Annotated in this window: 203 protein-coding genes, 4 tRNA genes, 1 pseudogene and 1 riboswitch (2 of these 209 only partly in view); of the genes and pseudogenes, 90 read left to right on the top strand and 118 right to left on the bottom strand. The window is 72.3% G+C overall.

Annotation, left to right across the window (positions count from 1 at the left end; all coding sequences use genetic code 11):
• The 3 genes from mfd to AOA12_RS07720 form a co-directional block, all read right to left on the bottom strand.
• Positions 1-2,587: the 5' portion of a transcription-repair coupling factor gene (gene mfd, locus AOA12_RS07730; RefSeq protein WP_197281076.1), read on the bottom strand. Its footprint begins 1,010 nt before the window's first position; only the first 2,587 of its 3,597 coding nucleotides appear in the window; the start codon lies at positions 2,585-2,587; its stop codon lies beyond the left edge, outside the window.
• Positions 2,588-2,685: 98 nt separating this feature from the next.
• Positions 2,686-3,270, bottom strand: a complete 585-nt coding sequence (pth, locus tag AOA12_RS07725; protein WP_054681709.1) for an aminoacyl-tRNA hydrolase — start codon at positions 3,268-3,270, stop codon at positions 2,686-2,688.
• 80 nt (positions 3,271-3,350) lie between these two features.
• Positions 3,351-3,947 carry a 50S ribosomal protein L25/general stress protein Ctc gene (locus tag AOA12_RS07720; RefSeq protein WP_054681707.1) on the bottom strand — a complete coding sequence of 199 codons (597 nt, stop codon included), beginning with the start codon at positions 3,945-3,947 and terminating at the stop codon, positions 3,351-3,353.
• 212 nt (positions 3,948-4,159) lie between these two features.
• Here AOA12_RS07720 and AOA12_RS24020 point away from each other — a divergent pair, with 212 nt between their 5' ends.
• A complete protein-coding gene (locus AOA12_RS24020; RefSeq protein ID WP_257720155.1) occupies positions 4,160-4,285 on the top strand; it encodes a hypothetical protein in 126 nt (41 codons plus the stop codon).
• A 32-nt stretch (positions 4,286-4,317) separates the two neighbouring features.
• A complete protein-coding gene (locus AOA12_RS07715) occupies positions 4,318-5,034 on the top strand; it encodes a FadR/GntR family transcriptional regulator (RefSeq protein WP_054681705.1) in 717 nt (238 codons plus the stop codon).
• Positions 5,035-5,056: 22 nt separating this feature from the next.
• Here the strand turns inward: AOA12_RS07715 and AOA12_RS07710 are convergent, their stop codons facing one another.
• Positions 5,057-6,562 carry a gluconokinase gene (locus tag AOA12_RS07710; RefSeq protein WP_054681702.1) on the bottom strand — a complete coding sequence of 502 codons (1,506 nt, stop codon included), beginning with the start codon at positions 6,560-6,562 and terminating at the stop codon, positions 5,057-5,059.
• Positions 6,559-7,971, bottom strand: a complete 1,413-nt coding sequence (locus AOA12_RS07705; protein WP_054681700.1) for a GntP family permease — start codon at positions 7,969-7,971, stop codon at positions 6,559-6,561. The genes AOA12_RS07710 and AOA12_RS07705 overlap by 4 nt, the downstream gene beginning before the upstream one ends.
• 200 nt (positions 7,972-8,171) lie before the next feature.
• Here AOA12_RS07705 and gndA point away from each other — a divergent pair, with 200 nt between their 5' ends.
• The 3 genes from gndA (at position 8,172) to AOA12_RS07690 (ending at position 11,925) form a co-directional block, all read left to right on the top strand.
• Positions 8,172-9,647 (top strand): NADP-dependent phosphogluconate dehydrogenase, encoded by a 1,476-nt coding sequence (gndA, locus tag AOA12_RS07700; protein WP_054681698.1) that lies wholly within the window; start codon positions 8,172-8,174, stop codon positions 9,645-9,647.
• An 89-nt stretch (positions 9,648-9,736) separates the two neighbouring features.
• Complete coding sequence (locus AOA12_RS07695) at positions 9,737-10,471, top strand: response regulator transcription factor (protein ID WP_054681695.1); 735 nt, start codon at positions 9,737-9,739, stop codon at positions 10,469-10,471.
• Positions 10,468-11,925, top strand: a complete 1,458-nt coding sequence (locus AOA12_RS07690; RefSeq protein ID WP_054681693.1) for a sensor histidine kinase — start codon at positions 10,468-10,470, stop codon at positions 11,923-11,925. Before AOA12_RS07695 ends, AOA12_RS07690 begins: the two co-directional genes overlap by 4 nt.
• Positions 11,926-12,261: 336 nt before the next feature.
• Here AOA12_RS07690 and AOA12_RS07685 read toward each other — a convergent pair whose 3' ends face one another.
• The 7 genes from AOA12_RS07685 to AOA12_RS07655 all read right to left on the bottom strand — a co-directional run bounded on the left by AOA12_RS07685 (position 12,262) and on the right by AOA12_RS07655 (position 20,770).
• Positions 12,262-13,833: an FAD-dependent oxidoreductase gene (locus AOA12_RS07685; RefSeq protein WP_054681691.1), complete on the bottom strand. Its 1,572-nt coding sequence runs from the start codon at positions 13,831-13,833 to the stop codon at positions 12,262-12,264.
• Between the two features lie 58 nt (positions 13,834-13,891).
• A complete protein-coding gene (locus tag AOA12_RS07680; RefSeq protein ID WP_054681689.1) occupies positions 13,892-14,770 on the bottom strand; it encodes an FAD:protein FMN transferase in 879 nt (292 codons plus the stop codon).
• Positions 14,767-15,291 (bottom strand): hypothetical protein, encoded by a 525-nt coding sequence (locus AOA12_RS07675; protein ID WP_054681687.1) that lies wholly within the window; start codon positions 15,289-15,291, stop codon positions 14,767-14,769. The genes AOA12_RS07680 and AOA12_RS07675 overlap by 4 nt, the downstream gene beginning before the upstream one ends.
• Positions 15,292-15,418: 127 nt before the next feature.
• Positions 15,419-18,121, bottom strand: coding sequence for an HAD-IC family P-type ATPase (locus tag AOA12_RS07670; protein ID WP_054681685.1), 2,703 nt, complete (start codon positions 18,119-18,121; stop codon positions 15,419-15,421).
• 76 nt (positions 18,122-18,197) lie between these two features.
• Positions 18,198-19,250, bottom strand: coding sequence for a ribose-phosphate diphosphokinase (locus tag AOA12_RS07665; RefSeq protein ID WP_054686857.1), 1,053 nt, complete (start codon positions 19,248-19,250; stop codon positions 18,198-18,200).
• Positions 19,237-20,697, bottom strand: a complete 1,461-nt coding sequence (gene glmU, locus AOA12_RS07660) for a bifunctional UDP-N-acetylglucosamine diphosphorylase/glucosamine-1-phosphate N-acetyltransferase GlmU (RefSeq protein ID WP_054681682.1) — start codon at positions 20,695-20,697, stop codon at positions 19,237-19,239. Before glmU ends, AOA12_RS07665 begins: the two co-directional genes overlap by 14 nt.
• A 1-nt stretch (position 20,698) precedes the next feature.
• Positions 20,699-20,770, bottom strand: a tRNA-Gln gene (locus AOA12_RS07655).
• Positions 20,771-20,832: 62 nt separating this feature from the next.
• On the opposite strand from AOA12_RS07655, the gene AOA12_RS07650 reads away from it, so the two are divergent.
• The 5 genes from AOA12_RS07650 to AOA12_RS07630 all read left to right on the top strand — a co-directional run bounded on the left by AOA12_RS07650 (position 20,833) and on the right by AOA12_RS07630 (position 24,767).
• Entirely contained in the window at positions 20,833-21,336 is a 504-nt protein-coding gene (locus AOA12_RS07650; protein WP_054681680.1) for a MarR family winged helix-turn-helix transcriptional regulator, read from the top strand.
• An 82-nt stretch (positions 21,337-21,418) separates the two neighbouring features.
• The gene (locus AOA12_RS07645; RefSeq protein WP_054681678.1) at positions 21,419-22,546 is read left to right on the top strand and encodes a lactonase family protein; all 1,128 of its coding nucleotides are present in this window, start codon (positions 21,419-21,421) and stop codon (positions 22,544-22,546) included.
• A gap of 96 nt (positions 22,547-22,642) precedes the next feature.
• Positions 22,643-23,452 (top strand): DsbA family protein, encoded by an 810-nt coding sequence (locus tag AOA12_RS07640; RefSeq protein ID WP_231637200.1) that lies wholly within the window; start codon positions 22,643-22,645, stop codon positions 23,450-23,452.
• A complete protein-coding gene (locus AOA12_RS07635) occupies positions 23,452-24,285 on the top strand; it encodes a cytochrome c biogenesis CcdA family protein (protein WP_054681674.1) in 834 nt (277 codons plus the stop codon). Before AOA12_RS07640 ends, AOA12_RS07635 begins: the two co-directional genes overlap by 1 nt.
• Positions 24,286-24,347: 62 nt before the next feature.
• Entirely contained in the window at positions 24,348-24,767 is a 420-nt protein-coding gene (locus AOA12_RS07630; RefSeq protein WP_054681672.1) for a nuclear transport factor 2 family protein, read from the top strand.
• A 40-nt stretch (positions 24,768-24,807) separates the two neighbouring features.
• On the opposite strand, the gene ykgO is transcribed toward AOA12_RS07630, so the two are convergent.
• On the bottom strand, positions 24,808-24,930 hold the full coding sequence (gene ykgO / locus AOA12_RS07625; protein ID WP_023951906.1) for a type B 50S ribosomal protein L36: 123 nt from the start codon (positions 24,928-24,930) through the stop codon (positions 24,808-24,810).
• Between the two features lie 109 nt (positions 24,931-25,039).
• Between ykgO and AOA12_RS07620 the strand changes: the two genes are divergently transcribed.
• Positions 25,040-26,077: a GTP-binding protein gene (locus tag AOA12_RS07620; protein WP_054681670.1), complete on the top strand. Its 1,038-nt coding sequence runs from the start codon at positions 25,040-25,042 to the stop codon at positions 26,075-26,077.
• Between the two features lie 22 nt (positions 26,078-26,099).
• Here AOA12_RS07620 and AOA12_RS07615 read toward each other — a convergent pair whose 3' ends face one another.
• Complete coding sequence (locus tag AOA12_RS07615) at positions 26,100-27,278, bottom strand: MarP family serine protease (RefSeq protein WP_054681668.1); 1,179 nt, start codon at positions 27,276-27,278, stop codon at positions 26,100-26,102.
• A gap of 4 nt (positions 27,279-27,282) precedes the next feature.
• On the bottom strand, positions 27,283-28,086 hold the full coding sequence (locus tag AOA12_RS07610) for a lytic transglycosylase domain-containing protein (protein WP_054681667.1): 804 nt from the start codon (positions 28,084-28,086) through the stop codon (positions 27,283-27,285).
• A 109-nt stretch (positions 28,087-28,195) separates the two neighbouring features.
• Between AOA12_RS07610 and AOA12_RS07605 the strand changes: the two genes are divergently transcribed.
• Positions 28,196-29,626, top strand: coding sequence for an HNH endonuclease signature motif containing protein (locus AOA12_RS07605; protein ID WP_054681665.1), 1,431 nt, complete (start codon positions 28,196-28,198; stop codon positions 29,624-29,626).
• Between the two features lie 56 nt (positions 29,627-29,682).
• Here the strand turns inward: AOA12_RS07605 and AOA12_RS07600 are convergent, their stop codons facing one another.
• Entirely contained in the window at positions 29,683-30,612 is a 930-nt protein-coding gene (locus tag AOA12_RS07600) for a TetR/AcrR family transcriptional regulator (protein ID WP_054681663.1), read from the bottom strand.
• An 82-nt stretch (positions 30,613-30,694) separates the two neighbouring features.
• Here AOA12_RS07600 and AOA12_RS07595 point away from each other — a divergent pair, with 82 nt between their 5' ends.
• Both AOA12_RS07595 and AOA12_RS07590 read left to right on the top strand, forming a co-directional pair.
• A complete protein-coding gene (locus tag AOA12_RS07595; protein ID WP_054681661.1) occupies positions 30,695-31,579 on the top strand; it encodes an ATP-binding cassette domain-containing protein in 885 nt (294 codons plus the stop codon).
• Positions 31,576-32,370, top strand: coding sequence for an ABC transporter permease (locus tag AOA12_RS07590; RefSeq protein WP_054681659.1), 795 nt, complete (start codon positions 31,576-31,578; stop codon positions 32,368-32,370). Before AOA12_RS07595 ends, AOA12_RS07590 begins: the two co-directional genes overlap by 4 nt.
• A gap of 185 nt (positions 32,371-32,555) precedes the next feature.
• On the opposite strand, the gene AOA12_RS07585 is transcribed toward AOA12_RS07590, so the two are convergent.
• On the bottom strand, positions 32,556-33,503 hold the full coding sequence (locus AOA12_RS07585; RefSeq protein ID WP_054681656.1) for a LysR family transcriptional regulator: 948 nt from the start codon (positions 33,501-33,503) through the stop codon (positions 32,556-32,558).
• A 77-nt stretch (positions 33,504-33,580) separates the two neighbouring features.
• On the opposite strand from AOA12_RS07585, the gene AOA12_RS07580 reads away from it, so the two are divergent.
• The 4 genes from AOA12_RS07580 to AOA12_RS07565 all read left to right on the top strand — a co-directional run bounded on the left by AOA12_RS07580 (position 33,581) and on the right by AOA12_RS07565 (position 38,568).
• A complete protein-coding gene (locus tag AOA12_RS07580) occupies positions 33,581-35,350 on the top strand; it encodes an L-aspartate oxidase (protein WP_054681654.1) in 1,770 nt (589 codons plus the stop codon).
• Positions 35,351-35,455: 105 nt separating this feature from the next.
• A complete protein-coding gene (locus AOA12_RS07575; RefSeq protein WP_054681653.1) occupies positions 35,456-36,832 on the top strand; it encodes an MmgE/PrpD family protein in 1,377 nt (458 codons plus the stop codon).
• A 44-nt stretch (positions 36,833-36,876) separates the two neighbouring features.
• A complete protein-coding gene (locus tag AOA12_RS07570) occupies positions 36,877-37,710 on the top strand; it encodes a phosphosulfolactate synthase (RefSeq protein ID WP_054681651.1) in 834 nt (277 codons plus the stop codon).
• A 72-nt stretch (positions 37,711-37,782) separates the two neighbouring features.
• Positions 37,783-38,568, top strand: a complete 786-nt coding sequence (locus AOA12_RS07565; protein ID WP_054681650.1) for an L-threonylcarbamoyladenylate synthase — start codon at positions 37,783-37,785, stop codon at positions 38,566-38,568.
• Between the two features lie 25 nt (positions 38,569-38,593).
• Here AOA12_RS07565 and AOA12_RS07560 read toward each other — a convergent pair whose 3' ends face one another.
• The 3 genes from AOA12_RS07560 to AOA12_RS07550 form a co-directional block, all read right to left on the bottom strand.
• Positions 38,594-39,586 carry an arsenic resistance protein gene (locus AOA12_RS07560; protein WP_054681648.1) on the bottom strand — a complete coding sequence of 331 codons (993 nt, stop codon included), beginning with the start codon at positions 39,584-39,586 and terminating at the stop codon, positions 38,594-38,596.
• Positions 39,580-40,698 carry an NAD(P)/FAD-dependent oxidoreductase gene (locus tag AOA12_RS07555; RefSeq protein WP_054681645.1) on the bottom strand — a complete coding sequence of 373 codons (1,119 nt, stop codon included), beginning with the start codon at positions 40,696-40,698 and terminating at the stop codon, positions 39,580-39,582. Before AOA12_RS07555 ends, AOA12_RS07560 begins: the two co-directional genes overlap by 7 nt.
• 105 nt (positions 40,699-40,803) lie before the next feature.
• Positions 40,804-44,391 carry an ABC transporter ATP-binding protein gene (locus AOA12_RS07550; RefSeq protein ID WP_082406062.1) on the bottom strand — a complete coding sequence of 1,196 codons (3,588 nt, stop codon included), beginning with the start codon at positions 44,389-44,391 and terminating at the stop codon, positions 40,804-40,806.
• A gap of 77 nt (positions 44,392-44,468) precedes the next feature.
• Between AOA12_RS07550 and AOA12_RS07545 the strand changes: the two genes are divergently transcribed.
• Complete coding sequence (locus AOA12_RS07545; protein ID WP_054681642.1) at positions 44,469-45,203, top strand: TetR/AcrR family transcriptional regulator; 735 nt, start codon at positions 44,469-44,471, stop codon at positions 45,201-45,203.
• 10 nt (positions 45,204-45,213) lie between these two features.
• Here the strand turns inward: AOA12_RS07545 and AOA12_RS07540 are convergent, their stop codons facing one another.
• The 6 genes from AOA12_RS07540 to AOA12_RS07515 are packed head-to-tail and all read right to left on the bottom strand — an operon-like array spanning position 45,214 to position 52,897.
• Positions 45,214-46,467, bottom strand: a complete 1,254-nt coding sequence (locus AOA12_RS07540; RefSeq protein WP_054681640.1) for an MFS transporter — start codon at positions 46,465-46,467, stop codon at positions 45,214-45,216.
• On the bottom strand, positions 46,464-47,951 hold the full coding sequence (locus AOA12_RS07535) for an ABC transporter ATP-binding protein (protein WP_054681638.1): 1,488 nt from the start codon (positions 47,949-47,951) through the stop codon (positions 46,464-46,466). The genes AOA12_RS07540 and AOA12_RS07535 overlap by 4 nt, the downstream gene beginning before the upstream one ends.
• A complete protein-coding gene (locus AOA12_RS07530) occupies positions 47,948-48,703 on the bottom strand; it encodes an energy-coupling factor transporter transmembrane component T (protein ID WP_054681636.1) in 756 nt (251 codons plus the stop codon). Before AOA12_RS07530 ends, AOA12_RS07535 begins: the two co-directional genes overlap by 4 nt.
• On the bottom strand, positions 48,696-49,349 hold the full coding sequence (locus AOA12_RS07525) for an MptD family putative ECF transporter S component (RefSeq protein ID WP_054681634.1): 654 nt from the start codon (positions 49,347-49,349) through the stop codon (positions 48,696-48,698). Before AOA12_RS07525 ends, AOA12_RS07530 begins: the two co-directional genes overlap by 8 nt.
• A gap of 30 nt (positions 49,350-49,379) precedes the next feature.
• The gene (locus tag AOA12_RS07520; RefSeq protein WP_054681632.1) at positions 49,380-51,113 is read right to left on the bottom strand and encodes an ABC transporter ATP-binding protein; all 1,734 of its coding nucleotides are present in this window, start codon (positions 51,111-51,113) and stop codon (positions 49,380-49,382) included.
• Positions 51,110-52,897, bottom strand: a complete 1,788-nt coding sequence (locus AOA12_RS07515; RefSeq protein WP_054681630.1) for an ABC transporter ATP-binding protein — start codon at positions 52,895-52,897, stop codon at positions 51,110-51,112. The genes AOA12_RS07520 and AOA12_RS07515 overlap by 4 nt, the downstream gene beginning before the upstream one ends.
• 149 nt (positions 52,898-53,046) lie before the next feature.
• Here AOA12_RS07515 and AOA12_RS07510 point away from each other — a divergent pair, with 149 nt between their 5' ends.
• Positions 53,047-53,769: a TetR/AcrR family transcriptional regulator gene (locus AOA12_RS07510; RefSeq protein WP_054681628.1), complete on the top strand. Its 723-nt coding sequence runs from the start codon at positions 53,047-53,049 to the stop codon at positions 53,767-53,769.
• Here AOA12_RS07510 and AOA12_RS07505 read toward each other — a convergent pair.
• Positions 53,741-54,268 (bottom strand): PaaI family thioesterase, encoded by a 528-nt coding sequence (locus AOA12_RS07505; RefSeq protein WP_054681626.1) that lies wholly within the window; start codon positions 54,266-54,268, stop codon positions 53,741-53,743. The two genes, AOA12_RS07510 and AOA12_RS07505, sit on opposite strands and share 29 nt — an antisense overlap.
• Positions 54,269-54,456: 188 nt before the next feature.
• Between AOA12_RS07505 and AOA12_RS07500 the strand changes: the two genes are divergently transcribed.
• The gene (locus AOA12_RS07500; protein WP_082406061.1) at positions 54,457-55,596 is read left to right on the top strand and encodes an NADH:flavin oxidoreductase; all 1,140 of its coding nucleotides are present in this window, start codon (positions 54,457-54,459) and stop codon (positions 55,594-55,596) included.
• 1 nt (position 55,597) lies between these two features.
• Positions 55,598-56,131, top strand: a complete 534-nt coding sequence (locus tag AOA12_RS07495; RefSeq protein WP_082406060.1) for a winged helix-turn-helix transcriptional regulator — start codon at positions 55,598-55,600, stop codon at positions 56,129-56,131.
• On the opposite strand, the gene AOA12_RS07490 is transcribed toward AOA12_RS07495, so the two are convergent.
• Positions 56,061-57,854 (bottom strand): ABC-F family ATP-binding cassette domain-containing protein, encoded by a 1,794-nt coding sequence (locus tag AOA12_RS07490; protein ID WP_054681624.1) that lies wholly within the window; start codon positions 57,852-57,854, stop codon positions 56,061-56,063. The genes AOA12_RS07495 and AOA12_RS07490 overlap by 71 nt on opposite strands.
• Before the next feature lie 74 nt (positions 57,855-57,928).
• Between AOA12_RS07490 and AOA12_RS07485 the strand changes: the two genes are divergently transcribed.
• The gene (locus AOA12_RS07485) at positions 57,929-58,501 is read left to right on the top strand and encodes a YdeI/OmpD-associated family protein (RefSeq protein WP_156366649.1); all 573 of its coding nucleotides are present in this window, start codon (positions 57,929-57,931) and stop codon (positions 58,499-58,501) included.
• Positions 58,502-58,543: 42 nt separating this feature from the next.
• Here AOA12_RS07485 and AOA12_RS07480 read toward each other — a convergent pair whose 3' ends face one another.
• Positions 58,544-60,322 carry a siderophore-interacting protein gene (locus AOA12_RS07480; protein WP_054681620.1) on the bottom strand — a complete coding sequence of 593 codons (1,779 nt, stop codon included), beginning with the start codon at positions 60,320-60,322 and terminating at the stop codon, positions 58,544-58,546.
• Position 60,323: 1 nt separating this feature from the next.
• A complete protein-coding gene (locus AOA12_RS07475; RefSeq protein WP_054681619.1) occupies positions 60,324-61,337 on the bottom strand; it encodes an ABC transporter substrate-binding protein in 1,014 nt (337 codons plus the stop codon).
• 173 nt (positions 61,338-61,510) lie between these two features.
• On the opposite strand from AOA12_RS07475, the gene AOA12_RS07470 reads away from it, so the two are divergent.
• The 4 genes from AOA12_RS07470 (at position 61,511) to AOA12_RS07455 (ending at position 65,189) form a co-directional block, all read left to right on the top strand.
• The gene (locus AOA12_RS07470) at positions 61,511-62,254 is read left to right on the top strand and encodes an AraC family transcriptional regulator (protein WP_054681617.1); all 744 of its coding nucleotides are present in this window, start codon (positions 61,511-61,513) and stop codon (positions 62,252-62,254) included.
• 69 nt (positions 62,255-62,323) lie between these two features.
• Positions 62,324-63,370, top strand: coding sequence for an iron chelate uptake ABC transporter family permease subunit (locus AOA12_RS07465; RefSeq protein ID WP_054681615.1), 1,047 nt, complete (start codon positions 62,324-62,326; stop codon positions 63,368-63,370).
• A complete protein-coding gene (locus AOA12_RS07460) occupies positions 63,367-64,416 on the top strand; it encodes a FecCD family ABC transporter permease (protein ID WP_054681613.1) in 1,050 nt (349 codons plus the stop codon). Before AOA12_RS07465 ends, AOA12_RS07460 begins: the two co-directional genes overlap by 4 nt.
• A complete protein-coding gene (locus AOA12_RS07455) occupies positions 64,413-65,189 on the top strand; it encodes an ABC transporter ATP-binding protein (protein WP_054681611.1) in 777 nt (258 codons plus the stop codon). The genes AOA12_RS07460 and AOA12_RS07455 overlap by 4 nt, the downstream gene beginning before the upstream one ends.
• 18 nt (positions 65,190-65,207) lie before the next feature.
• Here AOA12_RS07455 and AOA12_RS07450 read toward each other — a convergent pair whose 3' ends face one another.
• Both AOA12_RS07450 and AOA12_RS07445 read right to left on the bottom strand, forming a co-directional pair.
• Positions 65,208-65,399 (bottom strand): hypothetical protein, encoded by a 192-nt coding sequence (locus AOA12_RS07450; protein WP_054681608.1) that lies wholly within the window; start codon positions 65,397-65,399, stop codon positions 65,208-65,210.
• A gap of 51 nt (positions 65,400-65,450) precedes the next feature.
• On the bottom strand, positions 65,451-66,032 hold the full coding sequence (locus AOA12_RS07445; RefSeq protein ID WP_054681606.1) for a helix-turn-helix domain-containing protein: 582 nt from the start codon (positions 66,030-66,032) through the stop codon (positions 65,451-65,453).
• A gap of 67 nt (positions 66,033-66,099) precedes the next feature.
• Between AOA12_RS07445 and AOA12_RS07440 the strand changes: the two genes are divergently transcribed.
• Complete coding sequence (locus AOA12_RS07440) at positions 66,100-67,686, top strand: SAM-dependent methyltransferase (RefSeq protein WP_054681605.1); 1,587 nt, start codon at positions 66,100-66,102, stop codon at positions 67,684-67,686.
• Positions 67,687-68,256: 570 nt separating this feature from the next.
• On the opposite strand, the gene AOA12_RS07435 is transcribed toward AOA12_RS07440, so the two are convergent.
• The 4 genes from AOA12_RS07435 to AOA12_RS07420 all read right to left on the bottom strand — a co-directional run bounded on the left by AOA12_RS07435 (position 68,257) and on the right by AOA12_RS07420 (position 72,746).
• Entirely contained in the window at positions 68,257-69,762 is a 1,506-nt protein-coding gene (locus tag AOA12_RS07435; protein ID WP_231637199.1) for a bifunctional hydroxymethylpyrimidine kinase/phosphomethylpyrimidine kinase, read from the bottom strand.
• On the bottom strand, positions 69,759-70,412 hold the full coding sequence (gene thiE, locus AOA12_RS07430) for a thiamine phosphate synthase (protein ID WP_054681601.1): 654 nt from the start codon (positions 70,410-70,412) through the stop codon (positions 69,759-69,761). The genes AOA12_RS07435 and thiE overlap by 4 nt, the downstream gene beginning before the upstream one ends.
• Entirely contained in the window at positions 70,409-71,218 is an 810-nt protein-coding gene (gene thiM / locus AOA12_RS07425) for a hydroxyethylthiazole kinase (protein ID WP_054681600.1), read from the bottom strand. Before thiM ends, thiE begins: the two co-directional genes overlap by 4 nt.
• A riboswitch (TPP riboswitch) is annotated at positions 71,210-71,301 on the bottom strand. Its footprint overlaps the gene before it by 9 nt.
• Before the next feature lie 128 nt (positions 71,302-71,429).
• Complete coding sequence (locus AOA12_RS07420) at positions 71,430-72,746, bottom strand: GNAT family N-acetyltransferase (RefSeq protein ID WP_054681598.1); 1,317 nt, start codon at positions 72,744-72,746, stop codon at positions 71,430-71,432.
• A 192-nt stretch (positions 72,747-72,938) separates the two neighbouring features.
• On the opposite strand from AOA12_RS07420, the gene AOA12_RS07415 reads away from it, so the two are divergent.
• Complete coding sequence (locus AOA12_RS07415; RefSeq protein ID WP_054681597.1) at positions 72,939-73,355, top strand: hypothetical protein; 417 nt, start codon at positions 72,939-72,941, stop codon at positions 73,353-73,355.
• Between the two features lie 81 nt (positions 73,356-73,436).
• Here the strand turns inward: AOA12_RS07415 and AOA12_RS07410 are convergent, their stop codons facing one another.
• The 4 genes from AOA12_RS07410 to AOA12_RS07395 are packed head-to-tail and all read right to left on the bottom strand — an operon-like array spanning position 73,437 to position 77,990.
• A complete protein-coding gene (locus AOA12_RS07410) occupies positions 73,437-74,375 on the bottom strand; it encodes a 4-(cytidine 5'-diphospho)-2-C-methyl-D-erythritol kinase (RefSeq protein WP_054681595.1) in 939 nt (312 codons plus the stop codon).
• Positions 74,372-75,445, bottom strand: a complete 1,074-nt coding sequence (locus AOA12_RS07405; protein ID WP_054681593.1) for an aldo/keto reductase — start codon at positions 75,443-75,445, stop codon at positions 74,372-74,374. The genes AOA12_RS07410 and AOA12_RS07405 overlap by 4 nt, the downstream gene beginning before the upstream one ends.
• A gap of 26 nt (positions 75,446-75,471) precedes the next feature.
• The gene (gene rsmA / locus AOA12_RS07400; protein ID WP_054681591.1) at positions 75,472-76,314 is read right to left on the bottom strand and encodes a 16S rRNA (adenine(1518)-N(6)/adenine(1519)-N(6))-dimethyltransferase RsmA; all 843 of its coding nucleotides are present in this window, start codon (positions 76,312-76,314) and stop codon (positions 75,472-75,474) included.
• A gap of 5 nt (positions 76,315-76,319) precedes the next feature.
• On the bottom strand, positions 76,320-77,990 hold the full coding sequence (locus tag AOA12_RS07395) for an SGNH/GDSL hydrolase family protein (RefSeq protein WP_156366441.1): 1,671 nt from the start codon (positions 77,988-77,990) through the stop codon (positions 76,320-76,322).
• Positions 77,991-78,147: 157 nt separating this feature from the next.
• Between AOA12_RS07395 and AOA12_RS07390 the strand changes: the two genes are divergently transcribed.
• A complete protein-coding gene (locus AOA12_RS07390; RefSeq protein WP_054681587.1) occupies positions 78,148-78,996 on the top strand; it encodes a hypothetical protein in 849 nt (282 codons plus the stop codon).
• Positions 78,997-79,213: 217 nt separating this feature from the next.
• Here AOA12_RS07390 and hemL read toward each other — a convergent pair whose 3' ends face one another.
• The 8 genes from hemL to hemE are packed head-to-tail and all read right to left on the bottom strand — an operon-like array spanning position 79,214 to position 87,549.
• Complete coding sequence (hemL, locus tag AOA12_RS07385) at positions 79,214-80,512, bottom strand: glutamate-1-semialdehyde 2,1-aminomutase (protein WP_054681584.1); 1,299 nt, start codon at positions 80,510-80,512, stop codon at positions 79,214-79,216.
• The gene (gene hemB / locus AOA12_RS07380) at positions 80,509-81,504 is read right to left on the bottom strand and encodes a porphobilinogen synthase (protein WP_054681582.1); all 996 of its coding nucleotides are present in this window, start codon (positions 81,502-81,504) and stop codon (positions 80,509-80,511) included. Before hemB ends, hemL begins: the two co-directional genes overlap by 4 nt.
• Complete coding sequence (locus AOA12_RS07375) at positions 81,501-82,274, bottom strand: uroporphyrinogen-III synthase (protein ID WP_054681580.1); 774 nt, start codon at positions 82,272-82,274, stop codon at positions 81,501-81,503. The genes hemB and AOA12_RS07375 overlap by 4 nt, the downstream gene beginning before the upstream one ends.
• On the bottom strand, positions 82,271-83,245 hold the full coding sequence (gene hemC, locus AOA12_RS07370; RefSeq protein WP_054681578.1) for a hydroxymethylbilane synthase: 975 nt from the start codon (positions 83,243-83,245) through the stop codon (positions 82,271-82,273). The genes AOA12_RS07375 and hemC overlap by 4 nt, the downstream gene beginning before the upstream one ends.
• Positions 83,188-84,423 (bottom strand): ferrochelatase, encoded by a 1,236-nt coding sequence (locus AOA12_RS07365; RefSeq protein ID WP_054681577.1) that lies wholly within the window; start codon positions 84,421-84,423, stop codon positions 83,188-83,190. Before AOA12_RS07365 ends, hemC begins: the two co-directional genes overlap by 58 nt.
• Positions 84,423-85,085 carry a hydrogen peroxide-dependent heme synthase gene (gene hemQ / locus AOA12_RS07360; RefSeq protein WP_054681575.1) on the bottom strand — a complete coding sequence of 221 codons (663 nt, stop codon included), beginning with the start codon at positions 85,083-85,085 and terminating at the stop codon, positions 84,423-84,425. The genes AOA12_RS07365 and hemQ overlap by 1 nt, the downstream gene beginning before the upstream one ends.
• On the bottom strand, positions 85,082-86,491 hold the full coding sequence (locus AOA12_RS07355) for a protoporphyrinogen/coproporphyrinogen oxidase (RefSeq protein ID WP_156366440.1): 1,410 nt from the start codon (positions 86,489-86,491) through the stop codon (positions 85,082-85,084). The genes hemQ and AOA12_RS07355 overlap by 4 nt, the downstream gene beginning before the upstream one ends.
• On the bottom strand, positions 86,488-87,549 hold the full coding sequence (gene hemE / locus AOA12_RS07350) for a uroporphyrinogen decarboxylase (RefSeq protein ID WP_082406057.1): 1,062 nt from the start codon (positions 87,547-87,549) through the stop codon (positions 86,488-86,490). Before hemE ends, AOA12_RS07355 begins: the two co-directional genes overlap by 4 nt.
• Before the next feature lie 108 nt (positions 87,550-87,657).
• Here hemE and AOA12_RS07345 point away from each other — a divergent pair, with 108 nt between their 5' ends.
• Both AOA12_RS07345 and AOA12_RS07340 read left to right on the top strand, forming a co-directional pair.
• Positions 87,658-88,884: a glutamyl-tRNA reductase gene (locus tag AOA12_RS07345; RefSeq protein WP_054681568.1), complete on the top strand. Its 1,227-nt coding sequence runs from the start codon at positions 87,658-87,660 to the stop codon at positions 88,882-88,884.
• Between the two features lie 22 nt (positions 88,885-88,906).
• Complete coding sequence (locus tag AOA12_RS07340; RefSeq protein ID WP_054681566.1) at positions 88,907-89,872, top strand: LacI family DNA-binding transcriptional regulator; 966 nt, start codon at positions 88,907-88,909, stop codon at positions 89,870-89,872.
• Positions 89,873-90,002: 130 nt separating this feature from the next.
• Here AOA12_RS07340 and AOA12_RS07335 read toward each other — a convergent pair whose 3' ends face one another.
• The 4 genes from AOA12_RS07335 to rsmI form a co-directional block, all read right to left on the bottom strand.
• Positions 90,003-90,437 (bottom strand): hypothetical protein, encoded by a 435-nt coding sequence (locus tag AOA12_RS07335; RefSeq protein ID WP_156366439.1) that lies wholly within the window; start codon positions 90,435-90,437, stop codon positions 90,003-90,005.
• 193 nt (positions 90,438-90,630) lie between these two features.
• Complete coding sequence (locus AOA12_RS07330; RefSeq protein ID WP_054681561.1) at positions 90,631-91,506, bottom strand: TatD family hydrolase; 876 nt, start codon at positions 91,504-91,506, stop codon at positions 90,631-90,633.
• A gap of 13 nt (positions 91,507-91,519) precedes the next feature.
• Complete coding sequence (metG, locus tag AOA12_RS07325) at positions 91,520-93,082, bottom strand: methionine--tRNA ligase (RefSeq protein WP_054681560.1); 1,563 nt, start codon at positions 93,080-93,082, stop codon at positions 91,520-91,522.
• Between the two features lie 9 nt (positions 93,083-93,091).
• Entirely contained in the window at positions 93,092-93,940 is an 849-nt protein-coding gene (gene rsmI, locus AOA12_RS07320; protein WP_054681558.1) for a 16S rRNA (cytidine(1402)-2'-O)-methyltransferase, read from the bottom strand.
• 336 nt (positions 93,941-94,276) lie between these two features.
• On the opposite strand from rsmI, the gene AOA12_RS07315 reads away from it, so the two are divergent.
• From AOA12_RS07315 to AOA12_RS07275, 9 genes are all read left to right on the top strand, one after another.
• Positions 94,277-95,767 carry a dolichyl-phosphate-mannose--protein mannosyltransferase gene (locus tag AOA12_RS07315; protein ID WP_054681556.1) on the top strand — a complete coding sequence of 497 codons (1,491 nt, stop codon included), beginning with the start codon at positions 94,277-94,279 and terminating at the stop codon, positions 95,765-95,767.
• A 23-nt stretch (positions 95,768-95,790) separates the two neighbouring features.
• A complete protein-coding gene (locus AOA12_RS07310; protein ID WP_054681554.1) occupies positions 95,791-96,921 on the top strand; it encodes a serine/threonine-protein kinase in 1,131 nt (376 codons plus the stop codon).
• Position 96,922: 1 nt separating this feature from the next.
• On the top strand, positions 96,923-102,766 hold the full coding sequence (locus AOA12_RS07305) for an Ig-like domain-containing protein (protein WP_054681552.1): 5,844 nt from the start codon (positions 96,923-96,925) through the stop codon (positions 102,764-102,766).
• Positions 102,767-102,790: 24 nt separating this feature from the next.
• Positions 102,791-103,756, top strand: a complete 966-nt coding sequence (locus AOA12_RS07300) for an AAA family ATPase (protein WP_054681550.1) — start codon at positions 102,791-102,793, stop codon at positions 103,754-103,756.
• Positions 103,753-105,054: a DUF58 domain-containing protein gene (locus tag AOA12_RS07295; RefSeq protein WP_054681549.1), complete on the top strand. Its 1,302-nt coding sequence runs from the start codon at positions 103,753-103,755 to the stop codon at positions 105,052-105,054. The genes AOA12_RS07300 and AOA12_RS07295 overlap by 4 nt, the downstream gene beginning before the upstream one ends.
• Positions 105,051-107,501: a transglutaminase domain-containing protein gene (locus tag AOA12_RS07290; RefSeq protein WP_082406055.1), complete on the top strand. Its 2,451-nt coding sequence runs from the start codon at positions 105,051-105,053 to the stop codon at positions 107,499-107,501. The genes AOA12_RS07295 and AOA12_RS07290 overlap by 4 nt, the downstream gene beginning before the upstream one ends.
• Before the next feature lie 24 nt (positions 107,502-107,525).
• Positions 107,526-111,398 carry an ATP-dependent RNA helicase HrpA gene (hrpA, locus tag AOA12_RS07285; RefSeq protein ID WP_054681547.1) on the top strand — a complete coding sequence of 1,291 codons (3,873 nt, stop codon included), beginning with the start codon at positions 107,526-107,528 and terminating at the stop codon, positions 111,396-111,398.
• A 257-nt stretch (positions 111,399-111,655) separates the two neighbouring features.
• Positions 111,656-112,597 (top strand): quinone oxidoreductase family protein, encoded by a 942-nt coding sequence (locus tag AOA12_RS07280; protein WP_054681545.1) that lies wholly within the window; start codon positions 111,656-111,658, stop codon positions 112,595-112,597.
• A 153-nt stretch (positions 112,598-112,750) separates the two neighbouring features.
• Positions 112,751-113,296 (top strand): cupin domain-containing protein, encoded by a 546-nt coding sequence (locus AOA12_RS07275; protein ID WP_054681543.1) that lies wholly within the window; start codon positions 112,751-112,753, stop codon positions 113,294-113,296.
• A 16-nt stretch (positions 113,297-113,312) separates the two neighbouring features.
• On the opposite strand, the gene AOA12_RS07270 is transcribed toward AOA12_RS07275, so the two are convergent.
• On the bottom strand, positions 113,313-114,011 hold the full coding sequence (locus AOA12_RS07270) for an NAD-dependent deacylase (RefSeq protein WP_054681541.1): 699 nt from the start codon (positions 114,009-114,011) through the stop codon (positions 113,313-113,315).
• Between the two features lie 24 nt (positions 114,012-114,035).
• On the opposite strand from AOA12_RS07270, the gene AOA12_RS07265 reads away from it, so the two are divergent.
• From AOA12_RS07265 to AOA12_RS07255, 3 genes are read left to right on the top strand one after another with little or no spacing between them, the layout of a single operon-like run.
• Positions 114,036-115,034, top strand: coding sequence for a Gfo/Idh/MocA family protein (locus tag AOA12_RS07265; RefSeq protein ID WP_054681539.1), 999 nt, complete (start codon positions 114,036-114,038; stop codon positions 115,032-115,034).
• 22 nt (positions 115,035-115,056) lie between these two features.
• On the top strand, positions 115,057-116,409 hold the full coding sequence (locus AOA12_RS07260; RefSeq protein WP_197281230.1) for a DUF4921 family protein: 1,353 nt from the start codon (positions 115,057-115,059) through the stop codon (positions 116,407-116,409).
• Positions 116,406-117,614 (top strand): class I SAM-dependent methyltransferase, encoded by a 1,209-nt coding sequence (locus AOA12_RS07255; RefSeq protein ID WP_082406051.1) that lies wholly within the window; start codon positions 116,406-116,408, stop codon positions 117,612-117,614. The genes AOA12_RS07260 and AOA12_RS07255 overlap by 4 nt, the downstream gene beginning before the upstream one ends.
• Positions 117,615-117,640: 26 nt before the next feature.
• Here the strand turns inward: AOA12_RS07255 and AOA12_RS07250 are convergent, their stop codons facing one another.
• The 8 genes from AOA12_RS07250 to nrdH form a co-directional block, all read right to left on the bottom strand.
• On the bottom strand, positions 117,641-118,066 hold the full coding sequence (locus AOA12_RS07250; protein WP_231637198.1) for a MarR family winged helix-turn-helix transcriptional regulator: 426 nt from the start codon (positions 118,064-118,066) through the stop codon (positions 117,641-117,643).
• Between the two features lie 10 nt (positions 118,067-118,076).
• Positions 118,077-119,450 carry a low temperature requirement protein A gene (locus tag AOA12_RS07245; RefSeq protein ID WP_054681537.1) on the bottom strand — a complete coding sequence of 458 codons (1,374 nt, stop codon included), beginning with the start codon at positions 119,448-119,450 and terminating at the stop codon, positions 118,077-118,079.
• Positions 119,451-119,821: 371 nt separating this feature from the next.
• The gene (locus AOA12_RS07240; RefSeq protein WP_082406049.1) at positions 119,822-120,736 is read right to left on the bottom strand and encodes a nucleotidyl transferase AbiEii/AbiGii toxin family protein; all 915 of its coding nucleotides are present in this window, start codon (positions 120,734-120,736) and stop codon (positions 119,822-119,824) included.
• Complete coding sequence (locus AOA12_RS07235) at positions 120,729-121,280, bottom strand: type IV toxin-antitoxin system AbiEi family antitoxin domain-containing protein (protein WP_054681532.1); 552 nt, start codon at positions 121,278-121,280, stop codon at positions 120,729-120,731. The genes AOA12_RS07240 and AOA12_RS07235 overlap by 8 nt, the downstream gene beginning before the upstream one ends.
• A 131-nt stretch (positions 121,281-121,411) precedes the next feature.
• The gene (gene nrdF, locus AOA12_RS07230) at positions 121,412-122,389 is read right to left on the bottom strand and encodes a class 1b ribonucleoside-diphosphate reductase subunit beta (RefSeq protein ID WP_054681530.1); all 978 of its coding nucleotides are present in this window, start codon (positions 122,387-122,389) and stop codon (positions 121,412-121,414) included.
• A gap of 35 nt (positions 122,390-122,424) precedes the next feature.
• Positions 122,425-124,581, bottom strand: a complete 2,157-nt coding sequence (nrdE, locus tag AOA12_RS07225; RefSeq protein ID WP_054681528.1) for a class 1b ribonucleoside-diphosphate reductase subunit alpha — start codon at positions 124,579-124,581, stop codon at positions 122,425-122,427.
• Positions 124,563-124,997, bottom strand: coding sequence for a class Ib ribonucleoside-diphosphate reductase assembly flavoprotein NrdI (gene nrdI, locus AOA12_RS07220; RefSeq protein WP_054681525.1), 435 nt, complete (start codon positions 124,995-124,997; stop codon positions 124,563-124,565). Before nrdI ends, nrdE begins: the two co-directional genes overlap by 19 nt.
• A gap of 4 nt (positions 124,998-125,001) precedes the next feature.
• Complete coding sequence (gene nrdH / locus AOA12_RS07215; protein ID WP_054681523.1) at positions 125,002-125,232, bottom strand: glutaredoxin-like protein NrdH; 231 nt, start codon at positions 125,230-125,232, stop codon at positions 125,002-125,004.
• Positions 125,233-125,616: 384 nt separating this feature from the next.
• On the opposite strand from nrdH, the gene AOA12_RS07210 reads away from it, so the two are divergent.
• The 8 genes from AOA12_RS07210 (at position 125,617) to AOA12_RS07175 (ending at position 131,821) form a co-directional block, all read left to right on the top strand.
• Positions 125,617-126,822 (top strand): MFS transporter, encoded by a 1,206-nt coding sequence (locus tag AOA12_RS07210; protein WP_054681521.1) that lies wholly within the window; start codon positions 125,617-125,619, stop codon positions 126,820-126,822.
• A gap of 38 nt (positions 126,823-126,860) precedes the next feature.
• Complete coding sequence (locus AOA12_RS07205; protein ID WP_054681519.1) at positions 126,861-127,616, top strand: alpha/beta fold hydrolase; 756 nt, start codon at positions 126,861-126,863, stop codon at positions 127,614-127,616.
• A gap of 94 nt (positions 127,617-127,710) precedes the next feature.
• Entirely contained in the window at positions 127,711-128,139 is a 429-nt protein-coding gene (locus tag AOA12_RS07200; protein ID WP_054681516.1) for a hypothetical protein, read from the top strand.
• A gap of 43 nt (positions 128,140-128,182) precedes the next feature.
• Positions 128,183-128,446, top strand: a complete 264-nt coding sequence (locus AOA12_RS07195; RefSeq protein WP_082406047.1) for a helix-turn-helix transcriptional regulator — start codon at positions 128,183-128,185, stop codon at positions 128,444-128,446.
• Positions 128,443-129,603 (top strand): acyl-CoA dehydrogenase family protein, encoded by a 1,161-nt coding sequence (locus tag AOA12_RS07190; RefSeq protein WP_054681514.1) that lies wholly within the window; start codon positions 128,443-128,445, stop codon positions 129,601-129,603. The genes AOA12_RS07195 and AOA12_RS07190 overlap by 4 nt, the downstream gene beginning before the upstream one ends.
• Before the next feature lie 59 nt (positions 129,604-129,662).
• A complete protein-coding gene (locus tag AOA12_RS07185) occupies positions 129,663-130,934 on the top strand; it encodes a DUF445 domain-containing protein (protein WP_054681512.1) in 1,272 nt (423 codons plus the stop codon).
• Between the two features lie 31 nt (positions 130,935-130,965).
• Entirely contained in the window at positions 130,966-131,304 is a 339-nt protein-coding gene (locus AOA12_RS07180; protein WP_054681510.1) for a gamma-glutamylcyclotransferase family protein, read from the top strand.
• Positions 131,305-131,350: 46 nt separating this feature from the next.
• Positions 131,351-131,821 (top strand): SixA phosphatase family protein, encoded by a 471-nt coding sequence (locus AOA12_RS07175; RefSeq protein ID WP_054681508.1) that lies wholly within the window; start codon positions 131,351-131,353, stop codon positions 131,819-131,821.
• Positions 131,822-131,864: 43 nt separating this feature from the next.
• Here the strand turns inward: AOA12_RS07175 and AOA12_RS07170 are convergent, their stop codons facing one another.
• Positions 131,865-132,344, bottom strand: a complete 480-nt coding sequence (locus AOA12_RS07170; RefSeq protein ID WP_054681506.1) for a YbaK/EbsC family protein — start codon at positions 132,342-132,344, stop codon at positions 131,865-131,867.
• Between the two features lie 130 nt (positions 132,345-132,474).
• On the opposite strand from AOA12_RS07170, the gene AOA12_RS07165 reads away from it, so the two are divergent.
• Together AOA12_RS07165 and AOA12_RS07160 are read left to right on the top strand one after the other, a co-directional pair.
• Positions 132,475-133,539, top strand: coding sequence for a Glu/Leu/Phe/Val dehydrogenase family protein (locus AOA12_RS07165; RefSeq protein WP_054681504.1), 1,065 nt, complete (start codon positions 132,475-132,477; stop codon positions 133,537-133,539).
• Positions 133,540-133,651: 112 nt separating this feature from the next.
• Positions 133,652-135,244: an AMP-binding protein gene (locus AOA12_RS07160; RefSeq protein ID WP_054681503.1), complete on the top strand. Its 1,593-nt coding sequence runs from the start codon at positions 133,652-133,654 to the stop codon at positions 135,242-135,244.
• Between the two features lie 77 nt (positions 135,245-135,321).
• Here AOA12_RS07160 and AOA12_RS07155 read toward each other — a convergent pair whose 3' ends face one another.
• A complete protein-coding gene (locus AOA12_RS07155) occupies positions 135,322-136,098 on the bottom strand; it encodes an SDR family oxidoreductase (RefSeq protein ID WP_054681501.1) in 777 nt (258 codons plus the stop codon).
• Positions 136,099-136,305: 207 nt separating this feature from the next.
• Between AOA12_RS07155 and AOA12_RS07150 the strand changes: the two genes are divergently transcribed.
• Both AOA12_RS07150 and AOA12_RS07145 read left to right on the top strand, forming a co-directional pair.
• Positions 136,306-136,911 (top strand): TetR/AcrR family transcriptional regulator, encoded by a 606-nt coding sequence (locus tag AOA12_RS07150; RefSeq protein WP_082406045.1) that lies wholly within the window; start codon positions 136,306-136,308, stop codon positions 136,909-136,911.
• Positions 136,908-137,267 carry a DoxX family protein gene (locus AOA12_RS07145; RefSeq protein WP_054681497.1) on the top strand — a complete coding sequence of 120 codons (360 nt, stop codon included), beginning with the start codon at positions 136,908-136,910 and terminating at the stop codon, positions 137,265-137,267. The genes AOA12_RS07150 and AOA12_RS07145 overlap by 4 nt, the downstream gene beginning before the upstream one ends.
• Before the next feature lie 10 nt (positions 137,268-137,277).
• Here the strand turns inward: AOA12_RS07145 and AOA12_RS07140 are convergent, their stop codons facing one another.
• Positions 137,278-137,928, bottom strand: a complete 651-nt coding sequence (locus AOA12_RS07140) for an alpha/beta fold hydrolase (RefSeq protein WP_054686847.1) — start codon at positions 137,926-137,928, stop codon at positions 137,278-137,280.
• Positions 137,929-138,055: 127 nt separating this feature from the next.
• Here AOA12_RS07140 and AOA12_RS07135 point away from each other — a divergent pair, with 127 nt between their 5' ends.
• Both AOA12_RS07135 and AOA12_RS07130 read left to right on the top strand, forming a co-directional pair.
• Complete coding sequence (locus AOA12_RS07135) at positions 138,056-139,234, top strand: LLM class flavin-dependent oxidoreductase (RefSeq protein ID WP_054681495.1); 1,179 nt, start codon at positions 138,056-138,058, stop codon at positions 139,232-139,234.
• 11 nt (positions 139,235-139,245) lie between these two features.
• The gene (locus AOA12_RS07130; RefSeq protein WP_054681488.1) at positions 139,246-139,908 is read left to right on the top strand and encodes a CE1759 family FMN reductase; all 663 of its coding nucleotides are present in this window, start codon (positions 139,246-139,248) and stop codon (positions 139,906-139,908) included.
• A gap of 16 nt (positions 139,909-139,924) precedes the next feature.
• Here the strand turns inward: AOA12_RS07130 and AOA12_RS07125 are convergent, their stop codons facing one another.
• Positions 139,925-140,920: a pirin family protein gene (locus AOA12_RS07125; RefSeq protein WP_054681486.1), complete on the bottom strand. Its 996-nt coding sequence runs from the start codon at positions 140,918-140,920 to the stop codon at positions 139,925-139,927.
• 244 nt (positions 140,921-141,164) lie between these two features.
• Complete coding sequence (locus tag AOA12_RS07120; protein WP_156366437.1) at positions 141,165-142,052, bottom strand: DUF559 domain-containing protein; 888 nt, start codon at positions 142,050-142,052, stop codon at positions 141,165-141,167.
• Between the two features lie 337 nt (positions 142,053-142,389).
• Between AOA12_RS07120 and AOA12_RS07115 the strand changes: the two genes are divergently transcribed.
• Positions 142,390-143,208, top strand: coding sequence for an alpha/beta fold hydrolase (locus AOA12_RS07115; RefSeq protein ID WP_231637197.1), 819 nt, complete (start codon positions 142,390-142,392; stop codon positions 143,206-143,208).
• The gene (locus AOA12_RS07110) at positions 143,201-143,791 is read left to right on the top strand and encodes a TetR/AcrR family transcriptional regulator (RefSeq protein WP_054681482.1); all 591 of its coding nucleotides are present in this window, start codon (positions 143,201-143,203) and stop codon (positions 143,789-143,791) included. The genes AOA12_RS07115 and AOA12_RS07110 overlap by 8 nt, the downstream gene beginning before the upstream one ends.
• A 300-nt stretch (positions 143,792-144,091) precedes the next feature.
• Here AOA12_RS07110 and AOA12_RS07105 read toward each other — a convergent pair whose 3' ends face one another.
• From AOA12_RS07105 to AOA12_RS07050, 12 genes are all read right to left on the bottom strand, one after another.
• Complete coding sequence (locus tag AOA12_RS07105; protein ID WP_054681481.1) at positions 144,092-145,315, bottom strand: ABC transporter permease; 1,224 nt, start codon at positions 145,313-145,315, stop codon at positions 144,092-144,094.
• Complete coding sequence (locus AOA12_RS07100; protein ID WP_335337370.1) at positions 145,312-145,995, bottom strand: ABC transporter ATP-binding protein; 684 nt, start codon at positions 145,993-145,995, stop codon at positions 145,312-145,314. Before AOA12_RS07100 ends, AOA12_RS07105 begins: the two co-directional genes overlap by 4 nt.
• A gap of 11 nt (positions 145,996-146,006) precedes the next feature.
• Complete coding sequence (locus AOA12_RS23545) at positions 146,007-147,101, bottom strand: efflux RND transporter periplasmic adaptor subunit (protein ID WP_054681477.1); 1,095 nt, start codon at positions 147,099-147,101, stop codon at positions 146,007-146,009.
• Positions 147,098-147,655, bottom strand: a complete 558-nt coding sequence (locus AOA12_RS23540) for a hypothetical protein (RefSeq protein ID WP_197281075.1) — start codon at positions 147,653-147,655, stop codon at positions 147,098-147,100. Before AOA12_RS23540 ends, AOA12_RS23545 begins: the two co-directional genes overlap by 4 nt.
• A gap of 371 nt (positions 147,656-148,026) precedes the next feature.
• Positions 148,027-148,719: a response regulator transcription factor gene (locus AOA12_RS07085; protein WP_054681472.1), complete on the bottom strand. Its 693-nt coding sequence runs from the start codon at positions 148,717-148,719 to the stop codon at positions 148,027-148,029.
• A gap of 103 nt (positions 148,720-148,822) precedes the next feature.
• Complete coding sequence (locus tag AOA12_RS07080) at positions 148,823-149,545, bottom strand: VOC family protein (RefSeq protein WP_054681470.1); 723 nt, start codon at positions 149,543-149,545, stop codon at positions 148,823-148,825.
• Positions 149,546-149,563: 18 nt separating this feature from the next.
• Complete coding sequence (locus AOA12_RS07075) at positions 149,564-150,241, bottom strand: winged helix-turn-helix transcriptional regulator (protein ID WP_054681469.1); 678 nt, start codon at positions 150,239-150,241, stop codon at positions 149,564-149,566.
• A gap of 124 nt (positions 150,242-150,365) precedes the next feature.
• Entirely contained in the window at positions 150,366-150,941 is a 576-nt protein-coding gene (locus AOA12_RS07070) for an MptD family putative ECF transporter S component (protein WP_054681467.1), read from the bottom strand.
• A 50-nt stretch (positions 150,942-150,991) separates the two neighbouring features.
• Positions 150,992-152,464 (bottom strand): ABC transporter ATP-binding protein, encoded by a 1,473-nt coding sequence (locus AOA12_RS07065; protein WP_197281074.1) that lies wholly within the window; start codon positions 152,462-152,464, stop codon positions 150,992-150,994.
• Entirely contained in the window at positions 152,461-153,222 is a 762-nt protein-coding gene (locus tag AOA12_RS07060) for an energy-coupling factor transporter transmembrane component T (protein WP_082406035.1), read from the bottom strand. The genes AOA12_RS07065 and AOA12_RS07060 overlap by 4 nt, the downstream gene beginning before the upstream one ends.
• Positions 153,223-153,231: 9 nt before the next feature.
• Entirely contained in the window at positions 153,232-154,962 is a 1,731-nt protein-coding gene (locus tag AOA12_RS07055) for an ABC transporter ATP-binding protein (RefSeq protein WP_054681460.1), read from the bottom strand.
• A complete protein-coding gene (locus AOA12_RS07050; RefSeq protein ID WP_054681458.1) occupies positions 154,962-156,695 on the bottom strand; it encodes an ABC transporter ATP-binding protein in 1,734 nt (577 codons plus the stop codon). Before AOA12_RS07050 ends, AOA12_RS07055 begins: the two co-directional genes overlap by 1 nt.
• A gap of 193 nt (positions 156,696-156,888) precedes the next feature.
• Here AOA12_RS07050 and AOA12_RS07045 point away from each other — a divergent pair, with 193 nt between their 5' ends.
• Complete coding sequence (locus AOA12_RS07045) at positions 156,889-157,587, top strand: TetR family transcriptional regulator (RefSeq protein ID WP_054681457.1); 699 nt, start codon at positions 156,889-156,891, stop codon at positions 157,585-157,587.
• Positions 157,588-157,681: 94 nt separating this feature from the next.
• On the opposite strand, the gene AOA12_RS07040 is transcribed toward AOA12_RS07045, so the two are convergent.
• The 5 genes from AOA12_RS07040 to galU all read right to left on the bottom strand — a co-directional run bounded on the left by AOA12_RS07040 (position 157,682) and on the right by galU (position 161,000).
• Positions 157,682-158,152, bottom strand: a complete 471-nt coding sequence (locus AOA12_RS07040; RefSeq protein WP_054681455.1) for a pyrimidine dimer DNA glycosylase/endonuclease V — start codon at positions 158,150-158,152, stop codon at positions 157,682-157,684.
• 206 nt (positions 158,153-158,358) lie between these two features.
• Positions 158,359-158,431 (bottom strand) — tRNA-Ala (locus tag AOA12_RS07035).
• A 52-nt stretch (positions 158,432-158,483) separates the two neighbouring features.
• Entirely contained in the window at positions 158,484-159,440 is a 957-nt protein-coding gene (locus AOA12_RS07030; protein ID WP_054681454.1) for a hypothetical protein, read from the bottom strand.
• Positions 159,441-159,512: 72 nt separating this feature from the next.
• Positions 159,513-160,115 (bottom strand): GNAT family N-acetyltransferase, encoded by a 603-nt coding sequence (locus AOA12_RS07025; protein ID WP_054681452.1) that lies wholly within the window; start codon positions 160,113-160,115, stop codon positions 159,513-159,515.
• Positions 160,116-160,121: 6 nt separating this feature from the next.
• Positions 160,122-161,000 carry a UTP--glucose-1-phosphate uridylyltransferase GalU gene (gene galU / locus AOA12_RS07020; RefSeq protein WP_054681450.1) on the bottom strand — a complete coding sequence of 293 codons (879 nt, stop codon included), beginning with the start codon at positions 160,998-161,000 and terminating at the stop codon, positions 160,122-160,124.
• A 61-nt stretch (positions 161,001-161,061) separates the two neighbouring features.
• On the opposite strand from galU, the gene AOA12_RS07015 reads away from it, so the two are divergent.
• From AOA12_RS07015 to mscL, 3 genes are read left to right on the top strand one after another with little or no spacing between them, the layout of a single operon-like run.
• Positions 161,062-161,658, top strand: a complete 597-nt coding sequence (locus AOA12_RS07015) for a 5-formyltetrahydrofolate cyclo-ligase (protein WP_054681448.1) — start codon at positions 161,062-161,064, stop codon at positions 161,656-161,658.
• 30 nt (positions 161,659-161,688) lie between these two features.
• Positions 161,689-161,985 carry an FmdB family zinc ribbon protein gene (locus tag AOA12_RS07010; RefSeq protein WP_054681445.1) on the top strand — a complete coding sequence of 99 codons (297 nt, stop codon included), beginning with the start codon at positions 161,689-161,691 and terminating at the stop codon, positions 161,983-161,985.
• A gap of 31 nt (positions 161,986-162,016) precedes the next feature.
• The gene (mscL, locus tag AOA12_RS07005) at positions 162,017-162,391 is read left to right on the top strand and encodes a large conductance mechanosensitive channel protein MscL (RefSeq protein ID WP_054681443.1); all 375 of its coding nucleotides are present in this window, start codon (positions 162,017-162,019) and stop codon (positions 162,389-162,391) included.
• 190 nt (positions 162,392-162,581) lie between these two features.
• On the opposite strand, the gene AOA12_RS07000 is transcribed toward mscL, so the two are convergent.
• Positions 162,582-166,247 (bottom strand): AAA family ATPase, encoded by a 3,666-nt coding sequence (locus AOA12_RS07000; RefSeq protein ID WP_442922275.1) that lies wholly within the window; start codon positions 166,245-166,247, stop codon positions 162,582-162,584.
• A gap of 114 nt (positions 166,248-166,361) precedes the next feature.
• Between AOA12_RS07000 and AOA12_RS06995 the strand changes: the two genes are divergently transcribed.
• On the top strand, positions 166,362-166,940 hold the full coding sequence (locus AOA12_RS06995) for a methylated-DNA--[protein]-cysteine S-methyltransferase (protein WP_054681441.1): 579 nt from the start codon (positions 166,362-166,364) through the stop codon (positions 166,938-166,940).
• On the opposite strand, the pseudogene AOA12_RS06990 reads toward AOA12_RS06995, so the two are convergent.
• From AOA12_RS06990 to AOA12_RS06980, 3 genes and pseudogenes are all read right to left on the bottom strand, one after another.
• A pseudogene (locus tag AOA12_RS06990) lies at positions 166,934-168,550 on the bottom strand (solute symporter family protein). The gene AOA12_RS06995 and the pseudogene AOA12_RS06990 sit on opposite strands and share 7 nt — an antisense overlap.
• Positions 168,547-168,894 (bottom strand): DUF485 domain-containing protein, encoded by a 348-nt coding sequence (locus tag AOA12_RS06985; protein WP_054681439.1) that lies wholly within the window; start codon positions 168,892-168,894, stop codon positions 168,547-168,549. Before AOA12_RS06985 ends, AOA12_RS06990 begins: the two are co-directional and overlap by 4 nt.
• 14 nt (positions 168,895-168,908) lie before the next feature.
• Complete coding sequence (locus tag AOA12_RS06980; RefSeq protein ID WP_054681437.1) at positions 168,909-170,813, bottom strand: AMP-binding protein; 1,905 nt, start codon at positions 170,811-170,813, stop codon at positions 168,909-168,911.
• Positions 170,814-170,946: 133 nt separating this feature from the next.
• Here AOA12_RS06980 and AOA12_RS06975 point away from each other — a divergent pair, with 133 nt between their 5' ends.
• The 3 genes from AOA12_RS06975 to AOA12_RS06965 all read left to right on the top strand — a co-directional run bounded on the left by AOA12_RS06975 (position 170,947) and on the right by AOA12_RS06965 (position 174,163).
• On the top strand, positions 170,947-171,795 hold the full coding sequence (locus AOA12_RS06975; protein ID WP_054681435.1) for a LuxR C-terminal-related transcriptional regulator: 849 nt from the start codon (positions 170,947-170,949) through the stop codon (positions 171,793-171,795).
• A 22-nt stretch (positions 171,796-171,817) separates the two neighbouring features.
• Positions 171,818-172,930, top strand: a complete 1,113-nt coding sequence (locus AOA12_RS06970) for an FAD-dependent monooxygenase (RefSeq protein ID WP_082406029.1) — start codon at positions 171,818-171,820, stop codon at positions 172,928-172,930.
• Positions 172,931-172,999: 69 nt separating this feature from the next.
• The gene (locus tag AOA12_RS06965) at positions 173,000-174,163 is read left to right on the top strand and encodes an AI-2E family transporter (protein WP_231637195.1); all 1,164 of its coding nucleotides are present in this window, start codon (positions 173,000-173,002) and stop codon (positions 174,161-174,163) included.
• On the opposite strand, the gene AOA12_RS06960 is transcribed toward AOA12_RS06965, so the two are convergent.
• Together AOA12_RS06960 and AOA12_RS06955 are read right to left on the bottom strand one after the other, a co-directional pair.
• Positions 174,117-174,707: a hypothetical protein gene (locus AOA12_RS06960; protein ID WP_054681433.1), complete on the bottom strand. Its 591-nt coding sequence runs from the start codon at positions 174,705-174,707 to the stop codon at positions 174,117-174,119. The two genes, AOA12_RS06965 and AOA12_RS06960, sit on opposite strands and share 47 nt — an antisense overlap.
• A 134-nt stretch (positions 174,708-174,841) precedes the next feature.
• Positions 174,842-175,486, bottom strand: coding sequence for an SDR family oxidoreductase (locus AOA12_RS06955; RefSeq protein ID WP_054681431.1), 645 nt, complete (start codon positions 175,484-175,486; stop codon positions 174,842-174,844).
• Positions 175,487-175,574: 88 nt separating this feature from the next.
• On the opposite strand from AOA12_RS06955, the gene AOA12_RS06950 reads away from it, so the two are divergent.
• Positions 175,575-176,765: an aminotransferase class I/II-fold pyridoxal phosphate-dependent enzyme gene (locus AOA12_RS06950; RefSeq protein ID WP_082406027.1), complete on the top strand. Its 1,191-nt coding sequence runs from the start codon at positions 175,575-175,577 to the stop codon at positions 176,763-176,765.
• A gap of 16 nt (positions 176,766-176,781) precedes the next feature.
• Here AOA12_RS06950 and AOA12_RS06945 read toward each other — a convergent pair whose 3' ends face one another.
• The 4 genes from AOA12_RS06945 to AOA12_RS06930 form a co-directional block, all read right to left on the bottom strand.
• The gene (locus AOA12_RS06945; RefSeq protein WP_054681428.1) at positions 176,782-177,690 is read right to left on the bottom strand and encodes a carbohydrate ABC transporter permease; all 909 of its coding nucleotides are present in this window, start codon (positions 177,688-177,690) and stop codon (positions 176,782-176,784) included.
• On the bottom strand, positions 177,687-178,565 hold the full coding sequence (locus AOA12_RS06940; protein WP_054681427.1) for a carbohydrate ABC transporter permease: 879 nt from the start codon (positions 178,563-178,565) through the stop codon (positions 177,687-177,689). The genes AOA12_RS06945 and AOA12_RS06940 overlap by 4 nt, the downstream gene beginning before the upstream one ends.
• 50 nt (positions 178,566-178,615) lie before the next feature.
• Complete coding sequence (locus AOA12_RS06935) at positions 178,616-179,938, bottom strand: ABC transporter substrate-binding protein (RefSeq protein ID WP_197281073.1); 1,323 nt, start codon at positions 179,936-179,938, stop codon at positions 178,616-178,618.
• Positions 179,939-180,041: 103 nt separating this feature from the next.
• On the bottom strand, positions 180,042-181,064 hold the full coding sequence (locus tag AOA12_RS06930) for a LacI family DNA-binding transcriptional regulator (RefSeq protein WP_231637239.1): 1,023 nt from the start codon (positions 181,062-181,064) through the stop codon (positions 180,042-180,044).
• A gap of 211 nt (positions 181,065-181,275) precedes the next feature.
• On the opposite strand from AOA12_RS06930, the gene AOA12_RS06925 reads away from it, so the two are divergent.
• The 4 genes from AOA12_RS06925 (at position 181,276) to AOA12_RS06910 (ending at position 185,054) form a co-directional block, all read left to right on the top strand.
• Positions 181,276-182,634, top strand: a complete 1,359-nt coding sequence (locus tag AOA12_RS06925) for a glycoside hydrolase family 172 protein (protein WP_054681422.1) — start codon at positions 181,276-181,278, stop codon at positions 182,632-182,634.
• 1 nt (position 182,635) lies between these two features.
• Positions 182,636-183,874: a glycoside hydrolase family 32 protein gene (locus tag AOA12_RS06920; RefSeq protein WP_054681420.1), complete on the top strand. Its 1,239-nt coding sequence runs from the start codon at positions 182,636-182,638 to the stop codon at positions 183,872-183,874.
• Between the two features lie 353 nt (positions 183,875-184,227).
• Positions 184,228-184,437 carry a hypothetical protein gene (locus AOA12_RS06915; RefSeq protein WP_054681418.1) on the top strand — a complete coding sequence of 70 codons (210 nt, stop codon included), beginning with the start codon at positions 184,228-184,230 and terminating at the stop codon, positions 184,435-184,437.
• Between the two features lie 170 nt (positions 184,438-184,607).
• Entirely contained in the window at positions 184,608-185,054 is a 447-nt protein-coding gene (locus AOA12_RS06910) for an SRPBCC family protein (protein ID WP_054681417.1), read from the top strand.
• A gap of 65 nt (positions 185,055-185,119) precedes the next feature.
• Here the strand turns inward: AOA12_RS06910 and AOA12_RS06905 are convergent.
• The 7 genes from AOA12_RS06905 to AOA12_RS06875 form a co-directional block, all read right to left on the bottom strand.
• Positions 185,120-185,191 (bottom strand) — tRNA-Arg (locus tag AOA12_RS06905).
• Between the two features lie 56 nt (positions 185,192-185,247).
• A complete protein-coding gene (locus tag AOA12_RS06900; RefSeq protein WP_054681415.1) occupies positions 185,248-188,643 on the bottom strand; it encodes an error-prone DNA polymerase in 3,396 nt (1,131 codons plus the stop codon).
• A complete protein-coding gene (locus tag AOA12_RS06895) occupies positions 188,643-190,181 on the bottom strand; it encodes a DNA polymerase Y family protein (protein ID WP_054681414.1) in 1,539 nt (512 codons plus the stop codon). Before AOA12_RS06895 ends, AOA12_RS06900 begins: the two co-directional genes overlap by 1 nt.
• A 1-nt stretch (position 190,182) precedes the next feature.
• Complete coding sequence (locus AOA12_RS06890) at positions 190,183-190,920, bottom strand: hypothetical protein (RefSeq protein WP_231637194.1); 738 nt, start codon at positions 190,918-190,920, stop codon at positions 190,183-190,185.
• A 92-nt stretch (positions 190,921-191,012) separates the two neighbouring features.
• Positions 191,013-191,510 carry an HNH endonuclease gene (locus AOA12_RS06885; RefSeq protein ID WP_054681412.1) on the bottom strand — a complete coding sequence of 166 codons (498 nt, stop codon included), beginning with the start codon at positions 191,508-191,510 and terminating at the stop codon, positions 191,013-191,015.
• Between the two features lie 327 nt (positions 191,511-191,837).
• Positions 191,838-192,707 (bottom strand): M23 family metallopeptidase, encoded by an 870-nt coding sequence (locus AOA12_RS06880; RefSeq protein WP_054681410.1) that lies wholly within the window; start codon positions 192,705-192,707, stop codon positions 191,838-191,840.
• 227 nt (positions 192,708-192,934) lie between these two features.
• Complete coding sequence (locus AOA12_RS06875; RefSeq protein ID WP_054681408.1) at positions 192,935-193,642, bottom strand: metal-dependent transcriptional regulator; 708 nt, start codon at positions 193,640-193,642, stop codon at positions 192,935-192,937.
• Positions 193,643-193,732: 90 nt separating this feature from the next.
• On the opposite strand from AOA12_RS06875, the gene serC reads away from it, so the two are divergent.
• Positions 193,733-194,863, top strand: coding sequence for a phosphoserine transaminase (gene serC, locus AOA12_RS06870; protein ID WP_054681407.1), 1,131 nt, complete (start codon positions 193,733-193,735; stop codon positions 194,861-194,863).
• 88 nt (positions 194,864-194,951) lie between these two features.
• Here the strand turns inward: serC and AOA12_RS06865 are convergent, their stop codons facing one another.
• The 3 genes from AOA12_RS06865 to AOA12_RS06855 form a co-directional block, all read right to left on the bottom strand.
• Positions 194,952-195,653 carry a hypothetical protein gene (locus AOA12_RS06865; RefSeq protein WP_156366435.1) on the bottom strand — a complete coding sequence of 234 codons (702 nt, stop codon included), beginning with the start codon at positions 195,651-195,653 and terminating at the stop codon, positions 194,952-194,954.
• A gap of 71 nt (positions 195,654-195,724) precedes the next feature.
• Complete coding sequence (locus AOA12_RS06860) at positions 195,725-196,306, bottom strand: DUF3027 domain-containing protein (protein WP_335337369.1); 582 nt, start codon at positions 196,304-196,306, stop codon at positions 195,725-195,727.
• Positions 196,299-196,682 carry a cold-shock protein gene (locus tag AOA12_RS06855; RefSeq protein ID WP_054681402.1) on the bottom strand — a complete coding sequence of 128 codons (384 nt, stop codon included), beginning with the start codon at positions 196,680-196,682 and terminating at the stop codon, positions 196,299-196,301. The genes AOA12_RS06860 and AOA12_RS06855 overlap by 8 nt, the downstream gene beginning before the upstream one ends.
• Before the next feature lie 106 nt (positions 196,683-196,788).
• Here AOA12_RS06855 and AOA12_RS06850 point away from each other — a divergent pair, with 106 nt between their 5' ends.
• From AOA12_RS06850 to AOA12_RS06815, 8 genes are all read left to right on the top strand, one after another.
• Positions 196,789-197,067 carry a hypothetical protein gene (locus AOA12_RS06850; protein WP_054681400.1) on the top strand — a complete coding sequence of 93 codons (279 nt, stop codon included), beginning with the start codon at positions 196,789-196,791 and terminating at the stop codon, positions 197,065-197,067.
• A gap of 10 nt (positions 197,068-197,077) precedes the next feature.
• Entirely contained in the window at positions 197,078-198,787 is a 1,710-nt protein-coding gene (locus tag AOA12_RS06845) for a helicase-associated domain-containing protein (protein WP_054681398.1), read from the top strand.
• Between the two features lie 63 nt (positions 198,788-198,850).
• Positions 198,851-200,494 carry a DNA repair helicase XPB gene (locus tag AOA12_RS06840; protein ID WP_054681396.1) on the top strand — a complete coding sequence of 548 codons (1,644 nt, stop codon included), beginning with the start codon at positions 198,851-198,853 and terminating at the stop codon, positions 200,492-200,494.
• A 42-nt stretch (positions 200,495-200,536) separates the two neighbouring features.
• The gene (locus AOA12_RS06835) at positions 200,537-201,229 is read left to right on the top strand and encodes a response regulator transcription factor (protein WP_054681394.1); all 693 of its coding nucleotides are present in this window, start codon (positions 200,537-200,539) and stop codon (positions 201,227-201,229) included.
• A 69-nt stretch (positions 201,230-201,298) separates the two neighbouring features.
• On the top strand, positions 201,299-202,975 hold the full coding sequence (locus AOA12_RS06830) for a sensor histidine kinase (RefSeq protein ID WP_442922274.1): 1,677 nt from the start codon (positions 201,299-201,301) through the stop codon (positions 202,973-202,975).
• 119 nt (positions 202,976-203,094) lie between these two features.
• The gene (locus AOA12_RS06825) at positions 203,095-203,382 is read left to right on the top strand and encodes a WXG100 family type VII secretion target (protein ID WP_054681392.1); all 288 of its coding nucleotides are present in this window, start codon (positions 203,095-203,097) and stop codon (positions 203,380-203,382) included.
• Between the two features lie 62 nt (positions 203,383-203,444).
• On the top strand, positions 203,445-203,708 hold the full coding sequence (locus tag AOA12_RS06820; protein WP_054681390.1) for a type II toxin-antitoxin system Phd/YefM family antitoxin: 264 nt from the start codon (positions 203,445-203,447) through the stop codon (positions 203,706-203,708).
• A complete protein-coding gene (locus AOA12_RS06815; RefSeq protein WP_054681388.1) occupies positions 203,705-204,088 on the top strand; it encodes a type II toxin-antitoxin system VapC family toxin in 384 nt (127 codons plus the stop codon). Before AOA12_RS06820 ends, AOA12_RS06815 begins: the two co-directional genes overlap by 4 nt.
• Positions 204,089-204,276: 188 nt before the next feature.
• Here AOA12_RS06815 and groL read toward each other — a convergent pair whose 3' ends face one another.
• The 3 genes from groL to AOA12_RS06800 form a co-directional block, all read right to left on the bottom strand.
• A complete protein-coding gene (gene groL, locus AOA12_RS06810; protein ID WP_054681386.1) occupies positions 204,277-205,896 on the bottom strand; it encodes a chaperonin GroEL in 1,620 nt (539 codons plus the stop codon).
• 114 nt (positions 205,897-206,010) lie between these two features.
• Positions 206,011-206,613 carry a LytR C-terminal domain-containing protein gene (locus AOA12_RS06805; protein WP_054681383.1) on the bottom strand — a complete coding sequence of 201 codons (603 nt, stop codon included), beginning with the start codon at positions 206,611-206,613 and terminating at the stop codon, positions 206,011-206,013.
• 9 nt (positions 206,614-206,622) lie between these two features.
• Entirely contained in the window at positions 206,623-206,916 is a 294-nt protein-coding gene (locus tag AOA12_RS06800) for a DUF3263 domain-containing protein (RefSeq protein ID WP_054681381.1), read from the bottom strand.
• A 101-nt stretch (positions 206,917-207,017) separates the two neighbouring features.
• On the opposite strand from AOA12_RS06800, the gene msrB reads away from it, so the two are divergent.
• Both msrB and AOA12_RS06790 read left to right on the top strand, forming a co-directional pair.
• Positions 207,018-207,422: a peptide-methionine (R)-S-oxide reductase MsrB gene (gene msrB / locus AOA12_RS06795; protein WP_054681379.1), complete on the top strand. Its 405-nt coding sequence runs from the start codon at positions 207,018-207,020 to the stop codon at positions 207,420-207,422.
• On the top strand, positions 207,422-208,069 hold the full coding sequence (locus AOA12_RS06790; protein ID WP_054681377.1) for a nitroreductase family protein: 648 nt from the start codon (positions 207,422-207,424) through the stop codon (positions 208,067-208,069). The genes msrB and AOA12_RS06790 overlap by 1 nt, the downstream gene beginning before the upstream one ends.
• A gap of 31 nt (positions 208,070-208,100) precedes the next feature.
• Here AOA12_RS06790 and AOA12_RS06785 read toward each other — a convergent pair.
• Positions 208,101-208,173 (bottom strand) — tRNA-Thr (locus tag AOA12_RS06785).
• A 71-nt stretch (positions 208,174-208,244) separates the two neighbouring features.
• Positions 208,245-209,252 carry a DsbA family protein gene (locus tag AOA12_RS06780; protein ID WP_054681376.1) on the bottom strand — a complete coding sequence of 336 codons (1,008 nt, stop codon included), beginning with the start codon at positions 209,250-209,252 and terminating at the stop codon, positions 208,245-208,247.
• A 213-nt stretch (positions 209,253-209,465) separates the two neighbouring features.
• Here AOA12_RS06780 and AOA12_RS06775 point away from each other — a divergent pair, with 213 nt between their 5' ends.
• A complete protein-coding gene (locus AOA12_RS06775; RefSeq protein ID WP_054681374.1) occupies positions 209,466-210,569 on the top strand; it encodes an ABC transporter ATP-binding protein in 1,104 nt (367 codons plus the stop codon).
• 80 nt (positions 210,570-210,649) lie between these two features.
• Complete coding sequence (locus AOA12_RS06770) at positions 210,650-211,957, top strand: DUF4032 domain-containing protein (RefSeq protein ID WP_156366434.1); 1,308 nt, start codon at positions 210,650-210,652, stop codon at positions 211,955-211,957.
• 18 nt (positions 211,958-211,975) lie between these two features.
• Here AOA12_RS06770 and AOA12_RS06765 read toward each other — a convergent pair whose 3' ends face one another.
• The 3 genes from AOA12_RS06765 to cysS are packed head-to-tail and all read right to left on the bottom strand — an operon-like array spanning position 211,976 to position 215,037.
• Positions 211,976-212,617, bottom strand: coding sequence for an NAD(P)-dependent oxidoreductase (locus AOA12_RS06765; protein ID WP_054681372.1), 642 nt, complete (start codon positions 212,615-212,617; stop codon positions 211,976-211,978).
• 25 nt (positions 212,618-212,642) lie between these two features.
• Complete coding sequence (rlmB, locus tag AOA12_RS06760) at positions 212,643-213,647, bottom strand: 23S rRNA (guanosine(2251)-2'-O)-methyltransferase RlmB (protein ID WP_054681370.1); 1,005 nt, start codon at positions 213,645-213,647, stop codon at positions 212,643-212,645.
• A complete protein-coding gene (gene cysS / locus AOA12_RS06755; RefSeq protein WP_054681368.1) occupies positions 213,640-215,037 on the bottom strand; it encodes a cysteine--tRNA ligase in 1,398 nt (465 codons plus the stop codon). Before cysS ends, rlmB begins: the two co-directional genes overlap by 8 nt.
• 34 nt (positions 215,038-215,071) lie before the next feature.
• On the opposite strand from cysS, the gene AOA12_RS06750 reads away from it, so the two are divergent.
• A complete protein-coding gene (locus AOA12_RS06750; RefSeq protein WP_054681366.1) occupies positions 215,072-216,010 on the top strand; it encodes a DMT family transporter in 939 nt (312 codons plus the stop codon).
• A 216-nt stretch (positions 216,011-216,226) separates the two neighbouring features.
• Here AOA12_RS06750 and ispD read toward each other — a convergent pair whose 3' ends face one another.
• The 6 genes from ispD to AOA12_RS06720 all read right to left on the bottom strand — a co-directional run bounded on the left by ispD (position 216,227) and on the right by AOA12_RS06720 (position 224,385).
• Entirely contained in the window at positions 216,227-217,426 is a 1,200-nt protein-coding gene (gene ispD / locus AOA12_RS06745; protein ID WP_054681364.1) for a 2-C-methyl-D-erythritol 4-phosphate cytidylyltransferase, read from the bottom strand.
• A 92-nt stretch (positions 217,427-217,518) separates the two neighbouring features.
• Positions 217,519-218,001, bottom strand: a complete 483-nt coding sequence (locus AOA12_RS06740; RefSeq protein ID WP_054681362.1) for a CarD family transcriptional regulator — start codon at positions 217,999-218,001, stop codon at positions 217,519-217,521.
• A 69-nt stretch (positions 218,002-218,070) separates the two neighbouring features.
• Positions 218,071-219,333, bottom strand: a complete 1,263-nt coding sequence (locus AOA12_RS06735; protein WP_054681360.1) for a PucR family transcriptional regulator — start codon at positions 219,331-219,333, stop codon at positions 218,071-218,073.
• Positions 219,327-220,775 (bottom strand): phytoene desaturase family protein, encoded by a 1,449-nt coding sequence (locus AOA12_RS06730; protein ID WP_054681358.1) that lies wholly within the window; start codon positions 220,773-220,775, stop codon positions 219,327-219,329. The genes AOA12_RS06735 and AOA12_RS06730 overlap by 7 nt, the downstream gene beginning before the upstream one ends.
• Before the next feature lie 14 nt (positions 220,776-220,789).
• The gene (locus AOA12_RS06725) at positions 220,790-222,754 is read right to left on the bottom strand and encodes a DUF3556 domain-containing protein (RefSeq protein WP_082406019.1); all 1,965 of its coding nucleotides are present in this window, start codon (positions 222,752-222,754) and stop codon (positions 220,790-220,792) included.
• 131 nt (positions 222,755-222,885) lie between these two features.
• Complete coding sequence (locus AOA12_RS06720; RefSeq protein ID WP_054681356.1) at positions 222,886-224,385, bottom strand: class I adenylate-forming enzyme family protein; 1,500 nt, start codon at positions 224,383-224,385, stop codon at positions 222,886-222,888.
• A gap of 221 nt (positions 224,386-224,606) precedes the next feature.
• Between AOA12_RS06720 and istA the strand changes: the two genes are divergently transcribed.
• The gene (istA, locus tag AOA12_RS06715; RefSeq protein WP_054679554.1) at positions 224,607-226,286 is read left to right on the top strand and encodes an IS21 family transposase; all 1,680 of its coding nucleotides are present in this window, start codon (positions 224,607-224,609) and stop codon (positions 226,284-226,286) included.
• Entirely contained in the window at positions 226,283-227,095 is an 813-nt protein-coding gene (gene istB / locus AOA12_RS06710) for an IS21-like element helper ATPase IstB (RefSeq protein ID WP_054679557.1), read from the top strand. The genes istA and istB overlap by 4 nt, the downstream gene beginning before the upstream one ends.
• Positions 227,096-227,103: 8 nt before the next feature.
• On the opposite strand, the gene trpS is transcribed toward istB, so the two are convergent.
• Entirely contained in the window at positions 227,104-228,144 is a 1,041-nt protein-coding gene (trpS, locus tag AOA12_RS06705) for a tryptophan--tRNA ligase (RefSeq protein ID WP_054679560.1), read from the bottom strand.
• Positions 228,145-228,540: 396 nt separating this feature from the next.
• On the opposite strand from trpS, the gene AOA12_RS06700 reads away from it, so the two are divergent.
• On the top strand, positions 228,541-228,916 hold the 5' portion of the coding sequence (locus tag AOA12_RS06700; RefSeq protein WP_054681353.1) for a hypothetical protein. 128 nt of this gene lie beyond the right edge of the window; only the first 376 of its 504 coding nucleotides appear in the window; it begins with the start codon at positions 228,541-228,543; its stop codon lies beyond the right edge, outside the window.

The raw sequence follows: 228,916 nt of genomic DNA, 5'->3' as shown, positions 1-228,916 counted from the left end.
GGTTGTGCACGTAGAACACCTGGCCCTCGCGCAGCAGCTCGCGACGGATCGCCGCGGCCACCTGCTTGTCGTTGCGCGCGCCGACGTAGGTGAGGATCGGATGCCGGTCCTCCGGCGGCGTCTGCAGCGTGGACATCTCGCGGATGCCGGTGACCGCCATCTCCAGGGTGCGCGGGATCGGCGTCGCGCTCATCGCGAGGATGTCGACGTTCGTCTTGAGCTTCTTGAGCGCGTCCTTGTGCTCGACGCCGAAGCGCTGCTCCTCGTCGATGATCATGAGCCCCAGGTCCTTGAAGACCACCTTCTCGGTGAGGATCCGGTGCGTGCCGATGACCATGTCGACGGAGCCGTCGAGCAGCCCCGCGATCGTCTCGCGCGCCTCCTTGTCGGTCTGGAACCGCGACAGCGGCCGCACCTTGACGGGGAAGCCCGCGAACCGCTCGGCGAACGTCTCCAGGTGCTGCTTGACGAGCAGCGTCGTCGGCACGAGCATGGCGACCTGCTTGCCGTCCTGGATCGCCTTGAACGCGGCGCGCACGGCGACCTCGGTCTTGCCGAAGCCGACGTCGCCCGACAGCAGCCGGTCCATGGGGATGGGGCGCTCCATGTCGGCCTTGATCTCGTCGATCGTCTGCAGCTGGTCGGGCGTCTCGGCGAACGGGAACGCCTCCTCCAGCTCGCGCTGCCACGGGCTGTCGGGGCCGAACGCGTGGCCCTTCGACGCCATGCGTGCCGAGTAGAGCTTGACGAGCTCGACGGCGATGTCGCGCACGGCCTTGCGCGCACGGCCCTTCGCGGCGGCCCAGTCGCTGCCGCCCATCCTCGACAGGGCGGGCGCCTCGCCGCCGACGTAGCGGCTGAGCAGGTCGAGCTGGTCGGTCGGCACGAAGAGCTTGTCGCCCGGGTAGCCGCGCTTCGACGGCGCGTACTCGAGCACGAGGTATTCGCGCTGCGTCTTGACGGCGTTGCGCCCGCCCATCGACACCTCGCGCTGCACGAGCTCGACGAACTTGCCGATGCCGTGCGTGGAGTGCACGACGAAGTCGCCCGGCTTGAGCTGCAGCGGGTCGACGACGTTGCGCCGACGCGACGCGAGCTTCTTGACGACGCGGCCGTCGCCGCCGATCGTGCGCCCGTAGAACTCGCCCTCGGTGAGCACCGCGAGCTTCGCCTCGTCGAGCTGGAAGCCCGCCTCCAGCCGTGCGGCGACGGCGATCGCCACGCCCGGCTCGGCGGGCTCGTCGAGCCGCTCGGCGACCCGCACGGCCAGCTCGCGCTCGGCGAGCACGTCGCGCGCGCGGTCGACGAGACCCGTGCCGCCGGCGGCGACGACGACCCGCCAGCCGTCGCGCAGCAGCCCGGCGACGTGGTCGACGGCGCCCTCGACGTTGCCGTGGAACGACGGCACCGCCGACGCGTCGACCCGCAGGGCGCCGCCGTGGCCGCCGGCCTCGTCGTCGGCGCCCGGGTCGAAGGCGCTGAGCGTCCACCACACGCCGCCGCGCTCGTGCGCGGCCTCGCGCAACGCGGGCAGGGTGAGGAAGTCGCCGCCGTCGAGGCCCGCCGCGAGCATCGTCGACGCGTCGACGGGACGTTCGCCGCCCGCGGTCGCGGCGCTCCAGGCGGCCTCGAGGAACTCGCGGTTCGTCTCGCCGAGCGTGAGCGCGCGCGTCACGGCGCGCTCGGGGTCGACGAGCGCGGTCGCGGTCCCCCGCGGCAGATAGTCGATGAGGGGCACGACGCCGTCGGCGAGCACGGGCAGCATCGACTCCATCCCCTCGACGGGGATGCCCTCGCTCATCTTCTCGAGCATGCCGCTCAGGCCGGGCAGCCGCTCCTGCAGCTCGAGGGCGCGGGTGCGCACCTCGTCGGTGAGCAGCAGCTCACGACTGGGGATGAGCGTCACGCCCGGCACGTCGCCCGGCAGCGAGCGCTGGTCGGCGACCGAGAAGGCGCGGATCTGGTCGACCTCGTCGCCGAAGAACTCGATGCGGTACGGGTGGTCGGCGACGGGCGGGAAGACGTCGAGGATGCCGCCGCGCACCGCGAACTCGCCGCGCCGCGACACCATGTCGACGCGGTGGTAGGCCAGCTCGACGAGCCGGCGGGCGACGTCGGCGAGGTCGTGGCCGCGCGAGCCCGCCGCGAGCTCGATGGCCGCGGCGTCGGCGAGGCCCGCGGCGACGGGCTGCAGCGCGCTGCGCACCGACGCCGTCACGATGAGCGGATGCTCGCCGTCCCACGCCGCGGCGCGGCGCAGCACGTCGATGCGGCGTCCGATCGTCTCGGCGCTGGGGCTCAGCCGCTCGTGCGGCAGCGTCTCCCACGCGGGGAAGTCGAGCACCGTGGCCCCGTCGACGAGGCTCGACAGCGCCTGTCCGATCGACTCCGCGCGGCGCCCGGTGGGGGCGACGACGAGCAGCGTCGCGGGATTCCCCGCGGCGGCGCGGCGCGCGACGAGGCCCGCCAGCAGCGGGGCGATGAGTCCCGGCGGAGCCGACAGATCGGCATCGACGATGCCGGCATCCACCGCCTCCCGAAACGACTCTGCCTGCGTGAGGGCGCGCACGATCCCGGGAACTGTCACCGGAAGAGTCTACGTCGCACCGCCGACCCGCCCGGCCGGAACGCCTGATCCCGAAGAGCAGGGGCTTCGGCGGAGGCGGCGACGGCCGGCGGAGGACCCTAGGCGCGCGGGGCGTGGTACTTCTGCTGCGCCGCGACGAGGCCGTCGGCGACGAGCAGCTCGACGGCGTCGGCCGCGTCGCCGACGAGGATGCCGAGGGTCTCACGCTCGGACGCCGAGAAGGGGTCGAGCACCCAGTCGGCCGGGTCCTGCCGCCCCGGCGGGCGCCCGATGCCCACCCGGACGCGCGGGAAGTCGGGCGTGCCCAGCGCCTTGGCGACGTCGCGCACGCCGTTGTGGCCGCCCGGGCTGCCGCCGACCTTGAGCTTGATGGTGTCGAACGGGATGTCGAGCTCGTCGTGCACGACGACGACGCGCTCCGGCTCGACGCCGTAGTAGCGGGCGAGCCCCGAGACGGGACCGCCGGAGACGTTCATGAACGAGTTGGGCTTGGCGAGGAGGAGCTTCGCCGCGCCCGGACGCAGCCAGGTCTCGGCGACGCGCGCGTTGGCGCGGTGCGCCCTGAAGCCCACGCCGCGTCGTGCCGCCAGCTCGTCGACCACGAGCTGCCCGGCGTTGTGGCGGGTCGCCTCGTAGCGGGGTCCGGGGTTTCCCAGTCCCACGATGAGCCACGTGTCGGCCATGCCACTCCCCTCGTCGGCGGCCCCTCGACGACAGAGCCCGCCGCGGCGGGCGCGACGGGCTCTGTGCGACGGATCGTCCCTTACTCGGCGGCCTCTTCGGCGGCCTCGTCCCCCGCGGCGTCGGCGCTCGCGCCAGCGGGCACCGTGATCGCGACGATGAGCGTCTCGGGGTCGGCGAGCAGCGACGCGCCCTTCGGCAGCTTCAGGTCGCCGGCGGTGATGTGGGCGCCCTCCTCGAGGCCTTCGACGTCGACCTCGATGTGCTCGGGGATGTGCGTGGCCTCGGCCTCGAGCGACACGGTCGCGTTGTCGAGGTTGACGATGGTGCCCGCGAACGACTCGCCCACGACGAGCACGGGGACGTCGACCTGGATCTTCTCGCCCTTCTTCACGACGAGCAGGTCGATGTGCTCGATGATCTGGCGCACCGGGTCGCGCTGCACGTCCTTGACGAGGGCGAGCTGCGAGCCGCCCTCGATCTCGAGCTCGAGCAGCGCGTTGGCGCGGCGCACGAGCAGCGACAGCTGGTGGCCCGGCAGCGCGAGGTGCACGGGGTCGGTGCCGTGGCCGTAGAGGACGGCGGGGATCTGGCCGGCGGCGCGCAGACGGCGGGCGAAGCCCTTGCCGAAGCTGTGACGGGGCTCGGCGATGACTTTGTTGTCGGTCTCGGTCGACATGATGACTACTCCTTGCGGGCGGTGGCCCGGGCTCTGGGATCGGGGATTCGACTCGAACGCACGCGTGAGGAAAGTCCCGAGTGGATCGCCCACCAGGCCGGATCACCGCGTCGATCACGGATGCGATGCCGTCGCACCCCTCGCCGAAGTGAGAACAGTCTATCAGCGACCCCGCTACGATAGGGACGCACCCACCGACGAAGGAGCACGCAATGGACTACGGCTGGATGACGCACGCGCTCGGTTGGCTCATCGCCGGGATGTCCGTCCTGACGGCGATCGGTGCCCTGTCCGCGATGTTCGCGATGGGCCGCACCGGCTACAACGACCAGGACTGAATGCCCGACGCCTCACCGGGAACCGCTGAACGATGAGTTCCCCGCTGCATCAGCGCGTGGTGGAGTCCCTGGGGCAGCGCATCGTGTCGGGTGAGCTCGCGCCCGGACGCACCATGCAGGCCGACGGCATCGCCGTCGAGCTCGGCGTGTCGAGGTCGGTCGTGCGCGAGGCCGTGCGCGTGCTGCAGTCGCTCGGCCTGGTGGAGCCGATCAAGCGCGTGGGCGTGCGCGTGCAGCCGATGAGCTCGTGGCTGCTGCTCGACCCGGCGCTCATCCGCTGGCGTCTGCACGGCGGCGCGAAGGGAACGCAGCTGCGGTCGCTGACCGAGCTGCGCGCGGCGGTGGAGCCGGCCGCGGCGGCGCTCGCGGCCGACAACGCCAGCGACCTCGCGGGCGCCGAGCTCATCTCGCTGGCGGGCCGGATGCGCGCGATCGGCAGGTCCGGCGACCTCGTGGCCTTCCTCGAGCTCGACATCCGCTTCCATGAGACGGTCCTCTCGTCGTCGGGCAACGAGATGTTCGCGCAGCTGCACGGCGTGATCGCCGAGGTGCTGCGCGGGCGCACGGCCGACGGCCTCATGCCGGAGAAGCCGCACGAGGAGGCGCTGCAGCTGCACCTCGACGTCGCCGACGCGATCCTCGGGCGCCGGCCCGACGACGCCCGCGCCGCGATGGCCCGCATCATGCACCGCGCGACCGAGGAGATGGCGCACATCTGGGACGGCGCCCCGCGCGTGTTCCTGGACTGACGGTCCCCGGCGACGACGCGCCCTACGAGGCGATCACGCTGTCGTACAGGCCCGTGAACCGCTCGAGCAGGTCGTCGTAGTACGGCCGCTGATCGGCGGCCGGAACGACGGGCGCGGCGGGCGGCACGACCGCGACGGGCTCGCCCGGCCGCAGCGTCGCGAGCGCGAACACGGCGGCGCCGCGCATCGTGACGCGCTTGGCCTTCACGGTCTGCACGGGCGAGCCGAGGGCGTTCGCGACGATGTGCATGAGCCCGGGGTACTCCCCCGCGGCGCCTCCCGACGCGATCACGCGCCGCAGGCCGGGGTTCACGCCGCGCAGCTGCGCGAAGACCCGCGCGTAGCTGATCGCGATGCCCTCGCCGACGCCGCGCCACAGGTCGAGGGGGGTCGTCGCCGACGAGACGCCCGACATGACGGCCCGCGCGCCGCCGGCCCATCCCGTGGCCCGCTCTCCCGTGAGGAAGGGCAGCACGAGGGGACGGCCGGCGCGGGGCGGCGCGACGAGCGTCTCGTGCAGCTCGTCGGCGCGCACCGGCGCGAGCGTCGACGTCATCCAGTCCATGGCGCGCCCGACGTCGTTCAGCGCGCCGCCCACGATCGACGCCGATCGCGACACGGGGTAGGCCCAGAGCCCGGCCGGCACCTCGTCGAGCGCGCCCGGGACGATGACGCGGATGGCGCCCGAGGTGGCGGCCGACAGCGCCGCGACGTCCGGTGCGGCGGCGCCGACGCCGAGATTGGACGCGTACCCGTCGGGGATCGCGGGGAACCACGCGGCGCCGGCGAGCGCCGGCCACCGCGCGGCGACGCCCGGCGAGACGTCGGCGATCGGCTCGTCGGGGTCGACGACGGGGGCGAACCGCGCCCTCTCGACGCCCGCCGCCTCGAGCAGCTCGTCGTCGAGGTCGCGCGTGTGCCGGTTCAGGATGCCGGCCCAGGCCATCGTCGACGTCGCGGCGCCCTCGACGCCCGCGAGCCGCGCGTACACGTACTCGCCGAGGGAGACGTAGCGCGCCGTCCTGGCCACGACGTCGGGGCGCGTCTCGCGCAGCCACCGCAGCCGCGCGGGGTGGTAGCTGGTGTGCAGGCGCACGCCCGTGCGCTGGTGCACCGCCGCCTCGTCGAGCTCGCGCCGCAGGCGGGCGAGGTGGTCGGCGGAGCGCGCGTCGGCGTAGGTGATGCAGGGGGTGAGGGCGTCGCCGCCGGCATCCACGCAGATGAGCGACGACGCGAACGTGTCCATCGCGACGCCCGCGACCGCGCCCGGCTCGATCCCCTCGAGCACGGCGGTCATCACCGACGCGACCTCGGCGACGATCCGGTCGGCGTCGATCTCGACGGTGCCGTCGGCGGCCTCGACGAAGGCGTGGTCCGCCTTGACCGTGCGCTTCTCGACCGGCCGCGCGTATCCGTCGTAGAGGCAGCAGCGCGTGGATCCCGAGCCGACGTCGATCGCGAGCACGAGCGGGGCGACCGCGGACTCGAGGGGGACGGCGCGGGCCTCGGGCAGGGCCGCGCCGCTCACAGCGCACCCGCCGGCGCGAGGCTGCTGAGCAGGTAGACGACGCTCGCGAGCGCGAAGCCCACGAGCCCGAGGAGCGCCTGGCCGACGGTCCAGGTCTTCAGCGTCGTCTTGGTGTCCATGCCGAAGAACCGGCTGACCAGCCAGAAGCCGGAGTCGTTGACGTGACCGGCGAAGACCGATCCCGCGGCGAGGGCCAGCACGATCGCGACGACCTGGACGGCGTTGAAGTCGGGGTTGTCGAGCACGACCGGCTGCACGAGCGCGGCGGCCGTGGTGAGCGCGACGGTCGCCGAGCCCTGCGCCACGCGCACGACGGCGGCGATGACGAAGCCGGCCACGAAGATCGGCAGGCCGACGGCGGCCAGCGAGTCGGCGATGGCGCCCCCGATGCCGGTGGCGCGCAGCACGCCTCCGAACATGCCGCCGGCGCCCGTGATCAGGATGATCGAGCACACCGGGCCGAGGGCCGAGTCGACGACCCGTTCGATGAGCCCGTGCTTCTTGCCCTGGCGCCAGCCGAGCAGCCACATGGCGAACACGACGGTGATGAGCAGGGCGATCGGGGTCTCGCCGAGGCTGCGCAGCACCTGCACCCAGACGTCGTCGAGCGACACCCAGCCCGCGGTCGCCGCGAAGTTGAGGCCGGTGTTGAGGAAGATGAGGCCGAGCGGCAGCAGCAGGAGGAAGAGGATGGTCCCGAACTTCGGGTCGGAGCGGAACTCGGTCTCGATCGACCCCTCCTCGGCGTCGAGCAGGTCGGGCACGGGCAGGTGGATGCGACGCCCGAGGAAGGTGCCGAAGAGGTAGCCGACGATGTACCACGTGGGCACGGCGACGAGCACGCCGAGGATCATCACGAGCCCGACGTTCGCGCCGAGCAGTCCGCTCGCGGCGACGGGCCCGGGGTGCGGCGGCACGTAGATGTGCATGACCGAGAACGCCGTGGCGGCGGGGAAGGCGTAGAGCAGCAGCGAGCCGCCGACCCGGCGCGCCACGGTGTAGATGATCGGCAGCATGACGACGAGGCCGGCGTCGAAGAAGATCGGGAAGCCGAACAGCAGCGAGGCGACCGAGAGGGCGAGCGGCGCGCGCCTCTCGCCGAAGCGGGCGATGAGCGCGTCGGTCAGCACCTGCGCGCCGCCGGAGATCTCCAGCATCCGCCCGAGCATGGCGCCGAGGCCGACGAGCAGCGCGACGCTCGCGAGCACGCCGCCGAACCCGCCGAGCAGCGTGGGCATGAGCTGGCCGAAGGGGATGCCGGCGGCGATCGCCGTGAGCACGCTCACGATGATCAGGGAGAGGAAGGCGTGGATCCGCAGCCGCATGATGAGCACGAGCAGCACGCCGATCGCCGCGACGGCGACCAGGAGCAGCCCCCACGTGGGCAGGGTCCAGTTCAGATCAGTCATGGGCGTGCCTCGTCTTCATCGACTCGATGCATCCTTACATCAGATTTATTTGATCAGATACCTAGTTATGTAGGTTTTAACCGGGTAGATTAGCGCTCAGAACGATCGTCGTCAACGAGGCCGCTCGTGGTTCGCACCGAGACCGGGCCGCTACTCTTGACCCGACGCCGCCGTATTGGAAGCACGCTCGAGGAGAACCCGTGACAGACGCCCCCCGCACAGAGAACGCCGGCGCACAGGCGAACATCGGAGTCGTCGGACTCGCCGTGATGGGCTCGAACCTCGCCCGCAACCTCGCGAGCCGCGAGGGCAACACGGTCGCAGTGTTCAACCGGTCGCGGTCGAAGACCGACGAGCTGGTCCAGGCGCACCCCGAGGCCGGCTTCGTGCCCGCCTTCTCGTACGCCGAGTTCGCCGCGAGCCTGCAGCGCCCGCGCACCGCGATCATCATGGTCAAGGCGGGCGGACCGACGGATGCCGTCATCGACGAGCTGATGAACGTGTTCGAGCCGGGCGACATCATCGTCGACGGCGGCAACTCCCTGTTCACCGACACGATCCGCCGTGAGAAGGCCGTGCGCGACCGCGGGTTCAACTACGTCGGCATGGGCGTCTCGGGCGGCGAGGAGGGTGCGCTGCGGGGTCCGTCGCTCATGCCCGGCGGCCCCGACGAGTCGTGGGTCACGCTCGGCCCCATCCTGCGCTCGATCGCGGCCGTCGCGGAGGGCGAGCCGTGCGTCACGCACGTCGGCCACGACGGCGCGGGCCACTTCGTCAAGATGGTGCACAACGGCATCGAGTACGCCGACATGCAGCTCATCGCCGAGGCCTACGACCTGATCCGCCGCGGCACGGGCAAGACGCCCGCCGAGATCGCCGACGTGTTCGCCGCGTGGAACAGCGGCGAGCTCGACAGCTACCTCATCGAGATCACCGCCGAGGTGCTGCGCCAGACCGACGCCGCCACGGGCCGTCCGCTCGTCGACGTGATCGTCGACGAGGCCGGCGCCAAGGGCACGGGCGCGTGGACGGTGCAGACCGCCCTCGACCTCGGCGTGCCGGTCTCCGGCATCGCGGAGGCGACGTTCGCCCGCTCGCTGTCGAGCCACCGCGAGCAGCGCGACGTCGCCGGCGAGCTGCCCGGCCCGTCGCCGGAGGCGTTCGCCGTGGACGACGCCGGCCTGTTCGTCGAGCAGGTGCGCCTCGCGCTCTACGCGTCGAAGATCGTCGCCTACTCGCAGGGGTTCGACGAGATCCGCGCGGGCGCCGCGCAGTTCGGCTGGGACATCGACCTCGGCGCCGTCTCGAAGATCTGGCGCGGCGGCTGCATCATCCGCGCGCAGTTCCTCAACCGCATCGCCGACGCCTACGACGCCGCGCCGGAGCTGCCCGTGCTGCTGACGGCGCCGTACTTCGTCGAGGCGCTCGGCCGCGCGCAGGACGCGTGGCGGCACGTCGTCGCGACCGCGGCGTCGGTCGGCGTCCCCGCACCCGCGTTCTCGTCGTCGCTCGCCTACTACGACGGGCTGCGCGCCGACCGGCTGCCCGCCGCGCTCATCCAGGGCCAGCGCGACTTCTTCGGCGCGCACACCTACCGCCGCGTCGACCGTCCGGGCACGTTCCACACGCTGTGGTCGGGCGACCGCACCGAGATCGAGGCCGAGGACACGCACTGAAGACGGCGGGGTGCCGCCTCGGCGGACTCACAGCCCGCGCATAGTGGCATCCATAGGAATCCCATAGCTCGCGGACAACAATGGGTGGCATGACCGACACGACCACCTCCACTCCCCTGCGCCGTCCCGACGGCTCCGCCCTGCGGGTGCTCGTCGTCGACGACGAGCAGATGCTCACCGACCTGCTCTCGATGGCCCTGCGCATGGAGGGCTGGGACGTGCGCACGGCCGCGAGCGGCTTCGAGGCGCTGCAGACCGTGCGCGAGTTCGAGCCCGATGCGCTCGTGCTCGACATCATGATGCCCGACCTCGACGGGATGGCCGTGCTGCAGCGCCTGCGCCAGGGCGGCAACGACGTGCCCGTGCTCTTCCTGACCGCGAAGGACGCCGTCGCCGACCGCATCGCGGGCCTCACCGCGGGCGGCGACGACTACGTGACCAAGCCGTTCAGCCTCGAGGAGGTCGTCGCACGCCTGCGCGGCCTCGTGCGCCGCGCCGGCGCCGCGACCGCGGGCGGCGCCGACCCGATCCTGCGCGTGGGCGACCTCAGCCTCAACGAGGACTCGCACGAGGTGATCCGCGACGGCGAGGAGATCGAGCTGACGGCGACGGAGTTCGAGCTGCTGCGCTTCCTCATGCGCAACGCCCGGCGCGTGATGTCGAAGGCGCAGATCCTCGACCGCGTGTGGAACTACGACTTCGGCGGGCGCTCGTCGGTCGTCGAGCTCTACATCTCGTACCTGCGCAAGAAGATCGACGCGGGCCGCGAGCCCCTCATCCATACCGTGCGCGGCGTCGGCTACGTGATCAAAGCCCCGCAGTGACCAGACGCCGCGCGCCGTGGCGCCTGCAGACCCGCCTCATCGTGCTGGTCGTGGGCGTCGTCTCGCTCATCCTCGTCGTCGTCGCACTGGCCACGGGCGCCGCGCTGCGCACGATCATGGCCGAGAACCTCGACGCGCAGATCACGCAGGCCGCGGCGCGCATGCCCCCCATCGGGCCGACGATGACGGCCGACGAGGTGCTCTCGTCGGGGCATCACGACGAGGGGACGCTCGTCGTGATGAAGAGTCTCGTGGGCCCCTCGGGCGCCTACGTCGCCGACGGCGGCGCGCTCGTCTCGCTCACGGACGACGAGCTCTCCGGGATCGTGGCCGAGATCGAGCCCTCGGGGTGGGGTCCGCTCACGATCGACGGCATCGGCGACTACCGCGTGCGCGTGCACAACACGGTGAGCGGCTTCGTCGCCGTCGGCCTGCCGACCTCGGAGCTGAACACGCTGCTCGGGCGCATCGCCGCGAGCGTGGGGCTGATGACGCTCGCGGGGCTTCTCGTGCTCGCCGCGGCGATCAGCCTCGTCATCCGGCGCTCGCTCGCCCCGCTGCGCGCCGCCGCCGACACCGCCACGAGGGTCGCCGGGCTGCCGATGGCCGAGGGCGCGGTGTCGATCCCCGAGCGCGTCCCCGCGAGCGAGGCCGACGAGCGCACCGAGATCGGCCGCGTCGGGGCGGCCCTGAACACCCTGCTCGACCACGTCGACCAGTCGCTCGCGGCGCGGCAGCGCAACGAGGAGCGCATGCGCGCCTTCGTGGCCGACGCGAGCCACGAGCTGCGCACGCCCCTGGCATCCATTCGCGGGTACTCCGAGCTGAGCCTGCGCGCGCTCGCGCACGGCACGGATGCCGGCCAGACCACGACCGAGGCGCTCGAGCGCATCCAGGCGCAGTCGGTGCGCATGACCGCGCTCGTCGAGGACCTGCTGCTGCTCGCGCGGCTCGACGAGGGCGCCGAGCTCGTCGTCGGGACGGTCGACCTCACGCGCCTCGCGATCGAGGCCGTCGCCGACGCCCGCGCCGCCGGGCCCGACCACGAGTGGGTGCTCGAGGTGGGCGACCGGCCCGTCGTCACGGCGGGCGACGAGGCGCGCCTGCACCAGGTGGCCGTGAACCTGCTGGCCAACGCGCGCGTGCACACGCCGGCGGGGACGACGGTCACGACGAGCGTGTCGGTCGACGACGGCTGGGCGGTGCTGCGCGTGCACGACGACGGCCCCGGCATCGACGAGGCCGTCGCGGGCGAGCTGTTCGAGCGCTTCTCGCGCGCCGACCGCTCGCGCGCCCGCCGGTCGGGCGGCACGGGGCTGGGCCTGTCGATCGCACGCGCGATCGTCGCGGCCCACCACGGCACCATTCGCGTCGACAGCGCCCCCGGCGCCACGACCTTCGAGGTGCGCCTGCCCGTGCGGCCGGACGACCCGTCGCCCGTCGCCGCGCCGTAGCGCGGCTCTCGCGGGCCGGTGCCGCCGAGGACTGTGCCCCCGCCGCCGCACTGGCTCTTCGGCCGCACGGGCCCGGGATGCCGGCATACCGCCCGTGCTGTCGGCGACAGGCTCGGGATGCCTGCGGATGCCCGTGCTGTCGGCGACAGGCCCGGGATCTCGGCGGATGCCGGCTCAGACCCGTGCGCCGTGCAGGAGCTTCCGGGCTCGACGGCCGGAGCACCGCACGACACGCCCGAGATCGCGAAAACGTCCTGCATGGCGCACATCCGGAGACGGGCCGCGCGGAGCGGGGCGCGGGCGTCGACGACGGCGCGGAGGGCGGGACCCCGCCGTTCAGTACCCCGCGAACGCGTCGGTCGTGAGCGATCTCGCGCGGCGCAGGGCGGGGGTGAGCGCGGCGATGAGCGTCGGCGGGCCGGAGACGTACGCGTGCCGGGCGGCGATGTCGGGCACCGCCTGTACGAGGCCCTCGGCGTCGATGCGGGAGCCGCCGGCCCAGCGCCAGTGCGCGGGCAGCGCGGGGGGCTCGTCGGGCGTGTAGACGACGACGGGCATGCCCGAGGCGGCGATCTCGTCGCGGAAGGCGAGCTCGTCGGCGCGCGGCGCGACGTAGACGAGCACGATGTCGCGCTGCTGCGCGGCGAGCCGCGCGTGCCGCAGCTGCGACACGAAAGGGGTCACGCCGATGCCCGCGGCCATCATCAGCACGGGCGCCTCGGCGCGCGCCGGCAGCACGAAGTCGCCCCACACGCCCGTGACGGGCAGCGCGTCTCCCGGCGCGACCTGCGCGAGTGCCCGCTTGTAGCTGGAGGCGCGGCCGTCGCCCGACGCGCTCTCGCGCAGGGCGATGCTGACGAGCGGCAGCTCCTCGGGGGCCGACACGAGGCTGAACTCGCGACGCGTGCCGCGGGCGTCGGGACGCGCGTGCGGCACCTCCAGCTCGAGGAACTGCCCGGGTGCGAAGCGCAGCGCGCCGTCGGCGCGGAAGGTGAGCTCCCGCACCGTGGGGGTCAGCTCGCGCCGGTCGACGAGGATCAGTCGCGCCGATCCGCGCGCCGCGAAGGCGAGGGCGAAGGCGAGGAGGTTGCCCACGAGCAGCGCGCGCTCCTGGCCGAGCGTGATCTCGCCCAGGGAGATCGGCCATCCCGCGAGGATGCCGGTGAGCGCCGCGACCGCGAGCTGCTGCCCGCGCCGGGGTGGCAGCGTGAGCGGCTCGGTGAGCATGAACGCGCCGAGGAAGAGGAACGGCGACGACCACAGGATCTGCCAGAACAGCTCCCCCGGCGCCATGTCGAGCCCCGCCTGCCGGTATTGCAGCGAGGTGCGGATGAACGCGGTCGCGACCGCGACGACGAGGAACACGACGACGAGGCGCGGTCGCTCGGTGCGCAGCACGACGAGGATGCCGAGCAGCACGAGCGGCACGGCAAGCACGGGCGTGCCGACCCACCAGGCCGACGCGCCGAGCTGCGGCGCCCACAGGCTGACGACCGTCAGCACGGTCGCCCCCAGCGCGGCGGGGTTGAAGACGTGCCGTCCGCGCCAGACGAGGAGGTATTTCGAGGCGGATGCCGCGATGCCGGCGATCGCGAGGCCCGCCAGGCCCGCGGGATCGAGCGTGGGCCGCAGCACGAACACGAGGATCGCGGCCGTGATGAAGGTGGACTCGGGCCGCCACGCGCGCCGCACGATCCGGTGGCCGACCACGTCGGCGACCGCGCAGGCGCCGCCGAGCACGGCGATGGCGGCGAGGAGCTCGCCGGGCCCGGGGGCGACGAGGCCGAACAGCGACACGCCGATCGAGGCGACCGTGAGCACGGCGAGCGCGAGGAGCGTGAGCCGGTACATCGAGATGCGGCCGGTGACGGCGAGCAGGCGGTTGGCCGCGATGACGACGGCTCTCATGATGACTCCTACCGTAGGGGGTCGGCGCGGCGTAGGGGGTCGGCGCGGCGGATCGCCGTCAGCGCGAGAGGAAGAGCTCGGCGTCGCAGCGTGGCGACCAGTCGACGCGGCCGTCCGTCGTCATGCGCACCCACGATGCGTCCCACTCGGCGGCGATCTCGGGTCCGCCGTCGAAGAACAGCGCCGTCGCGACGGCGTCGGCGGTCATCGCGTCGTGCGCGACCGCCCAGGTCGCGGCGATGCGCCGCACGGGCTCGCCGGTGCGCGCGTCGAGCACGTGGTGCAGGCCGTCGCCCCACGCCCGGCGGTTGGTGGCCGAGGCGCACAGGGCGGCATCCGTCACCTCCCACACGCCGATCGCGCGCGAGGTGTCGTAGGGATGTTCCAGGGCGATGCGCTCGTGCCCGTCGCGCACGACGATGTCGCCGCCGGCGTCGACCACGACGGGGCCCTCGGCCCATTGGGCGACGAGGCTCGCGACGTGGTCGACGAGCCGGCCCTTGCCGATCGCACCGACGTCGAGGGTCGCGGGCTCGGTCAGCAGCAGGCTGTCGTCGGTCCACGCGAGCCGTGTGCGCCAGTCGGACGGCGCCGCCTCGGCGCCCTGGTCGACGAACCGGTAGGCGGCGTCGTAGCCGCGCCGCGCGAGCGCGTCGCCGACGAGCGGGTTGACGGCGCCCGCGGTCGCCTCGGCGAGGGCGGCGTACGTGTCGAGGAGGGCGCGCGTGTCGGGCGGCGCGGCGACGACGCCCGCGCCTCGCGCCAGGGCGCTCACGAGAGAGTCGTCGCGGAACCGCGACCAGTCGCGGTCGAAGGCGTCGATGAGCCCGCGCACCGCGTCGCGCGCCGTGTCGGAGAGCACGTCGAACGTCTGCACCTGCCAGCGTGTGCCGATCGCGTCGAGCTCCCACTGCGACACGTCGGCGCGCACGCTCACGCGGCGGCCTCGGACTTGATCGTCTCGAGCGCGGCGTTGAACCCGCCGCTCGTGAGCGACGAGCCGGCGACGCGCGAGACCGACAGCTCGTCGATGCGCTGGCCGACGACGGCGTCGGAGATGCCGCCGATGAACTGCGACTGGTACTGCACCGACTCGCGCGTCTGCGGATCGCCGACGACCTCCACGGCCGTGACGACGTCGCCCTCGAGGGTGATGGTGACCGACACGGTCTCGACGGTCTCGGGCGTCGCGTAGGAGCCCTCGGCGGAGTAGGTGCCGTCGGTGTAGATGCTGCCGCTCGAGGCCGCCTCTCCGGTCGGCTCGGCGGTCTCGGTCTCGGTCGTCGCCTCGTCGGTCTCGGTCACGGCGGCCGAGGGCGCCTGCGTCGTGGCGTCGCCGTCGGCGATCGCCTCGTCGGCGGTCTGGGCGCAGCCGGCGGCGACGAGCACGATGCCGGCGACCGACACGAGAGCGGCTCCGGTGCGGAGGGGGCGGGGTACGGCGTGGGTGCGGATCATGATGCTGCTCTCCTTCAGTCGTGCCTCAGCGGTCGTGCCTCCGTCGAACCGGCCCGGGGCCGGCGCGGTGGCGGGTGGTGGTGCGACCACGCTAACCGCCGCATCCACGAGGCATCCTGTGGCGGACCTATGCGTTGGCAGTGGATGCCGAGCGGCGTCGCCACGCCTTCAGCACCTCCACGACGAGGAACACCGCGATGGAGAAGCCGACCGGCAGCAGCCATCCCGTCGGGGTGAGGGGGCGCGAGTCGAACAGCGTGTGCATGAACGGCAGATACGTGTAGAGCAGCTGCAGCACCAGCAGGCCCCCGACCGAGGCCCACACGACCCGGTTGCCCCGCAGGACCGCGGGGGTGAGGCTCGAACGGGTCAGCATGCGGCAGTTGAAGAGGAACGCGAGCTGGCCGAGCGCGAGCATCGTGACGGCCTCGGTGCGTGCCACGGGGAGCTCGTGCCCCGCCGCGATCGCGATCGCGAACACCGCGAGCGTCGCACCGCCGATGAGCAGCGACACGAGCAGCACGAACACGAGGTCGGTCGCCGAGACGATCGATCCGCCCGGGGTGCGCGGCTTCCGCGACATGATGCCCGGCTCCGCGGGCTCGTAGGCGAGGGCCAGCGAGAGCGTGACCGCCGTGACCATGTTGATCCACAGCACCTGCACGGGCGTCAGCGGCATGGTCATGCCGAACAGCACGGCGACGAGGATCACGAGCGACTGCGCCCCGTTGGTCGGCAGCAGGAAGACGATCGACTTGCGGATGTTGTCGTAGATGCGCCGGCCCTCGCGGATCGCCCCGCGGATCGTGGCGAAGTTGTCGTCGGCGAGCACGATCTCGGCCGCCTCCTTCGTCGCCTCCGTGCCCTTGATGCCCATCGCGACGCCGACGTCGGCACGGGTCAGCGCGGGGGCGTCGTTGACGCCGTCGCCGGTCATGGCGACGACCTCGCCGTGCTTCTGCAGCGCCCGCACGATGCGGATCTTGTGCTCGGGGCTCGTGCGCGCGAACACGTCGACGTCGCGCACGACCGCGGCGAGCTGGTCCTGGCTGAGGTCCTCCAGCTCGGCGCCCGTGAGCACGCGCGCGTCGCCGTCCGCGACGACGCCCATCTCCCGCGAGATGGCGACGGCCGTGCCCGCGTGGTCGCCCGTGATCATCTTGACCCGGATGCCGGCGCGGTGGCAGTCGGCGATCGCCTCGATCGCCTCCGGGCGCGGCGGGTCGAGAATGCCCCACACGCCGAGGAACTCCAGGTCGTGCAGATCGTCGATCGAGACCTCCGCCCGGCGCGTGCGCTGCCGCGCGCCCGCGAGCACGCGCAGCCCCGCACCGCTGAGACGGTCGATCTGCGCCTGCCAGAACACGACGTCGAGCGGCTCGCTGCCGTCGGCGCCGCGCTGCGTGAGCGAGCGTTCGAGCAGGCGGTCGGGGGCGCCTTTGACGAGGATCGCGCGCGATCCGTCGGGCGCCTCGTTGAGCGTGGCCATGAACTTGTTCGCGGAGTCGAACGGCACGACGCCGATGCGCCGCCCGGCCGACGAGAGGCCGGCCTTCATCGCCGCGACCTTCAGCGCGCCCTCCGTCGGCTCGCCGACGAGGGTCCAGCGATCGCCCTCGGCGACGATGTGCGCGTCGTTGCAGAGATCGGCGACGGCGAGCAGGGCGGCGAGGTCGGGCGCGGGGTCGCCGACGACGTCGCCGTCGCTCACGATGTCGCCGCGCGGGTCGTAGCCGAGGCCGCGCACGTCATACGCGCGCACGGGCGTGACGATCGTGCGCACCGTCATCTCGTTCTTCGTGAGCGTCCCGGTCTTGTCGGAGCACACGGTCGTCACGGCGCCGAGCGCCTCGACCGCGGGCAGCTTGCGCGTGATCGCGTTGCGTCGCGCCATCTGCTGCACGCCGATCGCGAGCGTGATGGTGACGAGCGCCGGCAGGCCCTCGGGGATCGCGGCCACGGCGAAGCCGATGGTGGCCGACACGAGCTCGGGCAGCGGCATCTCGTGCAGGTACGTGCCGATGAGCATCATCACGGCGGCCATGCCCAGGATGATGAGCGTGAGGACCCGCCCGAACGCAGCGAGCTGCGTCGTGAGCGGGGTCGCGAGCTTCCCGGCCTCGCCGACGAGCTCCTGGATGCGGCCGATCTCGGTGCGCGCCCCCGTGGCGGTGACGATGCCGCGGCCCTGGCCGGCCGCGACGATCGTGCCCGAGAAGGCCATCGACGTGCGGTCGCCGACGCCGGCGTCCTCGGCGACGACATCCGTCTTCTTGCTCGCCGGCACCGACTCGCCGGTCAGCGCCGCCTCGTCGATGCGGAGCTGGAACGCCTGGGTGAGGCGCAGGTCGGCGGGCACCTTGTCGCCCGGCATGAGCCGCACGACATCGCCCGCGACGAGGTCCTCCGCCGCGATCGTCGCCCACGCGCCGTCGCGACGCACGCTCGCATCCGACGACAGCATGCCGCGGATGCCGTCGAGCGCCTTCTCGGCGCGCCCCTCCTGCACGAAGCCGATGACGGCGTTGATGATCGCCACCGCCATGATCACCCAGAAGTCGAGCCAGTCGCGCATGACCGCCTTGATGGCGGCCGCGCCCAGCAGGATGTAGATGAGCGTGTCGTTGAAGTGGGCGAGGAAGCGCAGCACCGCGGGCTTGCGCGGCGCCTCGGGCAGCCGGTTGGGCCCGAGCTCCGCGAGCCGCGCCGCGGCGTCGGCCGACGACAGCCCCGTGCCCGGGTCGGTGCGGAGCCGGGCGGCGACCTCGCCGGCATCCGCGGCGAACGGCCGGGGGACGTGCAGAGCGGGCGACGCGACGGGATCTGCCATGCACAGAGTCTAGGTCGGGGCGCCGACACGTCCCCGGCGCGGCACCGGGAAAACCCGGCGCCGCGCGCGAGATGCCTCAGGCCGCGCCGTCGAACATGCTCGTGACCGAGCCGTCCTCGAACACCTCGCGGATGGCGCGCGCCAGCAGCGGCGCGATCGGCAGGACCGTCAGGCCCGGGAAGCGCTTCTCGTCGGGCAGCGGGATCGTGTCGGTGACGACGACCTCGTCGATCGAGGCGTCCTGCAGCCGATCGGTCGCCGGAGCGCTGAACACGGCGTGCGTCGCGGCGACGATGACGCGCTCGGCGCCGTTGGCCTTGAGCGCCTGGGCGGCCTTGACGATCGTGCCGCCGGTGTCGATCATGTCGTCGACGAGCAGGCAGACCCGGCCCCCCACGTGGCCGACGATCTCGTTCACGGTCACCTGGTTGGCGACGTTGGGGTCGCGGCGCTTGTGGATGATCGCGAGCGGCGCGTCGAGGCTGTCCGACCACGTGTCGGCGACGCGCACGCGGCCCGTGTCGGGCGAGACGACCGTGAGCTTGGCGCGGTCGCCCTCCGACAGGTTCTTCTCGAAGTAGTCGAGCAGCACGGGCTTGGCGAACAGGTGGTCGACGGGGCCGTTGAAGAAGCCCTGGATCTGCGCCGCGTGCAGGTCGACGCTCATGACCCGGTTGGCGCCCGCGGTCTTCAGCAGGTCGGCGACCAGACGCGCCGAGATGGGCTCGCGGCCGCGGCCCTTCTTGTCCTGGCGGGAGTACGGGTAGTAGGGGGCGACGACCGTGATGCGCTTGGCCGACGCGCGCTTGGCGGCGTCGAGCATGATCAGCAGCTCCATCAGCCACTCGTTGACGGGCGGGCCGAACGACTGCACGAGGAAGACGTCGCAGCCGCGGATCGACACCTCGAAGCGCGTGAGCACCTCGCCCGAGGCGAACGTGCGGTGCTCCGTGGGCACGAGCTCGGTGCCGAGCGCCTCCGCCACGTCGACGGCGAGCGCCTCGTGCGAACGCCCGGAGGCGATGACCAGCCGCTTCTTGGTCTTGGCGACCAGGCCCGGTGCGATCCCCCGCTCGACGTCGAGATCCACGCGGTGCTTGTTCTCGGCCTTGTTCTTATTGCGCGCCATCGCCGGCTTTCTCTGCGGACCGGGCGCGCGCGGCCGCATCGGCCGCCGCGGTTCCCGATCGATTCTTCTCGACCCACCCCTCGACGTTGCGCTGAGGGGCGACGCTCAAGGCGAGTGCGCCTGCCGGGACGTCCTTCCGGACAACGGCCCCGGCGCCTGTCTTCGCGCCGTCTCCGATTCTAACGGGCGCGACGAAGACGTTATGCGAGCCGGTGTGCACCTCGTCGCCGATCTCGGTGCGGTGCTTGGCCAGGTCGTCGTAGTTGGCGGTGATGGCGCCGGCGCCCAGGTTGACGCCGCGTCCGATCTCGGCGTCGCCCACGTAGCTGAGGTGCGGCACCTTGCTGTTCTCGCCGATCGTGGCGTTCTTCGTCTCGACGAACGTGCCGATCTTGCCGCGGGCGCCGAGCTGGGTCCCGGGCCGCAGGTACGAGAACGGTCCCACGGTCGCGCCGGCGCCGATGACCGCGAGGGTGGCGTCGGAGCGCGTCACGGTCGCGCCCTCCCCGACCTCGCAGTCCACGAGGGAGGTGTCGGGGCCGATGACGGCGCCGGCCGCGACCGCCGTCGCGCGCAGGATGTGCGTGTTCGGCAGGATCGTCGCGTCGGGCTCGATCGTCGCCGTGACGTCGATCCACGTCGTGGCGGGGTCCTGCACGGTGACGCCGGCGAGCTGCCACCGGCGCACCGTGCGGGCGTTGAGCAGCCGGCCGGCCTCCGAGAGCTGTGCCCGGTCGTTGACGCCGAGCGTCACCGAGACGTCGCGGGCGACGGACGCCGCGACCCGCAGCGCGTCGCGGCGCAGCAGCCCGATGACGTCGGTGAGGTACTTCTCGCCCTGCGCGTTGTCGGTGCCCACCTGCGCGAGCTCGGCACGGAGGTGCGCGGCCTGGAAGACGTAGACGCCCGCGTTGATCTCCCGCACGGCGGCCTCGTCGGCGCTCGCGTCCTTCTGCTCGACGACGCGCTCGACGGCCCCGTCGGAGCCGCGGATGACGCGGCCGTAGCCCGTGGGGTCGTCGACGACGGCGCTGAGCATGGTGGCGGCCGCGGCGCTCTCGCGGTGCGTGCGCACGAGGTCCATGAGCGTGTCGGCGTCGAGCAGCGGCACGTCGCCGCTGAGCACGAGCACGTCGCCCTCGAAGCCCGGGATCGCGTCGAGCGCGACCTCGACGGCGCGCCCCGTGCCGGGGATCTCGTCCTGGTCGACGACGATGACCTCGGGCGCGACGCCGAGCACGGCGTCGGCGACCTGGTCGCGCTCGTGCCGCACGACGACGGCGACGTGCGCGGGCCCGAGGTCGCGGGCCGTGTCGAGCACGTGCCCGACGAGCGGGCGCCCGCCGATGCGATGGAGCACCTTGGGGAGCGAGGACCGCATGCGCGTGCCCTGCCCCGCGGCGAGGATGACGACGGCCAGAGTCTGGTCGAGTGCGTTGTCTGCCATGCTCCGCCGCCAGGATTCGAACCTGAACCTCACAGCTCCAAAGGCTGTCGTGCTGCCGTTACACCACGGCGGAACGCGGACACGCGACGGGCGCGCACCGCAGGTCCCAGTCTGCCACGCGCGGATAATGGTTCCGTGAACGAACGAGGCGAGCACGACGAGGTCGACCGCATCATCGAGGCGTGGGGGACGCAGCGGCCCGACCTCGACTTCTCGCCCCTCGAGGTGCTCTCGCGGGTCGACCGGCTGTCGCGTCACCTCGACCGCGCGCGCCGCGAGGCTTTCCGCCGCAGCGACATCGAGCCGTGGGAGTGGGACGTGCTCTCGGCGCTGCGCCGCGCGGGCGATCCCTACCAGCTCAGCCCCAAGCAGCTGCTGCAGCAGACGCTGGTCTCGAGCGGCACGATGACCAACCGCATCGACCGGCTCGTGGGGCGCCGGCTCGTGCGCCGCGCCGCCGATCCCAGCGACGGGCGCAGCGTGCTGGTCACGCTCACGAGCGACGGCCGCACCCGCGTGGATGCCGCGATCACGCGCCTCGTCGACGCGGAGGCCGCGCTGCTCGCGGCGCTCTCGCGCAGCGACCGCGACCGGCTCGCCGTGCTGCTGCGCAAACTGAGCCTCAGCTTCGACGTCTGAGCGGCCTATAGTTGGGGCCACCGCCAATGCCGAGGACGGCATAGGGAATCACGCGCGGCGGGCGAGACTGAGGAGCACGGCCATGGCGACCGCAACGAACACCTCCGAGAGCGCGGGCAGCGGGCCCGTCGACCGCATGTACGTCGTCGCGCAGAGCGGCGGCATCGCGGCGTTCGACCTGTACGAGGACGGCTCGATCACCCCGCTGCCCGGGTCGCCCTATCCGAGCGGCGCCGGCACCTTCAGCATCGTCGCGAGCCCTGACCGGCGCCGCCTCTACGTCGCCCCGGGACTGGGGCTCGGGATGCCGTTCAGCTGGAAGCAGGCGCGCCGGCCGCAGCTGGCCACCTTCCGCGTGCGCGACGACGGCACGCTGGAGGAGGCGGCCGAGCCGATCCGGCTGCCCTGGCAGGTCACCGCCGTCGGCATGGCGATCTCGCCCGACGGCCGCAACCTCTACGTCGGCGTCGGCCGCGGCCCGGCCGGCATGTTCAAGGGCGCCATCGCACGCTTCCGCATCGACGACGACGGGCTGCCCCACCTCGCCGGCGTGCCCATCTCGATGGGCACTGCGCGCGACGGCATCCCCCAGCTCGTGCTCACGCCCGACGGCACGACGCTCTATGTCGCCGACACGCCGAAGAGATCGGTGCTGCGCTTCGCCGTGGGCGAGGACGGCGCGCTGTCGGGGCCGCTGCAGAGCATCCTCGCCGACGGCGAGTTCCCGATCACGCCGGTGCTCTCGCGCGACGGCCGCTTCTTCTACGTGCCGAACGAGCGCTCCGAGTCGATCACGGGCTACCGCGTCGGCGACGACGGGTCGCTCGCGCGGCTCGCGGACTCGCCCTACCCCGCGGAGAAGTTCCCGCACAACCCCGTCGCGGGGCGCGACGGGCGGTTCGTGTACTTCGCCAACACGATGTCCGACAGCATCACGGCCTACGAGATCGGCCCCGACGGCGCGCTCGCGCATCTCCCGGGATCGCCCTACCCGACACTGCCCGGACCCGCGATGCTGAGCCTGTCGACCGACGGAACCCGTCTCTATCTCGTCTCGTCGCCCATCTTCGTCGACGGCTCGCACGTCGTCATCACGAGCTACCGCATCCAGGCCGACGGCACGATCGTGCGCTCCGAGCACCCCCCGACGCCGACCGGCCTGCGGTTCGCCGACGGCCCGAGCTCGGTCATCCTGCCGATCGAGGCGTAGCCCCGGACACCGGGCCGGACGGTCGCCGGGCCGGACGATCGCCGGCGCCGTTCCGGCGGACCGGGCGCCGACGGCGGGCCGGGTATCGTCGAGCGGGTGAGTGCCCTCAGCCCCGAGACGATGCCGACCGATCCGCCGCCGTCCGCCTCGCCCTCTCGGGAGGCGGAGCTCGAGCGCCGCGTGCGCCGGTGGCGCCTCACGAGTCTCGTGCTCGCGGTCGTCACGGCGTTCCTGGCCGTGGTCGTGGCGGGGCAGCTCTCCGGCCCGCCGGCCGCGCCGACGGCGCCGCCCGAGGCCGGTGACACGGCGACCCGCGACACCGCGCCCGAGGCGACGGCGTCGGGCGCGGTGCCCGACCTCGCCCGGCGTGTCGACGGGGATCCGATGGCGGTCGGCGCCGTGGACGCGCCCGTCGTGCTGATCGAGTGGTTCGACTACCGGTGCCCGTTCTGCGCCGCGCACGCGGTCCGCACGCTGCCGCTGATCGTCGACGAGTACGTGGATGCCGGTCTCGTGCGCATCGAGTACCACGACGTCGTGTTCTTCGGCGACGACTCCCTCGCCGCGGCGGTCGCCGGGCGCGCCGCGGCGGCCCAGGGACGCTTCCACGAGTTCGTCGAGGTGCTCTTCGCGGCCGCTCCCTCCTCGGGGCATCCCGACATGCCGCGCGAGAGGCTCGTCGGCTTCGCCGAGCAGGCCGGGGTGCCCGACATCGCGACGTTCACGGCCGATCTCGACGATCCCGCGCTGCACGAGGCGGTCGTCACGAGCACGCGTGCGGCGCAGCGGCTCGGCATCACGAGCGTGCCGTTCTTCGTCGCCGGCGGCTCCGCCCTCGCCGGCGCGCAGCCCGTCGAGACCTTCCGCCTGCTGCTGGACGAGAAGGTCGCCGCGGCGGCCCGCTGATGGACGTCGGGCTCGCCGGGGCGGTCGTCGGCGGCATCCTCACGCTGCTCAGCCCGTGCTCGGTCATGCTGCTGCCGGCGTTCTTCGCCTACGCGTTCACCGGCGCGGGGCGGCTGCTCGCCCGCACGGGGGTGTTCTTCCTGGGCCTGTTGACGACGCTCGTCCCGCTGGGTGTGCTCGCGGGCAGCGTCGGGGCGTTCGTGAGCGCGCACCGCGGAGCCGTCGTCGCCGTGCTGGGCGCCCTGGTCATCGCGCTCGGCGTCGTCATGGCCGCGGGTCTGCGGGTTCCCGGGCTGTCGCGCACCGCCGCGTCGGAGGGCACCTCGGTCGCCTCGGTGTATCTGCTCGGAACCGTCTACGGCCTCGCCGGGGTGTGCGCGGGTCCCCTGCTCGGCGCCGTGCTCGCCCTCGGCGCCTTCGGCGGCGACGCGCTCTACGGCGGCCTCGTGCTCGCCGCGTTCGCGGTCGGCATGACGGTGCCGCTCCTCGTGCTCGCCCTCGTGTGGGACCGGGTGCCCGCGGTGCGCCGGTGGATGCGCCCGCGCGAGGTGCGCGTCGGACGCTGGCGCAACACCTCGACGCAGCTGGTCGGCGGCATCCTGACCATCGCGGTCGGCGTGCTCCTCATCGCGACCGACGGCACGGCCGGGCTGCCGAGCGTGCTCGGCGCCGAGTCGCAGGCCGCCCTGGAGGCCGACGCGCTGCGCGCGACCTCGGGCATCCCCGATCTCGTGCTCGCGGCGGCGGCGCTCGCGGTGCTGGCCACTGTGTGGTGGGCGCACCGTCGGCGACGGACGCGCCGCGAGCGAAACCGTGGACACGCTCGGAATTAGGCGATAGCGTGACCACGGTGCCGCATCGTCGCGGCGCACGAGAGACTCAAAGGAGAGTTGACATGGATGCTGTGGAGCGCCTGGTGGCGGTCGACGAGATCGAGCAGATGCGCATGAGGCTGTTTCGAGCGATCGACTTCGGAGACTTCGAGACCATCGCCGCACTGCTGACCGACGACGTCGTCGTCACCTCGATCGACGAGACCGGCAACGGCCGACCCGACAACGTGGTGAACGGCACCGACGCCTTCGCCGACTTCGTGCGCATGATCGTCGGCGCCGCCAAGGTCGTCCACTTCGCCACGATGCCGCAGATCGAGGTGGACGACGCCGACCACGCGCGCGGCATGTGGCTCGTCGCCGGCCTGCTCACGGGCGAGAACCGCGTGTTCGGCTACGAGACCATGGAGGACGAGTACGTGCGCACCGAGACGGGCTGGCGCGTGTCGAGGATGACGGCGCGGGCCCAGGCGCACCTCTGACGAGCCCGCCGGGCGATCGGCCGCCCGATCGCCCGGCGCCTCACCCCTGCCGCCCCTTGAACCGCGGATTGAGCTTGTTGATCACGTAGACGCGCCCGCGACGGCGCACGACCTGCGCACCGGGCTGGTTCTTCAACGACTTGATCGACGCACGGACCTTCATCTTCCATCTCCCTCTATTGAGAACGATTATCACTATAGTGGGAAGATCGGCGGGAGTGCGGATCGCGCCCGCGCGACCCGCACGCGCCCGGAGAGAAGAAGGAGACCGGATGACCCAGATCGATGTGATCGCCGTCGTGGGCAGCTGCGGCGCCGAGCGGCAGCGTCACGCCGAGCGGCTGGCCGAGACGACGGGACGCATGCTCGTCTCGGCGCGACGGCTCGCCCTCTCGCCCGACCCGGTCGACGAGGCCGCGGCCCTCGCCTCGTGGGCCGACACACCCGCCGGCGCCGTGCTCGAGTTCCCGCACGAGACGCTGACGACCGAGGTGATCGGCGCGCTCGCGGCGCCGGACGCCACGACCCGGCTGCTCGACGTCGTGTGCGTCGCCGACGCCTCGCACCTGCTCGACGACCTGCGCCGCGAGACGTACGCGCGACGCCTCGCCCCGCCGTGGTGGCATCCCTCTCCCCCGCAGTACGTCGCGCACGCCATGCTCACGGTGACGCAGCTCGAGTACGCGTCGGTCATCGTCCTCGTGAACTGGGAGCCCCTGCCCACCGCGACGCTCTCCACGGTGATGTCGCTCATCAGCCATCTCGCGCCGCACGCGCGCCTGCGGCTGCAGCGCGACGGCGCGGGCCAGTGGCCCGCCGGCCCTCCGTACACGCCCGCGCAGACGCGCGCGGGCTGGCTCGGCATCCTGAGCGACGACTTCGATCCGCACATGACCGATCCGCGCGTGCGCGCGATGCGCTACGAGAACGTGCGCCCGCTGCATCCCGGCCGGCTGGAGCGCCTGCTCGACGACCGCATCGAGCCGGGCGAGCTCGGCACCGTGATCCGCTCGGCGGGGTTCTGCCGGTTCGCGACGCGCCCGCACCTCGTCGGCCGCTGGGAGCACGTCGGGTCGATGATCTCGTTCGAGCCGCTCGGCGGCGACGACCTGGTCGCCGACGACGACGAGCTGCTCGCCGTGGGGCAGGACCTCGCGTTCATCGGCATCGACCTCGATCGCGACGCCCTCGCCGCGGCCCTCGACGCGACGGCGCTCACCGACGAGGAGCTCGCGGCCGGCCCGGCCGCGTGGGCGGGCTTCGCCGACCCGTTCCCCACGTGGGTCCCGGCGACGCGCCCGGCGGAGTAGCCGGCCCCGACGCGGCGCGGAGCTACGCCGCGAGGCAGACGCCCGTGGCCACGGCGTCGTCGCTGCCGTCGAGCGCGTCGAGCACGGGACGCAGCTCGTCGTTCGTCATCGCGTAGCCGACGTCGGCGCGCACCTCGTCGCGGGCGAACACGACGCCCGCGACGGCGCCCGACGCCGTCAGCACGGGGCCCCCGGAGTTGCCGGGGTGCACCTCGGCCTGCAGGCTGTAGATCGCGCGGTCGGCGGTGGCCGACCCGTAGATGTCGCCGATCGGCGCCGAGCCGCTCCAGATCACCCCCGCGGGAACCGTCTGGAACGGCCCGCCGTACGGGTACCCCTGCACGACCGCGGCATCCCCCGGCACGAGCGCATCGGCGAGGGGCAGCGGCGCGGCGTCGACGTCGGCGGCGATGACGGCCAGGTCGTCGACCGGGTCGAAGTAGATCACGCGGCCGTCGCGCGCCGGCTCGCCCGGCAGCTCGACGAGGGGCGTGTCGACCCCGGCGACGACGTGCGCGTTCGTGACGATGCGGTCCTCGGCGATGACGAAGCCGGTTCCGCTCGCGATCGTGCCGCACTGGTGCGCGATGCCGGAGACGCGCGCGACCGAGCCGGCCGCCGCCGCGAGGGCGGGATCGTCGGTGTCGATCGATCCGAGGTCGGGCGCGGGGGCGAGCTCGCCGTCGTCGAGCAGGCCGTCGATCGTGGGCAGCACCGTGTCGCCGAGGACCGCGGAGTGCAGCCGCGCCATCGCCTCGGCGAGCGGCGCCGGCGTGATGCGGTCGATCGTGCGCAGCACCGTCGACGACGCCGCGGCCGCGGAGAGCACGGGGATGCCGGCCGACGCGATGCCCGCGGCCGTGAGCGAGAGCACGAGGGTCGCCGCGACGAGCGAGACGACGCCGCCGAGCAGGCGCTCGATGCCTTTCAGCCGCAGCTTGTCGGCGCCGCTGCGGATGACGCGGCCGATCGCGCCGCCGATCGCCGCGCCGAGCGCGAGCAGCACGATCGCGCTGCCGACGACGGTGATGCCGTGCCACGCACGATCGGTCACGAGGCCCGCGACGAAGGGCAGCACCCACGGGGCGACGAGGCCCGCCGCGATGAGACCGCACACGGTGCCGATCGCCGAGAAGAACCCCGCGCGCAGGCCCGCGACGAGGGCGACGACCAGCAGGATCACGAGAAGGATGTCGAACACGGCGTCACTCCAGCGTCGCGTAGGAGTTCGCCGCGGCGGCGACCCGGTGGTTGTAGTCGAGCGAGGGGTTGTAGGCGCTCACGGCCGCGATCCAGTTCTCGGGCTGCGTGAGGTCGCCGCCGACCTCGCACAGGTGCACGGCGGCGGCCAGGACGGCGTCGTCGATCTGGTTGATGTCGGTCACGCCGTCGCGGTCGCCGTCCTGCGCCGCGAGCGCCCACGTGGACGGGATGAACTGCATGGGCCCGACGGCGCGGTCCCAGACCGCGTCGCCGTCGATCGCGCCGCCGTCGGTGTCGGGGACGGGGATCGTGCCGTCGCCGTCGAGGGCGATGCCGACGATCGCCGGCAGCACGGTGCCGTCGGCGTGCAGCGTCGCGCCGTGCATGCTGCCGTGCAGCGTCTCGACGAGCCCGATCGCGGCGAGCGTGTTCCAGCCGAGGCCGCACGCGGGGTGCGTCCCGGCGACCGCGAGGGCGGCGCCCGCGTAGGCCGCCATCGCGCGCTCGGGGATGTCGCCCGCCGCGGCGATCCGCTGCGTCCAGGCCGGGTCGGCGAGCTCGGCGATCGGGATGCCGGAGACCGGGGCGGAGGCCGACGCCGGCGTACGCGTCGGTGCGGGGGCGGCCGTCTCGGTCGGCGCCGTGGCCACGCGCGGCTCCTCGGGATCGCCGGCCCGGTCGAGGCCGCCGATCGAGGTCACGGCCGCGGCGGCGAGCAGCGCACCGCCGCCCAGCATCATCGCGACGACGAGCGCGGGCAGCATCCAGCGGAGCCGTGGCGGCCGGATGCGCGGAGGGTCGGACATGATCGCGACCCAGAGTACCCGGGCCGCCTGTCAGATCCCCGGGTCGTGTCCCTGAGAATCTTCTTCGTAGTTATCTTCTATCTATCGAGCGACATAGTAGGCTTGAGATATGGATCTTTCAACGATATCCGTCGATCCGATCGGCGACCTGTTCGCCGATCGCGCGTTCCGTGACGCGCACTTCGACGCGCTCTGCCGCGACCACGTCGACCGGGCACGGCTGATCGACGAGGCAGACCTGCTGTGCCCGGTCGACGCGACGCCCGACGAGGCGCAGGAGGCGTTCGAGGGACTGTTCGACATCGAGCGGATCGCGCGGCGGCAGCGAGCCCTGGTCGCAGAGCAGGATCGCGTGATCGACGCCGTCCTCACCCGGGCGGAGACCGACACGGTGCCCTGGCTCGGCCCCGACCCCGCTCTCGACCCCGCCTGGGTCGATCCCCGCGACCGCGACGTCCGCACCGTGCGTCGCCACCGCGTGCAGCTCGCCGTCCGCGCCGCGGCCGCCGACCTCGCGACGCGCCTGCGTCTGTCGGAGAACGCCGTCCGCTCCCGCGGCCATCGCGCACGGGTGCTCTCCCGGCGCTGCCCCGTGCTGTGGTCACGATATCTCGGCGGCGACATCTGCGAGCAGAACGCCGCCACGGTCGCGACCCTCGCCGATTCGCTCCCCGATCGCATGCCCCACGCATGGCAGCGGTTCGACGAGACCCTCGCCGACGCCGCGGCCGCGCTCACGCCGGGGAGGTTCCGCACCCGTGCGCGAGCCGTTCGCGAACGCGTGCACCCGACGTCGCTCGGCGAGCGCCACGCCCGCGCGATGGGCGACCGCGCCGTGTGGATCGCGCCCGAGCTCGACGGCATGGCCACGCTCACGGCGCTCCTGCCCGCCACCGGCGCGCACGCGATCGACAACCTCCTCGAACGCCACGCCCGCCACCTCGCGGCACGACCCGACGAGCACCGGACGAGCGCCCAGCTCCGCGCCGACGCGTTCTGCGACCTGCTCACGACGCTCGTGCCGCCCGTCGACGCGAGCAGCGCCGACCGGCCGGCCGCACCGGCACCCGCCGCGACCGTGCACCTCACGATCCCCGCCCTCAGCCTGCTCGGCCGCTCCGACGAGCCCGCCACCCTGGACGGCTACGGTCCCATCGACATCGACACCGCCCGCGACCTCGCCGCGACGGCCACGAGCCTCGTCCGGGTGCTCACGCACCCCGTCACGGGAACGGTGGTCGACATCGACCGCACCGCCTACCGCGTCCCCGCCGACCTGAGACGCTGGCTCCGCGTCCACCACCCCACGTGCGTCTTCCCCGGATGCCGCACGCCCGCAGACCGCTGCGACATCGACCACCGCACGCGCTGGGCCGACGGCGGGACGACGTCCGCCGAGAACACGGCACCGGTCTGCCGATCGCACCACGTCCTCAAAGAGGAGACCGCGTGGAGGATGCGCCGGGACCCGCGCACCGGGGAGATCACCTGGACGAGCCCGACCGGCAACGCCATCCCCTGCGACCCGGCGCCCTTCTAGGGCGCGGGCTCACCACCGGGGGCTCCAGGGCACGGGCTCGCCGCCGGGGACATCCCTCACCCGTCGCGGCGGCGGCGCTCCAGGCGCTCGCGCGCCTCGCGGGCCTCCTGACGCTCGCGCCTGCGCGCCTCACGGAGCGCCTTCTCCGCCTCGCGCACGGCCTTGCGCGCCTCGCGGAAGCGCTTGTCGTCCGCGATGTCGCCATCGTCGGTCCCCGGCCACGTCGACGGCTGCGCGCGAGCGCCCGCGGCGGAGACGGCGTCGATGTACGCCGCGACCCCGTCGAGGCTGCGCTCGAGCCCGAACGCGAAGGGATCGCTCTCGTCGAGGAAGACCCCGGCGTCGATCGCGGCGCGCAGATGCGGGTACGCGTCGGCGGTGATGAGCAGGCGGTAGAGCGCGTCCTCCTGCTGCGCGATGTCGCCGTCGTCCACCTGCCGCTCGCGCACCATGCGCGCGTACCCGGCCATGATCATGCCCGCCCACCGCGCCTGTCCGGTCACGAGGAGCAGGACCGACATCCGCTCGTCGTGCGTCAGCGGCGTGTCGGCGAGCGCGCCCAGACCCGCATCCATCCACGCCGAGGTGCTCGGCGTGGTCGGTGAGCCGCTGATCGGGATGTCGAGGGCCCACGGATGCCGCAGATAGGCCTGCAGCTGCGCGTCGTACAGCGCCCGCAGCTGCGCGCGCCAGGCACCCTCGCGCGCCGCCTCGGGCGGCAGCCCCGTCGCCTCCTCCAGCATCAGCAGGATCAGGTCGTCCTTCGCGCTGACGTAGCGGTACAGCGACATCGGCGTGTAGCCGAGCTTCGCGGCCACGGCGGCCATCGACACGGCGGACAGCCCGTCGGCGTCGGCGAGCTCGACCGCCGCCTCGACGATCCGCTCGACGCTCATCTCGCGCTTGGGCCCGCGCTGCGGATCGGCGGCGATGCCCCACGCGAGCGCGATGCCGCGCGGCAGGTCGAGATCTGCGGCGTCGTCCATCCCCACAGTCTAGGACTGTGTATTACGTAAACAGTGTGTTACCGTCATAAACAGTTTCAGGCATACACAGAAAGGCGATCTCATGACTGACGACCGTTCCGCCGTCGTCGTGCGGGGACTGCGCAAGGCGTTCGGGCGCCACGTGGTGCTCGACGGGCTCGATCTCGACGTCGCGCGCGGCGAGATCCTCGCGCTCCTCGGGCCCAACGGCGCGGGCAAGACCACCACCATCGGCGTGCTCACGACCCTCGTCGCGCCCGACGAGGGCACCGTCCGCATCCTCGGCACCGACGTCGTGCGCGACCCGGCGACCGCCCGGCGGCGCATCAGCCTCACGGGCCAGTCGGCCGCCGTCGACGACGCGCTCACGGGCATCGAGAACGTCGTGATGCTCGGCCGCCTCTCGGGGCTCTCGTCGCGCGCGGCCCGGGCGCGCGCCGCCGAGCTGCTCGACAGGTTCGACCTCGCAGACGCCGCATCGCGCCGCGTCGCGACCTACTCCGGCGGCATGCGCCGGCGCCTCGACCTCGCCCTGAGCTTCGTCGTGACCCCCGAGGTGCTCTTCCTCGACGAGCCGACGACGGGCCTCGACACCCGCAGCCGTCGCGAGCTGTGGAGCGTCATCCGCTCCCTCGCCGACGCGGGCGTCACCGTCTTCCTCACGACGCAGTACCTGGAGGAGGCCGACCAGCTCGCCGACCGCATCGCCGTGCTGCACGACGGCCGCATCGTCGCGCTCGGCACGCCCGACGAGCTGAAGGCGGCCACGGGCTCCGACGTCGTCGAGCTGCGCGACGCGCACGGCGAGCTGCTGCGCGAGGTGCCCACCGACAGCACCGTCGCGGGCGTGCGCCGGGCGCTCGACGCGCTCGGCGCCGTGGAGGGCGTCGTGTCGGTGCGCCGGCCCACGCTCGACGACGTCTTCCTCGCCCTGACCGCTGCGCCGGCCGAGGAGGTGGCGGCATGACCGCGATGCCCGTCCCCGCGCTCCGTCCCCGCGTCGGCGGCCTCGTCGCCGAGCGCGTCTTCGTGACGCGAAGCCTGCGGCACTCGCTGCGCGACGGCGAGTCGCTGCTCATGGCCATCACGCTGCCGGTCATGCTCATGCTGCTGTTCACGTTCGTGTTCGGCGGTGCGCTCGACCCGGCGGGCGGCTACGTCGACTACATCGTGCCGGGCATCGTCCTGCTGTGCGCCGGCTTCGGGGCGTCGTCGACGGCCGTCTACGTCGCGAACGACATGAAGACGGGCATCATCGACCGCTTCCGGACGATGCCGCTGCGCGCCGGCGCCGTGCTCACGGGCCACGTCGTGGCGAGCCTGCTGCGCAACCTGCTCGCGACCGGCGTCGTCATCGGCGTCGCGTTCGCCCTCGGCTTCCGGCCGACGGCGTCGCCCGCGGAAGGGCTCGGCGCGATCGCGCTCATCGCGCTGTACATCCTCGCGATCACCTATCTGTTCGCCGCGATCGGCCTGGCCGCAGGCGGCCCCGAGGCCGCGAACGGATACGGCTTCATCCTGCTGTTCCTGCCCTATCTGTCGAGCGCCTTCGTCCCCGTGTCGACGATGCCCGCGTGGCTGCAGCCGGTCGCGCAGCACCAGCCGATCACGCCGATCGTCGAGACCATCCGCGGGCTGCTCCTCGGCGCGCCGCTCGGCACGAACCCGTGGTGGGCGCTGCTGTGGTGCACCGCCGTGCTCGTCGTCGCGGTCGCGTGGGGCGCCTGGCTGTTCCGCCGCCGCGCGGGACGGCGCTAGCACCCCGCCGCCCGACACCGCTCGCGAGGGTGCCACATGTTCCCGCGAGGGTGCCACTTGCGTTCGCGAGGGTGCTCCCGCGGGAACATGACTGGCACCCTCGCGGGTACAACCAACACCCTCGCGAAAACAACCAGCACCCTCGCGGGGACAACCAGCACCCTCGCGGGGAGGGGTGGGAGGCGTCAGCCCGCGACGCGGCTCACGAGGCGCGAGGTCTCGGTGCCGGGCACGGCGAGGCGGTCGGCGACCTCGCGGATGAGGGCGCGCAGCGCCGCACCCGCGTGGGTCGGGGCCATGTCGGTGCGGCGCGCGACGCTGACCGTGCGGGCGAGCGAGGGGTCGGCCAGGGGCGCGACGCGCAGGGCGGGGCGGTCGACGGCGACCATCGCCGGCACGACCGCGACGCCGAGGCCGCGCTCGGCGAAGCGCAGCGCGGCATCCATCTCCGCCCCCTCGACGGCGATCGCGGGCGTCAGCTCCGCACGCGCGAGGGCGGCGTCGACGGCGACCCGCAGATCGTAGTTCTCCGGAAAGACGATCTGCGGGGTCGCGGCGAGCCGGCGCAGGGTGACGGCGTCCTGGCCGGCGAACGGGTCGGGCTGCGCCGCCGACGAGACCACGACGAGGCGTTCGCTCAGCACCGGCTCGCGCTCGAGCACGGCACGGGCGGCGCCCGACGACACGCTCGTCACGATGAGCGCGAGGTCGAGGGCGCCGTCGACGAGCGCCTCGATGAGGCTGCGCGAGCCGCGCTCGAGGATCTCGATGTGGATGCCGGGATGCCGCTCGTGGAACTCGGCGAGCACCTCGGCGACCAGGCTCGTGCACAGGGTGGGGGTCGCTCCCAGTCGCACGCGGCCGCGCTGCAGGCCGGCGAGCTCCGCCATCTCGCTGCGCGCCGTCTCGGCATCCGTGAGCATGCGGCGCGCGAGCGGCAGCAGGCGCTCCCCCGCCGCCGTGAGGGCGACGTTGCCGCGCGTGCGGTGGAAGAGGTCGACGCCGAGCTCGGACTCGAGCGTCGCGACCTGTCTGCTGAGCGTCGGCTGGGCGACGTGCAGCCGCTCGGCGGCGCGGGTGAAGTGGCTCGTCTGCGCGACCTCGACGAACCCTCGCAGCTGTTCGAGGTTCATGTCGATAGCGTAGACGTATCGTCTTGATCGACACTATTCATTGGAGTAATCATCGAGGCGTACCTACCGTTGTGCGCATGAACGCACCCCACAGCACCGCGCCCCACAGCACCACGCACGAACGCCTGATCTCCACGTCCGTCCTCGTCGTCGGCACGGGAGGCGCGGGGCTCCGCGCCTCCATCGAGCTCGCCGAGCGCGGGGTGCAGGTGCTCGCGGTCGGAAAGCGGCGCAAGCACGACGCGCACACCTCGCTCGCCGCGGGCGGGATCAACGCGGCCCTCGGCACCATGGACCCCGAGGACAGCTGGCAGCAGCACGCCGCCGACACGCTGCGCGAGTCGTACTTCCTGGCCGACCCGCGCATCGTCGAGATCGTCGCGAAGAACGCGGCGCAGGGCATCGAGGACCTCGAGCGCTGGGGCATGCCCTTCGCCCGGGAGGCCGACGGACGCCTCAGCCAGCGCTTCTTCGGCGCGCACCTCTACCGGCGCACGTGCTACGCGGGCGACTACACGGGGCTGGAGATCCAGCGCACGCTGCTGCGGCGGGCGCAGGAGCTGCAGGTGCCGATCGTCGACACGGTCTACGTCACGCGCCTGCTGGTCAGCGACGGGCGCATCTTCGGCGCGTACGGCTTCGACATCGTCGACGGCACGCCCGTGGTCATCCACGCCGACGCGGTGATCCTCGCCGCGGGCGGCCACAACCGCATCTGGCGGCACACATCGTCGCGCCGCGACGAGAACACCGGCGACTCGTTCCGGCTCGCGGCGCTCGCGGGAGCGCGGATCCGCGACGCCGAGCTGGTGCAGTTCCACCCCTCCGGCCTGCTCGAGCCCTCCGACGCCGCGGGCACGCTGGTGTCCGAGGCGGCGCGGGGCGAGGGCGGCGTGCTGCGCAACGCGCTCGGCGAGCGCTTCATGGAGCGCTACGACCCCGAGCGCCGGGAGCTGTCGACGCGCGACCGCGTCGCCCTCGCCAACTACACCGAGATCGCAGAGGGCCGGGGCACCGAGAAGGGCGGCGTCTATCTCGACGTCTCGCACCTCCCGCGCGAGCAGATCCTCGCCAAGCTGCCGCGCGTCTACCGCACGCTCATCGACCTGCAGATGCTCGACATCACGAAGCAGCCGATCGAGGTCGCGCCCACCGCGCACTACTCGATGGGCGGGGTCTGGGTGAGTCCCGAGACGCACGGCACGGGCGTCGACGGGCTCTACGCGATCGGCGAGGCCGCGAGCGGCCTGCACGGCGCGAACCGGCTCGGCGGCAACTCGCTCATCGAGCTGCTCGTGTACGGCAGGCTCACGGGCGGCGACGCCGCCGAGTACGTGCGGGGCCTCACGGGGCTGCGACGCGACCCCGCGGCGGTCGCGGAGGCGCGGGCCGAGATGCAGGGTCTGCTCACCGGCGGCGGCGAGGAGAGCCCGCGCCTGCTCCAGCGCAGCCTGCGCGACCTCATGACCGAGCACGCGGGCGTCGTGCGCAGCGAGCAGGGGCTCAGCGAGGGGCTGGCGAAGCTCGACGAGCTGGAGAGCCGCGTCGCGAACCTCACGGCACATCCCGACATCGCGGGCTTCGACGACCTCGCGCACGCCTTCGACCTCTACGGGTCACTGCTCGCGGCGCGCGCGACGCTCGAATGCGCGCGGGAACGACGTGAGACCCGCGGATGCCACAACCGCTCCGACCACCCCGAGCAGCGCGACGAGCTGCGCGGAAGCATGGTGTGGTCGCCCGCCGCCGGCGTCGTCTTCGAGCCGGTCGGCGAGGCGCCCGACTCGTTCCGCGAGCTCGCGCGAACGCAGATCGACGACTCCCCCGTCGGCAAGCTTGCCGAGTGACGGATCGAGAAATTTATCTTGACATCGAGATAAATCTGAGGTCTACTTGTAGTTAGGCAAGCCTTACCTAAGCGATCGCGTTCTCTCTCTGGAAAGGACGCTCTCATGAGCACGGAAGTCTCTCGTCTGGCCGCCTTCGTCGCGGCCGCCGCCTTCGAGGATCTCAGCGCCACGGCGCTCGAACAGCTGAAGATCCGCGTCCTCGACACGATCGGGGTCGCGATCGGCGCCCTCGACGCCGAACCCGTCGTCGCCATCAGAGAGCTGATCGACGATCTCGGGGGCGCGCCGGCGGCCACGCTGATCGGCGGCGGCAAGACCGCGCCCGACCGCGCCGCCTTCTACAACAGCGCCCTGAGCCGCTACCTCGACTTCATGGACTCCTACCTCGCCAAGGGCGAGACCAACCACCCCTCCGACAACTTCGGGGCGGTGCTGGCCGCCGCGGAGTCCGTGAACGCCGACGGGCGCGAGCTGCTGACGGCGTTCGCCGTCGCCTATCAGGTGCACGCGCGCCTGTCCGACGTGGCACCGGTCCGCGCCCGCGGCTTCGACCACACGACGCAGGGCGCCTATGCGGCCGCCGCCGCGGCGGCCAAGGCGCTGCGGCTGCCCGCGACGCAGATTGCGAACGCGATCTCGATCTCGGGCACGGCCAACAACGCCCTGCGCGTGACACGCACCGGCAACCTGTCGCACTGGAAGGGCCTCGCCTACCCGCAGGTCTCGAAGGAGGGCACCTTCGCGGCGCTCCTCGCGGCACGGGGCATCACCGGGCCCGAGGAGGTCTTCGAGGGCAACAAGGGCTTCAAGGACGCGATCGCGGGTCCCTTCGAGATCGACTGGCAGACGGAGGACCTCGAACGGGTGCGGCGCTCGATCGTCAAGAAGCACAACGCCGAGATCCACTCGCAGTCGGCGTTGGACGCCGCGCAGCACGTCCGCTCCCAGACGGGCTTCGCCGCCTCCTCGATCGCGAGCGTGCGGCTGCGCACCTTCGACGTCGCCTTCTCGATCATCGGCGGCGGCGAGGAGGGGGACAAGCGCACGGTGCGCACGAAGGAGGAGGCCGACCACTCGCTGCCCTGGATGCTGGCCGTCGTCCTGCTGGACGGCGAGCTCACCCCCGCCCAGTACGCGCCCGCGCGCATCGTCGCCGACGACGTGCAGGCGCTGATGGCGAAGGTCGAGATCACGCCCGACGACGGCTTCTCCGCGCGCTTCCCCGACGAGATGCCCGCCGAGCTCGAGGTCGTGCTCGAGGACGGCACCGTGCTGCGCTCGGTGCAGAGCTCCTACGAAGGATTCCACGACGACCCGCTCGGCTGGGACGGCGCCCGGCGCAAGTTCGACGCGCTCGCAACGCCGTTCACGACGCCCGAGCTGCGCAATGAGATCGCCGCGATCGTCGCGGATCTCGAGAATCGCACGGTCGCCGAGCTCACGAGCGCTCTCGCCCGCGTCAGCCGCACACGCGCGTGACACACCGGCACGCGCACGAGACCCAGAGGAAAAGGAGAAACACCATGAGCAACGCCATCCCCTTCGACACCGCGTTCAACTTCGTCCCCCGCGCCCATCGGCCGGAGAAGCCGCGCCGGTTCGGGATCACCGAGATCCGCGCGCCCTACTACGCCACGTTCGGCACGCGCCACCTGCAGGACGTCTTCGATGTCGCCGGCAACTGGGTCGACGGCATCAAATGGGCGGGCGGGTCGTTCTCGCTCGTCCCGCCCGAGCAGGTGCGGGCCTTCAGCGACATCGCGCACGAGAACGGCGCGTACGTGTCGTCGGGCGGCTGGATCGAGACGGTGCTGCGCTACGGCCCGGATGCCGTCGACCAGTACCTGAAGGAGGCGAAGGAGGTCGGCTTCGACGTCATCGAGATCTCGACCGGGTTCATCATGCTCCCCACGTCGGGCCTGCTGCGGCTCGTCGACAAGGTCGTCAAGGCGGGCCTCAAGGCCAAGCCGGAGCTGGGCATCCAGATCGGCTCCGGCGGCGACTCCGGCGAGGCCGAGCTGGCGGCCGAGACGAAGAAGGACGTCGGCGACCTCGTCGACCGGGCGCAGCAGGCGCTGGAGGCCGGTGCCGACATCATCATGATCGAGTCGGAGGGCATCACCGAGAACGTCACCGAGTGGAACACGGGTGCGGCGGCGGCCATCATCAACGGGGTCGGTCTCGAGAACGTCATGTTCGAGGCCGCAGACGGTCCCGTGTTCGAGTGGTACGTCAAGAACTACGGCAACGAGGTCAACCTCTTCGTCGACCACTCGCAGATCCTCCAGCTCGAGGGACTGCGGCAGAACATCTGGGGGAACAAGTCCACCTGGGGCCGGGTCATCAACCCTGCCTGAACGCGAGATCCCGCGGGAGGCCGCCATCCGCGGCGTCCCGCGGGATCCGCCGCACAGACCCGGAGGAACCTCATGCCGAACACGACCGCATCCGCCCCGACCGTCCGCTGGAACGGCGGCCTGCAGCACGAGGCCGTCGAGCTGCTCCGATCCGGAGGCGGGCTCGTCGTCAGCCCCACGAAGGTCGGCTACGTCATCGTCGCCGTCGACGCCGCCGGCCTCGAGCGCAAGTTCGAGGTCAAACGCCGCCCGCGTCGAAAGCCGGGCGTCGTCCTCTGCGGCTCGCTCGACCAGCTCGTCACGCTCGCCGAGCTCAGCGACGAGGTCGAGGGCTTCTACCGCACGCACTGGCGGCAGGACGTGCTGCTCGGCTGCATCCTGCCGTGGACGCGGCACGGTCGCGCCCACATCCCGCCGGGGGCCGAGGAGCTCGTCATGGACGACCGCGCGACGAGCTGCTTCGTCGTGCGCTTCGGCGAGCCCGGCGAACGGATCGCACGCGCACTGTGGGACCGCGATCACACCGTCCTCTTCGCGAGCTCGGCGAACCCATCGGGACAGGGCAATCGCGGCCGCGTCGACGGCATCGGCGAGCGCATCGCCCGAGGCGTCGATCTCGTCATCGAGGCCGACGACTACGTGCGCTCGGTCCAGCCCGACACGGGCAGCCGGTACGAGCAGGGCGTCATGGTCTCCTTCGTGGACGGCGACGGCGAGCTCGTGCCCGAGCAGCGCGGTGCCCGCGGCGTCTCCCCCGCCCCGACGGTGATCCGCGGCGGGCTCGCTCAGGATCGCATCGTCGCCAACCTCGCCGCACAGTTCCCGACGTGGGACTACCGGCACGGGCAGCACTACTGAGCGCGGCGGCGCCGGCCCGCGCCGGCTACGCCGGCACCGTCGGCTCGGCGGCGGAGGCACCGGCCGGCCGCCGCTGCCGGCGCAGCAGCTGGGTGACGACGGTCAGATGGGGGAACTCGATGAGCATGCCCAGGATGATCGCCGCGTGCACCATCGGCTGATCGGGGAGGGCGATCGTCGTGAGCGCGAGCATCAGCGGCGCGTTGCGGGCCGACACGGCCATCGTGAGCGCGGCGTGCTCCGCATGCCGGAGCCGGAGCATCCGGGAGACGCCCTCGCCGAGCCCGTACGTGACGGCGAAGAACAGGAACACGACGACCAGCACGCGGGCGAACGCGGTCGGGTCCGCGAGGATCGTGCCGACGTTGCCCGCGAAGATCGTCGCGATCACCGCCCCGATGACGGCCGGCACGGCACGATCCGCGGCCGCGACGACCGTGCTGCGCTGCGCCCCGGACAGCACGGCGCGCAGCGCCAGCCGCAGCCCGAGACCGGCGGCGGCGGGGAGGACGAACCAGGCCAGCAGCGTCGGTCCCGCCGCGGCGAGGACCCCGTCGGCGTGCGCGCCCGCGAAGAGCGCCAGCCACACCGGATACAGCAGCAGCTGCAGCGTCAGCTGCACGGGGATGAGCGCGGCTCCGGCCATCGTGTCGCCGCCGGCCAGGCGTGTGAAGCCGAGGAACCAGTCCGTGCACGGCGCGAGGCAGTAGACGAGCACGCCCAGGCGCAGCGCCTGGTCCGGCAGCAGCGCCGTGAGCGCGAGGGCGACCAGCGGCACCACGAGGAAGTTCATCCCGATCGCGAGCAGCACCGTGCGCGGCGCGCGGCGCAGCGCGGAGAGGCCGTCGAGCCGCAGCGTGAGGAAGAGCAGTCCGACCAGCAGCAGGATCAGCGGATCCGTGAGACCCGCGACCCCCTCGGCCGCGGTCGGCGCGAGGGAGCCGAGCAGGCTCCCGACCGCGATCGCGGCGAGGAACAGCACGGTCGTGAGCCCGCCGCGCGGCGCGGCCGTCAGCATGCGCACTCCACGCCGCAGCAGGAGAGGTCGTCGGTGAGCATGCCCGCGGCGCGCCACGCCTCCAGGGCGCTGACGTCCTTGCCCGCGCGCTCGCCGATGACGCGCGCGATGTGCGCGAAGCGCTGCCGGAACTTGTAGACGAAGCAGAACTTCAGGCCGCCGTGGCGGATCGCCGGGCCCGACAGGAACAGGCCCGGCGCGATCGTCGACTGATCGTCGTCGTCGAGCTCGGGCCAGCCGTCGGCGCGGCGCGCGAACAGCCGATCGACCGGACCGAGGCCGGGTCCGTAGCCGGTGGCGGCGATCGGACGCGAGTCGGCGATGACGCGGATGCCGTCGTCGAGACGCACGCTCCACTCGGCGCCGTCACGCTTGACGGCGCCGGCGCGCGCGCCGAGGAGGGTCAGCCGTCCGGTGGCCTCCGCGGCCCTCAGCCGGACCCTCGAGCGCGGCGCCAGCTGGAACGACGGGTCGGATCCGGCGCCGGCGTGCCACGGGGTCGAGCCGTCGACGACCGTGACGTGCGCGCCGTGCTCGACGTGATGGCAGGCGATGTCGACGCCCGACTCGTAGCCCCCGATCACGAGCACGCGGCCCTCGCGCGGCTCCCACGCCGCGGGCGCACCGGCGAGGTCGGAGAGGCCGCTGCCGGAGATGCGCGGCGCCAGAGGCTCGTGGAACTCCCCGCCGGCCCAGACGAGCGACCGCGCGAGCACCGGTCCCCTGCTGGACTCGAGCGCGAAGACGTCGTCGCGCCGCACCACCGCGGTGACCTCGGTGCCGTCGAGCACCGGAACGCGGAAGTGCGTCGCGACGCCGCGCAGGTACCTCGCATACTGCGGCCCGGTCGGATAGTCGACGCCGAGGCTGAACGCCGGAGAGGTCTTCGGGTGCACCGCGTTCAGATCGGTCGCGCCGAAGCCGTTGCCGGTGAACGACGGCGTGAGGAACGTCTGCTGCGCGGGCCAGTCCAGGAACGTCTGCCCGATCCGCCCGCGTTCGAGCACGCCGAAGGTCAGGTCCTCCACGGCGGCGAGGGCGAGGGCGGTGCCGATGCCGGCGGGGCCGGCACCGATGACGAGGGCGTCGAGGATCTGGGGTTGGGTCGGCATGGGCTCGCAATCTCCAATTATTGAGAATCGTTCTCAATAGACTACAAGCACAGCACCGCGCACCGGGACCGATCCCGCAGCCGGGTGCACGAGGAGCGTCGCGCCTCACCGCGGGACCGCACCGGCGACGGTCCCGCCCGCCACGGTGAGGATCTGGTCGACGTCGCGGACGGTGTCGAGCCGATGGGCGACGACGAGCACGGTGCGGCCCGCGGCGAGCCGGCCGATGGCGTCCTGGATGCGCGCCTCGGTGTCGGGGTCGACGCTGGCGACGGCCTCGTCGAGGATCACGATGGGCGCGTCCTTCAGGAGGGCGCGGGCGATGGAGATCCGCTGGCGCTGCCCGCCGGAGAGGTTCGTGCCGCCGTCGTCGACGACGGTGTCGAGCCCGTTCGGCAGAACGCGCACCTCGTCGTCGATCTGCGCCGCGGCGAGGGCGCCCCAGACCTCGTCGTCGGTCGCGCCCGGGCGCCCGATGGCGACGTTGAAGCGGATCGTGTCGTGGAAGAGGTAGACGTCCTGGTACACGGTCGTGACCATGCGCATGACCGTGTCGGTGCCGAGATCGCGCAGATCTCGGCCGCCGATGCGGACCGAGCCGGCGTCGGGGTCCCACAGTCTGGCGGCGAGGTTCGCGATCGTGGACTTGCCCGATCCCGAGGGGCCGACGAGGGCGGCGATCGCGCCGGGCTCGACGCGGAACGAGACGCCGCGGAGCACCGGGCCGCGGCCGTCGGCGTCATCCGCGTCGTCGTAGCCGAAGGTCACGTCGCAGAACTCGACCGAGGCGTCCGCGGGCGTCGCGGGGCGGGCGGGCTCGGGCAGGACGGGCGCGTCCCAGACCTCGGCGATCTTCTGCGCGATCTGCTCCTGGTTGTGACGGTAGCCGGCGAGCACGCCGAGCTCCTGGATGGGCTGGTAGAGCGTGAGGGACAGCAGGAGGAACAGCAGCAGCGTCGTGGCGGGCACCGCGCCACCGGCGTACAGGGCGCCGCCGGCGACGATGAGGGCGACGAGGCCGGACTCGATGGCGATCGCGCCGAGCCCGATCGCGGGGGTCGCCCGCACGGACATGTCGACGCTCGCCCGTTCGAGCCGGGCGACCGCGTGCTCGAAGCGGCTCGCGATGAAGGATGCGGGGTTGCCGCGCAGCACCGCCGCTCCCCTCGCCTGCTCGAGGAGGATCGTGGTCGCCTCGCGGCGGGCGGCGTGCACGTCGGTGAACACGCGGTGGTAGACGCGGTCGCTCAGTGCTGTGATCGCCCAGAAGACCGGCAGCCCGATGAGGGCGGCGAGGGCCAGGCGCGCGTCGATCACGAGCAGGGCGATCGTGACGTAGATCGGCTGGACGAGGGCGCCCGCGATCTGCTGCGGCACGTTCTGGAAGTCGATCATGACGATGTCGTTGCCGATGAGGGTCGTGACGCGCCCGTTGTCGATGCGGGAGAAGAAGCCGAGGGGCACGCGGCGCAGCCGCTCGACGACGGACAGCTGCAGGTCGGTCTTGGACGCCGCCGCGATGGACCACACCGTGCGGTTGGCCCACTGCGCGACCAGCAGCCGCAGCACGAGCCCCGCGACGAGGATGCCGGTGACGATCCAGACGAGGCGCGCCTCGAGGGCCGCGCCGCCCGAGACGAAGGCGATCGCGGCGTTCAGGATCAGGAACACCGCCACGAGCGGGATCCCGCGCACGAGTCCCTCCAGCAGCAGCCTGGGCAGTCCGCGGCGCAGCAGGGCGGGCCGGCCGCGGCCGAGGAGCCTGATCCACTGCCGGCCGAAGCCGAGCGCACCGAGGCCGGGCGTGACGATCGCCCGCGCCGCGGCGTCGCGTTCGTCGACGGCGGCGGGGTGCGGTGCGGGTCCCGGGATCGGGACGAGGGGCGCGCCCGCGTCGCGATCCAGATGCCAGCCGGTCGCGCTGGTGTAGGCCGCCCAGAGCCGGGCGTAGCCGTCGCTCGCGGCGAGGAGCTCGTCGTGCGTGCCCTCGGCCTCGAGCACGCCGCGCTCGAGGAAGGCGATCCGCTCGGCGCTCCGGATCGTCGCCAGCCGATGGGCGATGGCGATGACCGTGCGGCCGGCGGTCAGCTCGGCGATCGCGGCGAGCGTCGCCCGCTCGGTCTCGGCGTCGAGCGATGCCGTGGCCTCGTCCAGCACGATCACCGGAGCGTCCTTGAGCAGGGCGCGGGCGATGGAGACGCGCTGACGCTGCCCGCCGGACAGCGTCCCGCCCCCGCCCGGGAGCTCGGTGTCCCAGCCGTGCGGGAGATCGGCCGCCAGCTCGTCCAGCTGGGCGGCGCGACCGGCGGCCTCGACCTCGGCGTCGGTCGCCCCCGGGCGGGCGATGCGGATGTTCTCCCGCAGGCTCGCGGCGAAGAGGTACTCGTCCTGCTGGACGAACGCGACCAGCCGGGCCAGCGCCGCCTGGGGGATGTCGCGCACGTCGACGCCGCCGATCGAGACCGCGCCCGCGGCGACGTCCCAGAACCGGGCGACCAGCCGGGCGACCGTGGACTTCCCGGCACCGGTCGGGCCGACCAGCGCGAACCGCGCGCCCTCGGGGATGCGCAGGGTCAGGTCGGACAGCACGGGGCCGGCATCCTCTCCGTAGGCGAAGGAGACCCGGTCGAAGGCGACGTCGAACCGCTCGGGCTCCCGCGGGCGCACCGGCTCGGGCAGCACCGGCTCGGCGAGGATCTCGCGGATCGAGCCGGCCGAGAACTGGATGCGCGCCATGATCGTCGCGATCGTCCCCACCAGCCCGATGACGGGAGACAGGTAGGCCAGCCCGACGAGCAGGAACAGCGCGAGGGTCGGCAGCCCGATCGCGCCGTCGGCGAACCACACGCCGGCCACGGGGATCAGCAGGGCGACCGCGAGCCCGGTCGCGGCCGACATCGTGGCGACCAGCCACCGCAGCGGTCCGGCGGTGACGCGGGCGCTCAGCTCCCCGGAGGCGACGATGGCGTCCCGGGCCTGGTCGTAGCCGGAGTCGGGCCGCAGGAAGCCGCGGATCACCTTGATCCCCTGCAGGTAGCCGAGTACCGCCCGGTTGAGCACGCTCGTGTGCGCGGCGAGCAGCCTGTTGCCCGGCATCGCCGCTCTCACGCCCACCGCCGACACCAGCACCAGCAGCGCGAGCGATCCCAGGGCGACCAGCGCGAGGCGCCAGTCCACCGCGAACAGCAGCGCCGTCGTCGCCACGGGCACCGCCGCGGCCGCCGCCATGTCGGGCACGCCGTGCGCGAGCGCCTCCTCCAGCTGCTCCACGTCGTCGTGCAGCAGCTTCTTCATCTCCCCCGCCGAGCGCGCCTGCACGCGGCCGAGCGGCAGCCGCTGCAGGGTGCGGGCGATCGCCCGTCGCAGATCGGCGAGCACACGGTACGCGGCGACGTGTCCGGCGTGCGTCGACAGGCCCGAGGCCACGGCCCGCACCACGATCGCCGCCGCGGTCGCCCCGGCGATCCATCCGATCGCGTCCGCTCCCCCGCCGTCGGGGTCGAACAGTGCGACCGTCACCGCGTAGACAGCGACGTAGGGCGCCAGCGAGCACACGCCCGCCACGATCGCGAACACGGCCGACAGGATCAGGCCGCGCCGATGGCGGGAGACGACGGCGCCGACCGTGAGACGCTCGCCCGCCGGGGCGTCGCCGAGCGGAGAGGTCTTCTCGTCGAGAGGAGTAAGGGTCACCTAAATCACGATAGGGACGCCGGTCCAATAAATCAACAGAGCATGTAATAAACGCCAGGGAACGATAGCGTGGAGCCGTGGACGAGAACGAGAACAGCGACCGCCCCCGGCGCCCCGGCCGCCCGAGGCTCGACGGCCCTGTGCCGCCGGTCACCCGCGCGTCCATCGCGGAGGCCGCCCTGGGCCTCGCCGCCGATCGCGGGTTCCCCGCGCTCACCATGCGCAGCCTTGCCGAGCGGCTCGGCGTCACCGTGCGCGCCCTCTACAACCACGTCGCGGACCGGCAGGACGTCGTCGATCTCGTCGCGGCGCGCATCATGGAGCTGCACCCGCAGCGCCGTCTCGACGCCGCCGACCGGGAGACGAGCGTGCGGGCGCTCTATCACGACACGCGCGAGGCCTACCGCAGGATGGGCCGGGCGCTGCTGTTCTCGCTCGACGAGACCGTCACTCCCGTCGAGGTGCCGCCGGAGCGCGTCCTCCTGCCGGAGCGGCTGCTCGCGTTCCTCACCGACGTCGGCCTGAGCCTGCCCGACGCGCTGGCATGGCGCGCGCAGTTCCTCGGCGACGTCTTCGGCTTCGCCCTCATGATCGACCACCGCTACGACCGCGCCGATGCGAGAGAGCGCCGCTCGATGCAGGACCCGGTGCCCCGGGGATGGCTGGACGCGCACCCCGAGATCGACGCCCCCCGCTCGCGGGCGGCGGCCGACCTGCCCGACAGCACCAGCGACGAGCTCTTCGAGCGCCTGGTCGATCGCGCCGTGCTCAGCCTCGACGCCCTGGCCGCGCGCCGCGCGCGGCAGGGCTGAGCAGACGACGCTAGGCTCCGGCGTCGGCGGGAGGCGCGGGCGGGCGCCGGAATCGCGGATGGGCCAGCACGAACACCGCGACGATCGCCATGATGACGCCGCCGATGATGATCGGCAGCGGCGCCCACACGCCGTACAGCGCGGTGCTGAGGGTCGGGGCGACGACGAACGTCAGGCCGGTGGTCGCGGTCGTGAGCCCCGCCAGCCCGCCCTGTTCCTCGCGGCGCACCAGGAGCGTGGGGCCGGCGGTGTAGCCGGGCATCGCGATCCCCAGGCCCAGCCCCATGACCACGAGCGCCGCGAACAGCAGCACGGGCCCGCCGTCGACGGCGTAGACGGCGAAGCCGGCGACGGCGATCGGCGCCCCGACCTTGAGCAGGGTCGGGGCCGACCAGCCGCTGCGCGGCACGATGACGGCCTGCGCGACCACGAGTCCGACGCCGGCCGCGAACAGGGCGGCGCCGGTGAGGACGCCGGTCATGCGCGCGTCGAGCCCCAGGCGGTCCTGGACGATGAAGCCGGTGATGACCTGGATGAAGCCCAGCGCGGTGAACATGCCGAACCCGGCGAGCAGGAACGGCCACACCCGCGCGTCGAACGGGCTCACCCGGGCCGGCCGCTCGATGAGCTCGTGCCGGGGCTCGCGGCGCAGCCGGACCGCGATCAGCACGAGCCCGGCGAACAGGAGCATGGGAACGGCGATGAGCGGCACGATGAGGCCGCCGACGGCGAGCACGCCGCCGACGACGGCGCCGGCGATCATGGCGATGCCGGAGACGGCGCCGATGCCCGCCATGCCCTTGACCCGGGTGGCCTCGTCGTCGGTGACATCCGCGATGTAGGCCTGCGCGGTGGGAGGGACGGCCGCGATCGCGGAGCCGAAGCCGACGCCGCGCAGCAGCACGAACAGCGCGAACAGCCCGGTTCCGGTGAGGAGCCCGATCATGCCGAGGTGGGAGACGAGCGCGAACAGCGCCATCGTGATCGCGGCGAGGGTGAAGGCGGCGACGAGCACGGGCTTGCGGCCCCAGGACTGGGAGCGGCGGCCCCAGAACTGGCTCGTGAGCACGAGCACGACCGCTGCGGTGCTGATGGTCACGCCGATCTGCCACTCGGCCAGCCCCACCTCGCGCGACAGCGGCGCGATGATCGGGTTCAGCGTCATCTGCCCCAGGTAGACGAGGAACACCGCGCCGAGCAGCAGGGCGATCTGCGGCGGGGACGACGGCGCCCCGGGCGCCGTTCCGTGTGTCGGCCCGGTCATCGGGGCTCCTTCGACGATCGGTCCGGGACGAGCACGCCGGCCTGTTCCGCGGAGTGCGCGGCGACCGCGGTCAGCGTGAGCTGCCGGTCGGCGGCGAGGGCGAGCAGGTCGTCGTCGTGGCTGATCAGCAGCACGACGGCGCCGTCGGCGGCGACCCGGCGGATCTGGTCGGAGATCGACCCCAGGTGCCGGCGGTCGACGCCGGAGCTGGGCTCGTCGAACACGACGATGCGCCGGCCGGCGACGCGCACGGCCGCGACGACGAGCCGCTGCTGCTGCCCTCCGGACAGCGACAGCGGGTGCCGCTCGGCCAGCGGCGCCAGGTCCAGCGCATCGAGGACCGCGGCCGTGTCGGGGAGCGCGACGGCACCGGAGCCGGCGAGCTCGATCTCGGCCTCGACGCTCTCCGTGAACAGCTGGCGCTGGACGTCCTGCATCACGATGGCGCTGGCCCGCTGCCGCGCCTTGCGGCCGAGGACCCTCCCGTCCAGCCGCACCGTGCCCGTCGCGCGCTGCAGGCCGGTGACGACGCGGGCGAGAGTGGACTTGCCCGCCCCGTTGACGCCCCGGATCGCGGTCACCTCGCCCGCGGCGAACACCACGCGCTCGAGGTCGAGCACCGTGCGCCCGCCGAGCCGGCAGCGGACGCCCTCCAGCTGCAGCGCCCCGGCGGGGACGTCCCCGACCCGGTGCGGATGGGCGACGCTCCCTCCCGTGGCGGCGAGGACCGGCACCTCGGGCGAGCGGATCTCGCCGCGAAGGCCCTCCTCGGCGAGCAGTTCGTCGGGGATGGCGCGGAACCGCGCCGCGCTCCACTCGATGTCGATGGCCCCGTCCCGCATGACCACGACCCGGTCGATCAGGTCCTGCAGGTAGCGGAGCCGGTGCTCGGCGACGACGATCGTCATGCCCGCCGCCTTGAGCTCTGCGAGGGCGGCGGTCAGCCGGTGCACGGCGTCGGCGGACAGGTTCGAGCTCGGCTCGTCCAGCAGCAGGATGCGCGGATCGTGCGCGGTCGCGGCGGCGATCGCGACCTGCTGCTGCTGTCCGCCGGACAGGTGCTGCAGGCGCTGGCCCACCGGCACCCAGCGGGCGAGCTCGGCGACCCTGTCCTCGACGCGCGCGCGGATCTCCTCGCGCGGGAACCCGAAGTTCTCCATCGCGAACGCCGTCTCCTCGCGCGCGGAGTCGGTGAAGAACTGCCGTCGCGGATGCTGGAGCACCGTGCCGCTCACCAGGCCGAGGGCGTCGAGCTCGACGTCCGCCGTGACGATGCCGTCGACCGTGACGGAGCCGGCGAGCACCCCGTCGTCGTGGAAGTGCGGCACGAGCCCGTTCATCAGCCGCAACGCGGTGGACTTGCCCGACCCGGAGGCACCGCACAGGACGACGAACTGGCCGGGCTCGATCCGCAGGTCGAGATCGCGCAGCGCCGGGGCGCCGGCGTGCGGGTAGGTCCAGGTGACGCTCGAGATCTCGATCATGCGATCACCAGCGTCAGAGGGTTCGGCAGCAGCACGCCGGCCGCCGCGAGACCCGCCAGGGCGAGCACCAGCGCCAGGTCGCGCCCGCCGAAGCGGGGCGGGTCGAGGGACACGGGAACGTGACGCGAGCCGAGCCCCCGCAGGATCGCCGAGGCCGACAGGTCCTCGCTGGCGCGCAGGCTCGCGGCGATCATCGGCACGGTGAACCGCTCCATGCTGAGGATCGGATGCCGCGCCAGGCCCGTCGCCCCGGCGAGCCCGCGGAGCCGCATGGCATCCAGCACGGCCGAGGACTCGGCCGCGACCACCGGGAAGAACCGGAGCATCACGGCGAGGGTCACCGAGACGGCCCGCGGGAGGCGCCAGGCCCGGAGCGCGGCGCTGAGCTGCGTCGGCGACGTCGTCGCGACGAGGTGGGCGCCGACGCCGAACGCGGCCACGAAGCGGATGAGGTAGCCGCAGCCGATCGCGACGACCGTGACCACCGGGTTCGCCCAGACGAGCGGAAGCACCCAGCCGAGCAGGTACATCGCGATCGCGGCGAGCGGGATGGCCACGACCCGCGACCAGGCGCGCTCCGACACGGCGAGCCCCGTCGCCAGCAGCACGCCCGCCGGCACGAACACCAGCCCGCCCGGGCTCATCACGGCGAGGCTGACGAGCAGCACGAGCAGGATCTTGCTGCGCGGGTCGAGCCCCCGCCGCGCGGCGACGCCGGCGGGGGCCGCGACCTGAGCCGTCGGCTCAGGCAAGGCCGGCGCGCGTGAAGTGCTTGCGCAGCACCGCGGCGCCGAGCAGGCCGCCGAGGAAGCCGAAGACGATGCCGGCCGCCCAGACGCCGAGGACGACGGGCGCGGCCAGGACGGCATCCATCTGCTCGACGTAGTCGCTGCCCATCGACTGCGTGGCCTGGCCCGCGAGGTAGGCCTCGGGATCGAGGAAGAACGGGATCCACGGGCCGATCATCCACGCGGAGAAGATCGTGTAGGCCCAGATCGCCGCCCACGTCGAGCGGTACCGGCCGGCGAACAGCACGACCTCGGCGACGAGCGAGACCGCGACGATGACCAGGGCGCTCTGCCACGGGTGTCCCCAGCCCATCGACGCGAGCCCGAACACGATCCCGAACAGCGTGACCATGCCGCCGTGGCGCACGCGGCTGAGGAACAGCATGTAGGGGATGCCGGCGACCAGCGGCGCGAGGGGCAGGGTCAGCACCATCACGAGCGGGCTGATGATGCCGAGCATCGAGACGGCGAAGATCACCACGATGTAGATCACCGCGAAGATCGCGACGGTCAGGAAGTCGCGGGCGCGGAACGTCAGCGAGAAGCGGGGGCGCTCCGCGGCGGGCGCACCGGATGCGGGCGCGGCGACGGACACGGTCTCGTCGGTCATGTCGGGTCCTTTCGGAGGGTTCGGTCGGGTTCAGTCGCGGTGGGTGAGCTGCCAGCCGGCGGCCTCGACGCGCTCGTGCCAGTAGCGGGCGTAGGCACCGCCCTGGGCGAGCAGCTCGGCGTGGCTGCCGGACTCGCGGATGCCGCCCTCGCCGTCGAGCATGATGATGCGATCGGCCGTCATGATCGTCTGCAGTCGGTGGGCGACGACGATGAGGGTGCGGCCGGGGCGGATCGAGTCGATCGCCTCGCCGATCGCGATCTCGTTGCCGATGTCGAGCGCCGAGGTGGCCTCGTCCAGCAGCACGACGGGAGCGTCCTTCAGCAGGGCGCGGGCGATGGAGACGCGCTGACGCTCGCCGCCGGACAGGTTCGACCCGCCCTCGCCGACCCGGGCGTCCCATCCTCCCGGCAGTCGCTCGACGATCTCGTCGACGCGGGCTCGCGTGGCGGCGGCGATCACCTCGTCCCGGCCGAGGTCGGGGTTCCCGATCCAGACGTTGTTCAGGATCGTGTCGTCGAAGAGGTAGACGTCCTGGAACACGGGGGCGACCGCGGCCTCGACCGCGTTCGTGCCGAGGTCGGGCAGCGGCACGCCGCCGATCAGCACCGTGCCGCCCTCGGGGTCGTAGAAGCGCGCGACGAGCTTGGTGATCGTCGTCTTGCCCGATCCCGAGGGGCCGACGATCGCGGTCATGCCGCCGGCGGGCGCCGTGAACGACAGATCCCGGAGCACCGGGTCGCCGCCGTAGCCGAAGGTGACGTCCCGGAACTCGACGCCCCAGTCCGCGGGCTCGGCGGGCTGCGCCGGCTCGGAGAGACGCGCGACCGCGGCGAACTCGTCGAGGCGGTCGATGGTCGTGCGCGCGACGGCGATGCCGCCGCCGAGGTCGCCCGCCGCGACGATCGGCTCGTTGAAGCGCACGCCGAGCACCAGCAGCGCGAGCAGCGTCGCGATGTCGACCGTCCCGCCGATGACGAGGACGGCGCCGACGACCAGGAGCACGGTGATCGAGAGCTGCACGATGCCCGCGAAGAGGGCGATCGCGGCGCCGCCGGTGATCAGCAGGCCCCGGTACTCCCGGTGCTGGTTCTCCAGCGCCTGGTCCACGAGGCGGTCGGCGATCGAGCCCTCGCCGGCGGTGCGCAGCGCCGGCTGGGCGCGGGCGAACTCCACGACGCGGTTCGAGGCCTCCGCGACGGCCAGGGAGTGCGCCCGGTCGCCGCGCCCGATCCCCCGGCTCAGCCAGCGGTAGCCGATCGCGATGATCGGCACCATCGCCGTCATGGCGAGCGCCAGCCGCCAGTCGAAGAAGTACATTCCCACGAGCACGGTCGCGGGTGCGACGAATCCGGCGAGGATCTGCCGCAGTATCGCGTAGGGCATCGTCGAGACGAACATCGCGCCCTGCGTCGCCACGCCGGTGATGAGACCGGTCCTGTCCGTCGAGTACCACGACACGGGCAGCGACACCACGGAGTCGCCCAGGCGCTCGAGCAGCGAGTCGAGCACCGCGGTCGCGGCCTCCATCCCGATCTGGCTCGCGAACCAGGACGCGACGACGTAGCCGAGAGCGGCCGCGGTGACGACGAGCAGCCAGCCCCACACGGCATCCAGGTCGCCGACGAACAGGGCGCGCAGCAGCGGGACGAGCAGGAGGAACGCGATGCCCTGGAGCAACGCGGCGACCACGACGAAGCCCAGCTCGGCGATCACGAGGCGCCGGGCCTGGGGCGAGCAGTAGTGCAGCAGTCGACGGATCATGCGCCGGCTCCTTCCGGGAGAGTGCGGGCATGGTTGGCCTGGTAGTCGGCCCACATCGTGGCGAACCTCCCGCCGCCGGCGACGAGCTCGGCGTGCGTGCCGCGTTCGACGATGCGGCCGCCGTCGAGGACCAGGATCTGGTCGGCGCCGACGACGGTGTGCAGGCGGTGCGCGATGACGAGCACGGTGCGGTCGGCCGCGAGCGTGCTGAGGGCCTGCTGGATGGCCGCCTCGGAGTCGGGGTCGGCGAACGCCGTCGCCTCGTCGAGCACGAGGATCAGCGCATCGGCGAGCAGCGCCCGGGCGATCGTGACGCGCTGGGCCTCGCCGCCGGAGAGGTTCGCGTCCTCGCCGACGACGGCGTCGTAGCCGCGCGCGAAGCGCAGGATGCGCTCGTGGATCTGCGCCGCGCGGGCGGCGGCCTCGACCTCGGCGTCGGAGGCGGCCGGGCGGGTGAGCCGGATGTTGTCGCGCAGGCTCGCGCGCAGCAGCTGCACGTCCTGGAACACGAAGCCGACCTGCCGGTAGAGCTCGCCGGACGCGACCCGGCGCACGTCGGCGCCGCCGATCCCGACCGTGCCCGCATCCGCGTCGTAGAACCGGGGAACGAGCTTCGCGAGCGTCGACTTGCCCGAGCCGGAGGCTCCGACCAGGGCCGTCACGGTTCCCGGGGCGCACGCGGCGGCGATCTCGTGGAGCACGCGGTGCTCGCCGTCGTAGCTGAACGCCACGTCGTCGAAGCGGACGTCGCGGCCCTCCGGCGTCTGCGGCACGTCGGGCCGGGTCACCGGCGGCAGGGCGAAGAACGCGGTCAGGGACTGCTGCGCCTTCATCGCATTGCGCAGGAACTGGCCCGACGCCCCGAGCTTCATGAGCGGCGCGGTGAGCCCGAGCCCGAGGAGCAGGCCGGGGAGCACGTCGACCGGCGCGGCGCCGCCGTTCGCGACGAGCCAGACGGCGGCGGTCAGCAGCCAGGCCAGCACGACGATCGGCGAGGCGATCAGCTCGACGATGGTGAACACGACGGCGGTCTCGCGCGTCCACTCGCCGACGAAGCGCACGTACTCGCCGGTCGCATCGCGATAGCGGCGGTGGCTGCGCCCCACCTGCCCGAATCGCTTGACCACCGCGATGCCCTGCACGAACTCGACGGTGGCGCCGGACAGCGCCTGCGTCGCCGCGTCGTACTGCTGGTACTTCTCCCCCGCGCCCCGCATCATCAGCGGGTAGACGAGCATCACGAGAACGAGCGGCAGGAGGGTGGCGAGCGCCATCCGCCACTCCACGACGAACAGGTAGACCAGGCTGATCACCGGCACGGTGATCGCGGTGAGGACGTCCTGGATCGAGTGCGCGACCAGCTGGTGCAGCGCGACGACGTCGTTCTCGACGAGCTTGCGCACCGACCCCGAGCTGCGCCGGTCGAACCAGCCGAGCGGCAGCCGCTGCAGGTGCCGGATGATCCGCTGCCGCAGAGACCGCTGCAGCTCGCCGTCGGCGAAGTGGCTGACCATGCCGGAGAGGAACGCCGAGCCGAAGCTCACGACCAGCGCCACGACCGCGACGATCACGATCGTCCAGACCCGTCCGGCGTCGACGGGCGCGCCGTCGAGGGTCGGCAGCAGCGTGCGCGCGAGCTCGACGATCGCGATGAACGGGATCACGCTGCTCGCGGCGCCGAGGACGGCCAGCGCGATGATCCCCGCGAGACTGCCCCGCACCGGGGCGAAGAACGACTCCTCCGCCGCCGGCGTCTGCGGCGTCTCGCCTCGTCCGTGCTCCATCGGCGCTCCTCACCTCGTAATTGAGAACGATTATCACACACTAGGATGAACAGTGTTCTAATCGCACCCGAGAGCATATAGGTAAGGCAAGCCTTGCCTCAAACTCTCCCGTACATTCAGCGCCCGCGAGCCGGGCCGGAGGAGCCACCGTGGCCGCGACGGATCCCGCCCCGTTCCATGTGGGGCTCACCCCCGAGCGCGTCGTCGACGCGGCGGTGGAGCTGACCCGCGAGACGCATCTGATGAGCTGGTCGATCCGCGATCTGGCCGCCCGGCTCGGGATCGCGGCGTCGGGGATCTACCACCACGTCGGCGGCAAGGACCTGCTGTGCCGCGCGGTGGTCGAGCGGATGCTCGAACGGATCGCGCTGCCCGATCCGCGGCTGCCGTGGCAGGAGTGGTTCCGCGTCCTGCTGTACTCCGCGGGACCGACGGCCTCCGAGTATCCCGGCACGGCGAAATGGATGCTGATGCACGGGCCCACGCTGCCCGCGGTGCTGCCCGTGCTCGAGGCCGGCATGTCCAGGCTCGGCGATGCGGGCTTCGGCGAGCGCGCGGCGTTCGCGTACGCGGCGCTGCTCAACAACGCGATGCTCAGCGTCTCGATGGGCGACGACCGGCTCCAGCACGAGGAGGACGGGCCGCGCGACCACGCGACGATGATGGCCGAGTTCCGCCAGATGGCGACCGCATCCGATCACGTGCGGGCGATGGGCCAGGAGTTCATCGGTCGCTTCGCCCAGGGCGGGCAGGCCGCCGCGCGCATGCGCTGGGAGTACTACCGCTTCGTGGTCGACACCACCATCGCCGGACTCGACGCCACCCTCTCGGCGTCCGGAGCCGTCACACGGCCGGGCGCGGATCGACGATGAGGCAGGTGCTCGACGCGGTCGCGAGGACGCGGCCCTCCTCGTCGCGGATGTCGGCGTCGGCGAACGCGACGCCCCGCCCGCGGCGGGTGACCCATCCGTGCGCGGTGACGCGACCGGTGTCGGCGGTGATCGGGCGCAGGAAGGAGACCTTGATCTCCAGGCTCGTGTAGCCGACGCCGGCGGGCAGGGTCGTGTGCACGGCGCACCCGCACGCCGAGTCGAGGACCGTCGCGAAGAACCCGCCGTGCACCGACCCGATCGGGTTGTAGTGCGACTCGTCGGGCACCGCCGTCATCACGACGTCGCCGTCGTCCACGGCGACGATCTCGAGGCCGATGTGGCTGCTGATCGGCGGCGGCGGCGCGTCTCCCGCGGCGAGCGCACGCAGCTGCTCGATGCCGGATCGGGCGAACAGCGCCCGCTTGTCCGTGCCGGGGACCTGGTAGCGGATGGTGCGCGATCGCTCTCCGGCGTCGCGTTCGAACGTGGTGTCACGCATGCCGCGTCCTCCCCGTCTGTCGTGGGCGGCGTCGCCCAGCTGGTGGCTCCGCCGAGCCTATCGGGGCTAAGTTGGTTTTAGCAACCCAGATGGACGCACGTCCGCGGGTCGACGTCATCGGGCGTCACAGAGGCACTGGCGGGCGCCGGAGGGGAACGATCGGCGCCCCGCCGCGGTTGGAGGAAGACATGACGCAGACGACGAACCAGCCCGCGCCCGCGCGGACCCTGCTCGACGGCGCCGATCCGGCGCCCCTGTTCACTCCGTTCACGCTGTCGGGCGTGGAGCTGTCGAACAGGTTCGTGATGGCGCCGATGACGCGCGCCTTCTCCCCCGGCGGCGTCCCGGGCGCGGACGTGGCCGACTACTATCGTCGCCGGGCCGCTCACCTGGGCCTGATCGTGACCGAGGGGACCTACGTCGACCATCCCTCCGCGGGGAGCAGCGACCGGGTGCCGCGGTTCTACGGCGAGGATGCCGCGGCCGGCTGGAAGGCCGTCGTGGACGCCGTGCACGACGAGGGCGGTCGGATCCTCCCCCAGCTGTGGCACGTGGGCCTCGCACGCCGCGAGGGCACGGGCCCCCGACCCGACGCACCGGTGCTCGGTCCCTCCGGCGTCGGCTTCGACGGCGCACCCCGCGGGATCGCCGCGTCCGTCGCCGACATCGACGCGGTCATCGCCTCGTTCGCCCGGGCCGCGGCGACCGCGAAGGAGATCGGGTTCGACGGCGTCGAGCTGCACGGGGCGCACGGATACCTGCTGGACGCGTTCCTGTGGTCGCGCACCAACCGGCGCACCGATCCGTACGGCGGCACGCCGGCATCCCGCGCCCGCCTGAGCACGGAGGTGGTCACGGCGGTGCGAGACGTCGTCGGCCCGGGCTTTCCCGTGGTGTTCCGCTACTCGCAGTGGAAGGGATCCGACTTCGACGCCCGCATCGCGAGCACGCCGCACGAGCTGGACACGATCCTCGCGCCGCTCGCCGACGCGGGGGTCAGCGGCTTCCACGTCTCCACCCGCCGCTACTGGCTCCCCGCCTTCGACGGCGACGAGCGTACGCTGGCCGGTTGGACCAAGGCCCTCACCGGCCTTCCGACCATCGCCCTGGGCTCGATCGGCGTCGCGTCGCCGTTCCGCGAGGACGACGCCGTGACTCCGTCGCTGAGCCTGGCGCGCCTGCTCGAGCTGTTCGAGCGGGGAGAGTTCGACCTCGTCGGCCTCGGACGGGCGGTGCTCTCGGATGCCGAATGGACCCGCAAGCTCGCTGACGGCCGGCTCGACGAGATCCGCCTCTACGACAAGGCCCACGAGGCCGAGCTGGTCTGAGATGCCTCGCCCGTCGCCGACCCTCGCCCAGGCGCTCGAGAACCCGTGCGCGATCGTCCGCAGCCTCGGCGTCCTGACCGACACGTGGAGTTTTCTGCTGGTGCGCGAGGCCCTGCTGGGAGCGCGGACGTTCGCGCAGTTCCGCGATGCGCTCGGCATCGCCTCCGACGTCCTGTCCGCGCGGCTGGCGTCGCTCGTCGCGCACGGCGTGATGGCGAAGACCCCCTACCGGGAGCCGGGTCAGCGCACCCGCGACGCGTACGAGCTCACCCCCGCGGGGGAAGAGCTCAAGACGGTGCTGGTGGCGATGCAGCAGTGGGGGCACGCCCACGTTCCGCAAGACCCCGAGCTGCGCGTGGTTCCCGTCACCGCCGACCGCCAGGTGCGCGTGCACGCCGAGCTCGTCGACGCGGACGGGCGCGCGGTCGCGCCCGAGGACGTGCGGTTCGTGCGCGTTCCCCGGGCTACTCCACGAGCTCGGACAGCTCCAGCCACCGCTCTTCGAGACCGGCCGCCTCGTCCTCCAGCGCCGTGATCTTCGCCATCTCCGCGCCGAGCAGCTCGTAGTCGGACTGGTCCAGATCGGCGAGCCTCGCGCGGGCATCCGCTGCCTGCTGCTGCAGCTTCTCGATGCGGCGCTCCAGGGAGGCGAGCTCCTTCTCCGCAGCACGCTGCTCGGCGCCGGAAAGCGTGGAAGACGGCTTCTGATCAGCAGCCTTCACCGATGACGACGGCGCAGCACCCGACGCCGCCCGCAGCCTCAGGTACTCGTCCACCCCGCCCGGCAGGTGCCGCAGCCGCCCGTCCAGCACCGCGTACTGCTGATCGGTCACCCGCTCCATGAAATACCGGTCGTGCGAGACCACCAGCAGCGTCCCCGCCCACGAGTCCAGCAGATCCTCGATCGCCGCCAGCATGTCGGTGTCGAGGTCGTTCGTCGGCTCGTCGAGGATGAGCACGTTGGGCTGGTCGAGCAGGATGAGCAGCAGCTGCAGGCGCCGCTTCTGCCCGCCCGAGAGGTCCTTGACGGGCGTCGACAGCTGCGCCGACGAGAAGCCCATGCGCTCCAGCAGCTGACCGGGCGTCAGCTCCTGCGCCTTCGACCCGCTCCCGAACGTGTAGGTCGTGCGCAGCCGTGAGATCACGACCCGCACGGGGTCGTCGAGGTGCGGCGTGAGCTCGTCCATCCGCTGCGTGAGCGTCGCGACCTTGACCGTCTTGCCGCGCTTGACGCGTCCGGCGGTGGGCTCGACGGTGCCCGCCACGAGCCCCAGCAGCGTCGACTTGCCGGCGCCGTTGACGCCGAGGATGCCGGTGCGCTCCCCCGGCGCGATGCGCCACTCGACGCCGCGCAGCACCTCGCGGTCGCCGTAGGAGACGCCGGCGTCCACGAGGTCGACGACGTCCTTGCCGAGGCGGGCGACGGCGAGCGACCGCAGCTCGGTCGCGTTGCGGATCTCGGGCACGTCGGCGATGAGCGCGTTCGCCGCGTCGATGCGGAAGCGCGGCTTCGACGTGCGCGCGGGCGCCCCGCGGCGCAGCCAGGCGAGCTCCTTGCGCGCGAGGTTCTGCCGCCGCGCCTCGATCGCGGCGGCCTGCCGGTCGCGCTCGACGCGCTGCAGGATGTAGGCGGCGTAGCCGCCCTCGAACGGCTCGACGATGCGGTCGTGCACCTCCCACGTGCGCGTGCACACCTCGTCGAGGAACCAACGGTCGTGCGTCACGACGAGCAGCGCCCCCGCGTTCGCGGGCCAGCGGCGCTTCAGATGCTGCGCGAGCCACGAGATCGCCTCGACGTCGAGGTGGTTCGTCGGCTCGTCGAGGGCGAGCACGTCCCAGTCGCCCGCGAGCAGGCGCGCGAGCGCGACGCGGCGACGCTGACCGCCCGAGAGCGAGCCGATCGCGGCATCCCAGTCGAGGTCGGCCACGAGACCGGCGAGCACGTCGCGCACCCCGGCATCCCCCGCCCACTCGTGCTCCGGGCGGTCGCCGACGACGGCGTGCCCGACGGTGTCGTCGTCGGCGAGCACGTCGGCCTGGTCGAGCATGCCGACGCGCACGCCGCCGCGCACAGTCACGCGGCCCGCGTCGGGCTCCTGCCGCCCCGCGAGCATCGAGAGCAGGCTCGACTTGCCGTCGCCGTTGCGGCCGACGATGCCGATGCGATCGCCCTCGTCGACGCCGAGCGAGACGCCGTCGAAGACGACCTTGGTGGGGAATTCGAGGTGCAGGGCTTCGGCCCCGAGAAGATGCGCCATGTCCCTCCCAGGGTAGCCGTCGCGCGGGCGCCAGCCTCTCCCTCGCGGATGTCGGGGGCGTGCGGCAGGATCGGATCGTGACCGAACCGGAGATCCTCGTCGTAGCGGATGCCGCCGCGTGGCGCGCATGGCTCGACGAGCACGAGCACGAGCCCGACGGCGTGTGGCTGCTGCTCGCGAAGAAGGGCGTCACGGAGCCGACCTCGCTCTCGTACGCGCAGGCCCTCGACGAGGCGCTGTGCAGCGGCTGGATCGACGGCCAGAGCAAGAGCATCGACGAGCGGACCTACCGCCAGCGGTTCACGCCGCGGCGCGCCCGCAGCATGTGGTCGGCGCGCAACGTCGGGCACATCGCCCGCCTCGCCGAGGAGGGCCGGCTGCGGCCGCGCGGGCTCGCCGAGGTCGAGCGCGCCCGCGGCGACGGGCGGTGGGACCGCGCCTACGCGGGCTCCGCGACGATCGAGACGCCGGCCGACCTGCGCGCGGCGCTCGACGCGCATCCGCCCGCCGCCGAGGTGTTCGCCGGCCTCAACGCGCAGGGCCGCTACGCCGTGCTGCACCGCGTCGTCACCGCCGCGACCGACAAGACCCGCGCGGCGCGCATCGCGCGTCTCGTCGCGGCGCTGCAGCGCGGCGAGGCGCCGTAGGGCCGCGCGGCCCGCGCGGCCCGGGATCTCTCCCGCGCGGGCTCAGTCGCTCACCAGCACCGTGTCTCTCACCAGCACCGTGACCTCGACGCCCCATCCGAGCGGGATCGACTGCTCGCGCCGCCATCCGGCATCCGCCGCGAGCGCCGCGAGCGCATCGCTCGTGCGGAACGGCGCGCCGGTCATCGCGTAGACGACCGCACCGTGCGCGTCGGCGTCGGCGCTCAGCGCGTCGGGCCTGCTCGACTCGATCACGAGGGCCCGGCGCGTGCACGCGGCGACCTCGCCGAGCAGCGCCACGGCCTCGGCGTCGGTGCGGTGCGCGAGGGCGAGGGCGAGCACGGCGACGTCGGCGGGCGCGGCTCCCCACGACAGGCCGCCGGGCCGCTCGACCTCGTCGCGCAGCGCCTCCCTCACGCGCCCGTGCTCGTGCACGGCGATCGCGATGCCGGAGCGGCCGGCGTCCTCCAGCGCGCCGACGACCGCGGGCGCTCCCGGGCCCGCGACGAGCACGCTCGAGACCCGTTCCCACATCTCGTGCGCCGCGAGCCCGTCGAGCAGGTAGGCGAGGCGGCCCGCGTTCTCGACGAGCTCGTCGACGTGCGCGCCGCGGGCGCGCGCCTGCTCGGCGAGGGTCTCCCCGTGCGCGCTCCGCCACGGCGACACGCCGGCGCGGGCCGCGGGCGCCAGCTCGGCGAGGGCGAGCACGGCGTCGGCCTCGAGCCCGTCGAACTCCTCGCGGTGGTGCTCGTCGAGCAGCTCGTCGCCCATCCTGCCGAGCCGGAGATCGTCGCCGTCGACCGCGACGATCTCCGACGAGACGAGCACCGGCAGCAGCGCGGCCAGGGCGCCCTCGCCGACGCCGAGCCGCGCCGCGAGCGCGTCCCGCGCGACCGCGCCGTCGGCGAGAGCGTCGATCATGCCGAGCTGCACGGCGGCGCGGGTCACGAGCCACGGCACGGGAGACGCCGGCGGCTGCAGGGGCGGCGGCGCGTCGTCGGCGACGACGGCCTCGCCCTCCTGCGTGACGTCGACGTGCCAGTAGCCCGTGATGTTGAGCCGGTCCTTGGCGAGTCCGCGCTCGCGCTGCAGGTAGCGGCGCACCGGAAGGAGGGCACGGCTCTCGGCGGCCGCCCAGACGTAGCCGCTCCCCTCCTCCGGCAGCGGCAGTGCGCGCACGGCGGCCTCGACCGCCGCCGCGTCGCCCGCGGCGGCGACGTGCCACGCGACCGTGTCGCCGTCGCGCAGCGTCAGCTGCTGCGCCCCGCTCTCGTCCTCGACGAGCAGCACGACGTGCGCGGGCGCGTCGACGGGGCGCTCGTCGAGGAAGCGGCCGACCGCGGGCAGGCCCGTCTCGTCGGCGATGAGCACGATCCAGTCGATGTCGCCCGGCAGACGCACCGACGACTTCGGGCCCACGAACGCGAGCGCGTCGCCGACCGCGGCGGCCTGCGCCCAGGATGCCGCGGGGCCGTCGCCGTGCAGCACGAAGTCGAGTGCGATCTCGCCGGCGTCCGCATCGATCCAGCGGGGGGTGTAGTCGCGCGTGACGCGGTTGTCGGTCGAGGTCCACTCGATGCCGTGCGGAAGCTGCAGCGGCAGCGCCGCCTCCAGGTCGCCGTCGTTCGCGAAGACGAGCTTCACGTGGTCGTCGAAGCCCGGCGCGGCGAACGCGCGGTGCGGATGGCCGTCGACGACCGTGTCGCCCAGCGCCTCGCCGCCCACGACGATGCGCCGCATGCGGGGAGTGACCTCCTCGATGCGGCGCACCGTGACGCGGCGCACGACCAGCGGATGCGAGGTGAATGCGCGCGGTGCCATGTCAGCCGAACAGCTCCTCGATGATGTCGAGCAGCGCGAGCGCCTCGTCGTAGTCGCCGCGGGCCACCCAGTAGGGCAGCACGTGGGCGTCGCCGCTCTGGAACGACGGCAGCGCGGCGAGCACGGGGTTCTGCGAGAGCGCGTCGATGTCGCCGATGTCGGTGTTGAAGCCGGTGATGAACACCGACGGCTGCGTGACGACCTGGCCGACCTGCTCCGTGGACAGCTCGAACGAGTCCCCGCCGGGGGTGTACGGCTCGTAGTCGCCCGTCGCCCACAGGGGTGCGGCCTCGATCCCGACCGAGGCGAAGACGACCGGCAGGCCCATGTCCTCGCGGGCGACGAAGACGCGGCCGTCGGGCAGGATCGACAGGAACGCCGACGGCGCGGGCGGCGGCGTGATCGCCGCGGCGACCTCGTCGACGCGCTTCTCGTAGGCGGCGAGCGCCTCGTCGTAGACCTCGCCCTTGCCGAAGACGTCGCCCGCGAGGAACGAGAACTGCTCCTGCCACGTGGCCTTGGTGCCGCTGACGATGACCGTGGGCGCGATGTCGCCCAGGTCGTCGTACGCCTGCGTCGCGAGCATGAGCGGGAAGCCGACCCCGCCCCCGACGATGAGATCGGGCTCGAGCGCGAGGATCGCCTCGAGGTCGAAGCCGTCGCCGCTCCACGAGATGAACTCGGTGCCCTGCGCCTCGGCGTCGTCGGCCCAGAAGTCGGAGAACGACGCCTCGTAGTCGAAGTCCTCCTGCGTGAGGCCGACGACCGGCACGTCGAGGTCGAAGAGGTAGCCGGCGAGCGCGAAGTTCAGCAGCACGACGCGCTGCGGGTCCGCGGGGATCGTGACCTCGCCCTGGTCGGTCGTGACGACGCGCGTCGTGGCCTCGGCGGCGGCGCTCTCCGACGACGACGCGGCGGGCGCGTCGGTGCGCGGCGTCGTCTCGCCGGCGCACGACGCCAGCGCGAGGACGGCGGCGAGCGGAAGGACCGCGAGGGCGCGGGTGAATCTGGACATGAGGACCTCGTTGATCGGAGTGCTGCGGATCGGGCGCCCCCGAGCGCGACGGACGGAGCAGGGCGACCGCCGCGCAAAGGGGGGTAAGGTGAGGCTATTCTCACCACACCGCCGGATCGCCACGGAGGCGACATCGACGGCGACAGACGCGACATGCCTCGGAGGGAGACAACGTGCGCGCCACGGCACTCGGAAGCACCGTTCCCGCGAACTCGATCCGCTTCCTCGGCCACGACACCCACGAGCACGACGTGCCGCATCTCGTCTACGTCGTCACGGGCGTGGCGATCCTCACCGTTGACGGCATCGACATCCCCCTGCGCGCCCACGAGGCCGCCTGGCTGCAGCCGCACGTGCCGCACGCCGTGCGCATCCGCGACGGCGGCATGGTGCTGGGCCCCATGCTCGAGGACCATGTCACGCCCCCGTCGCCCGTGCGGGCGCTGGGCGTCGTGCCGGCCCTCGTCGACGTCATGACGACGGCGCTCGTCGCCGCCCCAGAGACCGCGGCGCAGGTCGTCCCCTTCCGCCGTGCGCTGGGCGAGGTGCTGCGGAGCGTGTCGCGCCCGTACTTCTCGGTCGTCTTCCCCGAGCACCCGGCGGCGCGCCGGCTGGCGAGGGATGCCGTGCGTCTGCCGCTCCCGCTCGACGAGCTCGCCGCCCGTCACCGGATGAGCACGCGGCAGGTGCAGCGCATCTTCCTCGCCGAGACGGAGCTGCCGTTCTCGCGCTGGCGCGTGCGCGCCCGTCTGAACGCGGCGGTCGCGCACATCCTCGGCGGCGGGGAGCTGTCGACGGCCGCCCGGATGTCGGGCTTCACGACGCGCACGGGACTGCTCAAGGCGCTCAGCCGCGAGACCGGCCTGCCCGCCGACGCGCTCAGCCGCGACGCGCGAACGGCGCTCGCACGGGGATGAGCGCGAGGCCGGATGCAGCGGTCGCGGCCCGCGACTGCTGTTAGCGTGTCGGCGTTCAGAGGAGCGCACATGACCGCACAGACGATCCCCGCGACCGTCGCCGCGCCGCCGCGGCGGCATCGCTCGCGACGCCGCTGGATCGGCATCCTGCTGTCGGCGGCACTGCTCGCCGCGCTCGTGCTGCTGAGCATCGCGATCGGCTCGGCGATGCTGCCGCTCGACGTCGTCTGGCGCGCCTTCGCCGATCCCGACGGCTCCGCGACGCAGGTCACGGTCACCGAGGCGCGGCTCGGGCGCACCGTGCTGGGCGTGCTCGTGGGCGTCGCGCTCGGCGTCTCGGGCGCCCTCATCCAGGCGCTCACCCGCAATCCCCTCGCCGACCCCGGCATCCTCGGCGTCAACGCCGGCGCGGGATTCGCGATCGCGCTGGCGGTCGCGTTCCTGGGCGTCACGAGCATCCACGAGTACCTGCCGTTCGCGTTCGCCGGGGCGATCGCGGCCTCCGCGATCGTCTACCTCGCCGCCGGCACGGGTCGCGGATCGGGCTCCCCCGTGCGCCTCACCCTCGTCGGCGTCGCCTTCGCCGCCGTGCTCACGGGGTTCTCGCACACGCTCGCGCTGATCGACGTCGACACCTTCAACCGCATGCGGTTCTGGGGCGCGGGCACGATCACCGACCGTCCCGCCGGCACGATCGAGGCGATCCTGCCGGCGATCGTGCTGGGCGCGGTCGTGGCCGCGTTCTGCGTGCGTCCGCTCAACGCGATCGCGCTCGGCGACGACGCCGCCCGTGCCGTCGGGCTGCGGGTGGGCCTCGCGCGCGCGGGCGTCGTGGTCGCCGTCACGCTCCTGTGCGGGGCCGCGACCGCCGCGGCCGGCCCGCTGCTGTTCGTGGGGCTCGTCGTGCCGCACGCCGTGCGCTGGATCACCGGTCCCGACTGGGTGTGGGTCACCGCGTACTCCGCCGTGCTCGCCCCCGTGCTCGTGCTGGCGTCCGACATCCTCGCGCGGCTCGTCGTCTTCCCCGCCGAGCTGCAGGTCGGCGTGGTCCTGCCGCTGCTCGGGGCGCCGGTGCTCATCGCCCTCGTGCGCGGCCGACGGGCGCGGGCGCTGTGAGCGCCGCGATCGTCCTGCGCGCCGGCGGCCTGTCGGTGCGCACGACCGCCCGCTCGCTGCTCGTGTGGGCGGCCCTGCTCGTGGTCGCGCTCGTGCTCGCGGTGTGGTCGATGACGCTCGGCAGCTACGACGTCGGCGGCGACGACGTCGTAGCGGCGCTGCTCGGGCGGGCCGAGGGGCCTGTGCGCAAGGTCGTCGTCGAGTGGCGCGCGCCGCGCGTGGCCGCCGCGCTGCTGTTCGGCGCCGCGCTGGGCATCTCGGGAGGCGTCTTCCAGTCGCTCACGCGGAACCCGCTGGGCAGCCCCGATGTCATCGGCTTCAGCACCGGCTCGTACACGGGGGTCGTCGTCGCGATGCTCCTCGGCGCGACGAGCTACCTCGGATACACGACCGGCGCGCTCATCGGCGGCATCCTCACGGCGCTCACGGTCTACCTGCTCGCCTACCGCCGGGGCGTGCAGGGGTTCCGGCTCATCATCGTGGGCATCGCGACGGGCGCCCTGCTCGGCTCGCTCAACACCTGGTTCAGCACGCGCGCCGACGTCGACCTGGCACTGCGCGCGGCCGTCTGGGGCGCGGGCTCGCTCGCCGCGGTGGACTGGGGGACGCTCGGGGTCGCGGCGCTCGCGATCCTCGCGGTGCTGCTGTGCGCGCCGGCCGCGCAGCGGCGGATGCGCCGCCTGGAGCTCGGCGACGACGCCGCGGCGATGCTCGGCATCCCGCTGGAGCGCACGCGGGCCGCCCTCATGGTGCTCGGCGTCGCCGCGACGGCGGCGGTCACCGCCGCGGCGGGGCCGATCGCCTTCGTCGCGCTCGCGGCCCCGCAGGTCGCGCAGCGGCTCACGGGACGCGGCGCCTCGAGCGACCTCGCCGGCGCGGCGCTGACCGGGTCGGTGCTGCTGCTCGGCGCCGACGTGATCGCCCAGCACGCGTTCGCCGGCGTGACCCTGCCGACCGGTGCCGTCACGATCTGCATCGGCGGCGTCTATCTGCTGGCGCTGCTCATCAGGGAGAGCCGGCGCCACACCCGAGGAGGACGAGGATGACACGGCTCGCGACCGAGGGGCTCCGCGCCGGCTACGGCACGCGCGGCGTCCTCGAGCATCTCGACGTGCGGATCCCCGACGGCGGCCTCACGGTGATCGTCGGGCCCAACGCGTGCGGCAAGTCGACGCTGCTGCGCGCCCTGTCGCGCCTGCTGCCGGCGACGGCCGGACGCGTGCTGCTCGACGGCGGCGACATCCGGCGCCTGTCGACGAAGGAGGTCGCCCGGCGGATGGGCCTGCTGCCGCAGAGCCCGCTCGCCCCCGACGGGATCTCGGTCGCCGACCTCGTGGGCCGGGGCCGCTATCCGCACCAGAGCGTGCTGTCGAGCTGGTCGGCCGACGACGAGCGCGCCGTGACCGCGGCGATGGCCGCGACGGGCGTGTCGGAGCTCGCGGACCGGCACGTCGACGAGCTCTCCGGCGGACAGCGGCAGCGCGTGTGGATCGCGATGGCGCTCGCGCAGGAGACGCCGATCCTCCTGCTCGACGAGCCGACGACGTTCCTCGACATCGGGCATCAGATCGAGGTGCTCGAGCTCGTCTCGCGCCTGCGCGCGGAGGGGCGCACGATCGTCGCGGTGCTGCACGACATCAACCAGGCGGCGCGCTACGCGTCGCACCTCATCGCGATGAAGGACGGCGGGATCGTCGCGGAGGGATCTCCCTCCGACGTCGTCGACGCGGCGCTCCTGCTCGAGCTGTTCGGCCTGCGGGCGCGCGTCATCGCCGATCCCGACACGGGCGTGCCGGTCGTGCTGCCGGGGCGCGCGTGAGGACGACGCGAGCCGCTCTCAGGAGTCGCACTCGCAGATGCGGTTGAACGAGACGACCTGATCGCCCTCCTCGGGGCGCGCCCACGCCTCGGCCTCCGCGCGGTCCGCGAACGCGCGCGGCGCGAGCCGGCCGTTCGCCATCAGCACGCTGAACGAGATCTCGTCGCGCGGATCGGTCCACGGCAGCGGTGTCGCCGGGGTGCTCGCCATGTGCTCATGCTACGCCCGCGGCGCACGCAACGGGCGGCGGGCGCCACGGGCTCAGCCCGTGTGCGTGTGCATGCGCGCGCCCGACCCGTTGAAGATGCTGAGGACCTGCGCGGGCCGCCCGCCGGCGGCCGACATGGCGTGCGGCGTGCGCGTGTCGAACTCGGCCGCCTCTCCGCGGGTCAGCACGAGGTCCTGCTCCCCCAGCCGCAGGCGCAGCCGGCCCGCCAGCACGTACAGCCACTCGTACCCGTCGTGCACGCGCGGCGCGGGCGGGTCGGCCATCGGCAGGTAGGTGATCTTGTAGGTCTCCACCGGCGACCCCTCGGGGGCGAGCGGCGCGATGACCATGCCCTCACGGCGGATCACGGGCCGGCGCACCCGCGGGTCCTCGGGCGCCGGCGGCAGCAGGTCGTCGAGGCGGATGCCGAGCCGGCGGGTCAGCGGCAGGAGCAGCTCCAGGCTCGCCTGCCGCTTGCCCGACTCCAGCCGGGAGAGCGTGCTCGCCGACATCCCCGCGCTCGACGCCAGCTCGTCGAGCGTGAGGCCCCGGGCGCGCCGGGCCGTGCGCAGCCGGGGACCGATCTGCCCGAGCTCGTCCTGCACCCGGTCTTGCGGGGCGCGTTCTTCCGGCATCCGCGTCTCCTTGCCAATTCCGCAAACTCGTTTGCAACATCATCAGTATGCCGGTCAGGCTGGGCGCATGCACGCACACGACTCGCACGAACAGACCTGGGATGTCATCGTCGTCGGCGCCGGGCCCGCGGGCCTGTCGGCGGCGCTCATGCTCGGACGGGCGCGCCGCCGCACGCTCGTGGTCGACGCGGGCCGGCCGCGCAACCGGTTCGCGGCGCACATGCACGGCGTGCTGGGGCTCGAGGGCCTCTCGCCCGACGAGCTGCGCGCCCGCGGCCGCGACGAGGCCGCCGCCTACGGGGTCGCCTTCGCCGACGGCACCGTGACGCGCGTCGAGGACGCGGCACCCGGACTGCGCGTCGTGCTCGACGACGGCGCCGTGCTCACGGCGCGCACCGTCGTCGTCGCCACGGGACTCCGCGACGAGCTGCCCGAGGTCCCCGGCCTCGCCGAGCGCTGGGGCACGACGGTGCTGCACTGCCCGTACTGCCACGGCTGGGAGGTGCGGGACCGGCGCCTCGGCGTGCTGACCACGTCGCCGCTCGGCCTGCACCAGGCCGAGCTCGTGCGCCAGTGGAGCGACCGGGTGACGGTGTTCTCCGCCGGGCTCGGCCCGCTGGACGACGACCGCGAGCACGACCTGCGGGCGCGCGGCATCGCGCTGGAGCCCGAGCCCGTCGCCGAGATCGTCGGCGACGGCACCGGCATCGCGTTCGTGCGTCTCGCCGACGGACGCGAGGTCGCCGTCGACGCGATCTTCACCGCGGGCGCGCCGCGTCCCCTCGACGACGCCCTCGCCCCGCTGGCGCTGCGGCGCGCCGAGACGCCGTTCGGCGCCTTCCTCGCCGTCGACGAGATGGGAGGCACCAGCGACGAGCGCGTGTGGGCCGTGGGCAACGTCGCCGACCCGCGCGCGAACGTGCCGCTGTCGATCGGCGCGGGGTCGATGACCGGGGCGGCGGTCAACGCCGCGCTCGTGACCTGGGACACCGCCGCGGCGCGCGAGGCCGCGACCTGGCACCGCGTCGCCCCCGCCGACTACTGGGAGGAGCGCTACGCGGGCTCGGACCGCGTCTGGTCGGGCCGGGTCAACCGCGTGCTCGCCGACGTCGCCTCGTCCCTCACGCCCGGACGCGCCCTCGACCTCGGCTGCGGGGAGGGCGCCGACGTGATCTGGCTCGCGCAGCAGGGCTGGCAGGCGACGGGCATCGACATCTCGCCGACGGCGGTGCGCCGCGCGACCGCGGCCGCGGAGGCGGCGGGCGTCGCCGATCGCGCACGATTCCTGGCCGTCGACCTCGCGGCGCTGCCGGAGGGCGAGGACGACCTCGTCACCGCGAGCTTCCTGCACTCGCCCGTCGAGCTGCCGCGCGAGGAGATCCTGCGCCGCGCCGCCGCGCGCGTCGCACCCGGCGGCCACCTGCTCATCACCTCGCACGCCGCGCCACCGCCGTGGTCGGCGGCCGCGCACGCCGACGCGGACGGGCACGCGCACCGGTTCCCCACCACCGAAGAGGAGGTCGCGCAGCTCGGCCTCGACCCCGCGCACTGGCGGATCGTGACCGCCGAGACCCGCACGCGCGAGGCGGTCGGCCTCGACGGCCAGACCGCCGCGCTCGACGACACCGTCGTGCTCGCGCGCCGCCTCGCCTGACCGCGGCTGCCTGGACCGACCCAGAACACGCTTCAACCGCGGCAATGTGCGGGTGCTGGCGACACGCACCCGCACATCGCCGCGGTTCAACCCCGCCGACCGAGTGCCCGCGACCGGGGCGGGCTCCCCCACCACCCCGCTGATCGAGTGCTCACGGCGGAGCCGCGAGCGTATCGAGATCCTTCCCACGGGCCGTCACACGGGTTTCGATACGCCCGCTCCGCGGGCTACTCAACCAGCGGGGACGAGAGGCCCCGCGGCGGCGGCCCCGCCACCACCCGCTGATCGAGTGCTCGCCCAGAGGCAGGCGCCCACACCCGCTGATCGAGTGCTCGCGGCGGAGCCGCGAGTGTATCGAGATCCTTCCCACGGGCCGCTACACGGGTTTCGATACGCCCGCTCCGCGGGCTACTCAACCAGCGGGGACGAGAGGCCCCGCGGCAGCGGCCCCGCCACCACCCGCTGATCGAGTGCTCACCCAGAGGCAGGCGCCCACACCCGCTGATCGAGTGCTCGCGGCGGAGCCGCGAGTGTATCGAGATCCCTCCCACGGACCGCTGCGCGGGCTGCTCAACCAGCGGGGAGGGACGCCCCGCCCGCGAGCGGGGCTGCGAAGAACGCGTGCTCGTGTGCGGCCGACCGGCGGAAGGCCTCCCGCATGGTGCGGCGCGTCTGCTCGTCGGCATCCGCGGCCGCGCGCGTGACGATGTCGATCGCGCGACGCGTGGATGCGGCGAAGACCGGGTCGCCGTACGTGTCGAGCCACGACCCGTACGGATGGTCCGCGTGAGACAGCGCGCGCAGGCGCTCGCCGATGTCCTGGTAGAGCCAGTAGCACGGCAGCAGCGCGGCGATCAGCTCGGGGTAGCCACCCCGGAACGACGCGGCGCGCAGGTGGTCGAGGTAGGCGGTCGTGACATCGCTGGGCCGTGTCTCCGCGATGTCGGCGGCCGAGACCCAGCTCTCGTGCAGCTGCAGCTCGGCGGCGATCGCCGACTGCGCGCCCGTCGCCCAGAAGACCTGCTCCTCGGCCGTCGGGGCGAGCCTGCTCGCCTCCGCGAGGGCGCGCGAGTAGTCGCGCAGGTACAGCGCGTCCTGCGCGAGATACCAGGTGAACGCGGCCCGGTCGAGCGTGCCGTCGCCGAGCCCGCGCACGAACGGCAGCTCGTCGATGCCGGCGCGGATGCCGTCGATGTGCTCCCACCAGTCGCGCGCGACCTCCTCGGGCGACGGCCGCGTCGCCGTGCCGCCGCGCTCCCACAGGCCGGCGAAATGGCTGACCGGCCCGTACCCCGCGCCGACCTCGAGCGCCGCACCGTGGCGGATGCTCTCGGCGAGCCAGCGCTTCGACTCGGCGACGGCCTCGTGCCAGTCGCCCGAGGCCGCGTAGCGGGTCGCGACGGCCGACGAGAGCGAGCATCCGGTGCCGTGCGTGCTCGTCGTCTCGATGCGCACCCCGGCGAACTCGGCGACCCGGACGGCCTCGCCGGTCGCGTCGACGAGCGCGTCGGGCAGCGACGCGCCCGACAGGTGCCCGCCCTTCGCGAGCACGCGCACGCCCAGCCGCGCCGAGACGCGCGCGGCCTGCGCGACGAGATCCTCCCAGCCGGCCGCGACGGGCTCGCCTGCGAGGATCGCCAGCTCCGGCACGTTCGGCGTGACGAGATGGACCCGGGAGGCGAGATCGCGCAGCGCCTGCTCGGCGTCGGCGTCGAGCAGCCGGTCGCCGCTCGTGGCGACCATGACGGGATCGAGCACGACGACCGGGGGCGCGACGCGGTCGAGCCACGCCCGCACCGTCTCGATGACCTCCGTCGTGCCGAGCATCCCGATCTTCACGGCATCGATCTCGACGTCGTCGGAGACCGCCTGGAGCTGCTCGGCGAGGAACGGCACCGGCGGCACGTGCACCGAGCGCACCCCGCGCGTGTTCTGCGCGACGAGCGCCGTGACGACCGCCATGCCGTAGCCGCCGCTCGCCGCGATGCTCTTCAGGTCGGCGTGGATGCCGGCGCCGCCGGTCGGATCGGTGCCCGCGATGCTCAGCACCCGCGGAACGGGGCGGCGCGCGGTCATGCGGCGGCCTCCCATGCGGCGCGCAGCGCGCGGGCGGCGACGCCGGGATCCTCGGCCGCGCAGATCGCCGACACCACGGCGGCGCCCGCGGCGCCCGCGCGGCGCAGGGCGGGAACGTCGTCGGCCTTCACCCCGCCGATCGCGACGGCGGGCAGGATGCTGGCCGCCGCGAGCCGCGCGAAACCGTCATGGCCCAGTGCGGGCGGCGCGTCCTTCTTGGTGGGCGTGGCGTGCACGGCGCCGACGCCGACGTAGTCGACCCGCGCGCGGCTGGCGGCCGCGCCGCGCAGCTGGTCCTCGGTCGCGGCGCTCAGGCCCAGCACGGCATCGGCGCCGATCAGCGCGCGCACCGCGTCGACCGGCAGGTCCGACTGCCCGACGTGCACGCCCGCGACACGGGCGCCCGCGGCGCGCGCCGCGAGGAAGACGTCGACGCGGTCGTTCACGAGCAGCGAGACGTGCGGGGGCGTCACGGCGGCCACGCGCAGCACCGTGTCGAGGAAGACGCGCGCCGGCGCGTCCTTCTCCCTGATCTGCACCGCCGTGACGCCGTTCGACGCGGCGGCCGCGACGAGATCGGCGAGGTCGTGGCCGGCGGCATCGGCGAGCCCCGCGTCGGTCACCAGGTAGAGCGAGAGGTCGACGGTCATGACAGCGCCGCCCGTGCACGCAGGGTGTCGGCGTCGAGCGCGTGGAGCGCGTCGAGGAACGCGGGTGCGAACGTGCCCGGGGCGGGGAAGCGCTCCCCGGCCACCTCGGCGGCGACCGTGTAGACCGCGATCGCGGCGACGGTGGTCGCGAAGCGGTCGTCGTCGAGGCCCGCGAACGCGGCGATGACGGCGCCCAGCGCGCAGCCGCCGCCCGTCACGAGCGTCAGCAGCCGCGTGCCGTTCGCGATGCGGACCGTGCGCTCCCCGTCGGTCACGAGGTCGACGGGCCCCGAGACGGCGACGACACCGCCCGTGCGCGCGGCCAGCTCTCGGGCGACCGGCTCGGCGCTGTCGACGTCGTCGGTGGCGTCGACGCCGCGGCCGCCGGCGCCCGTGCCCGCGACGGCGAGGATCTCCGACGCGTTGCCGCGGATGACGGCGGGCCGCAGGTCGCGCAGCGCATGGCCGAGGGGCGTGCGCACGGGCAGCGCCCCCACAGCGACGGGATCGAGCACCCAGGGCGTGCCCGCCTCGTTCGCGGCGACGACGGCCTCGCGCATGGCCTCGCGCTGCTCGGCCGTGGGCGTGCCGAGGTTCACGAGCAGCCCCGAGGCGACGCGCGCGAACGGGCCCGCCTCCTCGGGGATGTCGACCATGGCGGCCGAGGCGCCGAGGGCCAGGAGCGCGTTGGCCGTGACGTTCACGACGACGCTGTTGGTGATGCACTGCACGAGCGGCTGGCTCTCGCGCAGCCGGTCGAGCGCGGAACAGGTGAATTCGAGCAGGTCTTCTGGCGTGCGCGTCATGCGCGACATCCCTTCGCTAGTACGAGCTAGATCAGGTTCGACGGGTGTGTTCTCAGCCCCGCGGGGCACCCCGTGTCACGGTATGTCTCTCACCCTACCCGGGCTCGCGCAGAGCCGGGCGGCGCGCGCGGCTCACCGCCGGCCGGCGCGGCTCCGCCTCGGCGCGCCGCTCAGCACCAGCACCCGCCGTTCGGCACCAGTCGCCCGCCGTTCAGTACCAGTAGCTGAGCCGCGGCGCCCGCGACCATCCGAAGACGCGGGCGAGCGCGTCGGCATCCGTCGTCTCGACGCGACCCGCGCGCGCGAGCGTCGCGAGCGACACGCCGCCGAGGTAGGCGGCCGACAGCTCGGCGACGCCCAGGCGGGCGGTGATCGCACCGGCGGGCGCGGCGCCCTCCCAGGCGGTGACGTGGCCCGTGCCGTCGGCGTCGGCGCGCAGCAGCCAGCGTCCCTCGGCGAGCCCCAGGGCGTCGGCGACCTCGAGCGCGACGAGTCCGGGCGCCCCGAAGCGGCGCGCCCGCAGGGCCGCCGGCACGTCGAGGATGCGCACGTAGTGGTGGTCGCGCACCGCGATCCTCGCGGCCCGCTGGTCGGCGATCATCCACCACAGCGGCTCGTCGGTCGACAGCTCGCCCGCCCGGACCGTGCCGATCAGGTCCATCGAGAGCAGGAAGCGCCAGAGGCCGGCGTACGCCTCGTCGGTCGCCGCCATCAGCAGGGCCACGTCGAGCGTCGACTCGGAGTAGTCGTGCTCGTTCTCGGTGACGCTGTAGAGCACGAGGCCGTCGACCTCTCCCGCGGGCGAGCGGTACTGCAGCACGCGCCGCTGATCGGCCTTCTCCGCGTCGGGCCGCGTGCCCAGGAAGCGGTCCCAGTGCCCTCCCGGCATGTCGACCTCGCCGGGCGACGTGCGGCGGATGCGCTCGTGCAGCGCCTCGACGAGCGTGCGCGCGTGCTCCCGCGACACGAAGTCGACGCGCCCCGGGGCGATCGGGCCGGTCCACGTCGCGCGACGCGACGCGATCGTCCACGACGTCGCGTGCGCCGCCGGGCCGAACCCGAACCGGCCGTAGATGCCCGACTCGCTCACGGTCAGGGTCGCGACCGGCAGGCCCAGCGATGCCGCGGTGCGCAGCTCGCCCGTCATGAGGCTGCGGAGCAGGCCGCGGCGGCGATGCGTGGGGGCGACCGTGACCGACGTGATCGCGCACGTGGGGACGGTGCCGCCGGGCACCGTCAGCTCCGCGGCCCACGATGCGAACGTGGCCGACGGCGTCTCGGGATGGGGCGCGTCCTCGTCGTACACGCCGAGCTTGCGGCGGTAGCCCAGGAGGTCGAAGAACGCCCGGTGCTGGGTCTCGTTGCGTTCGCCGTCGAGGAAGCCGCGCGACACGGCGTCGAGCCAGGCGGCGACCTGCGCGGCGTCGGCGTCGTCGACCCGGCGCAGGGCGAGCCCCTGGCCGGCGACGGCGGCGAGGGAGAGATCGTCGAGAGGGGCGTCGTGGTGGGAGCGGGCGAGATCGTTCATCGCGTCCCAGGCTACGCGGGGTGTCCGACATGGGGCGGTCTCAGGAAAATCAAATCCCGAATGACTGGTAAAAGTTTGCAGTTCTGTGAACAATAGAATGCAGGACTCATCGTCGAGTTCCACGACCCGCCACGGCGGACGCCACCGGCGACCGCGGGCGACCCCAACCGCAGGATCATCAAAGGAGATGACATGAGCACGGACAACCTCACCGTGAACACCGATGACGTCGACATGAGCGCCGACGAGCTCGACCCGGTCTCGGCCGCCACGCTCGCGGTCATGCAGCGCCACATGCAGGCGATGACCACCCGCGACCCCGACACCATCGCCGCCGACTACGCCGAGAACACCGTCGTGTCCACGACCCTCGCCGACGGACTCGTCATCGGCCGCCAGGGCGTGGCCGACTGGGTGCGCGACAACATCGACAGCTTCGAGGCGGCGCTGGCCTCGAGCGACGGCACGCCGCCCGCCCTGCGGCTGCTCATCACGAAGGGCGAGTACGGCCACCTCATCGTCGACCTCGGCGACGGCCGCCACGGCACCGAGACCTATCACGTGCGCGACAACGAGATCCTCTTCGAGTCGGCGACGTTCTTCCTCTGACCCGCACCGCCCGGTTCCGAGACGGTGGGGCATCCGGCCCACGGCCGGGTGCCCCACCGTCCGGAGACGGGCGTCACATCGTCATCCGGCGCGGCTGACGATGTGCGCGCCGTGCACCGGCCCGTGCACGTGCCGCGCGTCGTGACCCGCGGTGACCAGGCTCGCGGCGAGCGCCCGGGCGTCGCTCTCGCCGCCGGCGAGGAAGGCGAGCGTCGGCCCCGATCCCGAGACGATGCCCGCGAGGGCCCCGCGCTCCACGCCGTCCACGAGCACGGCGCCCAGATCGGGCCGCAGGCTGAGCGCCGCGGGCTGCAGGCCGTTGAACACCGCGGCCGCCAGGGCGCGCGGGTCGCCCGCGCGCAGCGCCTGCAGCACGGCGGTGTCGCCCGCCGCCGTCGAGCCGCACGCGGCGGCATCGTCGCCCTCGCGCAGGCGGTCGAACTCGCGATACACGGCCGGCGTCGACAGTCCCTGGGGGTGGGAGACCAGGGCCCAGTCGAAGCGGCCGCCCGTGAGGGCCGGCGTGAGCTCGTCGCCGCGCCCCACGCCCACGGCGGCGCCGCCGTGCAGCGCGAAGGGCACGTCGGCGCCCAGACGCGCCGCCAGCCGGTGCAGCCGCGGAGCGCCGAGACCCGCGTGCAGCAGGTCGTCGACCGCGACGAGGGCGGCCGCGGCATCCGCCGACCCCCCGCCCATGCCGCCCGCGACCGGGACGCGCTTGTGGATGTCGAGGTGCACCCCGCCGTTCCAGCCGGCCTCCTCGACCACGAGCCGGGCGGCCCGCACCGCGAGGTTCGTCTCGTCGACGGGCACGCCGGCCACGTCGATGTCGCCCGTGATGCGTGCGCTGAACCCGTCGGAGTGGCTCACGACGACGTCCTCGTACAGCGAGACGGCCAGGAAGACCGAGACGAGGTCGTGGTACCCGTCGTCCTTCCGCGGCCCCACGTCGAGCGAGACGTTGATCTTGCCCGGGGCGCGTGCGTGCACGCGATCGGCGAACGCGCGCGCGAGGCTCATGCCTGAGCCGACGTGGCCCAGAGGTCCACGTCGAGCCCGTCGGAGAGGGCGTCGATGCGCTCGAGCTCCTCGATCGTGAACGCGGGGCCGTCGAGCGCCGCGAGGTTCTCGTCGAGCTGCTCCGGGCGGGAGGCGCCGATGAGCGCCGACGTCACGACCGGCTCGCGCAGCACCCACTGGAGCGCGAGCTGCGCGAGCGACTGCCCGCGCTCGCGCGCGATCACGTCGAGACCGCGGAGGGTCGCGAGCCCGTGCTCGCTCAGCCGGTCGCCGCGCAGCGAGCCGCGCTGCTGCGCGCGCACGGCCGTGCCGTCGCCAAGGTACTTCGAGGTCAGCAGTCCCTGCGCGAGCGGCGTGAAGGCGATCGCCCCCATCCCCTCCTGCGCCAGCACGCCTGTGAGCCCGTCCTCGATCCAGCGGTTGAGGATCGAGTACGCGGGCTGGTGGATCACCAGCGGCGTGCCCAGGCTGCGGGCGATCGCCGCGGCCTCGGCGGTGCGCTCGGCGCTGTACGACGAGATGCCGACGTAGAGCGCCTTGCCCTGCCGCACGAGCGTGTCGAGCGCGCCGACCGTCTCCTCGAGCGGCGTGACGGCGTCGAAGCGATGCGAGTAGAAGACGTCGACGTAGTCGAGGCCCATCCGCGTCAGCGACTGGTCGGCGCTCGCGAGGAGGTACTTGCGCGCGCTCTGCTGGCCGTAGGGTCCGGGCCACATGTCCCAGCCGGCCTTCGACGAGATGATGAGCTCGTCGCGGTAGGGGGCGAAGTCCTCGCGCATCATGCGGCCGAAGTTCGTCTCGGCCGAGCCGTACGGCGGCCCGTAGTTGTTGGCGAGGTCGAAGTGCGTGATGCCCCGGTCGAACGCGTGCCGCAGCAGCGCACGCTGGTCGTCGAACGGGATGTTGTCGCCGAAGTTCCACCACAGGCCGAGCGAGATCGGCGGCAGGTACAGGCCGCTCGTGCCCACCTGGCGGTAGTCGGCGACGGTGTAGCGGTCTTCGGCGGCGGTGTACGGGCGGTGCAGGTCTCCGCCGCGCGCGGGGGGAAAGCGCGGCTCGTTGGGGCTCATGCGTTCAGGCTAGTCGGGCGGCGGCCTCAGGGCGCGAGCGCGATGCGGTGATAGTCGTCGACCGACAGGTTCTCGCCACGAGCGGTGGGGTCGACGCCGGCCCGCTCGAGGATCGCCGACGCGGATGCCGCCGACCCGCCGAGCACGCCCGACAGCGCCTGGCGGAGCATCTTGCGGCGCTGCTGGAACGCGGCGTCCACGATCTCGAACACGCGGCGCCGCTCCTCGTCGGAGCCTCGCGGCTCGGCATCCCGCTCGAAGGCGACGAGCACGCTGTCCACGTTGGGCACGGGCCAGAACACCTGCCGCGAGACGGTGCCGGCGAGGCGCCAGGGGCCGTACCACGCGGCCTTGACGCTCGGCGCGCCGTAGACCTTGGAGCCGGGCGGCGCCGCGAGGCGCTCCCCCACCTCGGCCTGCACCATGACGACGCCGCGCTCGAGGCCGGGGAAGGTCTGCATGAAGTGCAGCAGCACGGGGACGCTCACGTTGTAGGGAAGGTTGGCGACGAGCACGTTGGGGTCGCCCGGGAGCCGCGTGACGCCGAGGGCGTCGGCGTCGACGACGGTCAGCGCCCCGGCGGGCACGCCGTGCGCCTCGGCCGTCGCCGCGAGCCGGGCCGCGAGCCGATGGTCGATCTCGACCGCGGTCACGGCGGCGCCGGTCTCGAGGATCGCGAGGGTCAGCGAGCCGAGGCCCGGGCCGACCTCGACGACGCGATCGGATGCCGTGACGCGGCCGACGTGCACGATCTTGCGCACCGTGTTGGCGTCGACGACGAAGTTCTGGCCGAGCCTCTTGGTCGGCGTCACGTCGAGCTCGGCGGCGAGCGCGCGGATCTCGGCGGCGCCGAGCAGGGTCACGGGCATGGGCTTCAGCCTATATTTCCCAGCGCCGCCCTCAGCGCCTCGGCGTAGGCGGCCCCGATCGTGTCATGTCCCGCCTGCGACAGGTGCACGCCGTCGAGATAGGCGGCGCCGTGGGCCGACGCCCACCCCGCGACGGAGATCGCGTGCACGCCCAGCTCCTGCGCGGTGCGGACGACGAGGGCGTCCACGGCCCGGCGCCGCTGATGGTCCGCGCTCGATCGGCTCATCACGCCGTTCACGACGAGCTCCGCGTCGGGATACCGCGCGCGGAGCATCTCGACGAGCGCACGCTCCTCGTCGCCGATCACGCCGTCGGAGATCCCCTGGCTCGCGTCGTTGCCGCCGAGGGTCACGACCACGAGGCCGGGCGAGCCCTGCGGAAGGAGGAAGCCGTCGGTCCGCAGCGCCTGGGGCACGGACGATCCGAGCGCGGAGGACGACGCGCCGTATCCGCCGCCCCCGAAGGCGCGTTCGACGACGTGCGGGTATCCGGCCGCGCGCACGCCCTGCTCGACCCAGCTGTCCAGCTGGCACTGCGAGTCGCAGATGAGGATCGCGGTGCCCTCGTCGACGGGCTCGGCCGACCAGAGGCGGTCGTCGAAGGTGATGACCTGGCGGTTCTCGAACGTGTCGATCGACCCGCGCGCGGGGTCGGCCACGGAGTCCTGCGTGGGCCAGCCGTACCCCGCCGGGTCCTGCAGCCACGCGTCGAGGGCGCGGTGGGTGATCGTCGCCGCGCCGGTGCGGGGGCCCCACACGATCGCGCCGCCCTCGAACCGCTGCAGGAAGCCGTCCGCGTACGCGGTCTTCTCGCCCGTGGGGAGGCCCAGCGGGCCGTACTGGCCCGCGTACTCGTGGTAGCGGTCGCGGATCCCCCCGGCGGCGACGCCGACCACCTGCTGCGTCGCGAGATGCCAGTACAGCTCGCCGCCCTGGAACACCTGGCTGACGCCTCCCGGCACCTCGTGCTCCTCGCCGACGGGGAATCCCAGCCACGACCGTTCGCCGCCGCGATCGCTCCACGACGACAGCATCCCGCCGACGAGGGCGTGCGCTCCCGTCGCCGGCGACCAGAGGATCCTGCCCCGCTCGAAGTCCTGGGCGGTGCCGCCGGCGATCGTGTACTCGTTCTTGAGGGGGTAGCCGAGCGCGCCGTGCTCGCGGCCCGCCTGGCTCCATGCCGCCCAGACGTCGCCGAGCACCGCGTGCGCCTCGGTCGCGTCCGGCCGCTGGAACACGCCGCCGCCCGCGAACCGCTGCCATGCGCCGCCGTCCGGGAGCTCTCGCAGGCGCCGGTCGACGGCGGGCCCGAGCACGCCTCCCGCGCCGCCCATCGCCTCGTACTGCCGATGGACGGCCCCCTCCGGCACGATGCCAACGCCGATGGCCGGGGCCCAGGTGATCACGCCGTCCTGGAACCGGCGCGCGCACGCGCCGTTCGCGAAGCACAGTCCCCGCGCCAGCGGCGCCCCGAACTGCGGCTGGTTGCGGAGCCAGAGCTGATCGATCGGGCTCGACAGGGGCAGCGCCGCGGCGCGCGCGACGCGCTGCACCGCGGGAGCCGACGCCGGGATCGCGGCCGCGGCGTCCACGCCGGCCGGCAGCAGGCCTACGACGAGGAGCGCGGAGACGAGTGCCGCCGCGATCGATCCGGTCCGTCGCTTCACAGTGCTCACGACGCTACCCTGCGCGATGCCGCGAACGACCGGGCCGCGCCGTGAAATACGACGGCCGTGCGCGCTTCCCCCGGCGGAGGCGACGAGCACCGACCCGGCCACGCCCGACCGCTACGATGATCGCGGCACCGGTACTTGACACGAAGGGGAGCGTCGCATGACCGAGGAGAGCCAGACCGCACGATCGAAGAAGGTCGTGAAGGCCTCGACCGCCGCACCGGCGAAGGCGCCGGAATCGGAGGGGCCGGCGTGGACGCCGACGCCCGAGGCGAAGAAGAAGGCCGTCACCTTCCGGTGGATCGCGGCGGGCCTGTGGGCGGTCGCGATCGCCGCCGAGCTGTTCGCCCTGTTCTGGCTGCTGCGGCAGGTGCCGTTCACGACCGCGCACACGATCTGGCTGATCGTCGCGTTCGTCGTGATCGGCGCGCTCGCGCTGGGCGGCTCGTGGCTGTGGAAGAAGGCGAACCGCCTCGACCCGGCATCCGAGAAGGACAGGTTCCGCTTCTTCGTGCAGAACCAGCTGGGCGCGATCATCACCGTCATCGCGTTCCTGCCGCTCATCATCGTCGTGCTGCTGAGCAAGAACCTCAACGGCACGCAGAAGGCCGTCGCGGGCGTCATCGGCGTGGTCGTCGCGGGTCTCGTGTTCTGGCAGAGCGCCGACTGGGCGCCGGTGTCGCAGGAGCAGTACGCGAGCGAGACGCAGCAGATCATCGCCATCACGGGACAGGACCAGGTGTACTGGACCCCGGCCGGCAAGGTGTTCCACCTGTGCGAGGAGGCCCGCTACGTGAACCTGGAGTCGGAGGCCAACGAGATCCGCACCGGCACGGTCGCCCAGGCCTACGCGGAGGGCAAGCGGATGCCGGCCCAGCAGACCATCAAGCAGGAGTCCAACGAGTGCGGCTTCACGTTCGTCGAGCCGTCCGACGCCCCGGCCGACGACACTCCGGCCGACGACACCGAGCCGGCCGGCGACGAGCCCGACCCCGCCGAGACCCCCTGAGGCCCTGGCCCCCTGGCTTCCTGACCCGCAGGCCTCCTGACCCCGCGGTGTCCGCGGGGTCAGTGCCCATGCGCATCACGGGTACAGGAGAAATCACCGGGGCAGGACGATCCGTGGCACATCGTCCTGTCCCGGTGATTTCTCCTGCGCTGGTGATCTGTCCCGCGCCGGTGATTGCACCTGTCCCGGTGATTTCTCCTGTGCCGGGTGCGGCCGGTTATCCGGCGGCGGCGCGGGCGGCGGCGGGGAGCGCGTCGATCACGCGCGCGAGCGCCTCGTTGTCGTGCGCGGCGGTGACGAACCACGCCTCGAACGCCGACGGCGGCAGCGACACGCCCGCGTCGAGCATCGCGTGGAAGAACCGGACGTATGCCGCGGTGTCCTGCCGCGTCGCCGCGGCGTAGTCGGCCACGCCGTGCGCGACGCGCTCGCCCCAGAACACGCTGAACAGCGTGCCGGCGCGCTGCACGACGTGCGGCATCCCGGCCGCGTTGAGCGCGGCGTGCACGGCGTCCGCCAGCACGCGCGACGCCTCGCGCAGCCTCTCGTACACGGCCGTGTCGGCCAGGCGCAGCGTCGCCAGGCCCGCCGCGACCGCCACGGGATTGCCCGACAGGGTGCCCGCCTGGTACACGGGACCGGCCGGAGCCAGCAGGCCCATGACGTCGGCGCGCCCGCCCACCGCGGCCACCGGCATCCCGCCGCCCACGACCTTGCCGAACGTCACGAGGTCGGGCAGCGTGCGCTCGCCGGCATCGCGCAGCACGCCCCAGTATCCGCTGGGCCCCGCCCGGAAGCCGGTGAGCACCTCGTCGCTGATGAGCAGCGCGCCGTCGCGACGGCACATCGCCGCGAGCGACGCCGTGAAGCCCGCGACGGGCGGCACGACGCCCATGTTCGCGGCGGCCGCCTCGGTGATGACGGCCGCGATGCGCCCGGGGTGCGACGCGAAGGCCTCCTCGAGCGCGGACAGGTCGTTGTAGGGCAGCACCAGCGTCTGCGCGGCGATCGCCGCGGGCACCCCCGCCGAGCCCGGCAGCGCGAGCGTGGCGACGCCCGAGCCGGCCTCGGCCAGCAGGCCGTCGGAGTGGCCGTGGTAGTGACCGGCGAACTTCACCACGAGGTCGCGGCCCGTCGCGCCGCGCGCGAGGCGGATCGCGGTCATCGTCGCCTCCGTGCCCGTCGAGACGAGCCGCACGCGCTCGGCGAACGGGGCGCGCTCGCGGATGAGCTCCGCCAGCTCCGTCTCGCTCGGGTTGGGGGCGCCGAACGACAGGCCCCGCCGCGCCGCCGTGACCACGGCGTCGATCACCTCGGGATGCGCGTGGCCGAGCAGCGCCGGTCCCCATCCGGCGACGAGGTCGACGTAGCGGCGCCCGCCGGCATCCGTCACGTAGGCGCCCGACGCCTCGACGAAGAACCGCGGCGTGCCGCCGACCGAGCCGTAGGCGCGCACGGGCGAGTCGACGCCGCCCGGGATCACGCCCTGCGCGCGGGCGAACAGCTCCTCGTTCATGCCAGGTCCCTTCCGTCGCGCAGCCAGCCGGCGGCCTCGATCGCCCAGTACGTCAGGATCGTCTCGGCGCCCGCCCGGCGGATGCCGACGAGCGTCTCGCCGATGGCGCGCTCGCGGTCGACCAGCCCGGCGGCCGCGGCGTTCTCGATGAGCGCGTACTCCCCCGACACCTGGTAGGCCCACACTGGCACCGACGACACGTCGGCGACCCGCGCCAGCACGTCGAGGTAGGGTCCGGCCGGCTTGACCATCACGACGTCGGCGCCCTCGTCGATGTCGGCGAGCGCCTCCTCGACGCCCTCGCGCGCGTTGGCGGGGTCGAGCTGGTACGTGCGCCGATCGCCCGTGAGCGTCGACTCGACGGCGTCGCGGAACGGCCCGTAGTACGCCGACGCGTACTTCGCCGCGTAGGCGAGGATCACGACGCCGGTGTGCCCCGCGGCATCCAGCGCCTGCCGCACCGCGGCGACCTGGCCGTCCATCATGCCGGACAGCCCCAGCACGTCGGCGCCCGCCTCGGCCTGCGCGACCGCCATGCGTGCGTAGATCTCCAGCGTGGCGTCGTTGTCCACGCCGCCGCGTTCGTCGAGCACGCCGCAGTGCCCGTGGTCGGTGAACTCGTCGAGGCACAGGTCGGCCTGCACCGTGAGGCGTCCCGCGGCCGCCTCCGCGGCCACGCGGATCGCACGGTTCAGGATGCCGCCCGGGTCGACCGCGCCCGTGCCGGTCGCGTCGCGCCCGGCGGGCACGCCGAACAGCATGACGCCGCCGATGCCGGCACGTGCCGCCTCGTCGACGACGGCCGCCAGCCCGTCGAGCGGATGCTGGGACACGCCCGGCATGCTCGCGATCGGCTGCGGCGCGTCGATGCCCTCCTTGACGAACACCGGCAGCACGAGCTGCGCCGGATGCAGTCGCGTCTGCGCGACGAGGCGCCGCAGTGCGGGCGTCGCGCGCGTGCGGCGCAGCCGCCGGTCGGGGAAGACGGTCACGGGTTCTCCTCTGCGGTGACGTCGGGCATGAGCGCATCGAGCTCGGCGACGAGCGCATCGATCGACTGCGCATGCGCGGTATGACTCACGGTATAGCCGATCGCCTCCGCGTCGCGCGTCGTGCCCGGGCCGATCGACGCGACGAACGTGCCCGCGGGCAGCGGTCCGACCTGTCGTCGCAGCTCGCGGCCGACGCTCAGCGAGGTCAGGAGCACGACGTCGATCCGCCCCGAGCGCACGTCCTCGAGCACGTCGGGCTCGAGGTCGACGCCCACCGTGCGGTAGCCGATGCACACGTCGACGTCGAAGCCGCGCAGCTCCAGCTCGTCGCTCACGTAGGCGGTCGCCAGGTCGGAGCGCACGATCAGGCAGCGCCCCGCCTCGCCGGGCGTGTGCGCGGCGCACCACTGCGTCACGAGGGTCGCCGCCGAGGCCTGGCCGTCGGGGACGAACGCGACCTCGAAGCCGGCGTCCGCCACGGCGCGGGCCGTCGCGCGGCCGACGGCGGCGATGCTCGTCGTGGCGGGCACGCGGACGCCGTGCCGCACCAGCTGCTCGACGGCGGCCGCGCTCGTCACGAACAGCCATTCGTACTCGCCCGCCGCGAGGGCCGCGAACGCCCGATCGCGCGCCTCCTCGTCGCGGGGCGGAGCCGAGGCGATGAGCGGGGCGATGACGCCGATGCCGCCGCGCCCGTCGACGTCGGCGCGCACCCGCTCGCCCCACGCGCCCCGCCTCGGAATCAGCACGCGCCGGCCGCGCAGGCTCACCGGGCGCTCCCGCCGAGGTCGGCGAGCGCCGCCGCCCCGCCGGCGAGCAGCTCGGCGACGACAAGCTCCGCGACCGCCGGGGCGTCCTCGACGGCGTCCGCGCGCGAGACCGCGCGCTCGGCGCGCACCGACCGCGTGCCGTCGAGCGCGTACACCTCGGCGACGAGCCGCACCGCGTCGGCGTCGGTCTGCGCGGCGATGCCGACGGGCGCCGCGCACCCGGCCTCGAGCCGGTGCAGCACGGCGCGCTCGAGCAGCGCGGTCGTGCGCGCATCGGCGTCGTCGACGGCCGCGACCGCGGCGGCCATGCCGGCGTCGTCGTCACGGATCTCGACGGCGAGCGCCCCCTGGCCGGCCGAGGCCGGCCAGGGGAAGCGGTCGGTGATCACGCCCGCGCGCTCGATGCGGTTGAGGCCCGCCTCGGCGAGCACGATCGCGTCGAACTCGCCGTCGGTCACCTTGCGCAGCCGCGTGTCGACGTTGCCGCGGATGCCGTCGACGCGCAGGTCGGGACGGCGGGCACGCAGCTGCGCGACACGGCGCGGCGAGCCGGTGCCGACGCGGGCGCCCCGGGGCAGGTCGTCGAACGAGAGCCCGTCGCGGGCGCACAGCACGTCGCGGGCGCTCTGCCGCGCGGGCACGGCGCCGATGCGCAGGCCGGGCACGGGCGCGGTGGGCAGGTCCTTCATGGAGTGCACGACCAGGTCGCACTCGCCGCGCAGCAGGGCGTCGCGCAGCGCGGCGACGAACACGCCGGTGCCGCCGAGCTGGGCGAGCGGACCGGTGAGCACGTCGCCGTCGGTCGTGATCGGCACGAGCTCGACGTCCTGGCCGGTCGCCGCCCGCAGCGCGTCGGCGACGTGGCCCGACTGGGTCGTGGCGAGCAGGCTCGCCCGGGTTCCGAGGCGCAACGTCACGGAATGACCCCCGCGAGGGCCGGGCGGAACCCGCGGTGGGTGTTCTCGCAGCATCCGGGACGGCACACGTCGTAGGCGGGGCCGAGGGCCGTGAGGTGTGGGCGCCGCTCGGGTGGCGTGCCCTGCAGCCGCTCCTCGACGAGGTCGGCGAGGCCCGCGACGAAGGCGGGGTGCAGCCCGGGCGTCGCGGTGCGCACGGCGGCGAGGCCGAGGTCGGCGGCGGTCTGCAGCGCCTCGGTGTCGAGGTCCCACATCACCTCCATGTGGTCGCTCACGAAGCCGAGCGGCACGATGAGCACGGCCTTCCGCCCGCGCGCCGGAAGGTCCTGCATCGCGTCGTTGATGTCGGGCTCCAGCCACGGCACGTGCGCGGGGCCCGAGCGGCTCTGGAACACCAGCTGCCACGGGCACCGGTCGCCCAGCTGCGCCATGATCTGCTCGGCCACGGCCAGGTGCTGCGCCAGGTAGGCGCCGCCGGGCCCGAAGCCGTCCTCCGGAGCGCCCGACCGGTCGGCATCCACGTTCGGGATCGAGTGCGTCGAGAACAGGATCTCGGCGTCGGCGACGTCGATCCCGCGCTCGGCGAGCTGCGCGATGCCCGCGCGCAGGCCGTCGACGAACGGCGTGACGAAGCCGGGGTGGTCGAAGAACTCGCGCACCTTGTCGATCTCCAGCGGCAGGCCCGTCGCCTCCAGCGCGTCGGCGAGGTCCTCGCGGTACTGGCGGCACGACGAGTAGGAGCTGTAGGCGCTCGTGGCGATCGCGAGGATGCTGCGGTGTCCGTCGTCGAACGCCCGCTGCAGCGCCTCGTCGACGTACGGGGCCCAGTTGCGGTTGCCCCAGTACACGGGCAGGCGGTGGCCGCGGCCGTCGAGCTCGGCCTGCAGGGCGGCGCGCAGCGCGCGGTTGTGGTCGTTGATGGGCGACACCCCGCCGAAGTGGCGGTAGTGGTGCGCGACCTCCTCGAGGCGCTCGTCGGGGATGCCGCGGCCGGCCGTCACGTTGCGCAGGAACGGGATGACGTCGTCCTGGCCCTCGGGTCCGCCGAAGCCGAGCAGCAGCACGGCGTCGTAGTCGACGGGCTGCGTCGCGAAGGGCGCTCCCCCGCGCGTCGCAGCGGTGCCGGCGGGCACGAGCGCGCCCTCGGCGAGCGGCGCGGGCCGGGTGGCGGCCGGGACTTTGGCGCGCGCCGCGCCGGTCGCGGCGACGCCGGTGTCGTGCAGGGCGGTCATCAGCTCAGCACCTCGGCGAGCTCGGTGGGCTCGACGCGACGGCCCGTGTAGAACGGGACCTCCTCGCGCACGTGGCGGCGGGCGTCGGTCGCGCGCAGGTCGCGCATCATGTCGACGAGGCTCGTGAGGTTGTCGCTCTCCAGCGGCAGCAGCCACTCGTAGTCGCTCAGGCCGAACGTCGAGATCGTGTTGGCGACGACGTCGGTGAAGGCGGCGCCCTTGCGGCCGTGCTGGGCGAGCATGGCGGAGCGCTCCTCGTCGGGCAGCAGGTACCACTCGTAGCTGCGCACGAACGGGTAGACGCACAGCCAGCCCCGCGCGTGCTCGCCGCGCAGGTAGCCGGGCACGTGCCGCTTGTTGAACTCCGCCTCGCGGTGCACGCCCATGGCGCTCCAGACGCACGAGAAGCCGGCGAGCGCCGGGGTGCGGCGCAGCTCGCGCAGCGCCTTCTGCAGCGCGGCGGGGTCTTCGCCGTGCAGCCAGATCATGAGGTCGGCGTCGGCGCGCATGCCCGTGACGTCGTAGAAGCCGCGCAGCGTGACGCCCGCGGCGGGCAGCGCCTCGACCGCGGCGGCGAGCGCGGGAAGCCCCTCCGGGGCCCCGGCGCGGGGGCGGGGGCCGCCGAGAACGGCGAACAGGGCGTAGCCGAGCTGGTCTGTCATGCGATGCTCCTTGCGAGGGTGAGGTGTCGGGCCAGGTCGCGGGCGTGCGGGACGACCGAGGCCAGGCCCGTGCCGGCGACCACGGCGCCGGCGAGGTGGATGCCGCCCTGGGCGGCGGTGAGGACGGTGGCGGCGGGCAGCGCGTCGGTGACGACGGCGTCGGACCACGTGACGGTGCGCATCGCCGCGATGTCGGCGGGCGCGACCGGGACGCCCGTGAGCAGCGTGAGCTCGCGCGCGACCGCGGCGGGCGTGTCGAGGCCGGCCGCGGCGGCGTCGCGCGCGGAGAGGCGCACGAGATGGCGTCCGGGGCCGAGGTCGGCCCAGGGCCACTTCGCGGTGGTGTGCGTGAGGGCCTTCGCGGCCGACGCGACCCCGTCGGCGACGATCGCGCCCGAGCCGACGGGGTAGCCGTCGAGCGCCGACGACGTCACGAGGGCCGAGACGAGCCGCACGGCATGCCCGGGCGCGTCGGCGCCCGGCGGGTCGGGGACGGCGCCGCCGAGCAGGCGGCGGGCGGCGGCGGGGCCCGTCGCGATCACGACGCGTTCCGCGCGCACCGTCTCGTCCCCGTCCGCGCCGGCGGCGCGCACCTCGACGCCGCCCGGACCCGGCTCCACGGCGTGCACGCGCACGCCCGTGCGGATGTCGGCGCCGTCCTGCACGGCGCGCTCCCGCAGCGCCGCGGGCAGGCGCCACATCCCGCCGACGACGCCGGCGACGGCGGCGCCCGCGGGCGCCGCGCTCGCGACGCGCGCCGCGGCGGCGCGCAGCGACCCGGTCTCGACGAACGCCGCCCACAGCGCGGGGTTGATCCGGGAGAGCCGCACCCGGTCGGCGGGGCGCGAGTAGACGCTCTGGCACAGCGGGTCGACGAGGCGCTCGACGAGTCCCCGTCCGCAGCGCTCGGCGACGAGCGCGGCGAGCGACGGCTCGACCGCCGGCACGGGCGCGGAGATCTCGTCGGCGGCGCGGCGGGCGGCCTGCGCGCCGATGATGCGCACGACGTCGTCGGCGAGCGGATCGGCCGGGATGCCGACGACCGTGCGGCGCGGCAGCGGCGCACGGCGCACGGCGGGAACGCCGGCATCCCCAGGATCCGCCGCGTCTGCGGCATGCCCCGCATCGCCGGCATCGCCTGGCACGATCAGGCGGGCGCTCCCCGCGCGCGGCGGCATCACCGGGAGCCCCAGCTCGGCGGCGAGCGCGGCGACGCCGCTCGTGCGCGTCGCGAACGACTCGGCGCCCAGGTCGACGGCGATCCCGTCGAGGTCGCCGCGGCGCAGCAGGCCCCCGGTGTCGTCGTCGGCCTCGTACAGGCGCACGCGCAGTCCGGCGCGCGCCGCGTCGTACGCGACGACCAGGCCGGCGACGCCGCCGCCGACGATCACGAGATCGTGCGTCACGGTCGCGCCCGTTCCGGCGCACGCCACGCGTGCACCGCGCGGACGACGTCGCCGATGGCGTCGGGGTCGGCGTCCATCGGCACGCCGTGGCCGAGGTTGAACACGTGAGCGCGCGCGGCGAGGCCCTCCGTCAGCACGCGCTCGACCGCGGCGGTGCGCACGGGCTCGGGGGCGAACAGCAGCGCGGGGTCGAGGTTGCCCTGCACGGTGAGGTCGCGGCCGACGCGGGCACGGGCGACGTCGAGGGGCACCCGGTAGTCGACGCCGATCGCGTCGATGTCGAGGGATGCCATGTCGGCGAGCAGCTCGCCCGTGCCGACGCCGAAGTGGATGAGCGGCACGTCGTGCGCACGGACGGGCTCGAGCGCCGCGGCCGACGCCGGCAGCACGTGCGCGCGGTAGTCGGCGGGCGAGAGCGCCCCGGCCCACGAGTCGAAGAGCTGGCCGGCGCTCGCGCCCGCGCGCACCTGCAGCGCGAGGAAGCGGCCGGTGACCTCCGCGAGCCACGCCACGAGGTCGTGCCACGCCGCGGAGTCGGCGTGCATGAGGCGGCGGGCGGCGAGGTGGTCCTTCGACGGCCCGCCCTCGACGAGATAGGCGGCCAGGGTGAACGGCGCGCCGGCGAAGCCGATGAGCGGCAGGGCCTCGCCGCGACGGTCGCCCTCGTCGGCGAGCATGGCCACCGTGCGCCGCACCGCCTCGACGATCGCGTCGCCGCGTTCGTCGACGAGCGCGGGGTCGATCGCGGTGACGCGCGCGATGTCGGCGGCCGTGCGCGCGGGCTCGGTGAAGACGGGCCCCCGTCCCGCCGCGATCTCCACGTCGAGCCCCAGCAGCTTCAGCGGCACGACGATGTCGCTGAAGAACACCGCGGCGTCGACGCCGTGGCGGCGCACGGGCTGCAGCGTGACCTCGCTCGCGATCGCCGGGTCGAGGCAGGCCTCGAGCATCGTGCCGCGCCGCCGGAGCGCGCGGTACTCGGGGAGCGAGCGGCCGGCCTGCCGCATGAACCAGACCGGGGTGACCTCGGGCCGATCGCCGCGCAGTGCCCGGACCAGTCGCGACGAGCCGGTGCCGTGCGCGTGAAAGGGGTGTGTGGAGGCGGGGATGATGCACTCTCCTCGGGGAAGTTAATCGTTATACTAGCCGGGAACCGAGGAGGTCACGTGCTCGTCTGCCTGAGTGCTCATCAGCGTGCGACGTCGTTCGACTCGCTGGAACGGCTCAGCGTCGTCGGCGATGACGCGGCCGCGTCGCTGCGCACCGCGCACGAGGCCGTGCAGGGCACCGTCGTGCTCTCGACGTGCAACCGCTTCGAGGCCTACTTCGACCTGGCCGACGACATCGCCTCGCCGATCCCCGCGATGGATGCCGCGATGGAGCGCATCGCCGACCTGTCGGGCCTGCCGTTCCGCACGGTGCGCGAGAGCGTCGACTTCGCGCAGGGCAATCGCGTCGCACGGCACCTGTTCGCGGTGTCCGCGGGCCTCGACTCCGTGGCCGTCGGCGAGGACGAGATCGCCGGCCAGGTGCGGCGGGCGCTCGACAACGCCCGCAGCGAGGGACTGACCAGCCCCTCGCTCGAGCGCCTGTTCCAGCGCGCGACCGAGACGTCGCGCGTCGTGAAGAACGCGACGCGGCTCGGCGAGTCGGGCCGTTCGCTCGTGCGTCTCGCCGTCGAGCTCGCGTCGTCGCGGGTGGACGACTGGTCGACCGCCCGCGTGCTGCTCGTCGGCACGGGCCGCTACGCCGCGGCATCCCTCGCGGCCCTGCGCGCCGTGGGCGCCGCCGACGTGCGCGTGCACTCGCGCTCGGGCCGTCGCAGCTTCGCGCAGCGCGAGCAGCTCGTCGAGGTGCCCGAGGACGCGTACGCCGCCGAGGCCGCCCGCGCGCACGTGATCGTGACGTGCACGACGGACGTCGTGCTGGCGGCCCCGGTGCACGCCGCGGCCCGCGGCGGCGACGCGACGCCGCAGATCGTCATCGACCTCGGCATGCCCCGCAACGTCGACCCCGGCGTGGGCGCCCTGCCCGGCGTCGAGCTGCTCGATCTCGACACGATCCGCGTGCACGCCCCGATGGACGAGTTCGCGCTCATCGACGAGGCGCGCGAGATCGTGGCGTCCGCCGCGCACCGCCACGCCGTCGCGCGGCGCGTGCACGAGGTCGCCCCGCAGGTCGTCGCCGTGCGCTCGTTCGTCGACGAGGCGCTCGAGGCCGAGATCGCCCGCGTGCGCGGCAAGGAGGGCGCCGAGGCGATCGAGGCGGCGCTGCGGCACTTCTCCGGCGTGCTGACGCACCGCCTCATCGCACAGGGGCATCGCCTCGCGTCGACGGGCGCGGGCACGCAGTGGGCCGACGCCGTGCGCACCGTGATCCCGGGGGCGCCATGACCGCGGGAGCAGAGGAGCGGCCGTGAGCGTCACGCTGCGGGATGTCGCCGAGCGCGCCGGGGTCTCGACCGCGGCGACGAGCCAGGCGCTCAACGACCGCGGCAGCCTGCGCCCCGAGACGCGCGCCCGCATCAAGGCGATCGCCGCCGAGCTGGGCTACACCCCCAACCGCAACGCCGCCGCGCTGCGCCGCGGCCGCACGCTGTCGATCGGCTTCGTCATGGCCGAGGATGCCGCCGTGAGCCGTCGGCGCGCCGTGCAGCGCGCGCGGCAGCTGAACGCGCTCGTCTCGGCCTCGGCCGCGAACGGCTTCACCGTGACGGTGCTGCCCGACTCGCGCCCCGACCTGCTCGCCGGCGCGCACATCGACGTGCTGTACTTCTCCGACCCCGCCGACCGGCGCGAGATCCTGCACGAGGCGGCGTCCCGCGGCATCCCCGTCGTCGCCTCCGACCTGTACGTCGCCTCGACGAGCGGCCTGAGCATCCGCACGGGCTACGGCGACGCCGTGCGCGCCGCGCTCGAGCTGCTCGCGCAGACCGGCGCCGAGCGCATCGGCTTCATCGTCGACGACGGCGAGATCCCGCGCGACCAGATCGGCGAGAGCGCCTATCTCGCCTGGACGACGGTGCGCTCGCGCCCCCCGCTCGTCGCGCGCGTCGACGCCGACCGGCACCGGCTCGCGCGGTGCGTGCGCGAGCTGCTCGAGTCGGGCGCCGACGCGATCGTGGCGTTCTGCGAGGAGGGCCCCGAGATCTACCTGCAGCTCGAGGCGACCGGGCTGGTGATCCCCCGCGACCTGCAGCTGATCGCGCTGTGCACGACCGACTGCGCGCTCAACACGCGCCTCGGCATCAGTCACGTGTGCGTGCACCCCGACGCCGCCCCCGCGCTCATGTTCGCCGCCCTCGACGAGGCGGGCGCGGGCGACGGCCCCGTCGTCAAAGACCTCCCCTGGGAGATCGTGCGCGGCTCCACGACGCGCTGACCCCCGCACACACTCCACCGCGCGAATCACCGCCCCGGCGCCGGAGACCCGCACGGACGCCGAGGAAGCTCGTATACCCGGGCGTCGCAGCACCGTGCGCGCGACCCCGTGGGCCGAGCAGGCCGTGATGTCAGTCAGCCGGAAGCTCGCCGGAGAGGATCAGGGTGCCGGACGAGACGCCGAGCTTCTCGGCGCATTCCTGGCCGTTCGTGAAGGCGCGGATGGAGGACGGGCTCTCGAGAGGGGCCGCATCGCCGACACGGTGTTCACCCAGCGGAATGGTCTCGTAGGGGCCGAGGCGGACGCCCGTCGCCGCGCCATGCTCGTCCTCGACGAGGGTGGCGTCGTCGAGGAAGGCCGCGAGCACGATCTCGCCGTTGCCCAGGTCAATGCCCAGGCACCCCGCCTCCTCGACAAGAGCACCGCCCCACAGCACCTCGAGGCTGTCGAGAGACTGCCGGTCCTGTTCGTAGGTGCGGTCTTCCCGTACCGTGAGGACGACTCGCGGTCCCTGCTCGATGTCGCCGGTCCCAGCGCACGAGGACAGGAGAGCCGCCCCGATCACGAGAGGCGTCGCGCTTCTGAACGCTCGGGATGCCGAGTGCGTCATTCGGCGAGGCCGACGAGGTTCACGGTGACGATCGCTTTACGAGAGTTGGTGAACCAGTTCCGCAACACTCCATCACGGTAGTTGCTGCCCGAATGGATGCCATAGCCGCTGTTCCCGTAACACTGTGGAGGGGCTCGTTCGCGGTGGGTCAGGCGTCGAACGAGCCGTAGGCGGTCAGGGTGTTGGCGGCGACCTGCGCGCACAGCTCGTCGAGCCCGATGCCGAGCTCCGCGGCCATGAACCGCAGGGTCACGGGCACGAGGTACGGCGCGTTGGGACGGCCGCGATGCGGGGTGGGGGTGAGGAACGGCGCGTCGGTCTCGACGAGGATGCGCTCGCGCGGCGTGACGGCGAGGGCGTCGCGCAGGTTCTGCGCGTTCTTGAACGTGACGTTGCCTGCGAAGGAGAGGTAGTAGCCGGCGTCCGCGCAGGTGCGCGCCATCGCCTCGTCGCCCGAGAAGCAGTGGAACACCGTGCGGTCGGGGGCGCCGACGCGCGCAAGGGTCTCCAGCACCGCGTCGTGCGCGTCACGGTCGTGGATCTGCATCGCGATGCCGTGCTTCTTGGCGAGGGCGATGTGCGCCTCGAAGCTCTCGTGCTGCGCCGCGAGGCCCTCCTCGCCCGTGCGGAAGAAGTCGAGTCCCGTCTCGCCGATCGCCCGCACCCGCGGCTGGGCGGCGAGCTCGTCGATGACGCCGAGCGCCTCGTCGAGCCGGCCCTCCGCCGCGTAGGCGGGCGCCTCGTTCGGGTGGATCGCCACGGCCGCGAGCACGCGCGGGTCGGATGCCGCGGCCTCGGCCGACCACACGCTCGACTCGACGTCGCCGCCCGCCTGCACGACCCCGATCACGCCGACGGACGCCGCGAGGTCGAGCTGCTCGCCGAGCGTGCGCGGCTCGTCGCCGTCGCTGATCTCCAGATGGCAGTGGTTGTCGTACACCGCCACGGGCAGCGGCTCGGGGAGCGCCGGCCAGCGCACGTCGCGCGAGCCGTCGTTGTGACGCTCCCGGATGTAGCCGCTCATGCGCGCGACCGGCTCACTGCTCGATGCGCGGGAAGAGCGGCGCGAGGCCGTTCACGGTCGTGCCGGGGGCGAGCTGCCCCCACCGGCCCGCATCGCGCAACGGCTGGTCGACGAGGCGCTCCGACTGCCCGAGCGCCTCCCACAGCTTCTGCGTCGAGGCGGGCATGACGGGCGAGAGCAGCACGGCGAGCGCGCGCAGGCCCTCGGCGCAGGTGGAGAGCACGGTGCCGAGCCGCTCGCGCTGCGCGTCGTCCTTCGCGAGCGCCCACGGCTCGTTGTCGGTGATGTAGCCGTTGAGGGCGTCGACGATCGTCCAGATCGCCGAGATCGCCTCGTCGGGACGGAAGCGCTCCATCGCGGCGTCGGCGGCGGCCGCGGCATCCGCCACGGTCCGCTGCACGGCGAGGTCGCCGTCGGCGTAGGCACCGGCGGCGGGAACGACGCCCGCGAAGTAGCGCTCGATCATCGCGATCGTGCGCGAGGCGAGGTTCCCGAACCCGTTGGCGAGCTCGGCCTGATAGCGCGCCGACAGGTCCTCCCACGAGAACGAGCCGTCGTGGCCGAACGGGATCGCCGAGAGGAAGTAGAAGCGGTAGGCGTCGGAGCCGAACACGTCGGTGATCTCGGTGGGCGCGATGCCCGTCAGCTTCGACTTCGACATCTTCTCGCCGCCGACGAGCAGCCAGCCGTGCGCGAACACGCCCCGCGGCACGTCGAGGCCCGCCGCCATGAGCATGGCGGGCCAGATCACCGCGTGGAAGCGCAGGATGTCCTTGCCGACGACGTGGTAGGCGGGCCAGCGGCGGTCGAACTGCGCGGGGTCGGTGCCGTAGCCGATCGCGGTCGCGTAGTTGAGCAGCGCGTCGACCCACACGTAGATGACGTGCGTCTCGTCCCAGGGCACGCGGATGCCCCAGTCGAACGCCGAGCGCGAGATCGAGAGGTCCTTCAGGCCGCTCTTGACGAACGACACGACCTCGTTGCGCGCCGAGTCGGGCCGCACGAAGTCGGGCTCGTCCCGGTAGAGCTCGAGCAGGCGGTCCTCGAACTCGCTGAGCCTGAAGAAGTAGTTCTTCTCCTGCAGCAGCTCGAGCGGCTTGGAGTGGATCGCGCAGACCTTGAGGCCCTCGAACGCGCCCGTGCCGTCCTGGATCTCGGACTCGGGCTTGAACTCCTCGCATCCCACGCAGTACAGCGCCTCGTACTCGCCCGCGTAGATGTAGCCGCGGTCGTAGAGCGCCTGCACGAACTGCTGCACGCGCTCCTCGTGGCGCGGCTGGGTCGTGCGGATGAAGTCGTCGTTGGCGACGTCGAGCGTGCGCAGCAGCGGGAACCACGACTCCTCGACGAGCTTGTCCACCCACTCCTGCGGCGTCACGCCGTTGGCGGCGGCGGCGCGCAGCATCTTCTGGCCGTGCTCGTCGGTGCCCGTGAGCATCCAGGTGTCGTCGCCCGCCTGGCGGTGCCAGCGGGCGAGGGTGTCGACGGCCACGGTCGTGTACCCGTGGCCGATGTGCGGCAGGTCGCTCGGGTAGTAGATCGGGGTCGTGATGTAGAAGGAACGGCCGTTGCTCACCCGAGAAGTCTAGTTCGAGCCGCGCACGCCCTCTGATCGTGTGTCACGCGCCGTCAGTGCCGCCTGGTACAGCTCCCGGGACGAGTGGCCCGTCGCCGCCGCGACCTCCGCGGCGGCCTCCTTGAGGCGGATGCCGTCGGCCACGAGCCGCAGCACGTGCGCGACGGCCTCGTCGGCGCCGACCTCGCGGGGCGCGGCGCCGCCGACCACGACGACGATCTCGCCGCGCACGCCGCCCTCGGCCCATGCCGCGAGCTCGGCGAGCGTGCCGCGGCGCACCTCCTCGTGCAGCTTCGTCAGCTCGCGGCACACGGCGGCGGGCCGGTCGGCGCCGAACGCCGCGGCCATCGCCCCGAGCGTGTCGGCGAGGCGCGACGGCGCCTCGAAGAACACCATCGTGCGCGGCTCGTTCGCGAGCGCGCCGAACGCCGTGCGCCGCTCCCCCGGCTTGCGCGGCGGGAAGCCCTCGAACGTGAACCTGTCGGTCGGCAGCCCCGACACCGCGAGCGCCGTGACCACGGCCGACGGGCCGGGGATGGCGGTCACCGTCACGCCCTGCGCGACGGCCTCGGCGACGAGCCGGTAGCCGGGGTCGCTCACCGTCGGCATCCCCGCGTCGCTCAGCACGAGCAGATCGGTCTCGGCCGCGCTCGCGGCCAGCTCGGCGGCGCGCTCGCGCTCGTTGTGGTCGTGCAGGGCGACGAGCCGGGGCCGGTTCCCGACCCCGAGCGCCTGCAGCAGCCGCTGCGCCGTGCGGGTGTCCTCCGCCGCGATCACCGTCGCCGCCTCGAGCGCGGCGACGAGCCGCGCCGACGCGTCGCCGAGATTGCCGATCGGGGTCGCCGCGAGGATGATCACGCGCCCAGGCTACCCGGGCCGCGGGCGCACTCCACCCCCGCCCCGCTGGTTGAGCAGCCGCCGCAGGCGGCGTATCGAAACCCATCCCACGGACCGTTACACAGATCTCGATACACCCGCGGCTCCGCCGCGGGCACTCGATCAGCAGGGGAAAAGGCACCCCACCCACCCCGCTGGCCGCACCACCCACCCACCCCGCTGGTTGAGTAGCCGCCGCAGGCGGCGTATCGAAACCCACCCCACGGACCGTTACACGGATCTCGATACGCCCGCGGCTCCGCCGCGGGCACTCGATCAGCGGGGATGGCGGAAGGGCGGGCTCACTAGGCTGTCGGCGTGCCCTCGGTCGTCCTCGCCCCGCGTCTGCGGCGGCACCTGGCGTGGCTCACGCCGCTCGGGGTGACGCTGCTGGCGGCCGCGCTGCGGTTCTGGAACCTCGCGCACCCGCACGCGATCGTCTTCGACGAGACCTACTACGTGAAAGAGGGCTGGACGCAGTGGGTGCTGGGGTACCCGGCGAAGTGGCCCGACGACGCGAACGAGCGGTTCGCCGCGGGCGAGACCGACATCTTCCTCGACAAGCCGGCGTTCATCGTCCATCCGCCGCTCGGCAAGTTCTTCATCGGCGCGGGAATGGCGCTGTTCGGCGCCGACTCGTCGTTCGGCTGGCGGGTCGCGGTCGCGGTGTTCGGCACCGCGACGGTGCTCGTGCTCTACTTCCTCGCGCGCACGGTGAGCGGCTCGACCGCGGTCGCGACGGCCGCCGCGGGGATGCTCGCGATCGACGGCCTCGGCATCGTGATGAGCCGGGTCGCGCTGCTCGACGGCATCCTCACGTTCTTCGTCGTGCTCGCGGTGTGGTTCGTCGCCCTCGATCGCGCGGGGCACGCGTCCCGCCTCGCGGCGGCGGTCGTGTGGCCGGACGACGGGCGGCCGCTGATGTGGGGGCCCGTGCTGTGGAACCGGCCGTGGCTCCTCGCGGCGGGCGCCGCGGCCGGCGCCGCCACCGGTGTGAAGTGGTCGGGCGTGTGGACGCTCGCGGGCCTCGGCCTCTACGTCGTCGTCTCCGATGCGCTCACGCGCCGCCGGCTGGGGATCTGGCTCTGGCCGACGGATGCCGCGTTCCGTCAGGGCGTCGTCTCGTTCCTGCTCATGGTGCCCGCCGCCGCGGTCGTCTACGTCACGACCTGGACCGGGTGGTTCCTCACCGACGGGGGGTACAACCGGCAGTCGCGCGACACGGCCCTCGCGAGCTTCGTGCACAACCACCTCGCGATGTACGGCTCGGCGTCGTCGATCACCTCGGCGCACAGCTATGCGAGCCCCGCGTGGCAGTGGCCGCTGCTCATGCGGCCCACCTCGATGTGGGCGCACAGCACCGAGAACGGCGTCGACGGCTGCGCGGGCGGCGAGCGGGGATGCCTCGAGATCCTCTACAGCATGCCGAATCCGCTGCTGTGGTACGCGGCGGTCGCCGCGAGCGTCTGGCTGCTCGCGCGCGTGCTCATCCACGGCGAGGGCCGCTATGCGCCCGTGCTCGTCGCGATCGGCTCGGGCTGGCTGCCCTGGCTGATCTATGCCGAGCGCACGGTGTTCCAGTTCTACACGATCGTCGTGTGGCCGTTCATGCTCATCGCGCTCGCCGTCGCGATGCGCGCGCTCGCGACGCACCCCGACCCGCATCGGCGCCGCACGGGCCGCCGTCTCGTCGTCGTGTTCGCCGTCGTCGCCGTGCTGCTCGCGGTCGCGTGGTACCCGCTGTGGTCGGCGATGCAGGTGCCGTTCTGGTTCTACCGTCTGCACAACTGGCTGCCCGGCTGGGTCTGAGGTCGCCTCGTTAGAGTAGGCGGGTGGCGAGTCGGCTCCCTTCCGCACCCCCGGTGCTCCCGGGGTTCGCCTACGTGCGCCCGCTGGGGACGGGAGGCTTCGCCGACGTCTTCCTGTTCGAGCAGCATCTGCCGCGCCGCTCGGTCGCGGTCAAGGTGCTGCTCGACGAGATCGTCGACGACGGCGTGCGGAGCATGTTCAACGCCGAGGCCGACGTCATGGCGCGCCTCGGCGCGCACCCGTCGATCCTCACGATCTACGAGGCGAGCGTGTCGTCCGACGGGCGTCCCTACCTCGTGATGGAGTACTGCCCCACGTCGCTCACGACGCGCTACCGGCGCGAGAGGATCCCCGTCGACGACGTGCTGCAATTGGGCGTCAAGATCGGCTCGGCGCTCGAGTCGGCGCATCAGGCGGGCGTCCTGCACCGCGACATCAAGCCGTCGAACGTGCTCATCTCCGCGTTCGGCGCCCCCGTGCTGAGCGACTTCGGCATCGCGGCCGCCCTCGACGGGCGCACGGGCGGCGGGCGCGTCTTCGCGATGTCGCTGCCGTGGAGCGCCCCCGAGGTCGTCGACGAGCAGGTCTCGGGGTCGATCGCCTCGGAGGTCTGGAGCCTCGGTGCCACGCTGTACTCCCTGCTCGCGGGGCACAGCCCCTTCGAGCTGCCCTCGCGCGACCGCAACACGCGGGACCAGCTGCGCGAGCGCATCCGTCGCGCCCGCTACCAGCCCATCCCGCGCGACGACGTGCCGGACGGCTTGCAGTGGGCGCTCGCCCGCACGATGAGCCGCCGTCCCGAGGACCGGCACGCCTCGGTGGCCGAGCTCGTGCACGAGCTGCAGCAGATCCAGCTGGAGTGCGGCCTGCATCCCACGCCGCACGAGATCGCGCACGGCGTGCCGCGGCTCGTCGACGCCGGTCCCGACGCGCACGACCCCGGCCCCCGCGGCCCCGTGCGCTCGACGGTCGCGCATCCGTCGCGCCGCCCGGCGCGCACGGGCGCACGCCGGGCGGGTCCCCTCGCGCCGGCCGACGACGGCCGGGAGCGCCGCTCGTCCCGTGCCGTCGCGACGGCGGTCGTCGCGGGGACGCTCGCGGTCGTGATCATCGGAACGCTCGCGGCCCTGAGCCTCTCGGGAGCGTGGAGCTGAGATGGCGGCACCCGGCGGCACCCGGCTGCGGCGGCGTCTCGGCGTCGCCGCGTCGGTCGCGGCGCTCGCCGTCGGGTTCGTGCTGGCGGTCGTGTGGCCGGGCTACGACGCGCAGCAGACGCCCCTGCACGGCGGCAGCGTGTGGGTCCTGCAGAACGGCACCGGCAGCGCCTACGCGCGCGTGAACCTGGAGCTGGGCGAGATCGACACCGTCAAGCCGGTCGAGAACGGCAACGCGCTGGCGCAGTCGTCCGACCGGCTGCTCGTGTTCAGCGACGGCGGCACGCGCTATGCCGACGTCGATCCCGCCCTCCCCGCCGCGCTCACCTCCGCGAACGGCGACGCGTTCGCGCCGACGCCCGCGGGCACGGTCGAGATCGACGCCGCGGGTGACGTCGTCGCGTTCCGCACCGACGCGGGCGACGTCTACACGACGACGCTGTCGGGCGACGGGCCGGCCCGGCTGATCGACCCCTACGCCGACGCGTCCGAGCCGGGCGCCCGCTTCGCCGCCGACGCGCTGGCCGTCGACGACGGCGGCATCGTCTACGCCTACGCCGCGCGCGACGGGCTCATGCTGCGCGCCGACGCGCGCACGGGCCGCGTGCTGGGCCTGGATGCCGTGCCCGCGGGCCTCGGCCCGGTGCAGCTGTCCGGATCGGGCGGCCGCTGGCTGCTGTTCGACGAGGGCGGCGACGAGCTGTGGCTGCGCGGGCGCGACACGCCGCTGACCGCCGGCGCCAGCGGCGATGCGCGCGTGCAGCGGGCCGTGTCGCACGAGGACGACGTCTACATCGCCGACAGCGCGGGGCTGCTGCGGGTCGACGTCGGCGACGGCACGGTCGCACGCGTCGCCGAGGCCGCGGGCACGCCCGTCGCGCCGGTGCACGCGGACGGTGAGACGGTCGCCGCCTGGCTGGGCGAGAGCGGCGGGCAGATGTGGTCGAGCCGCACGGGCATGCTCGTGCCCCTCGACTACGGCGACGGCGCGCTCGGCGACGAGATCGACGCCGTCTTCGTCGTGAACGGCACGCGGGTCGCCCTCAACGAGCGCCGCAGCGGCTGGGTGTGGACGGTGCCCGACGGGCGGCTCGTCGCGTCGTCGCAGCGCTGGACGATCGACGATCGCACCGAGACCGTCGTGCACGACGACGTCGAGGCGGAGCGGGTGATCGATCCGCGCCCGCCCGTCGCCGTCGACGACGACTTCGGCGTGCGCGCGGGCACGACGGTGCGCCTGCCCGTGCTGCTCAACGACCACGATCCCAACGAGGACGTGCTCGCGATCGACCCCGCGTCGCTGGAGACGGCGGACCCCGCGTTCGGGGAGGTCGCCCTCGCGGGCGCCGAGCAGGAGATCGTGATGCACGTCGCGCCGGATGCCACGGGCACGACGACGCTCTCGTACCGCGCCGACGACGGCACCGCGAGCAGCGGCCTCGTCTCGGCGCCGGCGACCGTCACGGTGCGGGTCGTGCCGGACGACGTGAACTCGGCGCCGGTGTGGTGCGGCGTGGAGGGGTGCGTCGCCCGCTGGCCCTCGCCCGAGATCGCGCCGGGCGGCACGATCAGCCTCGACGTGCTCGACGACTGGGTCGATCACGAGGGCGACCCGGTCTATCTCGCCGGCGCGACGATCCTCGCGGGCGGCGGCACGATCGCCTCCTCGCCCGACGGCACGCTCACCTACCAGCATCCCGGTGCCGCGGCGTCCGACGCCGCCGTCGTCAGCATCGCCGTGCTCGTCTCCGACACGCGCGGCGCGAGGACGGCGAAGGAGCTCACCGTCGCCGTGACGTCGACGGTCGCGCTCGAGGCCGGCTCGTTCGCCGTCACGGGCGTCGCCGGCGAGCCCGTCGCGATCGACGTCGGCGCGCACGTGCGCGGCGGCTCGGGACCCGTGGAGCTCGCCGGCGCCGTCGCGCTCGACGAGGCCCACTCCTCGGTCACGACGGGCCCCTCGCCGCTGGGGGCGGTCTTCCACGCCCCGCACCCGGGCTCGTACTCGGTGCAGTACACCGTGCGCGACGCGGGCTCGGAGGCGACGGGGCTGATCCGCGTGGTCGTGCGCGACCCCGCGTCGGCGCGCGTCTCCACGCCGCCCGTGACGGCGTTCGTGCGCCCCAACGAGGATGCCACGGTCGACGTGCTCGCCGCCGTCGCCAACCCCGCGGGCCTCGTGCTGCTCGTCAGCGACATCCTGCCGCGCAGCGATCCGTTCGCGACCCTCGGGGTCGACCTCGTCGGCCAGAGCCTGCTGCGCGTCAGCGGCTCGACCGACGACGGCGAGCCCGGGCGCCTCGGCATCGTGCGGTACACCATCTCCGACGGCACGGGACGCCCCGAGACGACGACGACCGGCGAGCTGACGGTCGTGCTGCTCCCCTCGGCGACCGCCGAGCCGCCGATCGCGATCGACGACGCCGTGACCGTGCGCGCGGGCGATCAGGTCGACATCCCCGTGCTCGACAACGACACGGCGCCCGCGGGGGCGCTCATCGGCGTGGACCCGTCGCGCGTGGTCAACGAGAGCGGCGGCGGTCTCGCCTTCGCGACCTCGCGCGTCGTGCGCTACTTCGCCCCCGAGGAGCCCGGCACCTACGCGATCGGCTACACGATCTACCGCCTCGGCTTCCCCGAGGTCACCGCGTCGGCGCGCGTGCTCGTGACGGTCACGGGCGACGAGGACAACCACTCCCCCATGCCGGGCGTGCTGGAGGGCCGCGTGCTGAGCGGGCAGTCGGTGCGCGTGCCGTTCTCGTCGTTCGGCATCGACCCCGACGGCGACGCGGCCGTGCTCGACCGCGTGCTCGAGCAGCCCGCGCACGGCTCCGCGACGGTCGCGCCCGAGGGGGATGCCATCGTGTACACGAGCCCGGCCGGCTTCAGCGGCCAGGTGCGGTTCAGCTACCAGGTGCGCGACGCGCGCGGCGCGACGGGCTCCGCCGAGGTGCGCATCGGCGTGCTCGACGCGCTGACCGACGCCCGGCCGGTCACCTACAGCGACTACGTGCAGATCCGTGCGGGCGCGGACAGCTGGGCCGTGCTGCGCCCCGCCGACAACGACATCGATCCGTCGGGAAAGAAGCTCACGCTCGAGTCGGTGCGGCCGGCCGCGCCGAGCGGCAGCCTCGAGCACGAGCGGCTCGCCGCGCGCATCGGCGAGCTCGACGACGACGCCGTGCGCATCGCCGCGGGGCCCGATCTCGGCACCTACGCGTACGAGTACACGGTGCGCAACGCGACGGGCGACACGGCCGTCGGCCTCATCGTCGTCAAGGTCGTGCGCGACCGCGTGCCCGACTATCCGACCGTCGCCGACACCGCCCTCACCGCCGAGAGCCGGGAGGACTTCCCGCGCGGCGTCGACGTGCTCACCGGCAAGGTCTCGTGGACGGCGGGCGACGTCGACGACCTCACGGTCACGCTGTGGGGCGAGCACCCCGGCATCCGCGTCTCGGGCTCGCGCATCTCGGGCCCCGTGCCCGACGAGCCCCTGCTGATCCCCTTCGAGGTGAGCGGCACGGCGTTCGACGGCGAGACGGTGTCGTCGTACGGCTTCCTGCGCGTGCCCGGCACGCGCGACCTCCGGCTCACGCTGCGGGCGCAGACGCCGCCGCTCCCCGTCACCGAGGGCGAGACGGCCGAGCTCGACATGGCGGGCGTGGTCGCCGGCTTCGGCTCGCGCGCGCTGGAGATCGACCCGCAGGGCGTGCGCACGGGCGGGGCGCGCGCCGAGGCGTCGTGCACGCTCGTCTCGGGCACGACGATCCGCTACGAGGCCGGGTGGGGCGCGCCCTGGTCGGACACGTGCGTCGTGCCGATCCGCGTCGCCTCCCAGGACACCTACACGCACCTGACCGTGCGCGTCGAGGTGCAGGCCGCGCGTTCGCAGCCCGTGCTGCGCAGCGCCTCGCTGACCCTGTCGCCGGGCGACTCGGTCGAGTACGACCTCGACGCGATGGTGTCGTGGTCGGGCAGCGAGGACTGGGACACGATCGCCTACGCGCTCGCCTACGACGGCGACCAGTTCGACGTGCAGCAGACGTGGTCGCGCGTGACCGTGACGGCGCGCGAGTCGGCGCGCCCGGGCCGCGAGGAGTCGATCATGGTGTCGCTCCCCTCGCACGGGCAGACGGCGTCGGCGGCGCTGAACCTCACGGTGGGCCCGGCCGTGCAGACGCGCCCGCAGGGCGGCACGGCCGAGGCGTCGTGCTCGCAGGCCGGCGACAGCACCGAGTGCGACATCGTCGTCATCGGGGCGCCCGGCGAGGTCAACCCGCTGCCCGGAGCGCCGCTGCAGGCCGTGGCCGTGACCGGATCGGACAACTGCCCCGACGTGGGGTTCACGCTGCTCGACGCCGAGACGGTGCGCGCGAGCTGGCCCGCGGGCCGGTCGGGGGCCTCGGAGTGCACGGGCTCGTTCGTGGTCGAGGACGCCCAGGGCCGCCGGTCGAGCGGCGACCGCGACGGACGCGTGATCCTCGATCTGCAGGGCCTGCCCGCGGCGCCGGCGCGCGTCGACTGGACGGCGTTCGATCCCGCGACCGTCACGCTGCGGGCGATCGCCGGGGCGGGCTCGCATCCCGCCGTCACGGGCTACGAGGTGAGCCGCGACGGCGAGGTCGTCGCGACGTGCGACGCCGCCGGCGTGTGCCCGCCGATCGAGGCGCCCGCCGGCGTTCCCGCCGCCTACGCGGTGCGCGCGGTGAGCCCCGTCGGCCTCTCGCGCGACGCTGTCACGGTGGAGGCGTGGCCGTACCGCGCGCCGGCGCCGCCCACCGAGGCGACGTTCGCGCCCGTGCCCGCGGGCGGCGAGGGCGGCCGGGTCACGATCACGCTCTCCGGCATCGACCCGAGCACGGGACAGCTGCGCATCGCGGGCGGGCGCGGCGGCCCGGTCGTCGTCGACGCCGAGGGACGCGAGACGGTCGTCGTGCGCGACTACGACGTGGGCTCGAACCTCCCCGTGACGCTCACGGCCACCCCGCTCACGGCGCACCCGCTGCCGCCGATCCCCGGCGGCGCGCAGGAGGGCAGCGCCCTGCAGTTCACGGCGCACGGCGTGGGCGCGCCGCGCATCGAGACGCAGATCCGCGCCGACCGCGGCCGCGTCACGGTGTCGGTCTCGGCCGTGTACCAGGACCTCGGCACCGAGATGCGCTACGGGTTCAGCACCGACGAGTCGTCGTGCTCGGCCACCGGGCGCGCGTCGTCGGCGACCTTCGACGCGCCGCTGTGGGAGGTGTTCCGGGTGTGGACGTGCGCGCAGAGCGTGTGGGCCGACGGCACCGACGGCTTCGGCACCGTGACGCAGGCGGCCTCCATCCGCCCGACCGGTCCGATCGCGGCGCCCCCCGCCCTCACCTACGCGATCGAGGCCGAGCCCCGCGGCGTCGAGGGCGGCTACGAGTACCGGCTCGTGCCGCCCGTCGCGCCGAGCACGCCCCCGCATCGCGAGGCGGCGCTCGTGTACGAGAGCGACGGCGCCCCGCTGTCGCCGTTCGCGCTCGAGGTCAACCGGCCGCCGGGCACGCTCACGGCGCGCTGGTGCGACACGGGCGGAGACCCGGCCGCGCCCGTCTGCTCCGACCCCGCTCCCGTGACCGCCCGCGGCAGCGCCCTCTACCCCGTGCGCGTGAGCGCGCCCGACGTGCAGTGCACGGCGCAGGACGCGACGGCGCCCGCGTGGACGCCCGCCGGCATCGATCGCTCCGACGTCACGGTCACGACGGCGGTCGTGCGCACCGGCGACGTGACGCAGCGGATCACGTATACGCTCGCGTGGACGAACCGTCTCACGGGGCTGCAGCCGGTCGCCTTCACCATCGGCTGCGCCCCCTGACCGGCGTCTGATGAGAGGACAGCGATGACCGTCACCCCGGAGCAGACCGCGTGGTTCGAGGAGACCTTCCGCGCGCTCGCCGACAACGTCGAGAACGTCGTGCTCGGAAAGCGCCACGTCGTCGAGCTCGCGCTCACGGCGATGGTCTCCGAGGGGCACCTGCTGCTCGAAGACGTGCCGGGCACCGGGAAGACCTCGCTCGCGCGCGCGATCGCGCAGTGCGTGCAGGGCACGAGCTCGCGCATCCAGTTCACGCCCGACCTCCTGCCCGGCGACGTGACCGGCATCACCGTCTACGACCAGCGCGCGGGCGAGTTCGAGTTCCGCAAGGGCCCCGTGTTCGCCAACATCGTGCTCGCCGACGAGATCAACCGGGCATCGCCCAAGACGCAGTCCGCGCTGCTGGAGGTCATGGAGGAGCGCCAGGTCACCGTCGACGGGGTCACCCGGCCCGTGGGCGCGCCGTTCCTCGTCGTCGCGACGCAGAACCCCGTGGAGCAGGCCGGCACCTATCGGCTGCCCGAGGCGCAGCTCGACCGCTTCCTGCTCAAGACGAGCCTGGGCTACCCCGACCACGCGGCGACCCTGCGCATCCTCGAGACGAGCGGCGCGCCGAGACGCGAGCTGCCCGCCGTCGTCACCAGCAAGGGGATGACGAGCATGACCGAGGTCGCCCGCGACGTGTACCTGAACCCGCTCGTGCTCGACTACGTCGCCCGCATCGTCGAGGCGACGCGGCTCGCGCGCGAGGTGCGGCTGGGCGCGAGCGTGCGCGGCGCGATCGCCCTCACGAAGGCGGCCAAGACGTGGGCGATCGCGCACGGTCGCGGCTATGTCACGCCCGACGACATCAAGGCGCTCGCCGAGCCCGTGCTGGCGCATCGGCTCATCCTCGACGCCGAGGCCGAGTTCGACGGCGTCACGGCGGGCGCCGTCGTCGGCCAGATCCTGCTCGACACCGAGCCGCCGCGTTCGCGAGAGCCCGGGTGAGCCTGCCCACCCGCTACCGGGCCGACAGCCCCGGGGCCGCGATCGCGGTGCGCGGCGCGCGCGCCGGCCGCCGGCTGCGCGCGGCGCTGTCGCGGGCGTGGCGCGCCGTCGCCGACACCGTGCGGCCCGCGGGCTGGCTGCTCGCCGGCGTCGCCGTCGCCGGGATCGGGCTCGGGATGCCGTTCGGCTGGCGCGAGTTCGTCGTCGCGGGGCTGCTCGCGGCGGCGCTGCTGGCGATGTCGCTGTTCTTCCTGTCGGGCGCGCGCGCCTACGAGGTCGCGCTCGAGCTCGACGGCGACCACGTCGTGGCCGGCGGCCGCATCGAGGGCCGGATCACGGTGCGGGGCGCCGGCCGCGCCGTCACGCTGCCGGCCCGCATCGACGTGCCCGTCGGCGACGGGCTCGTCGACGTGACCGTGCCGCTGCTGCGCGCCGGTCGCGTCTATGAGGCCTCGTTCTCGGTGCCGGCGCACCGCCGCGGCGTCGTCGAGGTCGGCCCTGCGCACGCCGTGCGCGGCGACCCCCTCGGCATCCTCGCCCGGGAGGCCCGCTGGGATCACGTGCACGAGGTGTACGTGCACCCGCGGACGACGCCGCTGCTCTCGACCAACGCGGGCCTGCTCCGCGATCTCGAGGGCCGCAGCTCCGCGGCGATCACCGACGACGACATCTCGTTCCACGCACTGCGCGAGTATCAGCCGGGCGACGAGCAGCGGCAGATCCACTGGAAGTCGACGGCTCGCAGCGGTCAGCTCATGGTGCGCCAGTACGAGGAGACGCGCCGCTCGAGCATGCTCGTCGTGCTCGCGCTCGGCGCCGACGAGTACGGGGCGGACGACGAGTTCGAGCTCGCGGTCAGCGCGGCGGCGTCGCTCGGCATCCGCGGACTGCGCGACGGCCGCGACCTGCACGTCGTGGTGAGCGGCGACGTGCCGGCGTTCGCGCGGCGCAGCGTGCGCTCGATCCGCAGCCTGCCGGCGCTGACGGCGCGCACGCTGCTCGACGCGCTCACCGCGGTCGAACGCGACGACGCGATCAACCCGATGACCGACGTGGCCGCGCTCGCCGCCGAGTCGACCTCCGACGTCTCGGTCGCCTTCCTGGTGTGCGGCTCGACGCAGACCGCGCGCACCGTGCAGGCCGCCGCGCTGGCCTTCCCGCCGCAGGTGGCGGTCGTCGCCGTCGTGTGCAACCCCGAGGCGGAGCCGCGGCTGCGACGCCTCGGCCCCATCTCCGTCGTGTCGATCGGCCTCATCGACGATCTGCGGCAGGTGCTCTCCCGGGGGGCGCAGTCGTGAGCGGGCCGTCGCCGGCATCCGGGATCCCGCTCGGCGTGCGCGCCGGGTCGGCGTCGTTCCTCTCCGTCATCGTCGCGCTCGGCGCGGTCGCCGCGTGGCCGATCTACCGCACACCGTGGTTCCTCGTGCTCGTCGCGGTCGCCTGGGGCGCGTCGATCGCGATCGCGGCGTGGGGCGTCCGCCGCGCGTGGCCGCCGTGGCGGCTCGTCGCGGCCACGGCGCTCGCCTACGTCGTGCTCGCGCTGCCGGTCGCCGTGCCGTCGGCCCTCACGAGCCCCGACGCGGCGGTGCGCGGCCTCGGCGCCGCGCTGGCGGCCCCCGTGACCGGCTGGAAGGCGATCCTCACGCTCGACCTGCCGCTCGGCAGCTATCAGGCGACTCCGGCCCCCGCGCTGCTCCTCTTCCTGTGCGTCGGCGTCGCGAGCCTCACGCTCGCGTGGCGGGCGCGGCGGCTGTGGACGCTCGCGGCGCCGATCGCCCTGCTGCTGCCCGTGTGGGGCGTCGTGTTCGGCTCGAGCGCGATGAGCCCGCCCGTGCGCGTCGGCGAGGCGGTCGTGACCGGCCCCGTCGAGACGCTCGTCGCCGTCGGCGCCGTGCTGGCCGCGCTCGGCCACGTCGTGTGGCGCTCGAACGAGGCGCGCCGCCGCGCGCGCACGTTCGCCGTGGTGGAGAACGACGCGTCCGCCCCGGCCCGCCGCTCCCCGGGCCTCGCCGGGCGGGTCGGCATCGCCGCCGGGATGCTCGTGGTCGCGACGCTGGCCGGCGCGATCACCGCCCCCGCGGTGCTCGCGGGCCAGCCGCGCGAGGTGCTGCGCACGCAGGTGGACCCCCGCCTCGAGCTGCTGCGCGACGTCAGCCCGCTCGCCCAGTACCGCTCGTGGTTCACGGCCGAGCAGTACGACCGCGTGCTGTTCGCGATCGACCCCGCCGTGCCCGCCGAGCGCGTGCGCCTCGCGGTGCTGCCCTTCTTCGACGGACGCCTCGCCCGCATCGTCGACCCGGCGGCGGGCGAGGCCGATCTGCGCACGGCGTTCTCCCGCGTGCCGTCGACGCTGCGCGCCGCCGAGGACGCGACCGTCATCGAGGCGACGGTGACCATCGACGCCCTCGGCCGCCCGTGGCTGCCCCTCGCGGGCGCCCTCACCTCGATCGCGTTCGACGGGACGGCCGCGACGTCGCTCAGCGACGGGTTCTTCTACAATCGCGACGCCGGCGCCGGCGTGCAGATGGCGTCGTCCACGTCGGGCATGTCGTACCGCTTCACGGCCGCGGTCGACCCCGCGGCGCCCGCGCTCAGCGCCCTGCAGCCCCCGGAGGGGCACGTGCGCATGAGCGACGCGATCGTGCCCGCCTCGGTCGTCGAGTGGATGCAGGTGCAGCAGGTCGGCACCGACGGCACCGCGCTGCAGGTGCTCATCGACCGGCTGCGCGCGCGGGGCTTCCTCAGCCACGCGCTCCTGCTCGACGCCGACGCCCCGCCGCCGTGGCTCGCCGACCGGGGCGTCGCCGGCTTCCACCCGAGCCGCGCGGGCCATTCCTCCGACCGCATCGACCAGCTCTTCCGCGCGCTGCTCGACCGGCAGTACGAGGTGGGCGACGCCGCCGACGCCGACCTCGTCGCCGCGGTCGGCGACGACGAGCAGTTCGCCGTCGCCGCCGCGATGATCGCCGACCAGCTCGGCTTCCCGACCCGGATCGTGCTCGGCACGCGACTCGCGGGCGACGACGACGAGCGCATCCCGTCGTGCACCGACGGCGTCTGCCGCGGGCGCAACATGACGGCCTGGCTCGAGGTGCAGGACGCGTCGGGCGCGTGGGTCGCGATCGACGTGACGCCGCAGAGCCGGATCGCCCCGCACACCGTGCACCAGCAGCGCAACGATCCGCGCAACCCGACCGACGTGCGCGGCGACAACGCGCTGACGATCCCGCCCGTCGACTCCCGCCCGCCCGAGGAGGGCGCGCGCGACGACCGCGACGACGCGTCGGGCCTCGACCTGAGCGCCCTCTGGGAGGCCGTGCGGGTCGTCGCGATCGGGCTGGGCGCGATCGCGCTCGTGCTCGCGCCGTTCGTGCTCGTCGTGGCCGTGAAGGCGCTGCGACGCCGGCGGCGACGCCGTGCTGGCGACCCCGCCGATCGCATCGCCGGCGGATGGGACGAGTACGTCGACCTCGCGGTCGACTACGGGCACGCGGCGCCGCGCACCCGCACGCGCCAGGAGCTCGCGGCGACGTTCGACGCGGGCGACGAGAGCGCGCGCGGCGCCCTGCTCGCGACGTGGGCCGACCGCAGCGTCTTCGACGCCGGCCCACCGAGCGACGAGGAGGGGGTGCGCGTGTGGCGGGCGGTCGAGGCCGAGCGCGTGCGCTTCGCGAGAGCCCGCGGGCGCTGGGGCCGCCTGCGGGCGCGCGTGTCGCTGCGGTCGCTGCGTCGCCGCCTCCGGTGACGCGCGGGCGTACGATGGAAGGCTATGTCTGCGCCGCGCATCGTCTATCCCCCCGAGCTCCCGGTCAGCGCCGCGCGCGAGGAGATCGCGGCCGCGATCCGCGACCACCAGGTCGTGATCGTTGCGGGCGCCACCGGCTCGGGCAAGACGACGCAGCTGCCCAAGATCTGCCTCGAGCTGGGCCGCGAGCGCATCGCGCACACGCAGCCGCGCCGGCTGGCGGCGCGCACGATCGCCGAGCGCGTGGCCGAGGAGCTCGGCGTCGAGCTGGGCGGCGCGGTGGGCTACAAGGTGCGCTTCACCGACAAGGTGTCGGCCGGCACGAGCATCGCGCTGATGACCGACGGCATCCTGCTGGGCGAGATCCACCGCGATCGCGAGCTGCGCCGCTACGACACGATCATCATCGACGAGGCGCACGAGCGCTCCCTCAACATCGACTTCCTGCTCGGCTACCTGACGCGGCTGCTGCCGAAGCGTCCCGACCTCAAGGTCGTCGTCACGAGCGCCACGATCGACCCCGAGAGCTTCGCCCGGCACTTCTCCGACGAGGGCCGCCGCACCGTGCCGATCATCGAGGTGTCGGGCCGCACGTACCCCGTCGAGGTGCGCTACCGCCCGCACGACGAGGCCGCGGAGGACGACGTCGACGGCCTGCTCGCCGCGCTGCGCGAGCTCGACCGCGAGCCCGCGGGCGACGTGCTCGTGTTCCTCCCCGGCGAGGCCGAGATCCGCGACGCGATGGATGCCGTCCGCGGCATGTACCAGGGCGACGCGCGGCCGACGGAGGTGCTGCCCCTGTTCGGGCGGCTCTCCGCCGCCGAGCAGCACCGCGTGTTCGAGCCGTCGGCCGTCGCGGGCGTGCGCCGCCGCGTCATCCTCTCGACGAACGTCGCCGAGACGAGCCTCACGGTCCCCGGCATCCGCTACGTCGTCGACACGGGCACCGCGCGCATCTCCCGCTACAGCGCGCGGTCGAAGGTGCAGCGCCTGCCGATCGAGCCGATCTCGCAGGCGTCGGCGCAGCAGCGCTCGGGGCGCGCGGGCCGCACGTCGGCCGGCGTCGCGATCAGGCTGTACGCCGAGGACGACTTCGCGCGGCGACCGGAGTTCACCGAGCCCGAGATCCTGCGCACGCAGCTCGCGTCGGTGATCCTGCAGATGATCGCGCTCGGCTTCGGCGACATCGAGCGCTTCCCGTTCCTCACGAAGCCCGACAGCCGCGGCGTGAAGGCCGCCTTCGACCTGCTCACCGAGCTGCGCGCCGTCACGCGCACCGACCACGGCCCGCGGCTCACCGACATCGGCCGCCGCATCGCCCGGCTGCCGATCGACCCGCGCTTCGCCCGCATGCTCGTCGAGGCCGAGCGCCTCGGCGTCACGGGCTCGGTGCTGCCGATCGTGGCGGGCATGTCGATCCAGGACGTGCGCGAGAGGCCTTCCGCCGACGATCAGGGGTCGCGTCGCGAGGAGGCCGACCGGTTGCACGCCCGGTTCACCGACCCCGCGAGCGACTTCCTCACCCTGCTGAACCTGTGGAACCACCTGCAGGAGCAGCAGCGGGAGCTCGGGTCGAGCGCGTTCCGCCGGCTGTGCCGCGCCGAGATGCTGAACTACGTGCGCGTGCGGGAGTGGTTCGACGTCGACCGGCAGCTGCGGCAGCTCACCGGCGCGCCGCGCGCGGCGGACGACGCCGGCACGCACGAGCCCGCGCTCGTGCACCGCGCCATCCTCGCCGGCCTGCTCTCGCACATCGGCATCCTCGACACCCGCTCGCTGCAGAAGGCCGACGGCAAGCGCAAGCCGCTCCCCCAGTACCGCGGGGCGCGCGGCGCGACGTTCGCGATCTTCCCGGGCTCCGGGCTCAGAAAGGCGAGCCCGGATGCCGTCATGGCGGCCGAGCTCGTCGAGACGTCGCGGCTGTTCGCCCGCACGGTCGCCGAGGTCGACCCCGAGTGGGCCGAGGAGCTCGCGGGCGACCTGGCGCACCGTCAGATCAGCGACCCGCACTGGTCGAAGGATGCCGGGGCCGCCGTCGCCGCCGAGAAGGTCACCCTGTTCGGCGTCGAGATCGTCCCCCGCCGGCGCGTGCAGCTCGCGCGCATCGACCGCGAGCAGGCGCGCGAGCTGTTCCTGCGGCACGCGCTCGTCGACGGCGAGTGGAACAGCCAGTACCTCGACAAGCGGCTGACCGCGTTCGAGCGCCGCAACCTCGAGCTGCGGCGGCGGCTGGAGAGGATCGAGGAGCGGGAGCGGCGTCGCGACATCCTCGCGGGCGACGAGGCGGTGTTCGCCTTCTACGACGCGCGCATCCCCGCCGACGTCGTCGACACGCGGTCGTTCGAGGCGTGGTGGCGCACCGCGAGCGCGCGCACGCCGCGGCTGCTCGACATGACCGAGGCCGACCTCGCGGGCGACGCGTCGCGCTCCGACGAGCGCGACTTCCCCGCGCGCTGGCGGCAGGGCGATCAGGTGCTCTCGCTCGCCTATCGGTTCGAGCCGGGCTCCCCCGACGACGGCGTGAGCGTCGTCGTGCCGCTGGCCCTGCTCGCCCAGCTGTCGCCCGAGGGCTTCGACTGGCAGGTGCCGGGCATGCGCGACGAGCTGATCGCGGCGCTCATCCGGGCCCTCCCCAAGGCGATCCGCCGGCACGTCGTGCCCGCCGCCGACTGGGCCGCGAAGCTGTCGGCCGAGCTCGCCGACGCCGGCCCCGAGTCGCACGACGGCCGGCCGCGCGCGACGCTGCGGGAGGCGCTCGCAGCCCGCATCCAGCGCGTCGCGAACCAGCCCGTGACCGCCGGCGACTTCGACCTGCAGCGCGTTCCCGGACATCTCACGATGTCGTTCCGCGCGGTCGACGCGCGCGGGCGCACGATCGGATCGTCGCGCGATCTGGGTGAGCTGCAGGACCGCCTGGCCGGCCGCGCACGCGAGGCGGTCTCGCGCACGCTCGCGCCGCGGCCGTCGAGCGCGGCTCGCCCCGCGCCCGCCGACGGTGCGGCGCAGCCGGCCGGGCCGGTCGCCCCCGCCGTCGCCGAGCGCCGCGGCATCACGGCGTGGGACGTCGGCACGCTGCCCGACGTCGTCGACACGCCCGTCGCGGGCGGCGTCGTGCGCGGGTATCCGGCGCTCGTCGACGAGAAGGACGCCGTCGCGCTGCGCATCGAGTCGACCCCGGAGCGCGCCGCGCAGCTCACGCACGCGGGCGTGCGCCGCCTGCTGCTGCTCGCCGTTCCCTCGGCATCCGCCTACGTGCTCGACCATCTCACGGCGGCCGAGAAGCTCGCGCTCGCCGCGTCGCCCTACCCGTCGGCGCGCACGCTCGTCGAGGACGCGCGCGTCGCCCTGGCGGACGCCGTGATCGCGCGCACCGAGCCGCGGGTGCGCACGGAGGAGCAGTTCGCCCGCGTGCGCGACGCGTTCTCGGCCGTCGCGGTGGACGAGCTGTTCCAGACGGTGTCGCTCGTCGCCCGCATCCTCACGCTGCAGCGCGAGGTGGAGCGGGCGGTGCGCGGCCAGAACTCGATGACCCTGCTGGCCGCGCTCGGCGATGTGAAGACGCAGCTGGCGGGTCTCGTGTTCCCCGGGTTCATCGCGCGCACGGGGATCGCGCGCCTCGCCCACCTGCCGCGCTATCTGCAGGCCGCGCTCGATCGCGTGCGGGGCCTCGGCGACAACGCGGGCCGCGACCGCCAGCGGCTCACGGAGCTCGAGCGGGCCGCGGCGCTGTTCGCCGACGCCGGCGGCACGATCCCCTGCCCGGACGATGCGCCCGCGCACCTCGTGCACGCCCGCTGGCTGCTCGAGGAGTATCGCGTGAGCCTGTTCGCGCAGCACCTCGGCACCGCCGAGCCCGTCTCCATCCAGCGCGTCGCCAAGGCCCTCGCCGCCCGCTGACCCGCGCCGCCCGCCGAGGGTGCCAGTTCTCCCCGCGAGGGTGCCCATTGTTCCCGCGAGGGTGCCAGTTCTCCACGCGAGGGTGCCAGTTCTCCACGCGAGGGTGCTTTCATGCGCGGCGCCGTGGCACCCTCGTGAGAACAAATGGCACCCTCGCGGAGATACATGGCACCGTCGCGGGGACAAGTGGCACCCTCGTGACGATACGTGGCACCTTCGCGGGCCACGGGGAGGCGGGCGCGGATAGGCTCGAGCGCATGGCTACCGCGATCACGTACACGGCCTTCGGCGGGCCCGAGGTCCTCACCGTCACCGACATCGACGTTCCGGCACCGGGGCCCGGCGAGGTCGCCGTGCGCGTCGAGGCCGCCGGCGTCAACCCGATCGACTACAAGCTGCGCGCCGGCATCCGCCCCTCGGCCGTCATCGCCGAGCCGCGCCGCATCGGCTTCGACGGCGCGGGCGTCGTCACGGCCGTCGGCGAGGATGTCGAGGGGTTCCGCGCCGGCGACGCCGTCGTGCTCGTCGACGCTCCCGGTACGTATGCGACCGAGGTCGTCGTCACCCCGGCGCAGCTCGTGCCGCGCCCGCCGCAGGTGTCGGCCGCGGTCGGCGCAGGCGTCGGCATCCCCGCCGCCACGGCGTACCAGTCGCTGCGCTCGCTCGCGATCGGGGCCGGCGACACCGTGCTGCTGCACGGCGGCTCGGGCGCGGTGGGCCAGGCGGCGATCCAGTTCGCGACCCTGTGGGGCGCGCGGGTGATCGCCACGACGAGCGACCGGCGGGCCGACCGGGTGCGCGCGCTCGGGGCCGAGCCGATCCCGTACGCGCCGGGCATCGCCGCGCGCGTGCGCGAGATCGCTCCCGACGGCATCTCGGTCGCGCTCGATCTCGTGGGCACCGATGAGGCGCTCGCGTCGTCGATCGAGCTGGTCGCCGACCGCTCGCGCGTCGCGACGATCGTGCGCGGGGCGGATGCCGACGGTCTCGGCATCCGCGCGTTCAGCGGCGGCAGCCCCCGTCCGCTCACGGCGGCCGAGCGCGCCTGGCGCGCCGAGGCCGTGCCCGTGACGCTGAATCTCCTCGCCGCGGGCCGCTTCTCGATCGAGCTCGGCGCGCAGCTGCCGCTCGCCGAGGCCGTCGAGGCCCACCGCCTCGTCGAGGCGGGCACCGACGGCAAGGTCGTGCTGCTGCCCTGACCTCTCCGCGCCGGCGGCGCCGACCGCCGCCCTTCCTCTCGTCGGGGTCCGCTGCTAAAGTCTGAACATCAGCTCGGATTTGGATGACGCCCGAGCCGTCGGCACCGACGGGTGCCGCTCACGCCTCGATCAACGACGATAGGGAGACGGTCCATGCCGGAGAACACGCCCGAGAACACCCCCGGAGTCAACCGCAGGGTCGTCACCGGCACGAACAGCGAGGGCAAGGGGACGATCGTCTCCGACCTTCCGCTTCACGAGCTGCCGGGCGGCCCCGGCCAGATCTCCCTGCTCTGGCGCACGGAGGGCTGGCCGATCCGCAACGAGGGGACCGAGGAGGCGTCCGAGCCCTTCGACGCGGTGAAGGCGTTCACGACGTCGAGCACGTCGTTCGTCGTGACGCGGAGCCATCCGCCCCAGCCGGGCGAGGAGCCGCTCTGGCACACGACGAACTCGATCGACTACGCCTACGTCGTCTCGGGCCAGGTGCGCTTCGAGGCGGAGGACGGCTCGACCGTCGACCTCCGCGCCGGCGACGTGATCGTCGACCGCGGCATCGCCCACCGCTGGACCCACCTCGGCGACGAGGTGACGGTCATGCTGATCGTGATGGTCGAGGCCGCACCGGTCGGCGCAGGACTCGACCAGAGCCGCGACACGGAGTTCTGGGACAGGTTCGGGGGCGCGGCCGAGGGCTGACGCGTCCCGCTGGGCGTCACCCCGCCCGCGAGCGCCGCAGCTCGTCGACCCAGCGCGGCACGACGACCGATGCGGGCCCGGCCCGCACCTCGTCGAAGGCGACGATGCCCATCGTCGGCACGAGGTTGAGCTCGAGCGTGCGCGCGCCGACGGCGGCGGCGAGCGCCGCGTAGCCCGCCGCGGGGTACACGGCGCCGGAGGTGCCGACCGAGACGAACAGGTCGCACGTCGCGACCGCCCGCTCGATGCGGTCGGTCTCGTAGGGCATCTCGCCGAACCAGACGACGTCGGGGCGCAGGGCGCGTTCGCCGCACGCGGGACAGGGCGGCCCGTCGATCAGGTCGTCGTGCCACGCGGGTCGCGCGGCGCACGCCGTGCACAGCGCGCGGCGCAGCTCGCCGTGCATGTGCACCAGCCGCGTCGTGCCGGCGCGCCCGTGCAGGTCGTCGACGTTCTGCGTCACGACGAGCAGATCGTCGCCGAGCTCGGCCTCGAGCCGGGCGAGAGCGCGGTGCGCGGGATTCGGATCGACGGATGCCAGGGCGCGCCGCCGGGCGTCGTAGAACCGCTGCACCAGGACGGGGTCGCGCTCGAACGCCTCCGGCGTCGCGACGTCTTCGACGCGATGCCCCTCCCACAGGCCGTTCGCGTCGCGAAAGGTCGGCACGCCGCTCTCGGCCGAGATGCCGGCACCCGTGAGCACGACCACACGCATGCGTCCATTCTGTACGCTCGCAGGGTGACGGAACGGCACAGCACGGGACTGCGATGGGGAATCCTCGCGACGGGCGGCATCGCGCGCGCGTTCACGCGCGACCTGCGCACGGCGGGGCTGACGGTCGCGGCCGTGGGCTCGCGGAGGGCCGGCGCGGCGCGCGCCTTCGCCGACGAGCACGGCATCCCCCGCGCGCACGGCTCGTACGAGGCGCTCGTCGCCGATCCCGGCGTCGACATCGTCTACATCGCCACGCCGCACGGCCGGCACGTCGCCGACGCGGTCCTCGCGCTGCAGGCCGGCAAGCACGTGCTCATCGAGAAGGCGGTCACGCTCGACGCCGAGGAGGCCGCGGTCGTCGGCGCCCTCGCCCGCGACCGCGGGCTGCTCGCGATGGAGGCCATGTGGACGCGCTACCTGCCGCACATGGCGCGCATCCGCGAGCTGATCGCCGCGGGCGCCCTCGGCGAGGTGCGCGCGGTGTTCGCCGACCACACGCAGCTGCTCCCCTCCGATCCCGCGCACCGGCTGAACGCGCTGGAGCTCGGCGGCGGCGCCCTGCTCGATCTCGGCGTGTATCCGATGTCGTTCGCCTGGGACGTGCTCGGCGCGCCCACCGGCATCCATGCGGCCGGCCGTCTCGGCGAGACGGGCGCCGACACGGAGGTCGCCGTCTCGATGACGCACGCGTCGGGCGCGGTGTCGTCGTTCGTCGCGTCGTCGCGCGCCGCCGGGCCCAACACGGCGACGATCATCGGCACCGAGGCGAGGATCGAGGTGGATGCCGTCTGGTACTGTCCCGCGTCGTTCCGCCTCGTCGCGCCGGGCGGCGCGGTGCTCGAGGAGCACCGGCCGGCCGTGGCGGGCCGCGGCATGCAGTACCAGGCCCTGCACGCCGAGCATGTGCTCGCGCACGGCGGGCGCGACAGCGAGCTGCTGCCGTTCGACGAGAGCATCGCGATCATGCGCGGCCTCGACGAGGTGCGCCGCCAGGTGGGCGTCGTCTACCCTCGCGCGCGGTGACGGCATCGGTAGGCTGGCACACGTGAGCGACGGACATCCCCCGCGGATCAAGCGGCTGCCGGACGGCCCTCCGCGGATCAAGCGGCTACCGGACGGCCCTCCGCGGATCAAGCGGCTGCCGGACGGCACCGTGAAGCAGATCGGCCCGCTGACCGACACGAGGGTGTGGACGGTTCCGGGTCGTGCGAACCGTCCGATCGAGGCGCCGCGCGCCGACCCCCGCCCGCTCGAGCCGGGCGCGGAGCGCCGGCTGTGCGCCTTCTGCCCCGACAGATACCTGGAGACCACGCCCGAGAAGGTGCGGCTCGTCGGCCCGCGATTCGAGGAGCTGCGTCGCGTCGGGGCGGCGGAGCTGTTCGACACGACCGCCGAGTTCCGCCGCTTCGGCAACCTCTTCGAGATCGTCTCGGCCGAGTACTGGCGCGAGAACCACGGGTTCCGCCAGCCCGCCGCGATCGTCGAGTGGGCGCAGCAGTACCTGTCGTCGCCCGAGGGCCTCGCGCACATCGAGGCGCTCGCCGCGATCCGCGCCCGCGCGTCGGGCGAGTCGCCGTCGATCGAGGAGGCCGCGCTCGACCTGCTCGGCGGATCGCACGACGTGATCGTCGCGCGGCGGCACGTGCGCGACGACGCGACGACGGACGACCAGCTGGTCTCGTCGGGAGACCTCACGCCCAACGAGCACGCCGCGTACATCGCCTTCACGGTGCGGTCCCTCGCCGAGATCCAGGCGGCGCAGCCGCACGCGGCCTACGTGTCGGTGTTCCAGAACTGGCTGCGCCCCGCGGGCGCCTCGTTCGAGCACCTGCACAAGCAGCTCGTCGCGATCGACGAGCCCGGCCCGCAGGTCGATCGCGAGCAGCGCCTGCTGGCCCACGACCGGCTGCTGTACCAGCACGAGATCCTCGACCTCGCCGTCGAGCAGGGGCTCGTCGTCGCCGCGACCGACGGTGCCGTCGCGGTCGCGGGCATCGGCCACCGGTTCCCCTCGTTCGAGGTCTTCTCGACCGCCGACGAGAACCTGCCGCACGAGCACTCGGATGCCGGCATCCGCGCCGTGTCCGACCTCGTGCACGCTCTGCACGCCGCGACCGGCACGCACGTGCCGACCAACGAGGAGTGGCACTACCGCCCGCCGGGCGGTCCGTGGCCCATGCCGTGGCGGATCGTGCTGAAGTGGCGCATCTCGACGCCCGCGGGCTTCGAGGGCGTCACCAAGGTCTTCGTCAACACGATCGACCCGTGGGAGCTGCAGCGCCGCGCCGTCGAGGCGCTCACGAGGCTGCGCGCGGAGGGACGCATCGCGCACGGCATCCGCATCGGCAGCGAGTGCATGCCGCGCGACGCGCGGCTGCGCTACGCGGGCGACGGATGACCGCTCCGCACGGCACGTCTCCGCCCGAGGATCCCCCGCCCGGAGACGTCCCGCCCGGCGACGTCCCCTCCGGCGCCTTCCCGTTCGACGCGCTGCGCCGCCGGCCCGACGTCGAGGCGCCCGGCCTGGTCGCGTCGGATGCCGCCGACCGGCTGCTGCTCGACGAGTCGGCGTCGGTGCGCGCGGGCGTGCCCGCGGGCCGCCTCGTCGTGATCGGCGACACGCACGGCGCGCTGGCGCTGGCCGCCGCGCACGACGGCGCGACCGACGTCCGCGTGCACCAGGACGCGCTGACGGGCGAGCGCGCGCTCGCCGCCAACGCCGAGCGCCTCGGCCTTGCGGCGCACGTGCGCCCGCTCCCGTTGACGGCCGGCCTCGTGCGCGACGCACGGGTCGTGCTGCTGCGCCTGCCGCGTGCGCTCGACGCGCTCGACGACATCGCGGGGCTCGTCGCCGCGCACGCCGCGCCCGACGTCGTCGTCTACGCGGGCGGACGCGTCAAGCACATGTCGACGGCGATGAACGATGTGCTCCGCCGGTTCTTCGGCCGGCTCGACGTCACGCATGCGCGGCAGAAGTCGCGCGTGCTCGTCGCGCGCGAGCCGCACGACGGCCGCGACCCGGCGCCCGCGACGGGAGACGACTCCGTGCGGGTCGCGGGCCTCGAGATCGACCTGCGGCTGCGCGCGTTCGGCGGGGTCTTCGCGGGGGCGCGGCTCGACCACGGCACCCGGCTGCTGCTCGCCGCGCTGCCCGATCTGTCGCACCTCGACGGGCCGCTCGTCGATCTCGCGTGCGGCACGGGCGCCGTCGCGGCGGCCCTGGCCCTGCGGCATCCGTCGGCGCGCGTGCACGCGAGCGACCAGTCTGCCGCGGCCGTCGCGTCGGCGCGCGAGACCGTGATCGCGAACGGCGTCGCCGACCGGGTCGAGATCGTGCGCGACGACGCCCTGAGCACGCTGGCCGACGCGAGCGTGTCGTTCGTCGCGCTCAATCCCCCGTTCCACGCGGGCGCCGCCGTGACCGATCGCATCGCCCCGCGCCTGTTCGCCGACGCCGCACGGGCGCTGCGGCCGGGCGGCGAGCTGTGGTGCGTGTGGAACTCGCCCCTCGGCTATCGCCCGGTGCTGGAGCGACTGGTCGGCCCGACGCGTCAGGTCGCGCGCGACCCGCGCTTCACGGTCACGGTGTCGACGCGGCCGTGAGCCGTCTCGGCGCGACCGGGCCCGGCTCAGACGATGCCGGCGCGGATGCCGTCGAGCGACGCCGCCACCTTCGGCAGCTGCGCGACGAGGCCGGCGTCGAGCTGCGCCAGCCGCTCGCGGGCGTCGGCGAGCACCGCGACGCCCTTCGGGGTGAGGCTGAGGTCGCTCGCGGCGCCCGCGTGAGCGGTGGCGTCGGCGACGAGCCCGTCGTCGACGAGCGTGCGCACGGCCGTGTGCGCCGACTGCACGGTGATGCGCGACCGGCGCGCGAGCTCCGAGAACGAGATGCCCGGCTCGGCGAAGATGTGCCCGAGCAGCCCGAACTTGCGGGTCGTGATCCCCAGATCGCGCAGCGTGGCCGACAGCTGTGCCTCCCACATCCCCGACACCGCCATCAGCGCGATGACGGGGCTGAAACGGGGTTCCTCCCCGTTCACGTTCTGATCTGCCACGAGGAAGAGTTTATGGCTGATACCCTCCGTTGCGCTGCAACCCGGGGTGGGTCGTATCCGGGTCGCCCTCCCCGCGACCGCCACGGCCCGTGCCGTCTCCGGCCCGGCTCAGCGCCCGCTCCAGCGCCGCCGACAGCGATCGCCACTCCCACAGCTCGTACGCGACGATCACCGACAGCGGCGACGTCAGCACGATCAGCAGGCACGCCCACAGCGGGCCGCCGAGCGCCGCGACCAGCACGGCGACGACCGGTGCCGCGAAGGCGACGACGTGCGCCGGGTTGCGGCTGAGCGACGACACCAGCCAGCCGTGCAGCAGGAACGTCGTCACGAGGAACACGGCGACCGGGATCGCGATCGCCGCCACGACCGTCACCGTCGCCACCGGGTACGGTCCCACCGCGCCGTAGCCGACCACGTGCAGGCCGGCGCCCGTCGCGACGATCGACGCGAACAGCAGCAGATGACCGTACGCCCACGGCACCACCTTGTCGCGCCGCGCGGCCAGCACCGGCGCCGACGGGATGAGGAAGTACGCCCACCACAGGGCGAAGGAGGTGAGGATGCCGATGCCGATCGCGAGCACCGCGCCGAGCGTCCAGCCCTCGGCATCCGAGATCCGCCGGGCCGCCTCCACCGTGCCGATCACGGTCTCGCCGATCGCGATGATCGCGAGCAGGCCGTAGCGCTCGGCGATGTGGTGCGGATGCCAGGGCGAGCCGCCGATGCCGCGCCCGGCGCTCCACCGCTCGATGACGATCGGGCAGGCGAGCTCGATCGCCCACACCAGCACGAGCAGCAGCAGGCCCGGGACGAGCGGGATGGGCAGCAGGCTCCACGCGACCCAGCCCAGCTGTATGACGCCCACGGTGACCGCGTAGCCGAACGCCAGACGCCGGTACCGCACGTCGGTGAACGCGACGCGCAGCCACTGCGCGACCACGGCGACCCGCATGATCACGTAGCCGGTGACCATCAGCTTGGCCGACACGGGCCCGCCGTCGATGAGCGAGGAGAAGAGCGCGGGGACGCCGATGGCGAGCACGACGACGCCGGCCATCTGCGTCAGCGTCAAGACCCGGAACAGCCAGTCGTCGTTGTCGAACGCCGATGCGAACCACGAGTATCCGGTCCACGCCCACAGCACGGCGAGCATCGCGATCAGGAAGGCGACCGTGGCCGGCCCGGCGTGACCGGTCGCGATGCCGTGCGCGTACTCCGCGCCGATCACGATGAACGCCACCACGAACGTCAGGTCGAAGAACAGCTCCAGCGGGCTCGCGGGGCGGTGGCCCTCGCCGGTGTTGCGCCCCGCCATCCGCCGCAGCCCGTGCGGGTAGTGCGCGCGGGCCCGCGCCGCGGCATGCCCTGCCTCAGCCTTCATCGCCGCATCCTTCCGTCAGACAGACGGTACCGCGTCGGCATCCGCGTGCCATAGCTCCTCCGATCCGCGCACGCTCCCGCCGGTCTCCCGCGGAACGACGCGGTACGGCGGCGGGCTCTGTGCCACGGAGGAGGAGTTGCGTCACGCAAGCCCGAGGCGGGCTGCCGGCGCGATCAGGGGGTCAGAAGTCCCGAGCCTAAGGAGAACCGCGGAAGCATGCGGCAACCGAGGTCAATGGGACTGTGCGCCTCCGGCGTGCCACTTGCGAACGGGTCTCTATGCTGATCCCGGAAGCGGGTCTGATGCCTGGACCGGGGCATCACCCGATGGCCCTCACGACGACAGGACAACGCATCGGGCCAGATGGAGGGTCACGCGTTGTCGATCGCGGTGATCCATTCGTTGAGCTCCACGATGATCTCGTCGAGTGTCGATGAGACGCCGGCTTGCTCCGCCGGTGTCGCGAAGGTGCTCGCCCAGAGCGGGTTCGCAACGATCGTTGGCGGCCACAAGCGCAGGCGCATCCCGATCTGACCTGCTTCCGCGGCGCGTGCCTGGAACACGTCGAGCGCGGCCTCCCGCACCACATCGAGCGATCCGGGAGTGGGATAGTACGCATGCTTGATCGATAGCAGGTCAACGAGGTCCCGAACCCGGTCGTTCACGAACGTGGGCGGCTCATGGGGGTCTGAGCACGCATGGAGCTTCTGAGCGACCTGGTAGGCCATCGCGATCCCGACGAGCGCGTCCGGAGTCTGGATGCCGAAGAAGTCTGTGGAGGGCGCGGCGATCCGATCCGAGTGTTCGCGGATGTGCCCGTCGTCGAAGGCCACTTCGACCTGGATGCGTCGCCACGTGACACCACGAAGCGACAGCAGCACATCGAAGCGGCGCGGCTTCACGACTCGAGGAGCGTCGATCATCTGGATCGGCGAACGCGAAAGCGTGACGGGACCCCATGGCTGAGCCAGCGCCTCGTCCAGCGCGCGAACGAGCTCGTCCGCGGAGCCACGGAAGAGGGTGTCGACGTCACGCGTCGCGCGTGCCGATGCTCCGAGTCGTCGTTCGAGGTAGACCCCGCCCTTGAGCAGAAAGAGCGGCTGCTGATCGTGACCCAACGCTCGCTGAAGCACAGCGACGACGATCGTCGACGCGAGAATCCATCCCGTGCGGGCAACGTTGGTGCCGATCACGGCGGATGCCTGATGCACCCATTGCTCCAGTACACGGGCGCTTGCAGGCGTGCGGTCCTTCCCGGGGAGTGCGGCGAAGGGGTCGTCAGACATACATCGTTTCGATCTGTGATGTCAGTTCCGTCGCCTCAGCGGCGGTGATCCGCCCCCGCTTGCGAGCGGTGTCAATGGCCACTCGAAGCAGATGCACGGGAACACCGGTGTCGATTCCCTGTTGGATGGCGGTCTTCTCGGTGACGGTGCGGATGCCTTGCCACCAGGAGAGGTCCGCTTCGGTGAGGCGCGTGTGGTGAAGGATGTAGGCGTCTCCCCCGCGCTTGCTGATCCGACGACCTTTGGGGACGGCGATGTGGATTCGGTCTGGGTTGATGTCACAGAGCTCGTGCACCGCCAACGCGGTGTCGTGGCTGAGCACGGCGTCCGGGGCGTTCGCCCACAGGACGGCCAGCATGTACTCATCGCGCTCGGTGACAGGGAGTTCCGGGAATCGATAGATCCCGTGACCCACACGCTCGAGCTTGTCCCGACGTGCAAGACGAGCCAGCTCCCCTGGCGCAGCCCCTAGGTTGCGGGCGTCCCGTTCCGTGACGAATCCGTACTGGTCGAGGGCAACGTCCCACAGATCTTTGCGAAGCACGACGCCCCCTCACCCCTGGTGCGAAAAGTATGCCATAAATGGCCTACTTTTCGCACACGCCCGAAGTGATCCCGAAGGGTCGACGCCATGCCCATTTCAACTTGTGATCAGGAACTTTACGGCGCAGCCTCTCAGAAGTCCCAGTCCTCGTCCTCGGTCGCGACGGCCTTGCCGATGACGTACGACGAGCCCGAGCCCGAGAAGAAGTCGTGGTTCTCGTCGGCGTTCGGGGAGAGCGCCGAGAGGATCGCGGGGTTCACGTTGGTGACCGTCGACGGGAACATCGCCTCGTAGCCGAGGTTCATGAGCGCCTTGTTGGCGTTGTAGTGCAGGAACTTCTTGACGTCCTCGGTCAGCCCGAGCGAGTCGTAGAGGTCCTGCGTGTACTGCACCTCGTTGTCGTAGAGCTCGTACAGCAGCGAGAACGTGTAGTCCTTGATCTCGTCGCGCTCGGTCTCCGAGACCTTCTCGAGGCCCTTCTGGAACTTGTAGCCGATGTAGTAGCCGTGCACGGCCTCGTCGCGGATGATGAGGCGGATGATGTCGGCCGTGTTCGTGAGCTTCGCCTTGCTCGACCAGTACAGCGGCAGGTAGAAGCCCGAGTAGAACAGGAACGACTCCAGCAGCGTGGACGCCACCTTGCGCTTGAGCGGCTCGTCGCCCCGGTAGTAGTCCATGATGATGTGCGCCTTCTTCTGAAGGTTCGCGTTCTCCACCGACCAGCGGAAGGCGTCGTCGATCTCGGGCGTCGAGCACAGCGTCGAGAAGATCGACGAATAGCTCTTGGCGTGCACCGACTCCATGAACGCGATGTTCGTGTAGACGGCCTCCTCGTGCGGCGTCAGCGCATCCGGGATCAGCGAGACGGCGCCCACCGTGCCCTGGATCGTGTCGAGCAGCGTGAGCCCCGTGAACACGCGCATCGTCGTCGTCTTCTCGTCGGGCGTCAGCGTCGCCCACGACTGGATGTCGTTCGACAGCGGCACCTTCTCGGGCAGCCAGAAGTTGCCCGTGAGGCGGTTCCACACCTCGAGGTCCTTGTCGTCCTGGATGCGGTTCCAGTTGATCGCCTGCACGTGGTCGAGCAGTGGGAGCTTCTGAGCGTTCATGAATGGTCTTCCCCTAAAAATCCCTGATCAAAGCGTCACAGCATGCAGCTGACGCACTCAGACACGTCGGTGCCCTCCAGGGCCATCTGACGCAGGCGGATGTAGTAGATCGTCTTGATGCCCTTGCGCCACGCGTAGATCTGGGCGCGGTTGATGTCGCGCGTCGTCGCGGTGTCCTTGAAGAACAGCGTGAGCGACAGCCCCTGGTCGACGTGCTGCGTCGCGGCCGCGTAGGTGTCGATGACCTTCTCGTAGCCGATCTCGTACGCGTCCTGGTAGTACTCCAGGTTGTCGTTCGTCATGAACGGCGCCGGGTAGTAGACGCGGCCGATCTTCCCCTCCTTGCGGATCTCGATCTTCGACGCGATCGGGTGGATCGAGCTCGTCGAGTTGTTGATGTACGAGATCGAGCCCGTCGGGGGCACCGCCTGCAGGTTCTGGTTGTAGATGCCGTGCTCCTGGATCGACGCCTTGAGGTCGATCCAGTCCTGCTGGGTCGGGACGTGATGCTTCGCGAACAGCTCCGTGACCCTCTCGGTCTGCGGCGCCCACTCCCGCTCGATGTACTTGTCGAAGAACTCCCCCGAGGCGTACGTCGAGTCGGCGAACCCGTCGAAGGTGACGCCGCGCTCGATCGCGATGCGGTTCGAGGCGCGCAGCGCGTGGTAGAGCACCGTGTAGAAGTAGATGTTCGTGAAGTCGAGGCCCTCTTCCGAGCCGTAGAACACCCGCTCGCGTGCGAGGTAGCCGTGCAGGTTCATCTGCCCCAGGCCGATCGCGTGCGAGCGGTCGTTGCCGTCCTCGATCGAGCGCACCGAGCCGATGTGGCTCTGGTCGCTCACCGCGGTGAGGGCGCGGATGGCGGTCTCGACCGTGCGGCCGAGGTCGTCGGCATCCATCGACAGCGCGATGTTCAGCGAGCCGAGGTTGCAGGAGATGTCCTTGCCGATCTGGTCGTACGAGAGGTCCTCGTTGTACGTGGTCGGCGTGTTGACCTGCAGGATCTCGCTGCACAGGTTCGACATGTTGATGCGCCCGCTGATCGGGTTGGCGCGGTTCACCGTGTCCTCGAACATGATGTACGGGTAGCCCGACTCGAACTGGATCTCGGCGAGCGTCTGGAAGAACTCGCGCGCCTTGATCTTCGTCTTCTTGATGCGGGCGTCGTCGACCATCTCGTGGTACTTCTCGCTGACCGAGATGTCGCCGAACGGCACGCCGTAGACGCGCTCGACGTCGTAGGGCGAGAACAGGTACATGTCCTCGTCCTTCTTCGCCAGCTCGAACGTGATGTCGGGGATCACGACGCCGAGCGAGAGCGTCTTGATGCGGATCTTCTCGTCGGCGTTCTCGCGCTTGGTGTCGAGGAACTTCATGATGTCGGGGTGGTGCGCCGACAGGTAGACGGCGCCGGCGCCCTGCCGGGCCCCGAGCTGGTTGGCGTAGCTGAAGCTGTCTTCGAGCAGCTTCATGACGGGGATGATGCCGCTCGACTGGTTCTCGATCTGCTTGATCGGAGCGCCCGCCTCGCGGATGTTCGACAGCAGCAGCGCGACGCCGCCGCCGCGCTTGCTCAGCTGCAGCGCGGAGTTGATGCCGCGGGCGATCGACTCCATGTTGTCCTCGATGCGCAGCAGGAAGCAGCTGACGAGCTCGCCGCGCTGCGCCTTGCCCGCGTTGAGGAACGTGGGGGTCGCCGGCTGGAAGCGGCCCGAGATGATCTCGTCGACCAGGGCGATCGCGAGGCCGTGGTCGCCGTCGGCGAGGGTCAGCGCGGTCATCACGACGCGGTCCTCGAAGCGCTCCAGGTACCGCTTGCCGTCGAAGGTCTTGAGCGTGTAGCTCGTGTAGTACTTGAACGCGCCGAGGAACGTCTCGAAGCGGAACTTCGCCGCGTAGGCGCGGTCGTTGAGCTGCTGGATGAACTCGAACGGGTACTTCTCGATGACGGCGGCCTCGTAGTAGTCCTTCTCGATGAGGTAGTCGAGGCGCTCGCGCAGCGAGTGGAAGAAGACCGTGTTCTGGTTGACGTGCTGCAGGAAGTACTCGCGCGCGGCACGACGGTCGGCGTCGAACTGGATCCGGCCGTTCTCGTCGTAGAGGTTCAGCATCGCGTTCAGCGCGTGGTAGTCGAGCCCCTCGAACCGCTGATCGGTCTTGAAAGTCGCTTCGGTCACTGCTGCTTCCACCATCGTTCCAATCCGTCGCTCACGCGATCGATGTCGTCTGGCGTGCCGAAGAGCTCGATCCGGTACAAGTGCGGCACGCGGCACTTGCGGCTGATGATGTCGCCGGCGAGGCAGTACGCGTCGCCGAAGTTGGTGTTGCCCGCGGAGATCACCCCGCGGATGTACGACCGGTTGTGCTCGTCGTTGAGGAACCGGATGACCTGTTTGGGGACCGCACCCTTCTCCTCGCCGCGCCCCTGACCCCCGCCGTAGGTGGGGGTCACGAGCACATAGGGCTCGTTCACCACGACGGGGGGTTCGGTGGACCGCAACGGAATCCGCACGGCGGGCATCCCGAGCTTCTCGATGAACCTCGCCGTGTTGCCGGAGACGCTCGAGAAGTACACGAGCAGCGGCGCTCTCGTGGCCACCGCGCTCATGGGATCACAGACGAGCGGCGAGCTCGTCGATCTTGTCGGGACGGAAGCCCGACCAGTGGTCCTCGTCGGTGACGACGACGGGTGCCTGCAGGTAGCCCAGCGCCTTGACGCGCTCCAGCGCCGCGTGGTCCTCCGACAGGTCGAGCACTTCGTATTCGATGCCCTTCGAGTCCAGCGCCCGGTAGGTCGCGTTGCACTGCACGCACGACGGCTTCGTGTAGACCGTGATCGCCATGTGGATCGTCCTCTCCCCTCAGAATCCTGTTCGCCCCGGCCGGGCGGCCCGTGTGTGACACGCTGTGCCCGACCAGGAGTCTCAATACTACATATAGGTGTCGCCCTTGGGTCGCACCACAAGGACTAGTAGTTACATCCGTGTAGTTTTCTCCCGTTCTCAACAGGTACAACACATGTTGTCCACCGTTTCATCCACAGGCCGAGACCTTTCCGGCCGACGAGGAAAAGCCGGGATGATGCGCCTTTCCGGCCCGGGGCGCCCGGTCTCCTCCACACCCCGAACGCTACGCGGGGGTTCCGACATCCGATTCCCTGTGGAATCGTCGCCCCGGCGTGTCGTGCCTCCTCGCCGTGCCGCCGCGAGGAGGGGTACCGTTGACGGGTGCCGGGGTATCAGGAGCTTCTGCGCGTTCCGGGAGTCGGACGCATCATCGCCGCACAGCTGACGGCACGCTTCCCCAACGGGATGATGAGCCTCGCCGTCCTGCTGCACGTCGAGCAGATGACGGGCTCGTACGGCTCCGCGGGGCTCGTGCTGGCGGCCACGTCGATCGGGCAGGCCGTCGCCGGCCCCGTGACGAGCCGCTGGATGGGCGTGTGGGGGATGCGGCGCGTGCTCACCCTCACGACGGCGGTGTGCGCCGCGGCGATCCTCGCCCTCGCGGTGCTCGCGCTGCCCGTGGCCGGCTACATGGCCCTGGGGCTGCTCGCGGGCCTCGCGACCCCGCCCGTGCAGTCGGCCGTGCGCACGATCTACCCCAAGCTCGTCACCTCGCGCCAGCTGACGCCGCTGTTCTCGCTCGACGCGAGCCTGCAGGAGATCATCTGGATCCTCGCCCCGGTCGTCATCACGCTCGTGGCCATGCAGGTCGGGACCGTGCCCGCCCTGCTGCTGATCGTTGCGTTCCTCGCCGGCGGCGGGGCGTGGTTCATCCTCTGCCCCGAGGTCGGCCGCGTGCGCATCCCCCGCAGCCGCCGCGGGTTCGGCAAGGTGCTCGGCCGCCCCGTGGTCCTGCTGGCGACCGTGATCGGGTTCCTGCTGATCGGCGCGTGCGCCGCCGTCGAGGCCGGCGTCGTCGCGACGTTCGGGCACGGCGGCCTAGAGGCCGGCGTCGTGCTGGCGGTCTTCGCCGTCGGATCGCTCGCCGGCGGCCTCGCCTTCGGCCACGTCCCGATGGGGCCGTGGGCGATGGCGCGCCGCATGACGGTCGTCGCCGTCGGCGTGACCGCGACCGTGCTCTCCCTGAACTTCTGGTGGCTCGGCGCATCGCTGCTGGTCGCCGGCATCGGCATCGCGCCGGCCCTCGCGGTGATGTTCGCGATGACGTCGTCGAGCGTGAAGTTCAGCGAGACCGCCGAGGCCTACGGCTGGATCGGCACGGGCCAGCTCATCGGCGCCGCCACGGGCTCGGCGGTCGCGGGCTTCCTCATCGACGGCGTCGGCCCCGTCGGCGCCTACTGGGCGGCCGCGGCCTTCGCGATCGTCGGGGCGCTCGTGGCGGCCGTGTTCGCCCGCGGCTTCCCGGATCTGCGCGATCGCGATGCGAGCCCCATCCCCGACACGGAGCCCGTTCCGACCGTCTCCTGAGCGGTCGTGCCCTGCCTGAGCGGTCGTACCCTGTAGGCATGCCTACCCCTGTCGCTCTCCCCCGCCTCTCGTGGGGCTCCTCGCACGCCGACCGGCGCGCCCTCCTCGTGCACGGCCTCGGCTCGACCGGCGCGCTGATGTGGCGCTTCGGGCTCGCGCTCGCCGACGCCGGCTGGCGCGCGACCGCGATCGACCTGCGCGGCCACGGCACCGCCCCGCGCGCGCTCGACTACTCCATCGCCGCCTACGCGGCCGACATCGCCGAGGTCCGGCCGGACGCCGGCGGCGCGTGGGACCTCGTGATCGGCCATTCGCTCGGCGGCGCGGCGTCGGTCGTCGCGGCCGCCGCCGACCCCGCGTGGACGGAGCGCCTCGTGCTGATCGATCCCGCCATCCACCTGTCGCCGGAGGTGCTCGCGCAGACCCGCGAGGGACAGCGCGCGTCGTTCGACGACCCGACGGCAGCGGCGGTGCGGGCCGCGAACCCGACGTGGCACGAGCACGACGTCGAGCTGAAGACCGCCGCGGCCCGCCAGGGCAGCCCGTGGGCGGTCGACCAGACGATCGCCCAGAACGCGTCGTGGGATGTGCGTCCCGCCGTGGCGACGCTGGACATCCCGGTGCACATCATCGGCAGCGACCCCGCCGTGCACTCCATCTTCGAGGGCGACGTCGAGACCGAGGTGCTCGCCCGTCCCTCCGTCACGCTCTCGCGCGTGATCGGCGCCGGCCATTCCCCGCACCGCGACCTTCCCGACGAGACCCTCCGCCAGCTCTTCGCCGCCCTCGCCTGACAAGTCACCTTGACATCCTCGCGCCACGCCTGCGACACTGAAAGTCAAGCGACCTTTACATCCATCAGTCGCGGGCGACGCGGAGGAGGCGGCCATGAGCGAGGAGTCGGGGTACACGAGCACCGACAAGCGGTCGGCGAGCAGGTACACGCTGGAGTTCGGGTCGAGCATGGCGCTGTTCCTCGTGCTGTTCCTGCTGCTGCCCCGCTGGGTGCCGGCGGCGCCGGGATCCGCGGGGGCGATCGTGCTCGCCGTGCTGCCGATCGTTCCCGTGATCTGGATGCCGATCGCCGTGTCGCGCTTCGTCGGACGGATGGACGAGCGACTGCAGGTGCTGATGTGCCGCAGCCTCTCGATCGGGTTCGCCGTCGCGATGGTCACCGCCATCCTCGTCGCCCTGCTGGGCCGCGCGGGCGTCGAGGTCGGCGGCGCCGAGTGGTACGTCTTCATCGCCGGGATGCTCTCGTGGGGCGTCTCCATCCCCCTCGTCATGCTCCGCGCCGAGCGCCCGCGCACGGCCTGACCGCCCACGACCCGACCGCCCACGACCCGAGGGGGACCGGCCGATGAAGAACGACGTGCGCCGCCTGCGCACCGCGCGCGGCTGGACGCAGGTGCAGTTCGCCGAGGCGCTCGGCGTGTCGCGCCAGACCGTCAACGCGCTCGAGGCCGGCAGGTACGATCCCTCGCTGCCGCTGGCCTTCCGCATCGCCGCGCAGTTCGAGCTGCCGATCGAGGCGATCTTCTCCCCGACCGACGCCGACGCTCCCCCGAGCGGGGGCCGCCGCGGGGCCCCGGCCCGCGCACCGCGCGACACAATGGACTCGTGACGACCTTCGACCCCGCCGCGATCCTCCCCGACGACCTGCTCGAGCGCATCCGCTCCCGCGCCGCGGCGGTCGACGCGGAGAACCGCTTCCCCGACGAGGACCTCGCCGAGCTGACGGATGCCGGATACCTGCGCATCCTGGTCCCCGCCGAGCTCGGCGGGGCGGGCCTGGGCCTCACCGAGGCGTCGCTGCTGCAGCAGCGCCTCGCGACCGCGTCGCCGGCGACCGCGCTCGCGGTCAACATGCACCTCGTGTGGACCGGCGTCGCCCTCGTGTGCGCGGCGCGCGGCGTCGACGCGCTGCGGTTCGTGCAGGAGGGCGCGGCGGCGGGCGAGGTGTTCGCGTTCGGCATCAGCGAGGCCGGCAACGACCTCGTGCTCTTCGACAGCGACACCGTCGCCGAGCCGCAGCCCGACGGCTCCTACACGTTCACGGGCACCAAGGTCTTCACCTCGCTCGCGCCCGTGTGGACTCAGCTCGGCCTGCACGGCCTCGACGAGACGAGCCCCGACGCGCCCCGGCTCGTCTACGCCTTCGTGCCGCGCACGGACGCCGTCGTCACGCGCGACGACTGGGACACCCTCGGCATGCGCGGCACGCAGTCGCGCACGACCGAGCTGCACGGCGCCACGGCGCCGGCCGACCGCGTCGTGCGCCGCCTCACGCCGGGGCCGAACCCCGATCCCCTCGTGTTCGGCATCTTCGGCGTGTTCGAGCTGCTGCTCGCGTCGGTCTACACGGGCATCGCCCGGCGCGCGCTCGACCTCGCCGTCGAGACGGCGAGGTCCCGGCGCTCGAAGAAGACCGGCACGTCTTACGCGCACGATCCCGACATCCGCTGGCGCGTCGCCGAGATGGCGCTCGCCTACGACGCCCTGCTGCCGCAGCTCGCGTCGCTCAGCCGTGACGTCGATGAGCGCGCCGACCACGGAGCGCTCTGGTTCGCGAAGCTCTCGGGCGTCAAGCACCGGGCCGCGACGACCGCCAAGCGCGTCGTCGACGACGCCGTGCTCGTCGCCGGGGGCTCGTCGTACTTCGCGCGCAACGAGCTGAGCCGCCTCTACCGCGACGTGCTCGCGGGCCTCTTCCATCCCTCCGACCCCGAATCGGCGCACGCGACCGTCGCCTCGGCCTGGCTCGGCCCGGTCGAGGGCTGATCCCGCGCGACGCGGCATCGCGCGGGGTCCAGCACGGGGCCCCGTGCAAGGATGGCAGGATGGCGCGCACTCCGACAGAGCTCCTCAGCCCCGCCGATCAGCGTCGACGCCGCGATCTGCGCGTCATGAAGGCGGTCGCCGCCGGCGCGCTCGTCTTCATGGCCGTGGTCTTCGTGATCGCGTTCGCCCTGCAGCAGCAGTACCCCGCGTGGGCCTACGTGCGCGCGGCGGCCGAGGGCGGCATGGTCGGCGCCCTGGCCGACTGGTTCGCCGTGACGGCGCTCTTCCGGCATCCGCTCGGCATCCCCATCCCGCACACCGCGATCATCCCGCGGCGCAAGGACGAGATCGGACGCACGCTCGGGGAGTTCGTCGAGACCAACTTCCTCGAGGGCGAGGTCGTGCGCACCAAGCTCACGCAGACCGAGATCGCCCGTCGCGCGGGCGAATGGCTGCGCGACCCCGCGCACGCCGAGACGGTGAGCCGCGAGGCCGCGCCCGTCGTCGCCGGCATCCTGCGCGCGCTCAGCGACGACGAGGTGCAGGACCTCATCGCCGACCTCGCCCGCGAGCACCTGCTCTCGCCCGAGTGGGGACCGACCCTCGGCGGCTGGCTGGAGCGCGTCGTCGACGCCGGCGCGCACCGCGGCGCCGTCGACCTCGGCGTCGACAGCATCGCCACGTGGCTCGCCGCCAACCGCGAGTCGTTCAGCGGCCTGGTGTCGCGCCGCCTCCCGTCATGGGTGCCGTCGGTCGCGATGCGCCTGATCGACGACACCGTCTATCACGAGGCGGTGAAGTTCATCGAGGCCGTGCAGGCCGACCCGGCGCACCCCGCGCGCCTCGCGATCGACCGCTACCTCGGGCGGCTGGCGGGCAACCTGCAGCACGATCCGGCGACGATCGGACGCCTCGAAGACGCCAAGAGCGCCGTCTTCGACAGCCCGCGCGTGCGCGAGCTCGCCGCCGAGGCGTGGAACACGGCGAAGGCCGGGCTGCTGCGCGCGCTCGAAGACCCCGAGAGCTCCCTGCGGCGGCGCGCGGCCGCCGCGCTGCAGGAGGTCGGCGGGCGCCTCGCGACCGACGAGGCGCTGCAGCGGCGCGTCGACGGACGCCTCGTCGACGCCGCCGTCATCGTCGTGGAACGCTACCGGCACGACATCGCCTCGATCATCACCGACACCGTCGAGCGCTGGGACGCCGAGGAGACGAGCGAGAAGATCGAGCTGATGGTCGGCCGCGACCTGCAGTACATCCGCCTCAACGGCACGATCGTGGGCGCCCTCGCGGGCCTCGTGATCTTCACGGTCGCGCACGCGATCCTCGGCTGACGTACGCGGCCCGCGGCGGTACCGTGGAGACATGACGAGTGACGAGCTCCTGTTCACCTACGGGTCGCTGCGGCGCCCCGAGGTGCAGCTCGACACGTTCGGGCGGCTCCTCAGGGGCGAGACCGACGTGCTCACCGGCTACACGCTCGACCACGCGGAGATCCACGCGCACCGCCTCAGCAGCGCGGCGGGCAGCACGGTGCACGCGGTGCTGCGGCCCACCGGCAACCCGCTCGACAAGGTCGTCGGCACGGCCGTGGTCGTGACGACCGAGGAGCTCGACGCCGCCGACGAGTACGAGTCGACCGTGTTCCGCCGCATCCCCGTGACCCTCGCGAGCGGTCGCCCGGCGTGGGTGTACACGGTCTGACCGCCCGCGCCCGTCCCCGCAGAAGGCCCCCGCAGAAGGAGAACCCATGGTGACACTCGTGCTCGTCCGGCACGCCAAGAGCGACTGGGGCCGCCCCGACCTGTCGGATCACGACCGCCCGCTCAACCCGCGCGGCCTGCGCGACGCGCCCGCGATGGCCGAGCGGCTCGCGGACGACGGCGTGCGGCTCGACGCGATCCTCGCCTCCACGGCGCTGCGGGCGCGCACGACCGCCGCGTTCTTCGGCGAGCGCTTCGGCCTCGAGCCCGAGCTCGACGCCGAGCTGTACGGAGCGCCCGCGCGCACGCTGCTGGCCGGCGCGATCGCCCGGCGCGCACCGTCGGTCATGGTCGTGGCGCACGACCCCGGCATGACCGTGCTCGCCGAGCACCTCTCGGGCGGCGGCATCGGCGCCATGCCGACGTGCGCCGTCGCGACGTTCCGCTGGGACGCCGACGACTGGGACGTCGCCGCGGCGATCGACCCCGCCGAGTGGAGCTTCCGGGCCCCGCGCTAACGACGCCCTCCCGCCCGCACCGGGAACAGCAGGGCACCTGCTGTCAGTCGACCTTGAGCACCGTGCCGCCCGTGACGCGCACGAGCTCGTCGAAGGTGAGCGGGAAGACGGTGTGCGGCGTGCCGCCCGCGGCCCAGACCTCCGGGTGGCGTGCGAGGTCCTCGTCGACGACCGTGACGAGCGGCGCCGGATGCCCCGTCGGGGCGACGCCGCCGATCGCCTGGCCCGTGGCATCCCGCACCTGATCGGGCGTCGCCCGCCGGATCGACGTGCGCCCGAGCCGTGCGGCGAGCGCGGCGGTGTCGACGCGATGCGCGCCGCTGGTCATCACGAGCAGCGGCTCGCCGTCGGACCAGAACACCAGGGAGTTGGCGATCGCGCCGACCTCGACGCCGAGCGCCTCGGCGGCGAGGACGGCGGTCGAGGCGGCGTCGGGCAGCACGACGATCTCGCCGGGGATGCCGGCGGCGCGGAGCGCGTCGTGCACGAGGCGGCTGCGCGCGGGGAGCGAGGATTCTGTCACGCTGCCACTCTACGTCGGCGTACGCCGAGCACTTCGCCCACGACGGCCCGCTCGCGAGGCACAATAGGACAAGGATGCCGCAACGATGCGCATCCGCGTTCGCCCACAAGGCTCGCCGAAAGAGGATGCGATGACCACCGCCCCGTCCCTGCCCGATTTCGCCCACGAACGCGTGGAGGTGAGCACAGGAGGGCGCAGCGGCCTCATCATCACGGTCGCGCTGCACTCCTCGGTGCTCGGCCCCGCCCTCGGCGGCGTGCGCCGATGGGCCTATCCGCACTGGAGCGACGCCCTCGGCGACGCGTTGCGCCTGTCGGCGGCGATGACCCTGAAGAACGCCGCCGCGGGGCTCGACGCCGGCGGCGGCAAGGCGGTGATCGCCCTGTCGCCCGGCGAGGCGCTCGACGCCGACCGGCGCCGCGACGCGTACCTCGATCTCGGCGACGCCGTCGAACGGTTCGACGGCCTCTACCGCACCGCCGAGGACGTCGGCTCGACGAGCGAGGACATGCTCGTCGTCAGCGAGCGCACGGCGCACGTCGTCGGCCTGCCCGACGCCGTCGGCGGGTCGGGCGAGCCCTCGGCGCCGACGAGCCTGGGCGTCTACTGGTCGCTGCGCGAGGTGCTCGCCCGGGTCACGGGATCCTCCGAGGTCGGGGGCCGCCGCATCACCGTCTCGGGCCTCGGGCAGGTCGGCAGCCGGCTCGCCGTGCGCCTCGTCGCCGAGGGGGCGCTGCTGACGGTGACCGACGTCGACCCCGCCAAGCGCGACCTCGCGACGCAGCTCGACCTGACCTGGGCCGAGCCGGGCACCGAGCACCTCGTGCCGGCCGACGTCTTCGTGCCGGCCGGCGTCGGCGGCGTCCTCACCGACGAGGTGATCGACGCCCTCGACGTCAGGGCCGTCTGCGGTCCCGCGAACAATCCGCTCGCCGAGCGTGCGGGCGCCGATCGCCTGGCGGCCCGCGGCGTGCTGTACGCGCCCGACTTCGTCGTCAACGCGGGCGGCGTGATCCACCTCGACGTCGCCGCGCGGGGCGCGTCGCGCGACGAGGCGGCGGCGCGCATCGTCGGCATCCGCGACACGCTCTCCCGCGTGTTCGACGAGGCGGCCGCGACGGGCACGACGCCGCTCGTGGCCGCCGAGGCGCTGGCGGCGCAGCGGCTCGACGCCGCCACGCGCGCCCTGGCATAGAACGCAGTATCAAATACTGTGGGACTCAGTCTCGCGCGGTGGCAGAATAGGCGAAGAAGAGACGCCGCGGCACGGCGCCGCGGCGCGATCGGTCCCTCAAAGGAGCAGGCCTGTGTTCACGAGTCCGTACCCGACCATCGACATTCCTCGCGTCAGCGTGTACGACGAGCTGTTCGGCACACTGACCGACGACGATCTCGATCGCGTCGCGCTGATCGATCCCGGCAGCGGCGCGGAGACGACGTATCGCGCGCTGCGCGCCCAGATCGACGCGTTCGCGGGCGCGCTCGCGGCGCGGGGCGTCGAGATCGGCACCGTGCTGGGGCTGCTGTGCCCCAACGTGCCCGCGTTCGCGACGGTGTTCCACGGCGCCCTGCGCGCCGGCGGCACGGTCACGACGATCAACTCCCTGTACACCCCCGGCGAGATCGAGAAGCAGCTGAAGGACGCGGGCGCGACCTGGCTCATCACCGTGAGCCCGCTGCTGCCGCAGGCGAAGGTCGCGGCGGATGCCGCGGGCATCCCGGCGGAGCGCCTGATCGTGCTCGACGGGGCCGAGGGCCACCCGGATCTGCGCGCCCTGCTCTCCGAGCAGCGGACGCCGCCCGAGGTCTCCTTCGACCCGATGACGCACATCGCCGTGCTCCCCTACTCGTCGGGCACGACGGGCGTCGCGAAGGGCGTCATGCTCTCGCACCACAACCTCGTCGCGAACGTCACGCAGACCCGCGTGACCATCCGCCTGCACGAAGGCGACCGCGTGATGGCGGTGCTGCCGTTCTTCCACATCTACGGCATGACGGTGCTGCTCAACCTCGCGCTGCGCCAGCGGGCGAGCCTCGTGCCGATGCCCAAGTTCGACCTCGTCGAGTTCCTGACGGCGATCCAGCGGTTCCAGTGCACCTTCCTGTTCATCGCGCCGCCCATCGCCGTCGCCCTCGCGAAGCACCCCATCGTCGACCAGTTCGACATCTCGAGCGTGCACACGGTGTTCTCGGGCGCCGCTCCCCTCGACGCGGAGACCGCGAAGCTGGCCGGCGAGCGCATCCATGCCCGCGTGCTGCAGGGCTACGGCATGACCGAGCTCAGCCCCGTGTCGCACGCCACTCCGTTCGAGCGCGACGACTTCCCGCTCGACTCCATCGGCGTGATCCTGCCCAACATCACGTGCCGGCTGGTCGACTCGGAGACCGGCGAGGAGATCACCGAGGTCGGCGAGCACGGCGAGACGCGCGCGGGCGAGCTGTGGGTCAAGGGCCCGAACGTCATGCTCGGCTATCTCGGACGCCCCGACGCGACCGCCGAGACGCTGGGCGACGACGGCTACCTGCGCACGGGCGACGTGGCGGTCTACCACGAGCACGGCTACTTCACGATCGTCGACCGGGTGAAGGAGCTCATCAAGTACAAGGGCTACCAGATCGCGCCGGCCGAGCTGGAGGCCCTGCTGCTGAGCCATCCGAAGATCATGGATGCCGCGGTCATCGGCGTGCTCGACGACGAGGGCCAGGAGATCCCGAAGGCGTTCGTCGTCGCGGCGCCCGACACGGGCCTGACCGGCGAGGACGTGATGTCGTACGTCGCCGAGCACGTCGCGCCCTACAAGAAGGTGCGGCGCGTGGAGTTCATCGACGCGGTGCCGAAGTCGAGCGCGGGCAAGATCCTGCGCAAGGAGCTGCGCGCCCGCGAGGCGAGCGCCGCGTAGCGCTCACGCGCCATCGCTCTCGCGAAGAGAGCGCGGATGCCCGGGACTCCCCACAGGCCCGGGCATCCGCCGTGTGATCACCAGGTGGCGTCGCCGCGGATGACGACGTCGCTGCCGCCGTCGACGAACACGACCTGACCGCACAGGTGCGTGTTCTCCGGTCCCGCGAGCCAGGCGAGCAGGCGCGCGACCACGACGGCCTCGGCGGGTCCGTTCAGGGGCATCGGCACGGCCTGCGCCATCTGCGCGCGGCCCTCCTCCGTCTCCATGAGCGGTGCCACCATGGGGGTGAGAATGATCCCGGGGGCGACGGCGTTGAGCGGGATGCCGGCGCCCGCCCACTCCGCGTCGGCGGCATGCCGGCGCACCCAGCGGGCGAAGGCGATCTTGGTGGAGCTGTAGATGAGGGGCCCCTGCTCCGGCGAGGCGGCCAGCTCGGCGGCGCGCGCGAGGGCGCCGGGCTCGTCGTCGGCGAGCAGCAGCTCGACGAGCCGGTCGTCGCCGGGCATGAGGCTCGCCATCGAGCCGACGCCGACCGCGCGCGGGGCGTCGGAGCCGGCGAGCAGCGGTCGCAGCCCCTCGAGGCTCGCGATCATGCCGAAGTAGTTGACGCCGACGGTCGCGGGCGTCGGCGTGGCCAGGCCGGCGACGGCGATGATGCCGTCGAGCGCGCCGCCGCTCAGGCGCGTGGCCTCGGCGACGAGGTGCTCGCGCCCCTCGGGAGTCGTCAGGTCGCTGTCGATGTCGGTGCCGCGCAGGTCGGCGCCGATGACACGGTCGCCCCGCTCGATGAGAAGCTCCGCCGTGGCCGCTCCGATGCCGGAGGCCGCTCCGGTGATCAGGTATGTGCGCATGATCGGGTCCCTTCCTCTGAGCGCCCCGGGTACGGGTGGTGGAAGACGGGGCCGGTGCCGCGCCTCCTCGCGCTCGTCTCCGACGCTACGCCGCCAGCGACCCCCGCCGCTGCGCCGCGCGCCGTGACAAACCCGGCGGACGTCCGGGCATCCGTCCGCTAGAGTGAACATGTTCACTGAACCTGTTCGTTCTTGCCGGAGGCCCTCATGTCACCCACCCGAGAGGAGTCGCGCGTCACGACACGACGATCGGTGCTGGCCGCGGCCGACCACCTGTTCCGAGAGCGCGGGTTCGGAATGACGACGATCCGAGACATCGCCGACGCGAGCGGGGTGAGCGTCGGCACCGTCATGACCGCCGGCGACAAGAACGCCCTGCTGATCCAGGTGTTCGATGCCCTCATCGAGGAGGAGCACGCACGATCGGCGCCGCGCCCGACGGAGGGGCCGTGCCCCGACCGCATCCTGGCGCACGTGCAGCCGTTCGTGGAGATCTTCACGAGCCACCCCGATCTGTCGCGCGTGTACGCGTCGATCCTCGTGTCGGGAACCCACGACTCCGAGCTGTTCACGCGCCTCGCCGCGCTGCTGCGCGACGAGGTCGGCACCATCCTCCGCACGCACGGCTGTGCCGATGCCGAGCACGCGGGCATCCGCGCAGAGGCGATCCACGCCGCCTACGTCGGCGCCCTCTTCACGTGGTCGGCGCAGCGCCGCGTCGACCACGACCGGATCCTGGCGCAGCTGCACCGCACGTTCGCGGCGATCTGCCCCTGCTCCTCGCTCGACCTCCGCGGAGAGGACGCCGCATGACGGCGCTTCCGGCCGCATGGTGGCCGCCCGTGCTGCTCGCCCTCGTGCTGGCGGGCGACGCCGCCCTGTCGGCACGCCCTCCGCGCTTCATCCGCGAGTGCCTCGACGGCGTGGGGTTTCCGCGCGACTGGTGGTGGACGCTCATCGTCATCAAGGCGCTCGCTGCCGCGGGGCTCGTCGTCGGCATCTGGACGCCCGGCGTCGCCGTCGCCGCGAACGTCGGCGTGATCGCCTACTTCTGCTGCGCCGCCGCCGCACACCTCCGTGCCCGCAGCCTGGGATCGGCGTTCTGGGTCAACTGCCTGGGCATGCTCACGCTGTCGATGGCGGTGCTGGTGCTCTCGCTGACGCTGTGACGACCGGGCGTCACGCCGACGCGAGGAACGCGTTCAGTCTCGAGGAGAACTCGTGCGGGAGCTGCGTGTTCCACTCGTGACCGGCGCCGGGGACGATCTGCAGAGACGCGTGCGGGATCGATGCCGCGAGCTCGCGCGCGGCGGGGATGTTCGCGCGGTCCCTCGCGCCGCACAGCACGAGCGTGCGCGCGCCGATGCGCGACAGCTCGGGCCGCAGGTCGAGGGCGGCGAGCGCGCGCAGCACGTCGAGCATCCTGCCCTTGCTCATTCCGGGGGCGCCGGCGATGCGCGCGGGAAGCAGCCGGAGGATGCCGTTCTGCACCCGCATGAGCACGGGATGGGGACGCACCTGACCTCCCGACAGCACGAGGGACGCGACGCGCTCGGGGCGGGTGGCCGCGAGCCGGGTCGCGACCAGGGCGCCGAGCGAGAGCCCGCAGACGTGCACGCGCTCGAGCCCGCGACGGTCGAGCTCGTCGCACAGCGCCGACACGGCGCCGTCGAGCGTGAAGGGAACGCCGTCGTGGTCGCGGAGTCCGGCGATGCGCGGCGCGACGCCGGCGAAGCCGTCGGGAAGCGCTCGCACCTGGGCGTCCCAGGATTCGGGGCCGACGCCGATGCCGTGCAGGAAGACGACGGTGGCGGGGCGCGGCGAGGTCACGGTCCCATTCTGGCGGCCGTCGGGCGGCACGCCGCCCCGCATGCGGGAATACACCGTCCCGGCATGCGTTACTTTCTATGCAAATGAATACAAATGGGCGGCGAGGGCCGCCCCTCGGGAGAACACCATGGAATTCGGCATCTTCAGCGTGAGCGATGTCACGCGCGACCCCGTCACCGGCGACACGCCCAGCGAGGCGGAGCGCATCGACGCCATCACGCGGATCGCCCTCGCGGCCGAGGAGGCGGGGCTCGACGTCTTCGCCGTCGGCGAGCACCACAACCCGCCCTTCTTCTCGTCGTCGCCCACGACCCTGCTCGCCTACATCGCGGGGCAGACGCGAACGCTGAAGCTCAGCACGGCGACGACGCTCATCACGACGAACGACCCCGTGCGCATCGCCGAGGAGTACGCGATGCTGCAGCACCTCGCCAAGGGGCGCATGGACCTGATGCTCGGCCGCGGCAACACGGCGCCCGTCTACCCGTGGTTCGGCAAGGACATCCGCACGGCGCTGACGCTCGCCCTGGAGAACTACAACCTGCTGCACCGCCTCTGGCGCGAGGACGTCGTGGACTACAGCGGCACCTTCCGCACGCCGCTGCGCGGGTTCACCTCGACGCCCCGTCCGCTCGACGACGTGCCGCCGTTCGTGTGGCACGGCTCCATCCGCACCCCCGAGATCGCCGAGCAGGCCGCGTTCTACGGCGACGGGTTCTTCTCGAACCACATCTTCGCGCCGTCCGAGCACTCGCTGCGGCTCATCGACTTCTACCGGCAGCGGTTCGAGCACTACGGACACGGCCCCGCGAAGCGGGCGATCGTCGGTCTCGGCGGACAGGCGTTCATCGCGAAGAGATCGCAGGATGCCGTCGACGGCTTCCGCCCCTACTTCGACGAGGCGCCGGTCTACGGCCACGGCCCCCGCATGGAGGACTTCATGCAGCAGACGCCGCTCTCGGTGGGCAGCCCGCAGGAGGTCATCGACAAGACCCTCACGTTCCGGGAGATCTTCGGCGACTACCAGCGGCAGATGTTCCTGATCGACCACGCGGGCCTGCCGCTCGCGACCGTGCTCGAGCAGATCGAGCTGCTCGGCGAGCACGTCGTGCCCGTGCTGCGCCGCGAGCTCGCCGCACGGCGCGACCCCGACGTGCCGGAGACCGCACCCACCCACGCGCAGCTCGTCGCGGCGAAGTACGGCGACGACGCGCCCCGCCAGCCGAGGCCTCGCGCGAACCGCGGCGACAACGTCACCGGCGGCTCGCCCTACCTCGACACGTCGGCCGCCCCGGCCACGGCCTGAAGGAGGACATCGTGAACGCCACGGACAAGAGCCTCGTCGTCGTCTCCGCGGGGACGAGCGACCCGTCGAGCACGGCGCTGCTCGCGAGCCGCGCCGCCGCGCGCATCGAGAGCCTCGGCGCCGAGCGCGGCCTCGCGGTCGCCACGCGCACCGTCGAGCTGCGCACGCTCGCCCGCGACGTCGCCGACGCGATGGTCACGGGCCTCGTGTCGCCGTCCCTGCAGCGAGCGCTCGACGCGGTCCGCGACGCCGACGCGCTCGTCGTGTCGACGCCCGTGTACAAGGCGGGGCCGAGCGGACTGCTCACCTCGTTCTTCCAGGTGCTCGACAACGACGTGCTCATCGGCACGCCGGTCGTGCTCGCGGCCACGGCGGGCAGCGCGCGGCACGCGCTCGTCGTGGACGAGCAGCTGCGCGGCCTCTTCGCCTACCTGCGCGCCGTGGCCGCGCCGACGGCGCTGTTCGCCGCTCCCGAGGACTGGGGCGGCGGCCTCGACGAGCGCATCGACCGTGCGGCGGCCGAGCTGCTGGCGCTGGTCGCGGGCGGCTTCCGCGACGCCGTGCGCGGCGACGCCTGGGGCCGCTATCAGCACAGCTACGGCAGCGGGGGCGGCACGCAGCTCGGCATCGAGCTCGACACCGACCTCATGCGTCTCGCCGCGGGCGGGGCCTGACGGCCGGCGATGCGCGTCAGTCCCTCGGCAGAAGCCGCGTGATCGGCAGGGCGGGCGCGGGGAGGGCCGGCCGCTGCCCGGGCGGGAAGCTCCCGAAGAGCGCGGGCTTGCCGGCGTCCCCGGGATGCGGCGGCTCGAAGCCGAGCTCGGCCTGATAACGGCGGCGGTACTCGACGATCTCGTCGTGATCTCGGCCGACGAAGTTCCACCACATCACGATCCGCTCCCCCAGCGGCACGCCGCCGAGCAGCAACACGCGTGCGCCGGCGCGACCTGCGACGATCTCGAGCGTGCCGGAGCCCGGAGGGACGTACGCGAGGGAGCGATGCGCGATCGCCACGGCGTTCACCGTGACATCCGCGTCCTCCGCGAGCACGGCGTGCTCGAAGTCGCTCCGCACGCTCAGCCGGACGGCCGCGCCCGGCTCCAGCAGCAGCTCCGCGCCGAGGAGGCCGGGCGTGCGCGTGTCGACCGGCGAGGCCGAGCCGAGCAGCTCCCCGATGAACACGCGCGCCGTGAGGCCGGGGCGCACGACCGGCTCGGGCGCGTAGTGCTCGAAGCGGTTCTCGCTGAACCGTGTCTCCTCCGGCAGGGCGTACCAGAGCTGCACGCCGTGCAGCGAGGTGGTGTCGGGCGTGCTGATCTCCTGGTGGGTGATGCCGCGTCCCGCGATCATGAGGTTCAGCTCGCCGGGAACGACGGCGGCGGCGTTCCCTCCGGAGTCGAGGTGATCGATCCGGCCGGCGAACAGCCACGACACCGTGGCGAGGCCCGTGTGCGGATGGCGCGGCACCTGCATGCCGCCCGTGGCGGCGACGTCGTCCGGGCCGTAGTGATCGAGGAAGCACCAGGCGCCGACGAGCGAGCGCTGACGCTGCGGCAGCGTTCGGCGGACGGTCATCGCACGCAGCCCGCCGAGCGGCACGGCACGCGGCTCGAGGGCCTCGACGGCGGTGCAGGGCTCGCCCGGCTGGAGCACCGCGATGCCCGGACGTCTGTCGAGGTTCGTCATGACACCATCTTGCGCCCGATCGCCGCCGCCGTCACCGCCCCGGGCCGCGCGCGCCGCGCGAGGTCCTCGTGCCTCGCCGCCCCGCGGCCCGTGGCCCCGCGCCTGGCAGCCCCTGCCCGGTGCGCCGTGCAGGAGATCTCCCGAGGATGCCGCCTGCACCCCACCGACACGCCCGGGATGCCGGAAAAGTCCTGCTCGGCGCACGCGACACGGCGCACGGCGCACGGCTCACGGCGCACGCGATTCACGCGTCGGCCCGTGCGCGCCGGAGGCCGCGCACGGCGTTCAGCACCTGATCCTGGTGCCAGAAGATGTCCTCCGCGATCGCGCGGTACGTCGTGTAGCCCCGGGATGCCGCGGCCTGGTCGCGGCGCAGATCCGTGCGCCGCGCGTCCCACGAGGCATGGTGGGCCTCGCTGTCGCATTCCACGATGAGCCAGCCGTCGACGAGGAAGTCGACGCGCCCCACGCCGGGGATGAGCACTTGCGATTGCACACGGCATCCGAGACGGCGCAGCAGCAGTCGCATGATGCTCTCCGATCCCGACTCCGCCGCCGGGTCGAGCAGGGGACGCAGCACGGCGAATCGGCGCGGGAGCGCGGCGAAGACGCGATCGAGCTCGGCGGCGCCGATCAGCCGCAGCTGCAGCGCGGAGTCGAGCGTGGCGACGGCCACCTGCACCTTCTGGCACCGCACGGCGGCGACGAGCGCCTCGACGATGCCGGCATTCGCCCATCCGTCCCGGCGGTTGCGGGTCCAGTGCAGCCGCACCGCACGACCCGCGATGCGATGCCGCGCGCTGGTCGCGGGTACGTCGACGTGCAGGCCCGCGGAGCCCTGCACGAAGACCCCCCAGCGTGCGAGCTCCGACACGCACGTGAGCCGGCCCCCGATCTCGCACGCGGCGACGCAGTCGGCATCGGTCTCCGGATGCAGGTATGCGTTCGTCCGCGCACGCACAACGAGCCCGTCGCGCACCGCCGCCGCGGCGGCGCGCCAGTCACGCTGCAGGTCCGCTCGAGACCAGACGCGCCAGTGCGACGGGACGGGTCTCTCCGCCTTGCTGCGCCGCCGCCGGTAGGCGTCGGGCACGGGCGGCCGGGGCACATGCGAGTCCGCGGGTCGAGGCATGCGCCCGAGCCTGCGCCCTCGCCGTCCCGCGCGGCCGCCGATTCCCGGCATCCGTGGACAGATCGGCAGAGACCCCTCCTGTGGACGAGTCCCCGCACCCCACCGCCCACCGCCCACCGCCCGTGGCCCGTGGCCCGTGGCTCGTGGCTCGTGGCTCGTGGCTCGTGGCTCGTGGCTCGTGGCTCGTGCAGGAGATCTTCCGAGGATGCCGCCTGCACCCCACCGACACGCCCGGGATGCCGGAAAAGTCCTGCACGGCGCACGGGGACCCGGCGCGGACGGCGATCCCCGAACGAGGAGCAGTTACGGAGCATAACAGTATGTTATGCTCCGTAACATGAGAACGATCGATGTGTCCAGACCGGGCGGACGGATCGCCGTCGAGGTGGGCGGCGCGGGACCGCTGATCGTGTGCGTGCCGGGGATGGGCGAGTCCCGCGCCTCGTTCCGCCACCTCGTGCCGGGCCTCGTGGCGGCGGGGCACCGGGTGGCGGCGATGGACCTGCGGGGTCACGGCGACAGCACGATCGGGTTCGACGCGTACGACGATCCCGCTGCCGCCGGCGACGTGCTCGCAGTGATCGACGCGCTCGGCGGAGGGCCGGCGACGGTCGTGGGCAACTCGATGGGCGCCGCGGCCGGGGTGCTGGCCGCGGCGGAACGCCCCGAGGCGGTGAGCCGGCTGGTGCTGATCGGACCGTTCGTGCGCGACCACGGCTCGACGGCCGCCCGGCTGCTGCTGCGCGTGCTCCTGACCCGCCCGTGGGGGCCGGCGGTGTGGCGCGGCTACTACCGGTCGCTGTTCGGGCAGGAGACGCCGGCCGACCACGACGAGCACGTCGCTCGGGCGCTCTCGCTGCTGCGCCGCCCGGGGAGGTGGGCCGCGTTCCAGGCCACCGCGCGCACCTCGCACGCGGCATCCGAGACCGCGCTTCCGCGCGTGAGCGCCGCCACGCTCGTGGTGATGGGCGAGCGCGACCGCGACTTCCCCGATCCGGAGGCCGAGGCCGCGTGGGTCGCCGAGGCACTGCGCGGGCGGCATCGGATGATCCCGGGCGCGGGTCACTACCCGATGGCCGAACGGCCCGGCGAGGTGCTGAGCGCGATGCTGCCGTTCCTCGCGGAGACGGATGACGGGCAGGCGCGGAATGGCTGAGCGCCTCACCCGCCGTGCCGTGGTCGAGCGGGCCGCGCGGCTGTCCGACGACATCGGGTTCGACGAGCTGACGATCACCAAGCTCGGCCGCTCGCTGGGGATCGCCCCGCCCGGCGTGTACCGGCACGTCGCCGATCTCGGCGACCTGCGCCGCGCCCTGAGCCGGCGCGCGGCGCACGACGTCGCCGCCGTGCTGTCCGCCGCGTGCGCCGGGCTCTCCGGTGCGGACGCACTGACCGCGCTCGCCCACGCCCTGCGATCGTGGGCGGCCCGGCATCCCGGCCAGTACGCGGCTCTGCAGGTCGCTCCCGACCCCGACGACGCGGACGGGCAGGCGGCGGCCGCCGAGGTGCTCGCGACGTTCGCCTCCGCCCTGCGCGCCTACCGGCTCGACGGCGACGACCTGACCGACGCGCTCCGCCTGATCCGCAGCACGCTGCACGGCTTCGTCACCCTGGAGCACGGCGCAGGCTTCCGGCAGCCCCGCAGCCTCGACGCGACCTTCGCGCGCATCGTCGCGACGCTGCACGCCGCGCTCGCCGGCTGGTCGTCGTCCGTTCGCGAAGTGCCCCGACCCTCCTGAGGAGGATGCCGCACCGCCTCCCCCGCCACGAGTGGTCCCGACCGCGTGCTCCCGTTCGTTCGCGAGGGGCTGATCGTTGCCGAGGGCCGGATGCCGCCGAGTCCTCCTCGGGAACGCACGAGCCCCTCGCGAACGAACGCCGAGGCGGCCGGCGAGCGAGGAGACCCCGTGAGAACCGGAGTCTTTTCGACCGACGAGAGCTCCTCGCAGAAAGACAGAGCGCACGAAGGCCCTCGACCGGTCTGCCCTCCTCGAGCGGTCGCCCCGGAGGTCTCCGTCGGAGAGCGTGCAGAAGGCCGGTCACGTTGTTCGCAGTGCCACGGCGGGCGGCATCCGCGAGGCCCTGATGGCCGGCACGATGCCCGCGAGCGCGCCGATGAGGATCGCGCACCCGATGCCGCCGGCCCACGCCTGTGCGGGAATGACGATGGTCCAGCCCTTCGACGCGGCGTAGACGGCCGTCGCCACGACCCCGGTCAGCACGCCGGCCATGCCGCCGATGATCGCCAGCAGGATCGACTCCGTGAGGAACTGCGTCCGGATCTGTGCCCGAGTGGCGCCGAGGGCCCGGCGCAGACCGATCTCGGAACGGCGCTCGATCACGGCGATGATCATGATGTTGGCGACCCCGACTGCTCCGACGACGAGTGCGACCGCTCCGAGGCCCAGGAACAGGCTGTCGAAGGCGCCCGCGGCAGCCGCACGTGCGGTGAGAGCGTCGGAGGGCGTGCTCACGTTGACCTCGACGGGCGCCGCGGGATGGGCGGTTCGCGCGAGGACTTCCTGGACTTCCCGCTCGTGACCGGTTGCCGTGCGCACGTAGATGGACGTGGGCGGACCGACCTCGCGTGTGCCGCGACCGACGCTCACATGCCCCAGATAGGTCTTCGCGGCCGCGTATCCGACGACCGCGCTGTTGTCGACCTCTGGTGCCAGCGGGGACGGTTCCAGGATGCCGACGACGTCGAACCACGTTCCGCCGAGCCAGACGCGCGCGCCCAGCCCCACGCGGTCGATGCCGAGGCGCTGGGCGGCGGCGGATCCCAAGACGACGACGGGCAGCTGCGCTGTGGCCTCGTCGAGCCATCGACCGTGCCCGATCCCGGTGTTGAGCACATCCGGCAGGTTCACGCTGGCTGCTTGGACCTGGAGGCCTCCGGTGTTCGCCTCGGGGACCATCGCGTTGCGGTAGACGTGGGCCGTCGTCACCACCGACGTGTCGGCGACCTGCTCGACGTTCGCCAGGTGGCCGATCATCGCGGGGGCCGCGTTCGGAAGCTGCGCGGGTCCGCCGGCGAGACTCTGTCCGGCCTCGACGGTGATCATGTTCGTCCCGAGTCGGTCGATCTCGGCCAGGAGTCCGGCCTGGGATGACGCGGATAGCCCGAGGACCCCGACGATGGCCGCGGTGCCGATGGCGATTCCCAGCGCGGAGAGGGCCGCGCGCAGGCGCCGGGAGCGCAGTCCGACGCCGGCCACCCTGAGCGCATCGTGGAACCGGAGTCGTTCGCCACCGGCGCTCATGACAGCCCCTGCCGATCGCTGTCGGAGACGATCCGGCCGTCGAGCAGGCGGACCTGACGTGGCAGCCGGTCGGCCAGCACCGTGTCATGAGTGATCATGACGATGGTGGTGCCGAAGGCGTTCAACTCGCCGAGGAGCGCCATGATCGACGCGCCGTTGGCGCTGTCGAGGCTTCCGGTGGGCTCGTCCGCGAGGACCACGGCCGGCTGCCCGACAACGGCTCGAGCGATCGCCACGCGCTGCCGTTGGCCGCCGGACAGCCGGCTCGGCATGAAGTCCGCACGGTCGGCGAGGCCGACGCGCTGCAGGGCCACGTCTGCGAGACGGAGGCGCTCCCCCGCAGGAACACCGGCGTAGAGCAGCCCATCGGCGACGTTCTCGCGGACAGGAGCATGCTCGGCCAGGAAGAACTGCTGGAACACGAACCCGATCTTGTGGGCGCGGAGGGCGGAGACCTCGCGATCGTCGAGCTGGGCTGCGTCGACTCCGTCGATGCGCACCACGCCGCTTGTCGGCCTATCGAGGGTGCCCATGATGTGCAGCAGAGTGGACTTGCCCGACCCGGACTGCCCGACGATCGCCACCATCTCGCCGCGGCGGACGGAGAACGAGACCCCTCGCAACGCGTGGACGGGCGCCTGGCCGCCGTACTCTTTCGTGACGCCGTCGAGCTCCAGCACGATCGTGTTCGTCATGACGGCACCACCACCTGGTCCCCGGGGCTGAGGTCGCCTTCGACCTGAACCCGGCCGGTGGACTGGTCGATGAGTCCCAGCGTGACCGGTACCAGGCTGCGCCGGCCATCCGCGCCCACGAGGTCGACGGCGTATCCACCGCCAGTGTTGCCGACGAGCGCGATGATGGGCACGCTGAGGACGTCCGTCGCTCCGCCGGTGGTGATCTGCGCCTTGACGGGTGCGTGATCGAGCCCGGCCACCTCGTCGGGGTCGTCGAGGACGATGGTGACGAGGATCTTCGCGTCCTGCACACCGCTCTGGCCGTCCTGGGCGGCAGCGATCCTCCCCAGGTCCGAGACCTGACCCGTCGTCGTAGCACTGCCCGGCAAGGTGATGAGCACCGGTGCGCCCCTCAGCGCCTCGGTCCGCTGGGAGGGGTCGAGACCGACCTGTACGACCAGGGTGTCAGAGGTGGCCTCCACGACGGGGGTGCCCGGCTGAGCCCCGGCGCCCAGCTGCACGGGCACCCGTGCCACTCGGACGGCGGAGGGGAGCACCACGGCGTCGGCGCGAGCGAACTCCCCTGTCTCCGCCTGTCCACGGTCGCGCTGGAGCTTCTTGAGAGCCGCCCCTGTGCTCCAGGAGAAGACATCGTCGGCGGGGTCGATCTCCACGCCTGCGGCCCGGTCGTGGCCGAGGGCGTGGAGGGCTCGATTGAGTTGAGCGACATCGGGTCCTGTCGCGCCGATCGCCAGGTCTCGGTACTGCGGGGTCTCTCCGCACAGCAGAAGCACCGGCTTGTCGTCCACCCGGTAGAGCACGTCTCCGCAGGCGACGGCGTCGCCGACGGCAGGCAACGCCGTGTAGGTGCCGCCCGCCTGGTTGATCGCGACGTACGGCGCGCCATCGGGTCGGGCGCGATGGGTCAGCGTTCCGCTCGCTGAGATCGCCTGCGAAAGATCTCCGCGCTCGACATCGGCGGTCGTGACGGAGGTGACCGGTTCCGCAGTGGTGGCATCGGTCTGGTTGGCGACGACGGCAGACCCGCCGATGCAGGCCAGCGCCACAACCGCCGCCGCGACGGTCAGTGCCGTGGTGCGCTTCTTCACGGGGTGAGCCCCGCGTCGCCCATCAGATGGTCGCACCCGTCCAAGGCGGTATCGAGCCTGTCCATGCCGCCGGGCTGATTCGCGGACGGGATCCTGGTCGTGTCGACGAGCGGATCGCCGGGGCCCGGATCCGGGAAGTCGGTGAGGCCGTTGTCGCGAACGCACTGCGCGAAGGCGAGCGCCGCCGCCTGCTGGTCGTCGGTGCGCCGGTACCCGGTGAACCCGGCGGGCTGCAGATCCCGACATGCGGTGAGCGCCTGCTCGAAAGTCGCGCTGCCGGTGTCGATGTTCGTGTTGTTGGCGATCGCGTCGATGGTGAGCCGGCCGGAGGCGTCGGGATCCGGGAAGTCCGGCACCCCGTTGTCGCGCATGCACTGGGAGAAATCGATCGCGGAACCGGTGCTTGCACCGTCGTGCTGATCGGTGTCGGCGTTCTCCGCCTGGGTCGAGCATCCTGCCGCGAGCAGCACGAAGAACGCGGCCACGAGCGGCAACGAACGTCGCCTGCGCGCTGTGGGCGGAGCGCTCGTCGTCGTGGGTCCGGTCCTCGTCATCGTCGGCATCCTTCGGTCGTCTGTTGTACGTCGTGTCGTCAGTCAACGCGGAGCGGCGTTGCCCGCCCGTATCGCGATCTCGATACGTTTTCGATACGTGCCGGCCGAGAGTCGCCCCGCCGCACGACGGCCGCGTCAGCGCTGGTCTGATGCTGTCGGCAGCCGCACCGCGGCGCGGAGGCCGCCGGCCGGCTCGACCGCGGTGCTGACGTGCACCGTTCCGTGCTCTTGGCTGCGAAACGTTGCTGCGCGGCGACGTGGGCTTCGAGCTGGGCGAGCACGCCGTCGAAGGCGTCGGCGAGCTCTCGGAACTCGTCGTGGTGACCCTCCAGCTGAGGGCGAGTGTGAGCCGGACGCTCCACCCGGGCGCTCTATCCGCCGGCGATGCCGCCGCCGGCGATCGGCTCGGTGTCGATGCGGTAGCCGACGCCCGGAACCGTCGCGATGAGCCAGGGCTCGCCGAGCCGCTTGCGCAGGGCCGAGACGGTGATGCGCACAGCATTGGTGAACGGGTCGGCGTTCTCATCCCATGCCCGCTCGAGGAGATGCTCGGCGCTGATCACGCCGCCCTCCGCCTCGACGAGCACTTCCAGCACGGCGAACTGCTTGCGGGTGAGCGCGACATAGCGACCATCACGATAGACCTCGCGCCGGAAGGGATCGAGCCGCAACCCCGCGATCTCCCTCACCGGCGGGCGGCTGTGGGCGCGCCGGCGGGCAAGCGCCCTGATTCTGAGAACCAGCTCGCGCAGCTCGAACGGCTTCGTGAGGTAGTCGTCGGCGCCGAGCCCGAACCCGGATGCCTTGTCATCGAGCCGATCCGCAGCGGTCAGCATCAGAATGGGCGTGCCGCTGCCGGAGGCGACGATGCTCTCGGCGACCTCATCGCCGGAGGGCCCCGGGATGTCCCGGTCGAGCACCGCGATGTCGTACCGGTTGATGCTCAGCAGCTCCAGAGCGGTATCGCCGTCGCCGGCGATGTCGGCGGCGATCGCCTCCAGGCGCAGGCCGTCGCGGATGGCCTCGGCCATGAACGGCTCGTCCTCCACGATCAACACGCGCATGATCCCAGGGTATGAGCGGACACATATCGTCAGCGTAAGAAGAACGAGACACGGCCTGGGAATCCGCCTCTCTCAGAGCGGCGGCGCGTGGCTCGACGCCATGTCAGACCCTACGACTGCCGCCTTCGCGGACCGTCAGCACGCCGCCATCGGGGTCGGCGAGGATCGCGGCACGGCGTTCCTCGCCGATGACCGTCGCGCCGAGGCCCACCAATCGCGTCAGCTCAGCCGTGAGGTCGTCTGCGATCACCTCGAACCGCTGCTCGCCCGGCACGTGCTCGGTGCCGTCATCCTCTCCATCCCAAGCGATCTTCGTACCGCCGAAAGGCGACTGGATGGCGGTCTGCAGTCCTTCGTCCCACACCAGCGGCCAGCCGAGCGCATCCCGCCAGAACAGGCCGACGTCTCGCGAGCCGTCGCAGGTCACCTCGCCGAGCGGACCGCAGCCGGCGAGGTAGCCGTTCCCCGGCTCGATGATGCAGAAGTCGTAGCCGGCGGGGTCGCTCATGTAGATCTCGCCGTCGGCGGGAATCGGCTTCGTCCCGCGCCGGGATCCGCCCAGACGTGCGGCGGTCTCCATGATCTGCATCGGCGTGTACGAGGCGGTCGTGGCGATGTGCAGATGCAGTCGCTGCCGCGATGGCGCCGTCGCCGGGTCGAAGGCGCTTGCGGCCACGAATCGCAGCCCGAGCTGGGTCTCGTTCCCCGGCACCAGGACGCCGTCGGGGGCTTCGATCATGTCACGGCCGAGCACGCCGGCCCAGAAGACGCCCGCCGCCTCCGGATTCCGCGTGTCGAACGCCACTGCACTGAGAGTCAACGTCATCTTCCGGTCCCTCTCGTCTCAGCGGCGCAGCTCGCCCGGCGCCGTCCCGCCATAGGGGACGGTGAAGATCGACACGAAGTCGGCGAGCAGGCGGGGATCGCCTTCCACGAGCACCGCGTTCTCGGCGATCGCCGTCGCCGGATCCACCACGCCGGCCAGCAGATCGCGGAATCCCGGCCCGCCGGTGATCACCAGATCAGCGGCGGGATGCTCCCCGGCCCCGACATCCGCCCTGCCGTCCTTGACGATGGCGTGCGCGGCAGCGTCCCCGACTCTGACGGTGAAGATGAGCGGCCGGCCGGCCGAGGCGGCCCCGACCGCCGCGACCCGCAATGCAGAGACCAAGGATGCCTCGGTCACGATCTCACCCTCCCGTGGCTCGCGCATCTCCGCCGCGCCCCAACGCGAGAGGGCGTCGAGTGCCGGCTGAAGCTCGGCACCGCGACCGGTGATCGCGTACACGATCGAGCGATCGGCGCCGCTGCGCGCCTCGCGCACGACCAATCCGTCCTGCTCCAGCTCCTTCAGACGCGTGGACAGGAGATTGGAGGGTATGCCGGGAAGCCCCGCCGCGAGATCGGAGTAGCGGCGGGGCCCGACGAGCAGGTCGCGCAGGATCAGCAGCGTCCACCGCTGTCCCAGCACCTCGGCCGCCCGCGCCAGACCACAGAACTGCCCGTACTCCCGGTTGCGCATGCGACAAGAGTAGCACTTGACTTTATTTCATGATTCTTACTTTATTTATTGAAGTATCATCCGCTATCCACGGCGGAAACAAGGAGCACCCCCACCAGGCACGGCTGAGCAGCGCGGATCCCAGCTACACGACCCCTGCTCGGGTGAACTGCTTGCGGGTCATGGCGCGTCCCCAGTAGCAGCCGGCGATGGCGGCGATCACCGTGGCCGCGCAGAGCACGATGAGGAGCACCGGATTCATCATCTCGGTGCCCTCGCGGGCGATGTCGGCCACGGTCGCGTCGCGATCCGCGTAGAGCTCGAGGTAGGCCTCGCGCATCCAGACGAAGGGGATGAGGGTGCCGAGGGCGTAGCCGAGTGCGAACACGGAGTAGGAGATCACCATGGAGCTGAACGTGCGGCGGCCCAGGACGCCGTAGAGGATCTCGGCGACCAGGCCGCCGACGATGGTGCAGATGGTGGTGATGCCGCCGGGGGCGTCGCGGAAGAGGATCAGGCCGACGAGGATCGAGGCGATGAGGAAAGCTCCGGGACGCTGGACCTTGCCGAGAAGGACGGTGAAGATCACGGCGCCGAACAGGCCCATGTAGACCGGGAGCACGATCATCATGATCGGGAAGAAGCTGAGCATCCCGCCGATGAAGAACAGCACCATGAAGAGGGCGATGAAGACGCCCATGGTGACGAGGTCGCGCACCATGGAGGGCCTCCTCGTCGTCCGAGGAGCCGGGGCAGGGAGGTCGGATGCGGTCATGGGGTTTCCTTTCGATCGGGGTCGCTGACGGAGGTGAAGGCGTTGCGGCGTTCGAGCCGCCCGGAGTCGACGTCGACCCAGCCGGTGACCGTGCGGGCGGCGAACTCCTCGTCGTGGGTGGCGACGACGACGAGCGCTCCCTGGTCTGCGAGTCGGGTGAGGAGCTCGGAGACGCGGCGCATGCTGCCGGCGTCGAGTCCGCTCGTGGGCTCGTCCAGGCAGATCACCTCGGCCTGCTTCATCGCGGCCAGGGCGATGCCGAGGCGTTGCTTCTGCCCGCCGGAGAGGGTGAGCGGATGCCGGTCGCGGAGGTGGTCGAGACCCATCTGCTCGAGCAGCTCCGCGGCACGGCGTTCGGTCGCGGGGCCGCGCGGCGGGCCGATGAGCAGTTCCTGCTGCACGGTTCTGCCGAGCAGCTGGTAGTCGATGTCCTGCATCACGTAGGCGCAGTCTCGGATGCGGCGCCGGGCCGGCCACCGTGCCCCATCGCGGGTGATGGTGCCGGTGCGGGCACGGTGGGCTCCGATGATGAGCCGGAGCAGGCTGGTCTTCCCGCTGCCGTTGGGCCCGGCGATCCCGATGACGCCCCGGTCGGGCAGGCTGAGGTCGTCGGTCTGCCAGAGCACGTCGCCGCCGCGGTATCGAAGCCGCACCCCCTGCAGCCGCGGACCCCTGCCATCCGGGTGCGAAGGGACCGGTTCGTGGAGAGGACGTGAAACCGGGAGCCGCAGTGCGCGTTCGGAGAACCATTCCGGGTCGAGTCCGGCCACATCGGCCGCGGTGAGGTCGTGGAGGACGCGCCCGCGCTCGAGCACGAGGAGCCGGTCGAGTGCGCCGGTGAGGTACTCGATGCGGTGATCGGCGATGAGCACCGTCACCCCGGCCGCGGTGAGGCGTTCGACGGTGTCGCGCAGCATCCGCAGGCCGTCGCGGTCGAGGTTCGCGGAGGGCTCGTCGAAGAGGAGCACGCGGGGCCGGAGCATCATCGCTGCGGCGATGGCGACCTTCTGCTTCTGCCCGGAGGAGAGCGAGGTGAGGCGCCGCCCCAGCAGATGCCGCATCTGGAGCAGGTCGGCCGTCTCTTCGACGCGTCTGCGGATCTCCTCGCCGGAGACGGCGAAGTTCTCGCAGGGGAAGGCGAGCTCGCTGGTGACGTCGTAGGTGAAGAACTCGGCCCGCGGGTCCTGGAACACCATCCCGACCGAGCGGGCGAGCTCGCGCGTCTCGACCCGGTCGACCGGCTGCCCGTCGAGGACGACGGAGCCGGTGACGGCCGCGTCGAAGAACCCGGGGACGAGACCGTTGATGGTGCGCAGCAGCGTGGTCTTGCCGCAGCCGCTCGCCCCGGTGATCAGCACGCATTCTCCCGAGGCGATGCGCAGATCGACCCCGCGCAGCACCGGCGGCAGCGGGGTGCCGTCGCCTCCGAGGTAGGAGACGGTGAGGTCGGAGACGGCGATCGCGGTCACCAGCCCCACCCGTCCTCGATCCGGCCCGCGGTGAGGGCGAGGGCGACGACCACGGCGATCGTCATGGCCGTCGCGAGGATGTCGGCGGCGCCGATGCGGGGCGGGATCAGTGCGGTGCGGGCGGCGTGCTCGTCGAGGCCCTTGCAGACGGCGACGGAGGAGAGCTCGTCGGCGATGAGCGCCGAGCGCATGACGATGGGCACCAGGAGGTGCTCCGCCTCGGTGATCGGCGAGGTCGCCCATCGTCGCCACCCGGGGCGGGTCGAGCGGAGCCGGTTGCCGAGGGCGATCACCCGCAGCTCGCCGAAGAGGGTGGGGATGTACCGGTAGACGACCATCGTCACGATGAGGAGCATCCGGGGCACCCGGATCGCGGCGAGCGCGGCCATGATCTGGCTCATCGGCACCCCGCTGAGCACGAGCCAGAGCGCGGCGGCCATGGGGTAGGCGTGCAGGCCCATCGTCGCCGCGGCCCCGACATACGCGACCCCGGGGACGGCGACGAGCCAGATGCTCGCCCTCTGGATCAGGGACAGGAACAGGTAGCCGGTGACAAGACCCCACAGCGCGTGGAGCCTGCGGAACACGAGAAGCAGTCCGAGCGCCCACAGGGTCAGCAGGAGAAGCCCGGACTCGGTGCGGATGAGCCCGGTCCCGACCGCGAGGACGACGACCAGCAGGAGTCCGATGCGGACGTCGGGCGTCGCCGCGGTCCAGACCACCGGTTCGGGTTCGGTGCGTTCCTGTTGCAGGGCCATGCTCGTGGCTCAGAGCCGCCACCGCCCGCGCTGGGCGGATGCGGTGAGGAAGTCGGCGTACAGGCCGCCCTGCCGGGCGAGATCGGTGGGAGTGCCGTGCTCTGCGATGGTGGCGCCGTTCTCGCCCGGTTCGAGGACGACGATCTGGTCGGCGTTCTCGACGGTGCTGAGTCGGTGAGCGACGACGATCACGGTGCGGCCGTGGGCGAGCTTCGAGATGACTCCGGTGATCGCCGCCTCGTTCTCGCCGTCGAGGGCGGAGGTGACCTCATCGAGCAGCAGGATCGGGGCGTCCTTGACGAAGGCCCGGGCGATCGCCACACGCTGTCGTTCTCCTCCGGAGAGCCGGGAGCCGGCAGGGCCGACGATGGTGTCCCACCCATCAGGCAGGGCGTCGATCACCCTGTCGAGCGACGCCGCCTGCGCCGCGGCGGCGAGCTGCTCGTCGGTGGCGTCGGGGCGAGCCAGACGCAGGTTCTCCCGGATCGTCGTGTCGAAGAGGTAGACGTCCTGGAACACCATCGCGATGTGGTCCATCAGCACCGGCGTCGGGATGCGTCGCACATCGACTCCGCCGATCGTCACCCGACCCCGGCCGACGTCCCAGAACCTGCCCACCAGGCGCAGCAGCGTCGACTTGCCCGACCCGGACGGTCCGATGATCGCGGTCACACGGCCGGCCGGGGCGACCAGGTCGATTCCGTCGAGCACCGGACGCCCGGACAGGTACTCGAAGCCCACGCCCTCGAAACCCACGGTGGTGTCCTCGGGGACCGTGACGGCGTCCTCGCCGGGTTCGGGGAGCGTGTCGGCGCCGACGATCCCGCCGATCGCTTCGAGGGCGACCACGGAGTGGTGCACCTCGGCGCCGTAGAGCACGGCCTGGGCCAGGGGCTCGGCCATCCGAACCGTGACCGCCGCGACCGCGATGAAGGCGGCCATGTCGAGCCGCGCACCCAGCGCGAGGGCGAGGCCGACGGCGAGCACGGCCGCCATCATCAGGTTGGCGAGGATCGAGAACACCACGGTCGGCCGCGATGAGGCCCGCAGGGACTGCTCGATCCTCTCGCCTTCGTCCGCGAGCGCGGCATCCAACGGCGCCCAGCCGCGTTCGGTGGCGCGGGTTGCGCGCAGCACGGGTTGGAGGCGGGCGAACTCGATCAGCCGGCCGGCGCTCGCCCTGGCGACGGCGCCTTCGACGGTCTTCGTGCGCACGGTGATCGTTCGCATCCGCCGCCACGCCCACGCCAGGAACGGGGCGACGGCGGCCATGATGAGCGCAAGCCGCCAGTCCACGAACGCGACGACGACGACCATCGTCGCGGGAACGACGAAGCCGTTGGCGATGTTCGGCAGCAGCATCGAAGCCACGTGCGAGAGCGTGCCGACCTCGTTGGCGACCGCGGCGGCGACCGCGGCCTCCCGGCGCGCGTCGAACCATCCCAGGGGCAGCTGCATCACCCGGTCGCCGACCCGCCTGATGAGGGCGTCGCAGATCTCGTAGACGCTCACGCGGTAGGAGCGGATCAGCACGGCCACGTTCACGACCACCGTGGTCACCCCGGCGACGACGATGGCGATCGTCCACGGCCACAATGCGGTCCGGTCGCCGAACAGCGCCCGCAGGAACGGGATCATCAGTCCCAGGGTGAGGCCCTGCAGGATCGCGGCGACGATGAAGAGCAGGGTGAGCCGGCGCAGCTGCCGGTTCCCGACGAGGGTGCCCATGAGCCGGAACATCACGCGACCTCCGCGTTCTTGGTCTGCGCGGCCCAGAGTCCGGCGTAGATGCCGGCCGCGGCGAGGAGCTGCTCGTGCGTTCCTCGTTCGGCGATGCGACCGTCGTCGATGACGAGGATCTGGTCGGCGGAGGCGATCGTCTGCAGGCGGTGGGCGACGACCACGACCGTGCGACCGGCGCACAGCGCGGTCAGGGCACGGTGGATCTCGTTCTCCGCCTCCGGGTCCAGCTGTGCGGTCGCCTCGTCCAGGATCAGGATCGGCGCGTCCTGCAGATAGGCGCGAGCGATCGTGATCCGCTGCCGTTCGCCGCCGGAGAGGAACCCGTCGTCCTCACCGACCACGGTGTCGTAGCCGTGCGGAAGCCGACCGATGCGGTCGTGGATGCACGCCTGCCGGGCGGCCTCCTCGATCTCCTCCCTGCTGGCGTCGGGCCTGCCGAGGGCGATGTTCGCGGCGATCGTGTCATGGCTGAGCGCGACATCCTGGAACACGACCGCGATCCGGGAGAGCAGCCAGTCCGCCGTCGTGTCCCGCACATCGACGCCGCCGACGCGGACGGCGCCCGAGTCCACGTCGAAGAAGCGGGCGATCAGCCGTGCCACCGTCGTCTTGCCGCTGCCCGACGGTCCGACCAGCGCGGTGACGGTCCCCGCGGCCGCCTCGAACGACATCCCCCGCACGACGGGCTCCTCCGGGTCGTACCCGAACGTCACGTCCTCGAAGGCGATCGACCCGGGCGTCGGGCCATCACCGTCGGTGAAGGCGCCGTGGGGCATCGGCGGGATCGAGAGCAGGGCTGCGGTGTCTTTCGCTGCGCGGATCGACTCCTGCAGCTGCTGCCCGATGCCCGCCAGCGCGAGCAGACCGGAGGGGATGCCGAGGGTGAGGATCAGGAAGGGCAGCACATGGGGTGCGTCGATCCAGCCCAGGGAGAGGAACAGCACGGCGATCGGCACCACGGTCGCGAACACCGCGGCCGGCTGGAACAGCGCCTGGAGGACGGCCATCGCCCGCCCCGACCTGCTCATCCACTCGTAGCTCGTCTCCGTGAACTCGGCGCGCGCGTCATCGAAGCGGCTCTGCACCGATCGCGCGCCCTGGAAGCTCTTCACCTCCTTGATGCCCTCGACCAGCTCGACCGTCGCAGAGGAGAGCTGCGCCTGCACGGCGGAGAACCGCTCCGTCAGACCGCCCATGCCCGACATGCCGAGCCCGAAGACGACCACGAGACAGAGCAGCCACACGAGCAGCACCGCGAGGGCGAGCCCCCAGTTCACCCAGAACAGGTAGCCCACGCCGGCGATGAGCCCGATGATCATGCTCACCGCGTCGCCGGAGAGGTGCGCGACGAGCACATGGATCGTGCCGGTGTCGTCCACGACGATCTTGCGGATCCGGCCTGACGAGGTCTGCGCCACCCTCCCCAGCGGCATCCTCCCGAGCGCGTCGACGAGCCGGCTCCGCAGCTGGGTGCGCAGCCGGGCTTCTGCGACATGGGTCATCCCCACCCCGAACATGTACAGCGCCTGACGGACGATCTCCGCGGCGACCCCGACCGCAAGCCACCTCCACATGACCTGTCCGGGAGACCCGGCGGCCCAGGCCACCGCGATCTCGGTGAGAGCCACGTACGGCACGATCCTCAACACCGCCGAGAGTCCCGACAGCACCGCCGCGGCGGTCATCGATCCCTTCGCCGGCGCGACCAGCTGCCGGATCGTCATGCTCATACGTCGCCCCTCGGTGAAATGCAGTGGTCATGACGCGGAGGGTGTCGGAACCGGCGGACGACCTCGCGGTCATGTGTGCGAGTCGCCGTGCGCATCGCCGGCGGCTTCCTCGCTCTTAGGTGAGCCTAACTGAATTTTCGGCGGTGCGTCAATAAATCAGGATCCGTGTCCCCGGCTCCGATAGCCTGGACGCATGACGGCGAGAACGCGCTCTTCGAGATCGCCCGGACGGCCGAACCGGATCGACCGGGATGCGATCGCCGACGCCGTGCTCGAGCTCGCATCCGAAGGGATCGACGCCCTCACCGTTCAACGAGTCGCTGACGCACTCGGCGTGCAGCGCTCGGCCATCTACCACTACGTCGACGGGCGCGATGGACTGCTGCACGTGCTCGCGGAACGCCTCGCCGAACGCCTCGTCCTGCCCGAACCCGGCGATGACTGGCGAAGCTACCTGCGCGCCTCGTTCTCTGCGACCGTCGAGGCATGCGCTCGGTACCCTGGCGCGATCGAGCTCATCTACAACAACGTCTGGCCCCTGCCCGACCGGTTCATGACGTCCGCGATGCAGCTGATCGAGAACCTCACCGGGTACGGGATGCCGCTCGAACTGGCCACGGCAGCCGCTGATCTCATCAGCAACTTCGCCGTCGACGAGACTCGTCGTGTCGAGAGGATCCAACGCCTCGCCGCGAACGGAGCCGGCTTCACCGACGGCGTCGTGCCCGGACGACCCGAGACCGAGGCCACCCGAGTGGCCATGAAGGACCACTACGACGCCGGGCCGGATTTCTGGGTCGAGACCAAGCTCGGCATCCTCCTCGACGGCATCGAGCTGCGCTTCGACCGCCATAGGGCCCGGCCTGATCCGAATGGAGACGGACATGGCTGACACGACCGAGCGATTGGCGGACCGAGGCGGGTCCACTCACATGAGCGGAAGCGCGTCGAGCGGCTGAAAGCCGTATGGGAAGAGGAGACGGCGTTCACGCGTCGCCGCCCAGAGGCCCGAGCCGCGCTGGGTCCGGGCCTGGCCTCTCCCAGTCCTCGACCGGGCCAGGGACGATGCGGAACAGCCGGTGCGGCTCCGGCGTGACGTCGCGCCACCTCGCAGCAACCTCCGGGCTTCGTTCTACGAGCTTGGCCTGGAGGTGCCCCCATTCGTAGCCGAGCTGACCCTCCGTGACCGCGATCAACGCGTTCGTCGCGACCGGCCGTTCGATCCGAGTCCGGTCGAAGCGATAGCCCCGCAGGTCGGCCTCGTCGACCAGCCCGGTCAAGTAGGCGCCGACGGCGCCGATCGGATCGTCCTGCGCCCGGAAGCGGACGAGCTGCGGATGCCGGGTGTAGCCGCGCGTACGCCCGGCCAGCACGGCCTGAGCGAGCAGCGTCTCCCGCCAGCAGGCCACCAGCCCCTTCCCGTCCAGGAAACGGGGATGCACCGACCAGATCCGCATGTCCTCGTCCCTTCTCGTTCCGTCAGACCCGGGATCGCGGCTCTCGACGCTTCGCGATGCGCCCGAAGCGGCCGGCAGACCCACTGCGCCTTCAGGAGTGACGGCAGGCCATCAATGCCGATCCGGGCGTGTCCGCAAACGGCTGAGGCCGCCCATCGGGCGGCCTCACAATGCTGTCGTGTGCGCTTCTGACAAGAGCACCTCGGTGGACCTGAGGGGATTCGAACCCCTGACCTCTTCATTGCGAACGAAGCGCGCTACCAACTGCGCCACAGGCCCTTGAACCTCAGAAACACTATCACGCCGAGGACGTCATGGCCGAACCGGGGCCCTACTGCCCCACCGCGCGGCTGAGCAGCAGCTCGCGCACGTGCGCCTCGATCGCCGCGTCGTCGGTGGGCGCGAGGCGTGCGCTGCGGGCCGTCGCGATGGATGCCGGTGCCGTGCGCGCCGCACGTTCGCGCAGCGCCTCTTCGAGGGCGATCCGGCGCAGCTGCTCGTGCGCGGCGGCGCCGTCGAGCACTGCGGCGGCGCGCGATCCCGTGGAGGCCGTGAGCGGCTTGGGCAGCTCTCGCGGCATCCATCCGGTGCGATCGGAGTCGAGCGGCACGTCCTGCACGCGCGCCACACGCCGAGCCGGCTGAGCGACCGCCTCGCGCACGACCTGCCGCTGCTGCACGCGCGACATGCGCCGCAGCAGCAGCGCGCACAGCACGACGCCCGCTCCGGCGCTCCACAGCAGCATCTGCGAGCCCGACGTCACCAGGTCCACGCCGCCGCGCACCGCGACCGCGAGGGACAGCACGCCCACGATCGTCACGAGCAGGCGGGCACGCCGGCGCGCCCGGGCCCGGCGCCGTGCGGGCGCGGCCTGCGCGGCGGCCGCCTCGGCACGGGCGCGCTCGCGGCGCTCCGCGACCTCGGCACGCGCGCGCTCCCGGGCGACGACGGCCTCTGCGCGGGCCTGCGCCCGCTCGGCCGCCGCGACCTCGCGGGCCGTCAGAGCCGCCGCGCGAGCGCCCTCCAGCGCCGCGCGCTCCCGCTCGGCGAGCACCTCGCGGGCGAGCCTGCGCTGCGCCGCCGCGGTGCGCGCCGACAGCTCCAGGTGCACCTCGCGGGGCGTCTCGCTCGTCTCCGCGAGCACGCGCAGGGCCTGGCTGAGCCGCACGGCGTTGCGCTCGGCCGCGTCGAACCGGTGCCGCTGCACCCAGGTGGGCACGAGATAGATGAGCCACAGCACGACGGCGACGAGAACGATGACGCCGCCGCCGAGAATCTGCCCATCCATGACGTCCACGCTAAGGCCGATGCCCGCGAAGCCTCGAGCATCGGCCCGCGTGTCGAAACCTCAACATCAACTTCAGGGTTTGAGTCCGATCCCGGGCGGCACGCGCCCCTCCAGCCAGCGCCGCAGCACGCCGTCGGGCACCTCCTCGGCGGTCAGCGCGAAGCAGTGGTGATCGCGCCAGTCGCCGTCGATGTGGATGAACGCCTTGCGCAGGCCCTCGTAGCGGTAGCCCAGCTTGTCGACGACGCGCAGGCTCGCGACGTTCTCGGGACGGATGCAGATCTCCATGCGGTGCAGGCCGAAGTCGCTGAAGCACACGTCGGTCGCCAGCGCGACGCACGTGGGCGTGATGCCGCGGCCCGCGAACCGCTCGCTCACCCAGTAGCCGATCGTCGCCGTCGACAGCGACCCGCGCGCGATCCCCCACACGTTCAGCTGGCCGGCGACCTCGCCCTCGTACTCCATGACGAGGGGGATGCCGACGCCGTCACGGTACTGCTGCAGCAGGCGCCGCACGCCCGAGCGCATGTCGAACGAGGGTCTCGTCCCCGGCGTGGTCGCCTCCCAGGGCTGCAGCCACGCCCGGTTCGCGAGCAGCTCCTCCTGCAGCACGCGCGCATCGCGTTGGCGCACGAGACGGATCGAGATCTGTCCGTGCTGCCAGGGCGCGAGCATTCTCACTCAGAGATCCGCCGCGAAGTCCTTGAGCCACGGCCGCAGGTCGGGTCCCAGGTCTTCGCGCGCCGCGGCGAGCTGAACGATCGCCTTGATGTAGTCGAGCCGGTCGCCGGTGTCGTAGCGACGCCCGCGGAACACGACGCCGAGCACGCCGTCGCCGACGGCGAGCTCCTGCAGCGCGTCGGTGAGCTGGATCTCGCCGCCCTTGCCGGGCTCCGTGCGCTCGAGGATGTCGAACACGCCGGGGGTGAGCACGTAGCGGCCGATCACGGCGTAGTTCGACGGCGCGTCCTCCTTCTTCGGCTTCTCCACGAGTCCCGTCACGCGCACGACGTCGGGGGTGTCGGTCGGCTCGACGGCCGCGGCCCCGTACATGTGGATGTGGTCGGGGTCGACCTCCATGAGGGCGATGACCGTCAGGCCCGTCCGCGCGTTCTGCTCGAGCATCGTGGTGAGCAGCTCGTCGCGCTCGTCGATGAGGTCGTCGCCGAGCATGACCGCGAACGTCGCGTCGCCCACGTGCGAGCGCGCCCGCAGCACCGCGTGGCCGAGCCCCTTGGGCTCGCCCTGGCGCGTGAAGTGGATGTCCGCGAGATCGGTGGACGCCTGCACGCGCTGCAGCCGGTCGTGGTCGCCCTTGCCCGCGAGGTTGTGCTCGAGCTCGGGAACGGAGTCGAAGTGGTTGGAGATGTTGTTCTTGTTGCGCCCGAGGATGATCAGGATGTCGTTGATGCCCGCGCTGACCGCCTCTTCGACGACGTATTGGATGGCCGGCTTGTCGACGACCGGGAGCATCTCCTTCGGCATCGCCTTCGTGGCGGGAAGGAATCTCGTCCCCAGGCCCGCCGCCGGGATGACGGCCTTGATCTTTGCGCTCGACATGGCGACCACTCTATCGAGCCCGGCGTGAGAACCCCTGGCAGGGGGTGCCTACAATCAGACCATGACGGATGCCATCGCCCACGCCAAGCGCGCCCTGCGCGCCGAGCTGCGCGAGCGGCGCCAGCAGACGTCCGCGGCCTCGCGCGAGGCCGCGGCATCCGGCATCGCCGCACAGCTCTGGCGGCTCGTCGAGACGACGGGTGCGCGATCGCTGTCGTGCTATCTCTCCTCCCCCGCCGAGCCGGGGACACGGCCGTTCATCAACGAGGCCATGGCGCGCGGCCTGCGCGTGCTGCTGCCGGTCACGCGCACCGACGGGCTGCTCGACTGGGCCGTCGCGACGCCCGGCGGCGGCGAGTTCACCGGCCTGTTCGGCACGCCCGAGCCGCTCGGCGAGCTGCTCAGCCCCCTCGCCGTCGGCGACGTCGACCTCATGGTGATCCCCGCCGCGGCGGTCGACCGCTCCGGCATGCGCATGGGCTGGGGCCGCGGGTACTTCGACAAGACCCTGGGATCGATGGAGAAGCGCCCCCCTGTCTACGCCGTCGTCTATGATTCCGAGCTGATCGACGACGTGCCCCGAGATCTCCACGACCAGCCCGTGACCGGCGCGGTGACGCCCACGCGGACGGTCGTGTTCCCCCTGTCCGACCGCTGATCCCTCAGCCCGACCCGTTCCCGAGGTCTCATGCCCACCTATGCCTACGCCTGCACCCAGTGCCGTCACGCGTTCGACGCCGTGCAGTCCTTCTCCGACCCCTCGCTGACCGAGTGCCCCGAGTGCGGCGGCACGCTGCGCAAGCAGTACGGCTCGATCGGCGTCACGTTCAACGGGTCGGGCTTCTACCGCACCGACTCGCGATCGGGCGGTACGAGTTCGCCGGCGAAGAACGGCGACTCGGGCGCGTCGACTAGCGCTCCCTCGTCGTCTTCGGCATCATCGGCAGCAACCACGTCTGCGGCGCCCGCCGCTGCGGGCGCGTGATCCTTATCACCGGACAGCAGGGGGAAGAGCCATGATCAAAGGCTTCAAAGACTTCATCATGCAGGGCAACGTCATCGACCTCGCGGTCGCCGTCGTCATCGGCGCGGCGTTCAGTGCGATCGTCGATGCCATCGTCGCGGGTCTCATCGAGCCGCTCATCGCCCTCGCCTTCAACGCCGACGACATCGCCGACGCTACGCTCGGACCGTTCGGCATCGGACTGATCATCGCAGCGGTCATCAAGTTCCTCGCCGTCGCGATCGTGATCTACTTCGTGTTCGTCGCGCCGATGAACGCGGTCAAGGCACGCCAGGCCGCCAAGGCCGGCGCGCCCGCCGACGAGGCGCCCACCGAGCAGGAGCTGCTCGTGCAGATCCGCGACCTGCTGGCGAGCAAGCAGCAGTAGTCACCAGTGCGGCGGCACCTCTCGCCGCAGCCGCTCATCGTTCGGACCGGGTGCGTCCGAGCCGGATGCCGTGGTCGTCCCTCGCGGGACGTCTGCGGCATCCGTCGTCTCGGGCCCCGGCTCCTCGCCCGCCCCGGGCGCCGGCGTGAGCCGTGCCCGCCGGGGAGAGACACGCTCGACGCGCTGCCGCTCAGCCGACATCGAGCGGCTGGGTCGCGTCGGCGGCGGGCGGCGCGTCGGCGTCGATGCCGAGGATCGCGGCGATCCCCGCGGCGACGCCCGCCGGATCGCTGTAGAGGTCGAAGGAGTGCACCCGCACATAGTGCCAGCCCAGCCTGCGCAGGATCTGCGGACGCAGGCGCAGCGACTCGCGGAGCGAGCCGGAGCGCGTCTCGGGGTCGCTCTCGACGACGACGGCGGTGCCCCGGTGCTGAGCGACGAGCGGGAGCAGGCCCCGGTAGTCGACGTCGACGGCGGCGCCGAGCCGGCGCAGGTGCTGCGCGAGCGTGCGGGTGAGCGGGTCGGCGAGGTCTTCGAGACGGTGCTCGCGGCCTCGCGCCGCGATGCCGCCAAGGATCGACATGACCGTCGCTGCGCCGTGCTCGAGGCGTCCCTCGTCGAAGGCCGACGGCCGGATCGACGAGACGATGACCATCGAGCGGCGCGCGCGCGTCATGCCGACCGTGAGCAGCCGGTCGCCGTCGGGCGTCGACAGGTCGCCGAAGTCGCTGAGCACCCGTCCGTGCTTCGTGAGCCCGAAGCCGAGCGAGAAGATCACGCGGTCGCGGCTCTCGGCGACCGACTCCTCGAGCGTGAGCACGGCGAACGGCTCGGCGGTGTCGCGGCCGACGAACGGCGCCACGTCGCTGCGACCCGCGAACGCGGTGGCGACGGCGGCGCGCACCCGCTCGGCGTGCCGCCGCGACGCCGTGATGACCATGAGCGACTCGGTCGGCCGGTTGAGCGCGTGCTCGGTGACGAGGGTGACGACCCGCGCGACCTCCGACTCCGGGCTCTCGACCGCGCCGGTGACGGGATCGGGCGTGCCGTACCCGCCCTCGACGTAGTCGACGCTGAGGCTGCCGCGTCCGAGGTACGAGCCCGCCCACGGGAGCGAGGCGATCTCTCCCCCGTAGAACGCGTCGTTGACGAGCTGCACGAGGTCTTCGCCGCCCGCACGATAGCTCTGCGTGAGCGTCATGACCGGCAGCAGGTCGGCGAGGCGCTCGAACACGCTGACCTCGTCGAAGGCGGCGGGCCCCTGCTCCTCGCCCGTCGGCAGCCCCGACGCGAGCTGGAACGGCGTCGGCTTCTGCGTGACGGGGTCGCCGAAGACGACGACCTGCCGCGCGCGGCGCAGCGCCGGCGCGGCCTCGGCGAGGCACAGCGCCCCCGCGTCGGCGATGATCACGGCGTCGAAGGAGTCGGCGATCTGCGGCACGTCGTAGGGCGACGCGAGCCACACGGGAGCGAGCGTGCGCAGCAGGCTGCGCACGTCGCCGAGCAGCTGCGGCGCCGACACGTCGCCGGCGCGCAGGGCCTGGCGGAGCCGCTCGGCCTCGTCGGCCTCGTCGACGATCGCGACCTTCCACCGGGTCGCCAGCTCGGCGGCCAGCAGCGGCCCGGCCGACGCCTGGTGGGCTTCGTCGACGACGCGGAAGTCGCCCTCGAGGCGATCGACGATCGCGGTGTTCGCGCCCAGCAGCGACCGGTCGCTGCGCAGCATGGCCTCCAGCGCCGACTGCCACCACGCGAACTCGAACTCGGCCGCGACCTGCTGCTCGGGCACGTGGCGCGTGGACAGCTCGGCGAGCAGCGGCTCGAGGCCCATCGCGGCGAGCTCGTCGCGCAGGGTCGCCCGCTCGACGAGGTTGTCGAACACCTCCGACTGCGCGGCGAGGTCGGCGAGCAGGCGCAGCAGCCGCTCGATCGGCAGGGTCGCGAGGGGCACGCGACGGCCGAGGATGCGGTCGAGGTCGGCGAGGCCGGCGTTCGCGCGCTGCCACGCCACCGCGAGCTCGCCCATGCCGGGGGGCGCCTCGGGCAGCACGCCCGGCTCGATCAGGGCCTCCCACCGGTCGCGCTGGTCGCGCACCTGCAGCAGCGCCTCGTGCATGTCGCCGACGTGCATCCCGGGCCGCACGTACTCGCGCGACAGGCGGCGCAGCCGGCGACGCTCCGAGCCCGACATCGACGACCGGCCCGGCGCATGGGCCGTGATGAAGTCGTCGATGGGGCGCTCGAACACCGTGAGGCTGAACCGGTCGAGCGACGAGCGGATGCCCTGCAGCAGCTGGATGTACTCGCCGAGCTCGGCGACGGTCGAGAACGGGCGCATGTGGGTCTGCGCGACGAGGTCGTAGCCGTTCTCGAGGATGCCGGGGACGTCGGCGTCGTGCAGCCTCTCGGCGAGCGCGTGGGCGGCCTGCGCCTCGGCGTTCGACGAGAACGCGACGCCGTACCAGGGCGAGTCGTCGGGGCCGAAGCGGAACTCGCCGAGCCGTGCGGCCGCGGTGAGCGCGGTGGCCGCCGACGAGCGCCGCGTCGCGAGCGACTGCAGCGTGGCGGCGTCGAACCGCGTCGTCGCACTGGGCTGCGGCGCCGTCTGCGCGATCGTCGTGAGCGTGCGCAGCGCCTCGAGCGGCGAGATGCCGAAGGGGCCGTGCCGGTGCGTGAGCGCGTCGCGGTAGTCGCGCAGCACGGCGCGCAGCCGCACGAGCGCGTCGTCGACCTCGGCGACCTTCGGCAGGGCCGCCTTCTCGTTGCGCGAGATCGCCCGTACGAGGTCGCGCTTCAGAGTGCGCGGCGACACCGCGAGCGCGGGCAGGCCGATGCCCGCGAGACGGTGCCGCACGCCGTCGAGCGTGGCGCGGCGGGCGCTCACGACGAGCACGCGCCGGCCCGTGCGCACGAGCTCTCCGACGGCGTTGATGACGGTCTGCGTGCCGCCGGTGCCCGGGAGCGTGTGCACCGCGAGCGAGTGCCCGGCGACGATGCGCGCGAGCACGGCCTCCTGCTCGCCGTCGGCGTCGAGCAGGAGGCGGTCGGCGGCCGGCGGCCGCTCGTCGGTGCTCACCGTCTCGGGCAGCGCGGCGACGGTCGTGAGGGTGTCGCGGTCGGCCCGGCGTCCGGCGAGCGCGCCGAGCATGGCCGGCTCGTTCTCGGCGGTGTCGCGCAGCATCGCGGCGGAGACGTCGGCGAACGTGGAGACGACCAGGCGCGGGCGCACCGTGAAGGTCGGCACGTGCGCGGTGAGCGCGCGCAGGCTGTCGATGACGGGCTGCGGCTTGAACACGCCGCCGTCGTCGGCGAGCGCCGCGAGCGCGGGTCCGTCGATCTCGATGCCGAACTGCTCGCGCACGGCGTGCGCGAGCTCGGGGTTGATCTCGAACGAGCCGCCGAGGCGCAGCTCGAAGTCGGCGTGGTGGCGCCGGATGACCAGGGGGCGCAACAGCACGGGAGCCGTGAACTCGCGGTCGCCGAATCGCCACGACGCGATCCCGACCGCGAGGTGCACGGTGTCGAGGGCGCGTGCCGTGCGCAGCTCCACGTCCTTCGCGGCGATGCGCTCGGCGGCGATGCGGGCGCCGCGCGCGGCGACCTCGTCGCGGAAGAGGTTCGACAGCAGCGTCGACCGTCCCGTGATGAACTGCGGCAGGCTCCCGGGGTGCGCCTTGGTGATGTCGAGGCCGCCGTCGACGGTGTCGCTGAAGTGCAGCAGGGTCGAGCGGGTGCCCAGTCCGGCGCTCTCGGCGTGCAGGCGGACGCGCAGCGCGTCGCCCTCGTCGGCGTCGGCCGCGCCGCCGTCGGCCGGGGTCTTCTCTGTCGGCGTCGTCTCTTCGTCGCTCACGGGCACAGCTCCGCCTTCCGCTCGCCACACACGTGCAACCCTAAGCGCGCGGAGCCGGATCGGGCGTAGGCCGGGCAGGGTTTCGCCGGATCGGACCGCACATTCGCGCATCATGGACTCATGACCTCTGCGCCCGCCGCCCCGCGCTACGCCGTGCACCCGACGCCGCTGGGCGACGCGTTCCTCGTCGTCGGCGCGCACGGCCTGATGCGGCTCACGATGCTCGACGCGCCGCTCGAGCACGTGCTCACCGACACCGGCGTCGACCTGCGCGCCGTGCCCGTGCACGACCCGTCCGCCGTCGCCGACGTCGCCGCGCAGCTCGACGAGTACTTCGCGGGCGACCGCCGCGACTTCGACGTGCCGATCGACTGGTCGTTCGCGCGCGGCTTCGCGCTCGCCGCGCTGCAGGCGGTGTGCACGGTCCCCTACGGCGAGACGGCCTCCTATGCGGAGATCGCGGCCCTCGCCGGCTCCGGCCGTGCGCATCGCGCCGTGGGCACGGCGTGCGCGCACACGCCCGTCTCGATCGTCCTCCCCGCACACCGCATCGTGCGCGCCGACGGCTCGATCGGCGAGTACGGCGGCCACCCCGAGCGCAAGCGGTACCTGCTCGACCTCGAGGCGGGAATGGCCCCGGGCCGAAGCCCGGGGCCATTCCCGGTGGTGGACGGCTCCCGGCCGTCGCGGGGTCAGTGACTGACCGCTCCCTCCGCGCCGTGCCCCGTGAGCGAGCGCACCTCCATCTCGGCGGCCTTGACGGCATCCTCCTTGCGGCTCGAGGTGACCGAGCCCAGCCAGCCCAGGAAGAAGCCGAGCGGGATGGACAGGATGCCGGGGTTGTTCAGCGGCCAGATCGCCACGCCCGTGTCGGCGAACACGCTCGTGGGCGTGCCCCAGAACACCGGCGAGATGAGGATGAGCCCGACGGCCGAGATGAGGCCGCCGTACATGCTCCACACCGCGCCGCGGGTCGTGAACCGGCGCCAGAACAGCGAGTAGATGATCGTCGGCAGGTTCGCCGACGCGGCGACCGCGAAGGCGAGGGCGACGAGGAACGCGATGTTCTGCCCCTGCACGCCGATGCCGCCGAGGATCGCGAGCACGCCGATGACGATCACCGTGCGCCGGGCGACCTTGACCTCGCCGTCGGGGTTGACCTTGCCCTTCTTGATCACGTTCGCGTAGATGTCGTGCGCGAACGACGCGGCGGCCGTGATCGTGAGGCCCGCGACGACCGCGAGGATCGTGGCGAAGGCGACCGCCGAGATGAGGCCGAGCAGGATCGGCCCGCCCAGCTGGAGCGCCAGCAGCGGGGCCGCCGAGTTGACGCCGCCAGGCGCGTTCTTGATCACGTCGGGGCCGACCAGGGCGCCCGCGCCGTAGCCGAGCACGAGGGTGAGCAGGTAGAACAGGCCGATGAGCCAGATCGCCCACACGACCGAGCGGCGGGCCTCCTTCGCGGTGGGCACGGTGTAGAAGCGCATGAGCACGTGCGGCAGGCCGGCGGTGCCGAGCACGAGCGCGATCGACAGCGAGATGAAGTCGAGCGGCTTCGCGCCGTACTGCAGGCCGGGCGCGAGGATCGCGTCCTTCGGGTCGGTCACCGATGCGGCGACCGCGCTCTCGAGCACCGCGTTGAGGCTGAAGCCGTTGATCGCGAGCACCCAGATGGTCATGACGACGGCGCCGCCGATGAGCAGGAACGCCTTGACGATCTGCACCCACGTGGTGCCCTTCATGCCGCCGACCAGCACGTAGACGATCATCAGCACGCCGACGACGGCGACGACGATCGACTGGCCGATGCGGTCGTTGATGCCCAGCAGCAGCTAGACGAGCCCGCCGGCTCCGGCCATCTGCGCGAGCAGGTAGAACAGGCAGACCGCGAGGGTCGAGATCGCCGCGGCCATGCGCACGGGCGTCTGGCGGAGCCGGAACGAGAGCACGTCGGCCATCGTGAACTTGCCGGTGTTGCGCATGAGCTCCGCGACCAGCAGCAGGGCGACGAGCCACGCCACGAGGAATCCGATGGAGTAGAGGAAGCCGTCGTAGCCGTTGATGGCGATCGCGCCGACGATGCCGAGGAACGACGCCGCCGACAGGTAGTCGCCCGCGATCGCGAACCCGTTCTGCGGGCCCGTGAAGGAGCGTCCGCCGGCGTAGTAGTCGGCGGCCGTCTTGTTGTTGCGGCTGGCGCGGATGACGATGAACAGCGTCACGGCGACGAACGCCCCGAAGATCGAGATGTTCAGCACCGGGTTGTTCTCGGCGGTGGCGGCGGGCGCCGCGGCGAGCACCGGGATCATGCGCGAGCCTCCTGACGCTCGAGGTCGGAGCGGATCTCGGCCGCCATCGGGTCGAGCCGGTTGTTGGCGAACCAGACGTAGCCCATCGTGATCGCGAAGGTCGTGACGAACTGGCCGAGGCCCAGCAGGAGGCCGACGGTGACGTCGCCCCACACGCGCGTGGCCATGAAGTCGATCGCGAACGACGAGAGCAGGACATAGACGAAGTACCAGACGAGGAAGAACACGCTCAGCGGCCAGACGACGCTGCGGTGCTTCTTCTTCAGCTCGCGGAAACGCGGCGAGTTCTCGACGGCGACGTAGTCGATGACGGTGCCCGGTGGATTCTCGGATGGTGCGGACATGGGGCCTCCTTGCCTCATTTCGTGATGCGTACTGCTGCGGTGAGCGCATCGAGCACCGTGGGGTCCTCGATGGTGGGGGGCACTTTGTAGGGCTCGCCGTCGACGATCTGGCGCATGGTCTTGCGCAGGATCTTCCCGGAGCGGGTCTTCGGCAGCCGATCGACCACGACGACGTCGCGGAACGCGGCGACGGGGCCGATGTGCTCGCGCACGAGGGCGACGAGCTCCTTCTCGAGCACGCCGAGGTCGACGGTCTCGTGAGCCTTGAGGGTGACGAAGCCCGCGGCGCGCTGGCCCTTGAGCTCGTCGTGCACGCCGATCACGGCGCATTCGGCGACGGCGTGGTGCATCGTGAGCACCTCTTCGAGCGAGCCCGTCGACAACCGGTGACCGGCGACGTTGATGACGTCGTCGGTGCGGCCCATGACGTAGACGTAGCCGTCCTCGTCGATGTGCCCCGCGTCGCCGGTCGCGTAGTAGCCGGGGAAGGCGCTGAGGTAGCCGTCGCGGAAGCGCCGCTCGTCGCCCCACACGCCCACGAGCGTGCCCGGGGGCAGCGGCAGCTTGAGGGCGATGTTGCCCTCGGCGCCGGGCTCGGTCTTCTCGCGCCCCTTGCTGTCGAGGATGCGCACGTCGTAGCCGGGCATGGGCACGGCGGTCGAGCCCGCCTTCGACTCGAGCTGCTCGATGCCGCGCGGCACGGCGCAGACGGGCCAGCCGGTCTCGGTCTGCCACCAGTGGTCGACGATCGGCGCGTGCAGCCCCTCGTTCGCCCAGTGCCAGGTCTCGGGGTCGAGGCGCTCGCCCGCGAGGAACAGGGCCTGCAGGCACGAGATGTCGTGCGCGGCGAGCTCCTCCAGGTCGGGGTCGACGCGACGGATCGCGCGCAGCGCGGTGGGCGCCGTGAACATCGTCTTCACGCCGTACTCGGCGACGATGCGCCAGAAGACCCCGGCGTCCGGGGTGCCGACGGGCTTGCCCTCGTAGAGGATCGTCGTGCCGCCCGCGAGCAGCGGTCCGTAGACGATGAACGAGTGGCCGACGACCCAGCCGACGTCGGATGCCGTGAACATCGTGTCGCCGGGGCCGATGTCGTAGATGCCGCGCATGGCCCACGTGAGCGCCACCGCGTAGCCGCCCGTGTCGCGGACGATGCCCTTGGGCGTGCCCGTCGTACCCGACGTGTGCAGGATGTACAGCGGGTGCGTCGAGGCGACCGGCACGGGCGCGGCCGGCACGGCGGTCGCGACCAGGTCGTCCCAGTCGTGCACGCTGACGTGCGGGAGCGCCGCGCGCAGGGCGTCGGCGTCGCCGGGGACGGCCGCGCGGTGGCGCACGACGACGTGCTCGACGATGCCGGCGGTCTGCTCGACGGCGCGCTGCACCATCGGCAGGTACTCGACGGCGCGGCCCGGCTCGAGCCCGCCCGACGCCGTGACGATCACGCGCGGCCGCGCGTCCTCGATCCGCACGGCGAGCTCGGTCGCGGCGAAGCCGCCGAACACGACGGCGTGGATCGCGCCGAGGCGGGCGCACGCGAGCATCGCGATGACCGCCTCGGGCGTCATCGGCAGGTAGATGAGCACGCGATCGCCCTGCTCCACGCCGATCTCGCGCAGGGCGCCCGCGAACTCGGCGACCCGGTCGCGCAGCTCGGCGTAGCTGTAGGCCTTCTTCGTGCCGGTCATCGCCGAGTCGTAGCGCAGCGCGATGTGCTCGCCGCGGCCGGCGGCGACGTGCCGGTCGAGGGCCAGCGCGCTCATGTTCAGCGTGCCGTCCGCGAACCACCGGGTCGTCTCGCCCCGGTCGTGCAGGATCTCGGTCGGCGCCGTGACCCACTCGACGTCGCGTGCCGCGTCGGCCCAGAAGGCCGCCGGCTCGTCGACGCTGCGCTGCCACAGCGAACGGTAGTTCCCCATGTCTGTCCCCCTTGACCGTGTGAGCGCCCGTGCGACGGGCTCCGACGCGCCGTTCTGCTGCGACCGGCGCGGTGATAGGATCGAAGATACGAATTCGGACGACACGGATGTCACCCCCGGAAGTAGGTATCGCTTGCAGCCACCTCGGGTCCTCTCCTCGGCTGACGATCTGCTCACGCGCGCGGTGTCGCAGCTGGTCACGCGCACGGGTCTTCCCGTCGCCTTCGGCGGGTACGAGAGCACCGGCACAATCGTGGTGTCGTCGGTCGTCGGCAACCGCACGCAGCATCTGACGGGCCTCGGCGTGCAGGCCGCCCGCGGGCTGGGCGGCAAGGCGTTCGTAGAGCGGCGACCGCGGCTCACGCTCGACTACAAGACGTCGAAGTACATCACGCACGACTACGACCGGGCCGTGCTCGGCGAGGGCATCTCGACGCTGTTCGCGGTCCCCGTGCTCGTCGCGGGCGTGCCGCGCGGCGTGCTCTACTGCGGCTCGTGGACGTCGGCCTCGCTGGGCGAGAACACGGCGCGCGAGGCGATGCAGGTGGCGTCCGAGCTCGCGGTCGAGCTGCGCGTGCGCGACGAGGTGCGCCGCCACCTCGCCGCCTTCCCCACGCCGTCGCCGACGGGCGTCGACGCGTCGGCGAAGGAGCGGCTGCGCGCGGAGTTCGCGGAGATCCGGGCCATCTCGGCCGCCGTCGACGACCCCGCGCTGCGCGACCGGCTGTCGGCGCTGGAGCGACGGCTCGCGGGACTCGCCGGAGACGCCCCGGTCGAGCAGACCGACATCCGGCTCTCGCCCCGCGAGACCGATGTGCTCGCGTGCGCGGCGCTCGGCGCGACGAACGCCGAGATCGGCGCGTCGCTGTCGCTGAAGGAGGCCACGGTCAAGTCCTACCTGCAGTCGGCGATGGCGAAGCTCGACGCGTCGACCCGCCACGCGGCCGTCGCCAAGGCACGGAGACTCGGCATCCTCCCATGATGGGTCTCATAGAATATATTGAGTGACCCGCAACACTGACACCCCTCCCGTCGACGACACGATCACCGACGTCGACGGCGCCCTCATCGTCGGCGGCTCGCTGGGCGGCCTCACGACGGCCCTCGCCCTCGCGGACGCCGGCATCCCCTCGACCGTGCTGGAGCGCACGAACGGCCGCACGCAGCGCGGCGTCGCGATCCTCGTCGCCATGAGCGACCTCGGCCGCACCGTGGGCGACCGCGCCCGCGACGTCATCACCGACGAGCTCGGCGCCCGCGCCATGCGACAGGGCACCTACCCGCACGCATGGTGGGACGTCTACACGGCCCTCCGTCGCGCCGCCGACGCCGAGCCCCTGATCCGCATCGTCGAGGACGTGCACGTCGACGAGGTCGGACACCACGACGCGCAGGCCTGGGCGCGCGACGCCGCGGGACGCACGTGGACCGCGCCGCTGCTCATCGGCGCCGACGGCTATCGCAGCGTCACGCGACGTCACGTCGACGCGAGCAGGCCCGACGCCGACTACGCCGGCTACGTCGTGTGGCTCGGCCAGTCGGAGCTGCCCGAGCGCCGGCGCAACAACATCTCGGGCCCCGACTTCATGGGCGGCGGGCGCCGGATGCTCGCCGTGTACCCGCTCATCCAGGCCGACGACAGCGTGCACAGCTTCGGCTGGGGCGTCTTCGACCCCACGCAGAACGGCCTGCTGCGCGAGCTCGGCGCCCTCGACGGGGCACGGGTGAACTACACGCCGCGCGTGCGCGACATCGACGACGACGTGTACGAGCGCATGGCCCGCGTCGTCGAGCACGAGTGGCCCGAGCCGTGGGCCGGTCCCGTCGCAGCGGCCTTCCGCGCCCGCGAGGTCATCGCGACCCCCATCACCGAGTATCTCCCCGACCGGGTCGTCAGCGGCCCGGTCGCGCTGATCGGCGACGCCGCGCACGCGCAGACGCCCATGACCGGCGCAGGGTTCGAGGAGGCCGTGACCGACGCCGAGGCGCTCGCCCATGCGCTGCGCGACGCGGCGTCCCCCGTCGAGGGCCTGCAGCGCTACGAGCTCGCGCGGCTCGCCGACATGCGCCGTCGCGTGAGCGGCGGGCAGTCGTTCAGCCGCTCGTTCGCGGCATAGCCCCGCGCCGCGCGCGGGGCCGGGAGCGCCCGCGGGTGGCGGGTCCGGGCCGCCGGATACACTGACGCCGTGAAGCGTCGCGCGCCGGCCCCCGCCCCTCCTCCCGCATCGCCCGCCCCCGCGGCGCCGGCGCTCGCCGCGCCGACGCGCATCCTCCTGACGCTCGCGGCCGGCGTCATCGTGCTCGTCGGCCTGTTCCTCGCCCGCGACGTGCTCGGCCCGCTCCTGCTCGGCGCCGTGATCGCGATCATCTGCCATCCCGTGCGACACCCGCTCGAGCGGCGCGGATGGCCGAGCTGGGCCGCGACGTCGGCGGTCATCGCGGTCGCCTACCTCGTGCTGGCGGCGCTCGCGGCGATGCTGGCGTTCGCCGCCATCCAGTTCACGCGTCTCGTCGTCGACTTCGCGCCCGAGCTGCGCGCGGCCGCCGACGGCATCATGACGTGGCTGCGCGACGTCGGGTTCGAGCGGCAGGCGGCCGACGCCGTGGCATCCGTGCTCGACCCCGGCTCCCTCGCGTCGCTCGCCGCATCGACCGGCAACGCCGTGCTGAGCGTGCTGATGGCGTTCTTCTTCGTGCTCGCCTATGTGATCTTCATGGCCGCCGACGGCGCCCGCTACGCGCGTGCCGAGGCCCGCTTCGGCTCGTCGATCACCGGGACGATGCAGCGCTTCCGGGCGTTCAACCGCGGCGTGCGCACGTATTACGTCGTCAACGCGACGTTCGGCGCGATCGTCGCGATCATCGACGGCCTCGCACTGTGGGCGCTGCAGGTGCCGGCCCCGATCGTGTGGGCGATCCTCGCCTTCGTCACGAACTTCATCCCCAACATCGGCTTCGTGCTCGGGCTCGTGCCGCCCGCCGTCCTCGCGCTCGTCGTAGGGGGCTGGCCGCTCATGCTCGCGGTCGTCGCGATCTACTGCGTCGTCAACGTGACGCTGCAGGTCATGATCCAGCCGAAGTTCGTGTCGGATGCCGTGGACATCACGCTCACGCTGAGCTTCTTCTCCGTCGTGTTCTGGACCCTCGTGGTCGGCCCGCTCGGCGCGATCCTGGCGATCCCGCTGACGCTGCTCACGCGCGCGCTGCTGCTGGAGCCCTATCCCGACCGGCGGTGGCTGCGCTGGCTGAGCGGCGAGGACGACGCCGCGCCGGGCGCCCCGCCCGCGCGGACCGCCGGCCCCGTCAGCTCGGGTCGATCCGCAGGACGGTCGGCGACGCGCCGATCGTGAGGTCGTCGGCGATCCGCACGGTGCGGGCGAGCTCGTCGACCGCGCCGATGACGGTGCCGAAGCGCTCGCGATCGGAGCACACGGCCGTGACGGTCACGAGGTGCGTGCCCGTGTCCCAGGTGTAGGTCGCCAGCGGGGGCGCGCCGTTCGACGGCATGGGCAGCTCGAGCTTCTCCCCCACGCCGAGGTGCGGGCTGCGGAAGTCGACGGTGTCGTCGTACTCCATGGGCATCATCGCGCGCGCCGTGCGCACCTGGGGCGTGGCCTCCTGCACCTGCGCCATGACCACGAGCAACTCGGGCTCCGCCTTCCACACCCAGGCGAGCACGCGGCCGGCGGCCCGGCGCATGAGCCACGGCGTCGCCTGGCTCAGCGCCCATGCGGCGACCCCTCCGCCCGGCCGCGGGACGGCTCCCATCGCGGCGTTCGCCTGTCCCAGCAGCATGCGGATCGCCTTCTTCCGTGCCCGCCTACCCGCGAGCCCGTACGACTCGGTCACGGGCACCCACTGGGCGCGGTCGGCGTCGGCGTGCAGTCGCGGCATGCTGACAGGGTACGCGGGCACCGGGCTCCGGCATCCCCGCCCGGTCCCGAACTCCGGAGAATCCCACGAACCTCGGAGGATATCCCCCGATCGGGTCCGACGTCCGCGCGATCCTCCGAGGTCGGTGGCGGCGCTCAGCCCGCGATCGCGGCGGCGATCGGGGTGTCGCCGTCGTTGAAGCGGATGGTGCGGCCGATCGTCGTGTCGTCGTCGAGCGCGGCGCGGATGGTCAGGGCGACGTTCTCGCGCGAGACGCGGCCCGACGACGCGGATGCCGTGTCGATCAGCCCCGTGCCGGGCTCGAGCGTGAGGGTGCTGGGGCCGAGGACCGTCCAGTCGAGCCCCGATGCGCGCACGTGCTCGTCGGCGGCGGCCTTCGCCTCGGCGTAGGGGAAGAACGAGTCGCCGGGATCGACGCCGTGGTCGGGCCGCGCACCGAAGTACGAGACCGTCACGAAGCGCCGCACGCCGGCCCGCTGCGCGGCGTCGACGGTGCGGATCGCGGCGTCGCGATCGACCGCATAGGTGCGCGCCGGGTCGCCGCCGCCCGCGCCTGCCGACCACACGACGGCGTCGGAGCCCGCGACGAGGGCGGCGATCTCGCCGGTGCCGAGCGTCTCGACGTCGGCGACGAGCGCCGTCGCGCCCGCGGCCTCGACGTCCGCGGCGTGCGCGGGGTTGCGGACGGCCGCGGTCACGGCATCCCCTCGCTCCGCCAGCAGCGGCAGCAGCAGCCGCGCGACCTTCCCGTGCCCGCCGACGATGAGAACCCGTGCCATGCATCCAGCGTAGGCGCGCGAGGAGCGGCCGGGGCCGGCGGCACCGGCTACTCTCCCAGAGACAGCCGACCCGATCGAGGAGTCCCCCGTGAAGATCTCCCAGCGCGCCCAGCGCGTCGAGCCGTTCCACGCGCTGGCCTTCGGGCAGCGCGCCGCCGCGCTCGAGGCCGAGGGGCACCACGTGGTCGCGCTCTCGATCGGCGAGCCCGACTTCGGCGCCCCGCCGGCCGTGCGCGACGCCATGCGGGAGGTCATGGACGGCCGGCCGCTCCCCTACACCGAGGCGCGCGGCCTGCTCGCGCTGCGCGAGGCGATCGCGGGCCGCTACCGCGCCGCGCACGGCGTCGTGGTCGATCCGGCGCGCATCGTCATCACGTCGGGCGCGTCGGCGGCGCTGCTGCTGGCGACCGCGGCGACGACCGACCCCGGCGACGAGGTCGTCATCGCCGACCCCTCGTACCCGTGCAATCGCGAGCTCGTGACATCGTTCGGCGGCACGGTCGTGACGGCGCCGACCACGGCGGCATCCCGATACCAGCTCGACGCCGACGCCGTGGACGCGGCGTGGAGCGAGCGCACGGCGGCCGTCATGATCGCGAGCCCGTCGAACCCCACCGGCACGACGGTCCCGTTCCCCGAGCTGGCGAGGATCTGCGCCCGGGCCCGCGAGCGCGGCGCCTGGCGCATCGTCGACGAGATCTACCTCGACCTCGCCGACCCGGGCCCCGACGGCGCTCCCGCGCGCACCGTGCTCGCGACCGATCCGGATGCCATCGTGATCGGCAGCTTCTCGAAGTTCTTCGGCATGACGGGCTGGCGGCTGGGCTGGGCGGTCGTGCCCGAGACCCTGGTCACGGCGGTCGAGCGCCTGGCGATGAACTACTTCCTGTGCGCGTCGACGCCCGTGCAGCACGCGGCGCTCGCCGCGTTCACGCCCGAGTCGCTCGCGATCTGCGAACAGCGCCGCGTCGAGCTCGCCGCCCGCCGGGCGCTCGTGCTGGAGGGCCTCGCCGACATCGGCCTGCCCGTCCCCGTCGTCCCCGACGGGGCGTTCTACGTCTACATCGACGTGTCGGGGACGGGATGGGATGCCTGGACCTTCTGCGAGCGCGCCCTCGAGGAGGCCCACGTCGCCCTCACGCCGGGCCGCGACTTCGCCGCGGCGACGGCCGGCACGCACGTGCGGCTGTCCTACGCCGCCTCGCGGGAGGAGCTGGTCGAGGGCCTGGCGCGACTGCGGACCCTCCTTGCGGGGCGCACTGCTGCGCCCACGGGATGAGGGAGACCGCGGAGCGTCACCCCTTCACGGCACCCACCGTCATGCCCGCGATCACCTGACGCTGGAAGAGGGCGTAGATGATGAGCTGCGGGACCAGGACGAGCGTGGCAGCCGCCATCATGCCGCCGTAGTCGACGGTGTACTGTCCCTGGAACCGGGAGACGGCGAGCGACACGGTCACGAGGTCGGGACTGTTGATGAGGATCGATGCGAACGGGAACTCGTTGAACACGTAGACGACGTTGAAGATCAGGATCGTCGCGATCACCGGACGCATGAGAGGGAGCACGACGGTCCAGCACAGCTTCCAGAGCCCGACGCCGTCGATGATCGCGGCCTCCTCGATCTCCGTCGGGAACTCGCGCAGGAAGCCGGTCATGAGCAGGGTGTTGAACGGGATCGTGACGGCGATGTACGGGAGGATGAGCGCCCAGTAGGTGCCGAAGATGCCGAGCGCGAGGTCGAGACGGTAGACGGGGAACAGCAGGATGTACACCGGAACGGCGAGGCCGGCCAGGAAGTACAGGCGAACGGACGACTGCGCGCGCCGGCGGCGGAAGACCATCCGCGTGAGCGCGAAGGCCGACATGAACGAGATCGCCGTCCCGACCGTGACCGACACGACCGCGATGAAGATCGTGTTGCCGTACATGCGCAGCAGCGGAAGCCGTACGATCGCGTTGACGTAGTTGTCGATCGTGAGGTCGTCGAAGGCGAACGGGTTCCCCAGGATGTTCGCGCTGGGCTGGAACGACAGCAGCACGATCCACAGCAGGGGCAGCACGATGAGGAACGTCACGAGGTAGGCGACGACGCCCAGCACGAGACCGATGCGACGACCCGACGGACGACGACGTGCGCGGACCGGTGGCGCCGGCTCGAGGCCGGCATCGCGCGCCGTCCCGTGCGTCGAGGGCGCGCTCATGCGGTCGCCTCCTTTCCCTTCCGCTGCGCGGCGGCCAGGTAGCCTGCCGACACGATCGCGCCGAGGATCGTGATGACGACCGCGAACGCCATGCCGTACCCGTACTGCTGGTTGGTGAAGGTGATGAAGTACATGTAGCTGACGAGCGTCTCGGAGCGGTGGACGGGCCCGCCGCCGGTGAGCATGTAGACCAGTTCGAAGATCTTGAAGATGTTGGTGATCATGAGGATGGTGACGATCGCGAAGGTCTCGCGCATCATCGGGATCTTGATGTGCCAGATCTGCTGCCATCCGCTCGCGCCGTCGAGGGCGCTCGCTTCCAGCACGTCGCCGGGCAGGAGCTGCAGCCCCGCGTAGAAGATCGTCATCGCGAACCCGATGCTGCTCCAGATGAACACGATCGACACGGAGACCGGGGTGAGGTGGTCGCCGCCGATCCACGGGATCGGCGGAACGCCGAACAGCGCGAGAGACCTGTTCAGCAGGCCGATCTTGGGGTCGAGGATGAACACCCAGATGAGCCCGACGAGGATCGGGGCGATGATCGCGGGGCCGAAGACGAGTGCCCTCAGCAGCCCGCGGCCGGCGACGGCCCGTTGCAGCAGCAGGGCGAGCGCGAAGGACGACGGGATGAGCACGGCGAGGCTCACGGCGAGGATGACGATCGTGTTCTGCAGCGACTGCCAGAAGAACGGGTCGCCGACGAGCGCGACGTAGTTGTCGACGCCGATCCAGGTCGGGCTCCCGAATCCCTGGAACCGCGTGAAGCTGAAGACGCCGGAGTACACGACGGGATAGACGACGAACATCGTGAAGACGACGAGCGCCGGAGCGAGCATGAGGAGGATCTTCCAGCGCGTGCTGACCCAGACCATGTGAGAGCTTTCGTGTCGGGAGGGCGGGGTCCGCGGCCCCGCCCTCTGGGCTACTGACGGTTGCTGTCGAAGGCCTTCTGAACGAGCTCCAGCGCGGCCTCCGGAGTCAGCTGTCCCTGGATGACGCCGTAGATGCTGTCGTACATGGCGTTGGCCACCGGTGTCGGGACGAGCAGGTCCGGCTGCGACTGCGGGCTCGTCACGCCGTCCGCCGTCGCGGCGTCCAGGGCCGCCTTGAGCGCGCTCTGCGTCTCGGGGTCGACGGTCGCCTCGAAGGTCGTCACGGGCGGCTGGCCGTTGTCGACGAGGATCTGCTGCGCCTCGTCGCTGTAGTAGAAGGCGAGGAACTTCTTCACCGCGGCGAGCTTGCCCTCGTCGTTCGCGACCCTGTGGTCCACGGCGAACGGGGCCGAGGCGACGTTCATGATGATGTTCTGCTCGCCGACGCCGTCGCCGAACCGCGGCCCCTGCCAGAAGGCGATGTCGGACGCGACCTCCGACTCCTGGATCGCACTCGACGCCCAGACGCCGGCGTCGAGCATCGCCGCCTTGCCGCTCGTGAACTGGTCGACCGCCTGCTGGTAGGTCTGCGTCGAGACGTTGGACGCGAACGCGCCGGCCTCGCGGAGCTCGTCGATGTGCCGGTAGAGGCGCAGGAAGTCGTCGTTCGCATAGCTCACCGACCCGTCGAGAAGCCCGTCGATCTTGTCTCCGTAGCCGAAGCGGTCGAGCATCGTGAGGAAGGCCCACACGCTGAACGAGGACTGGTTGGCGCCGTTGGAGATCGTCGTGATCCCCTTCTGGCTCAGCGTTCCGGCGACGCCCAGCAGGTCGTCGAACGTCGTCGGCATCTCGACCCCGTTGTCGGCCAGGATCTTCTCGTTCACCCACAGCCCCGTCAACAGGCCCTGATACGGGACGCCGTAGATGACGTCGCCGGTCGAGAAGTTCTTGACCGTGCTCTCCGGGAACGAGTCGGTGAGGTCCAGCTCGTCGAGCACGGGGGCGAGGTCGAGCAGAAGACCGGCCTTCTGCATCTCCTCCGCGTTGGACTTGTACACCCAGAAGACGTCCGGCAGCGTGTCGCTCTGCGCCGCGATCGACAGCTTCTGCAGGTGCTCCGCGACGGCCTCGCCCGAGACGGTGACCGTGATGTCGGGATTGGCGTCCTCGAACGCCTGCACGATCGCCCACGTGGCGGGATCGGCGGTCTTCACGTCGGGGTTCTGCATCGAGAGGGTGATCTCGGTCTTGCCGTCTGCGCCGGTGCCGCCCGACCCGCCGCAGCCAGCGAGGACGAGAGCGGATGCCGCGATGGCGGCAGCTGCGAGAGCGAGTCGGCCCCGCGGCGCGCGGGGTGCTGTGCGTCCCACGTTCATCTCCTTTGATGGGTCGTCTGCACGAGGCAGATCGAGTCTAGTATCGAAACGTTTGCGAAAAACGTTTGTCTCACGGTAGGGGCGATCATGACCGGTGTCAAGCGATGGGCTCGCGAGGCGTGGAGCCCGGCGCGACCCCCTCCGTGGACTCGCGCAGCTGCAGGTCCTGGTGCAGCCGAACGGTGCGCGGGCTCGCATCGGGCGTCTCCAGCCGCTCCATCAGCAGCCGCACCGCCGCGACGCCCATGTCGAACGCCGGCTGGCGCACCGTCGTGAGGCGAGGACGGAACAGATCGGGGTTGTCGAAGCCGTCGAAGGTCGCGAACGCGATGTCGCGAGGCGTCCGGCGCCCGGTCTCCTCCAGCGCCCGCAGACCCGCAACGGCGAGGGGCGTGCTGCACGCGATGACCGCCGTCGGCCCGCCTGCGGCGCCGAGCGCGGCCCCGGCCGACGCCCGCAGGTCGGCCAGGTCCACGCCCGTGAGGATCTGCTGGTCGTCGACTGCGAGCCGTGCGTCCCGGACGCCGTCGAAGAAGCCGTCGAGCCTCTCCACCAGCACGGGCACGCGCACATCGCCGGCGATCACGAGGAACCGGCGATGCCCGTGCTCCGTGAGATGACGCACGAGGGCGCGCATGGAGTCCCGGTTGTCCGCGCCCACCTGGTCGAAGGGCACGTCGCGATAGAGCCGGTCGAGCAGCACGACCGGCGCCTTCTCCTCCCGCAGGTCGGCCAGCAGAGGGGGCGCCGAGTCGGCGGCGCACGCGAGGATGAGGCCGTCGACACGCCGCTCGAGCAGGGTGCGCACGGCCCGCCTCTCCCGGCTCGCATCCTCGGCCGAGTTGGCCAGCAGCAGCGTGAGCCCGCGCTCGGCGGCCGCGTGCTCGACGCCGTGGACCATCTCCGCGAACGCCGGCTCCCCGGCGTCGGAGACGACGAGGCCGATGCTGTCCGTCTTCGATCGCCGCATCGCCCGGGCGAGCGTGTCCTGCCGGTATCCGGTCTGCTCGATCGCCGCGAGGACGCGGCTGCGGGTCTTCGGCTCGACGTTCCGTGTGCCGTTGAGCACGTGCGAGACGGTCGAGATCGACACCCCCGCGATCCGCGCCACATCCACCATGGTTGCCACTGCTACGCTCCGTGTCTCGTTTTCGGATGAGTCTTTGCGCAAAGCTACACCATGGCGTTGCCGACCATCTTTCTCGCTGTGTTCTCGGGCGAGAACGCATCGAGTATTGCGCGTCCCGGACGATGGGGCTATCTTCATCCAGACAAACGTTTCGATGCCACAACGGCATTCGCGAGAGCCCTTCGGGGCGAAGGAGCGGACGATGACGACCCCATCTCCACAGCCGGCAGGAATGCTCGGCGACCTCACCCGCGCACGCGCGGCCCGCACGGCTCGCGTCTCGAGCTTCGATCAGACCGGACGCAACCGGGACAACTGGATCGTCATGCCCGGCGAGGAGCGCACGCTCGCCGACATCGAGGGCCCCGGGTTCATCACGCACATCTGGATGACCCAGTCGTGCCGCATCCAGCCCGGCCCCGGCCAGATCGATCCGGCCGTGGTCGGCGTCCCCATGCTCGAGATCCACAACGCCCTCGGCGTGAGCTGGGAGGTCGTCGACCCCGACTACTACCGCAAGGTCGTGCTGAAGATGTACTGGGACGACCAGGAGACGCCGAGCGTCGTCGCACCGCTGGGCGACTTCTTCGGACTCATGAACTCGCTGTCCGGCTCCTACGACTCGCTGCCCCTGTCGGTGTCGGCCAAGGAGCCGGAGCTGCACACGTTCGGCGGCAGCGCCGCCTTCAACAGCTACTTCCGGATGCCGTTCGGGCGCCGCGCCCGGATCGTCGTCGAGAACCAGAACGACATCCCGTACCTGCAGTACTTCTACGTCGACTACGAGCTCGTGCGCGATCCGCTCCCCGAAGACACGGTCTACTTCCACGCGCACTGGCGTCGTGCGCTGCCCACGCGGGGCTGGGGCCCCGACCTGCAGTCGAACAGCATCGAGACGACCGTCCCGAACCTCGACGGCCGGGACAACTACGTCGCGCTGGAGACCGAGGGCCGCGGCCACTACGTCGGCTGCACCCTCGCCGTTCGTCATTTCCAGGGCTCATGGTGGGGCGAGGGCGACGACATGATCTTCATCGACGACGACACCTGGCCGCCAAGCCTGCATGGCACCGGCATGGAGGACTACTTCGGCCACGCGTGGGGGATGCAGCACAACGCCTACCTGTTCAACGGAACGATCGTGCACGAGGAGGACGTGCCCGGCTTCCACCACAGCTACCGCTTCCACATCGTCGACCCGATCCGCTTCGAGAAGCGCATCCGCGTGACGTTCGAGCACGGGCACGGAAACCACCTCTCCGACGAGTGGTCGTCGACCGCGTACTGGTACCAGACCCTGCCCTCCCCCGTCCTCGAGCTCCCGCCCGTCGATCAGCGTCTTCCGCTGCGGCCCGTCGACCGCGTCATCACGGCGCCCCTGCCGGCGCTCACGGACGAGCAGCGCACGGCCCGCGACGCCGCCGCGCGGCGCATGGAGGACTTCGTCGCCCGGCGTGAACGGCTGCGCGCCGAGCGCCGGGCCCAGGTCGACGACTGGGAGCGCGGGAACCTCGAGATCGCCCGCGACGTGCGGCGCCGCTACGACGAGAGCGCGAGCTGACATGCGGCCGCTGCTGCATTTCACCGCGGAGTCGGGCTGGATCAACGACCCGCACGGGATCACGTACCGGGATGGCGAGTATCACGCGTTCTACCAGTACGTGCCCGGGGCCTTCCGCTGGGCGCCGAACTGTCACTGGGGCCACGCCGTGGGGCCCGACCTGATGTCGCTGCGCGAGCTGCCCGTCGCGATCGCTCCGGGCGACGGCGACGACGGCGTCTGGACGGGCTCGCTCGTCCGGGGCGACGACGGCGGGACGCGCATCTTCTACACGTCGACCGCCGCACCGGACATCGGGATCGGGCGTGTCCGGGTCGCGACGCCCGCCGACGACGACTGGATCGTCTGGAGGAAGGGCGCGTTCATCGTCGACGCCCCGGCGGAGCTCGACATCGTCGCCTATCGCGACCCGTTCGTGCGTCGCGACGGCGACGCGTGGCGGATGTTCGTCGGCGCCGGGCTCCGCGACGGCACGGCCACGGCCCTGGCCTACGCCTCGTCCGACCTGGAGTCGTGGCGGTACGAGGGCATCGCTCTGCAGCGCTCGACCTCGGAGACCGAACCCGTGTGGATGGGGGCGCTGTGGGAGTGTCCGCAGATCTTCGACCTCGACGGGCGAGCGGCGATGGTCTCCTCGGTCTGGGATGACGATGTGCTCCACTACGCCGGCTACGCCGTCGGCAGCGAGACCGGCGGCGTCTTCACCGCCGAGGCGTGGGGACGTCTCACCCATGGCCCCAGCTACTACGCGCCGTCCCTGTTCGCCGACGCCGAAGGACGACCGTGCCTGCTGTTCTGGATGCGCGGCATCGGCGGCGAGAACGAGGGATGGGCGAGCGCCCTCAGCGTCCCGTACGTGCTGTCGATCCGGGAGGCGGGCCTGTGGGCGACGCCGCACGACGACGTGATCCGTCATCGCGGGGCGCTGAGCACCGACGGCACGACCCCTGGCCCCGTGGCGGACGTCGAGTGGACCGGCAGCGACCGAGGACGCCTCGACCTCGTCGTCGGCGATGCGATCGCGGCATCCCTGGTCCGCGATGAAGGAGCGCTCGCGATCACCGTCGGCGGGGCGACCACCTCGATCCCTGTTCGAGATGACGTGCGGATCCTCGTCGACGGGCCGGTGCTGGAGGTCTCGACCGGCATCGCCCTCTTCGGCGCTCGCCTCGACGTCGCGGACGCTCCCCTGTCGGTCCGCGCCACGGCCGGAGAGTCGCGTGTCTACCCCCTCGCCTGACCGGCACGCGCTGATCGTCGGCGAAGCGCTCGTCGGACGCCGTGCCTTCCTCGGCATCGGCTACCTGCAGATCAAGGGCTCGGGACACGGGTTCCCATCGCTCGCGATCCGCGACGAGAGCTCGACGTCGGGCTGGGTCGACACCCTTCCCGGCGGCAGTCACATCCAGATGAAGAACACCGACGGCACGGCGACCGCATTCCTCGTCCAGCGCACGGGCAGTCCGGCGACCGTCGGTCGCATCAGCTCCGTCGAGTTCCGGGACTTCATCATCGACGGCGTCACCGCGTCCAAGCCGTACCTTCCCGGCAGCGGCAAGGTGGGGATCTCGATCCAGTCCGACCTGGCCCGGGATGGTGATCCTGGAGTCGGGCAGCGACGAGAACCTCATCGCTGCGAACCCGTTCACCCGGGTCGACACCGAAAGCGTCAACGACATCAGCAACATGCCGGCGACCGTCGTGCTCGACGGATCGACGACGAACACCCAGGTGATCTACTCCACGACGTCGGCACAGCTCCAGGCGTACAGCTCCAGCTACGCGCACGTTCCGATGCCCTAGGCCGGAGGCCGGCACGCCTCCGGCTGCCATCCGCGCGCACGGGCGGTTGACGGATGCGCTCCGACAGGCGACGATCGACCCGTCGGCTGAGAGCCGACGCGCTGACTCCGGCCGGCACCGGCGAGAAGGACGCGCGTGTCACAGCCCACGCTCACGACGAAAGGACGGCCATGACCGGGATCACCGCCGACGGCATCGAGATCGACCGCGACATCGCCGCGCCGCCGGCGGCCGTGTTCGCCGCTTGGACGGAGGCACGGAGCTTCTCGCGATGGTTCGGCGGCGAGGCCGTCGAGGTGCCGCTCGACGGCCTCGACTTCGTCGCCGCGCCCGGCCGCGCGTGGACGGCTCAGATGATCCTGCCGGACGGCACCGCCATCGACTGGGCCGGGACGTTCCTCGAGGTGGTCCCGGACCGGCGCCTCGTGTTCACCATCACCGACAGCCCCGCCGAGCCGGTGCAGGCGCAGATCGTCGTCGAGCTCACGCCCGCCGTCGACGGCACCCGGATGCGCTTCACGCAGGAGACGCCCGGGTTCTCCCCCGAGCAGCAGGAGGGCGTGCTCGCCGGATGGCAGTCGTTCGTCGACGTGCTGGAGCGGATCGCGGCGGAGTGAGGCCGACGCGGTCGACGTGATGCTCGACACGCGCGATCGGCCCGGCCCGCATGGGTGACACACGGTGCCCCTGGAGGGACTCGAACCCCCAACCGTTTGCTTAGGACGCAACTGCTCTTCCATTGAGCTACAGAGGCTGGCGTACCGAGTCTATCGGGAGGAGGGATGCCGTCGGCTCCTGCGTCGGCGCTGATCACTGGAAGTCGCGCGAACGGTGCCTCACCCCCACCCTCAGGTCTTCGAAGCCGTCCGCGACGAGGTTCGCGACGCCTTCCGGCGAGCGCTCCAGCATGCCCCGCGCGATCAGCGCGGGGCTGTTCCGCAGAATGCGCCGGTGACGGCCCCAGACGCCCACCGAGCAGATCACGTTGACGAGGCCGTGCTCGTCCTCGAGGTTCAGGAACGTGATGCCGGATGCCGTCTGCGGCCGCTGCCGGTGCGTCACGAGCCCCGCGACCTCCACCCGGCGGCCCGTGTCGTGCGTGCGCAGCTCGCGCGAGGTGAGCACGCCCCGCGCGTCGAGCCGCGCACGATAGTGCGCCATCGGATGGTCGTCGGTCGAGATGCCCGTCGCCCACAGGTCGGCTGCCAGCACGTCGTAGGCGCTCATGTCGGGGAACAGCGGCGGCTGCACGGCGATGAGCGTGCCCGGCAGGAACTCGCGGCGGTCCTGCGCGGCGTCGCCGGCCAGCCACAGCGCCTCGCGGCGGCCGATGCCGAGGCAGTCGAAGGCTCCCGCGGTCGCAAGCGCCTCGAGCTGGGCCTCCGTGGTGCCCGTGCGACGGACGAGATCGCGCAGGTCGTGGAACGGCCCGTTCCCCTCCCGGTCGTCGACGATCCGCTGCGCGTGCGACGCGCCGATGCCCGCCACGGCCGCCAGTCCCAGTCGCACCGCGAAGCCTCCGTCCCGGCGGTGCGCAGCCGACTCGTCGGGGGCTTCGGGACGGAACTCGCCGGGCTTCGGCTGATCGGGGCACAGGCACGCGTCGAGGCCCGTGCCGTGGCCGGCGCCGCCCCGCGCCTCCAGCACGGGGTGCACGTCCGAGGCGTGCAGGTCGGGCCGCAGCACCTGCACGCCGTGGTGCCGCGCATCGGCGACCAGCGACGCCGCCGAGTAGAACCCCATCGGCTGCGCCCGCAGCAGAGCGGCCAGGAACGCCGCCGGATAGTGCAGCTTGAGCCACGACGACGCATAGACGAGCAGCGCGAACGACAGGGCGTGCGACTCGGCGAAGCCGAAGTTCGCGAAGGCCTGGATCTTCGCGTAGATGTCGTCGGCCGCCTCGCCGACGATGCCCCGCTTCGCCATCCCCCGGTACAGCTTCTCCTCGATCTTCTCGATGCGCTCGATGCCGCGCTTGGATCCCATCGCCCGCCGCAGCAGATCCGCGTCCTCCGCCGTGAGATCGCCGATGACCACGCCGATCTGCATGATCTGCTCCTGGAACACCGGCACGCCGAGCGTGCGGTGCAGCACCGGCTCCAGATCGGCATGCGGATAGGTCACGAGGCGCGGGTCCTCCTTGCGGCGCACGAACGGGTGCACCGCCCCGCCCTGGATGGGACCCGGCCGGATCAGGGCGACCTGGATGACGAGGTCGTAGTACTCTCTCGGCCGCAGCCGCGGCAGCAGCCCCATCTGCGCGCGCGACTCCACCTGGAACACGCCGATGGCGTCCGCCCGGCACAGCATGTCGTAGACGGCCGGCTCCTCCTTCGGGATCGTGTCGAGGTCCCACCGCTCGCCCAGAGCGTCCGCCACGAGGTCGAAGCAGTGCCGCAGCGCCGCGAGCATGCCGAGGCCCAGCAGGTCGAACTTCACGAGCCCCATCCATGCCGCGTCGTCCTTGTCCCACTGGATGACGGTGCGCCTGTCCATGCGGGCGTGCTCGATCGGCACGACCTCGCCGACGGGCCGCTCCGTGAGCACCATCCCTCCCGAGTGGATGCCGAGGTGCCGGGGCGCCTTCAGCAGCTCCCCCGCATAGGCCCACACCTGCTCGGGGATGTCGTGGTCGGCGGGCGACTCGATCAGCCCGCCCCAGCGCTCCACCTGCTTGGTCCACGCGTCCTGCTGTCCGGGCGAGTAGCCGAGCGCCTTGGCCATGTCGCGCACGGCGTTCTTCGGCCGGTACTGGATGACGTTGGCGACCTGTGCGGCCCGTGCGCGCCCGTAGGTGTCGAAGACGTACTGGATGATCTCCTCGCGCCGCCCCGAGTCGAAGTCGACGTCGATGTCGGGCTCCTCCTCGCGGATCGACGAGATGAACCGCTCGAACGGCAGCTGGTACTTGATCGCGTCGATCGCGGTGATGCCGAGCAGATAGCAGACGACGCTGCTGGCCGCCGAGCCGCGGCCCTGGCACAGGATGCGGCGGTCCCGCGCCTCTCGCACGATGTCGTGCACGATCAGGAAGTAGCCCGGAAAGTCCTTCCGCTCGATGACGTCGAGCTCCTTCTCGATGCGGGCGTGATGCTCCGCGGTCGCGTGCGGATACTTGCGCGGAACCGCCTCCCACACGAGCTGCCGCAGGTACGACATGGGCGTGTGCCCCTCCGGCACCTCCTGCTTCGGCAGGGCGGGCTTCGCCCTGCGCAGGGGGAAGGCCAGCTCGTCGGCGAGCGCGACGGTGCGCGCGACGGCGCCCGGGTAGCGGCGGAAGCGGCGCGCCATCTCCTCCCCCGACCGCAGGTGCGCCGACCCGTGCGCGGGCAGCCAGCCGTCGAGCTCGTCCATGCTGCGGCACGCCCGCACCGCGGCGACGGCCGCCGCGAGACCCGCCCGCTCGGGCACGGCGTAGTGCACGTTGTTGGTCGCGATCACCGGCAGCGCCCGCTCGCTCGCGAGAGCGGCCAGCACGTCGTTGTCGCGCGTGTCGGCGGGGCCGCCGTGGTCGATGAGCTCGACGTGCACGGCATCCCGCCCGAACAGCGCGACGAGCCGGTCGAGCTCGGCAGCGGCCGACGCACCGGATGACGCCAGTGCCCGCCGCACCCCTCCCTTGCGGCATCCCGTGAGGATCGCCCAGTGGCCCTCGGCGCGCGCGGCCAGCTCGTCGAGGTCGTACACGGGGCGTCCCTTCTCGCCTCCGCGCAGCTGTGCGTCGGTGATCGCCCCGGCGAGCCGGTGGTATCCCTCCTCGCCGCGGGCGAGCACGAGCAGGTGCGCGCCGGCCGGGTCGGGCTCGCCGTTCTGCACGCCCGGCAGGCCCAGCGACAGCTCGGCGCCGAACACGGTCCTCACCCGCAACGACTCGGCCGCCTCGGCGAAGCGCACGACGCCGTAGAACCCGTCGTGATCGGTCACGGCCAGCGCGTGCAGCCCCAGCCGCTCCGCCTCCTCGGCCAGCTCCTCGGGCGAGGAGGCGCCGTCGAGGAACGAGTACGACGAGTGCGCGTGCAGCTCGGCATAGGGGACGGCGTCGTCGGGCCGCTCGATCGGCGGTGCCACGTAGGCGCCGCGCTTCCGCGACCATGCGGGACTGTCGCCGCCGTCGGCATCCGACGGCGCGCCCGCAGGGCGCCGGCGGTCGCTGAGCAGCCGCTCCATCTCCGACCACGGGATCGCGGGGTTGTGCCAGCCGGCCATCAGTCGTACCTCCCCTCGGCATGCCACACGGCGTCCTCGCACACCAGCAGCCAGGCCTCCTGCCGCTCGTCGACGATCTGGAAGCGATGCGCACGGCGGGCGCGGGCGGAGTCCCACGTGCGCTCGACGATCGGCCACGGGCCCGCCCACCGCTCGATGCGGCGGGCCGTGCCGCCCTCCACCAGCACCACGGGCGCGGAGGTCGGCTCGCCGCGGGCGTCGACGGCCACCATGTCGCCGTCGGCGTCGACGACGGCCGCAGGCAGGGGCTGCGGGAAGACCGTCGCGGGCAGCGGGTCGGGCAGGCTCCCCGGCCACGGCTGGGAGCGATCGGCGACGGCCGCGGGCCGGTCGCCCCAGGGCACGAGCACCTGCCGCTCGGCCATCCATCGCCCGCCGCCGATCACGGGCGTCAGCACGCCGCGGTGGCCGAGCATCGCCTGCACACGGGAGAGCGCGTGATGCACCCGCTCCTCGCCGCCCGACCCGAACAGCACGGGCGCATGATGGGATGCCGCCTCCACAGCCTCGGGCTCGAGCCGCACCCGCTCCACCGGGCTGCGCAGGCCCTGCTCGGCGAGCTGCCACCGCACGCGGTCGACGATCGCCGCGGGGTCGAACATGCCGGGGTGCAGCCACACGCGTTCGCTGCGCTCGCCCCGTGCACCCGTGACGATCACCCGCACCTCGGTGCACACGAGACGCTCCGCCGCCAGGCGCCCCGTGAACTCCTCCGCCGCGATGCGCATGCCGAACGCGACCTGCTCGGCCAGGTCAAGCGGCGGCTCGAACCACTCCTCGCGGTGCAGCTCGGGCGGCGGCTTCCGCGGCGTCACCGGCTGTCCGTCGTCGCCTGCGACCAGGGCGTGCAGGCGCGCCCCGCGCACGCCGAACCTCTCCACGAGACGGTCGCGGGAGAGCGCCGCGACCTGCCCCAGCGTCTGCACGCCCAGGCGGGCGAACAGGCTCACGGTCTCGTCCTCCAGCACGGCGACCGACAGCGGCGCGAGGAACGCCGCGGCCTCCCCCTCGGGGACGATGCGGATCGGATCGCCGGCCGTCGTGCCGAACCGCGCCGCCTGCTCCGCCGGGAACGGCCCGTCCGACACCCCCGCCCGCACGTCGCCGATGCCGGCATCCGCGATCGCCCCCGCCAGCACGGTCGCGGCGGCGGCCTCCCCGCCGTAGTAGCGTGCCGGTCCTCGCGCGCGCAGCGCGCACAGACCGGGCTGCCGCAGCTGCACGCCCGGCGCGAGCTCCTCGAGGCGTGCGATGAGGGGGGCGAACACGCGCTGATCGCGTGCCGGATCGGCCGCCGCCGTCACGAGCCCGGGACAGCGCGCCTGCGCGTCGCGCCGTCGCTGGCCCCGGCGCACGCCCTCGAGCCTCGCGGCGGACGAGCAGGCCACGACGGCGCCCTTCTCCAGCACCGCGACGGGGACCTGCGGATCGGCGGGCTCGCCGCGCTCCCGCTCGAGGGCGACGACGGGCCAGTCGGGCACCCACACCACGAGACTGCGCACGGGGGCCGGACTCATGTCACACCGCCCTCGCCATCGGCACGACGGCGTCGTGCGCCGCCGTCACGCGCTCCTCCGGCATCCGCACCGCCGCCGTCCGCTCCGCGGCCGGGGCGATCGTGCCGTCGGGCGCCGGCAGCAGCAGCCGCGCACGACGCGGCGCCGGGGACCGTCGGCTGGAGACCGTCAGCGTCACGGCACGCGCGCTCAGCAGCCCGTGCCCCGCGCCCAGCCCCGACCACCGGGGATCGTCGGCGAGGTCGATGGTCGCCTCGGCCTGCGGCCATGCGCCCTGCACGAGCAGCACGGCGCCCCGGCCGCGCAGGCGGGCCGTGAGCCGGGAGACCTCGGCTGCGCTCGCACGCGCCGCGGGACGCACCGCCACGACGGGGACGACCTCGGCGACCGTCGCCGTCACGGCGAGCCACCGTGCGCCGGGATCGGGGATCAGCACGAGACGCGACAGCTCGACCCCCGCGTGCGCGGCCGCCTCGGCGCCCAGGTGCGGCATGCCGATCGCCGCGCACCACGAGCCCGCCTGCGAGGGCTCGGCCAGCAGCGCGAACAGCAGGGCCATGGACGATCCGACCGCGTACGCGGCGCCGGGGCGCAGCCCCCGCCCCGGCAGCAGCTCGGACAGCACCGGATGCGCCGGCTGCACGGGTGCGTCGAGCCGGCGGCCCTGCACCCTCTCGAGCTGTGCCCGCAGCCGTTGCACCTCGTGAGCGGCAGCCGTGTTGCGCACGATCGACCTCACTCCGACAGGCTAGAACGTATGTTCTAGATTCTCAATCCCTGTCTCGAAGATACGCCCGACCGCCGACATCGGCGCCGCGCCGGCGTCGCCGCCTACGCCGCCGTCGCCAGATACGGCTCCCACACCGGGTCGGTCCGCTCCGCTCCGCGCACGGTCCAGTGCGCGCCGCGCGGCGGCTGCGGCACGATCCGCAGCTCCCAGCCCAGTTCGGAGAGCGTGCGATCGCCCTTGACGTTGTTGCAGCGCAGGCAGCACGCCACGAGGTTCTCCCATGAGTCGCCTCCCCCGCGCGAGCGGGGCTGCACATGGTCGATCGTCGTGGCGACCTTGCCGCAGTAAGCGCAGCGATGCCCGTCACGACGCAGCACGCCGCGCCGCGTCACGGGCGTGCGCCGCGCGCCCGGCATCCGCACATAGCGGGTGAGCAGGATCACCGCGGGCCGGTCGTACGAACGGCGCGTCCCCCGTATCGGATCGTCCTCCGTGCATTCGACGACGGTCGCCTTCTCGTTCATCACGAGCACGAGCGCCCGGCGGAACGAGACGATGGCCAGCGGTTCATATCCTGCGTTGAGCACCAGAGTGCGCATGAGTGTCCTCTCGAACGGCCGTGACGGCTTCAGCGGTTGTTCGTCGATGACCGCACGCTCGCCGGGAGGGGTGCGCACACGAGAAAAGGCGCCGTCGAAAAGACGGCGCCTCTGCGCGACGGCCGAAGCCGCAACGGTGGTGCACACATTGCCGGTGGACGTGGCGACCTAACGCATCCAGGGATCGAATGCGGGGCTGCCTGTCCATCTGCTCCCCCTCGGCTCACGCGAGTGTCGCAGGTCACACTAGTACACGGCGAACGTGCCCAGAGCCATCGGCGGAGGATTCCGCGTGTCGAGATGGTGACGAGGAGATGACGCCGGACGTCAGCGGGCGTTCGCGGCGATCCAGTCCGCCGCGCCGCCGTTGCCCGAGACGAGCACGCCGTCGACCGCGATCTCCAGGTGCAGGTGCGTGCCGAAGGCGAGACCCGTGTCGCTCACCTGGCCGATGTACTGACCCGCCGTGACCGTCTCGCCCTCGAAGACCGCACGCGACCCGTAGGCCATGTGGGCGTAGAGCGAGGTCACGCTCTGACCGCCGATGTTGTGGGCGATCTTGATGTAGACGCCCCACGTCGTGCCGCCCTCGACCGACGTGACGACGACGCCGTCGGCCATCGCGTAGATCGGCGTGCCGTAGGGGGCCATGAAGTCGGTGCCCTTGTGCCCGCCGTAGGGGTCGCCGAAGTTGCTGAAGCCCGGCACCGGGTGCACGACCTGGCCGCTGGAGGCGATCGAGGTGGGGAACGACTGCGCCGTGTATCCCGACCCCGACGACGAGGAGGACGAGGACGACGCGGATGCCGCCGCCGCAGCGAGACGGGCCGCCAGCGCCGCCTGAGCGGCCTCTTCGTCCTTCTTCGCCTGGATCTCCTCGGGCGTCGTCGCGGAGTACGTTCCGCGGTCGAGCGCCTCGGGGGTCTCGTCGGAGGCGACGACGAGGGACTGCTTGTTCTGGATCGCGACCTGCTGCAGCGTCAGCGCCTCGGCTTCGGCGCCGCGCGTGACGGAGATGAGGGGGATCGCGACCGTCGCGACCATGCCCGTGACGGCGGCGAGGGTGACGACGTTGCGCAGGGCCCGGGGCCGGCGCCGCTGAGTGCTGCGGCGGGTCGGGGCGGTGCGACGGGTCAGGTTCGTGGGTGCGGTCGTGAAGACTTCGGGTGTCTTCGACGGATCCAGCTGTTCAGCCAATATGTCCTCCGGCGCCTCCGCATCCGCCCAGGACGGTACTGGTTCGTCGTCACTCTGCGGGCAGAGGTTCGGTGCCGCTACGCGAACGACGAACCGATGAGGCAATATCGCGCAGCAATCCAGGGCGGGCTTCTCGCCTTGGAGTCCTTAGAGGCTACCCGATGATAACGAAATTGTCACACTGAGAGCAGGGCGCACCCGGGAAATGCTCCTGATCAGGAGTTCCGTCAGACCCGATCGCGTGTGTCGATCAAGAAGATGTGCCCCGCGACCTCGACCGGCAGCTCGATGCCGTCGACCTGTCCGTCCATCTGCGCGAGCACGTACCCCTCGCTGAACCGGAACTCGCCGCTGGCCCCCGGGACGACGCCCGCGTCGCGGAGCTGCCCGAGGAGGTCCGGGTCGACCTGCACCGGCTCGGCGAGGCGCCGCACGGTCCCCCGCACCGAGTCGCCCACGTGGTCGAGCAGCCGCACGAGTCCCACGACGCCCTCCTCGAAGGTGTGCGCGGGCACGTCGCCGAGCTGGTCGAGGCCCGGGATCGGGTTGCCGTAGGGCGACTCCGTGGGGTGGCCGAGCAGCTCGATGAGCCGGCGCTCGACGAGCTCGCTCATCACGTGCTCCCACCGGCAGGCCTCGTCGTGCACGTACGCCCAGTCGAGGCCGATCACGTCGCTGAGCAGGCGCTCGGCGAGACGGTGCTTGCGCATGACGTCGATCGCCTTCTGCCGCCCCGCCGTGGTCAGCTCGAGCGAGCGGTCCTCCGTCACGACGACGAGGCCGTCGCGCTCCATGCGCCCGACCGTCTGCGACACCGTCGGCCCCGAGTGGCCGAGGCGCTCGGAGATGCGCGCGCGCAGCGGAACGATGCCCTCCTCCTCCAGCTCGAGGATCGTGCGCAGATACATCTCGGTGGTATCGATGAGATCGGTCATTCCAGCCCTGCCGCGGATCGAATCGTTGTGTAAGGCCAGCCTATCTGTTCGTCGACGGGACGGCAGCGAACCCGCCCCTAGAATCGGACCATGTCCCACGTCACCCTTCCCCGCGAGATCCTGCCCACCGACGGACGTTTCGGCTGCGGACCCTCCAAGGTGCGCTCCGAGCAGCTGGAGGCCCTCGCCGGCCCCGGCGCCGTGCTGCTGGGCACGTCGCACCGCCAGGCGCCGATCAAGAACCTCGTCGGCCAGGTGCGCGCGGGCCTCTCCGACCTGCTGCGGCTCCCCGACGGCTACGAGATCATCGTGGGCAACGGCGGCTCGACCGCGTTCTGGGATGCCGCGGCCTTCGGCCTGATCGAGAAGCGCGCCCAGAACCTCGTGTTCGGCGAGTTCGGCGGGAAGTTCGCCAAGGCGGCGGCCGCGCCGTGGCTGGAGGCCCCCGACGTGCGCAAGGCGGAGCCCGGCTCGCGCGCGGTCGCCGAGGCCGTGGAAGGCGTCGACGTCTACGCCTGGCCGCACAACGAGACCTCTACGGGCGTCGCGGCCGACGTCACCCGCGTGCACGGCGACGAGGGCGCCCTCACCGTGATCGACGCGACGAGCGCCGCGGGCGGCATCAACTTCTCGGTCTCCGAGAGCGACGTCTACTACTTCGCGCCGCAGAAGAACCTCGGCTCCGACGGCGGCCTGTGGTTCGCGGCCGTCTCCCCCGCCGCGATCGAGCGCATCGAGCGCATCGCGGCCTCGGGACGCTACATCCCCGAGTTCCTCAGCCTGAAGAACGCGCTCGACAACGCACGGCTCAACCAGACGCTCAACACCCCGGCCGTCACGACGCTGTTCCTGCTCGACAAGCAGCTCGAATGGATCAACGGGCAGGGCGGCCTCGCGTGGGCGGGCGCCCGCACCGCCGAGTCGTCGTCGGTGCTCTACGGATGGGCCGAGGGCGTCGGCTACGCGACGCCCTTCGTCGCCGACCCCGCCGACCGCTCGCCGGTCGTCGTGACGATCGACTTCGACGACGCGATCGACGCGGCGGCCGTCGCGAAGAGCCTGCGCGCGAACGGCATCGTCGACACGGAGCCCTACCGCAAGCTCGGCCGCAACCAGCTGCGCATCGCGACGTTCGTGGCCATCGAGCCCGACGACGTGCGCCAGCTCGTCAGGTGCATCGAGTACACGGTCGATGCGCTCCGGGTCGATGCGCAGCGTTGACGCGGAGTGCATCAAGGTTGAGCAGGCCGCCGCAGGCGGCCACATCGAGACCTGCCCTACCGGCCTGCGAGGCTGACGCCGTTCGCCGTCATCGCCCGGGACGATCCCGCGTCACGAGTGCGATGCGCACGTGGTGCAGATCGTCCCGGGGGACGACGACCGTGACGACGAGCTCGTCGCTGAGCCGGGCGCCGATGGCGTACACGAACGGATCGGTGTCGATCTCGCACGCATCGTGCGCGTCTCCGTCGACCACGAGCGTGACCCCTCGGCGCACGGAGGTCTCCGAGACCATCCATGCGCGATCCGTGAGCGGTCCGGGCTGCAGCCCCAGCTCCTCCCGGAAGCTGTTCATGAGGACGTAGTTCACGTGGTCGACGAGCTGGCGCTCCAGGGTCGTGCGCTCATCCCGGTCGCGGTGCCATGACGTGCGCACCGTCTCCCAGAGCCGTCGATAGCGCATCCGCTGCGCCGCCTCGACGAGCCAGGCGGGACGCGGCCACGGCGGCTCCTCCTCCAGGGACGCGCGCGTCCGCTCGTCGAGATCGGCGAGGTTGACGGGATCGTCTCTGTCGTCGGGGTTGCGCCACAGCGCATAGCCGACGCTCACCGCGACATGCCAGACGCCGCCGTCGCCGCCGCTCCCCTCCGTGAACCCGATCGCCCCGTCGTCCTCGATCGTGCGCTGGGGCGCCAGGCCCATCACGGGAAACGAGAGCGTGCGCAGCCGGGCGCTCGTCGCATCCCGGGGATCGGGCGCGTCGGGCGGGAGGACGCCGAGGGAACGCACCCCTTCAGCGTCGCCCATCGCGTCGTCGACCGCAAGGACCGCCGTCGGCGGCGTCGTCGGGCGCCTCGTCGTCAGCGGGCCTCGTCGCCGATGTCCACCGTGTCGACGTCGTCCTCGTCGTCGGCGTCGTCCTCGTCGTCGTCGGCGTCGTCCTCGTCGTCGATGTCCTCGTCGTCGAAGACGTCGATGTCGACGCCGTCGACGTCGCCCGAGTGCAGCAGGGGCGAGCCGTCCTCGTCGAAGTCGGCGGCGTCGAGATCGTCGACGTCCTCGAGCTCCTCGTCGTCGTCCTCCTCGTCGTCTTCGTCGCCGGCCTCGGCGCGCGCGGCGGCGAGCGCCGCCTGGGCCGCCTGGTACTCCGCCAGACGCGTCGCCCACGGCACCCACTCCGGCGCGAGCAGCGCATCGTCGCCGGGCAGCAGCTCCAGCTCGAGCACGGTGGGCTCGGCGCCCTCGACGACCGCGACGCTCACCGTCCAGAACCAGCCCGGGTAGCCCGGCAGCGTGTTGTGGAAGCGCAGCGAGACGACGCCGTCGTCTTCGAGCGTGTAGCCCGCGGCGTCGCCGATCGTCGTCGCGGGCGTGACCTCGTGCAGCGCCGCACGGGCGAGATCATGCGCGGTCAGCAGGCGCTCGTCCACGGGCTCAGGCATCGAGGTCATCGGCCACGCGGCGCAGCACCGCCGCCACCTTCTTGGCGTGGCTGCCGCTCGGATAGCGTCCGTGGCGCAGGTCTCCGCCGATGCCGTCGAGGAGCTTGACGAGATCCTCGATGATGACCGCCATGTCGTCGGCCGGCTTGCGGTTGCGCTTGGCGAGGCTGACGGGCGCGTCGAGCACGCGCACGGCGAGCGCCTGCAGGCCCTTGCGTCCGTCGGCGACGCCGAACTCCAGGCGCGTGCCCGGCTTGAGCCCCGTGGTTCCGGCCGGCAGGGCGGTCGCGTGCAGGAAGACGTCCTGGCCGTCGTCGCCCGTGATGAAGCCGAAGCCCTTCTCCTCGTCGTAGAACCTGACCTTGCCGGTGGGCATCGTGATTACCTCGCAGAACGGGCCCCGCACGGGGCGCAACAAAATCGGGACCCTTCAGCCCCGCCCACAAGCCTACGCCACGGCGACACGCAGTAGGCTTGTCCCGATGAGCACTTCACCGGCCGGAAACGACATCCCCGTACGGCGCATCGACCGCATCCTCGCGTTCATGTCGCTGGGAATGGTCGTGCTGTCGATCGTCTGCTTCGTCGCGATCATCATCGGGACGCAGGCCGGTGCCGACTTCAGCCAGCGGTTCTGGGTGACCGTGGGCACGATCGTCTACGTCGCCCCCATCCTCGCCTTCCTGCTGCTGATGGCCGTGCTCATCATGACGTTCGTGCGCAAGTCACGCGCCAACAAGAAGCCCGGCAAGAGGCGCTGACGGGCTGTCTGTGACGGTCTCTGCGACCCGAACCCTCGCGACGTGGCTGGCGAGTCTGTCCGACGCCGATCTGGCCGCCCTGCTGACGGCGCGCTCCGTCGCACCCGCGACCTCGCTCGCCGACCTCTATGACCTCGCGGAGCTCCTGCTGGAGCCCGGCAGCATCCTGCGGGGCCTCCAGCGTCTCTCCGCGGTCGAGGCCGACGACCTCGCGCGCGCGAGGGACGGCGCGACGCTCTCCCCCGGCGCGGGCGACCGCCTGCGGCGGCTCGCGCTCGTCGACGGCGCCTCGCGCGTCTACGGCGCCGTCGCCGAGGTCATGTCGACCCTGCCCGCACCCGCGCCGCCGCCGGCGGATGCCGACGACGGGATCGCCGAGCCCGAGACCGACGCCTTCGCGGCGGAGCGCGCGTTCACGGCGACCACGTCGCTCGCCGACGTGCTGCAGGCCGCCCAGGACCTCGCGCTGCACCGCATCGCGTCGGGCGCGCTCGGCGCAGCCGACCGGCGGCGCCTCGTGGAGGTCGGGGCCGTCGGCACGCCCGACGTCGCCGACGAGCTGGTCGCCGTCGCCGAGACGGCGGGCCTGCTGGCCGGCCACGACCGGCGGCTCGTGACGACGCCCACGGGTCGCGACTGGCTCGCCCTCGGCACCGCCGAACGCTGGCGCACGGTGGCCGCTCGCCTGCGCGCCGGCCTGCCCGCCGCGCTGCGCACGAGCGCGGGCGGCTGGATCGAGCCGTCGCGGTGGCGCGCGGCCTACCCCTACGACCCGGCCTGGCCCGAGCAGGCGGCGCGCTGGCGCAGGTCGTTCGCGCGCTGGGCGATCACCGACGCCCACGGCCGCACATCGTCGTGGGCACGCGGCTTCGCCGACGGGGGCGACGTCGACGAGGGGTCGCTGCGCCAGCTGCTGCCCCCCGAGGTCGACCGCGTGTTCCTCCAGAACGACCTGACGGCCATCGCCCCGGGGCCCCTCGTGCCGCGCATCGACCGGCGGCTGCGCCGCGCGGCGCGGCGGGAGTCGCGCGCGCAGGCGTCGACCTTCCGCTTCACGGCGGAGACGATCGCGGCCGCGCTCGACGCCGGCGAGAGCGCGGCGTCGCTGCACGCGTTCCTGAGCGAGATCTCGCTCACCGGCGTGCCGCAGCCGCTCGCCTACGAGATCGAGCGGTGCGCCGCACGGCACGGCGGCGTGCGGGTCTCGTCGCGCGCCGACGGCGGCACGCGGGTCTCGGGCCTGCCCGACCTGCTCGACGCGATCGAGATCGACCAGGCGCTGCGCCCGCTCGGCCTCGTCCGCGACGGCGACGGCCTCGTCACGCGCTCGAGCCCGGAGATCGCGTTCCGGCTCATCGGCGATGCCCGCTATCCGGTCGTCGCCGCGCTCGGCCACGCCGCGCCCGCACCGCACGCCGCCCCGGCGGACGAGCCGGCGTCGTCCGCCGCGTCCGTCGACGGCTATGCGCCCCTGATCGCGCGCCTGCGCGCGGGGCACGGCGCGGGAACCGACGCGGCCTGGCTCGGACGGGAGCTGGAGCAGGCCGTGCGCGAGAGGGCCGCGGTCACGGTCGTCGTGCGCCTGCCCGACGGCACCGAGCACACCCTGAACCTGGAGCTCACGGGTGTCGGCGGCGGGCGTCTGCGCGGTCTCGACCGAGGCGCCGACGTCGAGCGCACGCTGCCCGTGTCGAGCATCGTCAGCGTGCGGCCGGCCTGACCCGGCGCCGCATCGGCACCGGCGCGGCGCCCCCTCAGGATGTCGCGGGTAGACTAGAAAGCTATGTCTGACGGCCCCCTCATCGTGCAGAGCGACCGCACCGTGCTGCTCGAAGTCGCGCATCCCGACGCCGAGACCGCGCGTCACGAGCTGGCGATCTTCGCCGAGCTGGAACGCGCTCCCGAGCACATCCACACCTACCGCATCACACGGCTGGGCCTGTGGAACGCGCGCGCCGCCGGACACGACGCCGACGACATGCTCGCGACCCTCGACCGCTGGTCGCGCTTCCCCGTCCCCCCGTCGGTCGCGATCGACCTGCGCGAGACGGTGAACCGCTACGGACGGCTCGTGATCGAGCGCGACGACGAGGGAACGCTCGTGCTGCACGGCTCGGATCCCGCCGTGCTCGCACAGGTCGCCGGCAACAAGCGCATCCAGCCGCTGCTGATCGGCAACCCCGCGCCGGGCGTCTACGTCATCGACGCGTGGGCGCGCGGGCACATCAAGCAGGAGCTGCTGAAGATCGGCTGGCCCGCCGAGGACCGCGCGGGCTACACGCCCGGCACGCCGCACCCGATCGAGCTGCACGAGGACGGCTGGGAGCTGCGGCCGTACCAGCGCGAGGCCGTCGAGGCGTTCAGCGCGGGCGGCTCGGGCGTCGTCGTGCTGCCGTGCGGTGCGGGCAAGACGCTCGTCGGCGCCGCCGCGATGGCCGCGACGAAGACGACGACCCTGATCCTCGTGACCAACACCGTGAGCGCCCGGCAGTGGCGCGACGAGCTGCTCGCGCGCACGAGCCTGACCCCCGAGGAGATCGGCGAGTACTCGGGTCAGGTCAAGGAGGTCAAGCCGGTCACCATCGCGACCTACCAGATCCTCACGGCGCGCCGGAAGGGCGCCTACGCGCACCTCGCGCTGCTCGACGCCCTGGACTGGGGGCTCATCCTCTACGACGAGGTGCACCTGCTGCCGGCGCCGGTGTTCAAGCTCACCGCCGATCTGCAGGCCCGGCGCCGGCTGGGCCTCACGGCCACGCTCGTGCGCGAGGACGGGCGCGAGGGCGACGTCTTCAGCCTCATCGGCCCCAAGCGCTTCGACGCGCCGTGGAAGCAGATCGAGGCGCAGGGCTTCATCTCCCCCGCCGAGTGCTTCGAGGTGCGCGTCGACCTTCCGGCGTCCGACCGGCTCGAGTACGCGGCATCCGCCGACGACGAGCGCTACCGGCTGGCGGCGACGGCGCCGGCGAAGATCGACATCGTGCGGCAGCTCGTCGCGCGGCACGCGGGCGAGCAGATCCTCGTGATCGGCCAGTACCTCGATCAGATCGACGCGCTCGCGCAGGCGCTCGACGTGCCGCAGATCACGGGGGCGACACCCGTCGACGAGCGCGAGGAGCTGTTCCAGGCCTTCCGCGAGGGCAGCGTCTCGGTGCTCGTCGTCTCGAAGGTCGCCAACTTCTCGGTGGACCTGCCCGAGGCGTCCGTCGCGATCCAGGTGTCGGGATCGTTCGGCTCGCGGCAGGAGGAGGCGCAGCGCCTCGGCCGGCTGCTGCGCCCCAAGACGAGCGGCCACACGGCGACGTTCTACACGCTCATCGCCCGCGACACCGTCGATCAGGACTTCGCGCAGAACCGCCAGCGCTTCCTCGCCGAGCAGGGCTACTCATACACGATCAAGGATGCCGACCGCCTCGACGCCGCCTGAGATATCCAGCGAAACGATGGGTTCCGATGCCAAGATGGGCCTATGAGCGCTCCTCGCATCCTCGTCGTCGACGATGAACCGAACATCCGCGATCTCCTCGTCACCTCGCTCCGCTTCGCGGGCTTCCAGGTGCGCGCCGTCGTGAACGGCGCCCAGACCATCTCCGCGGTGCTCGAAGAGGAGCCCGACCTCATCATCCTCGACGTCATGCTGCCCGACATGAACGGGTTCAGCGTCACGAAGCGCCTGCGCGGCGCCGGCTACACGGCGCCCATCCTCTTCCTCACCGCGAAGGACGACACCGAGGACAAGATCGAGGGCCTCAACGCGGGCGGTGACGACTACGTCACGAAGCCCTTCTCCCTCGACGAGATCGTCGCCCGCATCCAGGCGATCCTCCGCCGCACGATGCAGGTCGACGAGGAGCAGATCATCAAGGCCGGCGAGCTGACGATGGACCAGGACACCCACGAGGTGCTCGTCGGCGACACCGCGATCGACCTGTCGCCCACCGAGTTCAAGCTGCTGCGCTACCTCATGCTCAATCCGAACCGCGTGCTGAGCAAGGCCCAGATCCTCGACCACGTGTGGGAGTACGACTTCAACGGCGACGCGGGCATCGTCGAGAGCTACATCTCGTACCTGCGCCGCAAGATCGACCCGCACTCGTCCGAGCCGCTCATCCAGACCAAGCGCGGCTTCGGCTACATGCTCAAGGCCGGCAAGTCCGCCTAGCCCCACCGGAACACCGCTCTGAGCACCCGCACGCACCCGTACGACGGCGTCACCCGATGGTGGCGCAGCGTGAGCCTTCGCGCCAAGGTGACGGGCGTCACCGTGGCGGTGCTCGCGATCGGGCTCGTCGCGGTGGGCCTGGGGACGATGTTCTTCCTGCGCAACGCGCAGCTCGCCGCCGTCGACCAGTACCTGAACCAGCTCGTCGTGACCGACGTGGTCAGCCCCATCATGGACGTCACGATCGACGACGGCATCCCCGCGTTCGGCCCGGCGGCCGCGATGCCGCAGACGCAGTACTTCGTCGCGGTCTACGGGCCCGACGGCACCCTGCTCGCGACCGCGGGAGGACCGCCCGGCGCGACGCCGCCCGAGTTCCCCGAGACCTTCACGCTCAAGGAGACCTTCGCGACCGGCACGACGCCGTTCCCGCTGCCCGCGACGTCGGGGAACACGATGTTCCACGCGGCGGTCGACGTCGCCGTGCTCCCCGGCGTGCGCGACAGCCACACGCAGATGATCGCCCTGCCGCTGACGGCGGTGAACCAGATCGTCGCCAACTACATCAGCATCTACTCGGTCTTCTCGCTGCTGACGATCGTGCTCGGCGCCCTGCTCACCCGGCTCGTGGTGACCCTCACGTTCCGCGGGCTCGGCCAGGTCGAGCAGACGGCGATGTCGATCGCCGCGGGCGACTTCGGCCAGCGCATGACCGACATCGCGCCGACGACGGAGGTGGGACGGCTCAAGATCGCCATCAACGCCATGCTCGACCGCGTCGACCGCGCCATCGCCCAGCGCGACGCGTCGGTGCAGCAGATGCGCCGGTTCATCGGCGATGCGAGTCATGAGCTGCGCACGCCACTCGTGACGGTGCGCGGCTACGCCGAGCTCTACCGGATGGGCGCGATCTCGGATGCCGACCAGACCGCGCAGGCGATGGATCGCATCGAGAAGGAGGCGATCCGCATGGGCATGCTCGTGGAGGACCTCCTCGCCCTCGCGCGCCTCGACGAGCGCCGGGACTTCGTCTTCACCCCCGTCGACCTGCGGCTCGTCGCCCAGGACGCCGTGCTCGACACGCGGGTCACGGCGCCCTCGCGCCGCATCACCGCCATCGACGCGGGCCGCCCGGCCGAGACGCCGCGCACGGCCGAGATCACCACGACGGAGGCGACGGCGACGGCGCGGCGGCGGACGGCCGCCGCACGCGCGGGAGCGAGCAAGCTGCTGCGCCGGCGGCCGCGCGACGAGAAGGCCACCCCTGCGACCCCCGACGAGCCGCCGGTCACACCCGTCGTCCCCACCGCCCCCGAGCCCATCGTGCTCGGCGACGAGAACCGCATCCGGCAGGTCGTGACCAACCTTCTGGCCAACGCCCGCCGGTACACGCCCGACGACTCGCCCATCGAGATCGCGGTCGGCGTCGACGTGCGCAGCGGCATGGGCTGGATCGCGATCGCCGATCACGGCGAGGGCATCCCCGCCCAGATCCGCGACAAGATCTTCCAGCGCTTCTGGCGCGCCGACACCTCACGCACCCGGGAGACGGGCGGCTCGGGGCTCGGGCTGTCGATCGTCGCGGCGATCGTCGACGCCCTGCACGGCACGATCGACGTCACGGAGACCCCCGGCGGGGGCGCCACCTTCCGCGCGTCGTTCCCGCTCGCGCAGACGCGCCACGCCTCCGAGCACCTGCTCATCGAGACGCAGCCGATCCCCCGCATGCTCGATCTGTCCGAGTGACGCCTCCTCGTCCCCAGCGCGGACTCCCGGCGAGCTGTCCACCGATCGGCTCGATCACGGCTCTCGGGCCGTCCCCGTGCCCCTAGCGTGGCGGGCATCCATCTCGAAAGGAGCCTCCCATGCCCGTCTACTCCGTCGACAGCGATGCCGTCCTCGCCGCCACGAGCGCCGTGCGCGCGACGTCCGACCGCCTGCAGGCCGACACCGCGACCATGCTCGGCCAGCTCACCCAGCTGCAGAGCTCGTGGACCGGCGGCGCGTCGGTCGCCTTCCAGTCGGTCGTCGAGCGATGGCGTGCCGCACAGCGCGACCTCGACGCCGCCCTCGCCGACATCAACCTGGCGCTCACCGCGGCCGGCCAGCAGTACGCCCAGACCGAGCTCGCCGCCGCCGGCATGTTCCGATAGCCGGAGCCATGACCGACATCGCGATTGCTACGATTGCTACACCTTCGACGAGAGGAGCCATCGTGGTCCGCACCATCCCGCACCGAGAGCTGCGCAACGACTCGAGCAGGATCCTGGAGGAGGTGCGCAGCGGCGAGACGATCCACATCACCAACCACGGTGAGATCGTCGCGACGCTCGTGCCGCCGCAGACACGGCCGGCACTGACGCGACGGCCCGCCCGCACCCGCATCCCGTGGACGCAGTTCGAGGTCCCTCCCGCAGACGAGGGCGAGCTCCCGATCACGCAGGAGCACTGGGACGACGTGCGGGAGGAGAGGGGATGATCTACCTGGACTCCTCGGCGATGGTGAAGCTGCTGAGGAAGGAGCCCGAGACGGCCGCGCTGCAGGCGTTCCTCGATGACGCGGCGGCCCGACCTGCGGGCACCTCATCGCTCGCAGAGACCGAGGTGAGGAGCGCTGCTCTGCGGACCGGCCTCTCGCAGGCGCGCGTCACGCGACTGCTGGATCAGCTGGAGATCGTGGATGTCGAACGGAGCGTGTTCTCCGAGGCGGGGCTGCTGCCGGGCCGCGCGTTGCGCTCGCTCGACGCGATTCACATCGCGGTGGCGCTCCGTGAGGACTCGGACGCCTTCGTCACCTACGACGAACGGCAGGCCGCGGCGGCCGCGGCCTGCGGACTGCGCGTCGTGACCCCTGCGTGACCACGAACAACCCGCATGACCACGAACAACCTGCGTGGCCGCGAACGAACGAGGAAGGCCCCGGGCAGTCTGTGACTGCCCGGGGCCTTCCTGTGGGACGTCGGGTCTCGATACGCCGCTTTTGGCGGCTCCTCAACCGTGATACGACGTCGCGTCAACGCGGCTTGGCCGCATTGATCCGCCTCGTATCAGAAGTCCATGCCGCCCGTGGGGTCGCCCGCGGGAGCGGCCGCCTTCTCGGGCTTTTCGGCGACGACGGCCTCGGTCGTGAGGAAGAGGCCGGCGATCGACGCGGCGTTCTGCAGCGCCGAGCGGGTCACCTTGGCGGGGTCGATGATGCCCTGCGCGAACAGGTCACCGTACTCGCCGGTCGCGGCGTTGAGGCCGTGGCCGGTCGGCAGCTCCGAGACCTTGTTGGCGACGACGCCGGGCTCGAGGCCCGCGTTGAGGGCGATCTGCTTCAGCGGAGCCTCGATCGCGACGCGCACGATGTTGGCACCGGTCGCCTCGTCGCCCGCGAGCTCCAGGCTCTCGAGCGCCTTCTTGCCGGCCTGGATGAGCGCGACGCCACCGCCGGGGACGATGCCCTCCTCGACGGCCGCCTTCGCGTTGCGCACGGCGTCCTCGATGCGGTGCTTGCGCTCCTTGAGCTCGACCTCGGTGGCCGCGCCCGCCTTGATGACGGCAACGCCGCCGGCGAGCTTGGCGAGGCGCTCCTGCAGCTTCTCGCGGTCGTAGTCGCTGTCGGTGTTCTCGATCTCGCGACGGATCTGGGTCACGCGGCCCTCGATCTGCGCGTGGTCGCCGGCACCCTCGACGATGGTCGTCTCGTCCTTGGTGATGATGACCTTGCGAGCGCGGCCGAGCAGGTCGACGGTCGCGTTCTCGAGCTTGAGGCCCACCTCTTCGGTGATGACCTGGCCGCCCGTGAGGATCGCGATGTCCTGCAGCTGGGCCTTGCGGCGGTCGCCGAAGCCGGGAGCCTTGACGGCGGCCGACTTGAAGATGCCGCGGATCTTGTTGAGCACGAGCGTTGCGAGAGCCTCGCCCTCGACGTCCTCCGCGATGATCAGGAGCTCCTTGCCCTCCTGGATCACCTTGTCGACGATCGGGAGCAGGTCCTTGATGTTCGAGATCTTCTGGTTCGCGATGAGGATGTACGGGTCTTCGAAGACCGTCTCCTGACGCTCGGGGTCGGTGACGAAGTAGGGGTTGATGTAGCCCTTGTCGAAGCGCATGCCCTCGGTCAGCTCGAGCTCGGTGCCGAACGTGTTCGACTCCTCGACCGTGACGACGCCCTCCTTGCCGACCTTGTCGATCGCCTCGGCGATCAGCTCGCCGATCGACGTGTCGGCCGCCGAGATCGACGCGGTCGCGGCGATCTCATCCTTCGTCTCGATCTCCTTGGCCGAGGCCAGCAGCTCGTCGGTGATGGCCGCGACGGCCTTCTCGATGCCGCGCTTGAGCGAGATGGGGTCCGCACCGGCCGCGACGTTGCGCAGGCCCTCGCGCACGAGCGCCTGGGCGAGAACGGTCGCGGTGGTCGTGCCGTCGCCGGCGACGTCGTCGGTCTTCTTGGCGACCTCCTTGACGAGCTCGGCGCCGATCTTCTCGTACGGGTCGTCGAGCTCGATCTCCTTGGCGATCGACACACCGTCGTTCGTGATGGTGGGAGCGCCCCACTTCTTCTCGAGCACGACGTTGCGACCGCGCGGGCCCAGGGTCACCTTGACGGCGTCGGCCAGGGTGTTCAGGCCACGCTCAAGGCCGCGACGGGCCTCCTCGTCGAAAGCGATGATCTTTGCCATAAGTGTGTCGTCCCTCCCGGACGTAGGTGAGATTTAGCACTCAGATGAAGCGAGTGCTAAATCATTCTGGCACTCGACCATGCCGAGTGCAAGCCGCGGGAGGGACGAGTCTCGTCACACGGCGGGCTCGGCGCGATCGAGACCGATCACGACGACCAGCTGCCGCTGCAGGCTCTCGTCGAGCTCGGCCGTCGCCTCGTCGTCGAGGGGCTGGTACGCGTCGCTGAGCACGACCTCGGCGCCGCCGATCACCTCGGCGAGCCCGCGGGCGGCCGGAGCCGCCTCCTCATAGGGGTAGAAGACGGTCGTGGTCTCGAAGTCGGTCGCGCTCGCATAGCTCGCCTCGACCATGTCCTCCGCCCACCCCGCCGCGATGATCTGCTCACGCAGGTCGCCCGCCAGTCCGTCGGTGTCGGTCGCGTTGAGGACCATCACGTAGTACGCCGTGTCGACGACCGACTCCTCCGGAGCGGGGGGCGCCGTCGACGGCTGCCCGGTGGGCGACGCCGACGTCGACGCCTGGTCGAAGTCGATCCGCCCGGTCGCGACGAGCGTGCCGAAGACGCCGACGCCGACGAGGACGACCGTCGCCACGGCCGCCCAGAGCACGACGACGCCCGCGCGCAGACGCGGGTTCTCCGCGCGGTGCGCGCCGACGCGTCCGCCACGCGAGGGAACGTCGTCGAAGCGATCGTTCGGCTGGGGGGAAGCGGGCACCAGAGAATGCTACCCGGCAGCGCCTGGGAGTCCGGCTGTTCCGGAGAGCGCTGCGCCCGACCGGTTCCCGACGCCGGCCGCGCGTCCGCGCCGGCGGGAGTCCCGCACGCGGCGCAGCCGGTGCACCAGCACGGGGTCGTACGCGAGGGCGTCGGCGGTCTCGATCAGCCGCCCCAGCACCTGGTAGTAGCGCGCGGGCGTGAGGGACAGCTCGGAGCGCACGGCCTCCTCCTTGCGCGCGGTGTGCCCCGTCCACCGGGACTCGAAGTCCAGGAGGGCGCGGCTGCGTTCGTCGAGGGGCACGTGTCAACGGTAACGAGCGGGCGGCGTTTCGGCCGCCTGCCACGCCACGGCGTCCGGCATCCGGTTGAATAGAGTCTGGAGAGTGTCGAGGAGGTCTCACGATGAGCTATCCCGTCAGCAGATCTGATGAACAGTGGCGCGCCGAGCTCACGCCCGACCAGTACGCCGTGCTGCGCGAGGCGGCGACCGAGCGGCCGTGGACCGGCGAGCTGCTCGACGAGCACCGCGCCGGACTGTACACGTGCGCGGGCTGCGGGGCCGAGCTGTTCCGCAGCGGCACGAAGTTCGACTCCCACTGCGGATGGCCGAGCTTCTACGAGAGCGTGCGCCCCGAGGCCGTCGAGCTGATCGAGGACCGCTCGCTCGGCATGGTGCGCACGGAGGTGCGCTGCGCGGCATGCGGATCGCACCTCGGACACGTCTTCCCCGACGGATTCGGGACCCCCACCGGCGATCGCTACTGCATGAACTCGATCGCCCTGAGCTTCGCCCCCGAGGAACAGTGATGAGCAGCGACACCCTCTCCGTTGCGGCGGCGCCCGCCCCTGCGACGACCCCCGCCACGACAGCGCCCCCCGCCCCCTCACCCGTGCTGGAGGCCGTGCGCACGCGACGCTCGTGGTCGAAGGTGACCGACGAGGCGCCGACGCACGAGGAGCTGCTGGAGCTCGTCGCGGCGGCCGGCCGCGTCGCCGACCACTCGTCGCTGCGTCCGTGGCGCATCATCGAGCTGCGCGGCGACGACCGGCGCACCCTGGGCAGCGCGATCGCGAAGGCCGAGGGCGACAAGTCGCCGTCGTCGAAGCCGCTGCGCGCGCCTCTTCTCATCGCCGTCGTCGCCAGCTACCGCAAGAGCGGCAAGGTGCCGCGCTGGGAGCAGGAGGCGGTCGCGTCGGGCGTGGCGCACACGCTGAGCCTGCTGCTCGACGACGCCGGCTGGGGCGTCATCTGGCGCACGGGCGGCTACACCCGGTCGAAGGCGGTCGCCAAGGCGCACGGGCTGAAGAAGAACGAGGAGCTCCTGGGCTGGCTCTACGTCGGCCGCAAGCCCGCGAACGCGCGACGCGGATACCGCAAGCCCGTCAACGCGAGCGCGTTCGTCAGCCGCATGCCGTCGTCCGGCAAGGACAAGAGGCGCGGCAAGAAGAAGTAGCCGACGGCGCGGGCCACCGGCGCAGAGACGGTGCCGGCTACAGGACTCGAACCTGCAACCCCCGTATTACAAGTACGGTGCGCTACCAATTGCGCCAAGCCGGCAAGGGCTTCAGTCTAGCGAGCCCGTCCGCGCGGCCCGTCACCGGGTCGCTCGCCCGCCGCCGCGCGGCCCGTCACTCCGCGGGGGTCTCCTCGGGCGCGGGCGCCTCCTCCGGCGTGGGGGTCGGGGTGGCCGTCGGCGTCGGGGTGGGCGTGGCCGACTGGTTCTTGTAGAACGCCCCGCTGGCGCTCGTCAGCACGAACTGCGCGAACTCGGCGGGGTCCTCGAGGCGGCCCTCGTACTTCTGGCCGTTGACGATGATCGTGGGCGTGCCGGTGAGGGCGAGGCCGTCGGCACCGGGGATGCCGGCGACGGCGCGCTCGGTCGCGGCCTTCACCCACGACAGGTAGTCGCCCTCCTCGATGCACGCGCGCACCGTCTTCGGGTCGTCGACGCCGGAGGCCTGTGCGAGGTCGGCGAGCTCGACGTCGGAGAAGCCGTCGGAGTCGATCGCGGGCTGGTTCGCGAGCAGCTCGCCGTTGAACGTGAAGAACGTCTCGGGAGCGTGCTGCGCGACGCAGGCCGCGGCCGCCGCGGCGCGCAGCGAGTACTTCGTGCCGTTCGACTTCGCCGTCAGCATCGAGACGGGGTGGTAGCTGAGCGAGACCGCGCCGCTGTCGACCCAGGTCGTCAGCTGCTTGGCGTTGGCCAGCTGCCACTGACGGGCACCCGGCGAGAGGTAGTCGAGGTACACCTGGATCTCGACCTCGGGCGTCTCGGCGGCCGGCGTGGGCTCGACGGGGACCGTCGACTCCTCGCGCGCCAGGTCGGGCGTCGGCGTCACGGGGGCATCCGGCACGGAGACCTGATCGGACACGACCGCGGCGCCGATCGAGGTCACCGCGAAGCCGTCGCCCGTGGCCGTGCGAGGGCTCAGCTGCGGACGGTCGATCGCCGAGCCGACCGCCCAGACGACGGCGACCGCGACGGCGCCCACGGCGACGACGGCACCGGCGCCGAGCGCCGAACGACGCAGCACGCGCGTGCGCCGCTGCTTGACCCGCACCTGCTCGGCCTTCTGGCGAACGGCCTCTCGACGGTCGTGTGACGCGGGCGCGTTCGGTGATACCTCAGAAGACATCGGACCTCTTGTCGGACGAAAAGCGGTGTGGATCGGGTCCGTTCGGGGGGCGGACCGTCTCGATGGTAGCCACCCAATCTGGGAGAAACCCAGACACGGCCGGGGCACGCGTGCCATACTGAGGGCGCGCCCAATGGCGGGCGCACGGGAGCCCCCCGTTCATCCTCACTACGGATCGTCCGGCACGTACCTGCCGGTGAAGGAGAAGAAATCATGGCGTCCGTCACGTTCGACAGCGCAACCCGCATCTACCCGGGGGCCACGCGCCCCTCGGTCGACAAGATCAACCTGGACATCGCCGACGGCGAGTTCCTCGTTCTCGTCGGCCCCTCCGGCTGTGGCAAGTCCACGACCCTGCGCATGCTCGCGGGCCTCGAAGAGGTCAACTCGGGCCGCATCCTCATCGGCGACCGCGACGTCACCGACGTGCCCCCCAAGGACCGCGACATCGCGATGGTCTTCCAGAACTACGCGCTCTACCCGCACATGACGGTCGCCGAGAACATGGGCTTCGCCCTGAAGATCGCCGGCGTGAGCAAGGAGGAGCGCGCCCAGCGCGTGCTCGAGGCGGCGAAGATCCTCGACCTCGAGCAGTACCTCACGCGCAAGCCGAAGGCGCTCTCGGGCGGCCAGCGCCAGCGCGTCGCGATGGGCCGCGCGATCGTGCGCAACCCGCAGGTGTTCCTCATGGACGAGCCGCTGTCGAACCTCGACGCCAAGCTGCGCGTGCAGACGCGCACGCAGATCGCGTCGCTGCAGCGCCGTCTCGGCGTCACGACGGTCTACGTCACGCACGACCAGACCGAGGCGCTCACGATGGGCGACCGCATCGCCGTGCTCAAGGACGGCCTGCTGCAGCAGGTCGGCACGCCCCGCGACCTCTACGAGCGCCCGAGCAACGTCTTCGTCGCCGGCTTCATCGGATCGCCCGCGATGAACCTGTTCCCGGCCGACCTGGCCGAGGGCGGCGTGCGCTTCGGCACCAAGGTCGTCCCCGTCGAGGCCGACACGCTCGGCAAGGCGCACGGCTCCGAGGTGACCGTCGGCGTGCGACCCGAGGACATCATCGTCAACCCCGAGGACGGCCAGGGCCTCACCGTCGACGTCGACCTCGTCGAGGAGCTCGGCGCCGACGGCTACCTGTACGGTCACACCGAGATCAACGGCAAGCGCACCGACATCGTGGCGCGCGTCGACGGCCGCCGTCACCCCAACGCGGGCGAGCGCGTGATCCTCGCCCCGGTCCCCGGCCACGTGCACGTCTTCGACCTCGGCTCGGGCGAGCGGCTGACCGACAAGGCGATCGCCGCGGCCTGATCGTCGTTCACGCCACGAGCGCGGCGCGGGAGGTTCCACGAACCGCCCGCGCCGCGCTCGGTCATCCGGGAGGAGAGACCGTGCCGCAGTCGCTGACGATCACCGCGAGCAGCATGGATGCCGGACTGCTGACACTCCCCTGGCAGACGTCGCTGGCCGAGTGGCCGAGCGACACGATCGTGTCGCTGCCCAAGGGCATCTCGCGGCACCTCGTGCGCTTCGCGAGCCTGTCGGGGCGCGTCGTCGCCGTCAAGGAGACGACATCCGAGATGGCCCGGCGAGAGTACGACATGCTGGGCTCGCTCGCGCGCCTCGACGTCCCGTGCGTCGATCGCGTCGCGGTCATCGACGGGCGCCGCACGGCGGAGGGCGAGCCGCTGCCCGCGGCGCTGGTGACGGCGCACCTGCGCTTCTCGCTGCCGTACCGCGCGCTCTTCAACCAGGTGCTGCGTCCCGACACCGCGACGCGGCTCGTCGACGCCCTCGCCGCGCTGCTCGTGCGGCTGCACAACGTCGGGTTCTTCTGGGGCGACGTGTCGCTGTCGAACACGCTGTTCCGGCGCGACGCCGGCGAGTTCGCCGCCTACCTCGTCGACGCCGAGACCGGCGAGCTCTACGACGCGCGCCTGACGGCCGGCCAGCGCGAGCACGATCTCGACGTGGCCCGCACCAATATCGCCGGCGAGATCATGGACCTGGAGGCGGGCGGGCGCCTGGAGGGCGGCATCGACGCGATCGCGATCGCCGACGGCCTGGTGAGCTCCTACCACTCGCTGTGGGGCGCGCTCACCGACCTGGAGACCTTCGACGCGCGCGACACGTGGCGCATCACAGAGCGCGTGCGGCAGCTCAACGATCTCGGCTTCGACATCGACGAGATGTCGATCGAGACGACCTCCGACGGCGCGACCGTGTCGATCCAGCCGAAGGTCGTCGACGCGGGCCACCACCAGCGGCGCCTCCTGCGACTGACGGGACTCGACGTCGAGGAGAACCAGGCACGCCGGCTGCTCAACGACATGGACGAGTTCCGCGCGCGCGTCTCACGACTCGGCTCCGACGAGGAGATGGTGGCGCACGAGTGGCTCACGCGCGTGTTCGAGCCGGTCGTCAAGGCGATCCCGTTCGACCTGCGGGCGAAGCTGGAGCCCGCGGAGGTGTATCACCAGGCCCTCGAGCACCGCTGGTACATGTCTCAGGAGCTGAACCGGTCGGTCTCGCTCGCCGAGGCGCTCTCGTCGTACGTCGACACGGTGCTGCGGCATCGCCGCGACGAGGCGACCGTGATGGGCCCGCCGACCGAGACGACCTCGCTGACGCTGTCCGACATCGCCGACGCCGACGTCGAGCCCGACACCGGGAGCATCGACTGGCGCGATCTGGTGTGATCGGGATACCGATCCGGGTCAGTACCCGACGGTGAACCGCTCGCGGTGGTGCCGGGGCGTCTCGATCTCGTCGAGCACGGCGACCGCGAGGTCGGCCCCGGAGATGAACGACTCCCCCGCCTCGTCGACCACGAGCACGTCGCCGCCGTCGCGGTAGGAGCCCGTGCGCTCGCCCGGGTTCCAGGCGCCGAAGCCGCCCGCGGGGTGCACGTAGAACCAGTCACGCGGGCTCGCCGAGGCGCGCAGGTCCTCGAGGATGCCGTAGGCCTCCTGCGCCTCGGGCTTGTACTCCTCGGTGAACTCGGGCGTGTCGAGCAGGCGCGGGCCGCCGGGGGCCGCGAGGCTGCCGCCGGCGCCGCCGATGACGCCCACGCGCACGTCGTCGGGCAGCACCGAGAGCAGTGCCTGCACGCCCGGGCGCACGAAGCCCAGCATGTCTCCGCGCGGCGCGATCGCCGACACGAGAACGTCGACGCCCTCGAGCTCGGCGGCCAGGCCCGGCACGTCGAGCAGGGTGCCCTCGACGTACGTCGCGCCCTCGACGCGCTCGGCCGGGAGCGACCGCGCGACCGAGACGACCGTATGGCCGCGGCGCACGGCCTCGGCGACGATGTGGCTGCCGGCGTAGCCGGTGCCGCCCAGAACTGCGATGCGTGCCATGTCGATTTCCTCTCGATCGTGTCGGTCAGTCCTGCGGGCCGCGCAGCGTGGCGACCTGGTAGAGCGCGACGGATGCCGCGATGCCCGCGTTCAGCGACTCGGTCGCCGCCGAGATCGGGATCGACACGATCTGGTCGCACGTCTCGGTGACCAGTCGCGAGAGCCCCTTGCCCTCCGAGCCGACGACGATCACGACGGGGCGATCGGCCAGCTCCAGAGCGGGCAGCGACACGTCGCCGTCGCCGTCGAGCCCCAGCACGAACACGCCCTGCTTCTTGAACTCCTTGAGCGTCGTCGTGAGGTTCGCGGCGATCGCCACGGGAATGCGCGCCGCGGCTCCCGCGCTCGTCTTCCACGCGGCCGAGTTCACGCTCGCCGAGCGGCGCTGCGGGAGGATGACGCCCTGGCCGCCGAACGCGGCCGTGGAGCGGATGATGGCGCCGAGGTTGCGCGGGTCGGTGACGCCGTCGAGGGCGACGAGCAGCGGGAGCGCGCCGCGCTCGGTCACCTCCTCGAGCAGGTCCTGCGGGTGCGCGTACTGATACGGCGGCACCTTGAGCGCGACGCCCTGGTGCACGCCATCGATGCCCGCCATGCGGTCGAGCTCGGGGCGGGTGACCTCGAGCACGGGGATCTCGCGGTGCGTCGCGATCGACAGCATCTCCTTGACCCGGTCGTCCATCTCGACGCGCTGCGCGATGTAGAGCGCGGTCGCCGGGATCCTCGTGCGCAGCGCCTCGAGCACGCTGTTGCGGCCCGTGACCGTCTCGGTGTCGTCGGAGCCCTTCGCGCGCTGCAGGCGGTTCGGGTTCGAGCCCGCGGGCCGCGGGCCGGGCCGGCCCTTGCCGCCCGCTGCGGCATAGCGCTCCTGCGCCGCCTTGCGCTTGCCGGCGACGTGCCAGCTGCGGTCCTCGGCCTTGGGCGTCGGGCCCTTGCCCTCGAGCGACTTGCGGCCGTGGCCGCCCGTGCCCTTCTGAGGGCCCTTCTTCCCCTTGCCCTTGCTCGCGCCCGGGCGTCCTGGTCTAGCCATCGTTGATACTCCAATGCGTCCCGTCGGGACCGTCTTCGAGGACGATGCCGGCCGCCGCGATCGCGTCGCGGATGCGGTCGGCGGCCGCCCAGTCCTTGTTCGCGCGCGCCTCGGCGCGCTGGGCGATCATCGTCTGCACGAGGGCGTCGAGCGCGGCATCCGCCGCCCCGGCGATCCCTCCGCTGCCGGCGAGTTCGTCGAACCCCAGTGCGCGGATCATCGCGTCGACCTCCGTGAACGCGGTCCAGGCGTCCGCGGTGCGGCCCGCGTCGATCGCGGCGTTGCCGCGACGCACCGTCTCATGCATGACCGCGAGGGCCTGCGGAACGCCGAGGTCGTCGTCCATCGCGGCCTCGAACGCCTCCGGCAGGATCCCGATGCGCGTCTCGTCCGGCGCGCCGGGCAGGGTCCGCCGAACGCGCGCGATGAACGTCGCGATGCGCTCGAGCGCCGCCTCGGCCTCGTCGAACGACGACGCCGACACGTCGAGGCTCGACCGGTAGTGCGCGGCGGCGAGCGCATAGCGCACGACGAGCGGCGCGCGCTCGGCGAGGAGATCGGCCGCGAGCAGGAAGTTGCCGAGCGACTTCGACATCTTCTGATCGCCGACCGTCACGAGGCCGTTGTGCACCCAGTACCGGGCGAAGCCGTCGCCCGCCGCGGCCGACTGCGCGAGCTCGTTCTCGTGGTGCGGAAAGCGCAGGTCGAGCCCGCCGCCGTGGATGTCGAACTCGGGGCCGAGGTAGCGGCGCGACATCGCGGAGCACTCGATGTGCCAGCCGGGCCGGCCGGGGCCCCACGGCGACTCCCACGTGGCCGACGCGGGCTCGCCCGCCTTGGCCGCCTTCCACAGGGCGAAGTCGCGGGGATCGCGCTTGCCGGGCTCGGCGTCGCCGGAGGGCTCCATGGCATCCGGTCGCTGGTTCGTCAGCGCGCCGTACTCGGGCCACGACCGCACGTCGAAGTAGACGCTCCCCTCGACGGCGTAGGCGTGGCCGGCGTCGATGAGCCGCGCGATGAGCTCCTGCATCTGCGGCACGGATGCCGTCGCCCGCGGCTCGTAGGCGGGCGGCAGGATGCCGATCGCGGAATACGCCGCCGTGAACTCCAGCTCCATGCGGTACGCGAGCGCCCACCACGGCTCGGCGTCGGTCGCGTTCTGCAGCACCTTGTCGTCGATGTCCGTCACGTTGCGCACGAGGGTGACGCGTCCGAAGCGGCGCGCGAGCCAGCGGTGCAGGAGGTCGAACGACAGCGCGCCGCGCAGATGTCCGATGTGCGGCCCCGACTGCACGGTCGGGCCGCAGACGTAGATCGTGACGTTCTCCGGGTCGAGGGGCACGAAGTCACGCAGTGCCTGCGCCTTGGTGTCGTAGAGCCGGATCTTCACCGCACCAGCCTACTCGCGGCGGTACGGTACCAGTGTGCTCCCCGCCCTCGCCGTGCTCACCGCCGCGGTGCTGTTCGGCACGACGGGAACCAGCCAGGCGCTCGGGCCCGACGCCTCGCCGCTGTCGATCGGGGTCGTGCGGCTCGCGATCGGCTGCTCGGCCCTCGCCGTGGCGGCGGCCGTGCTGGCGCGCCGTCACGCGCGCCGGCGCACGGGTCCCGGCCCGGTCTGGTCGGGCCGCGCGGGCGCCCTCATGGTCACGACCGGCGTCGCCTTCGCGCTGTACCAGCCGCTCTTCTTCATCGGCACGGAGCGCAACGGCGTCGCCGTGTCGACGGTCGTCGGCATCGGCTCGGCGCCCGTCATCGCGGGCGTCCTCGAGGGCGTGCTCACCCGCCGCCGTCCCTCGCCGGTGTGGCTCGTCGCGACGGCGCTCGCGACGGTCGGCGTGGCGCTGCTCGGCTTCGGCGGGCAGGCGGGCGCCGCCGGCTCGTTCAGCGCGGGCGCCACCGACCCGCTGGGCATCGCGGCCTCGATCGGCGCGGGCGCGTCGTTCGCGGTGCTCGCCGTGGCGCAGCGCCGCCTGCTCGAGGCCGGCTGGGACTCGTTCACGGTGGTCGGGGCGATGGGCGCGGTCTCGGCCGCGATCGCGCTCGTCGCGCTGCCGTTCGTCGATCTCTCGTGGATCGGCGCCGACCGCGGCGTCGCCCTGGCCCTCTGGCTCGGCCTGGCCACGGTCACGGTCGCCTATCTGCTGTTCACGTGGGGGCTCGTGGGCCTCACGGCCGCGACGGCGGCGACGCTCACGCTCGCCGAGCCCGTGACGGCCGCGGTGCTGGGGATCGTCGTGCTCGGCGAACAGCTCGCGCCGCTCGCGATCGCCGGCCTCGTCGTGCTGGTGGCCGGCCTCGCCCTGCTCGCCGCCGGCTCCCGTCGCGCCCGCGACCCCGAGCCCTTCGCGATCGAGGGCTGAGCCCCGCCCCCAAAAAAAGGCGCCCCCTCCCCCTCTCCCCTCCCCCTGATCCCCGCGAGGGTGCCAGTTATCTAGCCGAGGGTGCTGGTTGTCAGCACGAGGGTGCTTTCACCCCGGGCGCGGAAGCACCCTCGCGGAAACAACTGGCACCCTCGCGAGAACAACTGGCACCCTCGGGACGGGACGGATGGGACGGGCGCTACGGCGCGGCGGGCGCTAGGGCGCGGGGGCGGGCACGACGACGGCGACCGCGAACGCGGCGACGCCGTCGCCGGCGCCCGTGAACCCGAGGCCGTCGGTCGTCGTCGCCGACACCGACACCGGCGCGCCGAGCGCCGCCGACAGCACGCGCTCGCACTCGTCGCGCCGGCCCGCCAGCCGCGGCCGGTTCGCCTGCACCTGCACCGACACGTTGCCGACCACGAAGCCGGCCTCCGCGACGAGCATCCGCACCCGGGCGAGGAACGCGGCGGCGTGCGCGCCGGCGTACTCGGGGCGGTCGGTGCCGAAGTGCGTGCCGATGTCGCCGAGGCCCGCGGCCGCGAGCACGGCGTCGACGATCGCGTGCGCGACGGCGTCGCCGTCGGAATGGCCCGAGAGCGCACGCTCGCCCGGCCACTCCACGCCCGCGAGCCACAGCGCGCCGTCGCCGCCGAAGGCGTGCACGTCGGTGCCGACGCCCACGCGCGGCGCGGCGACGACGGGCGCGAGCGTGACGGGCGCGAGCGGCGTCACGAGCGCGCGTACCCGCTCGAGGTCGCCCGGCGTCGTGATCTTGAACGCCCGCTCATCGCCCGCGACGGTGCGCACGACGCGTCCCGCGGCCTGCACGAGGGCCGCGTCGTCGGTGAACTCCGCGGGCGCGGTCGCGTAGGCGGCCGCGATGACGTCGCGGCGGAACCCCTGCGGGGTCTGCGCGGCCGTGAGCGCGCTGCGATCGACGGCCTCGACCACCCGGGCGCCCTCGACCCGCTTGATCGTGTCGACGACCGGCAGCACGGGCACCACGGCATCCGCTCCCCCGTCGACGGCCGACACGACGCGGTCGAACACGTCGGCGGGCGTGAGCGCACGCGCCGCGTCGTGCACCAGCACGACGTCGATGTCGGCCCAGAGCGCGGCCAGGCCCGCCGCGACCGACTGCTGCCGGGTGGCGCCGCCCGCGACGACGCGCAGGAGGTCGCCCCGATCGCCCGCGGCCTCGGCGGCCTCGGTGAGCGCGTCGCCCTGCCGGTCCTCGGGGGCGACGACGACCACCTGCGCGGGCGCGGCGGCGAACACGCCGCGCAGCGCGTGCCGCAGCACGGTGTGCCGGTCGATCCCGACGAAGGCCTTCGGCACGCCGGCGCCCAGGCGCTGTCCCGAACCCGCCGCGACGACGATGACGGCGACACGCGGAACCGCGATGATGCTCATGCCTTCGAGGCTACCGGCCCCTTCGCGGTGCACACGGCCGTGCTCCGCCGGGCGTCAGGTCACGGCCGGGAGAACCGCGGCCGCGGGAGGGGTCAGGAGGCCAGCACCTCGTCGAGCACGCCCGACGCGTGCTCCTCGTCCTTCTTCAGCGCGAGGGCGATCTCCGACACCAGGATCTGGCGGGCCTTCGCGAGCATGCGCTTCTCGCCCGCCGAGAGGCCGCGGTCCTGATCGCGGCGCCACAGGTCGCGCACGACCTCGCTGACCTTGATGACATCGCCCGACGCGAGCTTCTCGAGGTTGGCCTTGTACCGGCGCGACCAGTTGGTCGGCTCCTCGGTGAACGGCGCGCGCAGCACGTCGAACACGCGCTCGAGGCCGTCCTTGCCGATGACGTCGCGCACACCGACGAGGTCGACGTTGTCGGCCGGAACCTCGATGATAAGGTCGCCCTGCGTGACATTGAGCTTCAGGTACTTCTTGGTCTCGCCCTTGATGACCCGGTCCTTGACCTCGATGATCGTCGCGGCCCCGTGGTGCGGGTAAACGACCGTCTCGCCAACCTCAAAAAGCATGCAGTTATATCCTTTCGGCAACCTAAAGAATACCACAGGCCATATACGCTAAAGTTCGCTCGCGCGTTCTCAGGCCGTGCCGCCGAGCAGCTGCAGCACGCGCAGCGCGAGCGAGATCTCGAGAGGGTCGATACGTTTCGACCCCCGCTCGGTCTCGAACCGGTTCACCCGCTGCCGCACCGTGTTGCGGTGGATGCCGAGCACCTCGGCCGTTCTCGTGAAGTTCTCGCCCCGCGTGTAGAAGACCGACAGCGTCTCGCACAGCGCCGCGTTCGACTGCCCCGGATCGGCGACCGAGCCGAGCACCTCCCGCGTCCACGCGACCGCGCCCGGCACGTCGTGCATGATCAGCGAGAGCAGCGCGACGTCGGGATCGGAGAACCCGACGGCGCGGGCATCGCGGTAGTGCGCGGCGCCGAGCGCCACGAGCCGCGCCTTCGCCGCCTGCTCGTGCGAGCGCCGGAAGCCCGCGATCCCCGTGCCCGCCTCGCCGATCGCGACGCGGATGTTGCTCATGTCGTCGGCCGCTCCGAGCTGGTCGACCCGCTCGACGAGGCCGTCGTCGACGCCGTCCGCAGGGATCGCGATCCAGCACCAGGCCGTGGAGCGGTCGGCCGCGACGATGAGGGGCGGCCGCGAGGAGCTCAGCAGGGTCGCGACGCGGCGCAGGAGCTGGTCGATGCGGCGCTGGTCCTCGTGGTCGTCGCTGCCCGACTCCAGCCAGGCGATGACGGCGAGGTGACGCTGGTCGAGCGAGTACTTCGTCTCGCTCTCGAAGCTCGGGTTCGTGATGTGCTCCCCGCGCAGCGCCTTCAGCACGGCCGCGGCGTTCGACACCGCCCGCGCCCGCCACCACTTGCGCCGCTCGGCCTCGTACACCTCGGTGACGTACTTGAGGATCCAGTCGATGTAGTTGTGGATGACGTCGATGACCCGGCGCGCCAGCAGCATCGGGGCCTCCGCGTCGGCGATCGCGAGGGCGTCGATGGCGTCGATGACCCGGCGCACGAGCAGCGCCTGACCCAGGTAGTAGGCACGCGTGAGGGCGCCGAGCGGCACGTCGCGCTGCGCGAGGCGCACGGCGTACTCCACGGCGGCCGTCGTGGGCTGCAGCGCGTCGACCCCGATGTCGTTGCTGAGGATGTGGCAGAGCGTCGTGACGTTGCCGTCGATGCTCGCGCGCAGCATGTCGATCAGCTGCGGGTCCTGCCCCAGGCCGTCGATGCGCTCCGCCAGCAGGTCGCGCATGTCGTCGACGATCGTCGGCGCCGCCGCCTGCAGGCGCCCGCCGACGAGGGCGACGAGCTCGCGCAGCCCGGCCTCGCTCACCATGCCGCACCTCCTCGATCGCCGGTCCCGCCGTGCCCGAGCCGCCGCAGCGCGCGCTGCGCGGCGTTGTACCCGCTCATGCCATGAATACCAGGTCCGGGCGGCGTGGCGGCCGAGCACAGGTAGGCGCCGGGCACTCCCGTGTCGTACGGCTGGGCGCTGAGCCGCGGCCCGAGCATGAACTGCAGCGGCGACTTGGCGCCCGTGAGGATGTCGCCGCCCACGAAGTTGGCGTTCTCGGCCTCGCTCTCGGCGGGCGTGCGCGCGCGCATCGCGACGATGCGCTCGCGGGCGCCCGGTGCGAACCGCTCGATCTGGGCGAGGATCGCCGCGGTCGCGTCTCCCGTGTACCCGTTGGGCACGTGCGCGTAGCCGTACACCGGCACGATGTCGCCCCGCGCGCGGCCGGGGTCCGCGACGGCCTGCTGCCCCAGCAGCACGAAGGGCCGTTCGGGCATGCGGCCCGCGGCGCAGTCGCGCTCCGCGGCGATCATCTCGGCGGTCGTCCCGCCCAGGTGCACGGTGCCGGCCCTGCCGACCTCGGGATGCGTCCACGGGATGCCGCCCTGCACCGCGAGATCGAGCTTGAACGCCGCGGGGCCGGACCGCAGGCGCCGGTACGCGTTGCGCGCCCGCGCCGGCTGCCGGTCGCCGAGGATCGCGGCGGCGGCGTGCGGGTGCACGTCGAGCATGAGCACGTCGTGCGCGGGCAGCTCCGCGAGGCTCGTGACGCGCCGTCCCGTCTCGAACCTCACGCCCAGGCCCCGCAGCAGGCGGATGTGCGCGTCGGTGAAGGCGCCCGTGCCGCCCTTGACGACGGGCCAGCCCACGGCGTGCCCCGCCGTGATGATGCCCGCGCCGATGCCCGTCACGAGCGGCAGCGTGAGCGGCTGGATCGCGTGCGCGGCGACGCCCGTGAACAGCGCCCTCGCGCGTTCGGTGCGGAACAACCGGCCCGTGACCGCGGGCGGCGGGCCCGCGACGAGCCCGAAGCGCGCGAGCAGCAGCGGGTGCCGGGGAAACCGCGCCATGGGGGCCATCATCATGCCCGAGAGCCGGTCGAACGCGCGCGACGGCGGGCCGAAGGCCGCCGCCCAGCGACGGCCGTCGGCGCCGAGCCCGGCGGCGGTCTGCTCCACCGAGGTGCGGAGCAGACCGGCATCCCCGCCGTCGAGGGGGTGCGCCGCGTCGATCGGCGCGTAGGCCCACTCGACGCCCATCGCCCCGAGGTCGAGCGAGCGGAAGAACGCCGACCCAGGCGCCATCGGGTGCACCGCCGCGCAGTGGTCCTGCACGAGGCCCTCGAGCGGCGTCTCCGTCGAGCGCGCGCCGCCGCCGAGGCGATCGGATGCCTCGAGCACCGTCACCTCGACGCCCGCCCGCGCGAGCACGGTGGCGGCAGCGAGCCCGTTGGGCCCGCTGCCGACCACGATCGCGTTGGTCATCGACCCGACGCCTCCTACACCCCGGCCGGGACCGGGACGGCGGCGGCCGGTGCGGCGTCCGAGCCGGCATCCGCGTCGGCCTCGGACTCGGTCGCCGAGCCCAGGATGCTCGTCGCCGTGAACTGCAGCCGGTGGAACTCCGGGTGGCGCCAGCGCACCTCGAGCGGGATGGGCCCGCCCGGCAGCCACGGCTGCTCCTGGATCGCGTCCTTCACCTTCCAGCGACCGGTCTCCACCACGCCCAGGGCCGCGTCGATGAGCTTGTACTCCTGGTACCCGTGCCACAGGGGCTCCGACTCGACCCAGGCGACGATGAACTCGCCGGGCTCGAACTGCGCCTGCTCCTGGATCGCGGCGATGAGCTCCTCGTCGTGGAAGTGCCCCTCGCCGAAGTTGAAGCCGATCATCGCGTTGGTGCCGAACTCGGCCTCGCGGATGCGGCGGTGGTCGATGTCGGGCACGTTCTTCAGCAGCACCGAGAAGAGACCGCGCGCCTGGCTGTGCAGCGACCGCCAGCCGAGCGTCATCTGCAGGAAGGCCTCGGCGAGGGGGTACGGCAGGCCCATCGCCTGGAACTGGTCGATCTGGTCCTTGGTCGGACGGTAGACGCGGTGCAGCTTCTTCTCGGCGTCCGGGTGGATCGCCCACGTGCCGGTCGCCCAGTTGCCCTCGTACTGACGCAGCGAGGCGAGGAAGGAGACCTTGTCCGGGCGGAGGCTTCCGAAGATCACGAGGAACACGTGGATCGCGATCACGGCCCACGGCATCCACGCCTGCGACATGTCGAAGACGCTGAAGCCGGCCACGTTCGGGTAGCCGAGGAACCAGACGGCCGCCGTGACCGCGAACAGGAGGTTCCACTCCAGCGGCACCGCGATCGGGAACGTCGAGATGATGAAGAGGCAGAACGCGATCATCAGCAGCGTGGCGATCGTCACCGTGGTGTGGCCGCCGAACGCGTTGCCGACGACGAAGAGCATCACGAGCGGCGTCGCGAACTCGACGATCGTGCCGGGCACGTGCGCGATGAAGTGGGCGAGGTGGCTCGGACGCAGGTCGTCGTTCGCGTAGTCCTTGTACATCGCCTTCTTGACGAAGCGGGGCACGTAGAAGGGCGTGTTCGACATCATCGGCGGGATGACCGGGCTGAAGTGCCGGTTCCACTTCGAGAAGCCGGCGCCGACCCAGATCGTGACGAGGAAGATCTTGAACGCGATGATCATGTCGACCACGCCGTTCGGCGAGAACAGCGGGAACGCGAAGCAGAAGACCACCGGCAGCAGGTACTGCTCGGAGCGGGCCGCGAGGAAGATGATCTTGTCACGCAGCCCGAGCGCCAGCAGGAAGACGACCGCCACGATGAGCGGCGTGGTCTGGATGAGCGAGAAGTCCGCCGCGTTGTCGACGACCCAGGCGGGCAGGCTCGTCGCGTGGGCCGCGACGTACGCCTGGAAGCTCGCCAGGGACTCCAGGTCGGTGCGTCCGGGCGAGAGCACCGCGATGCCCATCGAGAACAGGAAGCCCCAGTAGAGGAAGACGTCGAAGATCTTCCGCTCGGTGCCCTTGACCCCGGGGATCCACTTGTACGGCGCGAGACGGATCGTGCCGGGGCGCGACCAGAACAGGATGCCGCCCGTGAGCGGGCCGAACTTGCCGGCCAGCGGCCCCCAGGAGCCCGCGACCCCGATGGCGTCGAGCAGCATCGTCATCACGAGGAGCTTCTGGTAGAAGACCGGGTTGAGCAGGTAGGTCGACGGCTCGAGCGGGTTCAGGCCCGAGGTGAGGGTGATCAGCAGCGTGCCGCCGATGAGATAGGCGCCGAACAGCTTCATCAGGTAGAGGACGTGGATGTTGTGGGCGGCGCCGAAGCCCCACTCGCCCCACTCCTTCGAGAGGAACCTCAGGCGTTCCTGCAGCGGCTTCTGGATGAACTCCAGCGGGTCCCCCACGGCGGGGAACCGGGGTGTCTTGTATCCCATGACAACTCCTTCGGTGATGGGTCTTGCGTGTGTGCCTGTGCGTGGACGGAGCCGGCCGGACCCGGATCCGGGCAGGCTCGTAGAGAGGGCCGTCGCGAAGGGGTGTCGCGCGGTCCTGGGGATGAGCGGGCTCAGACGACCCGGACGGCCTCCGTGGGCGGGACGTCGACGGCCGGGGTGCGCCGTCGCAGCTCGGGCTTGTCGATCTTGCCGACCGGGTTGCGCGGCAGCGCGTCGACGATCCGGATGCGGGCGGGGACCTTGATCTTCGTCAGTCCGCTCCTGCAGTGCTCCACGAGCTCCTCCGCGTCGGCGTCGGAGCCCGGAAGGAGCACGACGTAGGCGACGGGCACCTCGCCCAGCGCCTCGTGGGGCCCTCCCACCACCGCCGACTCGAGCACGGCGGGATGCGTGGCGAGGAAGGCCTCGATCTCCTTGGGGTAGATGTTCTCTCCGCCGCGGATGATCATGTCCTTGATGCGATCGACGATGAACAGGTAGCCGTCCTCGTCGAGGATGCCGACGTCGCCGGTGCGCAGCCAGCCGTCGACGACCGTCTCGGCCGTCGCCTCCGGGCGGCCGAGGTAGCCGCGCATGACCGTCGGCCCGCTGATGCGCACCTCCCCGCGCTCTCCGGCGGGCACGGGGTCTCCGGCCTCGTCGGTGATCGAGATGCGCTGGCCGGCCAGGGCGGGCCCGACGCTGCCGAGCTTGCGGACCCCGTGCAGCGGGTTGCAGGCGGAGGCGCACGTGCCCTCGGTGAGCCCGTACCCCTCCAGGATGCGCAGGCCGAAGCGGTCGGCGCAGCGCTGCAGCAGTTCCTTGGAGACCGGCGCGGCGCCGCAGATCGTGAACCGGATGCCGCTGAGGTCGGGGGCCACGTCGGGCGGCAGCTCGGCGAGCCGTGCGAACACGGCGGGGACCGCCGAGAAGTACGTCGGCGCGAACCGCTCGATCGCGGCGATGAAGCCCGCCGGCACGAACCGCTCGACCAGCGCGGTGCTCGCGCCGACGCTGAACGGGGCGAGCAGGCTCAGGCAGATCGAGTTGACGTGGAACAGCGGCAGCACGAGCAGCGCGCGATCGTCGGCGGTGAGCTCGGTGTGCCGGGCGAACATCGTGGCCATCGCGTCGAGGTTCGCGTGGTCGAGCATGACGCCCTTGGGCTGTCCCGTCGAGCCGCTCGTGTAGATGAGCAGCGCGATGCGATCGGCGGCGACGTCCGGCGTGACGACCTCGCCCTCGGGCGTCGTGCGCAGTTCGTCGGCGAAGATCACGGGCACGTCGAGCGGAGCGTGCGCCCCGGCGCCGTCGCGCGTCGTGAGCAGCAGCCGCGCACCGGAGTCCTGGAGCTGATACCGCAGCTCGCGCTCGGTGAAGGTGGGGTTGACCGGCGTCGCCGCCGCGCCCACGCGCCACGCGCCCAGCAGGGCGATGACGAGCTCGATGCCGTTCGGCAGCATGATCGCGATGACGTCGCCGGGGCCGACGCCCTGCGCGGTCAGCTGCTCGGCGAACGCGGCGGCGCGGCGCTCCACCTCTCGGTAGCCGAGCTCCCGCTCGACATCGAGCAGGCACGCGCGGTCGGTGCCTGCGGCGGGGGATCGCCAGGGCAGATGTGCCAGCGTCATCGCTCTTCCCTTCGGGCCTGTCATCGTCGACGTCGTCCGTGTGGACGTGGCCAGAGTACGGCGGAGTCCCCCGTTGACTATGGCAGCGTAAGTCGGACCCACCAGGGCAATCTAAGCGGAGACCACTTGCTGCTTGACGGGGTGTCCACGGCAGCCTGAGCCGAGTCCACCTCCACCGTTGACGGAACTGTTGTTCCGGATGCTGATGGTGGAGGTTTGGGATGGGATCTCGGGTGGATGTGTTCGCGGCGATTCGGCGTGATGCGCGGGTGGAGGAGCTCTCGATCAGAGAGCTTGCGCGCCGTCATCACGTTGGGCGAGCGACGGTGCGGCAGGCGTTGGCTTCGCCGGAACCGCCGCCGAAGAAGACGCGGGTGAGGTCGGCGCCGAGGCTTGACCGGTTCAAGCCCGCGATCGACGCGATGCTGCGGGAGGATCTGACGGCACCAAGGAAGCAGCGCCACACCGCGACCCGGGTACTGGATCGTCTTATTGAGGAGCACGGAGCGACTGAATTGTCGTATTCGACTGTTCGTAACTACGTCCGCTTTCGCCGGCCCGAGATCGACGCGGTCGCGGGCCGGCGGGTGGAGGTCTTCATCCCTCAAGACCACCAGCCAGGTGCGGAGGCTGAGGTCGATTTCGGCGAGGTGTGGGTGGTGCTAGCTGGGGTGAAGACGAAGTGCCACATGTTCGTGTTCCGGCTCTCTCACTCGGGGAAGGCGATCCACCGGGTTTATTCGACTCAGTCGCAGGAAGCATTCCTCGAGGGCCACATTGATGCGTTCGAAGAGATTGGCGGCATCCCGACCCGGCATATCCGTTACGACAATCTGACATCGGCAGTCCAGGCGGTGCTCTATGGCAACGGGCGCGGCCGGATCGAGAACGAGCGGTGGGTGCTGTTCCGCTCCCACTACGGGTTCGATTCGTTCTACTGCCAACCCGGTATCACGGGCGCACATGAGAAGGGCGGCGTTGAGGGTGAGGTCGGGCGGTTCCGGCGAACACATTTGACACCCATGCCGGTTGTCGATTCCCTCGCAGAACTCAACGCGAGAATCCGCGCCTGGGACGCGGCGGATGACAGGCGGCGGATCGCGTCGCGGATTCGCACAGTCGGCCAGGACTTCGCCGTCGAACAGGCACTGCTGTCGCCGCTGCCGTATGAGCGATTCGATCCAGGCCTGACGCTGCATCCGCGGGTCGACAGGTCGAGTCTGATCACGGTTCGGATGGCGAAGTACTCCGTCCCCGCCCATCTGATCGGCCGGAACGTCCGCGTCTCATTACGCGCGTCCGTGGTCGTCGTTTTCGACGGGCACCAGGAAGTTGCCCGCCATGAGCGAGTTGTCGCGCGCGGCGGACAATCAGTCGTCCTCGACCATTACCTCGAGGTGTTGCGTCAGAAGCCCGGAGCGCTCCCGGGAGCCACCGCCTTAGCGAGGGCGCGGGAGGCCGGAGTGTTTACGGCTGCCCACGATGCGTTCTGGGCGGCCGCCCGCAAGACCGATGGTGATGCCGTCGGCACGCGAGCCCTCATTGATGTTCTGCTTCTGCACCGGAGCATGCCCGCAGAGGAAGTGATCGCCGGCATCCACGCAGCACTCCAAGTCGGGGCAGTCACCGCCGATGTCGTCGCTGTCGAAGCCCGCAGACAAACTTCGACGGGTGGGCCTGGCCTGCATGGTCATCTCCGTGAACTCGCGTCTGGCCGCGAGCAACGAGTTGTCAGTCTCACCCAACGCCGTCTCGCTGATCCGGCCGCGGTGATCGCAGGTCTCCCGGCCGACACGAGACCACTGCCGAGTGTCGCCGGCTACGACGAACTCTTGGAACGTCGGGCACGCCCGACGCTCACGGACGAAGCGATTGATCGGGAAGGAACCACGGGAACATGACCACGAAACCCACCACCGTCACGACGACGCTGCGCCGGAGACGCGGGCTCACCGAAGAAGCAGCGATCGCGGCTGTCGATCAGGCCTGCCGGCGTCTCCGGCTCCCGACTGTCCGCGCCGTCGTTGACGAGGCCCTGGTGACCGCGAACCGAGAGCAGCTGTCCTACCAAGGGTTCCTGGCAGAGCTACTGCTCGCGGAGTGCGATGATCGCGATCGGCGCTCCTCGATTCGGCGCGTGTCTGCGGCTGGCTTCCCGCGGAGCAAGTGGCTCGGTGACTTCGATTTCGACGCGAACCCGAACATCAACCCGGCCACGATCCACCAACTCGCTACCGGTGACTGGATCCGCAAAGGCGAACCGCTCTGCCTCATCGGCGACTCCGGTACCGGGAAATCGCATCTACTGATCGGTCTGGGAACCGCGGCTGCAGAGAAGGGCTATCGGGTCAAATACACGCTCGCGACGAAACTCGTCAACGAACTCGTCGAAGCCGCCGACGAGAAGCAGCTCGCCCGCACCATCGCTCGCTACGGCCGCGTCGACTTGCTCTGCATCGATGAACTCGGCTACATGGAACTCGACCGCCGCGGAGCCGAGCTCCTGTTCCAGGTCCTCACCGAACGCGAAGAGAAGAACTCCGTCGCGATAGCCTCCAACGAATCGTTCTCCGGATGGACGAGGACCTTCACCGACCCGAGGCTCTGCGCTGCGATCGTCGACCGACTCACGTTCGGTGGCAGCATCATCGAAACCGGCACCGACTCCTATCGCCTCGCCCACACCCGCCGACTCACTGACCAGGTCTGACCGAGGTCCTAGTAGATCGTCCCCATTGCTTCGCGCACCTGGGCCAGTGTTGACTCCGCCGAAGTGTTCGCAGCCTCATTGCCGTGGCGAAGAATCGCCCGCACGAGATCCTCGTCTTTGGCGAAGGCTTGCCGCCTCACGCGCAACGGTTCCAAGAAGTCGTTCACGGCTGTCGCCGTCATGGCTTTCAGGGCGCTGCTGCCGCCATCACCGATCTCGTCGGCTAACTCGGCTGGCTCGACACCGCGGCACAGCGCGGCCGTCGACAACAGCGCCGAAACACCAGGCCTGTCCTCGGGATCGAAACTGATCCGCCGGTCCTGATCGGTCCGAGTCTGACGAATCACCGCAACTGTCTCGTCCGGTGTCATAGATAACGCGATCGCGTTCCCGTAGCTCTTCGACATCTTCCGACCGTCCAAGCCCGGAACCTCCGGCGTCGACGTGATCAACGCATCCGGAACCGGGAAGACATCCCCATAGCGCTCGTTGAACCGTCGAGCGATCACGCGAGTCATCTCCACATGCGGGAGGTTGTCCTTGCCGACGGGCACGAGATTGCCTTTGCAGAACAGAATGTCGGCCGCCTGGTGCACCGGATAGGTCAAGAGCAACCCGCTCAACGCGCGCCCGGACGCCGCGAGTTCCGCTTTGACGGTCGGATTACGATGCAGTTCCGCCTCGGTGACCAAGCTCAGGAACGGCAGCATCAACTGATTCAGCGCCGGCACCGACGAGTGGGTGAAAATGGTCGTCCGTTCCGGGTCGATGCCCGCGGCGAGATAGTCGAGCACAGCGCTATAGACGTTCTCGCGAACGTGAGCCATCGTGTCTCGGTCGGTGATGACCTGATAGTCCGCGAGCACGAGGAACATCTCGACGCCAGCCTGCTGGAGACGCACCCGTTCCCTGATGGTGCCAAAGTAGTGGCCCAGATGCAGCGGCCCAGTCGGCCGCTCACCCGTGAGGACTCGAAAGTGCTCGGGGTGCTCGGCCACGAGGACCGCGACCTCTGCCGAGCGTTGCGCGGTTGCGATGAAGGACTCCATTTGTGTCTCCCGATGATTGGGAGCTACACGGAGTACTCGGGCCGTTCCACGAGCTGCCGTGCAGCCCGTGAACATACTTCAACCGGCTGCTATCGCAGCCACCACCAAGCGGAACGGTTGAAGTTCATGAACGAGATACTACCGGGGCCCGGAACCAAGACCAGAAACCACAGGGTGGGTCCCGTTTAGATTGCCGCCCTGGGCCCAGCTGAGGTTGACATTCTCACCCGTCGCCGGATCGCCGTTACCGTCCCAGTTTCCCCGTCGCGAAGTGCAGTCTGCACACCCGGACGGACGGAGCCGTCGGACGGAGCACGGCATCCGTTGCTTCAGGCAGGCAGAAGCGCCCCCTAGAATGGAAGCGATCGTCGTCTGCCCCACACACCTGGAGGATTCGTGCTTTCGACACACCGCGGTGCGGCATTCCCCTCGCGCACGTCGCGCGTTCTCGCTTCCGTCGCCCTCGGCGCCGCCGTCGTGCTCGGTGCGACGGGCTGCAACATGGTCGCGCCGCAGGCCACGACGATCCAGTACTCCCCCGCCGAGGGCACCAACATCGCCGACTTCGGGCCGGTCACGGTGCGCAACGCGCTGCTGGTGGCCAACGACGACGGCAGCGCCGCGAACCTGCTCGCCGCGCTCGTCAACGACACCGACCAGGACGAGACGATCAAGATCGGCGTGGGCGGCACGACGCAGTCGGTCGACGTGCCCGCGCGCAGCGCCGTCAGCCTGGGCTTCGAGGGCGTCGACCCCCTGCTGTTCGAGGGCG

Origin of the sequence: Microbacterium sp. No. 7, assembly GCF_001314225.1 — a bacterium.
Taxonomy (GTDB): Bacteria; Actinomycetota; Actinomycetes; order Actinomycetales; family Microbacteriaceae; genus Microbacterium.
This window is presented reverse-complemented; position numbering and strand designations above follow the sequence as displayed.

Excerpts from the sequence above, each read along its gene's own strand:
- pth (WP_054681709.1), bottom strand. The coding sequence starts at position 3,270 with ATGGCCGACACGTGGCTCATCGTGGGACTGGGAAACCCCGGACCCCGC.
- AOA12_RS07720 (WP_054681707.1), bottom strand. The coding sequence starts at position 3,947 with ATGTCGACCGAGACCGACAACAAAGTCATCGCCGAGCCCCGTCACAGC.
- AOA12_RS24020 (WP_257720155.1), top strand. The coding sequence starts at position 4,160 with ATGGACTACGGCTGGATGACGCACGCGCTCGGTTGGCTCATCGCCGGG.
- AOA12_RS07715 (WP_054681705.1), top strand. The coding sequence starts at position 4,318 with ATGAGTTCCCCGCTGCATCAGCGCGTGGTGGAGTCCCTGGGGCAGCGC.
- AOA12_RS07705 (WP_054681700.1), bottom strand. The coding sequence starts at position 7,971 with ATGACTGATCTGAACTGGACCCTGCCCACGTGGGGGCTGCTCCTGGTC.
- AOA12_RS07695 (WP_054681695.1), top strand. The coding sequence starts at position 9,737 with ATGACCGACACGACCACCTCCACTCCCCTGCGCCGTCCCGACGGCTCC.
- AOA12_RS07685 (WP_054681691.1), bottom strand. The coding sequence starts at position 13,833 with ATGAGAGCCGTCGTCATCGCGGCCAACCGCCTGCTCGCCGTCACCGGC.
- AOA12_RS07675 (WP_054681687.1), bottom strand. The coding sequence starts at position 15,291 with ATGATCCGCACCCACGCCGTACCCCGCCCCCTCCGCACCGGAGCCGCT.
- AOA12_RS07670 (WP_054681685.1), bottom strand. The coding sequence starts at position 18,121 with ATGGCAGATCCCGTCGCGTCGCCCGCTCTGCACGTCCCCCGGCCGTTC.
- AOA12_RS07665 (WP_054686857.1), bottom strand. The coding sequence starts at position 19,250 with ATGGCGCGCAATAAGAACAAGGCCGAGAACAAGCACCGCGTGGATCTC.
- glmU (WP_054681682.1), bottom strand. The coding sequence starts at position 20,697 with ATGGCAGACAACGCACTCGACCAGACTCTGGCCGTCGTCATCCTCGCC.
- AOA12_RS07645 (WP_054681678.1), top strand. The coding sequence starts at position 21,419 with ATGGCGACCGCAACGAACACCTCCGAGAGCGCGGGCAGCGGGCCCGTC.
- AOA12_RS07635 (WP_054681674.1), top strand. The coding sequence starts at position 23,452 with ATGGACGTCGGGCTCGCCGGGGCGGTCGTCGGCGGCATCCTCACGCTG.
- AOA12_RS07630 (WP_054681672.1), top strand. The coding sequence starts at position 24,348 with ATGGATGCTGTGGAGCGCCTGGTGGCGGTCGACGAGATCGAGCAGATG.
- ykgO (WP_023951906.1), bottom strand. The coding sequence starts at position 24,930 with ATGAAGGTCCGTGCGTCGATCAAGTCGTTGAAGAACCAGCCCGGTGCG.
- AOA12_RS07620 (WP_054681670.1), top strand. The coding sequence starts at position 25,040 with ATGACCCAGATCGATGTGATCGCCGTCGTGGGCAGCTGCGGCGCCGAG.
- AOA12_RS07610 (WP_054681667.1), bottom strand. The coding sequence starts at position 28,086 with ATGTCCGACCCTCCGCGCATCCGGCCGCCACGGCTCCGCTGGATGCTG.
- AOA12_RS07605 (WP_054681665.1), top strand. The coding sequence starts at position 28,196 with ATGGATCTTTCAACGATATCCGTCGATCCGATCGGCGACCTGTTCGCC.
- AOA12_RS07600 (WP_054681663.1), bottom strand. The coding sequence starts at position 30,612 with ATGGACGACGCCGCAGATCTCGACCTGCCGCGCGGCATCGCGCTCGCG.
- AOA12_RS07595 (WP_054681661.1), top strand. The coding sequence starts at position 30,695 with ATGACTGACGACCGTTCCGCCGTCGTCGTGCGGGGACTGCGCAAGGCG.
- AOA12_RS07590 (WP_054681659.1), top strand. The coding sequence starts at position 31,576 with ATGACCGCGATGCCCGTCCCCGCGCTCCGTCCCCGCGTCGGCGGCCTC.
- AOA12_RS07585 (WP_054681656.1), bottom strand. The coding sequence starts at position 33,503 with ATGAACCTCGAACAGCTGCGAGGGTTCGTCGAGGTCGCGCAGACGAGC.
- AOA12_RS07580 (WP_054681654.1), top strand. The coding sequence starts at position 33,581 with ATGAACGCACCCCACAGCACCGCGCCCCACAGCACCACGCACGAACGC.
- AOA12_RS07575 (WP_054681653.1), top strand. The coding sequence starts at position 35,456 with ATGAGCACGGAAGTCTCTCGTCTGGCCGCCTTCGTCGCGGCCGCCGCC.
- AOA12_RS07570 (WP_054681651.1), top strand. The coding sequence starts at position 36,877 with ATGAGCAACGCCATCCCCTTCGACACCGCGTTCAACTTCGTCCCCCGC.
- AOA12_RS07565 (WP_054681650.1), top strand. The coding sequence starts at position 37,783 with ATGCCGAACACGACCGCATCCGCCCCGACCGTCCGCTGGAACGGCGGC.
- AOA12_RS07560 (WP_054681648.1), bottom strand. The coding sequence starts at position 39,586 with ATGCTGACGGCCGCGCCGCGCGGCGGGCTCACGACCGTGCTGTTCCTC.
- AOA12_RS07555 (WP_054681645.1), bottom strand. The coding sequence starts at position 40,698 with ATGCCGACCCAACCCCAGATCCTCGACGCCCTCGTCATCGGTGCCGGC.
- AOA12_RS07540 (WP_054681640.1), bottom strand. The coding sequence starts at position 46,467 with ATGACCGGGCCGACACACGGAACGGCGCCCGGGGCGCCGTCGTCCCCG.
- AOA12_RS07535 (WP_054681638.1), bottom strand. The coding sequence starts at position 47,951 with ATGATCGAGATCTCGAGCGTCACCTGGACCTACCCGCACGCCGGCGCC.
- AOA12_RS07525 (WP_054681634.1), bottom strand. The coding sequence starts at position 49,349 with ATGACCGACGAGACCGTGTCCGTCGCCGCGCCCGCATCCGGTGCGCCC.
- AOA12_RS07520 (WP_054681632.1), bottom strand. The coding sequence starts at position 51,113 with ATGATCCGTCGACTGCTGCACTACTGCTCGCCCCAGGCCCGGCGCCTC.
- AOA12_RS07515 (WP_054681630.1), bottom strand. The coding sequence starts at position 52,897 with ATGGAGCACGGACGAGGCGAGACGCCGCAGACGCCGGCGGCGGAGGAG.
- AOA12_RS07505 (WP_054681626.1), bottom strand. The coding sequence starts at position 54,268 with ATGCGTGACACCACGTTCGAACGCGACGCCGGAGAGCGATCGCGCACC.
- AOA12_RS07500 (WP_082406061.1), top strand. The coding sequence starts at position 54,457 with ATGACGCAGACGACGAACCAGCCCGCGCCCGCGCGGACCCTGCTCGAC.
- AOA12_RS07495 (WP_082406060.1), top strand. The coding sequence starts at position 55,598 with ATGCCTCGCCCGTCGCCGACCCTCGCCCAGGCGCTCGAGAACCCGTGC.
- AOA12_RS07490 (WP_054681624.1), bottom strand. The coding sequence starts at position 57,854 with ATGGCGCATCTTCTCGGGGCCGAAGCCCTGCACCTCGAATTCCCCACC.
- AOA12_RS07480 (WP_054681620.1), bottom strand. The coding sequence starts at position 60,322 with ATGGCACCGCGCGCATTCACCTCGCATCCGCTGGTCGTGCGCCGCGTC.
- AOA12_RS07475 (WP_054681619.1), bottom strand. The coding sequence starts at position 61,337 with ATGTCCAGATTCACCCGCGCCCTCGCGGTCCTTCCGCTCGCCGCCGTC.
- AOA12_RS07465 (WP_054681615.1), top strand. The coding sequence starts at position 62,324 with ATGACCGCACAGACGATCCCCGCGACCGTCGCCGCGCCGCCGCGGCGG.
- AOA12_RS07455 (WP_054681611.1), top strand. The coding sequence starts at position 64,413 with ATGACACGGCTCGCGACCGAGGGGCTCCGCGCCGGCTACGGCACGCGC.
- AOA12_RS07450 (WP_054681608.1), bottom strand. The coding sequence starts at position 65,399 with ATGGCGAGCACCCCGGCGACACCGCTGCCGTGGACCGATCCGCGCGAC.
- AOA12_RS07445 (WP_054681606.1), bottom strand. The coding sequence starts at position 66,032 with ATGCCGGAAGAACGCGCCCCGCAAGACCGGGTGCAGGACGAGCTCGGG.
- AOA12_RS07440 (WP_054681605.1), top strand. The coding sequence starts at position 66,100 with ATGCACGCACACGACTCGCACGAACAGACCTGGGATGTCATCGTCGTC.
- AOA12_RS07435 (WP_231637199.1), bottom strand. The coding sequence starts at position 69,762 with ATGACCGCGCGCCGCCCCGTTCCGCGGGTGCTGAGCATCGCGGGCACC.
- thiE (WP_054681601.1), bottom strand. The coding sequence starts at position 70,412 with ATGACCGTCGACCTCTCGCTCTACCTGGTGACCGACGCGGGGCTCGCC.
- thiM (WP_054681600.1), bottom strand. The coding sequence starts at position 71,218 with ATGACGCGCACGCCAGAAGACCTGCTCGAATTCACCTGTTCCGCGCTC.
- AOA12_RS07420 (WP_054681598.1), bottom strand. The coding sequence starts at position 72,746 with ATGAACGATCTCGCCCGCTCCCACCACGACGCCCCTCTCGACGATCTC.
- AOA12_RS07415 (WP_054681597.1), top strand. The coding sequence starts at position 72,939 with ATGAGCACGGACAACCTCACCGTGAACACCGATGACGTCGACATGAGC.
- AOA12_RS07410 (WP_054681595.1), bottom strand. The coding sequence starts at position 74,375 with ATGAGCCTCGCGCGCGCGTTCGCCGATCGCGTGCACGCACGCGCCCCG.
- AOA12_RS07405 (WP_054681593.1), bottom strand. The coding sequence starts at position 75,445 with ATGAGCCCCAACGAGCCGCGCTTTCCCCCCGCGCGCGGCGGAGACCTG.
- rsmA (WP_054681591.1), bottom strand. The coding sequence starts at position 76,314 with ATGCCCGTGACCCTGCTCGGCGCCGCCGAGATCCGCGCGCTCGCCGCC.
- AOA12_RS07390 (WP_054681587.1), top strand. The coding sequence starts at position 78,148 with ATGACCGAGGAGAGCCAGACCGCACGATCGAAGAAGGTCGTGAAGGCC.
- hemL (WP_054681584.1), bottom strand. The coding sequence starts at position 80,512 with ATGAACGAGGAGCTGTTCGCCCGCGCGCAGGGCGTGATCCCGGGCGGC.
- hemC (WP_054681578.1), bottom strand. The coding sequence starts at position 83,245 with ATGCTGCGAGAACACCCACCGCGGGTTCCGCCCGGCCCTCGCGGGGGT.
- AOA12_RS07365 (WP_054681577.1), bottom strand. The coding sequence starts at position 84,423 with ATGACCGCCCTGCACGACACCGGCGTCGCCGCGACCGGCGCGGCGCGC.
- hemQ (WP_054681575.1), bottom strand. The coding sequence starts at position 85,085 with ATGACAGACCAGCTCGGCTACGCCCTGTTCGCCGTTCTCGGCGGCCCC.
- AOA12_RS07330 (WP_054681561.1), bottom strand. The coding sequence starts at position 91,506 with ATGAGCGGCTACATCCGGGAGCGTCACAACGACGGCTCGCGCGACGTG.
- AOA12_RS07305 (WP_054681552.1), top strand. The coding sequence starts at position 96,923 with ATGGCGGCACCCGGCGGCACCCGGCTGCGGCGGCGTCTCGGCGTCGCC.
- AOA12_RS07300 (WP_054681550.1), top strand. The coding sequence starts at position 102,791 with ATGACCGTCACCCCGGAGCAGACCGCGTGGTTCGAGGAGACCTTCCGC.
- hrpA (WP_054681547.1), top strand. The coding sequence starts at position 107,526 with ATGTCTGCGCCGCGCATCGTCTATCCCCCCGAGCTCCCGGTCAGCGCC.
- AOA12_RS07280 (WP_054681545.1), top strand. The coding sequence starts at position 111,656 with ATGGCTACCGCGATCACGTACACGGCCTTCGGCGGGCCCGAGGTCCTC.
- AOA12_RS07275 (WP_054681543.1), top strand. The coding sequence starts at position 112,751 with ATGCCGGAGAACACGCCCGAGAACACCCCCGGAGTCAACCGCAGGGTC.
- AOA12_RS07270 (WP_054681541.1), bottom strand. The coding sequence starts at position 114,011 with ATGCGTGTGGTCGTGCTCACGGGTGCCGGCATCTCGGCCGAGAGCGGC.
- AOA12_RS07255 (WP_082406051.1), top strand. The coding sequence starts at position 116,406 with ATGACCGCTCCGCACGGCACGTCTCCGCCCGAGGATCCCCCGCCCGGA.
- AOA12_RS07245 (WP_054681537.1), bottom strand. The coding sequence starts at position 119,450 with ATGAAGGCTGAGGCAGGGCATGCCGCGGCGCGGGCCCGCGCGCACTAC.
- AOA12_RS07240 (WP_082406049.1), bottom strand. The coding sequence starts at position 120,736 with ATGTCTGACGACCCCTTCGCCGCACTCCCCGGGAAGGACCGCACGCCT.
- nrdF (WP_054681530.1), bottom strand. The coding sequence starts at position 122,389 with ATGAACGCTCAGAAGCTCCCACTGCTCGACCACGTGCAGGCGATCAAC.
- nrdE (WP_054681528.1), bottom strand. The coding sequence starts at position 124,581 with ATGGTGGAAGCAGCAGTGACCGAAGCGACTTTCAAGACCGATCAGCGG.
- nrdI (WP_054681525.1), bottom strand. The coding sequence starts at position 124,997 with ATGAGCGCGGTGGCCACGAGAGCGCCGCTGCTCGTGTACTTCTCGAGC.
- nrdH (WP_054681523.1), bottom strand. The coding sequence starts at position 125,232 with ATGGCGATCACGGTCTACACGAAGCCGTCGTGCGTGCAGTGCAACGCG.
- AOA12_RS07205 (WP_054681519.1), top strand. The coding sequence starts at position 126,861 with ATGCCTACCCCTGTCGCTCTCCCCCGCCTCTCGTGGGGCTCCTCGCAC.
- AOA12_RS07200 (WP_054681516.1), top strand. The coding sequence starts at position 127,711 with ATGAGCGAGGAGTCGGGGTACACGAGCACCGACAAGCGGTCGGCGAGC.
- AOA12_RS07195 (WP_082406047.1), top strand. The coding sequence starts at position 128,183 with ATGAAGAACGACGTGCGCCGCCTGCGCACCGCGCGCGGCTGGACGCAG.
- AOA12_RS07185 (WP_054681512.1), top strand. The coding sequence starts at position 129,663 with ATGGCGCGCACTCCGACAGAGCTCCTCAGCCCCGCCGATCAGCGTCGA.
- AOA12_RS07180 (WP_054681510.1), top strand. The coding sequence starts at position 130,966 with ATGACGAGTGACGAGCTCCTGTTCACCTACGGGTCGCTGCGGCGCCCC.
- AOA12_RS07175 (WP_054681508.1), top strand. The coding sequence starts at position 131,351 with ATGGTGACACTCGTGCTCGTCCGGCACGCCAAGAGCGACTGGGGCCGC.
- AOA12_RS07165 (WP_054681504.1), top strand. The coding sequence starts at position 132,475 with ATGACCACCGCCCCGTCCCTGCCCGATTTCGCCCACGAACGCGTGGAG.
- AOA12_RS07155 (WP_054681501.1), bottom strand. The coding sequence starts at position 136,098 with ATGCGCACATACCTGATCACCGGAGCGGCCTCCGGCATCGGAGCGGCC.
- AOA12_RS07150 (WP_082406045.1), top strand. The coding sequence starts at position 136,306 with ATGTCACCCACCCGAGAGGAGTCGCGCGTCACGACACGACGATCGGTG.
- AOA12_RS07145 (WP_054681497.1), top strand. The coding sequence starts at position 136,908 with ATGACGGCGCTTCCGGCCGCATGGTGGCCGCCCGTGCTGCTCGCCCTC.
- AOA12_RS07135 (WP_054681495.1), top strand. The coding sequence starts at position 138,056 with ATGGAATTCGGCATCTTCAGCGTGAGCGATGTCACGCGCGACCCCGTC.
- AOA12_RS07125 (WP_054681486.1), bottom strand. The coding sequence starts at position 140,920 with ATGACGAACCTCGACAGACGTCCGGGCATCGCGGTGCTCCAGCCGGGC.
- AOA12_RS07120 (WP_156366437.1), bottom strand. The coding sequence starts at position 142,052 with ATGCCTCGACCCGCGGACTCGCATGTGCCCCGGCCGCCCGTGCCCGAC.
- AOA12_RS07115 (WP_231637197.1), top strand. The coding sequence starts at position 142,390 with ATGAGAACGATCGATGTGTCCAGACCGGGCGGACGGATCGCCGTCGAG.
- AOA12_RS07110 (WP_054681482.1), top strand. The coding sequence starts at position 143,201 with ATGGCTGAGCGCCTCACCCGCCGTGCCGTGGTCGAGCGGGCCGCGCGG.
- AOA12_RS07105 (WP_054681481.1), bottom strand. The coding sequence starts at position 145,315 with ATGAGCGCCGGTGGCGAACGACTCCGGTTCCACGATGCGCTCAGGGTG.
- AOA12_RS23540 (WP_197281075.1), bottom strand. The coding sequence starts at position 147,655 with ATGACGAGGACCGGACCCACGACGACGAGCGCTCCGCCCACAGCGCGC.
- AOA12_RS07085 (WP_054681472.1), bottom strand. The coding sequence starts at position 148,719 with ATGCGCGTGTTGATCGTGGAGGACGAGCCGTTCATGGCCGAGGCCATC.
- AOA12_RS07080 (WP_054681470.1), bottom strand. The coding sequence starts at position 149,545 with ATGACGTTGACTCTCAGTGCAGTGGCGTTCGACACGCGGAATCCGGAG.
- AOA12_RS07075 (WP_054681469.1), bottom strand. The coding sequence starts at position 150,241 with ATGCGCAACCGGGAGTACGGGCAGTTCTGTGGTCTGGCGCGGGCGGCC.
- AOA12_RS07070 (WP_054681467.1), bottom strand. The coding sequence starts at position 150,941 with ATGGTGCGCGACCTCGTCACCATGGGCGTCTTCATCGCCCTCTTCATG.
- AOA12_RS07060 (WP_082406035.1), bottom strand. The coding sequence starts at position 153,222 with ATGGCCCTGCAACAGGAACGCACCGAACCCGAACCGGTGGTCTGGACC.
- AOA12_RS07055 (WP_054681460.1), bottom strand. The coding sequence starts at position 154,962 with ATGTTCCGGCTCATGGGCACCCTCGTCGGGAACCGGCAGCTGCGCCGG.
- AOA12_RS07050 (WP_054681458.1), bottom strand. The coding sequence starts at position 156,695 with ATGAGCATGACGATCCGGCAGCTGGTCGCGCCGGCGAAGGGATCGATG.
- AOA12_RS07045 (WP_054681457.1), top strand. The coding sequence starts at position 156,889 with ATGACGGCGAGAACGCGCTCTTCGAGATCGCCCGGACGGCCGAACCGG.
- AOA12_RS07040 (WP_054681455.1), bottom strand. The coding sequence starts at position 158,152 with ATGCGGATCTGGTCGGTGCATCCCCGTTTCCTGGACGGGAAGGGGCTG.
- AOA12_RS07030 (WP_054681454.1), bottom strand. The coding sequence starts at position 159,440 with ATGGATGGGCAGATTCTCGGCGGCGGCGTCATCGTTCTCGTCGCCGTC.
- AOA12_RS07025 (WP_054681452.1), bottom strand. The coding sequence starts at position 160,115 with ATGCTCGCGCCCTGGCAGCACGGACAGATCTCGATCCGTCTCGTGCGC.
- galU (WP_054681450.1), bottom strand. The coding sequence starts at position 161,000 with ATGTCGAGCGCAAAGATCAAGGCCGTCATCCCGGCGGCGGGCCTGGGG.
- AOA12_RS07015 (WP_054681448.1), top strand. The coding sequence starts at position 161,062 with ATGACGGATGCCATCGCCCACGCCAAGCGCGCCCTGCGCGCCGAGCTG.
- AOA12_RS07010 (WP_054681445.1), top strand. The coding sequence starts at position 161,689 with ATGCCCACCTATGCCTACGCCTGCACCCAGTGCCGTCACGCGTTCGAC.
- mscL (WP_054681443.1), top strand. The coding sequence starts at position 162,017 with ATGATCAAAGGCTTCAAAGACTTCATCATGCAGGGCAACGTCATCGAC.
- AOA12_RS06995 (WP_054681441.1), top strand. The coding sequence starts at position 166,362 with ATGACCTCTGCGCCCGCCGCCCCGCGCTACGCCGTGCACCCGACGCCG.
- AOA12_RS06985 (WP_054681439.1), bottom strand. The coding sequence starts at position 168,894 with ATGTCCGCACCATCCGAGAATCCACCGGGCACCGTCATCGACTACGTC.
- AOA12_RS06980 (WP_054681437.1), bottom strand. The coding sequence starts at position 170,813 with ATGGGGAACTACCGTTCGCTGTGGCAGCGCAGCGTCGACGAGCCGGCG.
- AOA12_RS06960 (WP_054681433.1), bottom strand. The coding sequence starts at position 174,707 with ATGCCGCGACTGCACGCCGACGCCGACCGCGCCCAGTGGGTGCCCGTG.
- AOA12_RS06955 (WP_054681431.1), bottom strand. The coding sequence starts at position 175,486 with ATGGCACGGGTTCTCATCGTCGGCGGGCACGGGAAGGTCGCGCGGCTG.
- AOA12_RS06945 (WP_054681428.1), bottom strand. The coding sequence starts at position 177,690 with ATGAGCGCGCCCTCGACGCACGGGACGGCGCGCGATGCCGGCCTCGAG.
- AOA12_RS06940 (WP_054681427.1), bottom strand. The coding sequence starts at position 178,565 with ATGGTCTGGGTCAGCACGCGCTGGAAGATCCTCCTCATGCTCGCTCCG.
- AOA12_RS06930 (WP_231637239.1), bottom strand. The coding sequence starts at position 181,064 with ATGGTGGATGTGGCGCGGATCGCGGGGGTGTCGATCTCGACCGTCTCG.
- AOA12_RS06925 (WP_054681422.1), top strand. The coding sequence starts at position 181,276 with ATGACGACCCCATCTCCACAGCCGGCAGGAATGCTCGGCGACCTCACC.
- AOA12_RS06920 (WP_054681420.1), top strand. The coding sequence starts at position 182,636 with ATGCGGCCGCTGCTGCATTTCACCGCGGAGTCGGGCTGGATCAACGAC.
- AOA12_RS06915 (WP_054681418.1), top strand. The coding sequence starts at position 184,228 with ATGGTGATCCTGGAGTCGGGCAGCGACGAGAACCTCATCGCTGCGAAC.
- AOA12_RS06910 (WP_054681417.1), top strand. The coding sequence starts at position 184,608 with ATGACCGGGATCACCGCCGACGGCATCGAGATCGACCGCGACATCGCC.
- AOA12_RS06900 (WP_054681415.1), bottom strand. The coding sequence starts at position 188,643 with ATGGCCGGCTGGCACAACCCCGCGATCCCGTGGTCGGAGATGGAGCGG.
- AOA12_RS06895 (WP_054681414.1), bottom strand. The coding sequence starts at position 190,181 with ATGAGTCCGGCCCCCGTGCGCAGTCTCGTGGTGTGGGTGCCCGACTGG.
- AOA12_RS06885 (WP_054681412.1), bottom strand. The coding sequence starts at position 191,510 with ATGCGCACTCTGGTGCTCAACGCAGGATATGAACCGCTGGCCATCGTC.
- AOA12_RS06875 (WP_054681408.1), bottom strand. The coding sequence starts at position 193,642 with ATGACCGATCTCATCGATACCACCGAGATGTATCTGCGCACGATCCTC.
- serC (WP_054681407.1), top strand. The coding sequence starts at position 193,733 with ATGTCCCACGTCACCCTTCCCCGCGAGATCCTGCCCACCGACGGACGT.
- AOA12_RS06860 (WP_335337369.1), bottom strand. The coding sequence starts at position 196,306 with ATGCCTGAGCCCGTGGACGAGCGCCTGCTGACCGCGCATGATCTCGCC.
- AOA12_RS06855 (WP_054681402.1), bottom strand. The coding sequence starts at position 196,682 with ATGCCCACCGGCAAGGTCAGGTTCTACGACGAGGAGAAGGGCTTCGGC.
- AOA12_RS06850 (WP_054681400.1), top strand. The coding sequence starts at position 196,789 with ATGAGCACTTCACCGGCCGGAAACGACATCCCCGTACGGCGCATCGAC.
- AOA12_RS06840 (WP_054681396.1), top strand. The coding sequence starts at position 198,851 with ATGTCTGACGGCCCCCTCATCGTGCAGAGCGACCGCACCGTGCTGCTC.
- AOA12_RS06835 (WP_054681394.1), top strand. The coding sequence starts at position 200,537 with ATGAGCGCTCCTCGCATCCTCGTCGTCGACGATGAACCGAACATCCGC.
- AOA12_RS06825 (WP_054681392.1), top strand. The coding sequence starts at position 203,095 with ATGCCCGTCTACTCCGTCGACAGCGATGCCGTCCTCGCCGCCACGAGC.
- AOA12_RS06815 (WP_054681388.1), top strand. The coding sequence starts at position 203,705 with ATGATCTACCTGGACTCCTCGGCGATGGTGAAGCTGCTGAGGAAGGAG.
- groL (WP_054681386.1), bottom strand. The coding sequence starts at position 205,896 with ATGGCAAAGATCATCGCTTTCGACGAGGAGGCCCGTCGCGGCCTTGAG.
- msrB (WP_054681379.1), top strand. The coding sequence starts at position 207,018 with ATGAGCTATCCCGTCAGCAGATCTGATGAACAGTGGCGCGCCGAGCTC.
- AOA12_RS06790 (WP_054681377.1), top strand. The coding sequence starts at position 207,422 with ATGAGCAGCGACACCCTCTCCGTTGCGGCGGCGCCCGCCCCTGCGACG.
- AOA12_RS06780 (WP_054681376.1), bottom strand. The coding sequence starts at position 209,252 with ATGTCTTCTGAGGTATCACCGAACGCGCCCGCGTCACACGACCGTCGA.
- AOA12_RS06775 (WP_054681374.1), top strand. The coding sequence starts at position 209,466 with ATGGCGTCCGTCACGTTCGACAGCGCAACCCGCATCTACCCGGGGGCC.
- AOA12_RS06765 (WP_054681372.1), bottom strand. The coding sequence starts at position 212,617 with ATGGCACGCATCGCAGTTCTGGGCGGCACCGGCTACGCCGGCAGCCAC.
- rlmB (WP_054681370.1), bottom strand. The coding sequence starts at position 213,647 with ATGGCTAGACCAGGACGCCCGGGCGCGAGCAAGGGCAAGGGGAAGAAG.
- ispD (WP_054681364.1), bottom strand. The coding sequence starts at position 217,426 with ATGAGCATCATCGCGGTTCCGCGTGTCGCCGTCATCGTCGTCGCGGCG.
- AOA12_RS06740 (WP_054681362.1), bottom strand. The coding sequence starts at position 218,001 with ATGCTTTTTGAGGTTGGCGAGACGGTCGTTTACCCGCACCACGGGGCC.
- AOA12_RS06735 (WP_054681360.1), bottom strand. The coding sequence starts at position 219,333 with ATGGTGAGCGAGGCCGGGCTGCGCGAGCTCGTCGCCCTCGTCGGCGGG.
- AOA12_RS06730 (WP_054681358.1), bottom strand. The coding sequence starts at position 220,775 with ATGACCAACGCGATCGTGGTCGGCAGCGGGCCCAACGGGCTCGCTGCC.
- AOA12_RS06725 (WP_082406019.1), bottom strand. The coding sequence starts at position 222,754 with ATGGGATACAAGACACCCCGGTTCCCCGCCGTGGGGGACCCGCTGGAG.
- AOA12_RS06720 (WP_054681356.1), bottom strand. The coding sequence starts at position 224,385 with ATGACGCTGGCACATCTGCCCTGGCGATCCCCCGCCGCAGGCACCGAC.
- istA (WP_054679554.1), top strand. The coding sequence starts at position 224,607 with ATGGGATCTCGGGTGGATGTGTTCGCGGCGATTCGGCGTGATGCGCGG.
- istB (WP_054679557.1), top strand. The coding sequence starts at position 226,283 with ATGACCACGAAACCCACCACCGTCACGACGACGCTGCGCCGGAGACGC.
- trpS (WP_054679560.1), bottom strand. The coding sequence starts at position 228,144 with ATGGAGTCCTTCATCGCAACCGCGCAACGCTCGGCAGAGGTCGCGGTC.